This window comes from Pseudomonas sp. ICBG1301 (assembly GCF_016918385.1).
Taxonomy (GTDB): domain Bacteria; phylum Pseudomonadota; class Gammaproteobacteria; order Pseudomonadales; family Pseudomonadaceae; genus Aquipseudomonas; species Aquipseudomonas palleroniana.
The window spans coordinates 460,413-688,662 of sequence record NZ_JAEKGB010000002.1; the positions used below are offsets into that span (position 1 = coordinate 460,413).

214 protein-coding genes, 2 tRNA genes and 5 pseudogenes (2 of these 221 only partly in view) are annotated in these 228,250 nt (G+C 60.3%); 134 read left to right on the forward strand and 87 right to left on the reverse strand.

Annotation, left to right across the window (positions count from 1 at the left end):
* The 6 genes from JBE38_RS05880 to JBE38_RS05905 all read left to right on the forward strand — a co-directional run.
* Positions 1-499, forward strand: the 3' end of a protein-coding gene (locus tag JBE38_RS05880; protein ID WP_205343836.1) for an AMP-binding protein. The gene continues 1,061 nt to the left of window position 1, outside the view; the window shows 499 of its 1,560 coding nt (coding positions 1,062-1,560); its start codon lies beyond the left edge, outside the window; its stop codon occupies positions 497-499.
* 13 nt (positions 500-512) lie between these two features.
* The gene (locus JBE38_RS05885) at positions 513-1,751 is read left to right on the forward strand and encodes a thiolase family protein (protein WP_205343837.1); all 1,239 of its coding nucleotides are present in this window, start codon (positions 513-515) and stop codon (positions 1,749-1,751) included.
* 11 nt (positions 1,752-1,762) lie between these two features.
* Positions 1,763-3,130 carry an NAD(P)/FAD-dependent oxidoreductase gene (locus tag JBE38_RS05890; RefSeq protein WP_205343838.1) on the forward strand — a complete coding sequence of 456 codons (1,368 nt, stop codon included), beginning with the start codon at positions 1,763-1,765 and terminating at the stop codon, positions 3,128-3,130.
* Between the two features lie 209 nt (positions 3,131-3,339).
* Positions 3,340-4,812: a flavin monoamine oxidase family protein gene (locus JBE38_RS05895; protein WP_205343839.1), complete on the forward strand. Its 1,473-nt coding sequence runs from the start codon at positions 3,340-3,342 to the stop codon at positions 4,810-4,812.
* 9 nt (positions 4,813-4,821) lie between these two features.
* Positions 4,822-5,478, forward strand: coding sequence for a c-type cytochrome (locus JBE38_RS05900; RefSeq protein ID WP_205343840.1), 657 nt, complete (start codon positions 4,822-4,824; stop codon positions 5,476-5,478).
* A gap of 39 nt (positions 5,479-5,517) precedes the next feature.
* Positions 5,518-6,180, forward strand: coding sequence for a hypothetical protein (locus JBE38_RS05905; protein ID WP_205343841.1), 663 nt, complete (start codon positions 5,518-5,520; stop codon positions 6,178-6,180).
* 89 nt (positions 6,181-6,269) lie between these two features.
* On the opposite strand, the gene JBE38_RS05910 is transcribed toward JBE38_RS05905, so the two are convergent.
* From JBE38_RS05910 to JBE38_RS05930, 5 genes are all read right to left on the reverse strand, one after another.
* Positions 6,270-6,926 carry a c-type cytochrome gene (locus tag JBE38_RS05910; RefSeq protein WP_205344013.1) on the reverse strand — a complete coding sequence of 219 codons (657 nt, stop codon included), beginning with the start codon at positions 6,924-6,926 and terminating at the stop codon, positions 6,270-6,272.
* Positions 6,926-8,413 carry a flavin monoamine oxidase family protein gene (locus tag JBE38_RS05915; protein ID WP_205343843.1) on the reverse strand — a complete coding sequence of 496 codons (1,488 nt, stop codon included), beginning with the start codon at positions 8,411-8,413 and terminating at the stop codon, positions 6,926-6,928. Before JBE38_RS05915 ends, JBE38_RS05910 begins: the two co-directional genes overlap by 1 nt.
* Positions 8,414-8,598: 185 nt before the next feature.
* Complete coding sequence (locus JBE38_RS05920) at positions 8,599-9,261, reverse strand: TetR/AcrR family transcriptional regulator (RefSeq protein WP_205343844.1); 663 nt, start codon at positions 9,259-9,261, stop codon at positions 8,599-8,601.
* 90 nt (positions 9,262-9,351) lie between these two features.
* Positions 9,352-9,768, reverse strand: coding sequence for a RidA family protein (locus JBE38_RS05925; RefSeq protein ID WP_205343845.1), 417 nt, complete (start codon positions 9,766-9,768; stop codon positions 9,352-9,354).
* Positions 9,769-9,781: 13 nt separating this feature from the next.
* Positions 9,782-10,615 (reverse strand): phytanoyl-CoA dioxygenase family protein, encoded by an 834-nt coding sequence (locus tag JBE38_RS05930; protein ID WP_205343846.1) that lies wholly within the window; start codon positions 10,613-10,615, stop codon positions 9,782-9,784.
* A 342-nt stretch (positions 10,616-10,957) separates the two neighbouring features.
* Between JBE38_RS05930 and JBE38_RS05935 the strand changes: the two genes are divergently transcribed.
* The 3 genes from JBE38_RS05935 (at position 10,958) to JBE38_RS05945 (ending at position 12,144) form a co-directional block, all read left to right on the forward strand.
* Positions 10,958-11,245 (forward strand): antibiotic biosynthesis monooxygenase, encoded by a 288-nt coding sequence (locus tag JBE38_RS05935; RefSeq protein ID WP_205343847.1) that lies wholly within the window; start codon positions 10,958-10,960, stop codon positions 11,243-11,245.
* Entirely contained in the window at positions 11,235-11,525 is a 291-nt protein-coding gene (locus JBE38_RS05940) for a LysR family transcriptional regulator (RefSeq protein WP_161548070.1), read from the forward strand. Before JBE38_RS05935 ends, JBE38_RS05940 begins: the two co-directional genes overlap by 11 nt.
* Before the next feature lie 76 nt (positions 11,526-11,601).
* Complete coding sequence (locus tag JBE38_RS05945; RefSeq protein WP_205343848.1) at positions 11,602-12,144, forward strand: hypothetical protein; 543 nt, start codon at positions 11,602-11,604, stop codon at positions 12,142-12,144.
* Between the two features lie 20 nt (positions 12,145-12,164).
* On the opposite strand, the gene JBE38_RS05950 is transcribed toward JBE38_RS05945, so the two are convergent.
* The gene (locus tag JBE38_RS05950; protein WP_205343849.1) at positions 12,165-12,917 is read right to left on the reverse strand and encodes a hydroxypyruvate isomerase family protein; all 753 of its coding nucleotides are present in this window, start codon (positions 12,915-12,917) and stop codon (positions 12,165-12,167) included.
* Between the two features lie 177 nt (positions 12,918-13,094).
* Between JBE38_RS05950 and JBE38_RS05955 the strand changes: the two genes are divergently transcribed.
* Positions 13,095-13,985 carry a LysR family transcriptional regulator gene (locus tag JBE38_RS05955; RefSeq protein ID WP_205343850.1) on the forward strand — a complete coding sequence of 297 codons (891 nt, stop codon included), beginning with the start codon at positions 13,095-13,097 and terminating at the stop codon, positions 13,983-13,985.
* A gap of 663 nt (positions 13,986-14,648) precedes the next feature.
* Here JBE38_RS05955 and JBE38_RS05960 read toward each other — a convergent pair.
* Positions 14,649-15,626, reverse strand: coding sequence for an alpha/beta hydrolase (locus JBE38_RS05960; RefSeq protein ID WP_205343851.1), 978 nt, complete (start codon positions 15,624-15,626; stop codon positions 14,649-14,651).
* 82 nt (positions 15,627-15,708) lie between these two features.
* Between JBE38_RS05960 and JBE38_RS05965 the strand changes: the two genes are divergently transcribed.
* Positions 15,709-16,650: a LysR family transcriptional regulator gene (locus JBE38_RS05965; protein WP_205343852.1), complete on the forward strand. Its 942-nt coding sequence runs from the start codon at positions 15,709-15,711 to the stop codon at positions 16,648-16,650.
* 60 nt (positions 16,651-16,710) lie between these two features.
* Here JBE38_RS05965 and JBE38_RS05970 read toward each other — a convergent pair whose 3' ends face one another.
* Both JBE38_RS05970 and JBE38_RS05975 read right to left on the reverse strand, forming a co-directional pair.
* A complete protein-coding gene (locus JBE38_RS05970; protein WP_162843530.1) occupies positions 16,711-16,863 on the reverse strand; it encodes a hypothetical protein in 153 nt (50 codons plus the stop codon).
* Positions 16,864-16,900: 37 nt separating this feature from the next.
* On the reverse strand, positions 16,901-18,040 hold the full coding sequence (locus JBE38_RS05975) for a glutathione-independent formaldehyde dehydrogenase (RefSeq protein ID WP_205343853.1): 1,140 nt from the start codon (positions 18,038-18,040) through the stop codon (positions 16,901-16,903).
* Positions 18,041-18,262: 222 nt separating this feature from the next.
* Here JBE38_RS05975 and JBE38_RS05980 point away from each other — a divergent pair, with 222 nt between their 5' ends.
* On the forward strand, positions 18,263-18,544 hold the full coding sequence (locus JBE38_RS05980) for a hypothetical protein (RefSeq protein ID WP_205343854.1): 282 nt from the start codon (positions 18,263-18,265) through the stop codon (positions 18,542-18,544).
* 7 nt (positions 18,545-18,551) lie between these two features.
* Here JBE38_RS05980 and JBE38_RS05985 read toward each other — a convergent pair whose 3' ends face one another.
* On the reverse strand, positions 18,552-19,616 hold the full coding sequence (locus JBE38_RS05985; RefSeq protein WP_205343855.1) for a M28 family peptidase: 1,065 nt from the start codon (positions 19,614-19,616) through the stop codon (positions 18,552-18,554).
* Positions 19,617-19,805: 189 nt separating this feature from the next.
* On the opposite strand from JBE38_RS05985, the gene JBE38_RS05990 reads away from it, so the two are divergent.
* From JBE38_RS05990 to JBE38_RS06005, 4 genes are all read left to right on the forward strand, one after another.
* The gene (locus JBE38_RS05990) at positions 19,806-20,570 is read left to right on the forward strand and encodes an OBAP family protein (RefSeq protein WP_205343856.1); all 765 of its coding nucleotides are present in this window, start codon (positions 19,806-19,808) and stop codon (positions 20,568-20,570) included.
* A 104-nt stretch (positions 20,571-20,674) separates the two neighbouring features.
* Entirely contained in the window at positions 20,675-20,956 is a 282-nt protein-coding gene (locus JBE38_RS05995; RefSeq protein WP_161548052.1) for a hypothetical protein, read from the forward strand.
* A 100-nt stretch (positions 20,957-21,056) separates the two neighbouring features.
* Positions 21,057-21,305, forward strand: coding sequence for a DUF6555 family protein (locus JBE38_RS06000; RefSeq protein ID WP_060753038.1), 249 nt, complete (start codon positions 21,057-21,059; stop codon positions 21,303-21,305).
* A gap of 1 nt (position 21,306) precedes the next feature.
* Positions 21,307-21,549 (forward strand): hypothetical protein, encoded by a 243-nt coding sequence (locus JBE38_RS06005; protein ID WP_205343857.1) that lies wholly within the window; start codon positions 21,307-21,309, stop codon positions 21,547-21,549.
* 103 nt (positions 21,550-21,652) lie between these two features.
* Here the strand turns inward: JBE38_RS06005 and JBE38_RS06010 are convergent, their stop codons facing one another.
* The 3 genes from JBE38_RS06010 to JBE38_RS06020 all read right to left on the reverse strand — a co-directional run bounded on the left by JBE38_RS06010 (position 21,653) and on the right by JBE38_RS06020 (position 23,962).
* Positions 21,653-22,510: an SDR family oxidoreductase gene (locus JBE38_RS06010; protein WP_090371063.1), complete on the reverse strand. Its 858-nt coding sequence runs from the start codon at positions 22,508-22,510 to the stop codon at positions 21,653-21,655.
* A gap of 140 nt (positions 22,511-22,650) precedes the next feature.
* Positions 22,651-23,535 (reverse strand): manganese catalase family protein, encoded by an 885-nt coding sequence (locus tag JBE38_RS06015; RefSeq protein WP_060753035.1) that lies wholly within the window; start codon positions 23,533-23,535, stop codon positions 22,651-22,653.
* Between the two features lie 166 nt (positions 23,536-23,701).
* Positions 23,702-23,962: a hypothetical protein gene (locus JBE38_RS06020; RefSeq protein WP_205343858.1), complete on the reverse strand. Its 261-nt coding sequence runs from the start codon at positions 23,960-23,962 to the stop codon at positions 23,702-23,704.
* Between the two features lie 326 nt (positions 23,963-24,288).
* Between JBE38_RS06020 and JBE38_RS06025 the strand changes: the two genes are divergently transcribed.
* Complete coding sequence (locus tag JBE38_RS06025) at positions 24,289-24,471, forward strand: general stress protein (protein ID WP_060753033.1); 183 nt, start codon at positions 24,289-24,291, stop codon at positions 24,469-24,471.
* Between the two features lie 301 nt (positions 24,472-24,772).
* On the opposite strand, the gene JBE38_RS06030 is transcribed toward JBE38_RS06025, so the two are convergent.
* The 5 genes and pseudogenes from JBE38_RS06030 to JBE38_RS06050 all read right to left on the reverse strand — a co-directional run bounded on the left by JBE38_RS06030 (position 24,773) and on the right by JBE38_RS06050 (position 28,861).
* Positions 24,773-25,891, reverse strand: a complete 1,119-nt coding sequence (locus JBE38_RS06030) for a carboxylate-amine ligase (protein WP_205343859.1) — start codon at positions 25,889-25,891, stop codon at positions 24,773-24,775.
* Positions 25,892-25,897: 6 nt separating this feature from the next.
* A pseudogene (locus JBE38_RS06035) lies at positions 25,898-26,878 on the reverse strand (methyltransferase).
* Between the two features lie 19 nt (positions 26,879-26,897).
* Complete coding sequence (locus JBE38_RS06040) at positions 26,898-28,274, reverse strand: iron-containing redox enzyme family protein (RefSeq protein ID WP_205343860.1); 1,377 nt, start codon at positions 28,272-28,274, stop codon at positions 26,898-26,900.
* Between the two features lie 148 nt (positions 28,275-28,422).
* Positions 28,423-28,611 carry a hypothetical protein gene (locus JBE38_RS06045; protein ID WP_205343861.1) on the reverse strand — a complete coding sequence of 63 codons (189 nt, stop codon included), beginning with the start codon at positions 28,609-28,611 and terminating at the stop codon, positions 28,423-28,425.
* A gap of 28 nt (positions 28,612-28,639) precedes the next feature.
* On the reverse strand, positions 28,640-28,861 hold the full coding sequence (locus tag JBE38_RS06050; protein ID WP_205343862.1) for a PLD nuclease N-terminal domain-containing protein: 222 nt from the start codon (positions 28,859-28,861) through the stop codon (positions 28,640-28,642).
* A 303-nt stretch (positions 28,862-29,164) separates the two neighbouring features.
* On the opposite strand from JBE38_RS06050, the gene JBE38_RS06055 reads away from it, so the two are divergent.
* The 4 genes from JBE38_RS06055 (at position 29,165) to ligD (ending at position 33,644) form a co-directional block, all read left to right on the forward strand.
* Positions 29,165-29,341 (forward strand): general stress protein, encoded by a 177-nt coding sequence (locus tag JBE38_RS06055; RefSeq protein ID WP_060753028.1) that lies wholly within the window; start codon positions 29,165-29,167, stop codon positions 29,339-29,341.
* Positions 29,342-29,637: 296 nt separating this feature from the next.
* Positions 29,638-30,189: an ATP-dependent Clp protease proteolytic subunit gene (locus JBE38_RS06060; protein ID WP_090371055.1), complete on the forward strand. Its 552-nt coding sequence runs from the start codon at positions 29,638-29,640 to the stop codon at positions 30,187-30,189.
* 109 nt (positions 30,190-30,298) lie between these two features.
* Complete coding sequence (locus JBE38_RS06065) at positions 30,299-30,568, forward strand: DUF6555 family protein (protein WP_205343863.1); 270 nt, start codon at positions 30,299-30,301, stop codon at positions 30,566-30,568.
* 259 nt (positions 30,569-30,827) lie between these two features.
* Positions 30,828-33,644: a DNA ligase D gene (gene ligD, locus JBE38_RS06070; RefSeq protein WP_205343864.1), complete on the forward strand. Its 2,817-nt coding sequence runs from the start codon at positions 30,828-30,830 to the stop codon at positions 33,642-33,644.
* A gap of 40 nt (positions 33,645-33,684) precedes the next feature.
* Here ligD and JBE38_RS06075 read toward each other — a convergent pair whose 3' ends face one another.
* Entirely contained in the window at positions 33,685-34,698 is a 1,014-nt protein-coding gene (locus JBE38_RS06075; RefSeq protein WP_446731242.1) for a GlxA family transcriptional regulator, read from the reverse strand.
* A gap of 40 nt (positions 34,699-34,738) precedes the next feature.
* Between JBE38_RS06075 and JBE38_RS06080 the strand changes: the two genes are divergently transcribed.
* A complete protein-coding gene (locus JBE38_RS06080; RefSeq protein ID WP_205343865.1) occupies positions 34,739-35,212 on the forward strand; it encodes a tautomerase family protein in 474 nt (157 codons plus the stop codon).
* 57 nt (positions 35,213-35,269) lie between these two features.
* On the opposite strand, the gene JBE38_RS27945 is transcribed toward JBE38_RS06080, so the two are convergent.
* A complete protein-coding gene (locus JBE38_RS27945; protein WP_412046151.1) occupies positions 35,270-36,133 on the reverse strand; it encodes a methyl-accepting chemotaxis protein in 864 nt (287 codons plus the stop codon).
* A pseudogene (locus JBE38_RS27950) lies at positions 36,128-36,883 on the reverse strand (HAMP domain-containing protein); the annotation flags it as partial. The pseudogene JBE38_RS27950 and the gene JBE38_RS27945, both read right to left, overlap by 6 nt.
* Before the next feature lie 136 nt (positions 36,884-37,019).
* On the opposite strand from JBE38_RS27950, the gene JBE38_RS06090 reads away from it, so the two are divergent.
* Complete coding sequence (locus JBE38_RS06090) at positions 37,020-38,222, forward strand: multidrug effflux MFS transporter (protein ID WP_205343866.1); 1,203 nt, start codon at positions 37,020-37,022, stop codon at positions 38,220-38,222.
* Between the two features lie 110 nt (positions 38,223-38,332).
* Positions 38,333-38,596, forward strand: a complete 264-nt coding sequence (locus JBE38_RS06095; RefSeq protein WP_205343867.1) for a DUF2790 domain-containing protein — start codon at positions 38,333-38,335, stop codon at positions 38,594-38,596.
* A 24-nt stretch (positions 38,597-38,620) separates the two neighbouring features.
* Here the strand turns inward: JBE38_RS06095 and JBE38_RS06100 are convergent, their stop codons facing one another.
* Both JBE38_RS06100 and JBE38_RS06105 read right to left on the reverse strand, forming a co-directional pair.
* A complete protein-coding gene (locus JBE38_RS06100; RefSeq protein WP_060753021.1) occupies positions 38,621-39,535 on the reverse strand; it encodes a site-specific integrase in 915 nt (304 codons plus the stop codon).
* Positions 39,536-39,649: 114 nt separating this feature from the next.
* Positions 39,650-40,465 carry a M949_RS01915 family surface polysaccharide biosynthesis protein gene (locus tag JBE38_RS06105; protein WP_205343868.1) on the reverse strand — a complete coding sequence of 272 codons (816 nt, stop codon included), beginning with the start codon at positions 40,463-40,465 and terminating at the stop codon, positions 39,650-39,652.
* 440 nt (positions 40,466-40,905) lie between these two features.
* On the opposite strand from JBE38_RS06105, the gene arnC reads away from it, so the two are divergent.
* The 12 genes from arnC to JBE38_RS06165 all read left to right on the forward strand — a co-directional run bounded on the left by arnC (position 40,906) and on the right by JBE38_RS06165 (position 53,988).
* Positions 40,906-41,940 (forward strand): undecaprenyl-phosphate 4-deoxy-4-formamido-L-arabinose transferase, encoded by a 1,035-nt coding sequence (gene arnC / locus JBE38_RS06110; RefSeq protein ID WP_060753019.1) that lies wholly within the window; start codon positions 40,906-40,908, stop codon positions 41,938-41,940.
* A complete protein-coding gene (gene arnA, locus JBE38_RS06115; protein WP_090371041.1) occupies positions 41,937-43,928 on the forward strand; it encodes a bifunctional UDP-4-amino-4-deoxy-L-arabinose formyltransferase/UDP-glucuronic acid oxidase ArnA in 1,992 nt (663 codons plus the stop codon). The genes arnC and arnA overlap by 4 nt, the downstream gene beginning before the upstream one ends.
* Positions 43,928-44,812, forward strand: a complete 885-nt coding sequence (gene arnD, locus JBE38_RS06120; protein WP_090371039.1) for a 4-deoxy-4-formamido-L-arabinose-phosphoundecaprenol deformylase — start codon at positions 43,928-43,930, stop codon at positions 44,810-44,812. Before arnA ends, arnD begins: the two co-directional genes overlap by 1 nt.
* Entirely contained in the window at positions 44,809-46,464 is a 1,656-nt protein-coding gene (arnT, locus tag JBE38_RS06125; RefSeq protein ID WP_205343869.1) for a lipid IV(A) 4-amino-4-deoxy-L-arabinosyltransferase, read from the forward strand. Before arnD ends, arnT begins: the two co-directional genes overlap by 4 nt.
* Positions 46,461-46,808, forward strand: a complete 348-nt coding sequence (arnE, locus tag JBE38_RS06130) for a 4-amino-4-deoxy-L-arabinose-phosphoundecaprenol flippase subunit ArnE (protein ID WP_090371035.1) — start codon at positions 46,461-46,463, stop codon at positions 46,806-46,808. Before arnT ends, arnE begins: the two co-directional genes overlap by 4 nt.
* Positions 46,805-47,218, forward strand: coding sequence for a 4-amino-4-deoxy-L-arabinose-phosphoundecaprenol flippase subunit ArnF (gene arnF, locus JBE38_RS06135; RefSeq protein ID WP_060753014.1), 414 nt, complete (start codon positions 46,805-46,807; stop codon positions 47,216-47,218). The genes arnE and arnF overlap by 4 nt, the downstream gene beginning before the upstream one ends.
* Positions 47,215-48,594, forward strand: coding sequence for a UDP-glucose dehydrogenase family protein (locus JBE38_RS06140; RefSeq protein WP_205343870.1), 1,380 nt, complete (start codon positions 47,215-47,217; stop codon positions 48,592-48,594). The genes arnF and JBE38_RS06140 overlap by 4 nt, the downstream gene beginning before the upstream one ends.
* Positions 48,595-48,597: 3 nt before the next feature.
* Positions 48,598-50,220 (forward strand): ArnT family glycosyltransferase, encoded by a 1,623-nt coding sequence (locus tag JBE38_RS06145; protein ID WP_090371029.1) that lies wholly within the window; start codon positions 48,598-48,600, stop codon positions 50,218-50,220.
* Positions 50,221-50,498: 278 nt separating this feature from the next.
* Positions 50,499-50,723, forward strand: coding sequence for a type VI secretion system contractile sheath small subunit (locus JBE38_RS06150; protein WP_413037837.1), 225 nt, complete (start codon positions 50,499-50,501; stop codon positions 50,721-50,723).
* Between the two features lie 164 nt (positions 50,724-50,887).
* Entirely contained in the window at positions 50,888-51,598 is a 711-nt protein-coding gene (locus JBE38_RS06155) for an HPP family protein (RefSeq protein WP_205343871.1), read from the forward strand.
* Between the two features lie 131 nt (positions 51,599-51,729).
* Complete coding sequence (locus tag JBE38_RS06160; protein WP_205343872.1) at positions 51,730-52,833, forward strand: enoyl-CoA hydratase/isomerase family protein; 1,104 nt, start codon at positions 51,730-51,732, stop codon at positions 52,831-52,833.
* Between the two features lie 3 nt (positions 52,834-52,836).
* Entirely contained in the window at positions 52,837-53,988 is a 1,152-nt protein-coding gene (locus tag JBE38_RS06165) for an acyl-CoA dehydrogenase family protein (RefSeq protein ID WP_060753009.1), read from the forward strand.
* 115 nt (positions 53,989-54,103) lie between these two features.
* Here JBE38_RS06165 and JBE38_RS06170 read toward each other — a convergent pair whose 3' ends face one another.
* Genes JBE38_RS06170 through JBE38_RS06185 form a run of 4 tightly spaced genes read right to left on the reverse strand, consistent with a single transcriptional unit; the run spans position 54,104 to position 57,989 of the window.
* Positions 54,104-54,877 (reverse strand): enoyl-CoA hydratase, encoded by a 774-nt coding sequence (locus tag JBE38_RS06170; protein ID WP_205343873.1) that lies wholly within the window; start codon positions 54,875-54,877, stop codon positions 54,104-54,106.
* 11 nt (positions 54,878-54,888) lie between these two features.
* A complete protein-coding gene (locus tag JBE38_RS06175; protein WP_205343874.1) occupies positions 54,889-56,016 on the reverse strand; it encodes an acyl-CoA dehydrogenase in 1,128 nt (375 codons plus the stop codon).
* A 9-nt stretch (positions 56,017-56,025) separates the two neighbouring features.
* On the reverse strand, positions 56,026-57,210 hold the full coding sequence (locus JBE38_RS06180) for an acetyl-CoA C-acyltransferase (RefSeq protein ID WP_205343875.1): 1,185 nt from the start codon (positions 57,208-57,210) through the stop codon (positions 56,026-56,028).
* An 11-nt stretch (positions 57,211-57,221) separates the two neighbouring features.
* Complete coding sequence (locus JBE38_RS06185; RefSeq protein ID WP_090371019.1) at positions 57,222-57,989, reverse strand: SDR family NAD(P)-dependent oxidoreductase; 768 nt, start codon at positions 57,987-57,989, stop codon at positions 57,222-57,224.
* Positions 57,990-58,192: 203 nt separating this feature from the next.
* Between JBE38_RS06185 and JBE38_RS06190 the strand changes: the two genes are divergently transcribed.
* The 4 genes from JBE38_RS06190 to JBE38_RS06205 all read left to right on the forward strand — a co-directional run bounded on the left by JBE38_RS06190 (position 58,193) and on the right by JBE38_RS06205 (position 63,559).
* The gene (locus tag JBE38_RS06190) at positions 58,193-59,086 is read left to right on the forward strand and encodes a bestrophin family protein (protein WP_205343876.1); all 894 of its coding nucleotides are present in this window, start codon (positions 58,193-58,195) and stop codon (positions 59,084-59,086) included.
* Between the two features lie 68 nt (positions 59,087-59,154).
* Positions 59,155-60,213 (forward strand): tetratricopeptide repeat protein, encoded by a 1,059-nt coding sequence (locus JBE38_RS06195; protein WP_090371014.1) that lies wholly within the window; start codon positions 59,155-59,157, stop codon positions 60,211-60,213.
* Between the two features lie 143 nt (positions 60,214-60,356).
* On the forward strand, positions 60,357-61,859 hold the full coding sequence (locus JBE38_RS06200; protein ID WP_205343877.1) for an ATPase domain-containing protein: 1,503 nt from the start codon (positions 60,357-60,359) through the stop codon (positions 61,857-61,859).
* Positions 61,856-63,559: an ATP-binding protein gene (locus tag JBE38_RS06205; protein ID WP_205343878.1), complete on the forward strand. Its 1,704-nt coding sequence runs from the start codon at positions 61,856-61,858 to the stop codon at positions 63,557-63,559. The genes JBE38_RS06200 and JBE38_RS06205 overlap by 4 nt, the downstream gene beginning before the upstream one ends.
* Here the strand turns inward: JBE38_RS06205 and JBE38_RS06210 are convergent.
* The 6 genes from JBE38_RS06210 to JBE38_RS06235 form a co-directional block, all read right to left on the reverse strand.
* Positions 63,551-67,300, reverse strand: a complete 3,750-nt coding sequence (locus JBE38_RS06210; RefSeq protein WP_205343879.1) for a hypothetical protein — start codon at positions 67,298-67,300, stop codon at positions 63,551-63,553. The two genes, JBE38_RS06205 and JBE38_RS06210, sit on opposite strands and share 9 nt — an antisense overlap.
* Before the next feature lie 470 nt (positions 67,301-67,770).
* Entirely contained in the window at positions 67,771-68,148 is a 378-nt protein-coding gene (locus tag JBE38_RS06215; protein ID WP_060752999.1) for a response regulator, read from the reverse strand.
* A 78-nt stretch (positions 68,149-68,226) separates the two neighbouring features.
* The gene (locus JBE38_RS06220) at positions 68,227-69,420 is read right to left on the reverse strand and encodes a hybrid sensor histidine kinase/response regulator (RefSeq protein ID WP_205343880.1); all 1,194 of its coding nucleotides are present in this window, start codon (positions 69,418-69,420) and stop codon (positions 68,227-68,229) included.
* Entirely contained in the window at positions 69,414-70,013 is a 600-nt protein-coding gene (locus JBE38_RS06225) for a chemotaxis protein CheB (protein ID WP_205343881.1), read from the reverse strand. Before JBE38_RS06225 ends, JBE38_RS06220 begins: the two co-directional genes overlap by 7 nt.
* Positions 70,010-70,846, reverse strand: a complete 837-nt coding sequence (locus JBE38_RS06230) for a CheR family methyltransferase (protein ID WP_090371002.1) — start codon at positions 70,844-70,846, stop codon at positions 70,010-70,012. The genes JBE38_RS06225 and JBE38_RS06230 overlap by 4 nt, the downstream gene beginning before the upstream one ends.
* Positions 70,847-74,344: a response regulator gene (locus tag JBE38_RS06235; RefSeq protein ID WP_205343882.1), complete on the reverse strand. Its 3,498-nt coding sequence runs from the start codon at positions 74,342-74,344 to the stop codon at positions 70,847-70,849.
* 278 nt (positions 74,345-74,622) lie between these two features.
* Between JBE38_RS06235 and JBE38_RS06240 the strand changes: the two genes are divergently transcribed.
* From JBE38_RS06240 to JBE38_RS06250, 3 genes are all read left to right on the forward strand, one after another.
* Entirely contained in the window at positions 74,623-78,123 is a 3,501-nt protein-coding gene (locus JBE38_RS06240) for a hypothetical protein (RefSeq protein ID WP_205343883.1), read from the forward strand.
* Between the two features lie 144 nt (positions 78,124-78,267).
* The gene (locus tag JBE38_RS06245) at positions 78,268-78,630 is read left to right on the forward strand and encodes a response regulator (RefSeq protein WP_205343884.1); all 363 of its coding nucleotides are present in this window, start codon (positions 78,268-78,270) and stop codon (positions 78,628-78,630) included.
* Positions 78,631-78,828: 198 nt separating this feature from the next.
* Positions 78,829-80,229, forward strand: coding sequence for a DUF1254 domain-containing protein (locus JBE38_RS06250; protein ID WP_205343885.1), 1,401 nt, complete (start codon positions 78,829-78,831; stop codon positions 80,227-80,229).
* A gap of 47 nt (positions 80,230-80,276) precedes the next feature.
* Here JBE38_RS06250 and JBE38_RS06255 read toward each other — a convergent pair whose 3' ends face one another.
* On the reverse strand, positions 80,277-80,945 hold the full coding sequence (locus tag JBE38_RS06255) for a DUF3313 domain-containing protein (protein WP_090370996.1): 669 nt from the start codon (positions 80,943-80,945) through the stop codon (positions 80,277-80,279).
* Between the two features lie 219 nt (positions 80,946-81,164).
* Between JBE38_RS06255 and JBE38_RS06260 the strand changes: the two genes are divergently transcribed.
* Positions 81,165-81,857, forward strand: a complete 693-nt coding sequence (locus tag JBE38_RS06260) for an aspartate/glutamate racemase family protein (protein WP_060752990.1) — start codon at positions 81,165-81,167, stop codon at positions 81,855-81,857.
* 191 nt (positions 81,858-82,048) lie between these two features.
* Here the strand turns inward: JBE38_RS06260 and JBE38_RS06265 are convergent, their stop codons facing one another.
* The 4 genes from JBE38_RS06265 to JBE38_RS06280 form a co-directional block, all read right to left on the reverse strand.
* Positions 82,049-82,570 (reverse strand): GNAT family N-acetyltransferase, encoded by a 522-nt coding sequence (locus tag JBE38_RS06265; RefSeq protein WP_060752989.1) that lies wholly within the window; start codon positions 82,568-82,570, stop codon positions 82,049-82,051.
* Positions 82,571-82,631: 61 nt separating this feature from the next.
* Complete coding sequence (locus tag JBE38_RS06270; RefSeq protein WP_205343886.1) at positions 82,632-83,702, reverse strand: DUF1176 domain-containing protein; 1,071 nt, start codon at positions 83,700-83,702, stop codon at positions 82,632-82,634.
* Positions 83,703-83,755: 53 nt separating this feature from the next.
* Positions 83,756-84,895 (reverse strand): glycerate kinase, encoded by a 1,140-nt coding sequence (locus tag JBE38_RS06275; RefSeq protein ID WP_205343887.1) that lies wholly within the window; start codon positions 84,893-84,895, stop codon positions 83,756-83,758.
* 91 nt (positions 84,896-84,986) lie between these two features.
* On the reverse strand, positions 84,987-86,093 hold the full coding sequence (locus JBE38_RS06280; protein ID WP_205343888.1) for a sugar diacid recognition domain-containing protein: 1,107 nt from the start codon (positions 86,091-86,093) through the stop codon (positions 84,987-84,989).
* Between the two features lie 158 nt (positions 86,094-86,251).
* Here JBE38_RS06280 and JBE38_RS06285 point away from each other — a divergent pair, with 158 nt between their 5' ends.
* Positions 86,252-87,562: an MFS transporter gene (locus JBE38_RS06285; protein ID WP_205343889.1), complete on the forward strand. Its 1,311-nt coding sequence runs from the start codon at positions 86,252-86,254 to the stop codon at positions 87,560-87,562.
* A gap of 44 nt (positions 87,563-87,606) precedes the next feature.
* Here the strand turns inward: JBE38_RS06285 and JBE38_RS06290 are convergent, their stop codons facing one another.
* The gene (locus JBE38_RS06290; protein WP_158510680.1) at positions 87,607-87,780 is read right to left on the reverse strand and encodes a hypothetical protein; all 174 of its coding nucleotides are present in this window, start codon (positions 87,778-87,780) and stop codon (positions 87,607-87,609) included.
* 102 nt (positions 87,781-87,882) lie between these two features.
* Positions 87,883-88,587, reverse strand: a complete 705-nt coding sequence (locus JBE38_RS06295) for an SDR family oxidoreductase (RefSeq protein WP_126871017.1) — start codon at positions 88,585-88,587, stop codon at positions 87,883-87,885.
* A gap of 101 nt (positions 88,588-88,688) precedes the next feature.
* On the opposite strand from JBE38_RS06295, the gene JBE38_RS06300 reads away from it, so the two are divergent.
* From JBE38_RS06300 to rarD, 3 genes are all read left to right on the forward strand, one after another.
* A complete protein-coding gene (locus tag JBE38_RS06300; RefSeq protein WP_060752983.1) occupies positions 88,689-89,591 on the forward strand; it encodes a LysR family transcriptional regulator in 903 nt (300 codons plus the stop codon).
* An 81-nt stretch (positions 89,592-89,672) separates the two neighbouring features.
* Positions 89,673-90,683, forward strand: coding sequence for an aldo/keto reductase (locus tag JBE38_RS06305; protein ID WP_205343890.1), 1,011 nt, complete (start codon positions 89,673-89,675; stop codon positions 90,681-90,683).
* 162 nt (positions 90,684-90,845) lie between these two features.
* Positions 90,846-91,727 (forward strand): EamA family transporter RarD, encoded by an 882-nt coding sequence (rarD, locus tag JBE38_RS06310; protein ID WP_205343891.1) that lies wholly within the window; start codon positions 90,846-90,848, stop codon positions 91,725-91,727.
* A 29-nt stretch (positions 91,728-91,756) separates the two neighbouring features.
* Here the strand turns inward: rarD and JBE38_RS06315 are convergent, their stop codons facing one another.
* The 3 genes from JBE38_RS06315 to JBE38_RS06325 all read right to left on the reverse strand — a co-directional run bounded on the left by JBE38_RS06315 (position 91,757) and on the right by JBE38_RS06325 (position 95,382).
* A complete protein-coding gene (locus tag JBE38_RS06315; protein WP_240202428.1) occupies positions 91,757-92,956 on the reverse strand; it encodes a dermonecrotic toxin domain-containing protein in 1,200 nt (399 codons plus the stop codon).
* 197 nt (positions 92,957-93,153) lie between these two features.
* A complete protein-coding gene (gene hppD / locus JBE38_RS06320; RefSeq protein ID WP_205343892.1) occupies positions 93,154-94,230 on the reverse strand; it encodes a 4-hydroxyphenylpyruvate dioxygenase in 1,077 nt (358 codons plus the stop codon).
* A gap of 255 nt (positions 94,231-94,485) precedes the next feature.
* The gene (locus JBE38_RS06325; RefSeq protein ID WP_205343893.1) at positions 94,486-95,382 is read right to left on the reverse strand and encodes a DMT family transporter; all 897 of its coding nucleotides are present in this window, start codon (positions 95,380-95,382) and stop codon (positions 94,486-94,488) included.
* Between the two features lie 79 nt (positions 95,383-95,461).
* On the opposite strand from JBE38_RS06325, the gene JBE38_RS06330 reads away from it, so the two are divergent.
* The 3 genes from JBE38_RS06330 to JBE38_RS06340 all read left to right on the forward strand — a co-directional run bounded on the left by JBE38_RS06330 (position 95,462) and on the right by JBE38_RS06340 (position 98,526).
* Entirely contained in the window at positions 95,462-96,328 is an 867-nt protein-coding gene (locus tag JBE38_RS06330) for a LysR family transcriptional regulator (protein WP_205343894.1), read from the forward strand.
* Positions 96,329-96,424: 96 nt separating this feature from the next.
* Positions 96,425-97,966 (forward strand): EAL domain-containing protein, encoded by a 1,542-nt coding sequence (locus tag JBE38_RS06335; RefSeq protein ID WP_205343895.1) that lies wholly within the window; start codon positions 96,425-96,427, stop codon positions 97,964-97,966.
* Positions 97,967-98,160: 194 nt separating this feature from the next.
* A complete protein-coding gene (locus JBE38_RS06340; RefSeq protein WP_060752976.1) occupies positions 98,161-98,526 on the forward strand; it encodes a histone-like nucleoid-structuring protein, MvaT/MvaU family in 366 nt (121 codons plus the stop codon).
* A gap of 111 nt (positions 98,527-98,637) precedes the next feature.
* On the opposite strand, the gene JBE38_RS06345 is transcribed toward JBE38_RS06340, so the two are convergent.
* On the reverse strand, positions 98,638-99,174 hold the full coding sequence (locus JBE38_RS06345; RefSeq protein WP_060753306.1) for a DUF4946 domain-containing protein: 537 nt from the start codon (positions 99,172-99,174) through the stop codon (positions 98,638-98,640).
* Positions 99,175-99,383: 209 nt separating this feature from the next.
* On the opposite strand from JBE38_RS06345, the gene gloA reads away from it, so the two are divergent.
* Positions 99,384-99,905 carry a lactoylglutathione lyase gene (gloA, locus tag JBE38_RS06350; protein WP_060752975.1) on the forward strand — a complete coding sequence of 174 codons (522 nt, stop codon included), beginning with the start codon at positions 99,384-99,386 and terminating at the stop codon, positions 99,903-99,905.
* Positions 99,906-99,966: 61 nt separating this feature from the next.
* Here the strand turns inward: gloA and ahpF are convergent, their stop codons facing one another.
* The 3 genes from ahpF to JBE38_RS06365 all read right to left on the reverse strand — a co-directional run bounded on the left by ahpF (position 99,967) and on the right by JBE38_RS06365 (position 103,293).
* Positions 99,967-101,532: an alkyl hydroperoxide reductase subunit F gene (ahpF, locus tag JBE38_RS06355; protein WP_060752974.1), complete on the reverse strand. Its 1,566-nt coding sequence runs from the start codon at positions 101,530-101,532 to the stop codon at positions 99,967-99,969.
* Positions 101,533-101,663: 131 nt separating this feature from the next.
* On the reverse strand, positions 101,664-102,227 hold the full coding sequence (gene ahpC / locus JBE38_RS06360; protein ID WP_003191303.1) for an alkyl hydroperoxide reductase subunit C: 564 nt from the start codon (positions 102,225-102,227) through the stop codon (positions 101,664-101,666).
* Positions 102,228-102,360: 133 nt separating this feature from the next.
* Positions 102,361-103,293: a site-specific integrase gene (locus JBE38_RS06365; protein ID WP_090370972.1), complete on the reverse strand. Its 933-nt coding sequence runs from the start codon at positions 103,291-103,293 to the stop codon at positions 102,361-102,363.
* Between the two features lie 181 nt (positions 103,294-103,474).
* On the opposite strand from JBE38_RS06365, the gene JBE38_RS06370 reads away from it, so the two are divergent.
* Positions 103,475-104,482: a DNA-binding protein gene (locus JBE38_RS06370; protein WP_205343896.1), complete on the forward strand. Its 1,008-nt coding sequence runs from the start codon at positions 103,475-103,477 to the stop codon at positions 104,480-104,482.
* Here JBE38_RS06370 and gorA read toward each other — a convergent pair whose 3' ends face one another.
* Together gorA and galU are read right to left on the reverse strand one after the other, a co-directional pair.
* Positions 104,483-105,841: a glutathione-disulfide reductase gene (gene gorA, locus JBE38_RS06375; protein ID WP_205343897.1), complete on the reverse strand. Its 1,359-nt coding sequence runs from the start codon at positions 105,839-105,841 to the stop codon at positions 104,483-104,485.
* 105 nt (positions 105,842-105,946) lie between these two features.
* Positions 105,947-106,786 (reverse strand): UTP--glucose-1-phosphate uridylyltransferase GalU, encoded by an 840-nt coding sequence (galU, locus tag JBE38_RS06380; RefSeq protein ID WP_060752970.1) that lies wholly within the window; start codon positions 106,784-106,786, stop codon positions 105,947-105,949.
* Positions 106,787-107,092: 306 nt separating this feature from the next.
* On the opposite strand from galU, the gene JBE38_RS06385 reads away from it, so the two are divergent.
* Both JBE38_RS06385 and JBE38_RS06390 read left to right on the forward strand, forming a co-directional pair.
* Entirely contained in the window at positions 107,093-107,278 is a 186-nt protein-coding gene (locus JBE38_RS06385) for a hypothetical protein (protein WP_060752969.1), read from the forward strand.
* A 144-nt stretch (positions 107,279-107,422) separates the two neighbouring features.
* Positions 107,423-107,704, forward strand: a complete 282-nt coding sequence (locus JBE38_RS06390) for a hypothetical protein (RefSeq protein WP_060752968.1) — start codon at positions 107,423-107,425, stop codon at positions 107,702-107,704.
* Between the two features lie 9 nt (positions 107,705-107,713).
* Here JBE38_RS06390 and JBE38_RS06395 read toward each other — a convergent pair whose 3' ends face one another.
* The 4 genes from JBE38_RS06395 to JBE38_RS06410 all read right to left on the reverse strand — a co-directional run bounded on the left by JBE38_RS06395 (position 107,714) and on the right by JBE38_RS06410 (position 110,918).
* Positions 107,714-107,944, reverse strand: a complete 231-nt coding sequence (locus tag JBE38_RS06395; protein WP_060752967.1) for a hypothetical protein — start codon at positions 107,942-107,944, stop codon at positions 107,714-107,716.
* A gap of 140 nt (positions 107,945-108,084) precedes the next feature.
* Positions 108,085-109,491, reverse strand: a complete 1,407-nt coding sequence (locus tag JBE38_RS06400) for an alginate export family protein (RefSeq protein WP_205343898.1) — start codon at positions 109,489-109,491, stop codon at positions 108,085-108,087.
* Positions 109,492-109,494: 3 nt separating this feature from the next.
* A complete protein-coding gene (locus tag JBE38_RS06405; protein WP_205343899.1) occupies positions 109,495-110,385 on the reverse strand; it encodes a glyoxalase in 891 nt (296 codons plus the stop codon).
* Positions 110,386-110,567: 182 nt separating this feature from the next.
* Positions 110,568-110,918 (reverse strand): hypothetical protein, encoded by a 351-nt coding sequence (locus JBE38_RS06410; RefSeq protein WP_060752964.1) that lies wholly within the window; start codon positions 110,916-110,918, stop codon positions 110,568-110,570.
* 212 nt (positions 110,919-111,130) lie between these two features.
* Here JBE38_RS06410 and JBE38_RS06415 point away from each other — a divergent pair, with 212 nt between their 5' ends.
* The 11 genes from JBE38_RS06415 (at position 111,131) to JBE38_RS06465 (ending at position 120,885) form a co-directional block, all read left to right on the forward strand.
* Positions 111,131-111,433, forward strand: coding sequence for a DUF1883 domain-containing protein (locus tag JBE38_RS06415; protein WP_003191319.1), 303 nt, complete (start codon positions 111,131-111,133; stop codon positions 111,431-111,433).
* 25 nt (positions 111,434-111,458) lie between these two features.
* Positions 111,459-111,626, forward strand: a complete 168-nt coding sequence (locus JBE38_RS06420) for a hypothetical protein (RefSeq protein WP_090370960.1) — start codon at positions 111,459-111,461, stop codon at positions 111,624-111,626.
* 3 nt (positions 111,627-111,629) lie between these two features.
* Positions 111,630-112,286, forward strand: a complete 657-nt coding sequence (gene alkB, locus JBE38_RS06425; RefSeq protein ID WP_205343900.1) for a DNA oxidative demethylase AlkB — start codon at positions 111,630-111,632, stop codon at positions 112,284-112,286.
* A gap of 75 nt (positions 112,287-112,361) precedes the next feature.
* A complete protein-coding gene (gene ada / locus JBE38_RS06430; protein ID WP_205343901.1) occupies positions 112,362-113,444 on the forward strand; it encodes a bifunctional DNA-binding transcriptional regulator/O6-methylguanine-DNA methyltransferase Ada in 1,083 nt (360 codons plus the stop codon).
* A 71-nt stretch (positions 113,445-113,515) separates the two neighbouring features.
* Positions 113,516-114,580 carry an NAD(P)H-dependent flavin oxidoreductase gene (locus tag JBE38_RS06435; protein WP_205343902.1) on the forward strand — a complete coding sequence of 355 codons (1,065 nt, stop codon included), beginning with the start codon at positions 113,516-113,518 and terminating at the stop codon, positions 114,578-114,580.
* Between the two features lie 111 nt (positions 114,581-114,691).
* A complete protein-coding gene (modA, locus tag JBE38_RS06440; RefSeq protein ID WP_090370952.1) occupies positions 114,692-115,444 on the forward strand; it encodes a molybdate ABC transporter substrate-binding protein in 753 nt (250 codons plus the stop codon).
* Between the two features lie 4 nt (positions 115,445-115,448).
* Positions 115,449-116,129: a molybdate ABC transporter permease subunit gene (gene modB / locus JBE38_RS06445; protein WP_090370951.1), complete on the forward strand. Its 681-nt coding sequence runs from the start codon at positions 115,449-115,451 to the stop codon at positions 116,127-116,129.
* A 5-nt stretch (positions 116,130-116,134) separates the two neighbouring features.
* Positions 116,135-117,214: a molybdenum ABC transporter ATP-binding protein gene (gene modC / locus JBE38_RS06450; RefSeq protein WP_205343903.1), complete on the forward strand. Its 1,080-nt coding sequence runs from the start codon at positions 116,135-116,137 to the stop codon at positions 117,212-117,214.
* A gap of 89 nt (positions 117,215-117,303) precedes the next feature.
* A complete protein-coding gene (locus JBE38_RS06455) occupies positions 117,304-118,353 on the forward strand; it encodes a DNA topoisomerase IB (RefSeq protein WP_060752957.1) in 1,050 nt (349 codons plus the stop codon).
* 124 nt (positions 118,354-118,477) lie between these two features.
* Positions 118,478-120,112 carry an ABC-F family ATP-binding cassette domain-containing protein gene (locus tag JBE38_RS06460; protein WP_205343904.1) on the forward strand — a complete coding sequence of 545 codons (1,635 nt, stop codon included), beginning with the start codon at positions 118,478-118,480 and terminating at the stop codon, positions 120,110-120,112.
* 68 nt (positions 120,113-120,180) lie between these two features.
* A complete protein-coding gene (locus JBE38_RS06465; protein ID WP_205343905.1) occupies positions 120,181-120,885 on the forward strand; it encodes a YoaK family protein in 705 nt (234 codons plus the stop codon).
* A gap of 143 nt (positions 120,886-121,028) precedes the next feature.
* Here the strand turns inward: JBE38_RS06465 and JBE38_RS06470 are convergent, their stop codons facing one another.
* The 4 genes from JBE38_RS06470 to JBE38_RS06485 all read right to left on the reverse strand — a co-directional run bounded on the left by JBE38_RS06470 (position 121,029) and on the right by JBE38_RS06485 (position 122,845).
* Positions 121,029-121,382 carry a hypothetical protein gene (locus tag JBE38_RS06470; protein ID WP_060752954.1) on the reverse strand — a complete coding sequence of 118 codons (354 nt, stop codon included), beginning with the start codon at positions 121,380-121,382 and terminating at the stop codon, positions 121,029-121,031.
* A 172-nt stretch (positions 121,383-121,554) separates the two neighbouring features.
* Complete coding sequence (locus JBE38_RS06475; protein WP_060752953.1) at positions 121,555-121,866, reverse strand: AzlD domain-containing protein; 312 nt, start codon at positions 121,864-121,866, stop codon at positions 121,555-121,557.
* A complete protein-coding gene (locus JBE38_RS06480; RefSeq protein ID WP_060752952.1) occupies positions 121,863-122,558 on the reverse strand; it encodes an AzlC family ABC transporter permease in 696 nt (231 codons plus the stop codon). The genes JBE38_RS06475 and JBE38_RS06480 overlap by 4 nt, the downstream gene beginning before the upstream one ends.
* A gap of 71 nt (positions 122,559-122,629) precedes the next feature.
* Positions 122,630-122,845 (reverse strand): hypothetical protein, encoded by a 216-nt coding sequence (locus tag JBE38_RS06485; RefSeq protein ID WP_205343906.1) that lies wholly within the window; start codon positions 122,843-122,845, stop codon positions 122,630-122,632.
* A gap of 309 nt (positions 122,846-123,154) precedes the next feature.
* On the opposite strand from JBE38_RS06485, the gene JBE38_RS06490 reads away from it, so the two are divergent.
* The 7 genes from JBE38_RS06490 (at position 123,155) to JBE38_RS06515 (ending at position 130,792) form a co-directional block, all read left to right on the forward strand.
* A complete protein-coding gene (locus tag JBE38_RS06490; protein ID WP_205343907.1) occupies positions 123,155-124,438 on the forward strand; it encodes an arsenic transporter in 1,284 nt (427 codons plus the stop codon).
* Between the two features lie 62 nt (positions 124,439-124,500).
* The gene (locus tag JBE38_RS06495) at positions 124,501-125,292 is read left to right on the forward strand and encodes an AraC family transcriptional regulator (RefSeq protein WP_205343908.1); all 792 of its coding nucleotides are present in this window, start codon (positions 124,501-124,503) and stop codon (positions 125,290-125,292) included.
* Positions 125,293-125,365: 73 nt separating this feature from the next.
* Positions 125,366-125,977, forward strand: coding sequence for a LysE family transporter (locus JBE38_RS06500; protein ID WP_090370933.1), 612 nt, complete (start codon positions 125,366-125,368; stop codon positions 125,975-125,977).
* 319 nt (positions 125,978-126,296) lie between these two features.
* Complete coding sequence (locus tag JBE38_RS27635) at positions 126,297-126,590, forward strand: hypothetical protein (RefSeq protein WP_081086954.1); 294 nt, start codon at positions 126,297-126,299, stop codon at positions 126,588-126,590.
* 235 nt (positions 126,591-126,825) lie between these two features.
* On the forward strand, positions 126,826-129,540 hold the full coding sequence (gene mgtA / locus JBE38_RS06505; RefSeq protein ID WP_090370931.1) for a magnesium-translocating P-type ATPase: 2,715 nt from the start codon (positions 126,826-126,828) through the stop codon (positions 129,538-129,540).
* A 64-nt stretch (positions 129,541-129,604) separates the two neighbouring features.
* Positions 129,605-129,952, forward strand: a complete 348-nt coding sequence (locus JBE38_RS06510; RefSeq protein WP_090370928.1) for a DUF2493 domain-containing protein — start codon at positions 129,605-129,607, stop codon at positions 129,950-129,952.
* Between the two features lie 18 nt (positions 129,953-129,970).
* The gene (locus tag JBE38_RS06515) at positions 129,971-130,792 is read left to right on the forward strand and encodes a hypothetical protein (protein WP_205343909.1); all 822 of its coding nucleotides are present in this window, start codon (positions 129,971-129,973) and stop codon (positions 130,790-130,792) included.
* On the opposite strand, the gene JBE38_RS06520 is transcribed toward JBE38_RS06515, so the two are convergent.
* Positions 130,789-131,487 (reverse strand): tellurite resistance TerB family protein, encoded by a 699-nt coding sequence (locus JBE38_RS06520; protein ID WP_205343910.1) that lies wholly within the window; start codon positions 131,485-131,487, stop codon positions 130,789-130,791. The two genes, JBE38_RS06515 and JBE38_RS06520, sit on opposite strands and share 4 nt — an antisense overlap.
* Before the next feature lie 125 nt (positions 131,488-131,612).
* On the opposite strand from JBE38_RS06520, the gene JBE38_RS06525 reads away from it, so the two are divergent.
* On the forward strand, positions 131,613-132,140 hold the full coding sequence (locus tag JBE38_RS06525; protein WP_205343911.1) for a DinB family protein: 528 nt from the start codon (positions 131,613-131,615) through the stop codon (positions 132,138-132,140).
* Here JBE38_RS06525 and JBE38_RS06530 read toward each other — a convergent pair.
* Entirely contained in the window at positions 132,120-132,590 is a 471-nt protein-coding gene (locus JBE38_RS06530) for a GFA family protein (protein ID WP_090370920.1), read from the reverse strand. The two genes, JBE38_RS06525 and JBE38_RS06530, sit on opposite strands and share 21 nt — an antisense overlap.
* 129 nt (positions 132,591-132,719) lie before the next feature.
* The gene (locus JBE38_RS06535) at positions 132,720-133,292 is read right to left on the reverse strand and encodes a hypothetical protein (RefSeq protein WP_205343912.1); all 573 of its coding nucleotides are present in this window, start codon (positions 133,290-133,292) and stop codon (positions 132,720-132,722) included.
* Positions 133,293-133,503: 211 nt separating this feature from the next.
* Here JBE38_RS06535 and JBE38_RS06540 point away from each other — a divergent pair.
* Positions 133,504-133,590, forward strand: a tRNA-Leu gene (locus tag JBE38_RS06540).
* A gap of 64 nt (positions 133,591-133,654) precedes the next feature.
* Here JBE38_RS06540 and JBE38_RS06545 read toward each other — a convergent pair.
* Positions 133,655-135,250, reverse strand: coding sequence for a histidine kinase famiy protein (locus tag JBE38_RS06545; protein ID WP_205343913.1), 1,596 nt, complete (start codon positions 135,248-135,250; stop codon positions 133,655-133,657).
* 116 nt (positions 135,251-135,366) lie between these two features.
* Positions 135,367-137,085, reverse strand: a complete 1,719-nt coding sequence (locus JBE38_RS06550) for a hydrogenase maturation protein (protein ID WP_205343914.1) — start codon at positions 137,083-137,085, stop codon at positions 135,367-135,369.
* A 273-nt stretch (positions 137,086-137,358) separates the two neighbouring features.
* Here JBE38_RS06550 and JBE38_RS06555 point away from each other — a divergent pair, with 273 nt between their 5' ends.
* Positions 137,359-138,270 (forward strand): LysR family transcriptional regulator, encoded by a 912-nt coding sequence (locus JBE38_RS06555; RefSeq protein ID WP_205343915.1) that lies wholly within the window; start codon positions 137,359-137,361, stop codon positions 138,268-138,270.
* Between the two features lie 2 nt (positions 138,271-138,272).
* Here the strand turns inward: JBE38_RS06555 and JBE38_RS06560 are convergent, their stop codons facing one another.
* On the reverse strand, positions 138,273-138,824 hold the full coding sequence (locus tag JBE38_RS06560; protein WP_090370885.1) for a GNAT family N-acetyltransferase: 552 nt from the start codon (positions 138,822-138,824) through the stop codon (positions 138,273-138,275).
* A 167-nt stretch (positions 138,825-138,991) separates the two neighbouring features.
* On the opposite strand from JBE38_RS06560, the gene JBE38_RS06565 reads away from it, so the two are divergent.
* The 4 genes from JBE38_RS06565 (at position 138,992) to JBE38_RS06580 (ending at position 141,321) form a co-directional block, all read left to right on the forward strand.
* The gene (locus JBE38_RS06565) at positions 138,992-139,588 is read left to right on the forward strand and encodes a 2OG-Fe(II) oxygenase (protein WP_205343916.1); all 597 of its coding nucleotides are present in this window, start codon (positions 138,992-138,994) and stop codon (positions 139,586-139,588) included.
* Positions 139,581-139,853 carry an Ada metal-binding domain-containing protein gene (locus JBE38_RS06570; protein ID WP_205343917.1) on the forward strand — a complete coding sequence of 91 codons (273 nt, stop codon included), beginning with the start codon at positions 139,581-139,583 and terminating at the stop codon, positions 139,851-139,853. The genes JBE38_RS06565 and JBE38_RS06570 overlap by 8 nt, the downstream gene beginning before the upstream one ends.
* Positions 139,837-140,580, forward strand: a complete 744-nt coding sequence (locus tag JBE38_RS06575; protein WP_240202430.1) for a 2OG-Fe(II) oxygenase — start codon at positions 139,837-139,839, stop codon at positions 140,578-140,580. The genes JBE38_RS06570 and JBE38_RS06575 overlap by 17 nt, the downstream gene beginning before the upstream one ends.
* A gap of 126 nt (positions 140,581-140,706) precedes the next feature.
* A complete protein-coding gene (locus JBE38_RS06580) occupies positions 140,707-141,321 on the forward strand; it encodes a cysteine hydrolase (RefSeq protein WP_205343918.1) in 615 nt (204 codons plus the stop codon).
* On the opposite strand, the gene treS is transcribed toward JBE38_RS06580, so the two are convergent.
* Both treS and JBE38_RS06590 read right to left on the reverse strand, forming a co-directional pair.
* Positions 141,299-143,365 (reverse strand): maltose alpha-D-glucosyltransferase, encoded by a 2,067-nt coding sequence (treS, locus tag JBE38_RS06585; protein ID WP_205343919.1) that lies wholly within the window; start codon positions 143,363-143,365, stop codon positions 141,299-141,301. The two genes, JBE38_RS06580 and treS, sit on opposite strands and share 23 nt — an antisense overlap.
* Positions 143,366-143,449: 84 nt before the next feature.
* Positions 143,450-144,208 carry a helix-turn-helix transcriptional regulator gene (locus JBE38_RS06590; protein ID WP_161547912.1) on the reverse strand — a complete coding sequence of 253 codons (759 nt, stop codon included), beginning with the start codon at positions 144,206-144,208 and terminating at the stop codon, positions 143,450-143,452.
* A gap of 187 nt (positions 144,209-144,395) precedes the next feature.
* On the opposite strand from JBE38_RS06590, the gene JBE38_RS06595 reads away from it, so the two are divergent.
* The 5 genes from JBE38_RS06595 to JBE38_RS06615 are packed head-to-tail and all read left to right on the forward strand — an operon-like array spanning position 144,396 to position 150,834.
* On the forward strand, positions 144,396-146,021 hold the full coding sequence (locus tag JBE38_RS06595; protein ID WP_205343920.1) for an APC family permease: 1,626 nt from the start codon (positions 144,396-144,398) through the stop codon (positions 146,019-146,021).
* A gap of 11 nt (positions 146,022-146,032) precedes the next feature.
* On the forward strand, positions 146,033-146,959 hold the full coding sequence (locus JBE38_RS06600) for a 4-hydroxyproline epimerase (protein WP_205343921.1): 927 nt from the start codon (positions 146,033-146,035) through the stop codon (positions 146,957-146,959).
* A gap of 35 nt (positions 146,960-146,994) precedes the next feature.
* Positions 146,995-147,942, forward strand: a complete 948-nt coding sequence (locus JBE38_RS06605) for a dihydrodipicolinate synthase family protein (RefSeq protein ID WP_205343922.1) — start codon at positions 146,995-146,997, stop codon at positions 147,940-147,942.
* 58 nt (positions 147,943-148,000) lie between these two features.
* Entirely contained in the window at positions 148,001-149,572 is a 1,572-nt protein-coding gene (locus JBE38_RS06610; protein ID WP_205343923.1) for an aldehyde dehydrogenase (NADP(+)), read from the forward strand.
* 2 nt (positions 149,573-149,574) lie between these two features.
* Complete coding sequence (locus JBE38_RS06615) at positions 149,575-150,834, forward strand: NAD(P)/FAD-dependent oxidoreductase (protein ID WP_205343924.1); 1,260 nt, start codon at positions 149,575-149,577, stop codon at positions 150,832-150,834.
* Positions 150,835-150,956: 122 nt separating this feature from the next.
* Here the strand turns inward: JBE38_RS06615 and JBE38_RS06620 are convergent, their stop codons facing one another.
* The 3 genes from JBE38_RS06620 to JBE38_RS06630 all read right to left on the reverse strand — a co-directional run bounded on the left by JBE38_RS06620 (position 150,957) and on the right by JBE38_RS06630 (position 153,828).
* On the reverse strand, positions 150,957-151,940 hold the full coding sequence (locus JBE38_RS06620; protein ID WP_060752741.1) for a GlxA family transcriptional regulator: 984 nt from the start codon (positions 151,938-151,940) through the stop codon (positions 150,957-150,959).
* A gap of 395 nt (positions 151,941-152,335) precedes the next feature.
* Entirely contained in the window at positions 152,336-152,944 is a 609-nt protein-coding gene (locus JBE38_RS06625) for a LysE family translocator (RefSeq protein WP_060752740.1), read from the reverse strand.
* Positions 152,945-153,108: 164 nt separating this feature from the next.
* Positions 153,109-153,828, reverse strand: coding sequence for a CerR family C-terminal domain-containing protein (locus JBE38_RS06630; protein WP_060752739.1), 720 nt, complete (start codon positions 153,826-153,828; stop codon positions 153,109-153,111).
* A 99-nt stretch (positions 153,829-153,927) separates the two neighbouring features.
* Between JBE38_RS06630 and JBE38_RS06635 the strand changes: the two genes are divergently transcribed.
* The 4 genes from JBE38_RS06635 to JBE38_RS06650 all read left to right on the forward strand — a co-directional run bounded on the left by JBE38_RS06635 (position 153,928) and on the right by JBE38_RS06650 (position 159,528).
* On the forward strand, positions 153,928-155,037 hold the full coding sequence (locus JBE38_RS06635; RefSeq protein ID WP_205343925.1) for an HlyD family secretion protein: 1,110 nt from the start codon (positions 153,928-153,930) through the stop codon (positions 155,035-155,037).
* On the forward strand, positions 155,030-156,598 hold the full coding sequence (locus JBE38_RS06640; RefSeq protein ID WP_205343926.1) for a DHA2 family efflux MFS transporter permease subunit: 1,569 nt from the start codon (positions 155,030-155,032) through the stop codon (positions 156,596-156,598). The genes JBE38_RS06635 and JBE38_RS06640 overlap by 8 nt, the downstream gene beginning before the upstream one ends.
* The gene (locus tag JBE38_RS06645) at positions 156,595-158,016 is read left to right on the forward strand and encodes an efflux transporter outer membrane subunit (protein ID WP_205343927.1); all 1,422 of its coding nucleotides are present in this window, start codon (positions 156,595-156,597) and stop codon (positions 158,014-158,016) included. Before JBE38_RS06640 ends, JBE38_RS06645 begins: the two co-directional genes overlap by 4 nt.
* Positions 158,017-158,319: 303 nt before the next feature.
* Positions 158,320-159,528: a multidrug effflux MFS transporter gene (locus JBE38_RS06650; protein WP_205343928.1), complete on the forward strand. Its 1,209-nt coding sequence runs from the start codon at positions 158,320-158,322 to the stop codon at positions 159,526-159,528.
* An 84-nt stretch (positions 159,529-159,612) separates the two neighbouring features.
* Here the strand turns inward: JBE38_RS06650 and JBE38_RS06655 are convergent, their stop codons facing one another.
* Complete coding sequence (locus JBE38_RS06655; RefSeq protein WP_060752735.1) at positions 159,613-160,071, reverse strand: Hsp20 family protein; 459 nt, start codon at positions 160,069-160,071, stop codon at positions 159,613-159,615.
* A 409-nt stretch (positions 160,072-160,480) separates the two neighbouring features.
* Between JBE38_RS06655 and JBE38_RS06660 the strand changes: the two genes are divergently transcribed.
* A complete protein-coding gene (locus JBE38_RS06660; protein ID WP_205343929.1) occupies positions 160,481-161,500 on the forward strand; it encodes an acyltransferase family protein in 1,020 nt (339 codons plus the stop codon).
* Positions 161,501-161,633: 133 nt separating this feature from the next.
* Positions 161,634-161,975 carry a YceK/YidQ family lipoprotein gene (locus tag JBE38_RS06665; RefSeq protein ID WP_205343930.1) on the forward strand — a complete coding sequence of 114 codons (342 nt, stop codon included), beginning with the start codon at positions 161,634-161,636 and terminating at the stop codon, positions 161,973-161,975.
* A 105-nt stretch (positions 161,976-162,080) separates the two neighbouring features.
* Here JBE38_RS06665 and JBE38_RS06670 read toward each other — a convergent pair whose 3' ends face one another.
* The 3 genes from JBE38_RS06670 to pvdQ form a co-directional block, all read right to left on the reverse strand.
* Positions 162,081-162,242 (reverse strand): hypothetical protein, encoded by a 162-nt coding sequence (locus JBE38_RS06670; protein WP_205343931.1) that lies wholly within the window; start codon positions 162,240-162,242, stop codon positions 162,081-162,083.
* 233 nt (positions 162,243-162,475) lie between these two features.
* Positions 162,476-162,549 (reverse strand) — tRNA-Cys (locus JBE38_RS06675).
* Between the two features lie 212 nt (positions 162,550-162,761).
* Positions 162,762-165,041 carry a bifunctional acylase PvdQ gene (pvdQ, locus tag JBE38_RS06680; RefSeq protein WP_205343932.1) on the reverse strand — a complete coding sequence of 760 codons (2,280 nt, stop codon included), beginning with the start codon at positions 165,039-165,041 and terminating at the stop codon, positions 162,762-162,764.
* 234 nt (positions 165,042-165,275) lie between these two features.
* Between pvdQ and JBE38_RS06685 the strand changes: the two genes are divergently transcribed.
* On the forward strand, positions 165,276-165,656 hold the full coding sequence (locus JBE38_RS06685; RefSeq protein ID WP_205343933.1) for a fe2+ zn2+ uptake regulation protein: 381 nt from the start codon (positions 165,276-165,278) through the stop codon (positions 165,654-165,656).
* A 14-nt stretch (positions 165,657-165,670) separates the two neighbouring features.
* On the opposite strand, the gene JBE38_RS06690 is transcribed toward JBE38_RS06685, so the two are convergent.
* Complete coding sequence (locus tag JBE38_RS06690; RefSeq protein ID WP_161547902.1) at positions 165,671-165,865, reverse strand: hypothetical protein; 195 nt, start codon at positions 165,863-165,865, stop codon at positions 165,671-165,673.
* A gap of 261 nt (positions 165,866-166,126) precedes the next feature.
* Between JBE38_RS06690 and JBE38_RS06695 the strand changes: the two genes are divergently transcribed.
* Positions 166,127-169,282 (forward strand): membrane-targeted effector domain-containing toxin, encoded by a 3,156-nt coding sequence (locus JBE38_RS06695; protein WP_205343934.1) that lies wholly within the window; start codon positions 166,127-166,129, stop codon positions 169,280-169,282.
* Positions 169,283-169,428: 146 nt separating this feature from the next.
* Here the strand turns inward: JBE38_RS06695 and JBE38_RS06700 are convergent, their stop codons facing one another.
* The 5 genes from JBE38_RS06700 to JBE38_RS06720 are packed head-to-tail and all read right to left on the reverse strand — an operon-like array spanning position 169,429 to position 173,835.
* Positions 169,429-170,151 (reverse strand): ABC transporter permease, encoded by a 723-nt coding sequence (locus JBE38_RS06700; protein ID WP_205344017.1) that lies wholly within the window; start codon positions 170,149-170,151, stop codon positions 169,429-169,431.
* A gap of 35 nt (positions 170,152-170,186) precedes the next feature.
* A complete protein-coding gene (locus JBE38_RS06705; protein ID WP_205343935.1) occupies positions 170,187-171,386 on the reverse strand; it encodes an ABC transporter substrate-binding protein in 1,200 nt (399 codons plus the stop codon).
* Positions 171,373-172,176, reverse strand: a complete 804-nt coding sequence (locus tag JBE38_RS06710; protein WP_205343936.1) for an ATP-binding cassette domain-containing protein — start codon at positions 172,174-172,176, stop codon at positions 171,373-171,375. Before JBE38_RS06710 ends, JBE38_RS06705 begins: the two co-directional genes overlap by 14 nt.
* Complete coding sequence (locus JBE38_RS06715; protein ID WP_205343937.1) at positions 172,173-173,234, reverse strand: acyl-CoA dehydrogenase family protein; 1,062 nt, start codon at positions 173,232-173,234, stop codon at positions 172,173-172,175. Before JBE38_RS06715 ends, JBE38_RS06710 begins: the two co-directional genes overlap by 4 nt.
* A gap of 40 nt (positions 173,235-173,274) precedes the next feature.
* Positions 173,275-173,835, reverse strand: a complete 561-nt coding sequence (locus tag JBE38_RS06720; RefSeq protein WP_205343938.1) for a carboxymuconolactone decarboxylase family protein — start codon at positions 173,833-173,835, stop codon at positions 173,275-173,277.
* A gap of 102 nt (positions 173,836-173,937) precedes the next feature.
* Between JBE38_RS06720 and JBE38_RS06725 the strand changes: the two genes are divergently transcribed.
* Entirely contained in the window at positions 173,938-174,843 is a 906-nt protein-coding gene (locus JBE38_RS06725) for an AraC family transcriptional regulator (RefSeq protein WP_205343939.1), read from the forward strand.
* Here the strand turns inward: JBE38_RS06725 and JBE38_RS06730 are convergent.
* The gene (locus tag JBE38_RS06730; RefSeq protein ID WP_090370825.1) at positions 174,840-175,751 is read right to left on the reverse strand and encodes a LysR family transcriptional regulator; all 912 of its coding nucleotides are present in this window, start codon (positions 175,749-175,751) and stop codon (positions 174,840-174,842) included. The genes JBE38_RS06725 and JBE38_RS06730 overlap by 4 nt on opposite strands.
* A gap of 117 nt (positions 175,752-175,868) precedes the next feature.
* On the opposite strand from JBE38_RS06730, the gene JBE38_RS06735 reads away from it, so the two are divergent.
* The 21 genes and pseudogenes from JBE38_RS06735 to JBE38_RS06830 all read left to right on the forward strand — a co-directional run bounded on the left by JBE38_RS06735 (position 175,869) and on the right by JBE38_RS06830 (position 201,751).
* Entirely contained in the window at positions 175,869-176,864 is a 996-nt protein-coding gene (locus JBE38_RS06735; RefSeq protein WP_205343940.1) for an aldo/keto reductase, read from the forward strand.
* A 142-nt stretch (positions 176,865-177,006) separates the two neighbouring features.
* Positions 177,007-178,140, forward strand: a pseudogene (locus JBE38_RS27955) (cache domain-containing protein); the annotation flags it as partial.
* Between the two features lie 324 nt (positions 178,141-178,464).
* Positions 178,465-179,001, forward strand: a pseudogene (locus tag JBE38_RS27960) (methyl-accepting chemotaxis protein); the annotation flags it as partial.
* Between the two features lie 91 nt (positions 179,002-179,092).
* The gene (locus JBE38_RS06745) at positions 179,093-179,551 is read left to right on the forward strand and encodes an SRPBCC family protein (RefSeq protein ID WP_205343942.1); all 459 of its coding nucleotides are present in this window, start codon (positions 179,093-179,095) and stop codon (positions 179,549-179,551) included.
* A gap of 81 nt (positions 179,552-179,632) precedes the next feature.
* Positions 179,633-180,079, forward strand: coding sequence for a DUF411 domain-containing protein (locus JBE38_RS06750; protein ID WP_205343943.1), 447 nt, complete (start codon positions 179,633-179,635; stop codon positions 180,077-180,079).
* Positions 180,076-180,519, forward strand: a complete 444-nt coding sequence (locus tag JBE38_RS06755) for a YqaA family protein (RefSeq protein WP_205343944.1) — start codon at positions 180,076-180,078, stop codon at positions 180,517-180,519. Before JBE38_RS06750 ends, JBE38_RS06755 begins: the two co-directional genes overlap by 4 nt.
* A 44-nt stretch (positions 180,520-180,563) precedes the next feature.
* On the forward strand, positions 180,564-181,565 hold the full coding sequence (locus JBE38_RS06760; protein ID WP_205343945.1) for an alpha/beta fold hydrolase: 1,002 nt from the start codon (positions 180,564-180,566) through the stop codon (positions 181,563-181,565).
* Between the two features lie 25 nt (positions 181,566-181,590).
* Positions 181,591-182,544, forward strand: coding sequence for a D-2-hydroxyacid dehydrogenase family protein (locus tag JBE38_RS06765; protein ID WP_205343946.1), 954 nt, complete (start codon positions 181,591-181,593; stop codon positions 182,542-182,544).
* Between the two features lie 522 nt (positions 182,545-183,066).
* On the forward strand, positions 183,067-184,620 hold the full coding sequence (gene glgA, locus JBE38_RS06770) for a glycogen synthase GlgA (RefSeq protein ID WP_205343947.1): 1,554 nt from the start codon (positions 183,067-183,069) through the stop codon (positions 184,618-184,620).
* Positions 184,621-184,639: 19 nt separating this feature from the next.
* Positions 184,640-186,385 (forward strand): malto-oligosyltrehalose trehalohydrolase, encoded by a 1,746-nt coding sequence (gene treZ / locus JBE38_RS06775; protein ID WP_205343948.1) that lies wholly within the window; start codon positions 184,640-184,642, stop codon positions 186,383-186,385.
* On the forward strand, positions 186,382-188,466 hold the full coding sequence (malQ, locus tag JBE38_RS06780) for a 4-alpha-glucanotransferase (protein WP_205343949.1): 2,085 nt from the start codon (positions 186,382-186,384) through the stop codon (positions 188,464-188,466). Before treZ ends, malQ begins: the two co-directional genes overlap by 4 nt.
* Complete coding sequence (locus JBE38_RS06785; RefSeq protein WP_205343950.1) at positions 188,463-191,213, forward strand: malto-oligosyltrehalose synthase; 2,751 nt, start codon at positions 188,463-188,465, stop codon at positions 191,211-191,213. The genes malQ and JBE38_RS06785 overlap by 4 nt, the downstream gene beginning before the upstream one ends.
* A gap of 24 nt (positions 191,214-191,237) precedes the next feature.
* Positions 191,238-191,504: a DUF2934 domain-containing protein gene (locus JBE38_RS06790; protein WP_205343951.1), complete on the forward strand. Its 267-nt coding sequence runs from the start codon at positions 191,238-191,240 to the stop codon at positions 191,502-191,504.
* Between the two features lie 132 nt (positions 191,505-191,636).
* Positions 191,637-193,796: a glycogen debranching protein GlgX gene (gene glgX / locus JBE38_RS06795; RefSeq protein ID WP_205343952.1), complete on the forward strand. Its 2,160-nt coding sequence runs from the start codon at positions 191,637-191,639 to the stop codon at positions 193,794-193,796.
* Position 193,797: 1 nt separating this feature from the next.
* Positions 193,798-194,796 (forward strand): acyl-CoA dehydrogenase family protein, encoded by a 999-nt coding sequence (locus JBE38_RS06800; RefSeq protein ID WP_205343953.1) that lies wholly within the window; start codon positions 193,798-193,800, stop codon positions 194,794-194,796.
* A complete protein-coding gene (locus JBE38_RS06805; RefSeq protein WP_060752708.1) occupies positions 194,793-195,551 on the forward strand; it encodes a PIG-L deacetylase family protein in 759 nt (252 codons plus the stop codon). Before JBE38_RS06800 ends, JBE38_RS06805 begins: the two co-directional genes overlap by 4 nt.
* Entirely contained in the window at positions 195,548-196,147 is a 600-nt protein-coding gene (locus tag JBE38_RS06810; protein WP_205343954.1) for an SAM-dependent methyltransferase, read from the forward strand. Before JBE38_RS06805 ends, JBE38_RS06810 begins: the two co-directional genes overlap by 4 nt.
* Positions 196,144-196,803 (forward strand): glycosyltransferase, encoded by a 660-nt coding sequence (locus tag JBE38_RS06815; RefSeq protein ID WP_060752706.1) that lies wholly within the window; start codon positions 196,144-196,146, stop codon positions 196,801-196,803. The genes JBE38_RS06810 and JBE38_RS06815 overlap by 4 nt, the downstream gene beginning before the upstream one ends.
* Positions 196,804-196,985: 182 nt before the next feature.
* Positions 196,986-197,747: a PIG-L deacetylase family protein gene (locus JBE38_RS06820; protein ID WP_205343955.1), complete on the forward strand. Its 762-nt coding sequence runs from the start codon at positions 196,986-196,988 to the stop codon at positions 197,745-197,747.
* A gap of 248 nt (positions 197,748-197,995) precedes the next feature.
* Positions 197,996-200,596, forward strand: a complete 2,601-nt coding sequence (locus JBE38_RS06825; RefSeq protein WP_205343956.1) for an autotransporter family protein — start codon at positions 197,996-197,998, stop codon at positions 200,594-200,596.
* 135 nt (positions 200,597-200,731) lie between these two features.
* Positions 200,732-201,751 carry an alpha/beta fold hydrolase gene (locus tag JBE38_RS06830; RefSeq protein WP_205343957.1) on the forward strand — a complete coding sequence of 340 codons (1,020 nt, stop codon included), beginning with the start codon at positions 200,732-200,734 and terminating at the stop codon, positions 201,749-201,751.
* Between the two features lie 25 nt (positions 201,752-201,776).
* Here JBE38_RS06830 and JBE38_RS06835 read toward each other — a convergent pair whose 3' ends face one another.
* Positions 201,777-202,247 (reverse strand): GNAT family N-acetyltransferase, encoded by a 471-nt coding sequence (locus tag JBE38_RS06835; RefSeq protein ID WP_205343958.1) that lies wholly within the window; start codon positions 202,245-202,247, stop codon positions 201,777-201,779.
* A gap of 164 nt (positions 202,248-202,411) precedes the next feature.
* On the opposite strand from JBE38_RS06835, the gene JBE38_RS06840 reads away from it, so the two are divergent.
* Positions 202,412-203,035: a LysE family translocator gene (locus tag JBE38_RS06840; RefSeq protein ID WP_090370788.1), complete on the forward strand. Its 624-nt coding sequence runs from the start codon at positions 202,412-202,414 to the stop codon at positions 203,033-203,035.
* Between the two features lie 12 nt (positions 203,036-203,047).
* Here JBE38_RS06840 and JBE38_RS06845 read toward each other — a convergent pair whose 3' ends face one another.
* Positions 203,048-203,575, reverse strand: a complete 528-nt coding sequence (locus JBE38_RS06845; protein ID WP_126870675.1) for a GNAT family N-acetyltransferase — start codon at positions 203,573-203,575, stop codon at positions 203,048-203,050.
* Between the two features lie 182 nt (positions 203,576-203,757).
* Here JBE38_RS06845 and JBE38_RS06850 point away from each other — a divergent pair, with 182 nt between their 5' ends.
* Genes JBE38_RS06850 through JBE38_RS06870 form a run of 5 tightly spaced genes read left to right on the forward strand, consistent with a single transcriptional unit; the run spans position 203,758 to position 207,747 of the window.
* Positions 203,758-204,240: a GNAT family N-acetyltransferase gene (locus tag JBE38_RS06850; protein ID WP_090370784.1), complete on the forward strand. Its 483-nt coding sequence runs from the start codon at positions 203,758-203,760 to the stop codon at positions 204,238-204,240.
* A gap of 13 nt (positions 204,241-204,253) precedes the next feature.
* A complete protein-coding gene (locus tag JBE38_RS06855) occupies positions 204,254-204,640 on the forward strand; it encodes an ester cyclase (RefSeq protein ID WP_205343959.1) in 387 nt (128 codons plus the stop codon).
* A gap of 52 nt (positions 204,641-204,692) precedes the next feature.
* Positions 204,693-205,175 (forward strand): VOC family protein, encoded by a 483-nt coding sequence (locus JBE38_RS06860; protein WP_205343960.1) that lies wholly within the window; start codon positions 204,693-204,695, stop codon positions 205,173-205,175.
* 32 nt (positions 205,176-205,207) lie between these two features.
* The gene (locus tag JBE38_RS06865) at positions 205,208-206,584 is read left to right on the forward strand and encodes a pyridoxal-phosphate dependent enzyme (protein ID WP_205343961.1); all 1,377 of its coding nucleotides are present in this window, start codon (positions 205,208-205,210) and stop codon (positions 206,582-206,584) included.
* Positions 206,581-207,747, forward strand: coding sequence for a cystathionine gamma-synthase (locus JBE38_RS06870; RefSeq protein WP_161547871.1), 1,167 nt, complete (start codon positions 206,581-206,583; stop codon positions 207,745-207,747). Before JBE38_RS06865 ends, JBE38_RS06870 begins: the two co-directional genes overlap by 4 nt.
* Positions 207,748-208,006: 259 nt before the next feature.
* Here JBE38_RS06870 and JBE38_RS06875 read toward each other — a convergent pair whose 3' ends face one another.
* Together JBE38_RS06875 and JBE38_RS06880 are read right to left on the reverse strand one after the other, a co-directional pair.
* The gene (locus tag JBE38_RS06875; protein ID WP_205343962.1) at positions 208,007-210,205 is read right to left on the reverse strand and encodes an OsmC domain/YcaO domain-containing protein; all 2,199 of its coding nucleotides are present in this window, start codon (positions 210,203-210,205) and stop codon (positions 208,007-208,009) included.
* Between the two features lie 174 nt (positions 210,206-210,379).
* The gene (locus JBE38_RS06880; RefSeq protein WP_090370772.1) at positions 210,380-211,036 is read right to left on the reverse strand and encodes an O-methyltransferase; all 657 of its coding nucleotides are present in this window, start codon (positions 211,034-211,036) and stop codon (positions 210,380-210,382) included.
* A gap of 111 nt (positions 211,037-211,147) precedes the next feature.
* Between JBE38_RS06880 and JBE38_RS06885 the strand changes: the two genes are divergently transcribed.
* Positions 211,148-211,780, forward strand: a complete 633-nt coding sequence (locus tag JBE38_RS06885; protein ID WP_090370770.1) for a TetR family transcriptional regulator — start codon at positions 211,148-211,150, stop codon at positions 211,778-211,780.
* Here the strand turns inward: JBE38_RS06885 and JBE38_RS06890 are convergent.
* A complete protein-coding gene (locus tag JBE38_RS06890) occupies positions 211,767-212,279 on the reverse strand; it encodes a GNAT family N-acetyltransferase (protein WP_090370768.1) in 513 nt (170 codons plus the stop codon). The genes JBE38_RS06885 and JBE38_RS06890 overlap by 14 nt on opposite strands.
* A gap of 123 nt (positions 212,280-212,402) precedes the next feature.
* On the opposite strand from JBE38_RS06890, the gene JBE38_RS06895 reads away from it, so the two are divergent.
* The 6 genes and pseudogenes from JBE38_RS06895 to JBE38_RS06915 all read left to right on the forward strand — a co-directional run bounded on the left by JBE38_RS06895 (position 212,403) and on the right by JBE38_RS06915 (position 217,795).
* Complete coding sequence (locus JBE38_RS06895; protein ID WP_205343963.1) at positions 212,403-212,825, forward strand: isochorismatase family protein; 423 nt, start codon at positions 212,403-212,405, stop codon at positions 212,823-212,825.
* 298 nt (positions 212,826-213,123) lie between these two features.
* Positions 213,124-214,080 (forward strand): annotated as a pseudogene (locus JBE38_RS27965) (cache domain-containing protein); the annotation flags it as partial.
* 198 nt (positions 214,081-214,278) lie between these two features.
* The gene (locus tag JBE38_RS27970) at positions 214,279-214,983 is read left to right on the forward strand and encodes a methyl-accepting chemotaxis protein (RefSeq protein ID WP_446731244.1); all 705 of its coding nucleotides are present in this window, start codon (positions 214,279-214,281) and stop codon (positions 214,981-214,983) included.
* A 123-nt stretch (positions 214,984-215,106) separates the two neighbouring features.
* Positions 215,107-215,520, forward strand: a complete 414-nt coding sequence (locus JBE38_RS06905) for a DUF2231 domain-containing protein (RefSeq protein WP_205343964.1) — start codon at positions 215,107-215,109, stop codon at positions 215,518-215,520.
* Positions 215,517-216,809, forward strand: a complete 1,293-nt coding sequence (locus tag JBE38_RS06910; protein ID WP_205343965.1) for a PQQ-dependent sugar dehydrogenase — start codon at positions 215,517-215,519, stop codon at positions 216,807-216,809. The genes JBE38_RS06905 and JBE38_RS06910 overlap by 4 nt, the downstream gene beginning before the upstream one ends.
* Before the next feature lie 68 nt (positions 216,810-216,877).
* The gene (locus JBE38_RS06915) at positions 216,878-217,795 is read left to right on the forward strand and encodes a bifunctional helix-turn-helix transcriptional regulator/GNAT family N-acetyltransferase (RefSeq protein ID WP_205343966.1); all 918 of its coding nucleotides are present in this window, start codon (positions 216,878-216,880) and stop codon (positions 217,793-217,795) included.
* A 32-nt stretch (positions 217,796-217,827) separates the two neighbouring features.
* Here the strand turns inward: JBE38_RS06915 and JBE38_RS06920 are convergent, their stop codons facing one another.
* Positions 217,828-219,231 carry an MFS transporter gene (locus JBE38_RS06920; RefSeq protein WP_060752681.1) on the reverse strand — a complete coding sequence of 468 codons (1,404 nt, stop codon included), beginning with the start codon at positions 219,229-219,231 and terminating at the stop codon, positions 217,828-217,830.
* 323 nt (positions 219,232-219,554) lie between these two features.
* On the opposite strand from JBE38_RS06920, the gene proP reads away from it, so the two are divergent.
* On the forward strand, positions 219,555-221,057 hold the full coding sequence (proP, locus tag JBE38_RS06925; RefSeq protein WP_060752680.1) for a glycine betaine/L-proline transporter ProP: 1,503 nt from the start codon (positions 219,555-219,557) through the stop codon (positions 221,055-221,057).
* Between the two features lie 48 nt (positions 221,058-221,105).
* Positions 221,106-221,612, forward strand: a complete 507-nt coding sequence (locus JBE38_RS06930; RefSeq protein WP_060752679.1) for a GAF domain-containing protein — start codon at positions 221,106-221,108, stop codon at positions 221,610-221,612.
* Here the strand turns inward: JBE38_RS06930 and JBE38_RS06935 are convergent.
* Positions 221,587-222,510: an AraC family transcriptional regulator gene (locus tag JBE38_RS06935; RefSeq protein ID WP_205343967.1), complete on the reverse strand. Its 924-nt coding sequence runs from the start codon at positions 222,508-222,510 to the stop codon at positions 221,587-221,589. The genes JBE38_RS06930 and JBE38_RS06935 overlap by 26 nt on opposite strands.
* 166 nt (positions 222,511-222,676) lie before the next feature.
* On the opposite strand from JBE38_RS06935, the gene JBE38_RS06940 reads away from it, so the two are divergent.
* On the forward strand, positions 222,677-223,699 hold the full coding sequence (locus tag JBE38_RS06940; RefSeq protein ID WP_205343968.1) for an alpha/beta hydrolase: 1,023 nt from the start codon (positions 222,677-222,679) through the stop codon (positions 223,697-223,699).
* Between the two features lie 44 nt (positions 223,700-223,743).
* On the forward strand, positions 223,744-224,922 hold the full coding sequence (locus JBE38_RS06945) for an MFS transporter (protein WP_205344018.1): 1,179 nt from the start codon (positions 223,744-223,746) through the stop codon (positions 224,920-224,922).
* On the opposite strand, the gene JBE38_RS06950 is transcribed toward JBE38_RS06945, so the two are convergent.
* On the reverse strand, positions 224,879-225,700 hold the full coding sequence (locus tag JBE38_RS06950) for an AraC family transcriptional regulator (protein ID WP_205343969.1): 822 nt from the start codon (positions 225,698-225,700) through the stop codon (positions 224,879-224,881). The genes JBE38_RS06945 and JBE38_RS06950 overlap by 44 nt on opposite strands.
* Before the next feature lie 97 nt (positions 225,701-225,797).
* Between JBE38_RS06950 and JBE38_RS06955 the strand changes: the two genes are divergently transcribed.
* Positions 225,798-227,009, forward strand: a complete 1,212-nt coding sequence (locus tag JBE38_RS06955; protein WP_060752674.1) for an MFS transporter — start codon at positions 225,798-225,800, stop codon at positions 227,007-227,009.
* 110 nt (positions 227,010-227,119) lie between these two features.
* Positions 227,120-228,250 carry the 5' portion of a GGDEF domain-containing protein gene (locus tag JBE38_RS06960; protein WP_205343970.1) on the forward strand. Its footprint extends 42 nt past the window's final position, so only the first 1,131 of its 1,173 coding nucleotides appear in the window; its start codon is at positions 227,120-227,122; its stop codon lies off the right edge, out of view.

Genomic DNA, 228,250 nt, shown 5'->3' on the forward strand with positions numbered 1-228,250 from the left:
CATTCTCGCCCAAGGTGAAACGGGGGAGATCTGTGTACGTGGTGACCTGGTGATGAAGGGCTACTACCAGGACCCGCAGAAGACTGCAGAAACCATCATCGATGGCTGGCTGCACACCGGCGACATCGGTCACTTCGATGCGCACGGCTACCTGCACATTACCGACCGCAAGAAAGACATGATCATTTCCGGCGGATTCAACGTTTACCCCAGTGAAGTCGAACAAGTGCTCTGGAGCCATCCGGCCGTGCAGGACTGCGCCGTCATCGGTGTGCCGGATGAACAGTGGGGCGAGGGCGTGAAGGCCGTGGTCGAGTTGAGCGCTGGGCATAGCGTCACAGCCGAGGAGTTGATCGAGCTGTGCAAGACCCGGCTCGGCTCGGTCAAGGCGCCGAAAACCGTGGATTTCATTGACGCATTGCCACGCAGCCCGGTGGGCAAGGTTTTGAAAAAAGATCTGCGTGCCCATTACTGGCAAGACGTTGATCGGTGCATCTGAGGGGAATGATCTGATGGAACCTATCTATATCGCCGGCATTGCCATGACCGAGTTCGGTCGCCACCTGGAGCGCAGTCTTCAGGACTTGGCACTGGAAGCCTTGCAAGGCGCACTTGTGGATTGCGGTGCCTCGCGCGCCCATATCGGCGCGGTGTTCTACGCCGGCATCACCAACGGTCATCTTCAAGGGCAACTGTCGATTCCGGGGCAGGTGCTATGCAGCAAAATCGGCATCGAAGGTGTACCGGTCTACAACGTTGAAAACGCCTGCGCCTCGGGTAGTACGGCAGTTCATCTGGCGGTGCAGAGCTTGCGCTCAGGGGCGACCGACGTGGTATTGGCATTGGGCGCCGAGAAAATGAACGTGCCTGACAAGTTGCGGGCACTGGCCTTGTTCGAAACGGGCTGGGATGTTTCCACCGCCGAGGAAAACTACGCGACGCTGGTGAAAATGGGCGAGGGCATCGTTGTACCGCCTGGCTCGGAGTCTGATCGTCCGTACAGCAAGTTCATGGCTATCTATGCCGCCATGTGTCGCTGGCACATGAAGACCTATGGCACCACTCAGCGCCAGATTGCGGCGGTATGCGCCAAGAACCATCAACACTCGGTGCACAACCCGTATTCGCAATTTCGCAAGACCTACACCATCGAAGAAGTTCTGGCGGCGCCGCCGATCACTTATCCGATCACGTTGCCGATGTGCGCGCCGTTATCCGACGGCGCGGCTGCCGCGATTCTCTGTACCGAGGCGGGACTCAAACGCATGGGTGCCGATCCGAAACGTTGTGTGCGGATTGCCGCCAGCGTGATCCGCAGTTTCACTCTGCGGGGGCTGGACGAGCCGCACAAGCACGTCAGCCGGCTGGCGGCGCTTGAGGCCTACGAGATCGCCGGCCTCGGCCCGCAAGACATGCATGTGGCCGAAGTACACGACGCCTCGGCAATGGGGGAGATCATCCAGGCGGAAAACCTCGGGCTCGCACCACTGGGGGAGGGTGGGCTGTGTGCCGAACGCGGCGATTTCACCCTGGGTGGCCGCCTGCCAATCAATACCTCTGGGGGGCTGGAATCCAAAGGTCATCCGCTGGGGGCTACGGGGATCGGTCAGTTGTACGAGTTGACCGCGCAGTTGCGCGGGGAAGCCTGCGCACGCCAGGTCCCCGGTGCGCGGCACGCCATCCAGGAAAACGGCGGCGGTCTTCAAGGTGTCGAGGAAGCTGCCGTCGCTATTCACATCCTGAGTCGATAGGAGCGCATCACATGTCCATGACCTATCAAACGCAAGAGCTGGAAAGCCACTCTACCGGCGACCGTTTCCGTCGGCTGGGTGGTTGGGTCGAGAGTCCGGCTGACCTGCAACCCGAGCTTGAAGGCGATGTCAGCGCGGATGTCATTGTGATCGGTGCCGGGTTTGCCGGCCTGTCCACCGCATTGGAGCTTACGGCACTGGGGGCGAAAGTCATCGTCCTGGAGCAGTCCTTCGCCGGTTTCGGCGCCAGTGGTCGTAATGCCGGTTACCTGGGTGGGAGCATCGGCATTGAGTTCGAGTTGTTCTTGAAGCGTGTCGGTCATGAAAAAGCGAAAAACATCGTCAGGTTCTATGACGAAGCTGTCGGCTACGTCGAAGGCCGCTTGCGCGAGCTGGGTATCGACTGCGATTACAACGCCTCGGGCATCATCAGGGCTGGCATCCATCCGTCGCAGGAGAAAAAACTGCGCAAAAGCATGGCAGTGGGGCACGAGCTGGGCTCTCAAACCGAGTTTCTGGATCAGACGCAAATGCGTGCCCGGGGCATTCCACCGGCTTTTCTGTTTGGCTGCCTGCAACGTCACGGCGGTACGCTGGACCCCGGCAAATACGTGATGGGGCTGCGGCGGGCGGCACTCCAGGCGGGGGTGCGGTTGTATGAAAATACCCGGTTGGTGTCGTATTCCGACGGGCCGACGATCACCTTTCAAACACCACTCGGCCGAGCGACTGCGCCGATATTGGTGCTTGCCACCAATGCCTACACGCCGCAACTGGGGCTTCTGCGCGATAAGGTCGTTCCATTTCGGGTGTCGGCGATCGAAACCGAGCCGTTGTCCTCGCAGCAGTTGGCATCGTTGGGCTGGGCAGGGCGGGAAGGGTTGACCACGCCACATCTGGTGATGGAAAGCCATCGCCTGACGGCGCGCAATACGTTGCTGCTGACCACCAAACGGCTCGGTTATGCCTACGGATCGAAAACGCCGAACATTCCCGATGAGGTCACCTACCGAGCGTTGGAAAATACACTTGGAGTACGTTTTCCGACGTTACGCGGTATCGGTATTCAAGCGTGCTGGAGTGGCTATGTCAGCATGGCTTACGACGCGTTGCCGGTGGTGGGTGAAACCGGAACTCACCACAACATCCTTTACACCGCAGGTTGCTCCGGGCACGGCGTCGCGTCGCAGTCGCTTATCGGGCATCTGCTGGCGGAAAGAATCGGCGGTATCGAGCATCCGCTGCTCGCCGCTTTGCGTCACAACACCCCGAAAACATTGCCCGAACCGCTGCAGTGGTGCGCCGTGAATCTGGCGCTGGGGGGCGCACATATCCTGGACGAATACACCAATCGCAAAGTCGCGCACCCGCATCACTAGCGGTCGAGGGCGCATAGAACCAAGCGTACAGGACGACAGAACACGCTGATTTCAGCGGTGGCACTGGCCTTGAAGTCATTGGCCCGGCAGGCGTTCGCCTGCAGGAAGACAAAAGAGATATCTGCTTGTTTGCCAACGCTTTTTACTGCCGCACCGACGCTCTGCCAAGAGCGTTCAATCCAACAATAACGTTATGTGAGGCATCGAATATGAGTACTGACGCCCCTGCGGACTTAAAGCGAAGACAATTACTCAAACTGGCCGGTGCCACCGCAGCGGTGGGGACGATGGGTTTGAATATCGGCCTGGCCGGCGCGGACGATGCGCTGGTCAAAGGCAACACGGAGGATGTGGTCGACGTGGTGGTCATCGGTGCCGGCATCGCCGGTCTGACAGCCGCCCGCGATCTGCATCTGGCGGGTTGTGAGTCTCTGCTGGTGCTTGAAGCACGCGATCGTGTAGGTGGCCGCACTCTCAATCACGATCTGGGGTCGGGCCATATCTCTGAAGCCGGAGGGCAGTGGATCGGTCCGGGACAAACAGCCGTAGCGGATCTCGCCCGAGAGCTTGAGGTCAGTACCTTTCCCAGTTTCTATGACGGGGAAACCGTCATTCTCGGCGGTGACGGACGTGTTGCCGTTGATTTGAAAGGCACGTTCGGCACCGATGAAGGCGTGTCGGCAAAACTCAGTGAGCTTTCGCGGGACGTGCCATGTGGCGCGCCATGGAAATCCCCGAGGGTTGCCGAACTGGACAAACTCTCGGCAGGAGACTGGCTGGCTCGCCAAAACATCAAGCCTGAGGACCGGGCAGGGTGGAATGCCAGCTTTCTTCTGACCTGCGGTGTCACGCCGGCAAAGATGGGCTTTCTGCATTTTCTGTCGATGATCAACTCGGCCGGTTGCGAATACATGCGGCTTGACTCAATCAAGGACAGCGCGCAGGGCGCACGTATCGTCGGTGGCTCGCAGGTTCTCAGCAGCAAGATGGCGCAGTTGTTGGGAGACAAGGTTCGCTTGTCCTGTCCGGTGCGCAGAATTGATGACTGGAACCGCGACATCGTCAGGCTGCAAACGGATCAGGGCGAGATACGTGCCCGACGGGTGATCATGGCGATTCATCCCGCGTTGTGCCAACGCTTGCAGTTCGATCCACCCCTGCCCGAAGCCCGCGCCGCCCTGCAACGCGCCTGGCCGGCGCACTCGCCAGCACGCAAGACGGCGATGGTCTACCCGCGGCCTTTCTGGCGAGATAAAGGCTTGAATGGCCACATCATCCAGGTTGGCGGACCGGTCATCTGGGCTTACGACAACTCGCCGCCTGACGGTGAAATCGGAGTCATCAATGCATTCATCTTGAATGCAGCAGCACCCGCCGACCCCGAAGCAGCGAAGCGCGTGCAGACCGAAATCTATGCGCGAGCGCTGGGGGACGAAGCGCTTGAACCCGTCTCTTACCACGATCACGACTGGGCGCATTTCGACCCCTGGACGATCACTTGCGTGTCGCCGATTCCCCCGGGGTTCTGGTCGACACACGGCGAGGCACTGCGCCCACCCTGCGGCAATCTGTTCTGGTCGGGCACCGAAACGGCGGACATCTGGGCAGGCTACATGGACGGTGCCGTACGCGCCGGACACCACAGCGCTCTACAGGTGCTCAACGCGTTGCGTCGGGCATAGGAGGCGACAATGAAAAAAATCATAGCGCTTGGCGTTATCGCGGTCATTGCCGTACTGCTGGCGGTTTTCGGGCGTGACCTGCTCGATCTCTATCGTCTGCAGAGTTACATCACCACGTCCACCGAGGCCTACCAGGTCGAACGCGGGCATTGGCCGCATCTGACCGATGCCTGCACAGGTTGCCATGGCAGCCACGGTAACTCGCTGAACCCGACGTATCCGAGCCTGGCGGGTCAACCGGCCGCGTACCTGTCTGCGCAGTTGCGCAACTTTGCCAGTGGGCAACGGCTTGCCCCCAACATGGAGCCGTTGGCGATGACCCTCAGCCACGACGAAATTGATCTGCTGGCGAATTTCTACGCCCGGCAATCCGTCGATGCCAATGCGGCTTTCAGCCCTGACGAAGGCCTGAAGGAAAAGGGCAAACAACTGGTGCAAACCAGAGGCTGCACAGCCTGCCATGGCGCCCAACTGATGGGCCAGGCTGCGTTCCCGCGGCTGGCTGCGCAAGGCCACGATTACCTTTTGGCCCAGCTCAACGCTTTTGCCGCCGGCGAGCGCAACGAGCCCAGTGGCGCAATGAAAGCCATGACGGCGGCGCTGTCAGCGGATGAGCGCAAAGCGATAGCGGCTTACCTCGCTGCACTGGCTCCTCAAGCCCATTAACGCATCAAATTTCCTATCAGCTGTACCGAGGCTATCGTCATGGAACCGAGAACTATTGTGCTGTGCCTTGCTTGCTTCTTGTTGCTCGCAACCGGGTTGACCTTCGGCATCAAGTTTCTGAAAAAAAGAAACCTGCTGCTGGCTCTCGAGTGGTTTGTGGTTGCCTTTTCCGCTACAAACTTCCTGATCTTTTATCTGACGGGATCAGAGCATTCGTACCTCATTTCATACTTTTGCGACGCGTTCTCCAGAGCCTTCGGGATACCGATCATCACGGTTCTCGGGCTGATGGCGGTGACGCATGGCTACAAGCCCTCCGTGCGCAAGGAACTCATGATGTTTACCGCCGCTCTGGTGGGCACATTCGCTTTGATTTCCGCCAATGTTCTGGTCACGCTCCTGGCGTATTTCTACATACTGATGTGGCTCGGGTTTTCGGTCTACCTAGTGTATTTCGCGGTACGGCTGGTAACCGCTGGGGAATCGCTGCACGCGATCGGAGTGATGCTTGGCATGCTCGCCTCATTGACCATTGCGTGCATCTACGACTTCTACAAGATCCCCGGAGATGCCACCAATGTGCTGCTGAACTTTTATGTGCTTGCGCTGACGACCTGGGCTTATTTGCTGGTGCATTTGTATTACGCGTATTGCGCGCTGGAGCGCTCGAAGGAAACAACGGCGCTTTGGCAGGCTCGCTGAGAAGTCTTTTTTGAGGTACCTGAAGCCGCCGTTCTGGCGGCTTTTTGCATAATACAGGGCAGGGCGGGGGCATCCTTGCCCGAGCAGCATCAGGGGGCGACGTTGGCCAGATAATGCGCCACGGCCTTGATGTCCTCGTCGGACAAGGCGGCCGCCATGGCATTCATGGCTTGCGTCGGATCGGTACGATGGCCACGTTTGAACGCGCTCAGTTGATCGGTCAGATAAAGCTGCCCTTGCCCCGCGATACGCGGAGCCAGCGGGCCGCCGGACAGTCTTTCGCCATGACAGGCGGCACATCCATTGGCGACGACCACTCGCTGACCTTGCTGGTCAAGCGCATCATCCTTCCCCGAGCCTTCAGTTACGCCTGGTTTCTGTTCGGCGAAATAGCTGGCCAGTCGTTTGATCTGCTCGTCCGTCAGATTTGCCGCCAGCGGCTCCATCTGTGCACTGTGGCGGCGTCCCTCGGCGAACGCGTGTAACTGGTTTTCGATGTATGTCGCGGGCTGCCCCGCAAGCGCTGCATACTGGGCATCCCTGGGCTGGCCGTTAGCGCCATGGCACAGTGCGCAGGTGTCCTGTAACTGTGGCCAGGCACCGCCATTGGCCTGGTATTCAATGTCATGCTGGTCGACGGCATTCATGAAACGATAGCCTGCCCACAGTTCTGGTCCGTAGATCGCTATTGATGCTGCCAAGGCCGTGGTCACGACGATGGCGCCAATCGTTATTGTCCGCTTCATCATGCGTTCCTCCCTGGTTGCAGCAACGCCTGCAACGCTTCCATCGCTGCCCGATGTCCGGCGCGGATCGCGCCGTCCATTGCCCCGGCCCAGATTTCCGCGGTCTCGGTACCAGACCAGATCAGGCGGCCAACAGCGGGCGTCAGGTATTCGCCCCATTGAGTCCAGAAACCGGGGGGCATGGGGGAAATGCAACTCAAGGTCCAGGGATCGATCTTGCCCCAGTCCATATCATGGAACTGGATCGGATTCAGGGCTTGTTCTCCCATGGCTTTGGCGTAGATCGCCGACAAGATGTCCTGCGCCGCCCTGGGGTCATGGGGGAGTTGCCCGGTCCTGATGAAGCCGCTGAGCACACCCAGGCTGCCGTCCGCAGGGGAGTTATCAAAGGCCCAGATCAGGGGGCCTTCCACTTGCACAATCTGCCCGTTGAGGCCTTGGTCGCGCCAGAACGGTCGCTCATAGACGTGCACCGTCTTGCGCATTGGCGAGTGGGCCGGCCAATTGCGCTGCAGCGCGGCACGCCCGGAGGGTAGAGGGGGATCGAAGACGATCTGATTGCACAACGCCGGGCTCAAGGCGGCGATCACCTGTCGAGTAAGGATGACCCCCTGATCGGTATGCAATTCGACGACATCACGATCCCAACCGACAATCTTGCGCACCGGGCACGCTAGCCGGACTTTGTCTCCCAGAGCCTGAGCCATCTTCAAACTGAGGATTTGAGAGCCGCCCGCCAGGCGTGATTCCTGTGCGCCACCTTTGATACCTTCGAGCTTTTCGAGGCGGCAGTCCGAGGAGTTGATCATCGCCAGGTAATGCAGCAGGCCCATACCCGCCGGCGTGGTGCCGAAGGTCAGACTCACGGACATATTGAAGCCGATCTTGTCTATGTTGCTGATGCCTTGCCCGGCCAGCCATTGGCCAATCGAGAGTTTGTCGAGTGCCGCCGCGTCCTTGGCTTTCCAGGGCGCTTTGGCGGGGACGCCTTCAGCGAGTTTGTTGAGTTTTCCGACGATTTCAGTATTGGAGTTCGGACCATCGCTGACATCTTCCTGGACTTTTACGGTGTCCATCAGATAAACCGCCTTGCCCTTGTAATACGTGGGGAAGGTTGCGACATCGAGCTGTCTGGCCAGGTCCGCAATCGACGTCTGACCGGGGCCGATCCATTGGCCCCCAGCCTCCGAGATCACGCCATTGCCCAGATCATGGTTAAACGTGCGGCCACCGACACGATCACGGGCCTCAAGGACAACAAACGATTCGCAGCCGGCGGCCTGAAGATCCCTGGCGGATGTAAGCCCGGACAATCCCGCCCCAATGATCACAACATCCAGTATCGAGGATGAGGCCGCGGGTGCCGTTTGAGCCATCGTGCGCCCACTGGCGCCGAGGCCTGCGGTGAGTGCGGCACCTGCAATCGCTTGCAGCAACAATCGCCGCTGTCGTGATTGCCGCGACAGCTCATCGAGATCCGAATCCATCTTCACCTCCGTCTTTTATTTATAATCACAGATGTTATGTGAATATATGACGGAAGAGGAGTTCAGCAAAGTGAAATCGAAAAGGTGGCGATAAACAGTGGATTCAAGCGATGAAAGGCGCAGTTACGCAGCGTCCGCTCCACAAATGAAGCGAACCCTGTTGATGTTTGAAGACGGGTAGGAAGTTACCGAGCAGGGCTGATCAGTGTGATGACGGCATCCATCAACGCTTTGCTGCGGTTGGTTTCAAAACGTTCCGGTTCGATGGGTAGCATCATCATCCAGCCGTCACTCAGTGCGCTGAGCTGATCCGCGAGTAAATCGGCGGGAAGGTCCTTGCGGATGATGCCTTGGGTTTGCCCCTTGGCCAGAATGGTCGCGAGATTCTCTCGGAATCGCGAGTAACGTTTCTGGATAACGTCGGCAAATACCGGCTCATGCCGTGCGTGGGCGAGCATCTGAAACAAGGCAAGCCAGCGGGCTGAGTCGTTGGCTTGGGTCAGGTTCAACCATTGCTCGATCATTGCCCTGACATCGACTTTCTCCTGATCGGAATCGAGCAAATGGTCGAACTCGTCGAACAGACTCTGTGCAGCAGCCGTGATCATTTCTTCCTTATTGGCAAAGTAATAGGTCACGGCGCCAGTGGTACAGCCAGCATGGCTGGCGACTTTGCGCAAAGAAGTCCCGGCATAGCCCTCCTGGGCGATGACTTCGATGGCGGCGGTCAACAGTTCACCGCGTTTTTCCAGACGATTACCTACCGGGCGCCCCCGACGTGGAGCGTGCGTGGAATCACGTTCAGTGGAATGCTGACTATCCGTGGAGGGCGCTTGGGCATCATGCATGAGAAAAGAGAGTTCCGTTGATTGAAGGCGTTGAGCCGGCAGCGGCTGCGAACGCCATTTTGGCCTGGCACATCGAGCTCATGCAATCGTTCAGATTCGGCCGCTGCCAATCACCGCGACGGCTCGGACCTCCACTCGCAAGCCGGGAATTGTCAGCTGTGAAATGCCGACAGCGGTCCAGGCTGGATAACGCTCAGGGAAGTACTCGTCCTTTACCTGTCCAAAGGCATGCACTTCAGCCTGGAGATCCGTATGAAAAGTCATTAACTCGACCACATCGGCCAGGCTTGCGCCCGCAGCCTCGAGGATAGTCCTCAACGACTGAAACGCCAGATGGGATTGTGCCTGGATACCTTCGGCTGGAACCATGGCGGCGTCGATACCAACCTGGCCGGACACCCAGATCATGTTCCCCACACGTGTTGCCTGGGAAAAGTGGAAGTTGTCGTAGATCGCCTGGGTGTGACCAGGGTTGATGGATTGACGTTGCAGGTCTTGAGTGATCATTTCATTGCTCCTCTTATAGTAATTGGCGGAACGTGGGGTGGCGGAAAGCGTCGCCGGCTTTCAGAGTCGACAATTCCTCATGGAACAGCACGCCCTGCGGCGGATATCCGGAGACGCTGTGCTCTGGAAGTGGATGAAAACTGGCGTCGTCGCCAAAAAAACGGAAGACGAAGGTGTGACGATTCGGGAAGGCTTCATCCACCGGCGCGCCGCCATGGAGTGAACCAGGATGCAGCAGGACGATATCGCCAGGCTCGGTGGCCCACGAAATGATGTCGAATGCCTTGGGGTCGTTTTGGCGCAGAGCCTCAATGTCAGGTAGACGCGGTAATGCATCGCCACCGTGCAAAGGTTGAGTCGGATCATTTGGATCGCGAAACGTGGTGCCGTCGTAGCGTGGCCCTTTGTGTGAACCTCGAATGATCTCCAAAGCGTTTTTCTTAGGGACTGATTCAAAGCTGATCCAGGCATTCGCCCAGTGGTTTCCGGCCCAAGGCAGATACGACGTGTCCTGATGCCAAAGCGTGCGGGATCCGCGCCCACCTGCTTTGAGAAACACTTCTTCGGCGAAGTACCACACATTCTCCGAGTTCCAGAGCTGCGCAAACAGCTCGCCAAAGGGCAGGGTGGTCACCAGCTCTTCGAGGCGGGCCTTGGCGACAGGATTGGCATTGTCGACGTGTGACTGTTGCTCCGTTCCGTCGAACATTCGCGTCGCGTGAGGGCCATGATTCTCGACAGCCCAGTCATAAGCTGCCCGACATTCGGCCAACTGGTCCTTGTTGAGAAAACCTTTGATCAGGACGGCCCCGTCTTCCAGGAACGCCTTTCGCACAGAGGGTTGCATAAGAACTTTCTCCTCGGAAATGCCACTTGGCAATCAGGATCCTAGCAGTCGCACAGATTAAAGACAACGATCGTTATGTTAATTTTGAGCAGCACTGCATGGAGGCTGTGATAGGAGCGTACGTGAATCTTATGAGTCATTGTTGACTCATGAGAGCCTTTGTGGCTTCATGCGCTCATCGGCGACGGAGAGACGGTGTTCGGTAACTGAATGTCTGCGAGCAGAGCCGTAACCAGATTGCTTGGCTGGCCTGATGAAGGGAGGTTTTCGAAACACCTCATGCCTTCCTGCGCCAAACATTATGAGGGGAAACGTATGTCTTCGAGTAAGGCTGTAAGTACCGTGAAAATCTTGATGTCCTCTTCTTTAGATGATGCGAAAAAAAGAGAGCTGACCAGTCTAGTCGCTCGGCTTAGAGAGTTACCTGGATGTCTTTCCTTTGGTCTTCTTCAAAGTAAACGTAATGACGAGCCATGGGTGTTGAATAGTCATTGGGTCAATGACGATTTCATGAGGAGTTATTTTTTTGAAGATGATCTTTCCAGGCTGATTCAGATTTTCGCCGGGCGGTGTAGAGAAATGCGCTTCAATACTCATTTTTGTGACAAGGAGAGCACCAATGAGATTTGATGAGCAGATTCTGCGAAAGATCGACTTGAATTCGTTGCTGACTTTTATGATGGTGTATCAAGAGAAAAGTGTGTCACGTGCAGCCTGCCTGTTAGGTGTTACTCAACCGGCAGTCAGTAATGTACTCCGTGAGTTGCGCAACAGATTTGAGGATCAGCTGTTCGTTCAGCGTTGCCGGTATATGGAGCCGACGTTCTTGGCTGTGGAAATCGCTGCGCTCCTTGGGCCGGCAATGTATCTCATACAAACATCCTTAGAGCTAAGGCTTTCGAATGGTTAAATTGTTTTTATGGGGAGGAGTGTTTTTTTCTGCAGTTTTTTGGTACTGGTATTTAACAATAAATATAGGAGGTTAAATGTTGCCATCAGTGACTCCCGATTCGCGGCGACTGGCATTTGAGGCCCGCCGTCTGGCGATAGAAACGCTGGTCAAAATATATCTGGAACAAGTCGATGCGTCACGAAACCTGGTAACTATATACCTTCGCTTGATGTTCACTCTATCCTTGGGTGCACTCGCAGGCGCGGTGACCTTATATGCCGCCATGCTTCGCTTCAGCGCTGTCAGTAGTCTTGAAGCAATCACGCTGTTAGAGGCAATTTGTGCAGTGCTGACGTTGGGAGTGCTGGTTTCATCTGCGTTCCTGTCTGCGCGAGCCTTACAGCAAAGTGCAGTGGATGCTGCACCTTTTTTGCATAATCCATTCCCAAATGCTGGAACTGTAATTGATTCGATTTTTCAGTCAAATGATCTCGATGAACAACAGATTCTGAATAAGTTGTATTTTGCTATCAACCAGAGCATTGAACATCAGCCCGCTCTCAGGGTGAGTGCGCGCTTGACCACCGCATTATTGATCCTTGGCCTGTTTTTGGCGGGGATATCATTTCTGGTTTGATGGTTGGGTACTGCATCCGATTACATCGTATTTTGCGACTTGAGCCAGTCCAGGCTTGCAGCTGTAGTGCTGGAAGGACGGTATTCACATCCGATCCATCCGGTGTACCCACGCTGCTCCAGAGCCGCAAATAATTCAGTAAAATTCATCAGGCCTGTCCCCGGCTCGTGGCGGCCTGGGCAGTCTGCAATCTGCACGTGGACGGTACGCTCATAAAACAGATCCAGAATAGTTGCGGCGTCGCCGGTCAATAACTGTGCATGGTAAAGATCAAGGATCAGTCCAATACTCGGGAAGGTCTCCAGCACCCGTTGCGCCTGGGTGAAATCCGACAGGTAGTACCCCGGGATTTCTTTTGGGCTTATCACTTCAATCAGGGGCCGTATTCCCTGATCTTCAAAATACTTGACTGCATATTCCAGGTTGCTCATGAAGCTGGACGCAGCCGAGACTTGTGTCGTGATCCCAGACATGATGTGCACGTTTGAGCAACGCAACACCTTCGCATACCTGGCGGCCAGGGCTAAACCTGCACGAAACTCTTCTTCCTTGCCTTGCAGCGCCGCAATGCCCTTGGTAACGCCGGCCGGTGCGGCAAATTGGATGAGAGGCAGGGAGTATTGAGCCAGATGTGCGGCTAAGTGACTGGCTTCAAATTCATAAGGAGAAGGAAACTCCACCGCCTTGAATCCAGCAGCGGCAGCCGCTTCTATACGCTGGAGAAAAGGCAAATCGTTAAATTGAAAGCCGAGATGAGCATTGAACTTGAGCATCGGTAAAAATCCATTTTTGAAAGAGGCAGTCATCGACGTGGACGCTGACCTCAAGAAGGCGACAACGAAGTCATCGCAGGCATATTAACGAGACGCCTCCATCACGAAAAATACTATGTTGTGATTTGTATGATCACTAATTGTTATGCTTGGAGTTTCGAGCCGAGTATGACTGTCATGAACCTCAAAGCCTTGATGGGCTGCGTAGAAGTTGCGCGGCAAGGTAGCTTCACCAAAGCCGCCCAGAGCCTGCACATCGCCCAACCCGCGTTGAGCATGGCTATCACGCGCTTGGAGGAGGAGTTGGGCGTAACGCTTTTTAACCGTGCGGCACGACAAATAACCGTGACGGCTGAAGGAAAAAGCTTTCTTGCACATGTCGAAGTCGCTTTGCTCGAGTTAGACATGGCCCGCCAAGAGCTGCGGGATATGGCGCATTTACACAGTGGTGAGATTCGTCTCGGCGTGCCTCCAATGTTTGGAATCCACTACATTCCGCAAGTGCTGAACGCCTTTGGCACGCGCTATCCAGGCATCGTGATGACGGTGGTTGAAGGCAGTGCGGATGACATCAGCCAGCGCCTGGAAGACCGTGATATCGATGTGGCCCTATTGGAGTCTCGTCGAGTCAAGAGCGGATGGGACTCGGTTCTGCTAGGCACCGACGAGATGGTGTTGTGCATGAGCGATAGCCACCCACTTTCTGGCGAGGCGTTTATCGAGGCCTGGCGCCTGCAAGATGAGAAAATGGTGCTGTTTGACCAGACCTTCCTGCAACGCCACCTGTTCGACCGCTTCTGCGACGCTGCAGGAGTCGACTATCGAATAGCCTTGCAAAGCAATTTTGTATCACTGGTCATCAAGGCGACACTGGACGGCATCGGGGCCTCTACGCTGCTGCGCTCCATTCAACAGAGCGTACCCGGCATGGTGGGTATCCCATTCAAACCGGCACAGACCATGAGCTTCAGCCTATGTTGGCGAGCTAACGAATACTTGTCTGTCGCAAACAAGCGATTTATTGAGTTTGCTCAAACAAGGGTTTTTTTCAGCAAAGATCCTGACTAATAGTCGATGGAGGTGGCGTGCATCTGCCCCTATGTCCCCGCGCATCCGTATTGCCATCGGCCTGTGTCGAGCCGTTTGGCGCGAGCGCAGAGATGTATCTGTTTAAGCTCCAGGGGGAGGGGAGGAACATATCGTGCGATAAACGAATCGCAAACATCGCTTTTGGACGACGGAAGCCCGGCCATCTCATACCGTTTCAGAAAAAGGTGGTCTCGTACTGCAGAGCCGAAAAATTCGCGTGCTTGGATTAAAGGAACGGCGTCCTGACCACGCTCAGCTACGCCGAGCAACTGTTCAGCCTGCAACGGTCTGAGAATGGCTCGAATTTTTTTGCCACATTCATTAGGTGATGGGAATGTCGCTGCGCCAATCGGCGAGTAGTGAAAGAACATCGAGAGGCGAACGTGAGGCAGAAGATGAGGATGAGATTTCAAATTACTGGTTTCGGGATACGGGGTCTGTGCAAACGTGACCTAGGGTTAGTGGCATTGGATATCCAGATACATAATTTAACATAATATACATTATGCGAACCATCAGAACATCTCACCAGGGACTCTGCCCAATGCTTTTCATCCAATACTGCCACCCGCAAAACGGCATTCCGCCAACGCGCCGGATTCCCTTCCGGCACATTACGCTCGCTTCATACCATCCCAGGAATCAATGCGAGTACTCTTGAAACCAATCAACAACGTGACCCACCGTACGATCAACCACATCAGGCTGTTCGTAATATTGGAAATGATGAGTACCGTTCTCCCAGATCAGTTTTTTGTCTGCGGTGGGAATAGATTCAAAATGTCGACGTGCTGCCGCCGGGTTCATGCAGGTGTCCGAATGCACTACAAGTGCCGGCTTCTTGAGTTTGGCTACGCCTGGCACCGTGGTGTAATCGAAATGGTCCAGGTCACTCATGATTGCATAGCGGTTTTCCCAGCCTTTGAGCGTCCATGGGCCATACCAGCTCCACACTAATGGGCCTGGTAGACCTGCGTCGGAGCCGAGTACCGGATCGCCCAGTTCCGCACAGACCAGCGGCTGGTAGACGACTTCACCGGTGGTTTCGTAGCGCCGCTTGGCATCACGCGCACGCTCCAGTCGTGCGGCGAGCAATGCTTCCAATTGCTCGGTCGCGGGTGCAGTCTCCGGGTCAAACGGATTTTCGCTGACGCCGGCTGCGAGCATGAACAGGTCGGTTTCACGGTCGCGGTAATAACCCGTGATGGATGCAACGGCGCTTATCCGGTCGTCATAAGAGGCGATGTCCAGCATTTCGGGGCCGCCCTGGCAAATACCCAGCAGGAACACGCGTTTGCGGTCGATATCCAGGCGCGTGAGCAAGTGATCCAGCGCCGATACGACGTCTTCGTTTTTCATCTTCGGGTTTTCCAGGCGCCGCGGCATTCCTCCACTTTCACCGACGGTACGGGGGTCGAATGCGAGCGCCGCAAACCCTTCATCTGCAAGTCGAGTTGCGTATTGGGTCGGGGCCTGTTCTTTGGAAAACGAATAAGGCCCCAGGAGTACAACCACCGGATGAGGTCCCTTCCCTTTAGGCCGGTAAAGTACGCCGACGACGCTGTCGCCGTGGGAGTTGAAGGTTAGTTTTTCAGCTGTGTAATTGCCGTGCGTGGACATATTTACGCCTCCATAGTCGTGAGCAGGTTCAGCTTATGGGATACTCACTGGTGCGAATATGGCCACAATACTTGATAAATACATGAACAACGCTCATCAACTCAAAGGCGTGGATTTCTTCACGCTGACGGTATTTCTCGCAGCGGCAAAGCATCTCAACTTCCGTGCGGCGGCGTTGGAACTGGATATAACGCCGTCGGCGGTCAGCCATTCGATGAAGACGCTTGAACAGCGGCTGGGTGTGCGTCTGTTCAATCGAACCACACGCAGCGTGTCGTTTACCGAGGCTGGCGAGCGCCTGGCTAAAAAGCTCTCTCCGGCGATGTCTACAATCGCCGACGCCATGCAGGAGGCCGATGATAATCGTGGGGTTCCCAGTGGCACCATCAGGATCAATGCGAGTGAAGGCGCTATTCGCATGGTCTTTCGTCCGGTGCTTGCCCGCTTCCTGCGCGAGCATCCGTCGATTCACCTCGATGTGGTGACTGATGGCAAACTCAGCGATATCACCGCCGATGGCTTCGATGCGGGCATCCGGCTGGCTGAAGCCGTGCCGCAAGATATGATTGCCATTCGTTTGACTGAAGACATACGTTTCGCCGCAGTAGGATCACCGGGTTACTTTGCAGCACGTGGACGCCCGCAATCGCCGCAGGATCTTCATCAGCATGACTGCGTCCGGTTCCGATTCGACAGCGGCGCGATTTATCGCTGGGAATTTGAACGCCGAGGCTGCAAGGAAAGCATCAACGTCAACGGTCCGCTCACGTTGACCGACCAGCCTTTTATGGTCGAAGCGGCCATGGATGGCATAGGCATCGCGTTCGTGCCCGAGCATCTGGTACTGGACGCACTGGCCGATGGCCGGCTTGAGCGCGTGCTGGATGATTGGTGCCCTTCAATGCCGGGACTGTGCCTCTATTATTCCGGGCACCGTCATGTGTCAGTCGCCCTTCGTGCATTGATTAACGCTCTTCGCAGGGCGGAATCTAATCCTGTGCCCTCTCCCGTCAAGAACAGCTGATTCTATAACTCAACTAAATGACTATTTAGTTGAGTTATAGAATTGCCCGAAGCCTCCCAGCTATTGTTTGCTCTCGTCTGCCTTGCCCTCCTGCATCTGCACAGAAGACTTGGTTCCACTGGTGTTTTTCTTCGTCGCATTATCGGCATTGTCAAAGCACCCATGAAGCATAAATACGCTGCACAAGCCTAAACACAGATAGAGCTTTTTCATGATCGTTCTCCCGTAATCAGTGTGCCCTGCCCCCTGCTTAAGCTGCGGGTTTGAGCACAACTTTCGTCCAGCCATCGTCACGCGCGTCGAAATGCTGGTAGGCCTCTGGCCCTTCAGCGAGTGTGAGGCGATGAGAGATGACCTGCGACGGCTTTGCACGTCCGTGATGGATAAGCTCGGCCAAACGACGATTGTAGGCTTTGACGTTGGCCTGCCCGGTCCGGATCTGCTGGCCCTTGAACCAGAATGCACCGAAATCGAAGGCCATCTTGCCCTCCTTCGCCAGCTCATTTTTTGCCCCTGGGTCTTGCGGTACGAATACGCCGACGACGCCGATTCCGCCAGTCGCCTTGGTCGAGGCCACAAGATTATTCATGGTCAGGTGATTGGCTTCATGACCGTGGCGGTCGCAGCATTGATAACCGACGCACTCACAACCACGATCGGTACCTTTGCCCTGGGTCAGGTTCAATATCTGATCCACGGCTTCTTTTTCAAGCGCGTTGATCGGCGTTGCGCCCATCTGGGCCGCCAGCTTCAAGCGATCAGGATGATTGTCGACCACGAACACCTGGGATGCGCCCTTGATCATGGCTGAGTGCGCGGCCATCAAGCCCACCGGGCCGGCGCCGTAGATGGCAATGCTTTCGCCCGGCAACAGGCCGGCTAATTCAGTGGCGTGCCAGCCTGTCGGGAAGATATCGGAGAGCATGACGTAATCTTCTTCGCGCTCTTGCGCATCTTCGGGTAACACCAGGCAGTTGAAATCGCCATACGGCACCCGCAGCAATTCTGCCTGGCCGCCCTGATAAGGCCCCATGTCGGCGAACCCATAGGCAGCGCCCGCAGTGCCCGGATTAGCCGTCAGGCAGAACCCGGTCAGGCCTTTTTCACAGTTTTCACAGAACCCGCAGCCGATATTGAAAGGCAAGCACACCCGGTCACCGACCTTGACCCGATCTACACCGGAGCCAATTTCAATGACCTCCCCCAGGTTCTCGTGGCCAAACACCCTTCCCGTCTCAAAGGAAGTCCGGCCTTCATACATGTGAAGATCAGATCCGCAGATATTGGTGGTGGTGACTCGCACCAGAATATCGGTGGGTTTCTCGATTTTGGCATCCAGAACATTTTGCACGCTGACGTCACGAGGGCCGTTATAAACGATGGCTTTCATTGCGTTCTCCCAGAAGCAAGACGAAAAGAAGTTTTCGTCAGCACATGTTTAATCTGTCCGGGAGGGCAATTCGTATGTTCAAGAAAATCGCATCAAGTCTGACGAGCGGTGCTTTGGATGAACGCTCAAAAAATCTGAATTATTCCTCATCGAGTCTCTCTGTTCCTGTTTGGGCAGCCTTCCCTGCTTTCACCTTTGGAGCTGATAACACGAGGAACTCCTATGTCGAACGCTATGGACACGACGCAGCAGCCGATCACAATTGAATACCTGCTGGACACGCTGTTCGGGGTCAATACACTCACTACCGAGTGCCTGGCGCAGAAGATCGACAAGGCGCCCGGCTTCCAGCTACGGCTCGCCCCACCATGGCCGGCGCAACTGAAACACGCCCACAGCATTGCCTTTGAATGGCACGCCAGCGCCTGCCGCGGCTTGGTAAAGCACGCCGAGCCACTGCCCAGCGGCGATCTGCTATTGGATATCGAGCCGCAACCTCAGTAGCGCCTCTTCATGGAGTGGTCAGGAACTCCACCAAGGTCGCCGCGCAGGCTTCGATTGCCCCGTCCACGATCAATTCATAGCCGTGGGTATTCTCCGTGGGAATGGCCACACAGCCGGCCTTGGCAGACGTGCCGTTACTCATGACGGCACTGGCGTCCGAGGCAAAGTCCACCAGCAACGCATATTGCGGGCTGTAGCCGCAGCGTTCTGCAGCAGCAGCCAGGCCCGTGACCACGGCCCTGGTGTAATAGCCCTTCTGGTCCCCGGTGTTAATGATCGGATCAACCCCCAAGCGTGTGCCGTATTCCTGCATGACCGGCCCCACCTCCACCGCGAGAGTGGTATCGCCTGGCAGGGTCGCTGCGGCGTACATGGCTCCGGCATTGCATTCCTCTTCCAGCGTGGTGAAGACCAGGTAGATATCGTGGCTCACCGCTTGCCGGCGCGTTTGCAGGCGTTGGGCCGCGTGCAATACGGCGGCGATGGGCGCACGGTCATCCAGGAAGTGCGCGGCAATCGCATCTCCCACTCGGAAGGGCTCACGCCAATGACGGCTCAACACCACACGAGTACCCGGCCGAATCCCCTGCGCGCGCAAGGCCTCGGCCGAACATCGAGTGATCACATGGACATCGTTCCAGTGCACGTCGCCGGCTAACACATCAGCGCCTTGAGACGTATTGTTGGTGGCGTGCATCGAGCCGTAGGACAGCACGCCCGGCAAGCTATGCGTATCGCCCAGGATGTCCACCGGGCACACCCCGAAGTTGATCGGATTGGCCCCGCCGAGCGCCGTCACCCGCAGGGTGCCATCGGCTTCGACGCGCTTGACCACCATGGCGATCTCATCCATGTGTGCCATGACTTTGACTGCCCGGCCGCGCTCACCATCGCCCTGTGCGCCCTTGATCAACCCGACCACATTGCCCGCTGCATCAACCCAGGCCTCATCACACAGCGGCTGCAGGCTCTCCAGGCAAATGGCACGCACTTCGTCTTCCTGGCCACCCGGCCCGCGTGCACGCAATAACCGGGTGAGTAACGCCGAGGATGGGTTTTCGCTGTTTTGCATGGGATGGCTCCCTCCTTTGCGGATACGTGAGTGCGCCGTCAACGTCACGCTAAAAACGACCTTTCAAATCCCGCAGTGTTCAAGCGAAAGCGTTTTGAACGCACACGCCCACAGGTTTTCCAACGACCACAGCGTCAGATCTGGCTGCACTCCTGCAGCTTGAAATACGACAAGAGGATGGAACCTGCGATGACCCCTACCCAAGCAACCCGCATGGCCAAATCATTTTCCTGGGCCGCAACCTTCACCCTGCTCGGCGCCTGCGCGGGTAATGACTCGCCGTCGAATGTGGTGACACCTGGCAAACCGACAATGCCCTCTACCCGCACACTGGACACCGGCGCAGCCATGCTCCAGTCGCGGCCGCCCGTGGATGCGTTGAACGCCTACCTAGACGGCTTTCACTTCTACAACGGCCACCCCGACGTACAAATGGAAGCCCACCACTACTGCGCGATCCTCAACGAAGAAGTGATCCAGTGCGTGATCTACGACGGCAATCGCAAGGATGCAAAGTTGATGGGCGTGGAATACATCATCAGTGAGCCGCTGTTCAACACCCTGCCGGCCCCTGAAAAGGCGTTGTGGCACAGCCACGTGCATGAAGTGAAGTCAGGGCAACTGGTCGCGCCGGGGATCCCCGAAGTGGCCGAGCACGCCCTGATGGAAAAACTGGTGCACACCTACGGCAAGACTTGGCACACCTGGCATACCGATCTCGATAAACGCCTGCCACTGGGCGTGCCTCAGTTGATGATGGGGTTTACTGCCGAAGGCCAGGCCGACCCGCGCATGGTTGCCGAACGCGATCAGCGTATGCGTATCGACAGCGCCGAAAAGAAGCAGGCTCGCGCCGACATCATTGCGCCTCCCATTGCCCCCGGTGCGGACGCATGGCGTCAGGGCGATGTTATCCAGATCACCGACCCGACGTTGAAGGCCCATCAACACTGATAGCACCACTCGTGCATTTGGATGGAACGATCATCGCCGCTCTCTTCTCTACCGCAACACCCCAACTCGGGGGCAGCGGCCCCCCTTTTACGAGGTAACCCAGCATGTCTTACGACTTCCAAGGTACTGCCAGCGTGATAACTGCCTCGCGCCATCTGGGGACACCCTCGGATGAATGCCTGAATGAGTCGGTCGAGATCCAACTGACCAGCAGTGGCAAGCCGACCGTTGCGCGGTTGAACTTCGATAGTCCATTGGAGTGGCCGGGGCACCCCAACTTTGTCACCGTCAACCTGCCCGACGGCACCTCTGTCAGCGGCGTTATCGCCGAGATCGAGCGGCCCGCAGATGCAGGCGGTTGGGTAACTTTCACAGTGGATGATTGAGCATCGTGAGGTGATCGGGTCACCTATCGAATTGTTGGACAATTCTTTTGAATTTTTTTTGACGTCAAATCTCTGTACTTCATGAGCATAGGGAGGCCTCATGAAACACAACGATCTATTCACCATTGACTATCAGCTTCACGGCGAACCGAAGTCTTTCATCGTACGAGCGGCGCAAATGAACAATGCCGAGGCTTGGCATTGGGCCAGTTGCGATGCAGGGGTAGCTATCATCCCCAGATTTGGTCGGCAAGCCCTCAAGCGAGTCTCCAAACCCATGGCGGAGAAATACGGCATCAGCGACGTACGCTGGAGTACTGCGCAGCAGATTCAATGGGCGGAGGCTTGACATGATCAAAAGCCAGACACTGGGTTACACCAGCACACAAGAGCGTGAGGACGAGGTCGAGCGCAACAACCAGATGTTTTTCGAAGCCGATCGACTGGATGCGCAAGCCTACCAAATCATTGAGTCGTACAGCGGTGATGCACAGACATGGGCGCGCTTCACCGAAGCCAAGCGGCTCGCGGATGCGCAGCGAACTGCGGCCTATCGAGAATGGATGCGTATCCACCGCGCGCGGCGCAAATAACCGTCAGCCCTAGCCATTTCAGGGCCCCTGATTCGGTTTTTTAAAGGTCTGCCTGAGACAACACCGCCCTGGTCGAGCTCTGCCTCCCCAGGGCGGTGTTCATTCAGAGAATCGGTTTGCCACCTGTCACGCCGTAGCGCTCACCGGAGATATAACTGCCCTCGTCCGATGCCAGCAGTACGTAGATGGGCGCCACCTCGACCGGTTGACCGGGGCGTCCCAGCGGTGTGTTGCCGCCGAAGTTTTTCACCTGATCCTCGGTCATGGTCGACACGATCAACGGCGTCCAGATGGGGCCGGGAGCCACGCTGTTAACGCGGATACCGCGCTCGCCGAGCATTTGCGCCAGGCCTGCGGTGAAGTTGGCGATCGCGCCTTTGCTCGCGGCATACGGCAACAACGTGGGGTTGGGCATGTCGGAATTGACCGAGCTGGTGTTGATGATCGAGCTGCCTTCGGCCATGTGCGGCAGCGCGGCCTTGCATATGCGGAACATCGCGGTGACGTTGACGTTGAAGGTTTTCAGCCAGTCCTCGTCGGGAATGTCTTCCAGCGATTGGTAGGTCATCTGGAAGGCTGCATTGTTGACCAGCACATCGATACGCCCGAACTTCTCCACGGTATCGTTGACGATCGCCGTGCACTGCTGCGCGTTGCCCAAGTCGCCGGGCAACAGCAGGCATTGCCGCCCCGCCGCCTCGACCCAGCGTGCGGTCTCCTTGGCGTCTTCATGCTCGTCCAGGTAAGAAACCGCCACATCCGCGCCTTCACGGGCGAACGCGATGGCCACCGCACGGCCGATGCCGCTGTCGGCGCCCGTAACCAAGGCTATTTTGTTGGCGAGCCGGCCTGAGCCTTTGTAGGTCTGTTCACCACAATCGGGCATCGGGTCCATCTTGCGCTGTTCACCGGGTACCGGCTGCTGCTGGGTGTTGAACGGTGGTGTTGGATAGTGATTCATCGTGTTTTCTCCAGTCGTGATTAATGTTGCGAGGGTGCGTCGGGAGGGGAAGTTCAGATGGATGTGCGGTTAATCGGATAACCGTGCCGCACGACAGCAACCCGTGGCGAGGGGCTGGTTCCCTCGCCACAGGGCTTGGGTCAGAACTCGGGCTTGGGCTGCAACCCCATGCCCAGATCGGCGCCGGTGATCGGGTCGCTGAGGGGGTCTGACACCGTGCGGATTTTCATCGCAGCCAGCACGGCTTCGTCTGCCTCGTCCAGCTGCACACTGGCCGTTCCATCGCCACCGTCGACCGCCGGTTGAGGGGACTCGACGAATTCCCAATCGTCGCCCTGGTTCCATGGGCCGCGCACACTTTCCGCACCTTGCGACATGTTGTAATAGACCTGTGCGAACTCAGGCTTGCCGGGTAACTTGCCTTGGGGAAAGTTCGGCTGGATCGCATGCAAGGCCTTTTCAAAGGAAATCTGGTGGGCGATTTCGCGCGTCATCAAAAAGCCCAGCGCATCCTTGACGCCTGGGTCGTCGGTGACGTTCATCAATCGCTCGTAAACGATCTTGGCGCGGGCTTCCGCGGCGATATTGGAGCGCATGTCGGCAGTGGGCTCGCCGATGGTGTCAACGTAGGCGGCGCTCCATGGCACCCCGGCGCTGTTGATCAGCGGCGCACCGGCACCGTACAAGAGGCTGGTGATGTGGGAATCATTGCCGGCACCGTTCAGCGAGCGGTACAACTCACCCTCCTCCTCCACGCCTTCCGCCAGGCGGCCTTTGGCCCCCTTGTTGAGCATGACGATGATCGAGCCGACGATTTCCAGGTGGCTGAGTTCTTCAGTGGCGATGTCCATCAACAAGTCTTTACGCCCTGGGTCGTCTTCCGACAGGGCTTGGGTGAAATAGCGGGAGGCCGCTGCCAACTCGCCTTGGGCGCCACCAAACTGCTCGAGTAAAAGGTTCGCCAGGCCCGGGTTGGGCTCGGCGACGCGTACGGTGTATTGAAGTCGCTTGTTATGTAGAAACATGAACAAATCTCCTCAGCTCAGGAAGGGGGCGGCGCCCGTTGCGGACACTCGCCCTACCTTCATGTGAAGCAACCGCCGGTTGAATAATTTCAAAATAAACCCCGGTGCTGCGACCAGCGGTCAAGCGCCTAGCTTCAAGCGAAGCGGCGTTCTAGAGCGCTCGCGTTCAATCGGCGCGGTGCTTTTGCGGCGCAGGCACGGTGTCGATCCCAGGCGTGCCATTGGGCGGCAACGCGGCCTCGTGGGCCTTGTCGGAGCCGGGCGGCTGTTGGGATTTTTCAGCGGAGTTATCGGCGGGATGGTCCCAGTCAGTCGTGGCGTTGGGATCTTCGTTGCGCCCCGCCGTTCCCAGGACGCAACCGTCCTCATTCGGTGCAGGCGATTCTTCAAGTGGTTGGTCTTGGCCATTGGATGAGTCGTGGTTCATGGCAAGCGTCTCCTGTGTGCGCGTATGAACTCATTTGGAATCTTGCGAAAGTTTCAAGTGCCACGCGAAGGACGAACGGCCGTGGAGTTATCGATAGGTCGCAATGATTAAGTAGCCATTACCGGTAACGCCTCTGTTTCTTCCCTGCAAAACTTATACGAAGCGGCAAGCGAAGATCATTTTTGTATAAGTTTTCAGTATTAATCACCGTTCGTCGCCACATCCAGAAATTTGTAAAACGTTTTTCCATCGCCCGATATCGGAGTAAGTGTCCGTTGCGAAACGGGCAACTAACGAAGCGCCAACTTAGTGACTGGAGAATTATCATGACTACAGGTAATAAAAACTCGGGTAACTTTGCCAATGACCGCGAAAAGGCTTCCGAAGCCGGGAAAAAAGGCGGCCAATCGTCAGGTGGCAATTTTGCCAATGATCGCGAAAAAGCCTCTGAAGCCGGGCGCAAGGGCGGCCAACAGAGCCACGGCGGTGGCCGTAAATCGGGTTCTTGAGTGACCGTGCATGGGGGCGGCTTTGCCGCCCCTTCGGTTTCGGTCTGGCATAGTCTTCACCGAGGCGTCACGCTATATTGCGCAAGGCATAAGCGGCTTGGCCACCTTACTGCTAATTAAATTATCGACATGCTGATTTGTTTTTATAATTGGTTTTAGTGCATTCATTTAGTTCAGTGGACAGCACGCTTGGGTGACTGTGATCGCGCTTGTATTTCAACTTTAAATATCGCGACCCAAGACTGGTTATTGCATATTGCCGTGTGCTTTATGCCGACAAGTAATCTGATTAACTCTCGAATTATAAGCGCTGGCAACTTTCTTCCAACAACAGATCAACCACCGCTTGCCCGCGTTGCAAGGCAGACGCCCCCGGCGTATCGAAGGCACGTAGCTGACGCTCGGCACTGGTGCCGTCGCGCAGCATTTGCCGTATCTGCTCGAACACGCCCTCCTCGCCCACCGCACGAGCGGTATCGCCCCATTCCTGCTGCGCCAGTACCAGCCATTGTTCAAGCGATACGGGCTCTGTGTCCGGCGCCAGTACAAAGCGCGCATGGCGTCCCCAGCGTCGCGCTTGAATGCGGTTTTCCTTGAGCAACCAATGCTGCTCCAGGCTGTACTGGCTGCCGGGGGCCGGTAGCTGGCAGGCGTGTTTGATCATCACCCGGAACAGCCCAGCCAAGGCCAGCGCATCGCTCAAGCGCGGGCACGCATCGGTCATGCGCAACTCCAGCGTCGGGTAGCTCGACGAGGGTCGGCAACCCCACCACACATTCGCGTCATCGGCCAACGCCCCGCTACGCTTCAACATATTCAGGTAGCGCTCGAAGCTCGGCTCATCCGGCAGATATTCAGGGATGCCCATGCGTGGCCATTCATCGCAGACCACCTGCCGATAACTGCAATAGCCGTTGGGCTGGCCCTGCCACAACGGTGAGGAAACGCTGAGGGCCAACAACATCGGCAACCCAGGCAACACCTCGTTCAACACGGCGATGCGGTCCACTCCCACCGGGATCTCTGCGTGGACATGCAGCCCACTGAGCACGCTGCGCTGCGCGACGCTCTGGAACTCCTCGAACAAACGCTGGAAATGCGCCTGGGGCGTAGCGCGTTGCGCCTGCCAATCGGCCAATGGGTGTGCGCCGCTGCATATGAAGCCCAGCCCATGCTCGGCCAGGGCCAGGCTCAACTCGCGGCGCACCCGGCCAAGGTAAGCCGCAGCCTCTGCGGTGTCGGTAAACACCGGCGATGCGACCTCGACCTGGCCCTGGAACATCTCATAGGAAAAGCCCTCGCCAATCGCCTCGCGGCACACCGCGAGCACTTCGGCTGACGGTTCGGCGAGCATGCGCCGGCTGTGCAAATCGGTGAGGAAATATTCTTCTTCGATGCCGAAGCGCTGTGCGCGATCCATGGGCACTCAGCTCAGCCGAGTCACAGTGAGCGCCACCGCAGCGATGCGGTCGACGCGCTCATAGCCCGGCTGCTCCAGCTCTTCGCCGAACACATCGGGGTCAAGCTCCTCGTAGGTCCAGCCAAACTCATCGCCGGTCAGCATGGCGCGAGCGGCTTCAAGAAACACATCACGCCCCTCCACCATTGCCACGCCGGTGTAGAGCAGCAAGGTGCCGTCGCGCTCCAGGCGGGGCAAGGCTTCACGCAGGATGCGCAGCGACAGCGCTTCACCCAGCTCACCGCCGCCATGGCGATAGGCGCGCTGCTGGCTGTCCTTCATATAGGGTGGGTTGGCGAGGATCAGATCAAAGCGGCCGTCGACGCTGTCGAGTACATCACTGTGGTACACGCTGACGTTCGGCACCTCGGCCAATTCGGCGTTGACCGCACTCAGGCGCAGCGCCTTCGGGTTGATGTCCACCGCGAACACTTCCGCCTCAGGACGGGCACGCGCCACCATCAAGGCAGCGGCGCCTGAACCGCAGCCGATGTCCACGGCCCGGCGAATCGGCGCGAAGCGTTGGCGCAGGCAGGCGTCAATCACACGGGCAAAACGTTAAGTGTCGGGGCCGAAAAATACCGAATCGGCCTCCTCGGTCGGAAACGCCGAATGCGCCAGCAACAAAGGCCCCAGGCTCGACCAACGCACCGTACTGCGCCAACGGCCGTGCGCCTTGACGATAATCCCCGCCTGTTGCAGCTCCTGCAGCTCGGCTGCCTCGAACACCTGCATATCGAAGGGCCGCGACCAACCGAAAATCCCGCGCAGGTCGCTGGCCGGGGCATTGTCCCACCGGGCAATGACGCGCTGGTGGGTCAGAGGCGTGGGCGTGATGAAGCGATAGTCCTCGGCCTGCAAACGGCGGCCCAGGCGCAACAGCGCCCGGTCAGCCTGCGCTTGAGCCGATGACACAGGGGGTGTTGAACACAACAGCGAGTCGACCATGGTCAGGCTTCCTTGTCGATCAGCGCAGACCCGCGCGCAATTCAATAAAGCGCCGGGTCGCATACAAACCAGCGGGACGATGATGGCGGTGAGGCGCCAGCCACGGTAACAACAGGCCCAACTGCCGCTCGCCGTTGTGCCGGGCCAGGGCCTGGCGCAAGGCGCAGGTTTCAGGGTCATCCGGCGTAGGCTCGTGGGTGCCTGACGACACCGGCCGCACCGGGCGTGGGCGTGCAATCGCGCTGGCGTCGCGCCAATTTCCGGCGATCCAGTCGCGCAGCAGTTGTTTTTCATAGCCGCTGAAGACGCCGAACATCGCAGCGCCCGCGCCCTCGATCAACTGCCAGAAACGACTGTCTTCGGGCGCCTGGTTTCGCTTGATCCAACCCTTGTTCTCAAGGGCCTGCAAGAACCCGCGCACTTGGCCGGGCTGGGCTAGCCATTGGTTGACGGTCTTGCCTTCAAAGCGGCAGTAGTCCGAATGCATGTGCTGGGCAAACGGCCGCTTGCGTTCAAGCATGGTCACCAGCTCGTGTTCGAGGTCGAACGCCTGGATCACCGCGGTAGTGCCCAGCCCCAGATCGTTCAACTGATAACCACGGCGTACCCGCTGCCAATATTCGGTTGCATCCATGCCGTTCGGCATCAACCCCAGCACCGCCTGCACGGCGCGTCGGGCATGACCGCTGCTGGCGTTGTCGATGGTGACATGCAGGCTGAAATAATAGGGGTCGATGCCCAGTTCCTTGAGTTCATAGGCGCAGATCAACAGGTGCAACGGCAGCTGCTCGTAACCCAGGTTGTAGCCCAGGATCTCCGGCATGTGCGATGCGGCGCTCTGCCCCAGGGCCAACTGAATGGCGCCTTGGTGAAAGTGCTGATCCTGCCAGCCGAAATCGCCGTCACAGCCTTGCTCGGCCAGCAGGCGTTGGTAAATCGACACATGGTTTTGCGTCGGTTCCCCATCGCCGAGTTCTTCCAGGTAGGTGGTCACAAGCCCGTCATAGCGGTAATCCTGCCAATGGCTGAGTACCCCGTAGAGCCAGGCACCATCGACTTGCTTAGTCGGCGCCACACACTGCAGGAAGTACAGGGCATGGGCTTTGTTCTGGAAATAGCGGCGGCCGCCGCCTTGCTGCCGCTCTTGCAAATACTGCGCATATCGCTCGGCCACAGCGGTGCAATTGAGTTCGACCCAACTCATTAGTTGGTCGGGCGACGTGGGCAATGAAGTGTCTTCAGTGGTGCTGACCTGAGCCAGCTGCGCCTGCAGAAAATCTGCCGCCGATTGCGCGGCGCCCGTGTCCCAATCGGTGAGCAGGCGCTGGTATTCACTGCGCAACGGGCCTTCATGCTGCCACTGGGATGCACTTTGCAGGGTTTGAAAGACAGTCATAAGCGGTCCATCCACAATTTTTTATTCAGGTCTGGGCGGATGCCAATACCTGGTACGCGACGCCTTTTGGCGCTTCTATAAGGAGAGAGCCGCCCCCTGCTCAATAATTCCATCGGTGTGCGCCAAGGTCTGACCAAGGGCGCAGGGGTCAAGGCTTCAAGCGTTTTTCGTCTTCCGGGCCCGGTGTCACTCGTGCGCCGTCACCGTTTGAACCCGCGTTGCCCTCACCTTCCCGGGACACGCGTTCGTCATCGGTGAGCCCCTGGCCGATGTCTTTTTCCGGCAGCTGTTCAGGGGTGTCGGTTCCGGCTTGAGTGGGAGTAGATTGCGTCTGCATCGGCGTGGCCTCCTCGGCTGGCTGGTAATCAACCCTTGCTGTGTTCGGGCGAGGACGGTCCCTTGGTGACGCCACGCGGGCCGGCAACGGCCCATATTGCCGCGCCTAAAAACGGCAGCAGCACCACTATCGTGGTCCAGCCCGCCTTGCGCCCCGAGGGGTCGTCACTGCGCCAGACGCTGTTGATGATCCACAAATCGAGGAGTATGAGAACAACGGCCAAGCCTATCCAAAAGTAAGTGGTTTGCATGGGGACACCTCCGGGTTATGCAGCGTTAGGTCATGCATAAACTGGCAGGGTTCATTATTTTTAAACGCCGTCGTTCACACTAAGCGAAGCGGCAACAGGCTACTAGTTTAATATCGCGCGCTTGAAAAAGTTATACGAAGCGGTGTGAGTCAAATCGTTTTGTATAAGTTTTAAGCCGCTCTTTACCGTTTATCGGCATTTCCGGAAATTATCAAAACGATTGCCAGCGCAGGCTTATCCGAATAGATGTTCGCTGCATCAAGGTGCAACTAGCGAAACGACAACTCATTGTGGAGATCTATCATGACTACCAGCAATAAGAACCCTGGAAATTTCGCCAACGATCATGCAAAGGCTGCCGAAGCCGGCAAAAAAGGCGGCCAGGCCTCTGGCGGCAACTTTGCCAATGATCGTGAAAAAGCCTCTGAGGCTGGCCGTAAAGGTGGCCAGAACAGCCATGGCGGCGGGCGCAAGTCGTAAGTGATCCAAACGGGGGCAGCCTGGGCTGCCCCTTCATTTCAAGCTGGAGAACACACCATGCACGCGGCACCCGAACCTCAGCGACACGCCCCTCAACCGGCGACCGCCCGTGAAACGCGAGCGGTAGACGCCGCCAAGACATTGCCGAAACCCCCGAATTGTTATGAGCGGATGGAAACTGTCGAGCATGCGGAGGCCACTGTCCGGTCCTCACAGACACTTCCCATCTGTGAACGAACTCCGTAGCAGTGCTGGTTATTCATCAACGGTAGCCATCCCTGACTCAGAGGTGCCTTATGCCTTTGCATATCATCAACTTCACAGGCCCGGTCAACGCGTCGACCTGCAGCCAACTCATCGAAAAATCGTCATTGGCTGTCCAGCAGAACGCGACCGGCTTGATCGTGAACATCGCGACCATGGGCGGTGAGTGCAGTTATGGCTTCACGATGTACAACTTTTTACTGGCCCTGCCGATTCCGGTGCATACGCACAACCTGGGCACCGTGGAATCCATGGGCAATATCATTTTCCTGGCGGGCGAACGCAGAACGGCGTGCGAGCACAGCAAGTTCCTGTTCCATCCGTTTCACTGGCATGTACAGGGCGCCGTGGATCATTCGCGCATGTCGGAGTACGCCATGAGCCTGGATTACGACTTGCAGTTGTATGCGCGCATCGTTGCGCAGCGAACCGCGCAGGCCGTTGAAAAGCTGGACACCGAAAACTATTTGATCGCCGCCCCGCGCATTCTTGATCCACATCAGGCGCTGGCCAGCGGCCTCATCCATGCAATCGAATTGCCCGTCATCCCGGCGGAATGTGTATGCAGCTTCATTCATTCCTAGCCTGGCAACCCTAGCCAGGCAACGACGCCCCAATCAAGAAACGCGAAGGAAAGCCGCTTCGAACTCAGAACACTTTCTGACTTGATGACAACATTCAGAAGGAGCTCACATGAAAAACACGCTATATATTATCGAGTATGAACTTCATCACACCCCTAAATCTTTCATAATAAGAAGTGAAGCCATGACCAATGAAGAGGCGTGGCACTGGGCATGTTGCGATGCAGGGATAGGTATCATCCCCAAGTCGCGCAACGATAAGATCAAACGCATAAGCAAACCGCTCGCTGAACGTTATGGACTTGAAAATGTGAGATGGCGTCCCTCAGGGAATATTCCATTTGTCGCACAACCCTATACGCCGCCTCCGCCCGAATAAACTTGCCGTTCTAATACTGATATCAAGTCCATAAAAATAGCCCGCACTCAGTGCGGGCCAATCATGTGCGGAACGATCCGCGCCCTTCAATCTGCGAAAGCAGCGTGCCGGCCCCTCTGCATATGGACTGTGCCGTACATAAAAATGACTGGGCCGTTGGGGCAGTTGTTCCAAATTTCTCTGCGGGAGTGATTATGAACTCACGTCACTTCGCGGCACTCGGAATAAAAGCCATGTGAATAAAGGGAGGATGGACGCAATGCGCAACCTCAAGATCGCCACGTTCAACGTCAACGGCATAGGGACGCGACTGCCCAACCTCCTGCAGTGGCTTGAAAAAGAACGCCCCGACATCGTGTGCCTGCAGGAACTGAAGGCCCAGGACAAGGCTTTCCCGGCAAGCGATCTGGAGGCGGTGGGCTATGGCTCATTGCATCATGGTCAAGCTGCGTGGAACGGCGTGGCCATTCTGGCGCGCGACTCCGAGCCCCTGTTGATTCATAAAGGTTTGCCCGGCGCGCAGGACGACTCGCAGTCTCGCTATCTTGAAGCGGCTGTGCATGGGGTTGTCGTCGGGTGCCTGTACCTGCCCAACGGAAACCCGCAGCCAGGTCCCAAATTCGATTACAAGCTCAAGTGGTTCGAGCATCTGATTGCGCATGCCGAATCGCTGCAAGCCAGCGAACACCCGGTGGTGCTGGCGGGCGACTACAACGTCGTCCCCACCGACCTGGATATCTACAACCCCCGCTCCTGGCTCAAGGATGCGCTCCTTCAACCAGAAAGCCGCGAATGCTTTCAAAGGCTGCTGAGCCAGGGTTGGATCGACTCGCTGAGACACTTGTACCCGCAAGAGCGTGTGTACACGTTCTGGGATTATTTCCGCCAGCATTGGCAAAAGAACTCCGGTTTGCGCATTGACCACCTGCTGCTGAACCCGGTGCTCGCCCCTCACCTCAAGAACGCCGGCGTGGACGCATGGGTCCGAGGTGAAGAGCACCCCAGCGACCACGCGCCGACCTGGATCGAGATCTCAGCCGGCGTACAGAAGCGGCGCAACGTCGCGCAAAAGAAACGCGCAGCTAAACCGGCGGCAGCATCCAAACCCGCCGAGAAACCGGCCACATCACCGGCCAAACCGGGACAACCAAAGTTGGCCAATGCGCGGCCCAGCGCTCTCCCGGAAAGTCTGAAACCGGAACTGGCCACGCTGGTGGATTCAGCCCCTGAGGGGGATTGGCGCTATGAAGTCAAATTCGACGGTTACCGCATCATGGCGCGGGTGGACAAGGGCAAGGTGCGGTTGTTTACCCGCAACGGCCATGACTGGACGCACAAGCTGCCTCGCCAGGCCGAAGCCATTGCCGGCCTGGCCTTGAAGTCCGCGTGGCTGGATGGCGAAATCGTGGTTGCCAACGCGCAAGGCGTTCCCGATTTCCAGGCCCTGCAAAATGCCTTTGAACTGGGCCGCGACGGCAATATTGTCTACTACCTCTTCGACATGCCCTTTCTCGACGGCATGGACTTGCGCGAGGTGCCCGTCGAACAGCGCCGGGAGGCCTTGTCCGGGATACTGGCGCGCAATGAAGATGAGGCTCTCAGGTATTCGCAAGACTTCGCCGAAACACCGCAGGCCTTGCTGGACAGCGCATGCGAGATGCAAATGGAGGGTCTTATCGGCAAACGTGTTGGCAGTGCCTACGTATCACGCCGCAGCGGCGACTGGATCAAGCTCAAATGCAAACGTCGGCAGGAATTCGTGGTTGTCGGCTACACCGAGCCGAAAGGCTCGCGCAGTAAATTCGGGGCGCTGCTGCTGGGGCTGCACGACATCGATAGCGGTGAGCTCAAATACGCAGGAAAGGTTGGCACCGGCTTCAACCAGACCACACTGAATACGATCTACGCACAATTAACCCCCCTCGAAGTCAAGCAGCCGGCAGTCGTCAACCCTCCCAAGGGCTTTGAAGCCAAGGACGTGCGCTGGCTGAAGCCTGTGCTGCTGGCCGAGGTCACCTTTGCCGAGATCACACAGGAAGGTTCCGTACGCCAAGCCGTGTTCCAGGGCCTGCGCAACGATAAACCCGCGCAGTCGATCATCGAAGAGCGCCCGGCCCATGCCGCTGAAGTGGAGAAAAAGCCGACCCGAAAACAGGCAATCGCGGCGAAAGCCAAAGGTAAAGCCGGCGACGATGCATCAACCACCATTCGGCTCACCCATCCGCAACGAGTGATTGACCCCAGCAGCGGCGCAACCAAACGTGACCTGGCGGACTACTGCATCGCCGTCTCTGACTGGCTTCTACCGCAGTTACTCAATCGCCCCGTCGCGCTGGTGCGCGCGCCGGACGGCATCGGCGCAGAGCTGTTTTTCCAGAAAAACCCGCAGCGCCTGGCAATCCCCGGCATCGAAATCATCGGCAAGGCAGAGACCGGCCACCCTGTCATGTTGATCAACAACCTGGAAGCGCTGATCGGCGCGGTGCAGATGAGCACGATTGAACTGCATACCTGGAACGCCGTTTCCAAAGATCTGCATCGCCCCGACCGATTTATTCTCGACCTTGACCCCGACCCGGCCCTGCCATGGAAAAGCATGGTCGAGGCCACCCAGCTGACATTGACGGTACTGGACGAACTGGGGCTCAAATCGTTCCTGAAAACCAGCGGCGGCAAGGGTATCCACATTGTCGTGCCGTTAACGCCGAAAGCCGACTGGGACGCGGTCAAAAGCTTTAGCCATGCGATTGTCAAACATATCGCCAACCTGCTTCCCGATCGGTTCTCGGCAGTTTCCGGGCCGAAGAACCGGGTGGGACGGATTTTCATCGACTACCTGCGCAATGGCCTGGGTGCGACCACGATAAGCGCCTATTCACCGCGTAGCCGCGAGGGCTTGCCGGTGTCGGTGCCGATTTTCAGAGAGGAACTCAAAGGGATCAAAGGCGCCAACGCGTGGAACATCCACAACCTCCCTCAACGCCTGGAGACACTCAAGGTTGATCCGTGGGCGGATATGCCGGGAACCCGACAGACCATCACAGCGCAGATGCGTAAACGCATCGGGCTCAAGTAGCCCCTGCCTGATGACCTGGCTAGCCGTTGCCCAAAGCGGCCTACCTCAGTTGCCTCGGAGTGGCATTCAGGTATTTCTTCAAGAGGCGGCGCAAAGCGGTTGGGTCGCTGAACCCCACTTGCCCGGCCACAGACTCCACCGAACAGCGACTACTCTCCAGGAGCGCTCGCGCCCTATTCAACTGGACCGTTCGAATCAAGTGCAACGGCCCCCGTCCTGTCGCCTTGGATACTTGCCTGGAGAGCGTTCGTGTGCTCATTCGCATCGTTTGTGCCAGAGCATCCACACTCATCGGAGTTGGCAGCGACGCCTCGATATGAGCGATCAACTCAGCAACCAGTTCACCTTGGGCCATCAACGCCGGCACCATAAAGGGTGATTGCAGTTGGCGCTGATTTAAAAGAAAAGCCTTGGCCACCGCCGCGACCAGTTCCGGCCCGAAACGTTGGCCGATCAAGTGCATCAATAAATCGGTGTGCCCCAACGCGGCACCCGCAGTCACCAGCGGGGCGTCCTCAATCACCATCCGATCCGGGTCGACATTGCAGCGACCTGCAACCCGTTGGCGCAATGTGGCGGCCAGCCACCAGGTGGTCGTCAGCGTCTTGCCGTCTGTCAGCCCCGCTGCGTGCAAAAGAAATACGGCAGAACATGACGCTGCAACCGTCCCGCCAGCGGCCACATGCTGACTCAAGGCGGTCAGTATCGGCGCCATCTCGGGCTGCAATAAGCTCGACTTCAGCGCGACCGGATCATCAACATCCAATCCAGGCAGAATCCAACAGGCTCGCCCATCAGACGGGAGTACCAAACGCTGCGTGAGCAGGCTCAGACCTGCCCCTAATGAAACGCGCCCTCCTTCCGTCGAGCAGACCATCCAGCGTGGCGCCGGCAGACCCAACCGGGGTGCCAACTTTGCGGCAGTGGAAAGTATGTCCAGGGTCAAGGTGACACTGGAGGCAAACGCGCCAGGGGGGACAACAACAATAAAATCGTGCATTGGCCGATTCTGCACGAAAGATGTCTGATCGGCCAATTTCATCTCAAGGTGCATAACGTTTCAATGGCGTCCCTCTCATCCGGAACATCTCTGTATGCCAAATATCACGATTAAGTTGCCCGCCAATGTGTTGAGTGCAAACACCCTTCAACAGCTTCTGGCCGCTGTTGACTGCGCAGCGGTAGAAGCCACCGGGCTCGGCAGTGACCCTCGTCAGCGGCTGCTGTCCTGGGTCATGCTTGATGAGGTGCCTGCTGCACACTGGCTATGCGGCGGCCAGAGCAACTTTGACCAAGTTGTGCCCTGCCACATACAGGTACTGGCTCCTGCCGGAGAATTGGATGCGGGACGCCGGGCTCACTACGCCGCAGCCCTGCATAAGGCAATTGCCGGCTGCCTGGGCGCGCGCGATCCTGTGCTGATGACATCCATCGTGATAAGTGACGTGATGGATGGAACCTGGGCCGCTAACGGCGATATCTGGCATCTGGCGGATTTCATCAGGGCGGCCGGGTATGCACGCCAGGAGGTTGTGGCAGACGCCGCCGGCACGCTGTTACCCAGCTGAGCAGGCAAGAAAACGCCCGGCGATGCCGGGCGTTTTCCTTGAAGAACCGGGCCTGCCTTACAGCTGAAACCGGTCCACCGACTGCGACAGCTTACCCGCCAGGCTCGACAACTCGTCTGTCGTCGAGGCGGTTTCACCGATGACCCGGCTGTTGTTTTGCGACATGCCGGCGATCATCTCCACCTGATGAGCAATTTCATTGCTGGCCAGGCTCTGTTCACTGATGGTGCGGGAAATATCCGTCACCAATTCAGTGGTGTTCAGCGTCGCCTGGAGGATCTCTCGGATCGCCCGCTCCACATCGGCGGTCACGGCCATGCCTTTATCCACCTGGGCAACACCCTCCTCCATGCTCATCACCGCTTCGCGGGTGCTTTGCTGGATTCGCCCGACCATGCTGGCGATTTCCTGGGTGGACGCGCTGGTGCGCCCGGCGAGGCTGCGCACTTCATCGGCGACCACCGCAAAACCACGCCCTTGCTCTCCCGCACGGGCGGCTTCAATGGCGGCGTTCAGGGCCAGCAGGTTGGTCTGGTCGGCAATGCCCTTGATCACTTGGATGATGCTGTAGATCGCTTCGGACTCTTTATCCAGCGTACGGATCACTTGCGCCGACTGCTGCGCAGAGCGCGCAATACCGTCCATGTCAGTCACCACCTGGTGAATCACCTGCCCGCCGTCCTTGGCCAGGCTTTGCGCCTGATTGGCCATGCTCAAGGCACGCTCGGAGTGCCGGGTGATTTCCTCGATGCTGGCGGTCATTTCACTCGCAGCGGCTGCCATGGTGCTGGCCGCGGAGCTTTGTTGCTGGCTGCTGTCGGCCACTTCATGGCAACCCTGGCTCAGTTGCTCGCTCATGCCGTTGACGCCGTGGGCGTTGCTGCGCACCACTTCGATCATGCCGCGCAAGTCGCGCTGCATGATCGCCAGACTCCGGATCAATGAGCTGGCTTCGTCCTTGCGCTGGGGCTCGACGATCGGTTCGCTCAGGTTGCCTTGAGCAATGCTTGCGGCAATGCGGCTGGCAGCGCGCAAGGGCGCCATGATACTCAACGCGACCCAGCGGCCCTGGGCCAATAACAGCAACAGGCTGGCGATCAGCACGACCGCCAGGGTGAGGTTGGCGTTATGGATGGTCTGCTGCGTGCCGACGCTGGTTTGCTGGGTGTTGGTTTCGATCTGCTCGCTCAGCGTCGCCATCTGATCTTCCAGCTGGCTGAAGATGCTATTGAAGGTCGCCAGTTCCCCGCGTGCGGCCTCGGGGTTGTCCAAGGCCAGCGCCACTATGCGCTCTCCTGCGCTGATATAGGTGTCCAGGGTGGGTTTGATTTTTTCCAGATTAACCCTGAGCGCATCGTCCAACGGCAACTTGAGGTTGTCGCTCAACACTTGCCGAAAGTGTTCGGCATGCTCTTTGATCGATGCATTGACTTCGGCCGCGGTGCTGGTGCTTTTCCCCAGGCCCACCAGCATGGCCGACAACACGTCGGCGCGCAGGGCGTCGTGCATCATGTCGGCTTCCATGTGGTTACGCAGCACCGTCATGCTCATCTCGTTGTCCTGCACGGCCGCGGCCATCCGGGTATTCCCCAGGTAACTGGCCAGGCTCATGATCAACGCAGTGAGCAGTCCGGTCGCAATCAATAGCACCAAGCGCAATTTGATCGTCATGCAGATATCCCCATACCCAACGGCTTTAACATCGCTAACCACGTTATCGGCAGCCTTTGTCGTCAGTGAAGACCAAGTTTGCGGATCTGCACGAATCCCTTAAGCTGACCGGCCTTTGCTTCGCCTGGAATTGCACATGTCCCGTAGTATTGCCCGCCTCGCCGTGTTGCTGGGGTTGATCACGGCCATCGGCCCGTTCGCTATCGACAGCTACCTGCCGGCGCTGCCGACACTGGGTGCCAGCCTGCATGCCTCGCCGGCGGCGGTGCAGATGAGCCTGACCGTATTCTTCGTCATCATCGGCGTGTGCCAGTTGTTCTACGGGCCGATCAGCGATGTATTCGGGCGCAAGCCGCCGATTTATGCAGGGCTGGCGATTTTTGCCGTGGCCAGTGTCGGCTGTGCGCTGGCCCCCACTATCGAAGTGCTGATTGGCTTTCGTGCGCTGCAAGCCTTTGGTGCGTGTGCCGGGATGGTGATTCCCCGGGCGATTGTGCGTGACCTGTATACCGGCCATGAAGCCGCGCGCCTGATGGCGTTGTTGATGCTGGTCATGAGTGTTTCGCCGATCCTGGCGCCACTGGCCGGCAGCCTGGTGATCTCGATCTGGAGTTGGCGCGAGGTATTTGCCGTGCTGGCCGTCGTGTCGGTGTTGTGCCTGGTGATGACGCGGCTGCAACTGCCCGAAACCCATCCGGCCGAACGCCGCCTGGGCAAGACGCTGGGCAATGCCATCGGCAGCTACGGGGCGTTATTGCGCGATCCGGTGTTCATCGGGTTGTCGTTGGTCAGTGGCTTTGGTCTGGCCACCTTCTTCGTGTTCATCGGCAGTGCACCGTTCGTGTACATCGAGTATTTCGGCCTGACACCCACCCAATTCAGCCTGTGCTTTGCGCTGAATGCCGCGTCGTTCTTTACCATGAGCCAACTCACTGCGCGCCTGAGTGCGCGTTATGGGCTGGCGCGGCTGATTCGCGGGTCAGTGATCGCCGTCGCCAGTGTGTTGGGTTTGCTCGCGGTAACCACGGCATGGAGCAGTCATCTGGCCGTGATGATGAGCCTGCTGTTTATCGGCTTCGGTTTCCTCGGCCTGCTGTTGCCGGCGGCCGGCGTCCTGTCCCTTGAGGATCATGGCGCGGTAGCGGGCTCCGCGTCAGCCCTGCTGGGCGCCATCCAGATGATCACCGGGGCGGTGTGCATGGCCCTGGTCGGTGTGTTTGCCGATCACACGCCTGCGCCGATGTTGGTGGGCATCGCACTGTGCGCGCTGGCTGCGCTGCTCGTCACCCTGTGGACCTTGCGCCGTCTGCCGCCGCACCTGGTGACTGCGCGGTCCTGACATCGTTTTCACTGATAACCGCTATTGGCCGGAATCCGTTCAGCCCCTGCGGCCGGGCTTTATAGAATGGCAACCTCGTCAAACCACTCCCGCTGGGGTTGGAGGTCGCCATGCGTTACTTGCTGATTGCCGTGCTGAGCCTGTTCAGCACCCTCGCCGCCGCCCAGGGTGACCCCGGCCCGGGCGTCAATACGCCGGTCAACCAGGCCGACGATTACGCGCAAGACCTGGATATCGCCAAGGCCGTGCGCAGCACCCGCGCAGCGGCTACGCCCTGCGGGCCGGTCAAGGGGCATGTGATCTACGTCGATAGCCAGGGTGTGCGCCATGAACTGGACTACATCCGTGTCGGTGACGCCTGCCCCCATAGCTGAGCTCTTCTACAGATCTGAGCTCATCTACAGATCGAAACGATCCACCGCGCGCCGCCGCTCGTTGTCGTCGCGCACGTCATAACTGGCCGTGGTCTGGATATTGGTGTGGTGCGCCAGTTTCTGGGCGATCGACAGGTCATGTTCCTCAATCACACGGGTGATGAATGAACGCCTGAAATCATGGGGCATGATCTTCACGCCCACCTGCTCGCCGCGCTGACGGGCGATGTAATAGATCGCATGCTTGGTAATACGCTCCCGGGTGATATGGCTGCCCCGGCGGATGCGGTTGAATAAAAAGGTATCGTCCTCTTCCCCCTCTTTGAGTTGCTCGCGACGAAACGCCAGCCACGCCTGCAACTTGGCGAAGGCCCACTGTGGCGCGTACTTGAGGAGTTCTTTATGCCCCTTGCCGGTCACGCGCAAACTGCGTTCCTCGAAGTTGACCTGCGCCAGATCCAGGTTGACCGATTCCGACTTGCGCATGCCTGAGCCATACAGAATGCCGATGACGGCGGCGTCGCGCAGGCCCTGAGGGCGCGGGTCGGCGGCACAGACCTCCATGAGTTCGCGGATCAACGTGCGGCGCAGGTTGCGCCCCTGCCCCAGGCGCGTGCCGGAGGCGGCCTTGACCGAACGCATCTTGAGCAGATGGTCCTGGCTGATCAGGCTCATGCGCCAGGCTTCGTTCATCACGCCACGCACGGCGTTCACATACAGCGACGAGGTGTTCGGCGCATAGCCGTCCTCGCGCAAGGCTGCAATCAGGGCGATCACGTGTTCCGGTTGCAGCAGGTGCCAGTCGATCTCTTCGAGGTTGATGTCTTCGAAACCGAGGCGGTCGGCGGCATCCTGCAGCACGTAACGCATGGTCAATTGGCTGGAGGGCGCCAGGCGGGTGAGGTAGAGGGTCAGCGGGTTGCGGATAGTCTCAGTCAAAACAGTTTAGCCTTTGGATTAAATACACCTATCAACTCGTTGATTAATAGGTGTATTTAGTGAATTGGCGAAGGCCGAGTCTAACGCAGGACCGGCCCTGGCACAAAATCACGGCTATTGATCGTCCTCGACCGGGTCCGGGGACTGGGTCTGTGACTGGCTCCAATCCGCGTCCTGCGCCTGCATCAGGGCAAACCAATGCTGGCGCATGAACGCCAGGTAGCTGTCCGGTGCCTTGGCAAAGTCCTTCTCATCGCCATAACAGCCCGGCAGCGGCAGTTCGGTACCCTGCTCCTGGTACTGACTCACCAGCGCCTGTTGCGCAGCGACGCTGCAATCCTTGGGCAACGGCATGCCACGCAACGCACCGGCTTCCTCATCCCACCAGCTTGCGCCCACACGATCGACGCCGCGCAGGCGGTATTTCTGCGCTTTCCCCACATGCATGATCAGCTTGAATTCACGCGGGCTGACGTCGCTGGTGCAGGTGCGCGAGTAGCCGACCGTGGCCTGGGTGATGCCATCTCCCGCCAGGTCGGTGACTTTGGTGGCGGCCCGGTCAAAACGCAGCGCGGCATCGAACTCACAATGCTGTACATCGTCGTAGAGCATCCAGACGCGTTTGGGATGTTCGCCATCCAGCAAATACTGGGCGGCATAGACAAAAGCCGACTGGGTGCCATCGTCGTCCCGCTCGCTGACCTGCTCGGCGAGTACCAGCAGGTTCTTGCCCTGGCGGTCGGCCCAGGTGTAGGCCGCGACCTGCTTGCCGCGCACCTCGACGCCTTCCGGCACCTGGTCGATCGTGGTCAGCGTCACACCGTCGTCGGCATACACAGTTGTAGCACCGGCCACGCTGAGCAATAACCCCATCAACGACCCTATCAAGGCTGGCCGCAACTGGCCGCGAAAAAGCTGCACGCTGTTCATCCGAGTATCCAGGCAAGAGATGGCTTACTTTACCGGCACTTGAGCGCTAATGCAGAGAAGATTGTTGAATGTGGGGTTAAAATCGCCAGGTGACTGCGTAGGAAATCTATCCCTTGGCGCGTCAGCTACTTAGCTGAACCCTGGCTGTCTATTTGTGAAAAAAACGAGTTTTTCATATGCCTTTCATATTCGTTGCACATTTTTCCGCTTAACCTTGGGCGTATGACTTCAGAACGAACCGCGTTTTTCCCAACTAAGCTGTTGATCTTTCCTATATTTCGTCTTTACTCTGCTGGCCCATGGAAGAAACTCGCGACCGTCCCCAGGAATGTCAAATGAACGCCGCAACCCCACGCTACGTTTAATCTGCACGCTGTCCATCAGCCCGGATTACTGCTGTTTTCACGCTTCAATTGCTCTAGCCCCGAGGTCTTGAATCTTTGAAACCCTACCCTATTGATCTCGTGTCGATCGTTATCCCGGTCTACAACGAAGAAGACAGCCTGCCTGAATTGCTGCGTCGTACGACGGCAGCTTGCAAGCAACTGGCCTACAAATACGAAATCATCCTGGTGGATGACGGTAGCCGTGACAGTTCGGCCCAGTTGCTGGAAGACGCCGCCGCCGAAGACGGCAGCAACGTAGTGGCGGTGATCCTCAACCGCAACTACGGCCAGCATGCCGCGATCATGGCCGGTTTTGAGCAGTGCCGTGGCGACGTGGTGATTACCCTCGACGCCGACCTGCAGAACCCGCCGGAAGAAATCCCGCGCTTGGTGGAGCAGGCCGCCCTCGGCTACGACGTGGTTGCGACCGTGCGCAACAACCGCCAGGACTCGGCCTTCCGCCGCTGGCCTTCGCGCCTGATCAACCTGGCCGTGCAGCGCTCCACCGGCGTGGCCATGACCGACTACGGCTGCATGCTGCGCGCCTATCGCCGCACCATCGTCGACGCGATGCTGGCCTGCCGCGAACGCAGCACCTTCATCCCGATCCTGGCCAACGGCTTTGCCCGCCACACCACGGAAATCCTGGTGCACCACGCCGAGCGCGAGCACGGTGAGTCGAAATACAGCGCCATGCGCTTGATCAGCCTGATGTTCGACCTGCTGACCTGCATGACCACCACCCCGCTGCGCCTGCTGTCCATCGTCGGCTTCAGCCTGGCGGCACTGGGCATGCTGTTCGCCTTTGCATTGGTCTTCCTGCGCCTGGTCTTCGGCGCCGAATGGGCCGGCTCAGGCATGTTCGTGCTGTTTGCCGTGCTGTTCGTGTTCACCGGCGGTCAATTCATCGGCATGGGCCTCTTGGGTGAGTACCTGGGTCGCATGTACAGTGACGTGCGTGCCCGTCCACGCTTCTTTATCGAAAAGGTGTTGCGCAACCAGCCCGCAGCACCGGCTCCGGTCGTCGTGGTCGACGGCCTGGCAACTTCTCACACTTCCACTTCTCCTTCCGATCAGGTTTCGTCATGAATTCAAAAGCTGTTGTCTTTGCTTATCACGATATTGGCTGTGCAGGCATTGAAGCCCTGCTGGCCGCCGGCTACGACATTGCTGCCGTGTTCACCCATGCCGACGATCCCAAGGAAAACAACTTCTACGGTTCCGTCGCCCAGCTCTGCGCGCGCAATGGCATCCCGGTACATGCGCCGGAAGACGCCAACCACCCGCTGTGGATCGAGCGCATTGCCAAGCTGAACCCGGATTTCATCTTTTCCTTCTACTACCGCAACCTGCTGAGCGAAGCCCTGCTGGCCACCGCCAAAAAAGGTGCGTTCAACCTGCACGGCTCCCTGCTGCCTAAATATCGTGGCCGCGCTCCGGCGAACTGGGTGCTGGTAAACGGCGAAACCGAAACCGGCGTGACCCTGCACCGCATGGTCAAGCGCGCCGATGCCGGCGCGATCCTGGCCCAGCAGAAAGTCATCATCGACCGCACAGATACTGGCCTGACCCTGCACGCCAAGCTGCGTGACGCCGCTACCAACCTGCTGCGTGATGCGCTGCCGCAACTGGCTCAAGGCAAGCTGGCTGAAACCGCCCAGGACGAAAGCCAAGCCACCTACTTCGGCCGCCGTACCGCCGCCGATGGCAAGCTGGACTGGAAAAAACCGGCTGAAGAGCTGTTCAACCTGGTTCGCGCCGTCACTCAACCTTACCCGGGTGCTTTCTGCGCCGTGGGCGAGCACAAACTGATCGTTTGGCAGGCCGAAGTGCTCAAGGGCAACGAAGGCCTGGCGCCGGGCCGCGTGATCAGCGTCAACCCGCTGCGTATCGCCTGCGGTGAAGACTCCCTGGTGGTCAAGTTCGGTCAGCGTAACGCCGACGGCTTGTTCCTGGCCGGCCCGGCACTGGCGGATGCGCTGGGTCTGGTGGATGGTTCGGTACTGCGCGGCGCCGAGTCCGGCCGCAAGCCACGTCGTACCCGTGTCCTGATCCTGGGTGTGAACGGTTTCATCGGTAACCACCTGTCCGAGCGCCTGCTGCGTGACGACCGTTACGAAATCTACGGCCTGGACATCGGCTCCGACGCCATCGAGCGCCTGCGCAGCCACCCGAACTTCCACTACGTGGAAGGCGATATCAGCATCCACACCGAGTGGATCGAGTACCACATCAAGAAGTGCGACGTGGTCTTGCCGCTGGTGGCCATCGCCACGCCAATCGAATACACCCGCAACCCGCTGCGCGTATTCGAACTGGACTTCGAAGAGAACCTGAAACTGGTTCGCTACTGCGTCAAGTACAACAAGCGCGTGATCTTCCCGTCGACCTCCGAAGTCTATGGCATGTGCCAGGACCAGTACTTCGACGAAGACACCTCCAACCTGGTGGTGGGCCCTGTCAACAAGCAGCGCTGGATCTACTCGGTTTCCAAGCAACTGCTGGACCGCGTGATCTGGGCCTACGGCGACAAAGGCCTGAAATTCACCCTGTTCCGTCCGTTCAACTGGATGGGCCCGCGCCTGGACCGTCTGGATTCGGCCCGTATCGGCAGCTCCCGTGCCATCACCCAGCTGATCCTGAACCTGGTGGAAGGTACTCCAATCCGTCTGTTCGACGGTGGCGAGCAGAAGCGTTGCTTCACTGACATCGCCGACGGTATCGAAGCCTTGGCACGCATCATTGATAACGAAAACGGTGTGTGCGACGGCCAGATCGTCAACATCGGCAACCCGGAAAACGAAGCCAGCATCCGTCAGTTGGGCGAAGAGCTGCTGCGTCAGTTCGAAGCTCACCCGCTGCGCAGCAACTTCCCTCCGTTCGCCGGTTTCCGCGACGTAGAGAGCAAGGCGTTCTACGGCACTGGTTACCAGGACGTGGCACACCGCAAGCCAAGCATCGAAAACGCCAAGCGCCTGCTGAACTGGGAGCCGACCGTAGAGATGAGCGAAACCATCGGTAACACCCTGGACTTCTTCCTGAAAGAAGCCATGCTCGAAATCGCGGACAAGAAGTAATGCAGGCAGGTCTTCGCATCGACGTCGACACCTACCGTGGCACCCGTGAAGGTGTGCCGCGGCTGCTCGAGTCCCTGGATGAAGCCGGGATAAAAGCGACGTTCTTCTTCAGCGTTGGGCCGGACAACATGGGGCGCCACTTGTGGCGCCTCATCCGTCCGCAATTCCTGTGGAAGATGCTGCGTTCCAATGCGGCCGGGCTGTACGGCTGGGATATCTTGCTCGCCGGCACCGCCTGGCCGGGCAAGCCGATCGGGCGTGACCTGGGGCACTTGATGCGCCAGGCCAAGGCCGCCGGCCATGAAGTCGGCCTGCACGCGTGGGATCACCACGGCTGGCAGGCCAACACCGGGCGTTGGAGCGATGCACAGCTGGTCGAACAGATCCGCCGTGGCGTCGATACCCTGAGTGACATCCTGGGCGAGCGCGTCGATTGTTCAGCGGCCGCCGGCTGGCGTGCCGATGAACGCGTGGTGCAGGCCAAACAAGCTTTCAATTTCCGCTACAACAGTGATTGCCGGGGCACCAGCCTGTTTCGACCGACGTTGGCCGATGGCAGCGCGGGCACCCCACAAATTCCGGTAGACCTGCCGACCTTCGACGAAGTCGTCGGGCCGGTAGTGGCTGCCAAAGAGTTCAACAACTTCATTCTCGACAGGTTTTCCTCGTCGAAACTGAACGTCTACACGATCCACGCAGAAGTAGAAGGGATTCTGATGGCTGATGATTTCCGCCAGTTGCTCGCCCAAGCCGGGCAGCGCGGCATCGACTTCAAACCCCTGGGTGACCTGTTGCCCGCGGATGTGACCACCCTGCCCCAGCAACAACTGGTGCGTGGTGCGTTGAGCGGCCGAGAAGGCTGGCTCGGAGTGCAGCAGGCATGATCCGGCGCTGGGCATTGCCCCTGCTCCTGTTGGCGTTTGGCGTGTTTTACCTGTTACCGCTGGCCACTCACGGCCTGTGGATTCCCGATGAAACCCGCTATGCGCAGATCAGCCAGGAAATGTTGCTGACCGGCAAATGGGCCTCGCCGCATTTCATGGGCATTCGCTACTTCGAAAAACCCGCCGCCGGTTACTGGATGATCGCGCTGGGCCAGGCGATTTTCGGACAGAACCTGTTCGGCGTGCGCTTTGCCTCGGCCTTGAGCACCGGGCTGAGCATCATGCTGGTGTATCTGGTCTCTCGCCGGCTGTGGAACGACCCGCAAAAAAGCCTGATCAGCAGCGTGCTGTACATGAGCTTCGTCAGCGTGGCGCTGCTCGGCGGCTATGCCAACCTGGACCCGCAGTTCACCTTCTGGGTCAACCTGACAGGCGTTGCCCTCTGGTTCTGCTTCGACAGCACCACACGCCGTGGCCGTTTGTGGTCCTGGGCCCTGCTCGGTTTTGCCTGCGGCATGGGTTTCATGACCAAGGGTTTCCTGGCATGGCTGCTGCCGGTGCTGATCGCCCTGCCCTACGCCATCTGGCAAAAACGCCTGGGTGAACTGGTGGGTTACGGCATCGTCGCCGTGGTCGTGGCGATCGCCGTCAGCGTGCCGTGGGCCCTGGCCGTGCACCTGCAAGAGCCGGACTACTGGAACTTCTTTTTCTGGCACGAACACATCCAGCGGTTTGCCGGTGAAGATGCGCAGCATGCCGAACCCTTCTGGTACTACCTGCCGTTGATGGTGGCGTTCTCGCTGCCGTGGGTCGCCCTGCTGCCCTCTACCGTCAAACAGGCCTGGGTGGACAAGCGCCTGCCGAAAACCGCGTTCCTGTTGCTGTGGCTGCTGATGCCCCTGGCATTCTTCAGCCTGGCCAAGGGCAAGCTGCCGTCCTACATCATGCCGTGCCTGTTGCCGCTGGCCCTGCTGATGGGCTCGACCCTGAGCGACAAGCTCAGCCAGGGCAAGGCGCGTGCATTGCGCATCAATGGTGGGTTGAACCTGGTGATCGGCGTCCTCGCCTTGCTGGCGATCAGCTGGTTCCAGTTGAAGAAGCCGATCTACGAACCCGGGCAGGAAACCCTCAGCCTGGTGCTGGTGTTTACCTTCCTGTTCGGTTGGATCGTCGCCAACCTGCTGCAAGCTGCACGGCCGTTGACGCTGTGGGCGGCGCCCGTCGTCGGCAGTTGGCTGCTGGTGGCCCTGGTCCCGGCCGCGTTGCCGCATTCAGTGGTGTATAACAAGACGCCGGACCAGTTCATCATCGATCACTTGCAGGAACTGCAACCAACCACCGCGTTGCTGAGCAATGACCTGGGCGCCGCGTCGGCCTTGTCCTGGCGCGTGGCACGCCCGGAAATCACCCTTTACAACACCGTGGGTGAAGTGAAGTACGGCCTGGCCTACCCGGACACGGCCTACCGCAAGATCGACCCCACCCAAGTCCAGCAATGGATGAGCGATGCGCGCAAGCAAGGCGCCGTGGGTGTGGTGATGCGGGTCAAGGGTGAAGACGAAGTCGCTGAAGTCGAGCTGCTGCCCAAAGACGGCAAGCGCTACGAGCAAGGCAACATCGTGATCATGATCTTCCCTCAGGTCACGCAATGATCACGCTGCTGCTATTGCTGAGCGCCTGCCTGCTCACGTGCATGGGCCAGGTCTCGCAAAAGTTTGCCGTCGAAAGCTGGCGCGACCAGCCGCAGGGCTGGGCACCGAAACTGCGTTCAGCATGGTTGTGGTCGGCGCTGTTTTGCCTGGGCCTGGGGCTGCTGGTGTGGCTGCTGGTGCTGCAACGCCTGGAGGTGGGTATTGCTTACCCCATGCTCAGCCTGAACTTCGTACTGGTTACGCTGATGGCGCACTTTGTCTTTCACGAACATATCGATGGCCGTCACTGGCTGGGTGTCGCCTTGGTCATCGCCGGCGTGGTGTTGCTGGGGCGCCAGGTATGAGCCGGGCGCGCGGTTTTGCCCTGGCCCTGGGCAGTGTCGGCCTGGTCAGCGCCGCCCAGTTGGGCATGCGCTGGAGCATGACACGCCTGCCGCTGCCCGCCGAATGGCTGACGGCCTTCAACCAGAATGCTATCGATCTTGGCGCCTTGGGCGTGGTGATCCTGGCGATCATTGCCTATGCGCTGTCGATGCTCTGTTGGCTGGGGGCACTCAAAGACCTGCCCCTGGGCCGCGCCTATTCGTTGCTCAGCATCAGCTATGCGCTGGTGTACCTGTTGGCCGCCAGCCTGCCGGTGTTCAACGAACATTTTTCGCTTTCAAAAACCCTGGGGGTGGCGCTGGTCATCCTCGGTGTACTGGTTATTAACTCTCGTCGTGCTAGCAGTATTAGTCCCAGGAATGCCCCATGAAAATCAGTGTATTTGGTAGTGGTTACGTCGGTCTGGTGCAAGCCACCGTGTTGGCCGAAGTCGGTCACGATGTCATCTGCATGGACGTTGACAAGAGCAAGGTCGAATCACTCCAGAAAGGTCACGTGACGATCTTTGAACCGGGCCTGGCGGCCATGGTCAAGGAAAACCTGGAAAGCGGACGCCTGCACTTTACCTATGATGAAAAGCTCGCCGTTGAACACGGTGAAGTGCTGTTTATCGCGGTAGGCACGCCTTCGGACGAAGACGGCTCCGCCGACTTGAAATACGTACTGTCGGTCGGTGATGCGGTGTCCCGCCACCGGGTGGAACCGGTGATCCTGGTGGAAAAGTCCACCGTTCCCGTCGGCACCGGTGACACGCTGCGTGCCCATATCGAGAAAAACCTGCAGGCTGCCGGCCGCCACCTGGCGTTCGATATCGTCTCCAACCCGGAATTCCTCAAGGAAGGTACGGCCGTTGCCGACTGCCGCCGCCCGGACCGCATCATCATCGGCTGCGAGCGCGAAGAAGTGCGTGAAGTGATGCGCGACCTGTACGCGCCGTTCAACCGCAACCACGACCGCATCATCTTCATGGACCTGCGCAGCGCCGAACTGACCAAGTACGCCGCCAACTGCATGTTGGCCACCAAAATCAGCTTCATCAACCAGATCGCCGAACTGGCCGAACACCTGGGTGCCGACATCGAAGCGGTGCGCCTGGGCATTGGTGCCGACTCGCGCATTGGTTACCACTTCATCTACCCGGGCTGCGGCTACGGCGGCTCGTGCTTCCCCAAAGATATGCGCGCCCTGATCCACAGCGCCAAGGAAGCCAACTGCTCCAGCGACCTGCTCGAAGCCGTGGAAGCCATCAACCAGCGCCAGAAGAGCAAGCTGTTCGAACGCATCAACGCTTTCTTCAAGGGTGAGCTGAAAGGCAAGACCTTCGCGTTGTGGGGCCTGGCGTTCAAGCCCAACACCGACGACATGCGCGACGCGCCAAGCCGCGTACTGATGGAAGCACTGTGGGCCGCCGGCGCCAATGTGCGTGCGTTCGACCCGGAAGCCATGCAGGAAACCCAGCGTATTTATGGCGACGAGCCACGCCTGGCCCTGCTGGGCACTCCGGAATCGGCCTTGAGCGGCGCCGACGCGCTGATCATCTGCACCGAGTGGCAGCAATTCAAGGCGCCGGACTTCGAACTGATCCAGCAGCGCCTGAAAAACCCGGTGATTTTCGACGGTCGCAACCTGTACGACGGTGAGCGCCTGGCGCGCAAAGGCTTCAAATACTTCCCGATGGGCCGGGGTGACTCCTGCGAATTGCCGATCCCCCAGCAAAACTGGACGCCACAGGCCAAGGAAGGCTGATACGTGAACAAAGCTCAGCCGCCCCTGCAGAATGCAACGATCCGTTATCAGTCGCTGGGGCTTGGGCTCCTGGCCCTGGTGCTGTTCATCGTCGGCAATTGGCACCAGGCGATCATCGGGTTTGACTCGCGCTTTGTGCTGTTTGCCCAGGAGATGCTGCGCCACGGGCCGAGCTTTTTCCCCACGACGTACGGCCAGCCCTATGCCGACTACCTGGCGACCTCGACCCTGCTGACCTGGCTGTTGTCCGTGCCGCTGGGCCAGGTCAACAGCTTCACCGCGTGGTTGCCGACGGCGGTCGCCTCGGCCGTTATCGTCATCCTGGTGTTTCGCCTGACAGCGCCCTACTCCCCGCGCTGGGGGGTGCTGAGCATCGCGATGTTGCTGCTCAGCAGTACGTTTATCAGCGAAACCCGTGCGGTTTCCCTGGACCAGATGCTCGCCGCGGTCGCACTGGCGGTGTTCTACCTGGGCTATGCGCATGATCATTTCGGCGCGGCGAAACGCCTGCATTGGCTGTTTCTGCTGCTGATTCTCGGCTTTGCCATCCGCGGGCCGATCGGCCTGGTGATCCCGACCGGCGTGCTGTGCAGCTATTACCTGATCAACCGCCAATGGCGGCAACTGTTCAGCTTTGGCTTGTTGGCACTGGCGCTGCTGGGCGCCTGTGTGGGGCTGCTGTTGCTGCTGGCCAAGCTCAGTGGCGGCGAAGTGTTCATGCAAGATGTCATTCGCATGCAGTTCCTCGGCCGTATGGATGGCACCGAAGGCTCCAGCGGTGTGCTGTATTACTTCACCAGTTCCATGGGCAACTACGCCTTGGCCTACCCGGTGGCGCTCCTGGTGTTGGTGGCCATCGCGGCCGGTGGCCGTCGCGCTCCGGACCCGGCGCTGAAACTGGTGCTGTACTGCGCGGCGGCAGGTTTGCTGGTGATGGTGGGGCTGTCGGTGCCTCAAGCCAAAAAAGCACGCTACATCCTGCCGATGTTGCCGATGGCCGCCATTATCGCTGCATACCCGTTTCAAGTGACTCAAGGGCGACTTTTCGCCTGGTTACGCGGTTTGATGCTGGGCATCTGGACGCTGTTGCCGACACTGTTAATCATTGGCCTGGTGGCTGCGCGCAAGCGTTACCCGGCGGAGCTGGAGAGCCTGGGCGCGATGTTTGCGCTGCTGGGCGTGCTCCAGGTGTTGGCACTACTAGCGTTGGCCAAGGCTCGTCTGCGAGCGTTCGGCCCGGCGCTGGCGGCGGTGTTGGCTATTTGGGCGACCTACATTGTGGTGGTCGAACCCTTGGAACGCTCGCTGTACGACACGCGGACCTTCAGCGTGGCGGTCAAGACCCGGATCTTGCAGCAACCCGCCCCGGTGGTACTGCATGGTCTGGGCAAAGACGCCAAAGCCATCAAGTTCATGGTCAACTTCGATTGCGACAAGGTGCCGTTGTTTACCCAGTCGCCTGCCGAACTGAACCTGATCCAGGCCCCAGCCTGGCTGGTGATGAGCCAGGCAGACTTCGAAAGTTTGACGGAGCCGCGCCTGCGTTCGATCACGCCGACCCTCACCGGGTCGTTCGACAAGAACCCCTATGTGCTGCTGCACCTGGAGAAAACGTCGACGCCTTAATGACGTTTCCATAGGCCCCGTAAGAAACAACGCCCACTCCATAACGAGTGGGCGTTTTTCATCATGCCCACCAAGAAAACACCTACGGTGCTTTGCGTAACGGCTGCGGCACCGTCCCTTCCGGCGGCTGGATCCCCTATGTAGACTCGCTTGCCAAGTGCGTTAACTATCTACCACCCCCGTCGTTCAGGCATATGGGTTGGAGCACCCTGCATAACAACAAGGACGCTGTAGGCCACCCAACAGACGGTTGGCTACTTCATTGAGAGGACAATGCCGTGCGAGAGAATCTACTGCCTATACCGGTGCCGAGGCTGGACCGATTGATGGAGCTGCGCGACGCGTTGGTGGCGTTGAAAGGACCGCTGGCCAATGACCTGGCGCTACGGGAGGGTCTGCAAAAGCGCTTGTTCAACGAGGAGACCTACTGCCGCGTGCTGGGTGACGCGAGTACCTCAGCGGCGCACAAAGTGGGTTTGATTCGATACGACGAGGGACTTTAACTGCATTTTTTCTGCACTCAACCCTCATTAATATGCATTGGCATCATTGCATCAAGCTGGGCAGACTGCACAGGTTCCTCCCCCAGATGTTGGAACGTTACAAAGGCTTTTCCGGGAAACCCGGCAGGCCTTTTTTTTCGCCCGCTGTTTACGGACCTTTTTAAATGCTCGCTCGTTGGTTACCTGCTGCAATCAATACCCGTCCCGCTGAATGGAGCCGTGCCGCCATCGGCATGGCCTTGGGCACCATGCTCAGTGTCTGGGTGTGCGCCCAGGTCTTCGGCATGGAAGTCGCCCTGCATCTGCTAGGCCCGCTGGGGGCCTCCGCCGTGCTGTTGTTTGCGGTGTCTTCGGGTGCGCTGGCCCAGCCATGGTCAATTATCGGCAGTTACTTGTGCGCCGCAGTCGTTGCGCTGCTGGTGGCCCGCGTATTGGGGCGTACGTTGGGCAGCGCCTGCCTTGCCGCAGGCATGACCGTTATCCTGATCTGCTGGCTGCGCTGCCTGCACCCGCCCGCCGGTGGCCTGGCGATGACCCTGGTTCTGGCCGACCCGGCCTCCATCGCCCTGGGCTGGCAGGCGTTGGCGCCGGTCATGCTCGGCGCGGGCGCACTGTTGACTGCGGCATTGGTCTACAACAACGCCACCCGTACGCGTTATCCCAAGGGGCTGGTCGAGTCCCCCATGGCGCCGGTGAGCAGCCCTGCCCGCGTTGTCGATCCGATGATCACTGCGGCTGACTTGAAACTGGCCTTGGCCGAAATGGAGCAGTTTTACGATGTGGAACCGAGCGAGCTTGAACAACTGATCCACGCGGCGCAGAGCCATGCACGCCGGCGCAGTATCGGTGAAGTCCTCGCCCATCGCGCGGTGTGAACGCCCCTGCATAAATGCAAAAACGACCTGCACGATTCCGGGTTGTACTGGGCAAATTTGCACTGGTACGATCGCGAGACAGTTCGCCCGCGAATGTCGTGATAAAGAACAATAAAAGCAGGGAGTTAGAGATGACTGCTCAGGTTTCATCCCAAGCATGCAGCGCCGAGGTCCTCCAGGATGAGGTATTGGCCGAAGTTCGCAACCATATCGGTCACCTTACGCTCAATCGCCCCGCAGGCTTGAACGCGATTACCCTCAACATGGTGCGGCGCCTGACGGCGCAGTTGCAGGCCTGGGCCGATGACCCGCAGGTGTTTGCCGTCGTACTGCGTGGGGCCGGCGAGAAAGCCTTCTGCGCCGGGGGCGATATCCGCTCGCTGTATGACAGCTTCAAGAACGGCGACACCCTGCACCAAGACTTCTTCGTCGAGGAATACGCCCTCGACCTGGCTGTTCACCACTACCGCAAACCCGTACTCGCGTTGATGGATGGCTTTGTTCTGGGCGGCGGCATGGGGCTGGTGCAAGGCGCGGATCTGCGCGTGGTCACCGAGCGCAGCCGTCTGGCGATGCCCGAAGTGGCCATCGGTTACTTCCCGGACGTGGGCGGTAGCTATTTCCTGTCGCGTATCCCCGGTGAACTGGGGATTTACCTCGGCGTCACCGGGGTCCAGATTCGGGCGGCCGACGCCCTGTATTGTGGCTTGGCCGACTGGCACCTCGACAGCGCCCATCTGGCCGAACTCGACCATAAGCTCGATCACCTGCAATGGCATGACTCCCCGCTCAAAGACCTGCAAGGCGTACTCGCCAGGCTCGCAGTGCAACAATTGCCCGACCCGCCCTTGGCGGCCTTGCGCCCCGCCATTGACCATTTCTTCGCGTTGCCGGACGTGCCCAGCATGGTCGAGCAACTGCAGGCCGTGACCGTCGCCAATAGCCGCGAGTGGGCACTGACCACGGCCAACCTGATGCAAACCCGTTCGCCCCTGGCCATGGCCGTCACCCTGCAGATGCTGCGCCGTGGCCGTCACCTGCCGCTGGAACAGTGCTTTGCGCTTGAGCTGCACCTGGACCGGCAGTGGTTCGAGCGAGGTGACCTGATCGAGGGCGTGCGCGCCCTGATCATCGATAAAGACAAGACGCCTCGCTGGAACCCGCCAACGCTCGACGACCTGGACAGCCGCCATGTCGAGAGCTTCTTCCACCACTTTGCGCAGGTTGCGAAATAAGCCATGCAAGATCTTGAATACACTGAAGAACAAGTAATGATCCGAGACATGGCGCGTGACTTTGCCCGGGGCGAAATCGCCCCTCACGCCCAGGCATGGGAGAAAGCCGGCTGGATCGACGACGCGCTCGTGGCGAAAATGGGCGAACTGGGCCTGCTGGGCATGGTAGTCCCGGAAGAATGGGGCGGCACCTATGTGGACTACGTCGCCTACGCCTTGGCGGTGGAGGAAATCTCCGCCGGCGATGGCGCTACGGGTGCACTGATGAGCATCCATAATTCAGTGGGTTGCGGGCCAATCCTCAACTTCGGTACACCAGCGCAAAAAGAAACCTGGCTGCCGGCCCTGGCCAGCGGCCAGGCGATTGGCTGCTTCTGCCTGACCGAACCCCAGGCCGGTTCCGAAGCCCATAACCTGCGCACCCGTGCCGAACTGCGGGACGGCCAATGGGTGATCAGCGGCGCCAAGCAGTTCGTCAGCAACGGCAAGCGCGCCCAGTTGGCCATTGTGTTTGCCGTCACCGACCCGGAGCTGGGCAAGAAAGGTATTTCTGCGTTCCTGGTGCCCACCGACACCGCCGGCTTTGTAGTCGACCGCACCGAACACAAGATGGGCATTCGCGCCTCGGACACCTGCGCCGTGACGCTCAACCAGTGCAGCGTGCCCGAGGCCAACCTGCTGGGTGAGCGCGGCAAGGGCCTGGCCATTGCCCTGTCCAACCTCGAAGGCGGGCGCATCGGCATTGCCGCTCAAGCCCTGGGCATCGCCCGTGCCGCGTTTGAGGCGGCGCTGGCCTACGCCCGCGATCGGGTGCAATTCAACCAGGCGATCATCGAGCACCAGAGCGTGGCCAACCTGTTGGCGGACATGCAGACCCAACTCAATGCCGCGCGCTTGCTGATCCTGCACGCTGCGCGTCTGCGCAGTGCCGGCAAGCCGTGCCTGTCGGAAGCTTCACAAGCCAAACTGTTCGCCTCGGAAATGGCCGAAAAGGTCTGCTCCTCGGCCATGCAGATACATGGCGGGTATGGCTACCTGGAAGATTACCCGGTGGAACGGTACTACCGGGATGCGCGGATCACGCAGATTTATGAAGGCACCAGTGAAATTCAGCGCATGGTCATTGCGCGAGAACTCAAGCACTACCCGTTCTGAATGACCACCGGGTAACGAAATGTGGGAGGGGGCTTGCTCCCGATTGCAGTGCATCAGTCACAGATATTTCGACTGAGACACTGCAATCGGGAGCAAGCCCCCTCCCACACGTTAGTTACTGGTCTTTGAACTCTGGAGTGCGTTTGCCGACGAATGCGGCCATGCCTTCCTTCTGATCCTGCGTCGCGAACGCCGCATGGAACACCCGGCGCTCGAAGCGCACGCCTTCGGACAGGCTCACTTCAAACGCACGATTCACACTTTCCTTGACCATCATGCTGATCGGTACGGATTTGCCGGCAATCAGCGTGGCGACTTTCAGTGCTTCGTCCAGCAGTTCATCGGCCGGCACGATACGCGCCACGATCCCGCAACGCTCCGCTTCCACCGCATCGATAAAGCGCCCGGTCAGGCACATTTCCATGGCCTTGGCCTTACCCACGGCCCGCGTCAGGCGCTGGGTGCCGCCCATGCCGGGCAGTACGCCGAGGTTGATTTCCGGCTGGCCGAACTTGGCGCTGTCACCAGCCAGGATAAAGTCGCACATCAATGCCAGCTCACAGCCCCCGCCGAGGGCGAAGCCGTTGACCGCAGCGATGATCGGCTTACGGCGGTTGGCCACGCGGTCACTGTCGCTGAACAGATCGTCCAGGTAGATCTGCGGGTAGGTCAGTTCGGCCATTTCCTTGATGTCGGCGCCGGCGGCAAAGGCTTTTTTCGAGCCGGTCAACACGATGCAACCGATCTGCGGGTCGGCTTCCAGGCGGTCCAGCGCGTGGTTCAGTTCACTGACCAGTTGCGCATTCAAGGCATTCAGGGCTTGCGGGCGATTGAGGGTAATCAGCCCGACGCGGCCCTGGATTTCGAGCAAGACGGTTTCGTAAGTCATGTATCGGCTCCTTAAAGATTGCGTGAGATGACCATGCGTTGAATATCGCTGGTGCCTTCGTAAATCTGGCAGACCCGCACATCGCGGTAGATCCGCTCCAGGGGGAAGTCGTTCAGGTAACCGTAACCGCCCAAGGTTTGCAAGGCGGCCGAGCAGACTTTTTCGGCCATTTCCGAGGCGAACAGCTTGGCCATGGACGCTTCCACCAGCGCCGGCTTGCCGCTGTCGCGCAGGGCGGCGGCGTAATGCACCATCTGCCGGGCCACGGCGATTTGCGTGGCCATATCGGCCAGGCGGAACGCCACGGCCTGATGCTCGATCAGCGCTTTGCCAAAGCTTTCACGTTCACGCGCATAGTCGCGGGCCGCCTCAAACGCGGCGCGGGCCATGCCCACCGATTGCGAGGCGATACCCACGCGGCCACCTTCGAGGTTGGCCAGGGCGATCTTGTAGCCCTCGCCCTCCTCACCCAGGCGATTGCCCACCGGCACCTTCACGTCTTCGAACAGGATCTGGCAGGTGTCGGAGGCATGCTGGCCGAGTTTGTCTTCGACCCGCGTCACCGTGTAGCCCGGTGAGTCGGTCGGCACGATGAACGCGCTGATCCCGCGCTTGCCGGCGGCCGGGTCGGTGACCGCAAACACGATCACGATGCCGGCGTTCTGCCCGGAGGTGATGAACTGTTTGCAACCGTTCAGCACATAGTGATCGCCTTCAAGGCGGGCACGGGTTTTCAGGCTGCTGGCGTCGGAGCCGGCCTGGGGCTCGGTCAATGCGAAGGCACCCAGCATGGCACCGCTGGCCAGGGGCTTGAGGAACTGCTCTTTCTGCTGGTCATTGCCGAACTTGAGGATCGGCACGCAACCCACCGAGTTGTGCACGCTCATGATGGTCGAGCAGGCACCGTCACCGGCGGCGATTTCTTCCAGGGCCATGGCGTAGGCCAGGTAGCCGGTGTCGCAACCGCCCCACTGCTCCGGCACCAGCATGCCGAAAAAGCCCAGCTCGGCCATTTCGCCGATGGCTTCCTTGGGAAAGCGGTGCTCGCGGTCCCACTCGGCGGCAAACGGCTTCAAGCGTTCCTGGGCAAATTGCCGGGCCGCGTCACTGATTTGCACGTGTTCTTCATTGGGCAGCATATAGCGTCCTTAATCCAGGCATTCGACGGCCATGGCCGTGGCTTCGCCACCGCCGATGCAGATGGCGGCAACACCGCGCTTGAGCCCGTTCTGGCGCAAGGCCGAGAGCAGGGTCACCAGGATCCGCGCACCGGAGGCACCGATCGGATGGCCCAGGGCGCAGGCGCCGCCGTGGATGTTGACCTTGCTGTGGGGGATTTCCAGTTTGGCCATGGTGGCCAGGCTGACCACCGCAAAAGCTTCGTTGATCTCGAACAGGTCGACATCATTCAGGCTCCAACCGGTCTTGCTCATCAGCTTGCGGATTGCCCCCACCGGCGCGACCGGGAACAGACCCGGCTCATCGGCGAACGCAGCATGCCCGTGAATCACCGCCAGTGGCTTGAGACCACGCTTGCGCGCTTCGGATTGGCGCATCATCAGCAAGGCTGCCGCGCCGTCGGAAATCGAGCTGGAGTTGGCCGCCGTCACCGTGCCGCCTTCGCGGAATGCCGGTTTCAAGCTGGTGATCTTGTCCAGCTTGGCTTTGGGCGGTTGTTCATCGTGCAGGACAGTTTTCTGTTCTTTGCCCACGGTGACCTGCACCGGGACGATCTCGGCGCTGAAGCTGCCCCGGGTGATCGCTTCCTGGGCACGCGTCAGCGAGGCGATGGCGAAGGCGTCCTGGGCTTCTCGGGTAAAGCCGTTATGCTCGGCGCAATCCTCGGCGAAGGTGCCCATCAGGCGGCCTTTGTCATACGCGTCTTCGAGGCCGTCGAGGAACATGTGGTCGAGCACCTTGCCATGCCCCATGCGGTAGCCACTGCGTGCGCGGTCCAGCAGATACGGCGCGTTGGACATGCTTTCCATGCCGCCGGCGATCACCACATCGACGCTGCCGGCCACCAGCGCATCGTGGGCGAGAATGGCGGCCTCCATCCCCGAACCGCACATTTTGTTGAGGGTCGTGCAGCGGGTGGCCTTGTCCAACCCCGCGCCCAGCGCGGCCTGGCGTGCGGGGGCTTGGCCGAGGCCGGCCGGCAGCACGCAGCCGAATAGCACTTCATCCACTGCATCGCCGGCAATACCGGCACGTTCGACGGCGGCACGAATGGCGGCGCTGCCCAGTTGCGGCGCGGTCAGGCCCTTGAGGTCGCCCTGGAAGCCGCCCATGGGCGTGCGTACGGCGCTGACGATGACAATCGGATCAGTCATGGGAATACTCCTTACTTGGCCGCCATGCGCAAGGCGCCGTCGAGACGGATCACCTCGCCATTGAGCATGCTGTTTTCAATAATGTGACGTACCAGCGCCGCGTATTCGGCCGGTTTGCCCAGGCGCGGCGGGAATGGCACGCCGGCGGCCAGGGAGTCGCGAACTTCCGGGGTCATGCCGGCCATCATCGGGGTTTCGAAAATGCCCGGGGCAATGGTCATGACCCGAATGCCGAAGCGCGCCAACTCGCGGGCGGCGGGCAGGGTCAGGCTGGCGATGGCACCCTTGGAAGCGGAATACGCCGCCTGGCCGATCTGCCCGTCAAAGGCGGCCACCGAGGCCGTGTTGATGATCACGCCGCGCTCACCGTCGGCATTCGCCTCGGTTTCAGCAATGGCCGCAGCGGCCAGGCGCAACAGGTTGAAGCTGCCGATCAGGTTGACGTTGATCACCTGAGCGAAGCTGGCCAAACCGTGGGGGCCGTTCTTGCCGAGGATTTTCTCGCCACGCACTACACCGGCGCAGTTCACCAGCCCATGCAAGCCGCCAAACGCTGCGACCGTAGCTTCCACGGCGGCCTGGGCAGCGGCCTCCTGGCTGATGTCGGCCACCGCGCAACGCGCGTTATCACCCAATTGACCGGCCTTGGCCGCAACGGCCTCGGCGTTCAGGTCGACCAGCATCACCTTGGCTCCGGCCGCGACCAGCATGTCAGCGGTCGCCGCACCGAGCCCCGAAGCGCCGCCACTGACCAGGAATATCTTGTTTTCAATCTGCATTATTGTTTCCTTCAAAGTGGATCAAGCGACCCTGGAAATAGTCACTCCAGAGCCGCTCGGCAGCAATGGTCAAAGCCATCAACCTGGCTGACTGGTTTGGCCATGATTGATCGCGCTGATCGACCGGTCGGCCCAACTGATTGGACGTCGGCGCACGCGACTTCTACTCTGGGGGCCTGCGCCACCGAAGAAGTCTTGCCGCGATGATCGTGCGTTCCAAACCCAATCTGCTGGGCATCCTGTTTTCCCTCAAAGGCTCGATTGCCAAGCGCATTGCCTTGCGCAGCCTGTTGGTCACCCTGCTGGCTTCGGTGATCGTGCTGGTGGAAACCCTGCACCCCGCGTACTTCTCCAAAGTCAATGCGACGCCGTTCACGTTGCTCGGGCTATCGCTGTCGATCTTCATGAGTTTTCGCAACAACGCCTGCTATGACCGTTGGTGGGAAGGCCGCAAACAGCTGGGGCAGATGATCATTGAGGTGCGCTCGCTGATTCGTGAAACCCAGGTGCTGGGCGACTGCCGCGAGCGCAGCGACCTGTTGCGGGGTGTCTGTGGCTTTGCCCATGGACTGATTGCGCGTTTGCGCCATGAAGATGAAGCACAGGCGATAGCGCCGTGGATGGCCGTGGATGGCAACCACCCCAACCCGCCCGACAACCTGCTGCAAACCCTGGGTGCAGGCTTTTCCGAGTTGGCCCAGCGCGGTGTGATCAGCGACTGGCGCTACACCCAATTGGAAACCCGTCTGGTCGGCTTGAGCCAGGTCCAGGCGGCCTGCGAGCGGATCAAGCACACACCGCTGCCCTTCCCCTACACGTTGCTGTTGCACCGCACCATCTACCTGTTCTGCATTCTGCTGCCGTTCGCCATGGCCGAGCCGCTGGGATGGCTCACTCCCGTGTTCACGGCCATCGTCAGCTATACGTTCTTCGGCCTCGACGAAATCGGTGATGACCTCGAAGACCCCTTTGGCTTTGACGAAAACGACCTGCCGTGCAATGCGCTGCTGCGCACTCTGGAGCGTGAAGTCCTCGCCGCGCTGGGCGAAACCGATTTACCGCCAGCCCTGCAACCGATCGACTATGTGCTGAACTGATACGGGTTTGACACGTGCCGTGCTCTGGCCGAAGCTGATGGCTTTGCGATAGCTGCCCGGACGCCTGCATGTCAAAGTCACGCCGTTACTCCATCATCGGCCTGTGCGCCCTGTTGTTGATTGTGTCGATCACCTGGTATTTCTCCCGCACCGCTCAGGTCGCCGTGCCGCCGGCGATTGCCCATGGCTATGGCAAAGCGCTGAAGCAGGCGCACAACGGTGAGCCAGGCGCCGCACGCGTGTTGTATCAACAGCTGGGGCGGCCGGACCTCTCGCCGGAACGTCGTGCCGCCCTGCATGCGGAACTGCCCAACTACCCCAGCCCGCAAGCGCTGAAGCTCGCCGACAAGGACTTGGCCAATGAGTCGCCACTGGTACGCGAGGCGGCGATTCACAGCATCGTCGGCCTGGTGCCGACCGGCCAGCGCACTTTGCTGCTGGGCCCGGTACTTGAAGATCCCGAACAGAGTGTGCGCTTTGCCGCCGCGAACGCCTTGCTCGGCCTCTCGCCCGACACCCTGGGCCTTTATTTCGGCCCATTGCAGCAAGTGCTCGACGAATTTGTGAAATATCTCAAGGCCCAGCCCGAGACGGCCGAAGGCTGGATCCAGTTGGCGCGCCTGTACATTCACAGCGCCCTGCTGCCGGACGCGCAACATGCCCTGGAACAGGCGATGCGCCTGCAGCCGGATAACCTGCAAACCGTGGTGGCGCAAATCGAGCTGCTGGACAAGCAAGGCAAAACCGATGAGTCCCGCCAGTTGCTGGCGCGACAACTGGCCGAACACCCGGAGTCGGCCTACTTGCAACACGCCTTGGGCCTGTGGCTGTTGCACCACGGTGAACGCCAATATGCCTTGCTCGGCTTGTCCAAGGCGGTGGAGCTGGAGCCGGACAATCAGGATTACCGCTACGACCTGGCCACCACCCTGCACGCCCAGGAGGAATTGGAGGCGGCCCAGCGCCAGCTGGAGGAGATCATTCAACGCCACCCCGCCAACCGCAAGGCGCGGGTGTTGCTGGTCAACTACTGGAAGGAAAGTGGTCAATTGCAAAACGTCCAGGTGCTATTGGCCCAGCTTGAACAGCAAAACCCGGACGATCCTGCGCTACAGCAAGGTCTCTGACCTGACAATACGAAATTGTAAAAACAGCGACTGGCTGCACAAAAAACGCAAAACGTTGAACCGCCAAGGGGCCGCTACGGTCAAGTAAATATGGCGCGCTCAAAGCGGCGCGCACCTACTTGTACGTGACCTGAGGGCACTTCTTGTCTACATCCAATACGCAGTTCAGTGAAAAGGCGGCCACCGGCATCGAAGGTCTTGATGACATTCTTGTCGGCGGGCTCTCGCGTAGCCACCTGTTCCTGCTGGAAGGCGAACCCGGTACCGGAAAGACCACCGTTGCCCTGCAATTTCTGCAAGCCGGTGCGAAAAACGGCGAGCGTTCGCTGTACATCACCCTTTCCGAAACCGAGCGCGAGTTGCGCCAGGGCGCCGAATCCCATGGTTGGCAGTTGGATGACAACATCCATATTTTCGAGCTGACCCCACCCGAAAGCCTGCTCAATGCCGAGCACCAGCAGAGCCTGCTGTATTCCTCCGACCTGGAACTGGGTGAGGCCACCCGGCAGATCTTCGAGGTGGTCGAGCGTGTCAAACCGAGTCGTGTGGTGATCGACAGTCTGTCGGAGATCCGCCTGCTGGCGCAAAGCTCGCTGCGTTATCGCCGGCAGATCCTGGCGATCAAGCATTACTTCGTACGCTATGACACCACGGTCCTGCTGCTCGACGACCTGACCACCGAGGCGCTGGACAAGACCGTGCACAGCGTGGCCCACGGGGTGATCCGCCTGGAAGAGCTGACTCCCAGCTATGGTGCCGAACGTCGGCGCGTGCGCGTGATGAAGTACCGTGGCCAGAAGTACCGCGGTGGTTTTCATGATTTCACCATCCTGCAGGATGGGGTGCATGTATTCCCGCGCTTGGTCGCCGCCGAGCACCGCGCCGGTTATGTGCGCGAAACCTTGACCAGCGGCATCCAAGAGCTCGATGCGTTGCTCGGCGGCGGTATTGAAACCGGCTCCAGCAGCCTGATTCTCGGCCCTGCCGGTACCGGTAAATCGCTGATCGCATTTATCTTTGCCACGGCGGCGGTGGCCCGCGGCGAGAAAGCCGCGCTGTTTATTTTCGATGAGGAACTGGGGCTGCTGTTCGAGCGCATGCGCAAGCTGAACATTGATCTTGAAGCACTGCAAGTGACCGGCAACCTGCTGATCGAACAGGTGGACGCCGCTGAACTGGCACCCGGGGAGTTCTCTCATCGCGTACGGCGTTGCGTGGACGAGCATGGCATCAAGACGGTAGTGATCGACAGCCTGAACGGCTATCAGGCGGCGATGCCGGAAGAAAACGCGCTGATCCTGCACATGCATGAATTGTTGCTGTACCTCAATCGCCGTGGCGCGGCGACCTTCATGACTATCGCCCAACACGGCCTGGTCGGGGACATGCAGGCGCCCGTGGACATTACCTACCTGGCCGACACCGTCATTTTGTTGCGTTACTTCGAAGCGCTGGGTGAAGTTCGTCGGGCTATCTCGGTCATCAAGAAAAGGACGGGGACCCATGAGTCGACTATTCGTGAGTACCGCATCAGCAAACAGGGCATGACCATTGGTGCGCCGCTGAACAATTTCCAAGGCGTGCTGCGCGGTATTCCCACCTATGTGGGCAGCGCCGCTCCGCTGCTGGAGGATGAGGAGCAGTGACAGGCCTTTCACCGGTCTCCGAGCGCGCGATCATTCTGGCGCCGCTGGGCCGCGACAGTACATTGGCGTTGCAGATGCTCAACGAGGCGCACTACGACGGGATAGTTGCCCACAGTCTGGGCGCGCTGTGCGAGGCGCTGGAACAAGGCGCCGGGCTTTTGATTATCGCCGCCGAAGCGCTGCGCGGAGTCGAACTGGCGCCCTTGCTGGATTACCTCGCCCGGCAACCGGCGTGGTCTGATTTGCCGATTGTGCTGATGACCCACCATGGCGGTCATCAACGCAACGGCTCAGCGCACCTGGGTGGGTTGCTGGGCAACGTTACCTTCCTGGAGCGCCCCTTTCATCCGGTGACCTTGATCAGTCTGGTCAGCGCCGCCCTGCGCGGCCGGCGACGGCAATATGAGGCGCGTGACCGGCTGATCGAGCTGAGCACCAGCCAGCAGCGACTGCAAACGACGCTGGAGTCCCTCGAACAGCAGGTCGAAGAACGCACCGCGCAATTACGCCATAACGAAGATGCCTTGCGGCAATCGCAGAAAATGGAAGCGGTGGGCCAATTGACGGGCGGTATCGCCCATGACTTCAACAACATGCTCACCGGCATCATCGGCAGCCTGGAGATGCTGCGCAGGCGGGTTGCGCGCGGCAAGCTGGATGACCTCGACAGCCTGATCGACCTGGGCGTCACCTCGGCCAACCGCGCAGCCAGCCTTACTCACCGCTTGCTGGCGTTTTCCCGTCGCCAATCCCTGGACGCCAAACCGGTGCAAATCAACCAATTGGTGAGTTCCATGGGGGAGTTACTCAAGCGCAGCATCAACGAAAGCATCGTCCTGGATATGCGCCTGGCCGCCGGCTTATGGACTGCGGAAGCTGACCCCAACCAATTGGAAAGTGCCTTGCTCAACCTTGTGATCAATGCGCGGGATGCCATGCCGGGGGGCGGCAGGCTGGTGGTGGAAACCAGTAATCGGCATCTGGACAGCGTGTTTACCGCCGCCTATGGCACGTTGGAGCCAGGCGACTATGTGGAGTTGAGCGTCAGCGACACGGGGTGTGGTATCCCGGAAGGTCTGATGAGCCGAGTGTTTGATCCGTTTTTCACGACCAAGCCCATCGGCCAGGGTACCGGCCTTGGATTGTCGATGATTTACGGGTTTGCCCGTCAATCCCACGGCCATGTGACGATTCACAGTGAGGTCGATAAAGGCACGACCGTCAGCTTGTTCCTGCCACGCTTCCACGGCGAAATCACGCAGGCCGAGGCCACCGACCCCGCGCTGCTGCCGTTCGCCGGTGCCGAAGAGACCGTGTTGATTGTCGAAGATGACCCGGCGGTCCGCGTGTTGGTCAGTACGGTGCTCAAGGAACTGGGCTACGCCTATGTCGAAGCCGCGGACGCCCCTTCGGCGTTGCCGATCATTGAGTCGGAGCAACGCATCGACTTGATGATCAGCGATGTCGGCTTGCCAGGCATGAACGGCCGGCAGTTGGCCGAGATCGGGCGGCAGATAAGGCCCGAGCTCAAGGTACTGTTCATTACCGGGTATGCCGAGCATGCGGCGGTGCGCGGTGGGTTTCTCGACCCCGGGATGCAGTTGATCACCAAGCCGTTCACCTTCGATATGCTGACGGCGAAGGTCCGCGAGATGATCAACATACGTTCCCAGCAGCAGGCCGCGCCTGATCTAGAGTGAGGTCATAAACAGACTGGCTACGGTGTCGGAGTCAACCCCGACTTTGCTCAGCGCGTCGCTGCGGTATTCACTGACACCGAGGTGCAGCACTTTGGACGTGGGGTCGGTGTTGGCATAGGGTCGGGGAAATTTTTTGTTGGTGAATACGTCATTCATTGCTTTGCGCAAGCTGCCCAGCGTCGGAAACTCAGCCAAACCGTAATTGGGCTCAAAAAAGAAGTAAGTACGCTGCCCCCCTTCAACCTTGACCCCCACGACCATGGCGTGGCCTTTATCACTGACCAGGATGTATTTGGTCTGGGGAGCCGTGACCAGTTCATCAGCTATCACGTTGAAGGGTTTAGAGGGCACATTGGATATGCCATGGAATGCAGTCGGCTGGGCGAACCGGCTTTGCATGCCCGTGACCGTCTGGATAAAGCGCTTGGAAGCGGCGCTGTTCGGATTGGCCGCCGCTTTAAAGAGGTTGTCGATGAACTGCTGCCCCTTGCCCCGTTTTATCGCCTCGATCATCACATGGGACAGTGCTGCACACTGGCCTTGGGATAACGGCTGCACCTGGCTCAAATAAAACAATTGCGAGATCGGCGTGACCCTGCCACCCGCACTACGCACAGCATTGTTGAACACATCGACGCCCTTCAAACTAAACTGCACCGCTACCCGTTCCTGTTGCCGCGCCAATATGCCGAGATTTTTGGGCGTGTGTTTTTGGCTCACAGCCAGCTTCTTGATTTGGGCCGACTTCATGCCCGCTGAATAACCAGGCACATCGGCCGGGTTGCCATTCAAGTAGCCTTCGCGAAACGCGGCGGCATGGGCACCGTTTTCCGCCTTGCGGGTGACGTTTTGCCATTGGGTGTCCAGGTGAGTGGTTGTCGTGGGCTTGAAATCCGCCAAGGGCCTGCCAAAGGACTTGTTGGTGGCTGGGTTGTAGGCAAACCACCTGCCGGAGCCTGAATCGAACTTGGCAATGGTCGGGTAATACCCTCCAGCGCCGGTGGCTTTAGCCGTGCCCTCGAACAGATCGCTGCGCTGGGACACCACATTGGCCTGCTGCGGGGTCAGGCGTACGCCTGACTGCGTGGTTTTGCCGGAAAAACCTGTGCGTACGCGTCGAACGGCGTCAGTGAGCAATTTTGAGCCTGCCTTGGCGCCCGTTTTCGCACCATCGGCGAACCCCATCAGCAATGATTGCCCGAACATCTTGCGTATAGGCGTGATGGAGCTTTTGGCGGCTGCCTGGACTGTATCCTTGGCAACGCTTTTGAGGGCCCCACCTCCCGCGCGGCCAATGCCCGCAGTGGTGGCTGTCATCACGACATCGAATATGATATCCCCTGCCGCCGCGACGTAATCACCGTTCACCAAGTTCCTGATCATCGAAACGCCAGGAAAAAAACCGATGATGCGTTGGAAGTCGGCATGCGCCTGCGCCTTTTCTTCGTCGAAAGTCGTCACCGCCAGGTTGCTCTCCCGGACCTCATCAAGGTGATAGCCCTCAATGATCTCGTCCGCCAGCTTCTTGCCGAGGTACTGGCTGCGGCTGCTGGAAAAAGCGTTGGCAGACGTTTTGCCGTCAGGCCGGGCTTGCTGCTGACGGGCCTCTTCGTCCGACTCGGGCACCACCCGTGTGATTTCGCGCGCGTCCTCCGTCTTCTCGTCAAATGCCTCGCCAACCACTGTGTAGGGTTCTTGCAACCCTTCCTTGAAGGTCTCTTGCCAGTCGTCGTGGCGTTGCACCCGATTATGGCGCGGGTCGAACTCGTAATAAGTCGCTTTGCCCTCATGCTCGGTTTTTATAATCAGCTTACCCCGCTCTTCGAGTGGCTCGGGCGGGTAGTACTTCCATTCCTTTGTTCTCTCTCGCTCCACGACGCGCCTCGAGACACCGGGTCGATAAATCGTCAACGTCCCGCTTTCGATATTCTTCCGATCTTGCGGAGCGAGATTGGCAATCATCGTGCGGGTCACGGTACTCCAGGCTTTACTCAGCCTGGCCCGATATTCATCGAACGCGGCTTTGTGTTCCTGGCCCGGGTCGGGCAGCTCGCGCAGGCGCTTGAACACATCCGCGTCGATCCTCGGATTAGTCGAAACCCAGCCATAACTCCTGGTTTTTTTCGCCAGGTAGAAATCCAGCAGCGAGTAGCTCCCTTTGGGCTCCACGCTCAGTGCCGGCGACAGCGTATGCGCCCCCGAAGCCACACTGCTGCTACGGATAGTCTTCTCTTCGAAGTCGATGCCCTCGCCAAACTCTTGCTTGAGCCGGGCCAGTGCGACTGAACGCTGGGTCGGGGCCGGCGTGGCCAGGACCTCGATCGCCTCGACCAGCTCATTCTGCTGGTCGCTGATAGCCTGGCGGGTCGCGCTGATCTGCTGCTCGGTGTAGGGACCTTGGGGGCCGAGCAGGCCATGCCCCCTGCCCCACTGGATAATCGCAGGCAACTGGGTCTGGTCCTGAATCAATTGATCCTCTTCGCGAACCGGGTCGATCGCGTCAAACTCGACCACCTCGGTAAAGGTCATCTGCGCGCTGGCACCCGGGCTGGTGGCTTCAATACGCGCCACGGCAGACTTGAGGCTGAGCGAGGCGAACGAGTTGAAGGTCACCTCCGGTGGAACACCCTTGACCTGCAGTTCCGGGGCTTTGCGGCTGAGCAGTAGCATCGCGGCAATCGGTGCAGCCTCGGGCGTGGTTTTATTGGTATCCACCAGATGTTTGATCAGCTGTTGCTTGATCACTGAAACCGGCTGGCGGTAGAACTGCGGGGCCGCCAAGTCGAATCCCGCCACGTATTGCTCTGCGGGCTCCTTGGGGTCTGACAGGCTCGCGGCGTCGAGCGTTACGCCCAGGGCCGTCAGCAAGACTTCTTCGGGGCTCATGTGCGCGGCCACTTCGCCCAGGCGCGCTTTAAGCTGCGCGCCTAATTGCCTGCCGACACTCGAGTTCAGGATCCACTGCATCACGGCATGGGAGTCGCCGGTATTGAGCACACTGCGCGGCACGTTTTTCACCAGGGCGCCCAGCACATCGGTGGTGCCCAATGCCGAATCCGGGTCCAGCCCCGGCAACGGCGGCTTGTTCTCGGCAATGATCCGGAAGAGCTCAGCCTGGTCTTCAATGGACAGCGGCTGTGGCCATGCCAACGCCCCGCCGTAGTTACCGTAGGGGGGAGCGGGCAATGCCGGGGCGGCCAGGGCGGGGATCAGGTTGTACATCTGCTGCGGATTTTGCGGAACCTGCCAGCCGCCAGCAGCCAGCACGTCCGCCAGGGTCGCTTCCGGCTGGTCGGAAGACTGCCCATACGTTGAATCGGGATGAATCGGCATAAAGCCGCTCAACAGATAGTTGACGTTCTCGCCCCGGTAGCGCTGCAAGTGTTTGAGCAAATTGAACTGATTAATGCTGTCGCCCAGGTCGTTCTTCTGCTGTTGCAGCAACTGCGGGGATTGATATTCAAGCCTCACATATGTCTCGCCGGGCTTGAGGGTATCGAACGCCTGGTTGTGCTCGAGCTGCGTGGCCCGTTCGAGTGTCTGGACACTGTAGTGAGGCAGCAGCACTTCGCCATGAAAGCGCGCAACGATAATCAGCGGCGCCGATGTGGGGCTGGTCGGAAGATCCACGGCCGAGGGGTAGAAGGCTTTCATTGCCGCCATCACCGGCGCCAGCGCAGCCTGCCACTGCGGTGCCTGATCCTTGAGTTGAAGCCGTGTACTTTCGCCGTTGATGACCACGGTCAGGGTCTCGCCATCAACGGTGATCGGCTGAGTGGTATCAATGTTGAGCGCCTTGGCCCAGGCGAGGAACATCGGGCTGTGGGAGGCGTTGTACAACGCTTGCCACCACCCACCGAACGCCGTCTCCTGGGGAATATCGTGAAGCATTCCGGCGCTGGACTTTTTTTCAACGGCCTGCCGGATGCCGCTGATGTACAGCTGCAACAGACGCGGTTCGCCGGCCGCTTCGGGTGCCGGTTCAGGCAACGATGTCGGTTGGCCCGAGGCCGCTACGGAAGTCACAGGCGTCGGAATGGCAAAGCGCTGATTCGACGAAACGGAAGACGCAAACATGGGGAGCCCTCTGACAGAAAATAAGCATCGCCCGTGACGAAGGAACGCTCATCAAGGGCATCGCTTATTGGGCACTGGCTGTCAGACGGTTCCTGTTTGGGGATCAGAGGGATGTAACGGGACGTGCCCTTTTATCAGGCCAGCAAGTGCTGGATGTGCTCCTGCAGGGTATCGAGGTCAAACGGCTTGGCCAGGATCGGTGCATTCCGCGTGATCGGGCTGTTGCAGTCGAGGATTTCCTGCGGGTAACCACTGATGAAGATCACTTTCAGTTCAGGCCGCAGCTTGATGGCGGGCTCGGCGATCTGTACCCCGGAAATCCCGCCCGGCAGGCGGTAATCGGTCACCATCAGATCCAGGTGCGGCTTGGTCGCGAGGATCTCGAAAGCCTGCTCGCCATCGCTCGCCTTCAAGACCCGATAGCCCAGGCCCGCCAGGTATTCACCCAGCACGAACATAATGGATTCGTCGTCCTCGACGATCAGAACGACATCTTGCGCATCTTCACTCATGGGAAGCCTTTGTCCGGTCAATTGCTGCTGTTACGACCATGGGGTCACGCAGAGGTTGCGTCGAAGCGACGATTGATTTCATGCCGACACCGCCAGGGGCAGGCAGACGCGAAACAAGGCGCCCTCGCCTATCCGGCTTTCCACTTCGATAGTACCGCCGTGGGCCGTAACGATCTGCTCGGAAATAAACAGCCCCAGGCCAAGGCCGGCGGCTACCTGGCTGGCCGAGACGCGTTCGAACTGCTGGAAAATACGTTTCTGGTTTTCTTCGCTGATACCAATGCCATGGTCGCGTACCTCTACCCGCGCCTCGCCATGCTCGGTGTACACGCGCACCTCCACCGGGCTCTTGGCCCCATAGCGCAAGGCGTTGGTCAGTAGATTGGTGATCACCTGCTCGATGCGGAACTCATCCCAGTGGCCCTCGACAGGCCCTTCACTCGCCCATTGCAGCGTCGAACCGGCGGCCGCCACCTGCGGCGCGAAGTTTTCCACCAGGTTGCCGACCAGTCGGGCCAGGTCGAAACGCGCCGGGCGGATCGAGAGCTTGCCGGTGCGGATACGCGACACGTCGAGCATGTCTTCGATCAGGCGGATCAGGCTGCGGATCTGCCGCTCGTCGCGGTCGACCATGGCGTGCATCTTGTCCAGGGTGAACGCCTCGGCATTGTCGCGAGCCAGGTGCATCTTGCGCAGCTGGGTTTCCAGGATCAGCCCATTAAGGGGCGTACGGACTTCGTGAGCGACGATCGACATGAAGTCATCGCGCATGCGCACCGCCTGCTCCAACTCCGCCTGGGTCGCTTGCAGGCGTGCCAGCAGCAGCTCCTGTTCGCGTCGGCTGCGCTCCAGCTCTTCGACTTGCAGCTTCATCGCCTTGCTCTGGCGGTACAGGTCGACAAACACATTGACCTTGCTCTTCACCGCGTGGATATCCAGCGGCTTGTGCAGGAAGTCCACGGCGCCGCTTTCATAACCCGTGAAGGCGTAGTTGAGCTCACGGCCGGCGGCACTGACGAACACAATCGGGATGTTCTTGGTCTTTTCGGTGCCGCGCATCAACTCGGCCAGCTCGAAACCGTTCATACCGGGCATCTGTACGTCGAGAATCGCCATGGCGAACTCGTGCTCCAGCAACAGGGACAAGGCTTCGTCGGCGCTCAAGGCCTTGAAGACCTGACGGTCCTCGCGCTTGATCAATGCTTCAAGGGCCAGCAGGTTCTCCGGCAGATCGTCAACGATCAGCAGTTTGGCCTGGATAGTACTTAACATGAGGAATTTTCCAGGGTCGCCAGCAATGAGCTTATTTGGCTCAAGGTCAGAATATGGTCAGGTGTATGCAGTGCCAGGGCCGCCAGTGGCATCACGGCAATCCGTGCGTCCCTGGGGTCCTGGACCACGGTGATGCCGCCCGATTGCTTGACGTAGGCCAGCCCGCTTGCGCCGTCCTGGTTGGCGCCGGTCAACAAAATCGCCAGCAGCCCTTTGCCATAGGCATCGGCGGCCGAAGAAAACAGGAAATCGATCGAAGGTCGGGAGTAGAACACGCGGTCTTCCTGGCTCAGCGACAGGCTGCGGTCCTGCTCCACCGACAGGTGATAGCCGGGACCTGCAAAATACAAAGTGCCCGCCTGCAACGTTTCTTTGTCCATCCCCTCGCGCACCGGGATGCGCAGGCGCCGTGCGAACACTTCGGCCAACTGGCTGCGCCGCTCATCCGGCAGGTGCAATACCGCAATGATCGGCAGGCTGAAATCCTGGGGCAACGGCTCAAAAATATGCAGCAACGCCTCCACACCGCCGGCGGAGGCGCCGACGACGATGGCTTCAATCCCGTGAACCGGGTTGGTGACAGCGTCGTTCATGATTTTCGGTAGATCCGCTCTTGCTTGACCAACGGCTCGAATTGTTTGCTGTAGGCGGAAAAATCCAGGGTTTCCTTGCTGCCCAGCACCAGGAAGCCGCGATGACACAGCGACTCATGGAACAACCCAAACGCCCGATCCTGCAATTTTTTATTGAAATAAATCAGTACGTTGCGACATGAAATTAATTGTGTTTCTGAGAATACACTATCGGTCGCCAAACTGTGATCGGCAAAGGTCACATTCTCGCGCAGGGTTTTGTCGAAGATCGCGTAATCGTAGGCCGCGGTGTAGTAGTCGGCAAACGACCGCTGCCCACCGGCCTGCTGGTAGTTCGCCGTATAGGCGCGCACGTTCTCCAGGGAGAAAATGCCCTGTTTGGCTTTATCCAGCGAGGCGGGGTTGATATCGGTGGCATAAATGATCGTGCGCTCCAGCAGCCCCTCCTCACGCAGCAGGATCGCCATGGAGTACACCTCTTCGCCCGTGCTGCACCCAGCGATCCAGATCTTGATCGAGGGGTAGGTTTTGAGCAGCGGCACCACTTCCTGGCGGATGGCCAGGAAGTGCGACGGGTCGCGAAACATCTCGCTCACGGGAATCGTCAGGAACTGCAGCAACTGCATGAACGCCGCAGGGTCGTGCAGCACCCGCTCCTGCAATGCCGAAATGGTCGCGCAGTCGAGCTGGTGCAAAGCGTGGGCTACGCGCCGTTTGATCGATGCCCCCGAGTAATCGCGAAAGTCGTAGCTGTACTTGAGGTAAATCGCCTCGATCAGCAGGCGCAGCTCAATATCGCTATCGCTGCTTTTGTCCAAAAAACATTGCTCCACTTAAATGCGTTCCATCTTGGGTAGCCACACGCGAATCAAGGAAAACAGGCGATCCAGGTCAATCGGCTTGGCCAGGTAATCGTTGGAACCGGCTGCGAGGCAGCGTTCCTGGTCATCCTTCATCGCCTTGGCCGTGACGGCAATGATCGGCAGTTTCTTCCAGCGCGGGTCCTGGCGGATCAGGGCAGTGGCCTCATAGCCGTCCATTTCCGGCATCATCACGTCCATCAGCACCAGGTCGATATCCTCGACTTCATTGAGCTTGTCGATGGCTTCATGGCCGTTACGCCCGATCACCACCACCGCGCCCTTGTGTTCCAGGGCACTGGTCAGGGCGAAGATGTTGCGCACATCATCGTCCACCAGCAGGATTTTGCGCCCCTCGAACACCTTGTCGCGGCTGCGCGCCGTCTTGAGCATCTTCTGGCGGTCATGGGACAACTGCGATTCGACTTTGTGCAGAAAGAGTGTGACCTCATCCAGCAAACGTTCCGGCGAGCGTGCGCCCTTGATGATGATCGAGCGCGAGTATTTGCGCAGTTCAGCTTCTTCATCGCGGGTCAGGTTGCGCCCGGTGTAGACGATCACCGGCGGGAACGAGCAGATGTCCTCAGTGGCCATGCGCTTGAGCAACTCGTTGCCATGCATATCCGGCAGTTTCAGGTCGATGATCATGCAGTCGTAGATGTTGGTGCGCAGCAGGTCCAGTGCCGCCTGGGCGTAGGCGACGTCGGTGATCTCGATGTCATCGTCGCCGATCAGCCGGGCAATGCTGTCGCGCTGCAGATCGTCGTCCTCCACCAGCAACACACGCTTGACCTTCTGGGTCAGCTTGGCTTCCAGGCGCGCAAACACGTCCTTGAGCTCCTCGCGGGTCGTAGGCTTGACGGCATAACCGATGGCGCCCATATGCATGGCGGCCTCGACGCGGTCTTCCACGGAAATCACATGCACCGGGATGTGGCGGGTGTTGGCGTGTTCCTTGAGGCGCTGCAGTACCGTCAGCCCGGAATGGTCCGGCAGGCGCATGTCCAGCAGGATCGCATCCGGAATGTATTCCTCGGCCAGGCTGTAGCCTTCGTCCGCGCCGTGTGCCACCAGGCAGTGGTAGCCCAGCTCGTGGGCCAGGTCGAACAGGATGCGGGCGAAGTTCGGCTCATCTTCCACCACCAGAATACAACGCGTGGCAAAGGGGGCTTTGTCGCGGTCATCGGCGAAGCGCGGAATCTGCTCGGTGTCGGCCACCGGCAGCGGGGAAATCCTGACCGGGGCCGGCGCAGGTGCTGCCACGACCTGGCGCGGCGCCTCGATCGGCGGGCTGTCTTGCGTACGTTCCACGTACTGCTGCGGCAACACCAGGGTGAACACACTGCCCTTGCCGGGCTCACTGGTCACGGTGATATAGCCGCCCAGCAAGGTGGCCAGATCGCGGGAGATCGAAAGGCCCAGGCCCGTACCACCGTAACGACGGTTGGTGGTGCCGTCAGCCTGGCGGAAGGCTTCGAAGATGCTTTCCTGCTGGTCCGGGGCGATACCGATGCCGGAATCGCGCACGGTAAAGGCAATGCTCTCCCCCGGCGCCTGGGAAACCGACAGGCTCACCTCGCCCTGCTCGGTGAACTTGATCGCGTTGGACAGCAGGTTCTTGAGGATTTGCTCCAAACGCTGGCGGTCGGTGAACAGCAGCGCCGGCGCACCTTCGAGTATCTGCGCCTGAAAGCCCAGCTTTCGATCCGCCGCCAAGGGTTCGAACATGGCACGCAGGCCATCGACCAGGCGCGGGACGCTGGAACTCTCGGGACGCACTTCCAACTTGCCGGCTTCCACCTTGGAAATGTCCAGGATGTCGTTGATCAGGTTGAGCAGGTCATTGCCGGCCGAATAGATCGACTCGGCAAACTTGACCTGTTCGGCGCTGAGGTTTTCCTGGGGGTTCTCGGCCAGCAGCTTGGCCAGGATCAGCGAACTGTTCAGCGGAGTGCGCAGTTCGTGAGACATGTTGGCGAGGAATTCGGACTTGTATCGGCTGGAGCGCTGCAACTCGTCGGCGCGGTCCTCCAGTGCCGCCTGCGCCTGGTTGAGCTCGATGTTCTTGCGGTCCATGGCGTCGCGCTGGTCGGCCAGGGTCTGGGTCTGTGCGGCCAACTGCTCGTTGGTCTGCTCCAGCTCGGCCTGCTGGGTTTCCAGGTGGGCCTGGGATTCCTTGAGAATCCGCGACTGCTCTTCCAGCTCTTCGTTGGCGGTCTTGAGTTCTTCCTGTTGCACTTGCAGTTCTTCATTGAGCTGCTGGGTTTCGGCCAACACCTCCTGCAAGCGCTGGCGGTAGCGGGCAGCTTCGATGGAGGTGCCGATATTGTCGGCGATCAGCTCCAGCAACTCGATGTCGCGCTCTTGCAATGGGCGCAGGAAACCGAGCTCGATCACCCCGTTGACGCGTTCGTCATTGCTTGTCGGCGCTACCAGCACGCTTCGGGTGGGGCCATCGCCCAGACCCGAGCTGACCTTGAAGTAGTCCACCGGCACATCATCCAGGCGAATCAAGCGATCCTGCTGGGCCGCCTGCCCCACGATGCCTTCGTCGCTGTAGATCGATTGCTCCTGCTGTTCCTGTTCACGCGAAAAGCCATAGGTGGCCACACGTTTGAGGCCACCGTGTTCTTCGCGCACGTACAGCGCGGCGACCACTGAGCCCATGTATTGGGCAAAGAACTGCAGAATATTGCGCCCCAGCATATTCAGGGTCAGTTGACCGAGTACCTGTTCAGCGAGCTCGGTCTGGCCGGTGCGCAGCCAGGCTTGTTGCTCCAGGCGCCGCGCAATCTTCTGTTGCGACGCGAGGTTTGCGTTGTAACTGTTTGATAAAGCGACAAGATTTTTGCGACCGATATACGCCAGAAAACCGCTCAGGCCAAGTACGAAGATCAGGTACAGCGTGACACTGGTCACGGTCGTACGGGTGACCTCTTCATTGCGCGCGATACGGAACTGCTGCTCCATCGCCACCGCGTTGTCGTATTCCTGACGGATTTCATCGGTCAGGCGTTTACCCCGGCCCGCTTTCACTGCGCTTCGGTAATCACCGCTGGCGCGCTGCATTTCAATCATCGACTGGGCGTATTGGTTCCACTCAATCTGCAGGGCTTCCAGGCGCTTGAGGCGGTCCACCTGTTGCGGGTTGTCCGACACCAGTTCCTGGAGGTTGCGCAGGTCGGCAATGATCCGGGGCTTGGCCACCTCATAGGGGTCGAGGAAGTGCTCGTCGCCGGTGATCAGAAAGCCGCGCATGCCGGTTTCCAGGTCAACGGTCAGCTTGGACGTCTCGTTGAGGTTGTTGATGACCCGGTCGGTGTGCTCCACCCATTGAATGACGGACAACAAATAGGTGATCAGACACACGAAGAACACGGCGCTGAGCACGCCCACGCCCAAGGGCAGCGCGACGTTTCGGCTCAATAGATGACGAAAGCTCTTTTCATCGACGGACGATGCAGGAGTCATGGGCAGGCCTTTGCCAAATGCGGAAAAAAACGGAGTTTGCCCCAAAGTTGCCCGGGAACGCCATTTTTCTACCGCATAACGACGAAAAGGATGACAGAGCGGGTTAAAACGTCCGACCTGCCAACCAAGAGCGGGAGTCGATCGCCTTACTTCTTTTCACACTTCCCTGCGCCGTGCACGGGAACGTCGGTGCTCAGGCACTCCACCTAGAGATGCGCCTGTGAACAGGGAGGCTCCACCGCAAAGGCGCCACTTCATTCCCATAAAGGTGCTCCCAGATGACAAGCTCTGTTCACCACCTGCCACGCGCAATCCCGACGCTTCCCACACTAGTACCCGCCCCTACGCCTGCGCCTACACCCGGCAACGCGGTCGCCAACCCCAAGCCCAACCTTAAAACCGCCCTGGCCGATAAACGAAACCTCATCACCTTGGGCGAAGCGCTCAGTCAACTGGCCAGGCAACTGGGCGCGGACGCCACCGCACCGGTGATATTGGCAGCGCTGAAAAGCACATCGATGCTGCTTGATCCTGACTCATATCCTCCTCAGGATGCCGGCCGGCACGTCACCCTTGAGGCTTTCATCCACAGTCTCGGCTTGCCTTTACCTGACCGCCATTTCGCGCTCGACGGCCTCTCGGACGCCGTTATCGGCCGTGGCCAAGTGCATCCGTTGGGCAATCTGGGCGGCGCGCTGTCGTGGCCAGTGCCGCTGAGCACCGATCAACAGCAACGCGTCCGGCGCATCGCCATGAGCCATGTCGACCCCCATGGCCAACAACCGCAAGTGATGCAGACCCAGGGCCTGTTGTTGGAGTTCTTGCGACTTCGCACGCCGCTCCCCGCAGGGCTGCTGAATGATCCGGCCAAAGCGCTGGAGGCCTTGATCAGTTCACCCGAAGGGCAATTACTCGGCGAAACACTGCGCGAAACCCTGCAGGGCGTTGCCACCGACAGCAGCACGATGGACTACCTGCTCGCCGCCGTGATCTTGCAACTGGACCCGGAATCCATCACCACACCGCATCGCAACGTTGTCGCAGGCTTCGATCTGGCCCATGACAAGCACTGGGGCAAGCCGCTGTCCACGCTGGTCGATGGTCTTGAACAGCATCTGGTCACGCAGGCAAAGACCAGCGCGGCCATGGCCGGCGTCGCCGCGCATCTGTTGTTGGCCAATCGCGCACCGGCGTTGCTGATCAAGGACATTCCGGCCAGCGTCACCTATGGCAGCCTGGCCTGGGTCAACCTGTCGATAGCCGCCGCCACCATTGAAGCGCAAACGCCCGGCAAGGTCGCGAATATGACCTTTACCGAAGTCATGCTGGCGGCTCGCAGCGCCAGTGCAGCCGACCCGGCCGTGACCCTGCGCGTGCAACGGGAAGTCCTGGTGGATTGGGGCGTGGCCAACGGGGTGCTGGCCAGGAAAGATGATCAACGCTATAGCGCTGATGAGCTCACCGCCCTGCTCGGTGAATTCAATGCACGCAGAGCGCTGACCAGCGCCGCCACGCAAGCCTTGGATGCGCAGATTCCGTCGCGTCGAGAGATGGCGCTGGCCGAGCTGAAAAAACGCTTCCCCGAGCAACAGGCCCTGTTCGAGGAAAAACGGCTCCACATCAGCCGCCAGGAAACCACAGCCGATGGCGGCGTCGGCTATCGGACGATCGAGGTCGGGCCCCACTCGATGCTGGACATCGCCATGATGGACTTGCCGGACGCTGACTGCGTCTTCACCTCTGACGACACGCGCATGCCGCTGGCGGCCTTGAATGCCAACCCTCGGTTTGTCGTGGCCGACGCCTTCGAGGCGCAGTTCGCCGGCGCCGTCCAGCAAAAAAAGGCCGCCATCAATACTTACGTCAGGCACTTGATCAGCCAGGCGCCCCTGGCGATACGCGAAGATCTCGAATACGGCAAGATCAGCTTCTTCCAGGAGCATTCACACAGCTTGGGCACGGGGTTTACCGGGACCACGCCACACCCCAGAAATGAGGAACTGCTCGTCGAAGTCGAGCGCGACGGGGTGACCAGGGCCTACGCGATCAGCTTTAACAAAGGTGCGATTACACCGATCCGGCCGTCGCGGGCAAGCGCCCAGAGCCGTCGGGACGCCAGTGTCGTGCACGAAACACAAGCCTTTGTCCCCAAGGGTGACGACGCGGCCCGCCGTGAGGCGCAACAGCGCCCGAATCAGTCGCCACCCGACAGCTTCAATTCAGAGCGCACGGGCCTGATCGCTGACGCCTTCGTGCAGCATGTCGACCTGGATAACGAGGCGATCAAACAACAGGCCCGCGGCCTAACCACCGCCGATAACAACCGCAGGCGCGGCGAAGCGGTCAGCGAGGCCATACTGGACCTGATCCCCTTTCGCGCGGCGTTCAATCACTTTCGCAAAGGGCATATCGGCGAAGGGTTGTTAGACCTTGGCATGGACCTGTTCGGCGTCTTGACCGCCGGCGTGGGCACCGCCGGCAAGGTTATCAAGATCGCCGGCACTGCCGCCGCAACCGCCACCAAGGTGGCGCGTACGGTCAAGGTCATCGGGATGGCCACCTTCAGTTCACTCAACCCTTTGAGCGGCCTGGGCGATGCGGCGGTGGGTGCCACCCGCTTGATCGGCGGCGGGTTCTCCAAGAGCGTCGAATGGCTCAATCACCTGAGGGGCGCGAGCGGTGGCTATGACTTCTTGAAGGCTGCCAGCAAAGAGCATGGGCCAACCTTGATCGGCACATACAAGGTGGGTGGGATCGAGACCGAAGGCGTCGCCGTCCTGAAAAATGATCACTGGTACCCCTATGATCCCATCGCCAATAAACCCTATGGCCTACCCATCGACGGTTTTTCCCCACGCGGAGCACCTGAGCTGCATGCCTTGAATGGGGTGGCCAACGAACCTGCGTATTTAAGACTGCACAACAACATCCTTAACGCACGGACAGCGCAAAACAGACCGGCCTTCAATCAGGGTTATTTGACCGGACGCTTGCACGAACTGCCGGGTTATCGCGATGGAATGGGCAGTTCACAACTCAGGAAACTGGCTGAAGCGCAGGGGCGACTGCCACGTGAGATGGGCATCCTCAGCCGGGAGCTGAAACTTGCCTATATCCGGGACGGTGAGTACACCAGCGCGTTACTGCGCCATGATGCGACGGGGCCAGGGGTATCGGTGCTGCCCTTTTCACAGGCCCGTTACAACGCACACGTTGACTTGCCCTCCGTCGGCGAGTGCGCCGGCATATCCTATGCCATGGCGCTGGCGCTGCATCTGGGCAGCGAAGAACAGTTTGTGAAGAACCTGCTCAAGGTGAGCGACAACCCTTCAACGGCCGCCCACACACGATTCGCCACGCATTTGCGCGACCTGCAAGATGCGGTAAAAAAACCCAGTGCCTTCCATTTCGGCGGGCAGGTGGAAGTCGGGTACGACGAGATCATCGAGAAAATGCTCACGTCTGGAAAGTCGATGACTATCAGGATCGGTACTGTGGATCACGCGATGCTGGCTGGGGTGCGGATCAAAAACGGTAAGCCTGAGTGGTTCTTTTTCGACCCCAACGCCGGCCTGGTCAAATTCACAAACTTGCAGTCGATGGAAAAAGGCATGGAGGAATTGCTCAACAGCGGCCAATCCGCAGCATTACACAACACGCGTCGCACGCTGACGGGTAAACGCGCCTACAGCATTAGTACATTTGATCCCGGCCATGTGAATAATCGACCCGGCATCAACCCGGATGCGGTCAGAGAACTTTCCAGCGTTACGTTGTAAACCATCAAGCGCCGAGGCATCCTGCCTGCCTAAAGTCACAGTGCCATTAAGTTTTTCGGAACTTGCTGGCATTGTGACTACTCATTAGTTGAGTTGCCTCAGCCCTACCTGGCCTCTGCACCTTTACTTTCAGGAATGTTCACTATGCCGTCCCCTGCCTCCACCATCCTTGTAGTCGAAGACGACGCCATCGTGCGCATGTTGATTGTCGATGTGCTTGAAGAGTTGGAGTTCTGTGTACTGGAGGCCGCTGATGCCGGCGAAGCGCTGGCCGTGGTCAACACCGACAAAGTCATCCACCTGATGATGACCGATGTCGGCCTGCCCGACATGGACGGCAAGGAATTGGCGACCCAAGTGCGTCAACTCCGCCCCACCCTGCCAATTCTGTTTGCCAGTGGTTATGCCGAAAACATCGACGTTCCCGAAGGGATGCAAGTCATCGGTAAACCGTTCTCGATCGATCAACTGCGCGACAAAGTCAAATCGATGTTGCCCGCCGCGTAGCCCTCCTTCCCCAGGACAAACAGCACGGCCCCTCTGAACGTGGAGCCGTCTGCTAACCTGCACATCTGCGCCACGCCGTTATCGCACTGACAGTTCAACTTGTTTGCAGGGATTAACGTGACGTCCGGCGAATAAAACTGGAAACTCGGCGTTTTAATCCCACGCCCTTGAAAAAGCACTCAGGAAGGACGCAACTACATGATTGGAAAACCGACGCGCCTGCTGTTGGCGAGCCTCTCGATATTCATGAGCACCGGTGCCTGGGCCGACTTCACGGCGACCCCGACCGAAGCCCGGGCCATCGCCAAGGAGGCCTACTTGTACGGCTACCCGGTGGTGGAGATGTACAAGACGCTCTACACCCAGGCCGTTGATAAAGGCGGCACCAATTTCAAGGCCCCGTTCAACCACATCGGCAACAGCGCCCAGCTGTTCACGCCCAAGGACACTGCGTTCACGACCCCGAACTCGGACACACCCTACTCCTTCGTCTGGATGGACCTGCGCAAGGAACCCCTGGTGCTGACCCTGCCCAAGATCGAAGACAACCGCTACTACTCGGTACAGTTGATCGACCTCTACACGCAGAACATCGCCTACCTGGGCACCCGCAGCACCGGCAACAATGGCGGGCACTTCATGATCGCCGGGCCTGACTGGAAAGGTCAGCAACCGGTCGACATCGACCGCGTGATCTACAGCGAAAGCAACATCGCTTACGCCCTGTACCGCACGCAGTTGTTCGATGAAAAAGACCTGGCCAAGGTCAAGCAGATCCAGAACGGCTATAAAGTGCAGCCGCTGAGCAGCTACGTGAAGCAGCCCGCTCCGGCCAAAGTGACCAAGATCGAATGGCCCAAGCCGATGGCAACCATGACCGACAGCCCGCAGCTGTTCCGTTACCTGAACTTCATGCTCAGCTTCGCCGCGCCCCAGGACAGCGAAAAAGACCTGTTGGCGCGTTTTGCCAAGATCGGCATTGCGCCGGGCGCACCGTTCAAGGTCAACCAGCTCAGCGCTGAACAGCGCAAGGCCCTGGAAGAAGGGATCGCCGATGCCAAGGCAGAGTTCGCAGCGTTCAAGAAAGACAAGCTCGACACCCAGCAAGTCTCCAGCAGCGACCTGTTCGGCAGCCGTGATCGCCTGAAAAACAACTATCTGTACCGTTATGCCGGGGCCAACCTGGAGATTTTCGGTAACTCAAGCGACGAAGCCACTTACCTGACCTACTACGTCGACAGCGAAGGCAAACCCGCCAACGGCGCGCGCCACAGCTACACCGTGCATTTTGCCAAGGACCAACTGCCGCCGGCCGATGCGTTCTGGTCGCTGACCATGTATGACGCCAAAACCAAGTTGCTGGTGCCCAACCACAAGAAGCGTTACCTGATCAATTCGCAGATGTTGCCCAACCTCAAGCTCGACGCCGATGGCGGCCTGACCCTGGCGCTGCAACACCACGAGCCGCCGAAGGCCGAACAGAGCAATTGGCTGCCGGCGCCACCCGGTCCGTTTTATGCGGTGCTGCGCATTTACCTGCCCAAACCTGAGGTGGGTAACGGTCAATGGAAACTTCCCCCCTTGACGCCTCTCAAGTAACGGGTTGTACAGGAGCGAGCCTGCTCGCTCCTGCTTGCACGCAATAATCAGTGTTTGAACTTGGCATAGGATTGATGCAGATCCGAAGCCCAGGCATCGATCACACTTTTCACATCATCGGCCTTCATGACCTGGGAATCATTGGACAGGGGCTTGCCGGTGCCTTTGCGTACCACTTGGGCGAGCACTTTGCCATTGCCACCGTCGAGGAACTGCGCTTCGGTGCCCAGGGTGGTTTCCTGATCGCGGATGCCGGCGCCGGTACTCACGGCCGCCGCCACCAGGGCCACAGGGATGTACTCATAAGGCTTGAGGCTTTCGGTCTTGCTGCTTACGGCGGTGATGGCGGCACGCACCACAATCACCCCCGGCCCCGGCGCACTCGCCAGCGGCAACGACTTGACCAGCTCACGCTTGAGCGCCTGGTTGTAGTAGGCATTGATGCCGTCCAGGGTGCCTTGCGGGATTTTAGTGGTTGCCTGGGGCTTGGGATAAAACTGGGTCGGCTCGACAAATACCGCCGTGTAGTTGCGCAGGTTCAGATTGGGGTCGACCCAGCGCATCACTTCAGCGCCCGAAGGCGACTTGGCTTCCTTGAGCTGACTGTAGTCCGATAGAAACCCCGAGTACTCGTCGGGTTGGGTGACCTTGCTCGCGCAGCCTGCCATTGCGAGCGAGGCGATGCACAGCGTGCTGATCATTAGCCTTGATTTCATCACTGAACTCCCTGTCGGTCATCACCGGAATATTGAGCTGTAGGTATAGCCAACTTTGCGCAAACAAGGGTTTCTGCCGGCAAGTTTTGCCGCAGTGCTAGAGGCGCGCTCTGTTGCGCTGGAGCGGTGAACTGCACCGGTCATTTCGCAGGCAACTGCGTATGACTAATCCACGAGCGGTGGGTAAGGTAACGCGACATTCCTCTTCAGGAGCATCGCATGCGCACCATTGGCCTTATCGGCGGCATGAGCTGGGAATCCAGCGCCGAGTATTACCGCATCATCAACCAGAGCGTGCGCGACCAGCTCGGCCCACTGCGCTCGGCGCAGTTGTTGATGTACAGCGTGGACTTCGGCCCGGTGGAACAAGCCCAGCATGCCGGGCGTTGGGATGACACCGCAGTGATTCTGCAAGACGCGGCGCGCCGCCTGCAGGCCGGCGGCGCCGATTGCGTGGTGCTGTGTACCAATACCATGCATTTGGTGGCGCCGCGCATCGAGGCCGCGGTGTCGATTCCGTTCCTGCATATCGCCGATGCCACCGCGGCCGCAGCCCTTGCGGCGGGCACCCTGACCGTGGGCCTGCTGGGTACGGCGTTCACCATGGAGCAGGATTTTCTCAAATCACGCCTGGCCGCCCAGGGTTTGAGCGTGCTGGTGCCTGATGCAGACGAACGCCAGGCCGTGCACCGGATCATCTACGAAGAGTTGTGCGTGGGGGTGATCAGCGAAGCTTCCCGCCAGGTCTACCAACGGGTGATCGACAGCCTCGCCGCGCGAGGTGCCCAGGCCATCATCCTGGGGTGCACCGAGATCTGCCTGCTGATCCAGCCCGAACACAGCAACCTGCCGCTGCTGGACAGCACTGAGCTGCATGCGCGGGCGGCGGTGGCGTTTGCTTTACAGGACTAAGCCAAGGCCATCGACAGTAATCCAAGCCATCTGAAGTCAACTGCGGGAGGGGGCGAGCTCAATTAAGGATGAACATTGTCCCTGTGGCGAGGGAGCTTGCTCCCGCTGGGTCGCAAAGCGGCCCCAGCTTTTGGTTTGAAACGACTAGGCCTGCTACGCAGTCCAGCGGGAGCAAGCTCCCTCGCCACAGGTTACCCGTTGTCCGCTCCTTTGCGCAGGCGCGCCATGCTCAGCGCGTCGACAAACACCCCATCGCGCACACCGTAATCGCGCAGGCAGCCCTCGACCTCGAAGCCGAACTTGCGATAGAGCGCGTGAGCGGCTTCGTTGTCGGCATACACCGTCAATTCGACGCGGCGCAGGTTCATCCAGTTGTCAGCCACTTCCAACGCAGCGCTCAATAGCTTCGAACCCACACCTTTGCCCTGCCAGGCGGTAGCGACCCCCATGCCCAAGCCGGCAATGTGGCTTTGGCGAACGCGGGCGTTCTGCTCCATGCCGAGGTTGCCGATGACCTCACCGCCATGCACCGCCACCAGTTGCAGCCGCCGTTCGTTGTCCATCACCAGGCGCTTGCGCCAGGCCTCCACGGATTGGAAAGGCATTTGCAGCACCTGACGGCACACGGCCGGGTCGTTATACAGCGCAGTGACGCCTTCCAGATGGGCTTCGGTAAAGCGCTGGATCACGATGTGGGGTTCAGGTGCGTGCATTGTGTTTCATCCTTTGAAAGACACGTGGCCAGCCAGTGTAGAGGCCCAACCCGCCGGCTGGCTAGCGCGCTGGAGCGCTCGACCAGAGCGACGGCCAATCGCCATAACCCACGCCGGTACAGCGCGGCATCATCTTGAATTCGCTGAGCTGGAAGCCCTTGCCGTCATACACCCAGACGCCTCCAGCACCGCAATCCCCAATCCCACGCTGTTTATAGAAATAGCTCAACGTGCCAGTGGCTTCGTCATACCCGACCGAGCCTTGCAGCGCCGCGCCGTCCAACGGCAAGGGTTGCAGGGTCAGTGGGGTTTCGCCGTAAGGCGCCTGGCGCTGGCGGCTGGTGACATCGTACTCGCAGTTGTAGGCGGCGCAGTCATAGCGCACCACGCTCATGGCTTGAGCCGCACTCAGCGCGCCGACTTCAGCCTGAGGTGCCATCTCGGTATCGGTCTGCGTGATGGCTTTCACGGCGGCGGCTGCCAAACCGGTCTGTTCCTGTGCAGTCAGCGGTGGCGCAGCCGGGAACTTGCGCAATAGCGGTAGCGGCAAACGCGCCGGTACTTCACTCGCCGCCCCTTTGCCCGGCCGCGCCAGTGCGGTGACGGTATCCAGGCGACCTTGCACTGCATCCATCAACAGCAGCGAAGCGCTCAGCCCGCTGAGCGATACATGCGCGCTTTCATCTCCCGGCACCTGCAAACGCTGACCGTTGCGCAACCGCTGCAACCAGAGGCGAGCCGGCGCTTCATCGATCACGCCGTAGGACTGAACCTGGGGATCTTCGCCCTCATCGTCCAGCTCCACATGCAATGCCTGCGTCAACTCCTGGCCCAGAGGCTGACCATCCAACAGCAATGTAGAAAGGTCCACCGCCTCACCACGATGATCAAAACGCAAACGCGGATACCCCTGCGGGCCGGCCTGATGCCAGATGTGCAAGGTCAGGGAGCTATAGTCCTCTTCGTCGACGCCGCTGGGCGCACTGAGGGCATGGCAATTGCGCAGGTTGTCGCAGCCGGTCACCCATTGCTTGATTTCCCGCAGCAAGGGCACGGTTTCGGCGGGCGGTTGAGCGAAGGCTGGAAAGGTGGCGCCGGCCAGCGACAAGGCCAGTAATGCGGGGCGTAGCATGGGGACTCTCCGTGTCTGAAAGGCGCGGATTGTCCCATGTTCAGTGCATGGCGTCAGCGGCCGGAAGCGGTTCGCCACACCCGCGCAACATCCGCCGCTCGCTCGCGCAACAAACGCGGCGCCTCGGCGCAGGCCTGCTCCAGGCTCATCGGCCCGTTCGGCAAAGCGAACGCAGCCGCCACGCCATGGGCGTACATCTGTTCATAGCCATCGCCCAGGGTGCCGGCGATCACGATCACCGGCACCTGGTGCCGCTGGGCGATACGGGCCACGCCAAAGGGGGTTTTACCGCGCAGGGTCTGGGCGTCGAAGCGGCCTTCGCCGGTGATCACCAGGTCGGCGCCACGTACGGCAGCGTCCAGGCCCACCAGTTCGGCCACCACTTCAACGCCGGCCCGAAACTGTGCGCCGAGAAACGCCTTGGCAGCAAAGCCCAGGCCACCGGCGGCGCCGCTGCCGGGCTCGTCGCGCACATCCTTGGGCAGCACCCTGGCGCAGTGGTCGGCGAAGTGGCCGAGGGCTGCATCCAGCTGTTGGACCTGTGCGGGATTGGCGCCCTTTTGCGGGCCGAAAATAGCCGAGGCGCCCTGGGGGCCACACAGCGGGTTGTTCACATCCGCCGCGATTTCAAATTGCACCTGCGCCAGGCGCGGGTCCAACCGCTCCAGGTTGAGGTGCGCCAGGCGCGCCAACGCCAGGCCGCCGGCGGGCAGTGGTTGCTGTTGGTCATCGAGCAGTTGCACGCCAAGGGCCTGCATGGCGCCGGCGCCCGCGTCATTGGTGGCGCTACCGCCAATCGCCAGGATGATACGCCGGGCCCCCAGGTCCAAGGCGGCACGGATCAGCTCGCCGGTGCCGTAGGTGGTGCTGGAGCACGCGTCACGCTGCCCTGGCGGTACCCGTTGCAGGCCGCTCGCCTCAGCCATTTCGATCATCGCAGTGTGGCTGGCTGCCAACCAGCCCCAGCGTGCCTCGACCGTGCCGCCCAGCGGGCCACGCACCCATTGGCGGCGCAGTTCGCCGTTGCAGGCGGCGAGTACCGCATCCACCGTCCCTTCACCGCCATCCGCCATCGGGCACTGGATGCATTGCGCATCCGGCCAGGCCTCGGCCAGCCCTTCGGCAATGGCCTGGGCAACGCCTTCAGCACTCAGGCTGTCCTTGAACGAGTCGGGGGCGATGATGATTTTCATGGGCTTTCTCCGGTTTTTATAACGCCCATGCTGCCAGTTGTCTGCGGCGATGACGCCGGTCCGATGCACAAGTGTGGATGAGCTTTGTTGTTCATTCCGACAAAGCCTGGGGTAACAGCTGTACGCCCAGGTAGAGGGCGAGCATGCCGTCCAGTGTCAGGGGGTCGACCCCGCTGAGTTCGGCGATACGCTCCATGCGATAACGCAAACTGTTGCGATGGATGCCCAGGGCGTCGGCGCACGCCTGGCTTTGGCCATCGTGTTCGCACCAACTGCGCAAGGTGGCGAGCAGTTGGCCGTTGCCGTCCTTGGCCAGGACTTTGCGCAGCGGGTTGAGCAATTCGTCCAGGGCATCATCGTTGCGATGACGCCAGAGCATCACCGGCAGGCGGTAACGGTTGAGGGTCAGCAGGCGTGACTGAGGCAGTACATCGCGCCCGTAGGCCAGCAGATCGCTGACACGTCGGTAGCAACGACGCAACCCGGCCAAGCCATCGGCCTGCCCGCCCACGGCTACACGCAGGATGTTCCAGCCCTGGCCATCGAGTTTTTCCAGCAGGCGCGGGTTGTCTACCGACACGGTTGCCGGCCGACACCACAACAGCGAGAACTGCGCCGAGCTGACACACCAACTGTCCGGGTAGCGACTGCCCAGCCAGGCACTCAAAGCTTCGGCCGATTGCCCCGGCCCCAGCTCGAACAGGTACGGCGTACGGGGCATCTGCGGCTTGAGCCCCAACTGTTGGGCTTCGTCCACCAGCCGTGGTGAGTCGCCACTGTCGGCCAGCAGCAAGGCGAGCAGATCATCACAGCGCTGCCGGCGCCATTGCTGTTCGGCTTGCTGGTGACGGTGGCTCACCAGCATTTCAGCGGTCATGCGCACCAGCTCGGCGTAGGTGCGCAGCCCTTCGGGTTCGCCGGTAATCCCCAGCACACCGATCAGGCGCTGGTCATGCAGCAATGGCAGGTTGATGCCCGGCTGCACCCCCTTGAGGTGCTTGGCGGTCTGGCCGTCGATTTCCACCACGCGACCATTGGCCAGCACCAGCTGCGCCCCTTCGTGGCGGGTATTGATGCGCTCCGGCTCGCCACTGCCCAGGATCAGGCCCTGGCTGTCCATGACGTTGACGTTGTAAGGCAGGATTGCCATGGTGCGATCGACAATATCCTGCGCCAGGTCATGATCCAACTCGAACATGGGGCTATTTTCCTGGAAAGCGGTTGTTCAGCGGCACAGCGCAAAGGGCGCTCGACTGTGCGCGAGCACAAAGACAGTACCCCATCACGTCACCGAGACTGTTTGGGCGATCAACGTTACCCTCGCATCGCGAAAAATCATAATAAAGAGAGAACCCCATGTCACAGAGCGCCGCTGCCACACTGGCCACCGATGACGATAAAAACGCCATCTATCAGCGCATTACCCTGCGCCTGATCCCCTTCATCTTTATCTGCTATCTGTTCAATTACCTCGACCGGGTAAACGTTGGCTTTGCCAAACTGCAGATGCTCGATGCGTTGAAATTCAGCGAAACCGTGTACGGCCTCGGTGCCGGTATCTTCTTTATCGGCTACGTGCTGTGCGGCGTACCGAGCAACCTGGCGCTGACCCGGTTCGGCCCACGGCGCTGGATTGCGCTGATGATGATCGTGTGGGGCACGCTGTCTACCTGCCTGCTGTTCGTCACCACACCGACGCACTTCTACACCCTGCGCCTGTTGACCGGGGCCGCCGAGGCCGGTTTCTTCCCGGGTGTGGTGCTGTACCTTTCGCAGTGGTTCCCGACCTTTCGCCGGGGGCGCATCATGGCGTTGTTCATGTCGGCGATCCCGGTTTCCGGCCTGCTCGGCAGCCCGTTCTCCGGCTGGATCCTCAACCACTTCGCCGCCGGTCAAGGTGGCCTGGCGGGCTGGCAATGGATGTTCCTGTTGCAGGGCATCCCCACCGTGATTCTCGGCGCCCTCGCCTACTTCCTGCTCAGCGATAACTTCGCCAACGCCAAGTGGCTCAAACCCCACGAACGTGCGGTACTGGAAGCCGACCAGGCGACCGACTTGGCGAACAAACCGAAAACCACCAGCGACTCATTGGCCGAAGTATTCAGGAACCCGGCGATCTGGGCGTTCGGCCTGATCTACTTCTGCATCCAGAGTGGCGTCTACGCGATCAACTTCTGGCTGCCGTCGATCATCAAGAACCTGGGTTTCAGCGACAACCTGGTGATCGGCTGGCTCAGTGCCATCCCGTATTTGCTGGCGGCGGTGTTCATGCTGCTGGTGGGGCGCTCGGCCGATTTGCGTAAAGAGCGGCGCTGGCATTTGGTCGTACCGATGTTGATGGGCGCAATCGGCCTGGTGATTGCTGTGAATTTCGCCACCACGCCGGCCCTGGCGATTCTGGGCCTGACGATCGCCACCATGGGCGCCCTGACCGGCCTGCCGATGTTCTGGCCGGTGCCCACGGCAATGCTCAGCGCCGGTGCGGCGGCAGGCGGCTTGGCGCTGATCAACTCCATGGGCCAGATGGCGGGCTTTCTGAGCCCGTATATCGTCGGCTTTGTGAAAGATGCCACCGGCTCCACCGACATGGCGCTGTACCTGCTGGCGGCCGTGATTGTCGCCGGTAGCCTGTTGGCGCTGCGCATGACGCGTAGCCTCAGGACCTGAGCCGTTCATGGCTCCCACGCCTATGGATGCGTGGGAGCCACTGATCAGTAGGTCACTTGAGCGGGTTGCGGCTGAACCGGCAGCCCGTTCAAGACTCGCTGCTGATCCTCGCTGAGCGGACGGTTTTCAACCGGCGGCTTGTTTTGCAGCGTGGCGATAATCGACTCGATCAGATGGTTGGCGCCTGGGAACGCCGTCGGCTGGTTTACTGAGGACATGGAGTTTCTCCTTGGGATCATTGGATGAACACTGCCAGGCATCGGCAGTTACAGCCTGTGTGGTCTCACCGACGATTGCGTTCCCATCGGCCTAGCCCGTGCCTACAACAGGCCGCCACCGTCAATGTCGATCACGGCGCCGGTCATAAAGCCATTTTCCATGGCCAGCACATACCCCGCCGCCACTTCTTCAGCCTGCCCCACACGACCCACTGGTAGGCCTTCGCCGGCCTTGGCGAACATCGCCACACGCTGTTCCTCGGCCAACCCGGCATACGCCGGTGTGTCAATCACCCCCGGGCTGACTACATTGACCCGACGCGGCGCCAACTCTTTGGCCAGTTGCTTGCCCAGCGCCTCGGTCGCCGCATTGATGCCGGTCTTGATGAACTGGCCGGGTGCCAACTTGCGCCCCAGTTGTCCCGAGGTCAGGCTGATGCTGCCGTGCTCATGCAAATACGGCAGCGCCTGCTGGATGGCGCGCAACGCGCCCCAGAGTTTCACGTTGAAATTGTCCTGGGCCTCGAGCAAATCGGTCTCGACCAGCGTCTTGGCGCGTACCGACGGGCCGGACGTATACACCAAGTGATCAAAGCGCCCCACCGTCGCGAACAGACGCTGCAAGGACGCGGCGTCGGTGACGTCGACCGGTTCGCTGCGCAGACCGTTGTCTACGCCGGATGCCAGCCGACGCCCGGCCAATACCACCTGTGCGCCACGCGCAGCGGCGGCCTTGGCGACTGCCGCGCCGATCCCGCTGCTGCCACCGATCACGATGACGGTTTTACCGTTGAGGGAAGCGTTCATAGAGAAACATCCAAGGTCAGAAAGTGAGCGTTCATCTTCCTCGCTTGGCAATCCGCGAAAAATCCCGGTAAAACGACAAGATCTTTAAAGGAATTTTACAGATGAGCTCGACCCTGGACCTTGAAGTCTTTGTGCGCACCGCCGATAGCGGCAGTTTGTCGGCCGCAGCACGTGGGCTGGGCCTGACACCGGCCGCCGCGAGCATCTCCCTTAAACGCCTGGAAACCCGGCTCGGCGTGCGCCTGCTCGCGCGTTCCACCCGCAGCATGCGCTTGACCGAGGAAGGCCGGCGCTATCTGGACAGCGTACGGGTGGCACTGGAAGCCCTGGCGGAAGGCGAACAGGCCATCAAGCAACAGGGCCAGAGCCTGAACGGTTTGTTGCAACTGGCGGCACCTTCGGATTTTGGGCGCAACGTGCTGCTGGGCTGGCTGGATGAGTTCAAGGTCGAACACCCGAACATCCGCTTGCAACTGCTGCTCAATGACAGCAACGCCGACCTGTTCCGCGACACCGTCGACATTGCCCTGCGCTTTGGCGTCCCCCGAGACTCAAGCCTGGTGGCGCTGCCGGTGGTACCGGGCCATCGGCGCATTGCCTGCGCCAGCCCCGACTACCTCGCGCGTCATGGCACACCGAGCCAGCCGGCGGATTTGGCGCAACACAGTGCATTGCGTTATATGCGCCGTGGGCAGGCCAATAACACCTGGTATTTTCGCCAGGGCACGCACCTGCAGGAAGTCGAGGTCACGGGCGACTATCTGAGTGACGATGGTGAAATCGTTCGGCGCTGGGCCCTGGCCGGCCATGGCATCGCCTATAAAGCCGCCCTGGACATCGCCCGCGATATCCAAGCCGGGCGGCTGGTGCCGCTGCTGACCGATTGGCAAGGCGAGCCGACGCCGTTCAACCTGATGTGCCCCCATCGCCTGCAAGTGTCGGAACGCGTGAAAGTACTGCATCGTTTTCTTCAGCTACGCTGCCAGGCGTTGCTGAGTGCATGAAGAAACCTGGGCAGGGCTTGTTCCAGAGCGGTCCGGTCTGGTATTGCAGGAGTTACGTTTCAACGCCACGAGGAGCTTTCCATGATTTACCGCACACTGGGCCAGTCCGGCTTGAAGGTCAGCGCACTGACACTCGGCACCATGATGTTTGGTGAACAGACCAGCACTGAAGACTCGCTGCGCATCATCGACAAAGCCTGGGACCAAGGCATCAACTTTATCGACACGGCTGACGTGTATACCGGCGGGCGCTCCGAAGAGATCGTGGGTGAGGCCATTGCGCGTAACCGCCAGGATTGGGTGGTGGCGTCGAAAGTCGGCATCGGCCCGGCAGAAGGTTTGCCCAACCGCAGCGGGTTGAGCCGCAAGCGTATTTTCAATGCGCTGGAGGCCAGCCTGGCACGCCTGGACACCGATTACCTGGATATCTATTACCTGCACCGTGAAGACCACGACACCCCCTTGGAGGCTACGGTGTCAGCCATCGGCGATCTGATCCGCCAGGGCAAGATCCGCTACTGGGGCCTGTCCAATTATCGTGGCTGGCGCATTGCCGAGGTGATCCGGGTCGCCGAGCATCTGGGCGTGGACAAGCCGATCATCAGCCAGCCGCTGTATAACATCGTCAACCGTCAGGCCGAGGTCGAGCAACTCACGGCGGCCGCCGCCTATGGCTTGGGCGTGGTGCCTTACAGCCCGCTGGCCCGCGGCGTGCTCAGCGGCAAGTACGCCCCTGATGCAACCCCCGAAGCCGGCAGCCGCGCGGCACGCCAGGACAAGCGCATTCTGGAAACCGAATGGCGCGTCGAGTCGCTGCGCATTGCCCAGCAGATTCAGCAGTACACCCAAGGCCGTGGCGTGGGGATAGTCGAGTTTGCGATTGCCTGGGTGCTGAACCATTCGGCGGTGAGTTCGGCCATTGTCGGACCGCGTACCGAGGCGCAGTGGGATGCCTACACGGGAGCGCTGGACGTGAAGATCACGGCGCAGGATGAGGCGTTTATCGACGCGCTGGTGACGCCTGGGCATTCGTCCACACCGGGCTTCAATGATGTGGGCCATTTCGTCTCAGGGCGCATCGCCCGCTCCTGATGATCAACCCCTGTCGGCGCGCGCGGGTTTGCCGCCACCCGCCCGTGCCGCAGGCAGTGCGCAAAAAAAAATCCATCAAACGCTCCAAAACAGCGCACAGCCTGCCGCCAAAAGCACCATAATCGCCTGCTCTTTGTATCTATCAGTTTTCGCGAGGACGGCGTGTCTAAAGGTGTTGCGTTATCGGTCTTGGCCTCGGTGCTGTTTGCCGTGATGTATTACTTCACATCCCTGCTGACGCCCTTGAGTGGCCTGGAGATTTTCGGCTGGCGCATGTTGCTGACCGCGCCCTGCATGACGGTGTTCATGATCGTCAGCGGCGAATGGCGCCGCGTGTGGGACGTGCTGCGGATGTTGGCGGCCAAACCACGCTTGATCGTCGGTGTACTGCTGTCGTCGGCGCTGCTGGGCGCGCAGTTGTGGTTGTTCATGTGGGCGCCGCTGAATGGGCGCAGCCTGGACGTGTCGGTGGGGTATTTCCTGCTGCCGCTGAGCATGGTGCTGACCGGGCGCCTGGTGTATGGCGAACATCTGTCGCGCCTGCAACAGATTGCCGTGGTGTTCGCCGCCATCGGCGTGCTGAACGAGTTGTATCGGGCTGGCGGGTTTTCCTGGGCGACGCTGGTGGTGGTCATCGGCTACCCGGTGTATTTCGTGGTGCGCAAGTACCTGACCACCGACCACCTGGGCGGCCTGTGGCTGGATATGGCGCTGATGCTGCCGGTGGCCTGGTGGTTCGTGCAAAGTGGCGACCAGGGTTTCGCGGTGCTCGACGCCCAGCCGAGACTGTATGCGTTGATTCCCATCCTGGGCTTGATCAGTGCCTCGGCACTGGTGAGCTACATCATCGCCAGCCGTTTGTTGGCATTCAGCCTGTTCGGGCTGCTCAGTTACGTGGAACCGGTATTGCTGCTGGGTGTAGCGTTACTGCTGGGCGAAGGGATCAAGGACGGGCAATGGTTGACCTATATTCCGATCTGGTTGGCAGTGATGGTCCTGGTGTACGAAGGGTTCAAGCACCTGGTGCGTCAGCGTAGAGCCTGATAGCGGGCGCTGGCGGTCTGGCTGCCGGCTCAGCCGGTTCTCACCGTGGTGCTTGCAGGGCGCACCGGCGCTATCTGCTCAAGACCATCAGCCAACCCTGTCAGTACTGCTCGGGTAGTACCGTAATACGGGATCTCGCCTTGGGCTTGCTCACCGAGGTTTTCCAGTTGCGCGTCCATCGTTTTCTGGTCCACGCCGAACAACTTGCCGATCCGGTTATCCCTGTTCAACTCAACCAATGTGTCGCTCCCGGGATTGGTCAATCGGGTCTCAAGGGAATGTGCCACATCCTCGGGAACCCCCAATGCTGTCAGCGCCTTGCCAAGGCCATGGCCTGGGTTTCTGAGTTGCTTGAGGAGTTCTTCGTAGAGTCCGTTCAAGTCGTTGGCGCCAACGTTGTCGAGCGCAACGCTCGTCACCGTCTGGCGGTATTGATCGAATGAAAGCAGTTGCAGCGGCTGATCATCGTTCAAAGCGTTTTTCACGAAGTAGAAACCGTCACGGGCTGCGCCATGCAGGTTTCCATAGGCGTCGTACTTATAGATAACCTCCTTGCCGTCGGTGCGCTTCCCTATGTAAGTCGCGCTGCCATCGGGCGCAAGCTTGTAAAGCCGAGTACCGGTCAAACCCTTGACGGGAGCCGGTGGCAAGCCGCCTGTTCCGCTCAGATACGTGAAGACATCGCCTTTGACCCGAGCGAAACTGCCCACCACTGCATTGATATCGTTATCGGCAAAGTCAACCAGCCTCTGCCTGACCCGTTCGACCTGCTGGGGCGCCCTATCGTTGGAAAAGTGCCGCGCAAAACTATCCAGCTCCTTTGGGTCGAGGGCCATCGTTTTAACCCAGTCGGTCAGTTCCTCGCGGTCTTTGAACTCATAGAATGCATACTGGCCCTCCTCCGGTACATACAGCAGGAAATTCGGCCCCTCAGCCGTGGCAGGCACGCGCTTGATCATCAGAATGTCATTGGCTTGAACCCCATCGACCGCGAACGTAGACACCTGCACCCCGGGTGCCCCACGCGTGCCTGGATACACGACCGCATCCACCAGCTTCTTGCCTTCGACACTCAGGACATCATCGCGAAATGCCTCATCGGCTTCATCAATGAACCGACGGCGGGCCTGGTCATTGCGCTGCAACGTCTGCGCTGCGGGAGCTGGATCAGGCGGTTTGGAAGTGACGGTGGGCGCCGGTGGGTGCCCAGGCAAAGATGCAATATTCATCAGAAAACCTCTTTAATCAGATGAAGATTTCCCTACATCGGACGCGACCGGCTACCTGCGTCACTGTCCTCTTTGTGGAGGGTCTTGCCCAACCGGTTCCGTTGTCCTGCCGGCCATGGTCAACCTATACAGCGCATACAAAAAAGCCCGGCAGGGAAGACTCCCGGCCGGGCTTTCAAGTATTGCGAACGAGTCGATCAGTCCGCCGTCAACACGCCCCGGCGCACCTGGTCACGCTCGATCGATTCGAACAGCGCCTTGAAGTTGCCCTCACCAAAGCCGTCATCGCCTTTGCGCTGAATGAATTCGAAGAACACCGGGCCCATCAGAGTTTCCGAGAAAATCTGCAGCAGCAGGCGTTTGTCGCCCTCGATCGACGAACCATCGAGCAGGATGCCGCGTGCCTGCAACTGATCCACCGGCTCGCCGTGGTTCGGCAGGCGGCCTTCGAGCATTTCGTAGTAGGTGTCCGGTGGCGCGGTCATGAAGCGCATGCCGATCTTCTTCAATGCGTCCCAGGTCTTGACCAGGTCGTCGGTCAGGAACGCTACGTGCTGGATGCCTTCGCCGTTGAACTGCATCAGGAACTCTTCGATCTGGCCCGCGCCCTTGGATGACTCCTCGTTCAGCGGGATGCGGATCTTGCCGTCCGGAGCGCTCATGGCCTTGGACGTCAGGCCGGTGTATTCGCCCTTGATATCGAAATAGCGCGCTTCACGGAAATTGAACAGTTTCTCGTAGAAGTTGGCCCAGTAAACCATGCGCCCGCGATAGACGTTGTGGGTCAGGTGGTCGATGACTTTCAAGCCCGCGCCCTGGGGGTTGCGGTCCACGCCTTCGAGGTACACGAAGTCGATGTCATAGATCGAGCTGCCTTCGCCGAAACGGTCGATCAGGTACAGCGGTGCACCGCCGATGCCCTTGATGGCAGGCAGGTTCAGCTCCATCGGGCCGGTTTCGATGTGGATCGGCTGGGCGCCCAGCTCCAGTGCGCGGTTGTAGGCTTTTTGCGAGTCCTTGACACGAAACGCCATGCCGCAGACCGACGGGCCGTGTTCGGCCGCGAAATACGATGCAAGGCTTTCAGGTTCGTTGTTGAGGATCAGGTTGATTTCGCCCTGACGGTACAGATGGACGTTCTTGGAACGGTGTGTCGCGACTTTGCTGAAGCCCATGATCTCGAAGATCGGCTCCAGGGTGCCAGGGGTCGGCGACGCGAATTCGATAAATTCAAAGCCCATCAGGCCCATCGGGTTTTCGTATAGATCTGCCATGATTTGGCGCCTCATCATTCTTGTGGTTAAGCGGATTTCAATTGCCGGCAAGGATGAGGTGCAACGGTGGCGCGCAGGAGAGTCCTCGCACGCTGCGGGCGAGGAAGTCACCGAAAATGAGGGGGGAGCCGAGTAGCTTCATGGTTACATCAGTCTCTGACAGCCGAGGCCTGCGTGAGCGCAAGTCCATATTCTTGTATGCGTAAATCGATTCTACACAGCGTAACCTGATTTGTCCTATTCCTTATCAAATCCCTATGCCTTGGCGGTTGCAAGGGGTTTATTGCACCGGTAGATGCCCAGCAGAATCAACACGGCGCCGACATACATCACAGGCGTCAGTCGCTCGTCGAGCAGCAGCGCACTGCTGATCACGGCGGTCAGCGGGTTAAGCGCGATAAAGGCGCCGGACCGCGTCGCGCCAATCCGACGAATGCCGTCGTAATAGCCGATGTAGGCCAAGGCCGAGCCCAACACACCGAGGTAAACCAGGCTGAACCATTGAACAGGCTGGATCGCAGCCAGCCGCTGCAGCGTGAAAGCGCCCATCAGCGCACTCGTCACCGTCAGCATCAAGGTGCCCAGCAGGATTGACCAAGTGACGGTCTGCAAGGGGCCCAGGCTCTGGTTGAGGCTGCGCGAGAACAACGAATAGACGCCCCACCCCACCACGCAGCCAAAGATCAACCCATCCCCCAGCCAGGCATGGGCCGCGCCCTGCAGCAAGTTCGGGTTGCGACTGACGATCACCAGCCCCGCACCGCCCAGGCACAGCAGAATGCCCGCAGCGCTCGCGCGTTCCTTGAACAACAGCCAGGCCGCCAGGCCAATCACGGCCGGATTCAAGGCGACGATCAATGAGGCCCGCGAAGCATTGGTGTAATGCAAGCCATAGAAAAAGCAGAGGTTATAGAAATAAATGCCGAAAAAGCCCAATACCGCCAGCTGTAGCAATTGCCTGCGGCTGGGGCGTGCCAGGGGAACCCGCGCCACGGCCAAAAACGTCAGCAACGCCAGGCTCGCCAGCATAAAGCGCACACTTGCGGCCAGCAAAGGGTCGACGTCAGGCGCCAGGTACCGTCCTGCGACAAAAGTGCCGCCCCAAATGACAGTCACTGCGACCAGTTTCAGGTAGGTCAGATGATCATTCATACGCGTTCAAGCTCCTCAAGGGCTGGGATGCGCGTATTCTTCGGCTAATGATCTGTCATCGTAAAATGAGTAAACGTTCATGACCCTTACCCAGCTTGAGATATTCTCTCTGGTCGCCGAGCTCCAGGGCTTCACCAGCGCAGCCCATCGTCTCGGGATCAGCCAGTCGGCCGTGTCCCATGCGATTCGGTCCCTGGAGCAGGAGCTGGGCGTCGAGCTGTTGCATCGTCATCAGGCCCAAGTGGCGCTCAGCGACATCGGCCGGCAACTGCTGGGGCGGGCACGGGCGATGCTGGGGCTGGCCAACACCCTGCGCCAGGAGGCCGCCGACGCCCGGGGCATGCGCACCGGCACCCTGCGGATCGGCTCATTCGGGCCTACCTCATCGATGCAATTGCTGCCCAAGATCCTGCAGGGTTATCGCGCCGCTCATCCGGGGATCGAGGTGCATATCCACGAAGGCCCGGATCGACAAGTGATCCAGTGGCTGGACGAACGGCGTATCGATGTCGGGTTCGTGGTGCTGCCCCTGGAGCGCTTTGATACCGTCCCACTGATGCAGGATCAGATGGTGGCATTGCTGCCTGCCGGACATCCCCTGGCCCAGGCCCAGGCCGTCAGCCTGGAACAACTGTGCAACGAGCCCTTTATCCTCACCGAAGCCGGCTCGTCCGAACTGGTTTCACACCTGTTCAGCAGCGCAAGGCTGAGCCCGAATGTGCGCTTTCACTGCTCGCAGTTGATCAGCACGCTGGATACCGTGGCTCGTGGAGACGGCGTGACCGTCGTCGCCGAGGCGTCTTTGCCCCCGGTATCCGACAGCCGCTACGTGACGCGCCCTCTCCTACCCCGCGTCCCGCGCGAAATCGGCCTGGCCGTGCTGGACCGGCGCGAGTCATCCCCGGCGACGCTGGCGTTTATCGAATGGGCGCGCAAGGCGTTATAGCGCTGCAGATTTTATTCAGGCCCTGCAAGCATCCCTCTGAGTTGCCATCTATCCTCGGCAATGCATGCCTTTTCACTCTGTTACCGGCCATCCTCTATGCCCCTGACCGCCAAAGGTCCACGAAGCCCAACCACTCGCTACCTGATCAGCGGCCTCAGCGCATTGCTCCCCATTTTGCTGGGGGTGCCGATTCTGCATTGGCAGGCCGAACGCACCCTGCAGAAAAGCACCGAACAGACCGCCCAGGAGGCCGTGCGCCAATTCGACCTGATGCTCGATAACACCGACCTGGCCGCGCAGGCCTTGCTGCCCTTGGCCGGCCAACCCTGTGATAACGCGGTGCAATTGGCACTGCGTGAACAAGTCACCCGTCGGCCGTTTGTACGGGCGACCACCTTGTCTTTCCAGCGCAATATTTATTGCAGCTCGTTGTTTGGGAGCCATTACGAGTCACCGGTCAACCCCGAGGATTACGTTGCAGGACGGCTTTGGTTGATGAATGGCAACCCGGTCACACCCAACACCGCCCTGCTGGTGTACCGCCTTACAGACGGCGACAAAGGTGCCTTTGCCTCCATTGACGGCTATCACCTGACCAATGCCTTGCGCCTGATCAGTCGTTACGCGGGGCTGATTCTGCAGGTCGGCCCCCACTGGCTGGCAGCCGATGGCAGCGTTCACACCACGCCACCTCCGACCTTTGCCGTGGCCCATCAACATCTTGTTTCCCAGCGTTATCTCTACAGCGTGGACGCTGGCATGCCTGACGGCGAAATCCTGCGCTACATGCAGGAACGTTACCCGGCGGTGTTCAGCCTGGTGGTGTTTTTCGGTGTGCTGGCCGGCGTCCTTGCGCACTGGTTGCAAAAGCGCTCATCGGCTCCCACCCAAGAGCTGCAACGCGCGCTGGGCGCCCATGAGTTCATTGCCTATTACCAGCCCGTCGTGCGCGGCGATACCCGGGAGTGGGCCGGCTGCGAAGTGCTGATGCGTTGGCAGCATCCCAAAGAGGGGCTGGTGCGGCCCGACTTGTTTATTCCGTTGGCCGAGCATTCCGGCCTGATTGTGCCGATGACCCGTGCGCTGATGCGCCAGGTCGCTGCGCAACTGGCGCCGCATGCCGCTCGCTTCGCGCCAGGCTTTCATATTGGGGTGAATATCACGGCCCGTCATTGTGAGGACCTGGCATTGGTGGAGGACTGCCGCACGTTCCTCGCCGCGTTCCCACCAGGCCAGGTCATACTCGTGCTGGAATTGACCGAGCGTGAGTTGATCCAGCCCACCGATATCACGCGCCGCTTGTTCGAGGCGTTGCATGAACTGGGGGTGATGATTGCCATTGATGACTTCGGCACTGGCCATTCCAGCCTGGGTTATTTGCGCAACTTCAATGTCGACTACTTGAAGATAGATCAGAGCTTCGTCGCGATGATTGGCCAGGATGCACTTTCACGGCACATTCTGGACAGCATCATCGAACTGTCCGGCAAGCTCGACCTGGGCATTGTGGCCGAAGGGGTGGAGACGACCGAGCAATGTGAGTACCTGGCGGCACAAGGTGTGGATTTTCTGCAAGGCTATCTGTTCGGCAGACCACTACCGGGTGAAGAGTTCATTAAATCGATGCGCAGCCATTGATTAGCCATCTAGTCCAGAATGAAAGAATGTTATTTAGGCAAAAGACATGATTTACTCGTGATGCATTAACTACTACAATTTTTCCTGCCTGTGTTGAACTCGCAGGAAGGCTTGTTTCTTGAGTCGCCAACACTCTTGGCTTATAGCGTTATCTTCAGTCGATATCAGCCAAATACACTATTGGAGTACAGATTTTGTCCAGACTCGCCGAATTTCGCGCAGCAGAAAAAGCCCTTCAAGAGCAGCTCGCCCAGCTGGAATCCCTGAAGAACGATGCTGGCCTGAAGAAAGAAATCGAATTCGAAGAAAAGCTCCAGGGGCTGATGAAGACTTACGGCAAAGGCCTGCGCGATATCATTGCCATCCTTGATCCGAACTTTCACAAAGGCACTGCAACTACTGCTGCCGCACCAAAACAGCGCCGCGCACGCGTGGTCAAGGTCTACCACAACCCGCACACCGGCGAGCTGATCGAAACCAAAGGCGGCAACCACCGCGGCCTTAAAGCCTGGAAAGAACAGTACGGCGCCGCCACTGTAGATTCCTGGCTGCGCGGCTGATCAAAGCGCACTAACAAAGAGCCCCGCTTATGCGGGGCTTTTTTTGCTTAACCGTTCGAAAGCGAACTTAACAACGATTTCATTGTGTTCAAAGTCGCGCGTGCAGCGCGCTTAAAGTTTCAGGCTACCGCGTACCGAATTGACCTCATCCTTGCTTGCCTCGTACACCTGAGCCTGGCCGGCAAATGAAAAAACATACGCCTTGTCGGTATCAACAGCGCCGACTAAAGTTTGCGACAGTACGTGCCGTCCATTCTCGGTAATCACGCAAGTAGTCTCCAGTGCGTCCAGGCGACTCAGTGTTGTAGGGTGCATTTTGCTGCACACGCTTTGATAGCCGCCCTGGGCAAAATCTTTCTGGATGGATTTACGCATCTCCAGCAGCACGCCTTGAAGATTAACTTTATGGCCCGCCTCTATCGGCGTAGCGGTCAGTTCCATCACCATCAAGGTCGAGCCATTTTCATCATTCTTGATCGCCCGCTGCCGGGTCACGGCCTGGGGAGTGGCGGGCGCGTCGCTATCGGGTGCGACCTCCTCGATCTGCCAGCCGCTGGGCCAATGAACCTGTGGATCAGCCGCCAGCACCCACGGGCTGCCCAACAGAAAACCCACAGCACCTAACAGCGGTTTACGAAATGCGATCATTGCAAGAAACATCCAGAATTCAAGCGTTGAAGTTTGAGCCTGAGGCCCGCAGGTCGCAAGGCCCGCGCGGGCTTTTTCATTTGGCGCACCGGGCATGGCTTGCGTATCATGACGCAGCTGCAGGGATGCTTGCCGCAAGCCAAGGAACCGCTCGGCCCCGCTGACCTCAAACGGGAGTCGAGTTTGCCCCATTTTTTTCTGGAGGGCCCATGAGCCTGCACGATCTGAACACTTTCCCAGGCGTCACCGCCCAACCTGACACCGCCACGTCCAACTTCGTGTTCAACCACACGATGCTGCGGGTCAAAGACATTACCAAGTCGCTGGATTTCTACACCCGAGTCCTGGGCTTCTCCCTGGTTGAAAAACGCGACTTCCCGGAAGCCGAATTCAGCCTGTACTTCCTGGCCCTGGTGGACAAGGCCCAGATCCCGACAGACGCCGCTGAGCGCACGCAGTGGATGAAGTCGATTCCCGGCATCCTGGAACTGACCCATAACCATGGCACCGAAAACGACGCCGACTTTGCGTACCACAACGGCAACACCGACCCACGTGGCTTTGGCCATATCTGCATCTCGGTGCCGGATATCGTCGCCGCCTGCGAACGCTTCGAAGCCTTGGGCTGTGATTTCCAGAAGCGCCTGAGCGACGGCCGCATGAAGAGCCTGGCCTTCATCAAGGACCCGGATGCCTACTGGGTCGAGATCATCCAACCCGCGCCGCTGTAAAGCTTTCACGCATAAAAAACCCCATGAGCAATCATGGGGTTTTTCGTTAATGCGCCAGGGTTCAGGCCGGAGCGGAGGTACGGATCAGGTGATCGAACGCGCTCAGTGAAGCCTTGGCGCCCTCGCCGACCGCAATCACGATCTGCTTGTACGGCACAGTGGTCACGTCGCCGGCGGCGAACACGCCCGGCAGTGAGGTTTCGCCACGAGCATCGACGATGATCTCGCCACGCGGTGTCAGTTCCACGGTGCCTTTGAGCCAGTCGGTGTTCGGCAGCAAGCCGATCTGCACAAAGATACCTTCCAGGTCGATGGTCTTGAACTCACCGCTGTCGCGATCCTTGTACGCAAGGCCGGTCACTTTCTGGCCATCACCTTTGACTTCGCTGGTCAGCGCGCTGGTGATCACGTCAACGTTCGGCAGGCTGTAAAGCTTGCGTTGCAACACGGCGTCGGCGCGCAGCTTGCTGTCGAACTCAAGCAAGGTGACATGGCTGACGATGCCGGCCAGGTCGATGGCCGCTTCAACGCCGGAGTTACCGCCGCCGATCACCGCCACGCGCTTGCCTTTGAACAACGGGCCATCGCAGTGTGGGCAGAAGCACACGCCTTTGGCCTTGTATTCCTGCTCGCCTGGTACGCCCATTTCACGCCAGCGGGCACCGGTGGCCAGAATCACGGTCTTGGACTTGAGGACCGCACCGCTTTCAAAACGGATTTCGTGCAAGTCACCGGCAGTTTTCGCCGGGATCAAGCTGCTGGCGCGCTGCAGGTTCATGATGTCCACGTCGTACTGACGCACGTGGGCTTCCAGCGCGCTTGCCAGTTTCGGCCCTTCGGTTTCCTGCACCGAGATGAAGTTCTCGATGGACATGGTATCCAGTACCTGCCCGCCGAAACGTTCAGCGGCCACACCCGTACGGATGCCTTTACGGGCCGCGTAGATGGCGGCGGACGAACCGGCTGGGCCGCCGCCGACGACCAGCACATCAAACGCGTCTTTGGCGCTGATTTTCTCGGCAGCTTTTTCGGCGCCGCTGGTGTCGAGCTTGGCCAGGATCTCTTCCAGGCCCATGCGCCCTTGGCCAAAATTCACCCCATTGAGGTAGACACTGGGCACCGCCATGATCTGGCGTTCATCGACCTCAGCCTGGAACAGCGCACCGTCAATAGCGACGTGACGGATGTTCGGGTTGAGCACGGCCATCAGGTTCAGCGCCTGGACCACGTCCGGGCAGTTCTGGCAGGACAGCGAGAAGTAAGTCTCGAAGCTGAACTCGCCTTTGAGGGCGCGGATCTGTTCAATCACTTCGACACTGGCCTTCGACGGGTGGCCACCGACTTGCAGCAGGGCCAGCACCAACGAAGTGAATTCATGGCCCATCGGAATACCGGCGAAACGCAGGCTGATGTCGGCACCCGGGCGGTTGATGGAGAACGACGGCTTGCGCGCATCATTGCCATCGGTTTTCAGGGTAATCAGCGTAGTGAGGCTGGTTACATCCTGCAAAAGAGCAAGCATTTCCTGGGATTTCGCGCCGTCGTCGAGGGAGGCGACGATCTCGATCGGCTGGGTGACCCGTTCCAGGTATGACTTCAACTGAGCTTTAAGATTGGCGTCCAACATACGGGCGATTTCCTATTAATTCGATTTATTGCAGACAAAAAAACGCCCGAGCGAATCTCGCCCGGGCGTTTTGAGGGGCGGTTGCAGCTTACTGAGTCGGTGCGGAAACCCGCCCTTGATACTTCACAGACTTAGATCTTGCCGACCAGGTCCAGGGACGGAGCCAGGGTGGCCTCGCCTTCTTTCCACTTGGCTGGGCACACTTCGCCTGGGTGGGCAGCAACGTACTGGGCCGCCTTGATTTTGCGCAGCAGCTCGGAAGCGTCACGGCCAACACCGCCGTCGTTCAGTTCAACGATCTTGATCTGACCTTCCGGGTTGATCACGAAAGTACCGCGGTCCGCCAGGCCGGCTTCTTCGATCAGTACGTCGAAGTTGCGCGAGATGGTCAGGGTTGGGTCGCCGATCATGGTGTACTGGATTTTGCCGATGGCTGGCGAAGTGTTGTGCCAGGCAGCGTGGGCAAAGTGGGTGTCGGTGGAGACGCTGTAGATCTCAACGCCCAGCTTCTGGAATTCGGCGTAGTTGTCGGCCAGGTCTTCCAGTTCGGTTGGGCAAACGAAGGTGAAGTCGGCTGGGTAGAAGAACACTACCGACCATTTGCCTTTCAGGTCAGCGTCGGTCACATCTACGAAGCTGCCGTTTTTGAATGCGGTGGCTTTGAACGGTTTTACTTGGCTGTTGATGATAGGCATCGTTGACTCTCCGTCAGGGGTTAAGAAGTTGATGAAGTGAATCCTACCCACTCTCTCGTTCGATGGCTCATTGGCAAACCTCATGCTGACGATTGCTTTTGCCTATCAGGCGGCCATATCAATAGAAGAAATCTCAAAGCAACGCTGACGTCGCCAAGGTCATGCCGAGAAAGGGCGTCGACTCAACATAGCGCATGGCCGATTTCATGTCGCTCCAGCCGACGTAACTCATCAATGACTTCAAGTCCCAACCGCTGCGATGCGCCCAGGTCGCGAAACCCCGGCGCAAGGAGTGGCTGGTATAGGCGTCGGCGGCAATGCCCGCACGTTCCAGGGCCTGGCGCAGTAGCGGGATCACACTGTTAGGGTGCAGCCCCTCCTCGCCCAGGTTGCCCCAGCGGTCTATGCCCCGAAACACCGGGCCGGCCACCAAGACCGAGGCGCTCAGCCATTCACTGTAGGCCTGCACCGGGCACAGGCGTAGCAACGCCGGCGTCTGGTAGGTCTTGCCAAGGTTTTCCCGGTCGCTCTTGCTGCGCGGCAGATACAGGCTGATGCCCGCTCCCGGCACCGCGTGCACGTGCTGGATTTGCAGGCGACACAATTCATCGCTGCGAAACCCGCGCCAGAACCCGAGCAGGATCAGCGCCGTGTCGCGCTTGGCGCGCAGTAAACGTGGCAGGTCCTGAGCCTCGCTCGCCCGCTTCGCCTCGGCCTCAAGGGCGGCAATCACCTGCTCAAGCTGCTTGAGTTGCAACGGTTCGGCCTGTTTTTCCCGCGCGGGATGCACGGCGCGAATACCTTTGAGCACCTTGCGCACCACCGGCGCCTTGGTGGGGTCGGCAAAACCCTGGCTGGTATGCCACTGCGCCAGCGCCGAGAGGCGCAGCTTCAAGGTGTTCACCGCCAGCACTCCGGCATGGGCCACCAGGTACCGGGCGACGCTGTCGCTGGTGGCCGGCAGGAACCCACCCCAGCTGACTTCGAAGTGTTCGATGGCGGCACGATAACTGCGCCGCGTGTTATCGCGGGTTGCGGCGTTGAGGTAACGGTCCAGATCGCTCATGAGGTGCCTATTTGACGACTGCTTGTACTGCTGCGGCGCGTTTCAGGGATCAAAACGGTATTCACACGGGATAATACGCCAATATCCCATCTGTTGAATCGTGAATTTAAACAACGTTTTGTTCGTGATATAGTACGTAAATACATACCATGTACCACATTATCAAATCGACGGAGACCCTATGGCTCGCGGCGGCATAAACAAAGCAGTTGTGCAGACGGCACGCCTGGCCATCCTGGCCCGCGGCGAAAACCCCAGCATTGATGCGGTACGTATCGAGATGGGCAATACCGGCTCGAAAACCACGATTCATCGCTATCTGAAAGAGCTGGATGAAAGCGAAAACCGCCTGACCATTACCCAAGCCCCTCTGGATGATGAACTGAGCGAACTGGTCGCACGCCTGGCGCAACGCCTTAAAGAGAAAGCCCAGGAGCCCATCGACCTGGCCCAGGCGCAATTCGAACAGCACAAAGCCGCCCTGCTCACCCAACTGGAAACCCTTGAGCAAGCGCACAGCCAGCTTCAACAACAATTCGATATCCAGGGTGCCGCCCTGGCCGAAGAAAGCGCCGCCCTGCAAACCGCCAGCACCAGCCTGCAGACCGAACAAACCCGCAATGCGGGCCTCAGCCAGGCGTGCAGCGACTACGAGTTGAGGCTCAACGACAAGGACGAGCAGATTCGCTCATTGGAAGATAAGCACCTGCATGCCCGGGATGCCCTTGAGCACTACCGCAACGCGGTCAAGGAACAGCGTGAGCAGGAACAGCGGCGCCATGAAGGCCAACTGCAACAACTCCAGGCAGAACTGCGTCAGGCCCAGCAAAGCGCCCTGGTGCGCCAGGATGAAATCACTCAACTGCATCGCGACAATGAACGGCTACTGATCGAGCACAGGGTCACGATGAAGGAGCTGGCCGCCCAGCAGGAGCAAAACCGCCAGGAGCAGGCCCAGCAACTCAAGCTGAGCGAACAGCTCAGCCTGATCGAAAGCGAACGCACCCTGCTGCAAGAACGCTTGCGGGTTGCGTTGCTGGAAAGCCAGTCACGCCAGCAGGCACTCAGTGAATGTCAGCACGCGCAAAAAAACCTGGAACTGGACCTGCTCAAGGCCCAGGCCAGCATTGAGGCGTTGCAGTTGGCGGCCACCCTTGCGGCGGCAACCGAAGCAACGCCCGACGCCTGATCAATCCGCCACAGGCGTGCGCATGGTGACGAATTCTTCCGCCGCCGTGGGGTGCACGCCGATGGTCTCGTCGAAATGCCGTTTGGTCGCGCCCGCCTTGAGCGCAATCGCCAGGCCCTGGACGATCTCGCCGGCGTCCGGCCCCACCATGTGACAGCCCAGGACTTTGTCGGTGTCGGCGTCGACGACCAGCTTCATCAGGGTTTTCTCCTGGCAATCGGTCAGCGTCAATTTCATTGGCCGGAAGCGGCTTTCGAAGATCTGCACCCTGTGGCCGTTCTTCTTCGCCTCTTCTTCGGTCAGGCCGACGGTACCGATATTCGGCAGGCTGAACACCGCGGTCGGGATCATCGCGTAATCCACCGCACGGTACTGCTCCGGCTTGAACAGTCGACGTGCCACTGCCATGCCTTCGGCCAAGGCAACCGGAGTCAATTGCACGCGACCAATCACATCGCCGATTGCCAGGATCGAAGGCTCGGCGGTCTGGTACAGCTCGTCCACCTCGACGAAACCCCGCTCATCCAAGCGGACGCCGGTATTTTCCAACCCCAGGTTGTCCAGCATCGGCCGGCGGCCGGTGGCGTAGAACACGCAATCGGCTTCCAACACGCGACCATCTTTCAGCGTGGCCTTGAGGCTGCCATCGGCTTGCTTGTCGATGCGCTCGATGTCGGCATTGAATTGCAGGTCCAGGCCGCGCTTGGTCAGTTCTTCCTGCAGGTGCTTGCGCACCGCGCCATCAAACCCACGCAAGAACAGGTCGCCGCGATAAAGCAGCGTGGTCTGCGCGCCCAGGCCATGGAAAATGCCCGCGAATTCAACGGCGATATAGCCCCCGCCTACCACCAGCACGCGCTTGGGCAGCTCCTTGAGGAAAAAGGCTTCATTGGAGCCGATGGCGTGCTCGCGTCCGGGAATATCCGGAATCTGCGGCCAGCCGCCCGTGGCGATCAGAATATGTTTGGCGGTGAAACGCTCACCATTGATCTCTACCTGATGCGGGTCCACCAGGCGCGCATGCCCTTCATGCAAGGTCACGCCGCTGTTGACCAGCAGGTTGCGATAGATGCCATTGAGGCGGTTGATCTCACGATCCTTGTTGGCGATCAAGGTCGCCCAGTCAAAATTCGCTTCACCCAGCGACCAGCCGAAACCACTGGCCTGCTCAAAGTCTTCGGCGAAATGCGCGCCGTATACCAGCAGCTTTTTCGGCACACAGCCGACATTCACGCAGGTACCGCCCAGGTAGCGACTTTCCGCGACGGCCACCTTGGCGTCAAAACCCGCAGCAAAACGTGCTGCGCGGACGCCACCGGAACCGGCGCCAATTACATACAGGTCAAAATCGTAGGCCATTTCACTCTCCTCGGCAGGACATCAGCATACCGACTTACATGGGGCTGAAAAACGAAAAAGCCACCCGAAGGTGGCTTTCTCTTTAAACGGGCGGGCTTGCGTGAATCAGTAAGCCTTGCCGGTTTTGTAGAAGTGCTCGTAGCAGAAGTTGGTTGCTTCGATATAACCCTCGGCACCACCGCAGTCAAAACGCTGGCCTTTGAATTTGTAGGCAATGACGCAACCGTCTTTGGCTTGCTTCAACAGGGCGTCGGTGATCTGGATCTCACCACCCTTGCCCGGCTCGGTTTCTTCGATCAGCTTGAAGATATCCGGAGTCAGGATATAACGACCAATAATCGCCAGGTTCGACGGAGCATCTTCCGGTGCTGGTTTTTCAACCATGTCACGTACGCGGATCAGGCCATCACCGATGTCGTCGCCGGCGATGACGCCGTACTTGTTGGTTTGATCCGGATCCACTTCCATGACCGCAACGATGGTGCAACGGTACTTCTGGTACAGCTTGACCATCTGGGTCAGTACGCCGTCGCCTTCCAGGTTCACACACAGGTCATCCGCCAGTACCACGGCGAAAGGTTCGTCACCAATCAGCGGGCGACCGGTCAGGATGGCGTGACCCAAGCCTTTCATCTGGGTCTGACGGGTGTAGGAGAACGAGCACTCGTCGAGCAGTTTACGGATACCAACCAGGTATTTTTCCTTGTCGGTGCCCTTGATCTGGTTTTCCAGCTCGTAGCTGATGTCGAAGTGGTCTTCCAGCGCGCGCTTGCCACGGCCGGTCACGATGGAGATTTCGTTCAGGCCGGCATCCAGTGCTTCTTCCACGCCGTACTGAATCAGTGGCTTGTTCACCACCGGCAGCATCTCTTTGGGCATGGCTTTGGTCGCTGGCAGGAAGCGAGTGCCGTAACCGGCTGCTGGGAACAAGCATTTCTTGATCATATGAGTCCTTACAAAGGGCTATGCGTACGGAATTCGGCGCAGTCTAATCAGGCCGCAGCCACCTTACAATGGGTCCTGCTGGCGTTGCGATGTCATCTAAGAGAAAAAATGTCGACGTAAGTTCCGCTAATCCTACGAAGAGCTTCACCAACAGCACACTAAAACAGCCAACGCGCCCACTTTTCGAGGCGCTGCAACCTTTTTAGCACGCTTTTCGACACTGGGCACTGACCTGCAACAACTTGCGCTGGACGGCAGCATTTGGCGCTATGATGGCGCCCTTGAACCCGAATACGAGAGACATAGATGTCAGAACCAAAAGGCGTTAACGGCTATCTGATCACCCAGCGAGCAGACGGCTGGCACCTGATCAACTTCCATGGCGACAGCGTCGCCGGTACATTTGCGACCGAGCGCGAAGCGATCCAGGTTGCCGAAGTGTTTGTGGATGAGGCCGGTCACGCGTCGAGCAAAAAGCCGAAGGGCAAGTAAGCCTCGCCTACTTGCACACAAAGCCCCGTTGAACGGGGCTTTTTTTGTGTTTGTCTGTACCTAGGTGGCAGTTAGCTATAATCTGCTGCCAACGCCCCACGACAGTGTCAGCGCTCCTCCAACACCCTCGACGACGACCCCACTATGAACAAATTCCTGGCACTGATTGCGGTACTGGCGCTGGCCGGCTGTACGACCACCTCCGATACCTACCTGAAAAACGGCGAACAAGGCTTGACCATCGATTGTTCGGGCGAGGCCAACTCCTGGGCCAGTTGTTACGAGAAAGCGGACGCCTCCTGCGCAGGCACCGGTTACCGCATCGTCGGCACCGAAGGCACGCCTTCCTTGAACGAAAGCGACAAGACCCTGGGCAAAGACGTGGGCAACTTCAAAAGCCGCAGCGTCGTGGTCGTGTGCAAATAAGCGGCGCGACTACAGGTGAACTTCGGCGAACTTGATGCCCAAACCGCGCAATATCTCGATCAGGTCATCCAGTCGCGGGAATGACTCGACTTCATCCTGTTCATCGACCAGGAAGTAACTGCGCCCCCCGCTTTTCTTGAAGAACACAATCCACTCACCCAGGTCGGCAGGGTTCTGGATAACGTGGGTAGCCGAAATCTGGCCCTCGGCGTAGCGGGCCTTGACGTGTTCACGCTTCATGACAGGCTTTCCAAAAAAGACAAATGCCGCGCAGGCCCAAGGGCTTGAGCGGCATTCTTGCGTTGATTGCCCGCCAGTTTAACGGATGCCCTGCCCGATCAGCACGCCTGCCGCGTTCGACACTGCCGGAAAGTGTGTGGCTACCACATGAATTTGAGCTCCACGCCCAAGTAGTTGCTGTCGTCACCTCCCGCATTGCGCAACGTATCGCCCACTGCATAATGAACCGCTTCAACTGCACCCGACAGGTTGCGATTGAATGCATAGTCCATACGCACTTGGTCGTAGTAACCCGTCCAGCGCCCACCGCGCCCCGCCGTTCCGGCTACCGGCAGATTCGGTTGGGTGTACACCGCATCCTCAGTCGTTTGGCGCCAGAGCATGCCCACAGCGGTCTGGATAGACAGGTCGGAAATCGGCCGTATCGTTACAGACGGCTTGACGTGGATAAGGTTGCTATAGCCGGTGTAACCGGCCAGCGAGAAGTAGTAGCCATTCGGGAATAGAGGGTTGAACGTGCCGAGGGTGCCATCGCCGGCGTGACGGTCACCGGAAGCGGCATCGAACTGCAGCCCGAGCCGTGGCGCCCAGGGCACAGACTGCAAGGTGTAGCCGAAACGGCTACCGCCGCCCCAGGCGCGGATGTCCTTGGAACCGACCGTACCGGTTTGAACCATCGCTTCCACGTCCCAGTCGTACGCCCCTTCGGTACCGGCGGTGCGGGCATCGAACAGGTGCCGGGTCTCGTCACCTTGCGCGTCGAGATAACTTGCCTGGCGTTGTTCGTACAACCCGTAGTAGGCCGAAAGCTCATTCTTGTTGTCGAGCTGGCGCTCAACCCGGAGCATATGAAACGCCACATCGGCGTTGGACTTGTCATCGAAGTGGCGGCCATCCAGGTACTGGACGGGGTGGCTGGCCAGGCCAATGAAGCGCCAGTCGCTTGTCTCCCAGTCGGCCCATACGGCATCAAACGACTGCCGAACGTTCGGACCGTCACGCGAAGAAATAAAGCGCTGCAAGTCAAAGGCAAAATCCTGCCGCCCCACCCGCGCCTTGAAGGTGTGATCAGGCGTCTTGTCAACGTACTCGACAAAGGCCAAGCGCATATCCAGACGGTTCTGGTCTGCCCCGCCGATGGTTGTCTTATCGAAGGCGCGGGCATCTTCCAACTCGGTAAACACACGCCAATGTTCGTTCAAATGCAAATCGGCATGCACCTGCAGTCGCTGAATCAACCACGAGTCACGCTTGCGGTTACCGATACCAAAGCCATTGGCGTCATTGAGTTCAAACCGCTCCCGCAGCGTCAAGCCGAACGATAGATAACGCTGCAGGTCCGTATCCGACAGCGACAGGTATTTGAGACCGTCTAACGGCTCGGTTCTCAACGCAGGGTTTTGAAGGACCGACCAGTCCTCCTGCCAACGGTTGGTTTTAAGCACAGGACGTTCAGGCGGCTCGGCGCCGTAGCCGCTGGAAACCCCCAGCGGCCACAGCACGGCCAGAACCCAGGCATACACGCTATGCGAAGGACGGCTGTTCATACGTTACTTCTTCGCGAGCGACTGGTGTATTTCAGCAACGTAACCACCGGGGAACTCCACCACGGCGGATTGGCGATCAGGCTCCGCCTTGGGTTCTATCAACAGTTGGGCACCGGAGTCCTTGGCCTTCGCGAGCGTGGCCGCCAGATCCTTCACCTCATAACCGGTCGTTTCACGGCCGTACGGGTAAGGCAGGTGCCCGTCGGTGACGAACATCACCATCTTGCCGAAATCGGATTCAAGCTTTACGCGGCGGATCGTCTTGCCGGGCTCCCCGACCACCGCACCGTCGAGATGTTTTTCATCCGCCACGACTTTGCCATGAGAGAAACCCGTGAAACTTTTGATAAAGGCATCGGCGCGTTGCTCGGAGAGATATACCCGGTTTTCAGGAATGCTCTGAAACGCAGCGTAATTGGGTGCCTTGCTATGCCAGTAAAGCTGCATCGTCACGCCACCGGGCCATTGCACCACGGCGTCGCGACCGATCGGATCGGGAAAGTCGTGCACGATCACGTCCGCGCCGTGTTTCTTTGCTTCGGCGAGAGCGACATCCATATCCTTGACGAGATAGCCGTTACGCTCGGCGCCAAAGGGGTAAGGAACCGGCGTGGTGAAACCAAACAGCGACACGGTGCCGACGGGTGTCTGCACCAGTTGTGAAGTCGTACTGCTGGGGACGGGCAGCACGTTTACCACGACCTGCGGGGTGCTTTGGCCGCCGAAGGTGGCCACAAAGCTTTTCACAAAACGATCCACATCGCCCGGCGTTACATAGACATGGCTGGTGTCGTACTGGGCTCCGACCGCAGGGCCGGTGGAAGCCTGAGCGGAAAGGGATACCGCCATCCCGAGGACGACCGGCAGAAGAAGTTGCTTGAATGAAAAAGTCATAAAGATGCCCTTGACGATTTAGGAGGTTCAGCGCCAGCAAGCGTAAGAAGCGACCGCAATCGTCGATAGGACGTATGTGCGCAGTAGTATGAAAATTTATTCATCTGCAAAAAAAAGCCTGGTGCAGCAACAGCAGCACCAGGCTTTTCTTATCGGGTTCAAGTGTTTGAGCAAGCGGCGGCTCAGCCGGAAATGCAATCCTCCCCGGCTTTCTTGATATCGCCTGGGCGGATCGGCACATTGGACATGCTTTCATAAAGCTTGATGCTGCTGCCGCTGGAACGCTCTTCAATCTCGAAGATCGCCGAAGGATCCGAGGAGAATTTCTGCGGCACAATGACCTGCACGCCATCCTTGTGCGGTTCAATCTGCGGCGGCCGGCGAGTGGCTGCGAGTTTACGCACGACACAGGCAGCATATTCCGGTGGTTTTTTCCCTGAAATGACGACCAAGGTGGGCGGGGTCTGCTTGATATCCGCAACCGAAGCACACCCACCCAGCGCCAGGGCCAAAACCAACACACTCCATTTCATACTTAAACCTCCGATAAAGACCCTACTGACAGCGGATATAGGAATTTTCTCCCACCAAAGTAGGATTTACCCCTAAAAACTCGGTAAATAACTGTTTTAAATTGTCGAAGTCGTCGACGACGGCCCGATAATAAACGCGCTGGGGCTGATAAACTCTATCTTAACCTACGTATCATTCTGATTTTTCAGAAAAAGCCCTTCTGGAGACCCCCATGAAATTCATTCATCAGCGCGAGCACCTCAACGAGGGAGACATTGTCGTCATCGAATGCTCGCAGACTTGCAATATCCGCCTGATGAGCGACGCCAATTTTCGCAGCTTCAAGAATGGCGGCCGCCACACCTACCACGGCGGTGCGTTTGACAAATTCCCGGCGAAAATCACCGCGCCCAGCACCGGCTTCTGGAACATCACCCTGGATGTAGTCACGCGCCGCGCCATCAGCGTGACCCGTAAACCCGCGCTGTCCCACAAGATTCGCATCGTTCGTCGTACCAGCTCCAAACTGAGCTGATCCGGATAACCGACAGGAAAAAGCTGTGACCACCACGACCAAATACGTCATCAAGTACAAGCTCAACGGCGAACGTCGCTTCGAGTTCGCGCAACTGCACAGCAACAGCGTGGAAGAAGCCAAGCAAGCCCTGGCGAAAATCCATGATGCCGGCGATGTCATCACCGACATCACGGTGAGCAAGGCGCTGTAAGCCATGACTGCCGACTTGTTCGCCGATGACGCCCTGCAACAACCCAGGGGACGCGAACAAATTGGCGCAGAATCCTATGTGCTCAGGGGCTACGCCCTACCCTGGGTTGAGCGTCTGCTGCCTGAGCTGCGTCGGATATTGGCGCAGTCGCCGTTTCGTAAAATGGTAACGCCCGGCGGCTTTACCATGTCGGCGGCCTTGAGCAGTTGTGGTGAGCTGGGCTGGACCACCGACAGCAGCGGCTACCGCTACAGCCCCGTCGACCCGCGCAGCCAAACCCCGTGGCCGGCGATGCCGGATGCCTTGCACGAACTGGCCACCCTGGCAGCAACGGAGGCCGGCTTCCCCGACTTCGCACCCGACGCGTGCCTGATCAACCGATATGTGCCCGGAGCCAAGATGTCCTTGCACCAGGACAAGAACGAGCGTCGTTACAACGCCCCCGTCGTTTCAGTGTCCCTGGGGCTGCCGGCGATTTTTCTGTTCGGCGGCCATGAACGCGGCGACAAGCCCCAAAAAGTCTCGCTGTTCCACGGTGATGTGGTGGTCTGGGGCGGCGTCGATCGCTTGCGCTTTCATGGGGTGATGCCGATCAAAGAGGGCGTGCACTCGGTGATGGGCCCGCAGCGGATCAACCTGACCTTTCGCACCGCCGGCTGATTTGACCGCAAGTTTGAGAGTGTCGAGCTCGATCTACGCCGCTAAGCTGCCCGTGAATCATCAAGAGTGCAGGTCATGAACAACGAACAAGACCCCCGCTGGGCGGCCATTGTTGCCCGCGACGCCAAGGCCGACACGCTGTTTGTCTACGGCGTGAAAACCACCGGGGTGTACTGCCGCCCCAGCAGTGCTTCGCGCCTGCCGCGCCCGGAAAATATCGAATTCTTCGACAGCCCTGCCCTCGCCGAAGCCGCCGGCTACCGCCCCAGCAAACGCGCCTGCGCTGACCAGACCCAATTGGCCGCCCACCATGGGCAACTCGTCGCCGCCGCATGCCGGCAAATCGAACAGGCCGAAACACCTCCCAGCCTGGAAGCGCTCGCCAGCCAGGCCGGGTTGAGTTCATTCCATTTTCATCGCGTGTTCAAGGCGGCCACCGGCCTGACGCCCAAGGGCTACGCCAGCGCGTTGCGCTCGCGCAAGGTTCGCGACGGTTTGAAAGGCCAGCACTCGGTGACCGATGCCTTGTACGACGCCGGCTTCAACTCCAGCAGCCGCTTCTATGAGGCGGCCGACCAACTGCTTGGCATGACCCCGCGCGACTTCAAAGCCGGAGGCACCAACAGCACCATCCATTTTGCCGTTGGCCAATGTGCACTCGGAGCCGTGCTGGTAGCGCAGAGCCAGCGAGGGGTGTGCGCCATTTTATTGGGTGACGATCCGGACAAGCTGGTGCGTGATCTGCAGGACCAGTTCCCCAAGGCCGAACTCGTCGGCGCGGATCGTGAGTTCGAACAATTGATCGCCCAAGTCGTGGGCTTCATCGAAGCGCCGGCCGTAGGCCTGGATCTGCCGCTGGACCTGCGCGGCACTGCGTTCCAGGAGCGGGTATGGCAAGCGCTGCGCGAAATTCCGGTGGGCGCCACCGCCAGCTACGCGCAGATTGCCGAACGCATCGGCGCGCCCAAGTCTTTTCGTGCGGTGGCCCAGGCCTGCGGCGCCAACAGCCTCGCGGTGGCAATCCCTTGCCATCGCGTGGTCCGCAGCAACGGCGAGCTGTCGGGCTACCGTTGGGGCGTGGAGCGCAAGCGGCAGTTGCTGGAGCGGGAAACCGCTGCGTGTCCCCTTCATGAAATACCCCTGACGTCCAGTGAATAAAACAGACTGGCCGAGTGCCAAGGGCCCTGCTAAAACAGCGCAACGTCTTACTCACGCTGGAGACACGTCCCATGAGCACCTGGCCAGACACGCGCATTCTCGACCTGCTGGGCATCGACGTGCCCATCATTCAAGCCCCGATGGCCGTGGGTACCACCACCGCAATGGTGATCGCCGCCAGCCAGGCCGGCGCGCTGGGCTCGATGCCTGCTGCAGCGCTGAGCCTGGAACAATTGCGCGAAGCCTTGACCACGCTTCGTCAAGCCGACGTACGGCCCATCAATGTCAATTTCTTCTGCCATCAACCACCCGCGGCCGATGAGGCGCGTGACCGCCGCTGGAAGGCGCTGCTGGAGCCTTATTACCGTGAGCTGGGCGCCGACTTCGATGCCCCCACCCCGGAGTCCAATCGCTCCCCTTTTAATGAGGCTGCCTGCGAAGTGGTCGAAGAGTTCCGCCCGGAAGTGGTCAGCTTCCACTTCGGCCTGCCGGAAAAGCGCTTGCTTGACCGCGTAAAAGCTACCGGTGCCAAGGTGCTTTCTTCGGCCACCACGGTAGAGGAAGCCATATGGCTGGAACAACATGGTTGCGATGCGATCATTGCCATGGGTGTGGAAGCCGGTGGGCACCGTGGTTTGTTTCTCAGTGACGACCTCAATACCCAGATCGGCCTGATGGCCCTGGTCCCGCAGATCGTCGACGCCGTGAAGGTGCCCGTGATTGCCGCCGGTGGCATTGGTGATGCGCGCGGTATCGTGGCAGCGTTCGCGCTGGGCGCTGCGGCGGTGCAGATTGGCACCGCGTACCTGTTCACCCCCGAAGCCAACGTCAGCGCGTCCCATCACCATGCACTGCGCATTGCCCAAGCCAGTGAAACGGCGCTGACCAACCTGTTCACCGGCCGCCCGGCGCGCGGCATCGTCAACCGGGTGATGCGCGAGCTGGGGGCGATCAACCCGGCGGCTCCGGCATTCCCCAGGGCCGGCGGCGCCTTGATGCCGCTCAAGGCCAAGGATGAAGCGGGTTTCAGCAACCTGTGGTCCGGCCAGGCATTGCGCCTGGGCAAAGAGATGTCCAGTTATGCGCTGACGCGCGAATTGGCCGAGCAGGCGCTGGCCAGACTCCAGAGGAACTGACCCCCGAGGCGACTTTGCACTGTACCGGCGATGGCTAACCGCTATATATTCCCCTACATAGCGGTAACGCCTTCTATCTGAGACTCGCCGTACTACCCAAGGAGCTGCTTCATGATGATCCGCGCCTCTCGCCTGGCCCCCCTTGTCGCCGCCATGGCGTTCAGCACCGCTCACGCTGACGAAGTGCAAGTGGCGGTGGCCGCCAACTTCACTGCACCGATCCAGGCGATCGCCGCCGACTTCGAGAAAGACACCGGCCACAAACTGGTCGCCGCCTATGGCGCCACCGGCCAGTTCTACACGCAGATCAAGAACGGCGCGCCGTTCGAGGTGTTCCTGAGCGCCGACGATACCACCCCGCAAAAACTCGAAACCGAAGGCGACACCGTCAAGGGTTCACGCTTCACCTACGCCGTCGGCACCCTGGCCCTGTGGTCGGCCAAAGCTGGCTACGTGGACGCCAACGGCGATGTGCTGAAGCAGAACGCGTTCAAGCACCTGTCCATGGCCAACCCGAAAACCGCTCCCTACGGCCTGGCCGCCACCCAAGTGCTGGCCAAGGAAGGCTTGACCGACAAGGTCAAGGACAAACTCGTCGAAGGCCAGAACATCACCCAGGCCTACCAGTTCGTGTCGACCGGCAATGCCGAACTGGGTTTTGTCGCGCTGTCGCAGATCTACAAAGACGGCAAAGTCACCAGCGGTTCGGCGTGGATCGTTCCGGCCTCCCTGCATGACCCGATCAAACAAGATGCGGTGATTCTCAACAAAGGCAAGGACAGCGCCGCTGCCAAAGCCCTCGTCGAATACCTCAAAGGCGCGAAAGCGGCTGCGGTGATCAAGTCCTACGGTTACGAGCTCTAACTGCATGCCTCTGTCGAGTGCCGATTTTTCCGCTATCGGGTTGACCCTAAAGCTGGCGTCGCTGACCACGGTGATCCTGCTGATTATCGGCACTCCGATCGCTCTATGGCTGTCGCGCACCCAATCCTGGTGGCGCGGCCCCATTGGTGCGGTTGTGGCGCTGCCGTTGGTGCTGCCGCCGACGGTGATCGGTTTTTACCTGCTGCTGGCCCTGGGCCCGAACGGCTATGTGGGCCAGTTCACCGAATGGCTGGGCCTGGGCACCCTGACCTTCAGCTTCGCCGGGCTGGTGCTCGGCTCAGTGATCTACTCCATGCCATTCGTGGTGCAGCCGTTGCAAAACGCGTTCTCCGCCATTGGCACTCGCCCACTCGAGGTCGCCGCGACCTTGCGGGCCAACCCCTGGGACACCTTCTTCACGGTGATCCTGCCGCTGGCGCGCCCAGGGTTTATCACCGCCTCGATTCTCGGTTTTGCCCACACCGTCGGTGAATTTGGCGTGGTGTTGATGATCGGCGGCAATATCCCCGATAAAACCCGCGTGGTTTCGGTCCAGATCTACGACCACGTCGAAGCGATGGAATACGCCCAGGCCCATTGGCTGGCCGGCGCCATGGTGGTCTTCGCATTCCTGGTATTGCTGGCGCTCTACTCCAGCCGTAAAACCAAGATGGGCTGGAGCTGATCGCGATGATGGAGGTACGCCTGCAACTGGCTTATTCGGCTTTTGCCCTGGATGTGGACCTGCATCTGCCTGGCCGTGGCGTCACGGCGTTATACGGGCACTCCGGTTCCGGCAAGACCACCTGTTTGCGCTGCATCGCCGGGCTGGAACGGGCCGCAGACGGGTTTATCCGGATCAACGATGAGGTCTGGCAGGACAGCCGCAAGGGCGTGTTTGTGCCACCGCATAAACGCGCCATCGGCTATGTGTTCCAGGAGGCCAGCCTGTTCCCGCATTTGTCGGTGCGCGCCAACCTGGAGTTCGGCCTCAAGCGCATCCCACGTGCGCTGCGCCGGGTGGATATGGCCCACGCCACCGAACTGCTGGGTATCGGCCATCTGCTCGACCGCCACCCGCAGCACTTGTCCGGCGGCGAGCGCCAGCGCATCGGCATCGCCCGTGCGTTGCTGACCAGCCCGCAATTGTTATTGATGGATGAGCCGCTGGCAGCCCTGGACAGCCAGCGCAAAAATGAAATCCTGCCGTACCTCGAACGCCTGCACGATGAGTTGGAGATTCCGCTGCTCTATGTCAGCCACGCCCAGGATGAAGTCGCGCGGTTGGCTGACCACCTCGTGCTGCTCAGCGACGGCAAGGCGCTGGCCAGCGGCCCTATCGGTGAAACCCTGGCACGACTCGATTTGCCCATGGCCCTGGGCGATGACGCCGGTGTGGTCATCAATGGCGCCGTCAGCGCGTATGACGCGCACTACCAGTTGCTCACGCTGCAACTTCCCGACAGCGCGCTGTCGATGCGCGTCGCCCATGCACCGCTGGCACCGGGCAAACAGCTGCGTATCAAGGTGCAGGCGCGGGACGTGAGCCTCAGCCTGCAAGCCGAAGAACACAGCAGTATCCTCAACCGCTTGCCCGTGACGGTCACCCAGACGATTGGAGCGGATAACAGCGCCCATGTGCTGGTGCGCCTGGACGCCGGGGGTACGCCCTTGCTGGCGCGCATCACGCGATTCTCCCGCGACCAGCTGCAACTGCGCCCTGGCCAGACACTGTGGGCACAGATCAAGGCGGTGGCGGTATTGGCCTGAGCGGCCTCCGCACAAGTTTTTGGCACCACCGCACAGGGCCGCGGTCAATCAGACATACCGGCCTGATCCGTTGCCAAGGAACCTGCACCATGCCCGACTCTGCGCTGCCCGCCGATCTACCCCGCGACCTGCATTACGTTGACGACAGCCAGCCCGGCATCCGCCGTAAAACGCTGCGGGGCAAGTTCCAGTATTTCGATGTGCAGGGCAAGCGCATCACCGATGCCGATGAAATCAAGCGCCTGAATGCCCTCGCCGTACCGCCCGCCTATACCGATGTGTGGATCTGCGCCGATCCGCGTGGTCACTTGCAGGCAACCGGACGGGATGCCCGTGGCCGCAAGCAATACCGGTATCACCCCCGCTGGCGCGAAGTGCGCGACAGTGACAAATACGCTCGGCTGCAAGAGTTCGGCAAGGCCCTGCCCAAGCTGCGCAAACAGTTGGAGGCACAGATCGCCGAACCCGGTTTCACCCGCGAAAAAGTCCTGGCCACCGTGGTCATGCTGCTGGACGCCACGCTGATCCGCGTGGGCAATACGCAGTATGCGCGGGACAACAAGTCCTACGGGCTGACTACCCTGCGTAATCGTCATGTGGACATCAAGGGCAGCGAAATCCAGTTCCAGTTCCGGGGCAAAAGCGGTGTCGAGCATCAAGTCAGTGTCAGGGACAAGCGCCTGGCCACAGTGGTCAAGCGTTGCATGGAGCTGCCGGGGCAAAACCTGTTTCAGTATCTGGATGCAGACGGTGAGCGCCATACCGTCAGTTCCCACGACGTCAACGCCTACCTGCACAGCCTCACCGGCGCCGACTTTACCGCCAAGGACTATCGCACCTGGGCCGGCACCGCCCTTGCGTTGGCGGTGCTGCGTGATCTGGAATGGCAGCCGGAATCCGACGCCAAGCGGCATGTGGTGGCCATGGTCAAGAGTGTGGCCAAGCAGTTGGGCAACACGCCGGCGGTGTGCCGCAAGTGCTACATCCACCCGGCGGTACTGGAGCATTTCAGCCTGGGCGAACTGTCCAAACTGCCCAAGCCTCGGGTGCGCCAGGGCCTGAAAGCGGAAGAGGTCGCCCTGGCGATGTTTCTAGAGCAATTGGCCGCCGACTTGCCTAAGAACGCCAAGGCAGGTTAGCCTTTGCCCCCCTTCTGATTTACGGGATGACCGCCGACGTGAACCACTAAGCCTTCCAAAATGTATCTGCAACGAGCCGCCTGGCGCGCTTGTTGGCCTGTTCGACATTTTTTTGGAGGTGCTGATGACTGACGTCAACCGGCTGCCCGTACTCGTTTCCCTGCAACACGTGTCTTTCCAGTTCGCCAATGGCGATACCTTGCTGGAAGCTATCAACCTGTCCATCGATCACACGCCGACCGGGATTGTCGGGCGTAATGGCCGTGGCAAAAGTGTCCTCGCCAAGCTGATCGCCGGTGTGCTCCAGCCCTCCTCCGGCACACTCGACGGCAATGCCCGTGTGGCCTATGTCGCGCAGAGCCTGAGCGTCCAACCCGGTGAAAACATTGCCCAGGTCACCCGCACCGCCGAAGGCTTGGCCGCGCTTGAGCGTATGGCATCGGGTGAGGCCCGCGCCGATGACTTCGAGCGGATTGATGAACGCTGGGACCTGGCCGAACGCCTGCGTGCGGCGCTGGATGGGGCGGGCTTGCAAGCGCTGGGCTTCGATACGCCGGCCGCTCAACTGAGTGGCGGCCAACTGGCCCGCGTCGCAGTGATCGGCGCGCTGTTGGCCGCTCCGGATTTGCTGGTATTGGATGAGCCCACCAACCACCTCGACAGCCTGGGCCGCGACTGGCTGCTGCGCATCCTGGGCCAGTGGCGTGGTGGCCTGGTCGTCGTCAGCCATGATCGACAGTTGCTCAACACCTTGGGGCGCATCGTCGAGCTTTCCCCGCTGGGCATGCGCGTCTATGGCGGCAACTACGATGCTTACCGCCAGCAACGCGACACTGAACAACACGCAGCGGTTGCAGCCCTGGAGCACGCCAGGCTTGAACGTAGCCGCGAACGCAAGCGCCTGCAAAAGGATCACGACAGCCTGCAACGCAATGCCGCCCGCGCGCGCAAACACGCAGAAACCGCCAACGTTGACCGGTTCACCAAGGCCCGCTGGAAAGGCGCCGCCACGGAAATCGTCAGTACCGTACGCAGCGCCCACCACGCGCATAAACACCAACTCGACCAGCAGGTGCGCCAAGCCTACGAACGCGTCGTGGACGAGACGCCCACTCTGCTCGCCCTGCCCGGTTCAAGGCTGCCCAATGGTCGACATGTGGTGACGCTCGAACAGGCCCAATTGCCGTGGCTCGATGCGCAGCAGTCTTCTACCTACGTCACGTTGAACCTGATGGGGCCTGTGCGCGTGGCGGTACGCGGGCCGAACGGTTGCGGCAAATCCACCCTGCTCAAACTGCTTGCGGGGCACTGGCGGGCGGTCGGCGGCGAATGTGCCGTGCACGTCACCCACGCGTATATCGACCAGCATCTGGCGCTACTGGACGACCGACGCTCCATCGTCGAACAGCTGAACCTGCTCGACACGCCGCTGGCCGAAGCCGAACTGCGCACACGCCTGGCCTTGCTGCAACTGGATGCGCAGCGCGTCACCCAGCCTACCGGCCAGTTAAGTGGCGGCGAGCGGTTGAAAGCTGCAATGGCGATTGCCTTGTGGCGCGAAATCCCGGCGCAACTGTTGTTGCTGGACGAGCCCACCAACCATCTGGACCTGGAATCGGTGCTCGCTTTTGAGCAGGCGCTGCGCGGCTTTACCGGGGCCATGTTGGTGGTGTCGCATGACGAGGCGTTTGTACAGGCGCTCAGGCCGACCCATCGGTTGGACTGGCATCCGGCGGGCTGGCGACTGGAATCTGTCTGAGGTCATTGCGCCAACCCGCAAAGCCTCTTACGGTAGTGGCCGAATAATCTCATCGAGGAGCCCGCTCCATGCTGCCTTCGTCCCGCACGTCCTACGCCAATGCCGCGCTGGCCCACCGCCAACGCTGGCGTGGCCGGGTCGGCTTGTTGCTGGTGGCCAGCCTTTCGGTGCTGGCCGGTATGACCGATGCCATCGGCTTCATGGCCAGCGGGGACTTCGTGTCATTCATGAGCGGCAACACCACCCGCCTGGCCGTGGCGATGGGCGCCGGTGATCTGGGCCTGATCGGGCGCCTGCTGTTGTTGATCGCCACGTTCGTCATCGGCAACGCCTTGGGTGTCGTGGTCAGCCGCCTGGGCCGTCGGCATGCCCTGCCCTTGCTGTTGTGTATCGCCGTGCTGTTGAGCGGCGCCGGCTTATGGCCTTTCGCCGATACCTTGCCTGCCTTGCTGGCAGCGATCACCGCCATGGGCATGCTCAATGCAGCCGTGGAAGAGGTCAATGGCCTGCCCGTGGGGCTGACCTATGTGACGGGGGCACTGTCACGCTTTGGTCGTGGGCTGGGCCGCTGGATGCTGGGCGAACGACGCAACGGGTGGCGGGTACAGTTGATCCCGTGGGCCGGGATGTTTGTGGGGGCGGTGATCGGCGCGGTGCTGGAGCACCAATGGGGGCTGAAGGCGCTGCTGGTCAGCGGTGCATTGGCCATATTACTGGGCCTGGTATCGCTGAGGATTCCCCGGCGCTGGCACTTGGGCTACATGCCGCGATAACGAGCAAAGAGGCCCGCCCGACGTTTAGGCCTCGACATCCGTGTACCGGTAAAGAGCCATCACGTCGAGCGAGCGGATGAATAATAAGCCAATGCTCGGCGCCTGTCGCGCCAGGCATTTCTGAATAATTCTAAAGCAACGGACTACAGGCAGGTCGCGAGGGCGGCCTGGCGACGCTTGGCAGGCATCGTGTCTTCGGCTGCGTAATACTTGACGGTAGAGCCGGCACCCGCGGCGCGCACGTCTACAAAGTAGGCACCGTCAGTGGTGTACACCGTGAAACCATCTGACTCCAACGGTTCCTTGAAGCCTCCGGCGTCCACGCCGAACACCGCCTCGTCCTGCCAGCCGAACTGCACGCATTGGGCAACTACCAACGGGGCCTTGTCCGAAGCCAGGGTTTTATAGGGCTGGCCTGCACGCGCCTCTTTCATCTTCGTGCCGGCGCAACCGGACAGCGCCGCCGCCATCATGACGCCCATTACTACCTTACGCATGCCATCGCCTCCATGGAAAAACCGCGACTGTACCACCGCCGCAGGCTTAACTGACGCGCACATGAACTTTGTTTCACGGTAAAAGCACAATGCGCCATCTATAGTTGCCTGGCTCATTTTTAAGAAGTCTTCCTTCTGCCCGCCCTCCCGCGGGCATTTTTTCGCCTGCGCTTCAGAAGTACCAACGAAACAGATAGAACAGCGCCATGCTCAGCAACACCGTGATCAGCACGCTGCGCGTCCAGAACATCAGCGCCACCGCGCAGATACCCGCGAGCAGATAAGGGTTGGTCGGGCTCAGGTTGAGCCGGTGATCGGCGAGAAAAATGATCGGCCCGCAAATCGCCGTGAGCATGCCCGGCACCGCAAACCCGAGGAACTCTCGGGCGCCGCGATTAAGGCGCACCGGCAGACGCGGCTCGATAAACAGGTAACGGTTGAAAAATACCACCAGGCCCATGGCGACTATCATCAAGTAGATCATGCCTGCCCTACCCCCAGCCGCTTGCACGCATAGCCTGCACTCATGCCCAGCAAGCCCGAGACCACCACCGCCGACTCCCAGCGCAAAAAGCTCAACCCTACCGAGCACAACAGCGAGATCGCCACGCAGACCACCGTCGGTACGTCGCGCACCACTGGGGTGATCAAGGCAATGAAGGTGGCCGCGATGGAAAACTCCAACCCCAGTTGATCAAGCCCGGGGATGCTTTTGCCGAGCACGATGCCGGCCAGGGTAAACAGGTTCCAGGCAATGTAAAACGTCAGGCCGACGCCCAGGGCATACCAGCGGTTGAACGTTTCACGGTCATAGTGGTTGACCAAGGCGAAGAACTCGTCGGTCAACAGAAACCCCAGGCTGATGCGCCAGCGTGTATTGAGCGCCGAGAGTGTCGGGCGCATGTGCATGCCATACAGCAAATGCTGGGACGTCAGCAGCAGCGTGGTCAGGACAATGGATATCAGGCTCGCGCCACTCTTGACCATGCCGATCGCCACCAGTTGCGCGGCACCGGCAAAGACAATGGCGGACAAACCCTGGGCTTGCAGCGGCGTGAACTGCGCGTCGATTGCCATGGAGCCGGCGAGCAGCCCCCAGGGCGCACAGGCCAGGGATAACGGAATAACCGCGATTGCACCGCGAGCGAAGGCGTAATGAGGTAAGGCGGCAGGCATGGAAACGGCTCATCGACAGAGGGTCGACAAGCATGCCAGTGTCATACAGGGGCTGTCTTGAACGATCTTGCTCAGGCGAGTTTTACCGATACCCCTTCGACCGAGTCTCGCGCTTCGCGCAGCTCGTAGGCGTCCTGGTTGAGCCGGTGAATGGTATTGAGCAGGCGTTGGCGCAGCACTTCATCGCCGACTTTTTCGACGGCACGCATCAAGTCAAACGCCGCGGTTTCGTTATTGTCCGCGACGGAATCGAGGGTCTTGCGCAGGTTGCGAGTGGCACGGGTCACGCGGGATCTTCCTTCATGAGCAATGGGCAGGCACTTTAGGACATTCATGTTTCATTTTAATTTCAATCACTTGTGTGTCGATTGCGGTAGATTTGATCCACGTCAATGGTTTCAGGGTTTGACCTCGCAACGCGCCTACCCGTCGGCGTAATTGTTCCCACACAAAGACGAACTTTGCTCACGCGAACTGATCCATGCCTTGGATGACAAAGTGCCATGGTTGGCGCAGCGACGCGTAGCGTCTGGATACAATAGGCCCAACACCATAACCGGCCGGCACCTGTTGCCGAGCCATCGGAGCGTTCATTCATGCTTGTCGCCGTTGCGATTTTTCTCTTCACCATCATCCTGGTCATCTGGCAGCCCAAAGGGCTGGGCGTCGGCTGGAGCGCCACCGTGGGGGCAATCCTGGCCCTGGCCTGCGGAGTCATCAGCCTGTCGGACATCCCGGCGGTGTGGCACATCATCTGGAACGCCACCGGTACGTTTGTGGCGCTGATCATCATCAGCCTGTTGCTCGACGAGGCCGGGTTCTTTGCCTGGACCGCGCTGCACGTGGCGCGCTGGGGCCAAGGGCGTGGGCGAAGGTTGTTTGCCTATATGGTATTGCTCGGCGCGCTGGTGTCGGCACTGTTCGCCAATGACGGCGCGGCACTGATCCTCACGCCCATTGTGATGTCGATGCTGCTGGCGTTGCGTTTCTCTCCGGCAGCGACCCTCGCCTTCGTCATGGGCGCCGGGTTTATCGCGGACACGGCCAGCCTGCCGCTGGTGGTGTCGAACCTGGTGAACATCGTCTCGGCGGATTACTTCAAGATCGGTTTCAACCAATACGCCGCCGTCATGGTGCCGGTGAACCTGGTCAGCGTCGCGGCCACCCTGGCGGTGCTGCTGTGGTTCTTCCGCCGCGACATTCCACAGGCCTACAACCCAGACGACCTGGAAGACCCGGCCAGGGCCGTTCACGACCGTGCGACCTTTCGCGCCGGTTGGTGGGTACTCGGTATTTTGCTGATCGGTTGCTTTGCCCTGGAGCCGCTGGGTATTCCAATCAGTGCGATTTCTGCGGTGTGCGCGGTGCTGCTGTTGGTCATCGCGGCCAAAGGCCACAAGATCTCCACGCGCAAGGTGCTCAAGGAAGCCCCCTGGCAGATCGTGATCTTTTCCCTGGGCATGTACCTGGTGGTCTACGGGCTGCGCAACGCCGGCCTGACGACCTACCTGGCCACCTGGCTGGACACCTTCGCCACCTACGGGGTGTGGGGCGCGGCGATGGGCACCGGCGTGCTCACCGCGTTGCTGTCATCGGTCATGAACAACCTGCCGACGGTGCTGATCGGTGCCCTGTCCATCGAGTCCAGCCATGCGGTGGGCGTGATCAAGGACGCGATGATCTACGCCAACGTGATCGGCAGCGACCTGGGCCCGAAAATCACGCCTATCGGTAGCCTGGCCACCTTGTTATGGCTGCATATCCTGGCGCGCAAAGGCATCACCATTACCTGGGGCTACTACTTCAGGGTCGGGATCGTACTGACCCTGCCGGTGCTGTTGATCACCCTGGCCGCGCTCGCGCTGCGCCTGAGTGTCTGAACACTTTCGCAGCCTGGGTCAGCTACGTATGCTAAGGCGCAACCCACTGCCGAGCTGACCCGATGAACGCGATGCAACACGCCTGGCTGGGCCACTATGAACTCACCAGCACCCGCTGCACCGGCCTGTCCTTTGCCCGTCACAGTCACGATGAATGTGTGATCGGCGTGAACCTGGTCGGCGAAGAGAAAGTCTGGCTCGACCGTCGCGAATTCCAGGCGGGCCCGGGCAGCATCACCCTGTACAACCCGGGCCAGATTCAGGGCGGTGGCGCTGCCGAGGGCGCTCCCTGGCAGTTTGTCAGCGTGTACGCCATGGCAGATCAACTGGCCACCGACCTGGGCCTGGCACAGTTGGAGTTTGATCGTGCGCTGTGTTTTCAACCGGAGCTGGCGCAACGCCTCGCGACGGCGGTGAAAGGCGCATTGAGCGGCGATGCCTTGGTCCGCGAACTGAATGAAGAAGCGCTGGTACTGCTGCTCGGCGAGGTGGTCGGTTGCAGTGGTGTGCGCCTGCAAGGGAGTGCACCGGCGGGAAAACCCTTGATCAGCCGCGCCCAGGAGTTGCTCGCTGCGCAACTTCATCAGACGCTGCCTCTGGAACACCTTGGCGATGAGTTGGGGCTGTCCAAATTTCATCTGTTGCGGGCCTTCCAGAAAGAGACCGGCTTGAGCCCGCGGCAATGGGCCATGCAACTTCGCACCCGGCGCGCCAAAGGTCTGCTGCGCAGGGGGCTGCAACCCTGCGAAGTGGCCCAGGACCTGGGTTTTGCCGACCAGAGCCACCTCAATCGGCATTTCCGCGCCGCCTACGGCATCACTCCCGGCCGTTATCAAAACCTGTTGCAGCGCTGAAATCGCAATCTGGTCCAAGACGATAGCGCCATCCGCTCGCACACTGCCTGCCATCACTTCTGGGAATTCAGGCATGTTGACGATCTTTTTTTACGCACTGGTATTCGGTTTTGTTTTTTGCCTCTCACCCGGTGCGGTGCTGGCGGAGACGTTGCGCCGGGGTTTGCTTCAGGGGTTCACCCCGGCCTTGCTCGTGCAGGTCGGCTCTCTGGTGGGCGATGCCGTGTGGGCGGTTATCGGCCTGACCGGTATCGCCCTGCTGATCCAGCATGACGCCGTGCGCATACCGCTGACGGTGGTCTGCGCGCTGTACCTGGCCTGGCTGGGCGTGCGCGGCTTGATCGACGCCTGGCACTTGCCGCAAGCGCAAACCGGGCCTGCACGTTCAGGGCAGAATGCGCTGGCGGTAGGCGCAGCCATCTCCCTGGCCAACCCGAAGAACATTGTGTATTGGGGCGCCCTCGGCAGTGCATTGTCGGGCATCGTCGGCACTACGCCCAGTCATTCGCAGACCCTGATGTTTTTTGCCGGTTTCATGCTGGCGTCGGTATTGTCGTGCTTCGTGGTGGCTACGCTGGTCAACCTGTTGCGCAAGAACGCATCGGCGCGCTGGCAGCGGGTCAGTTATGGCACCTGCGGATTGGTACTGTTGTATCTCGCCTATCTCGCGGCATTGGGCGTATGAAGTTATATATATCGCAACTTTCCCGTGCCTCTTGTCTGAATGAACTCTGAACGCCGGATCATTTAATTAATCATGCGTTGACATTTTGTAACTGGCTGAGTAGATTGCCCCTGCCCGCAATTGGGGGCCTTTTTTAAACCTCACAAAAGAAGCCAATGGACACAGTATCTAGTCGCTGTCCGAGCACCGCCTCTGCGGGCATCGGGCGCCAAACCCAGAATATGACAGGACTCGCCTCCCCGGTCCGGTAAGCTGCGCTAGAGCTTGATGCTCCACCGTAACTGCCTCGCCGGTCGCTTGTCCGGTCCCGAGGTGTGTTATGACCCTTCAACCCTTTGTTTTGCCTGATATCCGCTCGCTGGCCTCGGCCCTGCGAGCCAAGCTATGCCGCATGCCCGTGGGCTTTTCGCCTACCCGCTCGCCCTTTGCCGCAACCTCTCCCCAAGTACGCCCGGCGCCAATGCTGGCGCACTGGCGTGTCTGCCCCACCACTGGCCAACTGGTTCAGCACTGGGATCACGCCGACCCTCAAGACCCGCAGAGACGGAACGTTTCCAGCCTCGTTCAAGCGAGCCTGATGCTTAGCCTCTATGTGAGCGCTCGCACAGCCTGAGCCTGCTGGAAACCACAACTTTTCCGATTAACCTTCTGGAGTTCTTTATGAACAAGTCCAGTAGTAGCCCGCTGCGCGCTAATTAATTAACGCGCACTAAGCGGGCCTTGTAGAAGTTATTAAGCACTTTATTTAAACCGATCGCGAAGTCCGCGGCTCGGCATGCTTTCGCTCGCCTGCAATCAGGTAAGTACCGGGTATGTTTTGTCGAGAATTGGCGACAGGAGTACAGACAATGAGCGCCGTAAAAAACACGCCTCTGCACAAGAAAAATGGCACTGCGACCGACACCAAACTGTCGATGCGTGCCGCCCGCGAAGCCCAGAACGGCCTGTCGGCCACCCTCGCCAATGTACGGGCGACCCAGGACGGCCTGACCGAACTGGATGCCTCGGCACGCCTCCAGCGCGAAGGCTATAACGAGGTGGCCCATGACAAGCCGCCTCACGCCATCGTCCAGTTCCTGCAGGCACTGAACAACCCTTTTATCTATGTCCTGCTGACCCTGGGCGGCATCAGCTTTGTCACCGACTGCTGGCTGCCGATGCGGGACGGCGAAGAGGCCGACCCGACCAAGGTCATCATCATCATGACCATGGTGTTGCTCAGCAGCCTGCTGCGCTTCTGGCAGGAACACCGCTCGGCCAAGTCCGCCGAAGCGCTCAAGGCAATGGTCCGCACCACCGCCACCGTGCTGCGCCGCGAGCAAGTGGGCGCCCAGCCCAGCCTGCGCGAAGTGCCGATGCGTGAACTGGTGGCCGGCGATATCGTGCAGTTGTCGGCCGGCGATATGATCCCGGCGGATATCCGCCTGATCGAATCCCGTGACCTGTTTATCAGCCAGGCGGTGCTGACCGGCGAAGCCTTGCCGGTCGAGAAGTACGACACCCTGGGTGATGTGACGCAGAAGTCGGCGTCCTCGTTGGCGGCCGACCAGGGCAACCTGCTGGACCTGCCGAACATCTGCTTCATGGGCACCAACGTAGTCAGCGGCCGGGCCAAAGCCGTGGTGGTCGCCACCGGGCCGCGCACCTACTTCGGTTCCCTGGCCAAAGCGATCGTCGGCTCCCGTGTGCAAACCGCCTTCGACCGTGGGGTGAACAGCGTCAGCTGGCTGCTGATCCGCTTCATGCTGGTGATGGTGCCGATCGTGTTCCTGCTCAACGGTTTCTCCAAAGGTGATTGGGGCGATGCGTTCCTGTTCGCCCTGGCGGTTGCTGTGGGCCTCACCCCGGAAATGCTGCCGATGATCGTCAGCGCCAACCTGGCCAAGGGCGCCACCGCCATGGCCAAGCGCAAAGTGGTGGTCAAGCGTCTGAATGCGATCCAGAACTTCGGTTCGATGGACGTGCTGTGCACCGACAAGACCGGCACCCTGACCCAGGACAAAATCATCCTCGAACACCACGTCAACGCCTTTGGCCAACGTGACGATGCGGTGCTGTCGCTGGCCTGGCTCAACAGTTTCCACCAGAGCGGCATGAAGAACCTGATGGACCAGGCCGTGGTGCAGTTCTCGGAGCAGAACCCCAAGTTCCAGGTGCCATTTGCCTACAGCAAAGTGGATGAATTGCCGTTCGACTTTGTACGCCGCCGCCTGTCGATCGTCGTCAAGGATGCTGCCGGCGATCAGTTGCTGGTGTGCAAGGGCGCCGTGGAAGAGATGCTGAGCATTTCCACCCACGTGAAGGAAGGCAGCGATGCCGTGCCGCTGGATGAGCGCCGTCGTGAAGAGTTGCTGGCGCTGGCCAACGACTACAACGAGGATGGTTTCCGCGTACTGGTGGTCGCAACGCGCAACATTCCCAAATCCCTGGCGCGCCAACAGTACACCCCTGCCGATGAGCGCAACCTGGTGATCCAGGGCTTCCTGACCTTCCTCGATCCGCCAAAGGAAACCGCGGGCCCGGCCATTGCCGCACTGCAGGAAATTGGTGTTGCCGTCAAAGTGCTCACCGGCGACAACGCGGTAGTCACCGCCAAGATCTGCCGCCAGGTTGGCCTCGAACCCGGCCAGCCGCTGCTGGGCGTGGATATCGAAGCCATGGACGACGCCACCCTGCTGCGCCGCGTGGAAGAACGCACGGTGTTTGCCAAGCTGACACCGCTGCAGAAATCCCGGGTGCTCAAGGCCCTGCAAGCCAACGGCCATACCGTGGGTTTCCTGGGCGACGGTATCAACGATGCGCCGGCGCTGCGCGATGCCGACGTGGGTATTTCGGTCGACACCGCCACGGATATCGCCAAGGAATCGGCGGACATCATCCTGCTGGAAAAGAGCCTGATGGTGCTGGAAGAAGGTGTGCTCAAGGGCCGCGAAACCTTCGGCAATATCATGAAGTACCTGAACATGACCGCCAGCTCCAACTTCGGCAACGTGTTCTCGGTACTGGTAGCCAGTGCGTTCATTCCGTTCATGCCGATGCTGGCGATCCACCTGCTGCTGCAAAACCTGATGTACGACATCTCCCAGCTGGCCTTGCCGTGGGACAAGATGGACAAGGAATACCTGGCCAAACCACGTAAGTGGGATGCGCAAAACATCGGCCGCTTCATGATCTGGATCGGGCCGACCTCGTCGATCTTCGACATCACCACCTTTGCCTTGATGTGGTACGTGTTCAGCGCTAACAGTGTGGAAATGCAGACCCTGTTCCAGTCCGGCTGGTTCATCGAAGGGCTGCTCTCGCAAACCCTGGTGGTGCATATGCTGCGCACCCGCAAGATCCCGTTCTTCCAGAGCACGGCGGCCTGGCCGGTGCTGATGATGACCTGCCTGGTGATCGCTCTGGGGATCTACGTGCCGTTCTCGCCGCTGGGCACCCTGGTGGGCCTGCAACCGCTGCCGCTGGCGTACTTCCCATGGCTGGTCGGCACCCTGCTCGCCTACTGCTGCGTGGCCCAACTGATGAAAACGATCTACATCCGCCGCTTCAAGCAGTGGTACTGATCGCTCCCGCCGTTTAAACGGTGGCGGCCGCAGGGTCGCCACCGCGCATCACAAGGATTCGAACATGCGCGTCTTGATCTGTGCAGGTCGTCATTACGCCGACACCAAGAAGTCCCGCCAAGTGCTGGACGCTTACCACCGCCTGCGCCCGATGCAGGTATTGATTCACGGCGGCAACCAATTCCTCGGCAGCAACATCGAGGAGTGGGCGCGGGAAATGGGCATCGATGTGGTGCGTTACCCGTGCAATTGGCAACGCCATGGCAAACAGGCGGAACGCCAACGCAATCATTTCATGCTGACCGACAGCCGACCCGACGTGATTATCGCCCTGCCAGGCGGTGACGACACCTCGGAGCTGGTCAGCCAGGCCAAAGCCAGCGGCATTTCGGTGCTGACCGTAGAAAGCTGAATTCAAGCGAGGTGCATCATGCACAAAAAACACACCCCTCATCGCCCGGATGGGTTTGCCAAATATCGCGCACGTCACTATCGGGGGGCTCGCCATACGCTGTTGCTGTTACCGCCGGCCAAGCGCCGCGCGCTGCAACGCAACCTGATCTTCATTGGCGCGAGCCTGGGCCTTGTTCTGCTCATCGCGATGTGTTCCAAGGCCCAGGCAGCCGGTGGCGCCTACGTGGTCGACGACGGCGCGGTCAACGATCCGGGCACCTGCAACGTCGACGCCTGGTACAGCGTCAACCGGCACCAAGGCAACGTCCATAACGAAACGCTGAACCCGGCCTGCACATTCAGCGCGCTGCCGGCGGTGCAATGGAGTGCGGCGCTGTCGCGTGCCAGCAATGCGGGGGATGCCGAGACGCAGGTGAGCCCGCAAGTCAAAGCCCAGGTATGGTCACGGCAAGATCTGGGATTGCAGTTGGCGGTGTCCGCCACCAGCCACTTCGCCTTGGACCGCGCGCATGCCTTTGACGGCGCCGACTTCAACGTGCCTCTGACCTGGCAACCCGTTGAAGCACTGCGCTTGAACTTCAATGGCGGTTGGACCCACGCCTATAACGGTGGTGAACAGCAGCACCGGCTGACGTGGGGCACAGGTTTCGAGTACCAGCTAGCCGATGCACTCACGCTGATCGGTGAGCGCTATGGCCAGGAAGGCGGCGACCAGGCCTGGCAGGCCGGGCCGCGCTTTCACGTGGGTCAGCTGATCGACATCGACCTGCTGGTTGGGCAAAGCCTCAACGAGGATCACAACCAGTGGTTGACCACCGGTGCCACCCTGCGTTTTTAAGCTTTCGCCTGCTGCTCCAGGTGCAGTTGCAACTGCGGGTCGATTTGCAACTGCCCGGCCAGCTCATCCAGGTAAGCGCGCTCAGCCTCCTGTTGATCGTTGACCAGCATCACGCTGGCCAGGTAGATCTCCGACGCCACTGCCGGGTCACCGGCATACTCGGCAAAATCCCCGGCATTCAGTGGTTTGGCGACTTCGGCGTCGAGCCATTGTTGCAACTGGGGGTCATCGGTATGCCGGCCTATCTCGGCTGAGATCATCTGCCGCTCTTGCTCATCGATCTTGCCATCGGCCTTGGCTGCCGCGATCAATGCGCGCAGCACGGCATGGCTATGGGCTTCGGCATCCGCCCCGTCGAGTTGGTCGACCGTCTGGATCGCCTGCTGCGGCGCACTGGCCTGCTGGCGCTGCCACGCCTGGTACGCCTGGAAAGCCGCCATCCCCAACGACGCCAGCGCCGCGTAATTCATCCCACCGGAGCGCTGCTGCGTAGCACCGCCCGCAGGCGCACCGCCCAATAAACCGCCGAGACCACCCAGCAATCCGCCCAACCCGCCCCCGGCCGAAGCACTATTGCCCGTACTGTTGAGTAACCCGCCGAGCAGGCCGCCCAAGCCGCCCAGGCCACCGCCTGAAGCACCGCCGTTTTGCTGGCCCGCGCGCAGCAGTTGTTCCAATAGATCGCTGGTGTTCATGGTGTCGCCCTCCCAGGGCGCAATATGGGCGTTCAACAACCATAGCCTGCCCCTGTCGGAATACCAAGACCGCCGAGCAGGCACGCCTTATGATGGCGCCATTACACTGTTGAAGGAGCACACAGGTGAACCGTATCGAGCACGTTGCATTGATGGCGAGCTACAACCAGTGGATGAACCAGAAGGTCTATGCTGCTGCCGGCCAATTGCCGGACGCCGCGTTGAGCGCAGACCGGCACGCGTTCTTCGGCTCGATCCTCGGCACCCTGAACCACCTTGCACTGGGCGATACGGTCTGGCTCAAACGCTTCGCCCAACACCCGGCAGGCTTTGCGGCGCTGGCACCCTTGAGTTCGATCGCAACACCCACCGACCTCAAGCAACTGGCGTTCGCCGATATTCGTGAGCTTTCTGCCCGACGCGCCTGGCTGGATCAGTTGATACTCGATTGGGTCAACACCTTGCGCGAGCCTGACCTGGATCATCGCCTGCAGTACTCCAACATGCGCGGCGTGGGGGCCAGCAAGCCGTTCTTTGGCTTGCTCGTGCACTTTTTCAATCACCAGACCCATCACCGGGGCCAGGCCACCACGCTGCTGAGCCAGGCAGGCGTGGACGTGGGTGTTACGGATCTATTGGCGTTGATTGACTGAGACGAACTCGGCGTAAGCCTGCAACAGGCGCGGGAAGTCCTCGGGTTCAGGCAATTGTGCAAAGCTTTCGACGGCGGGGGTGGAGGCCCAGGGCAGTTTTTCGCGGGTCCAGGTTTCCATGAAAGGTACATAGTCGCGGGCGTTATCGAGCAAGGTGGCGCGCACATTGACGAACTCGTCGATGCCGTGGGGCCGGGTAAACAGCCAACTCATGCAATGCGGGCAGCAATAGTGGCGGTCCACACCCTGCAGCCCGCCGATGACCGGGCAGCCTTGGGTGATGGTAAACCCAGCGGCGGGAATCAAGGCGCTGAGGGAAAACGCGCTGGAGGTCATTTTCTGGCAACCACGGCAATGGCAGGCCATGGTGATCACCTCGGGCAAACTGACACTGAAGCGCACCCGGTTACAGCGGCAACTGCCCTCCAGCGGCTGGTGTACGACGCTCATCATTCATTCCTTTTCATGATTGTGGACGCCACAGGGTAGCGTGAACCGAACGCTGAGAACACCGCACGCCATGTCGCCAGCAATGCCGATACGCACATTGCCAGCGACTGAAGCAAGCGCCGGCAGGCGTCACTTCACCTTGCTGGCCAGGTTGTCGACCGTGTGTTTCAGATCATCAAGGCTGCGCTTCTGGTCTTCAAGGCTACGTTTCTGATCCTGGGCATCGTCCTTGAGTCGCGACAGCTCACTGGAGCTGGAACTCGAACTGGAGCTGGAATTGCGCTTCAGGTCCTCCACTTCGCTTTTGAGCTTGTCGATGGTGTTCTTCTGATCCGCGACCGTGTGCTTCAAATCAGCCAACTGGCTGTCACTGGCGCTGGAGCTTGAGCCATCCTTACGCTTGAACTCCTCGAAATAGTGCGCCTGTTCGTCCAGTTTGCTTTTCAAACGCTGAAGCTCTTCCTCGTGGCTTTTCTGATTACTCTGCAAGCGCTCAATATCGTTCACCGTAAAATTGCTCGCCGCCAATACTTGCTGCTGACCGGCCCCTGCGGAACTGGTCGCAAGCCTGTCACCCGGCGAGGAACTGAATCCGCTCCACTCAAACTCATCCCCCGCCTGCGCTGTGCCTACGCTACCCACCGCCAACAACCCGATTACACTGACCGCAATCATCCAAGAAGGCTTACGCGCACTGAACATCAACTGATTCCTTTCCAGAATGCCGGGATGGCATATCGCTATGACTGCACTTTCAGAATCTTGTTCCCACCCCGGGAAAAACTCGAAAAGGGTCTGGTCGGGCGTTGTAGACTACTGATCTCACAAGCTTTTTTAACCCGGCTTTTAGGCAAGAACCTTGCACCAACGAGCCAGGCTCTATATATTCCCAACCCTGTTACACCGCGCTACCGCCCGAATGGCGAAACTGGTAGACGCATGGGACTTAAAATCCCCCGCTCGTAAGGGCGTCCCGGTTCGATTCCGGGTTCGGGCACCATAGATATCAAGGGCTTGCATGATGAACTTCATGCAGGCCCTTATCTTTTTCTGCTTCTGAAAAACTAAAGCCCCCCCGGAGAATCAAGGATCTGCCTGACCTTACGCGCAAGGTCATGTGGCAGATACGGCTTGGAGATCACCTCGAACTCTGATCCGCCAACGTCCGTACGCTCGATGGAGTTCTCTGCATAGCCGGTGGTCAGTAGCACCTTGGTGCTTGGGATGCGTCTTCTGACCTCTCTCGCCAACATGACCCCATTCATGCTTCCGGGCATGATCAGATCGGTGAAGAGCAGGTCATACTGTTCACCCGCTTCGTATCGTTTCAGCGCTTCGCGCGCATTGAGCGATATTTCAGTGATGTAGCCGTAGTCCTCGAGCACCATCTTGGCGAGCTCCGCAACGTCCGGGCGGTCCTCGACAATCAGGACCCTTTCGGTGCCATCCTGGTTATCGGATTTAAGCCTGAGCTCATCGGGAGATACCGACGCACTGTCCACTGGAAAGTACAGACGCAGCGTCGTACCAATGCCCTCCTCCGAGTAGATCCGGGCGGCCCCGCCGGACTGTTTGGCAAATCCATATACCATCGACAAGCCCAGGCCCGAGCCCTTGCCCTCATCCTTGGTGGTAAAGAAAGGGTCCATCACGCGATCACGGATATCCGCGGACATGCCTACGCCGTTGTCGGTAACGGAGATGCTCACGTAGGCGCCCGGCAGCAAGCCGTCATAGGACGTCGCCAAGTCCTTGATCAGGACATTGCGCGTCTCAATGAACACTTTCGGTTCATGTCGCCCGATCAACGCATCCCGGGCATTGATGAAAATGTTGAGCAGTGCCATCTCGGCCTGAGTAGGATCAATCCGGCAGTTTTTCAACGAGCCATCAAGGTCAGATTCCACTTTCACTGCGTTGCCGAATGTCCGCTCTATTAAAGGCTCAACCAAGTGAACGAGCGTATTTAAGTTCAGGACGCGGCCCTGTAGTTTCTGCTTTCGGGAAAACGCCAACAGTTGCTTTGTCAGCGTGCTGGCTTTTTCCACCGCGGACTTGGCATGGAAGGCGCTTCTCTTGATTCTTTCCAGGCTCGGCTCAGGTTTGTCGACGGCGCTGCCGATCAAGTCGACGTAGCCACCGATCACCTGCAGCAAATTGTTGAAGTCATGCGCAATGCCGCCCGTCAACTGACCCAGCGCTTCCATCTTCTGAGCCTGCCTCAAACCTTCCTCAGCGTCACGGCGACGGCTTACATCTAACTGCGATGCAAAAAAATAAATCACATCGCCTTTTTCATTTTGAATAGGCGAGATGAAAAGCGCATTCCAGAAACTGCTTCCATCTTTCTTATAATTAAGAACTTCGGTCGAAAACTCCTGCTTGTTTGTTACCGCGTCCCTGATGGAATTCACCACTTCTCTATCGGTCTCGACGCCTTGGAGAAAGCGGCAATTTTTCCCGACAATCTCATCATGCTCGTAACCGGTCATTTCCAGAAACGCCTGGTTGGCGAAGATGATCGGGTTGTCCGACGCATTGGGGTCGGTGACGATCATCGGCATACGAGTCGTTTCGACTGCAGCAAAAAAGATGTCTTTTGGATGATCAGAAATATCTGCAGAAACGTTATCGTCTACCCGAAGGTTCTTGTGTGGCATCGCGCGCCTCCAAGCAACATTTGAAATCGTAGGACCGTCCCGTCCCGCCCAAATTCCCTTTTTCAGAGTGCTTGAGCCTACGACCTCGCGACACGATGCCGAGCACAACGGCGCCGTCAGGCGACCAACACGCTCTCACGCGACACCGCCCATGCTGCAATCAAACGCTGCGGTGTCTGGCAGCTCTTGCGCTTGAACACAAAGTTGCGGCACTTCTCGGCAAACTGCTGGCGGTTGTGCACCATGTCCAACTGCATCTGGGCCAGTTCGTGGTCACGGCAGAGCTCAATCTGTGCGAGATCCATACTGGCTTTGCGTGCGCGATGGGCTGCGTATTTTCCATCAGTCAACGTACGCTGGGCTTCTTGCGCCAACCAGCGGCCGAACTCCTGCGGGCAACGTGGGCCGATGTCCTGGACCATCCCCCACTGCCGTGCCTGCACGGCGCTGATCGGCAGGCACTCTTCGGTAAGTTTGTAGGCAAGCTCACTGCCGACGGCGCGAGGCAGGCTGTAGGTCCAGTACTCGGAGCCGTAGAGGCCCATGGTTTTGTAATGCGGATTCAACACGACACCTGCACGGGCGAACACGATGTCGGCCGCCAGCGCCAGCATCACGCCGCCCGCCCCTGCGCTGCCGGTCAGGCCACTGACCACCAATTGGCGGGCCGTCAGCAACTCCTGGCACACATCGTCAATCGACTGGATATTGGCCCAGGCCTCCAGCCCCGGTACGGGCGCAGCCTGGATGACGTTGAGATGCACACCGTTGGAAAAGCTCCCGCGCCCGCCCTTGATCAGCAGCACCTGGGTGTCCCGCGCCTTGGCCCAACGCAGCGCAGCCACCAGCCGCACGCATTGTTCGGTGCTCATGGCGCCGTTGTAGAACTCGAAGGTCAGTTCGCCAACGTGGCCGAACTCGCGATAACGAATCGGTTGATAGGCCGACTCATCAGCCCCTTGGTTGGCGATTGAACTGTCCAGCACCGGAACATCCCTCAACAGGCCGGCCAGCACCTGGCGTGCCGGCAGCTTGAAGGTTTCCTCCCCTGGCTGGGCCTTGCGTTTGAGCGAACCGATCCACACGCTCCGATCACCGGCGGCCACCAGCACCGCGTCGTCCTGAACCGCCAGGATCTCTCCCGGCAGGCCGCAACGCGCATCCAGGTGTGCGTCGTACAGGTAATACTGCCCACCCGCGAGACTCGCCAACACACCCGGCTGCCCGTCGGCGGCGTCGATGCTGCGCTTGATGAACCGTGCGCAGTCATGCCAGCTGAAGGCACGGTCGATCTGCTTCATATTCGGCTGCAAACGCCCGACGACGCTGGGTTGCGTGTAATCGAGCGGCGTGGGGACGAAACCGCCGGCGAATTTTTCCACCACGTCGCGAATGCAATAGATTGCCGCGTCACTCACCGCACCGTTGTACAACTCGGATTTGCGCACATCGGCGGGCATGTCGAATTCAAACGTCGACCAGACCGGCCCCGCATCCATTTCTTCGACCGCCTGCAGCGCCGTGACGCCCCAACGGCCGAGCTGCTGGGTGATGGCCCAGTCCAGCGCGCTGGCGCCACGGTCACCGACGATACCCGGATGAATAATCACAATTGGGCGATCCGGATTGCTCCACAGTTGCTCCGGTACGCGGTCCTTGAGAAAGGGACAGATCACCAGATCGGCCGCCGATGCCTCGATTTGCCGGCACACCGTGGCCTCATCCGTAAACAACACCACGCTGGGGTCGTAACCTGATTGGCGCAGGTCCAACCAGGCGCGCTGGGTCAAACCGTTGAACGCCGATGACAACAAGATGATCTTCATTGATCGCATGACGGACTCTTCCTTGAGAATGCGCGGCCAGTGGCATTCATTCAGCCTTCCCTGGCCTTTGATGGAGACGCCAGGGTAGAGGGAGAACCGGGGCGGTCACGTGATCGAGATCAAGCTTGAGCCGGTTGAGAGAAGATAGAGATGCACGAAAGGTCTCAAGTCTGTCGAATTATGACCTGGACGGTCTTGAGAACAGCAGCATACGATGGCTGCTATCGAGGTTCATAAACGCAACACCTCGATAAAAAGGTAAGGCAATTACCAGGAGCTACCATGCAAGATCTACGTCAGCTGCGCTACTTCGTCGCCGTCGCGGAATGCGAAAACGTCGGCCGCGCAGCGGAACAGCTGCACATTTCCCAATCGCCCCTGAGCCGGCAGATCGCCCAGCTTGAAGATCACCTGGGCCTGGCCTTGTTCGAACGGCGTAACCAGCGGCTGTTTCTCACCGCTGACGGGCGCACCTTCCTGTCCGAGGCGCGCGGCCTGCTCAAGCACGCCGAGCGCCTGGAGTCCCTGGGCAAGCGCCTGGGGCGTGGCGAGGAAGGCGGCCTGTGCATCGGCTACGTCAACCACGCTATCCATGCCGGCGTGTTGCCAGGCGCGGTGCGGGCGATCCGCGCCGAGCGCCCACAGATCCATATTGCCCTCTACAACATGACACCACGCGAGCAATTTGAAGGTCTGCGCCAACGCAGCCTGGACATCGCGCTGGTCTGCGAGCCCCCGCCGGACAACGACCCCGACCTGCTAGCCCGCCCTGTGCTGAACGACCCCATGCTGCTGGCGATCCCGACCGAACACCCGCTGGCGGCCAAGCTCGAACTCACCCCCGCCGACCTGCATGAACAGGAATGGATCATCACCGGCAGCCAACCCGACTCGATCAATAAACGCGACGACTTCATCGCCCGGTGCGCCGATGCCGGCTTCGTCCCACGGCTGTCGCTGGAGGCGACCGACCCCTTGAGCGTGCTCGGGCTGGTGTCCGCCGGACTTGGCCTGGCCATGGTGCAAAGCAGCCTGGCCACCAGCGCAGGCCCGACGGTGGTGCTGCGCGAGCTGGATTGGTTCAGGCCCTGCGTCAGGCTCTGGGCCGCCTGGCACAAGGTGGACCTGCGCCCGATCGTCAGCGTTTTCCGCGGCCAGGTACTGGCGCTGGCTGAGCAGAAAAACCCGGCCTGAGTTCAGGTATCGCTCACCGAGTGCCGACGCGCGAACGTGGCGCGTTCGACCTTGTAAAAGAAGTTTTCCTGCGTGCCGACGGCCAGCTGTTTGATCGACGAGTGGGAGAACTTCCCGCCGATTTTCTCCATGGCCCGTTGCGAACGGATATTTTGCGCCGCGATGTGAAACCAGACCGTGTCGACCCACTGGAAGGCATGCTCGAGCATCAGGCGCTTGAGTTCTGCGTTCGCCCCGCCGCCCCACTTTTCTCGGGCCAGAAAGGTGTAGCCGATAGCAACCTCACGAGTCTTCTCGCTGAATTCGTAATAGCGCGAACTGCCGACGACCTTGCCGCTTGAACGGTCGATCACCACCAACACGCTGTTCGACGTCAGGGCTTCCTTGAACCATTCGCGAAAGACCGTTTCCTGATAACGCGTAGGGCTGGGGTGCTGCGCCCAGATCAAAGGGTCGGATGCGACGTTATACAGCGCGTCAAAATCCCCGGGTTCCAGTGGACGCAGCTCCAGTGAATCCCCAACGATTGACGCAGCGACAGGCAGCGATTGCATCCATGCTCTCCCGGAATCTGAACGTACCCACGTGGGGCACAGGTGCGGTTGATTAAACAGCGCTTGAACTTCCACCGCAAGAACCGGAGTTTCAGCCATTCAACGGACCCCTACTGTGTGTTTACGGCCGCGACACCGGTAATGGCCGTCGAACGCAGGAAGCCCGCATGAACCGAATCGACACCCTGGATTGGCAAAGTATCCGCGTGGAGCTCGACCAGCAAGGCTTCGCCGTGCTGCCGGGTTTCCTGGGCCCACCCAACAGGGCGCGGGAACAGCTCCCGGCACTGCTGAACAGCCTCAGGCAGGAGTTTTATGCGCCGCTGGCACAGATCGCAAACCAATGGAACCTGATCGCCGGAAGGCTCTACGGCTTCCCGCTCCAACGTTCAACCGATCAGCGGCAACCCTCCTCGCCGCTGATGTGCTTGCGTGAAGGCGAGTCTCTGGCGCTTGGGCAGGCCATCGATGACGAAAGGGGGTTTGCGTTTCAGTTGACCGCCCTGCTGTCCTCTCCAGGCCAGGACTTCACCGGCGGTGAGTTGGTGCTGATCGAGCAGCGGCCGAGGATGCAGTCACGCCCGATGGTGGTGCCCCTGCGGCTGGGTGATCTCGCAATCATCACCACGGCGCACCGGCCCTTCAAAGGCCGCAAGGGCTACTACCGCGTCACGATGAAACGCGCTATCAGCCGGGTTCGAAGCGGCGAACGGGTTGGGTTTTTCCTGAACTTTCACGGCACATCGGAGCGAGTCCATGGATAACGAGCGTGTCTGGATGCTATTGGGCCGAGCAGGCCAAGCCTGCCCCAGCACTCGACCGGGCACGCTGGGCGGCCACCGAACGGGCAAACGTTACGGCACGCTCGATTGCCGAGCGGCGCTGCAAGCGATCGCGCGCGGGGGCTATGTGAAAAACCGCGTATTTTTCCTCGATGAGTCCGGCGCAATCGCCGCCGGCTATCGTCCTTGCGCCATCTGCATGCCTGCCGAATATCAGCGATGGAAACACAATGAATCGTCAAAATGAGCTGATGCTCGATGGCCCGGGTGCCCCTGGGGCCAGCCTGGAAGAGCTGGATTGGCAGATAATCGAAGCCGCACTGATGACCCACGGGTTTGCGCGACTGCCACCCTTGCTCACTCGCCAGACCTGTCTGGAGCTGGCGGCGCTCTACTCGAACAGCGAGCACTTTCGCAGCCGCGTCGTCATGGAGCGTCATGCCTTCGGGCGAGGTGAATACCAGTACTTTCGTTATCCCCTGCCCCCCATCGTCGAAGACCTGCGAACTCGGCTGTACAGCCACCTGGCGCCCATCGCCAACCGCTGGCACTCGGCATTGAACGTCCGCCAACGGTTTCCCGAAACCCACAGCGCCTTCAAAGCCGCTTGTCATCAGGCGGGCCAATGCAGGCCCACGCCGCTGATGCTGCGTTATCGGGCAAATGACTACACCTGCCTGCACCAGGACCTGTATGGCGAGCAGGTGTTTCCTTTTCAGGTCGTGTTTCTGCTGGATCAACCGGGGCTGGATTTCGACGGGGGCGAGTTCGTCCTCACCCAGACCCGCGCCAACCAGCCCGGCCAGGCCGAGGTTATCGCGCTTGAACAGGGCCAGGCGTTGATTTTCGCAGTGAACAGCCGACCGGCGCGCTCATCCCGAGGGTTTTGCCGCGTGAATGTCCGCCACGGGGTCAGCCGCCTGCATTACGGAGAACGCAGAACCCTCGGCATTATTTTCCACGATGCCAAATGAATGGGCGCCATGCGGGCCGCTGGGTCATGAGCGACTGCCTGCCAAGCGTGTCACGAGAAACAGCGGCGACGACACGTATCGCCTACGATTAAGCGGACCCCATTACCCCGCATCAGGAGAAACACCATGCAGGCCCACAAAACAGCAATCGTCTTGATCGAATACCAGAACGACTTCACCACGCCCGGTGGCGTGTTCCACGATGCCGTGAAAGACGTGATGCAAACCTCCAACATGCTGGCCAACACCGCCACCACCATTGAGCAGGCGCGCAAGCTCGGCGTGACCATCATCCATATGCCGATCCAGTTTGCCGTCGGCTACCCTGAGCTGACCCTGCGCGCCTACGGGATTCTCAAAGGTGTCGTCGATGCCGGCGCCTTTCGCGCCGGGAGTTGGGGCGCCGAGATCAGCGACGCCCTGAGCCGCGATCCTGCCGACATCCTGGTCGAGGGCAAGCGTGGGCTGGACGCGTTCGCCAGCACCGGCCTGGACCTGGTGCTGCGTAATAACGGCATCCAGAACCTGGTGGTCGCGGGGTTCCTGACCAATTGCTGCGTCGAAGGCACGGTTCGATCAGGTTACGAAAAAGGCTACGACGTGATCACCCTGACCGACTGCACCGCCACATTCAGCGATGAACAACAGCGTGCGGCGGAAAACTTCACGCTGCCGATGTTCTCCCAAGCCCTCAAACACACCGCGTTTCTGACGGCACTCAAAGCATCGGAGAATGGCTGACCACCCGCAGCGCCAGGCCTTCGTAGGCATCCAGCGTAAGAGTGAATTCCCCCTCGGCGGTCAGGTCGCCCTCGACCCGTTCGTTGATAATGTCGACCACCGGCCCCGGCGCGATATCCGGCAGGTGCAGGGTTTCGGTAATCGGCGTGGCGCCGAAGTTGAGCGCTGTGATTTGGGTGCCCTTGCCCGCCGGCAATTCGTGAACCATGACCAGCAAGCCCGGATGCTCGACGTCCGGCACCAGGATCTGGCGGCTGGCCGCAATGTCATAGGCGCGGCGCACCGCGAGGATCTTTTGCAGTTGCGAGGCAAACGATTCGGGGTCCTGCAACTGTTCATTGAGATTGCCGTACAAGGTTCGCGCGCGCGGCATTTGCCCCGCCGACAGCTCGGCCTGCGGGTTCAGGTCCACCAGGTCGTAGGCACCGCGATGGATCCAGCGTGTGTCGCCATCGGCCATCAGGTGCGCCACCTCCTGCCCCGCCAACGGCAGCGCGCCCACCAGGTCCCAACCGGACAAAGCGAACACCCCAGGTTGCATCGCGTTGTACATCGCCAGCAGCAGATGTATCTGGCGGATCTGCCGGATATCGGCAGCGGTGATCGCCTCCAGATCACGAATACCCAGGGCGGCCGTGATGATGCTTGCCGTGGTGCAGGACACCCCGTTGGTCACGAACTTGAGGTTATACGGCGCCTGTTCGCCGGCCAGGCGTTCGTACAGCTGCTCGCGGATGTGTTCGCGCAGGATATTGCCGGGGAAGGTCTGGCCTTGATAGAGATAAGTGTCATGGGCGTGCAGGGTCCAGAAATGCACCAGCTCCAGGGTCAGCTCATCGTGGTTCTGTAGCGCGTGGATCAACGAACCGGGGTCGATGCCCTGGCTGTGCATCTCGCGCAGCATCAAGCGCAAAAACTCCGTGTCGCCCACCAGCAAGGCATGCTGGTAGGCCGGCCGGGTGATGAAGTCATAGGAAAGGTCCGCGCCGCCGTGGGACATGGCGGCGATATCGTCCACGGTCAGGTTCAGCTCCTGGAAGCTGAAGCCGCCCGCCTTGCGAATCGCCCCGCCCAGCAACTGGTTGCCGGTGACGGCCAGCGGGTGGCTTTCCGACCAGGCCGTGCCATCAAGCTTGCGCTCCACACCCAGGAAGCCATTGGCGTCCAGGCGCAGGATCTTGGAGCCCATCACATCGATGGCATGCAAGGCGTCACCGATGATCATTTGTTGCGCGGCGAACGAAGGGTCGAGCCAGTTGAGCGAAGGCTGCCCCTCCTTGAAGTAATGCAAGTACACCCAGCGCCGCGGCTTGCCGTCCACGCCTTGCACCACGGGCGTTGCGCTCCAGTCGGTTTCCTTGACTCCCGGCTCGAAGAAGATCACCCGTTGCAGCTGGCCGACGATGTAATGCTTGTCGCGCAAGGCGTCGACCTGGGTCGGGCTGAGGTTCTGCGCATCGCGGCCTGGGGCGACGTCCGGCAGCAACGGCCAGTCTTCCTCGCGGATTTCCACCATGTGGTAAAGGCCGGGATAGTCTTCGTAGGCCATCTCGGCCAGGCGAAAATCCGCGCCTTTGCCGGTGTGCGAGGGGATGACGTCATCGATGACCACCGCGTTGTGCGCTGCGGCCATGCGCGTCAACGCTTGCAACTGCGCGTCGGTGCCCAGCTCCGGGTCGATTTCAAAGCTGATGCGGTCGAAATTGCCGTCGATGGTCGGCGTATGCCGGGTACCGGAAAGCCCGCCGGATTTTTTCAGCGGGCCGTTGTGAATCCCCTGAATACCGATCTTGGACAGCGCGTGCCACAGGCTTTCATCCCCCAACGCCTCCAGCACCGTGCCGCCTTCACGGGTCACGATAGACGCCGGGTACGCGGTAAACCACACAGACGACAACGCTGACGCATCACGGGGCCGGGTCTGCGCGTAGGGCTGCTGCCACAAGCGCCCCTGCCCGGAATACAGCTTGGCCCGCTGGCGTGCCGCGTGCAGCATCGATTGCTCAACCAGCCAGTTCACATGATCGTTGTCTACCGCCGTCATAAGCCTGATACCTGTGTGGTGAAAGGGTATTGGTAAGCATAGGAGGGTCAACGGCGGTCATTCGTTGCATTGCGTTGGCGCTAACTATTCCAACTGCCGATATTGGCGCGGGGTGAACCCGGTCGACGCCTTGAACTGCCGGGTAAACGCACTGTGGTCGGTATAGCCGCACTGCAATGCCACATCGGTGATCGGCAGTTCGGTATGCAGCAGCCGATGGGCGTTCTCCAAGCGCACCTTCTGGATCATCTGGCGCGGCGTGAGGTGGAAGACACGCTTGCAATAACGCTCCAGCTGCGCCACGGAAATGCCGGCAATGCGCGTCAACTCACCGAGGGTGACACGTCGATTGAAGTTGTGCCGGATATACTCGTCCACAGCGGCCAGCCGCTGATAGGCCGGATGTTTTTCGCTGGCCGACTGCAGGTCTACCGAAATGCCCGCCAAGCCGATGATCTGGTTTTCGTGGTTATACAAGGGCCATTTATGGGTCAGGCACCAGCCCGGCTCGCGAGTGCCATACAGGTGCAGTTCAAGCTGATCCTCCAGCACATACCCTTGCTCCAGCACACGCCGATCCTGCTCGGTGTAACCCGGCCCCAACTGCGCCGGAAACACTTCGGCGCTGGTCTTGCCCAACAGCGGCTGCAGCTGTTTGAGGCCGCAACGTTGCACCAGCGTGTGGTTGGCGAGTAGGTAACGGGCGTCGACATCCTTGATGAAAATCGCGGCATTGGGGATCACGTCCAGCATCGGCAACAGCTGCGCCATACCCGCCAGTAGCTGCTCGATGCTGTGTGGGCGTGCCCCCTGGAGAAGGGCCGTAAACGCGCTCTGCATCATGATTTCAACCGCTCGTTTGGGCTTTGACGCCGAGCAGATTGCGCCATGTTCGCACGCCTGTCGAGCGCGGAAAATTGTGCCGAATTCGTCATTCACATCCGCGTAAAACATCAATCGCCGCCCCCCTTGATGCGTTCAGGATAGCGCCACTGCATGCCTATCCAATAACTCACAAGAAGGCGCCGCCATGTCTGCTCAAGGCAAGTTCAAGAAACAACTTTCACTGATGGACCTCACCTTTATCGGGCTGGGCGCCATCTTCGGTTCGGGCTGGTTGTTTGCGGCCAGCCACGTGTCTGCAATCGCCGGCCCCGCAGGGATTTTCTCCTGGTTGCTGGGTGGCTTCGCGGTGCTGCTGTTGGGCATTGTGTACTGCGAACTCGGCGCTGCTTTGCCCCGAGCCGGGGGTGTGGTGCGCTACCCGGTGTATTCCCACGGCCCACTGCTCGGCTACTTGATGGGTTTTATCACGCTGATCGCGTTTTCCAGCCTGGTGGCGATTGAAGTGGTTGCCTCGCGCCAATATGCGGCGGCCTGGTTTCCCGAGCTGACCCAAGCCGGCTCCAGCGACCCGACCACCCTCGGTTGGCTGGTGCAGTTTGCCCTGCTGTGCCTGTTTTTCATCCTCAACTACCGCAGCGTGAAAACCTTCGCCATCGCCAATAACCTGGTGAGCGTGTTCAAGTTCATCGTGCCGCTGCTGGTGATCGGCGTGCTGTTCACCTTTTTCAAGCCGGAGAATTTCCAGGTGCATGGCTTCGCGCCCTTTGGTCTTTCGGGAATTGAAATGGCCGTGTCGGCCGGTGGTGTGATTTTCGCGTACCTGGGCCTGACACCGATCATCTCGGTGGCCAGTGAAGTGAAGAACCCGCAACGCACGATTCCGATTGCACTGATCCTTTCGGTGTTGCTGTCCACCGCGATCTACGTGTTGCTGCAAACCGCCTTCCTCGGGGGTGTGCCGACGCAAATGCTCGCCGACGGCTGGGCGGGAATCAGCAAGGAACTCGCCCTGCCGTATCGCGACATCGCCCTGGCGCTGGGTGTGGGTTGGCTCGCGTACCTGGTGGTGGCCGACGCGGTGATCTCCCCCAGCGGCTGCGGCAATATCTACATGAATGCCACGCCGCGTGTGGTGTACGGCTGGGCGCAGACCGGCACCTTCTTCAAGGTCTTCACCCGCATCGATGAAAAGTCCGGCATCCCGCGCCCGGCGCTGTGGCTGACCTTTGGCTTGTCGGTGTTCTGGACCCTGCCGTTCCCCTCCTGGGAAGCGCTGATCAATGTGGTCTCCGCCGCCCTGATCCTCAGTTACGCGGTAGCCCCGGTGACCGTCGCCGCGCTGCGCCGCAATGCGCCGCACATGCTGCGCCCGTTCCGCGTCAAGGGCATGGCGGTGCTCGGCCCGCTGTCGTTCATCATTGCCGCACTGATCGTGTACTGGTCCGGCTGGAGCACCGTGTCCTGGCTGCTCGGCCTGCAAATCCTGATGTTTGCGGTGTACCTGCTGTGTGTCCGGTGGGTGCCGACTGCGCACCTGAACCTGCAGCAGCAAGTGCGCTCGTCGGCCTGGCTGATCGGTTTCTACGCGGTGACCATCCTGCTCTCCAAGCTCGGTAGTTTCGGTGGCATCGGCGTGCTCAGTCATCCATTCGACACGCTGGTCGTCGCGGCCTGCGCCCTGGGGATTTATTACTGGGGCGCCGCCACCGGCGTGCCTGCGCACCTCGTGCGCCTGGAAAACGAAGACGACGAAAGCGAAGCCGTCAGCGCCCCGCACTACAGCGCCCCCCTGTCCCCGGCTACCCCATGATGGAGCGTTTTATGAAACGGTTGCACGTTATCGACTCCCACACCGGCGGCGAACCCACACGCCTGGTCATGGACGGCTTTCCTGAACTGGTCGGCGATACCCTCGCCGAAAAACTCGACTATCTGCGCACCCATCACGACCAATGGCGCCGCGCCTGCCTGCTCGAACCGCGTGGCAATGATGTGCTGGTCGGCGCGCTGTACTGCGCGCCGATCACACCCGGCGCGACCTGCGGGGTGATCTTCTTCAATAACGCCGGCTACCTCGGCATGTGCGGCCACGGCACCATCGGCCTGGTGGCCTCGCTGTACCACCTGGGCGATATCGCACCCGGCGTCCACCACATCGACACGCCAGTCGGCCCGGTCGCTGCCACGCTGCACGCCGACGGTGCCGTGACCCTGCGCAACGTGCCGGCCTATCGTTATCGCCAAGCCGTGTCGGTGCAGGTGCCTGGGCATGGCGTGGTGCAGGGCGATATCGCCTGGGGCGGCAACTGGTTTTTCCTGGTGTCGGACCACGGCCAGACGTTGCAGATGGATAACGTCGACGCCCTGAGTGACTACACCCGGACGCTGCTCAAGGCGCTGCGCACCCAGGGCATTTCTGGCGCAGACGGTGCCGTGATCGACCATATCGAGCTGTTCGCCGATGACGCCCAGGCCGACAGCCGCAACTTCGTCATGTGCCCCGGCGGCGCTTACGACCGCTCGCCTTGCGGCACCGGCACCAGCGCCAAACTCGCGTGCCTGGCCGCAGATGGAAAACTCGCCGAGGGTGAAACCTGGGTGCAAGCCAGCATCACCGGCAGCCAATTCGAAGGCCGTTATGAACGGGACGGCGAACACGTGCGCCCCTTCATTACCGGCCGCGCCTATATGACCGCCGACAGCACCTTGCTGATCGACGCGCAGGACCCTTTTGCCTGGGGCATCTGAGCCCCCCGCCTCTTCAACTGAACGGAGCTAAAACAATGAGCGACAACATCTTCACTGGTTGCATCCCCGCCCTGATGACCCCGTGCACTCCAGAACGCAAACCGGACTTCGATGCGCTGGTTGCCAAAGGCCGCGAACTGGTCGATATCGGCATGAGCGCCGTGGTGTATTGCGGCTCGATGGGCGACTGGCCATTGCTCACCGAAGCCGAACGCCAGGAAGGTGTGGCACGCCTGGTAGCGGCCGGGGTACCGACGATTGTCGGCACCGGCGCAGTGAACAGCCGTGAAGCGGTGGCCCACGCAGCCCATGCGGCCAAGGTCGGCGCCCACGGTTTGATGGTGATTCCCCGGGTGCTGTCGCGTGGTGCCAGTGCCACTGCGCAAAAGGCTCACTTTGCGGCGATCCTCAAGGCGGCGCCGAACCTGCCGGCGGTGATCTACAACAGCCCTTACTACGGTTTCGCCACCCGCGCCGACCTGTTCTTCGAACTGCGCCGCGAACACCCGAACCTGATCGGCTTCAAGGAATTCGGCGGTGGCGCGGACCTGCGTTATGCGGCGGAAAACATCACCTCCAAAGACGATGACGTGACCCTGATGGTGGGTGTCGACACCCAAGTGGTCCACGGTTTCGTCAACTGCAATGCCACCGGCGCCATCACCGGCATCGGCAACGCGCTGCCTCGGGAAGTGCTGCAACTGGTCGCGCTGAGCAAACAAGCCGCCAAGGGCGACGCCAAGGCTCGACGCCTGGCCCGTGAGCTGGAAGCGGCGCTGGGCGTGTTGTCGTCGTTCGATGAAGGCTGCGACCTGGTGCTGTATTACAAGCACCTGATGGTCCTCAACGGCGAGCGGCAATACGCCCTGCACTTCAATGAAACCGACGTACTCAGTGACGCTCAACGCCGTTATGCCGAAAACCAGTACACCCTGTTCCGCCAGTGGTACGCCAACTGGTCGGCTGAACAGAACGTCGCCTGAGCCTTTCGCGCCGCCGTGACGGTCACGGCGGCCCCTTCCTTTTTTGCAGGACGACTCCATGACTCTGACGGGCAGTATGCTGATCGGACAGCACGCCGTTTACGGCAATCGCGAAGCGATCCGGGCCATCAACCCCGCCACCGACAGGCCGCTGGAGCCAGCCTATCACGGCGGCAGTGGCGAGCACGTCGAACGCGCCTGTGCCCTGGCCTGGGCGGCGTTCGACACCTTTCGTGAAACCTCGCTGGAGGTTCGTGCGAGCTTTCTCGAAAGCATTGCCGAGCACATCGAGGCGCTCGGCGACGAACTGATCGAACGCGCCGTGGCCGAAACCGGCCTGCCGCCCCAGCGCATCCAGGGTGAGCGCGGCCGTACCTGCGGGCAATTGCGCACCTTCGCACGCACCGTGCGTGCGGGTGAATGGCTGGACGTACGCGTGGATACCGCTGAGCCTGCGCGACAACCGCTGCCGCGTGCGGACCTGCGTCAACGCCAGGTGCCGCTCGGACCGGTGGCGGTCTTCGGTGCGAGTAATTTCCCGCTGGCCTTTTCCGTGGCCGGCGGTGACACCGCGTCGGCCCTGGCGGCGGGATGCCCGGTGATCGTCAAGGCCCACGGCGCACACCCGGGCACCAGCGAGTTGGTCGGGCGCGCAGTGGCCCAGGCGGTGAGCGCCTGCGGTCTGCCGCCAGGCGTGTTCTCCCTGCTGTACGGTTCGGGCCGTGAAGTGGGAATCGCGCTGGTGACCGACGCACGGATCAAGGCCGTCGGCTTTACCGGCTCGCGCAGCGGCGGTCTGGCCTTGACCCAGGCTGCGCAGGCGCGGCCCGAACCCATCCCGGTGTACGCCGAGATGAGCTCGATCAACCCGGTGCTGCTGTTCCCCGCAGCGCTGCAAGCCCGCGCATCCGCGTTGGCTGAGGGCTTTGTGGCGTCGTTGACCCAAGGGGCCGGACAGTTTTGTACCAACCCCGGTCTGTTGATTGCCCGCGCAGGCGAGGCGCTGGATCGCTTCATCGGTGCCGCGAGCGAGCGACTGCAAGGCTGCACGGCGCAGACCATGCTCACACCCGGCATTTTCAATGCCTATGCCACCGGTGTGAGTGCACTGGCGGAACATGCACAGGTCGTCGCACAGGGGTTGCCGGCCACCGGTCCGAACCAGGGCCAGGCGCATCTGTTCATCACCCAGGCCGACGCGTTTCTCGCCAACCAGCACCTGCAAGCGGAGATCTTCGGGGCCAGCGCCCTGCTGGTGGTGTGTGCCGACGATGTGCAAGTGCGCCAGGTGTGCGAGCATCTGGAAGGCCAGCTCACCGCCACCCTGCATCTGGAGGCAGCCGACCTGGCCAGCGCCAGCGCCTTGCTGCCGGTGCTTGAACGCAAAGCCGGGCGCCTGCTGGTCAACGGCTGGCCGACCGGCGTGGAAGTCTGCGACGCCATGGTCCACGGTGGCCCGTTCCCGGCGACCTCCGACGCCCGCAGTACCTCGGTGGGGACGGCGGCGATCCTGCGTTTCCTGCGCCCGGTGTGTTATCAGGACTTCCCGGACAGCCTGCTGCCCTACGCACTTGAGCAGGCCAATCCGCTGCAGCTGCGGCGCTTGCTCAACGGCCGGAGAGAGGTGTAGCCATGGGCGCTTCCAACACGGCCGATATCGCGGTCGTCGGCGCCGGCATTATCGGCGTCGCCTGTGCCCTGCAATTGGCGCGTCAGGGCCACCGCGTGGTGGTGGTCGACCCGCAGGACCCGGGCATGGGCGCCTCTTATGGCAATGCCGGGCACCTGGCGACCGAACAGGTGTTCCCGATTGCCGATAGTTCTATCCTCAAACGCCTGCCGGCCATGCTGATGGACCCCATGGGCCCCTTGCGCCTGGACTGGAAATACCTGCCGCGCGCCCTGCCCTGGTTTGCGCGCCTGCTGCTGAACCTGCGCCCGGCCCGCTACCGGCAAACGGTGGCGGGCATCCGTGCGCTCAATGAGGCCAGCCTCGGGGCCTGGCAGCGCTTGCTGCAGTCGATTGAACAAGCGCAACTGCTGCGTGCAGACGGCTCGTTGCTGGTGTATGAACGCGCCGAGTCGCAGGCGGCCATTGAGGCGTTGCGCGAGCGCATGCAGCAGCAAAACGTGGCGGTGGCGGTCTGGTCAGGCGATGCGGTGCGCCAGGCGGCGCCGCAATTGAGCGATAGCATCCAGGGTGCGCTGTTTTTTCCAGGCACCGGCCACTTTCTCGACCCTTTTCACGTGGTCGGCGAGCTGGTCAAGGCCGCCAAGGCCCAGGGTGTGCAATTTCTCAAGCAGCGCGTCGTGGATGGGCGTGTCGAGGCCGATGGCGTCTCGTTGATGACGGACCAGGGCGTGCTGACGGCGCGCCAGGTACTGATTGCCTGCGGTGCGCATTCGGCCCGGCTCACCACTGCGCTGACCGGTAAAAAAGTCCCGCTGGACACCGAGCGCGGCTATCACCTGATGCTGCCTCATGAACAAGACCGCCTGCCGTTCGCCGTCACCTCCTTTGAGCGCAAGTTCATCATGACGCCCATGCTCGGCGGCTTGCGCCTGGCGGGCACGGTGGAATTCGCCGGGCTGCTGCGTCCGCCGAATATGCAGCGCGCCTGGCAATTGCATCGCTTGAGCCAGGGCTTGTTTCGCCAGGACCTGAGTACGCAAGGCGCCACGCCCTGGATGGGCTTTCGGCCGTCTTTGCCCGACTCTTTGCCGATTATTGATCGCGTCGCTGATGGCAAGGTGCTGCTTGCGTTCGGCCATCAGCATCTGGGGCTTACGCAGGCGGCCGTTACGGCGGAAATGGTCGTGCAACTGCTCAAACCTGAACCACTGAACCCTGGGTTACCGGCTCAGGGAGCCTATCGGTTGGAGCGTTTCTAAAAGTCGAGCTTGAGCGAGGCTGCGAAGGCGGTGTGTCAGGTGACGTCTCTATCGATTGTGCCGCCCCTATCGAAGCCTCGCTAAAGCTCGACATCTCCCACACTGGGCGGCGTTGGCGCGGGCTACTTGACCAGTCGCTTCTCTTTCGACGGCCGATAGCCGAAGTAGGCGCTGTAGCACTTGCTGAAATGGCTCGGCGACACAAACCCGCACGCAACCAGCACATCGACTTGGGACAACTCGGTGTGCTGCAGCAACCGCCGCGCCTCGGTCACGCGCAATTCCATGTAATAGCGTTGCGGCGTGGTGCCCAACTGCTCCTTGAACAAACGCTCCAGCTGACGCCGCGAACGGCCGGCGTACACGGCCAGTTGGTCGAGTTCGAGGGGTTCTTCCAGGTTGGCGTCCATCAGTTTCACCACCTCGCGCAACGGCGCGCTGACGCAGACGTTCTCGGTGGGTTTGATCCGGCGATAACGCGACTCTTCAAAGGCCAGGATGTCTTCGATCCCTTCGACCAGCGCCTTGCCATGCAGCTCCTTGATCCAGTCGAGCGCCATATGGAAGGCTCCCGATGGGCTGGAAGCCGTCAGGCGGTCGCGGTCGATCACGTAGGGCTCGCTGGTGACCTGGGCGGCCTTGGACACCTCCGCCAGTGCCGGGCGATGTTCCGGGTGAATGGCGCAGCGGTACCCGTCCAGCAGGCCGGCCCGCCCGAGGAACCAGGCGCCATTCCACAGGCCGGCGAGGCCGATACCGAGTTCGTCGGCGGTACGCAGCAGTTGTATCAACTCATCGCCCGCCTTGAGTTCGGTGCGAAAACCACCACACACCACCAATAAATCCAACTCCTGCAATACCGCCGCGTGCAGGGGCGCATCGGGGCGGATCACCAGGCCCAGGTCGCTGATGACCTCGGCATCGCTGAAGCCGAAAGTACGCGTCGTAAACAGCTCGGGCCGCAACAGGTTGGCGGTGATCAGCGTATCGAGGGCCTGGGTGAATGCGGGCAGGGAGAAATGTTCAAGCAACAAAAAGCCGACGCGCTTGAGCGACGACGGCTGTTGGGGAGAGTCATTGAGGTAGCGCAGGTTCTTGCCTTTCATACCACCGCTGAACTGGCGTCTTTCCATCGAGGGTCGGCCCACTGTTATTGTTGAGTGCTGTGGGCGACATCTTAGAGGATTGGTGCGTCAAAGCGGCGAAAACGTGGAATGCAGGGCTGATCTTTATAAACACGGCCCCTTTGCAAGCCCGCGCCGCTGCACACCCAGAGTGATCTGATACGGTTTTTTCTTTCGCATCTGCCGCTGTATCGAAATCGGCCCCGAGCGGACAATAGCCTCACTCCCGACACCCTTGTCGAGCATGGCAGGCAGGTTCCTGCCATCCCCTTCCCTTCGGAGGCGTTATGACCAAGATGGCACTTTTCCTGTTCGGCTTTCTGGTGCTGACCATCGGCATCGGCATGCTGGCGACCATATCCCCGGTTTAAAGCCGATCAACTGCCCGCGAGCATCGGATACAACGACACCACCAGCAGCGCAGCCATCAACCCGTTGAACAACCGCAACCAGCGCGGCTCGCGCAACACATTGCGCAAGCCGCTGCCACAGCCCACCCAGACACACACGCTGGGCAAGTTGACCACGGCAAACACCAGGGCGATCACCAGCACGTTGGTGATATAACCCTCGGCCGGCGTATAGGTGGTGATCGCGCCCAACGCCATGATCCATGCCTTGGGGTTGACCCATTGAAACGCCGCTGCCGCCAGGAACGTCATGGGCTTGCCCTGCTCATCACTGCTGTCGGACATCCCTGCGGAAGTCGCAATCTTCCACGCCAGATACAGCAAGTAGGTCGCGCCCATATAGCGCAACACCGTGTAGGCCCACGGAAACAGCTTGAACACCTCGCCCAGGCCCAGCCCCACCGAAATCACCAGCACCATGAAGCCGATGCTGATCCCCAAGGCATGGGGCATCGACCGACGAAACCCGAAGTTCACCCCCGACGCCAGCAACATGGTGTTGTTGGGGCCCGGGGTGATCGAGGACACGAAAGCGAACAGCACGAAGGCAGACAGCAGGCTGGTAGACATGAACATGGCGCGGCATCCTGGCGGTTGTTATGTCTGCGACAGTAAAGGGTTCTCGAACGGAACGCCCCGTACAGCTAAGAACGGAGCGAGGAATACACTTAGGTGCTCTCGAGAGAATCAGGTTTTTCGGTACCGTACGGCCACACCGCAAAAGATCACCGGCCTCAACGCTATGGAACGGAACTGGATGAGAAATCACGCTGCCTGACCAACCCCTCCAACGTAAACCGCGCCTGCATCAACACCACATCCCGCACCAGTTCCATCTCCTTCTGATTCACTTGCGTCCACTTCAGCGCCTCGAGCAGCTTGGGTTTCTGTACCCGAAATGCCAGCCCTTGGGTGAACAGCGCCATGGAGTGAATCACCGTGCGTTCATCTTCCACGGGAAAACCGGCCAGGCGCGCGATCAGTTGGCGGATGACCCGGCCAATACGCGCCTTGAAGCGATCTTCAAACGCCATGGTCGCGCTTTCAGGGCATAGACCCGCCTGATGCCGATCGAGAAAGGCGCGCCAGGCCGTGGCCTGGGGGCTGTCCTGGATCGTCGAGACCACGGTCGCCAGGATGCCCAGCGACACTTCGATCAGGGTGCTGTCTTGAGCCTTCGCATCGCCCAGCGCGCATTCAGCGGCGTCCACGCAGGGGCCCATTTTGCCCCAGAGCAACGTAATCAAATGCTCGACGCACTCCAGGTACACCCCCTCCTTGCCATCGAAATAGTACTGGATCGCCGGGGCGTTGACGCCGGCTGCCGTGGCGATGTCGCGGGTGGAGGCGCGGTCGTAGCCACGCTCGCCAAACACCACGATCGCCGCCTCGATGATACGTGCGCGAGTTTCTTCACCACGCTGATAGCCACCCTCAGCGGCGGGTTTATGTCGTGCCATGTGCCGCTCCTTTTCTCTACCGGAGCAAAATATACCAGTTGACAAAAATTCGCGAAGAATAGAATTTATTCCAGCTGATATAAATCTGGAGTGACCTCAATGTCTGCCGCACCTCCCTCTCCTCAGGTCATTCCTGATGACACCGTCAATGGCCAGCGTGGCAAGGCCCGACGCATCCTCCTGAGCATCGCGACCCTCGCGTTGTTGATCGGCCTGGGCTGGGCCGCGTGGTGGTGGCTTTCCGGGCGCTTTATCGAGACCACCGACGATGCTTATTTGCAGGCCGACAGTATCAGCGTGGCCCCCAAGATCAGCGGCTATGTCGCGCAAGTCCTGGTGAGCGACAACCAGAACATCAAGCGCGGCGACGTGCTGGTCCGCCTGGACGCGCGCAAGTATCAGGCGGTCAGCGACGAAGCCACGGCCACCATTGCCGCGCGTCAGGCCGACTTCGCCAAGGCCCAGGCCGACCTGGTGCAGCAGGACTCGACCATCGCCGAAGCCCGCGCCCAGTTGCAAGGTGCCCAGGCCGACGCCCGCCACGCGCAGGCTGAAGTCGCCCGCTACGCCCCGTTGGCCCGCTCCGGCGCCGAGCCGCAGGAGCGTCTGGCCCAACTCAATAACCAACTGGCACAGGCGCGCAGCACCGTGGCCGCCAAACAGGCCGCATTGCGCTCCAGCGAAACGCGTTACGGCACCCTGCAAGCCCAACTCAAACAGGCCCAGGCACAACTTGGCGTGGCCAAAGCCAGCGAGGCGCAGAGCCAGTTGGATGTGGATGACGCGGTGATCCGCAGTCCGCTGGATGGCCGGGTGGCCGATCGTGGCGTGCGCGTCGGCCAGTACGTACAACCCGGCACCCGTTTGCTGACAGTGGTGCCCATCAGTGCGATCTACCTCACCGCCAACTACAAGGAAACCCAAATCGGCGACATGCGCCCAGGCCAAAGCGTCAGCGTGCACGTGGATGCACTGCCGGGCCGTAAGCTGGAGGGGCATATCGACAGTCTCTCGCCTGGTACCGGCGCACAATTTGCGTTGTTACCGCCGTCGAATGCCACCGGCAACTTCACCAAAATCGTGCAGCGTGTGCCGGTGCGTATCGCCCTGGATATACCGGAAGAGGTGCGCATCGCGCTGATGCCCGGCCTGTCGGCAACTGTGGAAGTAGACACCCGCACCCACGGCGCGGACGCCAATCATGGCTGAAGCCCTGATCGCCGAGGTAGCCGCCGAGAAACCGCGCAACGCCTCGCTGACCGACTGGATCGCCGTCGCCGCTGGCGCGTTGGGCGCCTTGCTGGCGACGCTGGACATATCGATCACCAACTCGGCATTACCGCAGATTCAGGGACAGATCGGGGCCACCGGCACCGAAGGTACCTGGATCGCTACCGGTTACCTGATGTCGGAAATAGTCATGATCCCCCTTGCCGCCTGGCTGACACGAGTATTCGGCCTGCGCCGGTTCCTGATCGGCACCGCTCTGATGTTCACCGCGTTTTCAATGTTCTGCGGCCTGTCGGCGAGCCTCGGCGCGATGATCGCCGGGCGCATCGGCCAGGGCTTCGCCGGTGGTGCGATGATTCCCACCGCACAGACCATCGTGCGCACGCGGCTGCCGCCGCACCAATTGGCGATCGGCACCACGATGTTCGGCATGACCGTGATCCTCGGCCCCTTGCTCGGCCCGGTGATCGGCGGCTGGCTCACGGAAAACATCAACTGGCGCTGGTGCTTCTTTCTCAACCTGCCCATCAGCATCGCGTTGATCACACTGCTGATCACCGGCCTGCCGAGCGAGCGCATGAACCTGCAACACTTCATCAGCGCCGACTGGCTGGGCATCCTGGGCCTGGCCATGGGCCTCAGTTCACTCACCGTGGTGCTTGAGGAGGGCCAGCGCGAGCATTGGTTCGACTCGTTGTTGATCACCTGGCTGAGCATCGCTACGGCGGTGGGTTTCTTCCTGATTGCCATCGGGCAGTTCAGGTCGCGTAAACCGATCCTGCGCCTGCAACTAGTGCTTAACAAAAGTTTCGGCAGCGTGCTGTTGATCGCCACCGCCGTGGGGGCCGGGCTCTATGGCACGGCGTATCTGGTGCCGCAGTTCCTTGGCGTTCTGTCCGGCTACAACGCCCAGCAGTCGGGCGCAATCATGCTGCTGTCAGGGATTCCGGCATTTATGCTGATGCCGATCTTGCCGCGCATGCTCGGTCGCTACGACTTGCGCTGGATGGTCGGCGCCGGTCTGTTGCTGTATTGGGCCAGTTGTTTTGTGGACACCACGCTCACCGCTGACAGCGTCGGCCACGATTTCGTGTGGTCACAGCTGTTACGCGGCTTTGGGCAGATTCTAGTGATGATGCCCCTCAGCCAACTGTCGATGCGCTCGGTCGACACACGCGACGCCGGCGATGCCGCCGGGCTCTACAACATGTCGCGCAACTTGGGCGGCACCCTCGGGTTGGCCTTGCTCGGCGTGCTGATGGACCGACGCAGTCACTTTCATGACGACATGCTGCGTGAGGGCATCCAAGCCAACAGTCAATTGGCCCAGGCCGACATGGCAAGTCATACCGCCAGCTACCTGGCGCAAACCGGCGATCCATCCAGCGCACCGCTGCAGGCACTGGCCCAGTTGGCCAATGATATTGCCCGGCAGGCTTCGGTGATGGCCTACAACGATTCATTCTATGTACTGGGACTCGCGATGCTGGCGTGCCTGCCCCTGATATTCATCCTGAAAAAGCGCACGGTACCCCGATGATTGCTCGCTGCTTTCCCCTGCTTCTCACCGTCGGCCTGCTGTCTGCCTGCACCGTCGGCCCGGACTATCCAGGTGCCCCCACCGTTGCGCCAAAAACCCTGGCGGCCGGGCGTCTGCCCCATGCCGGCAACCATGCGTCAAACGCACCTGCCGTCGCCCAATGGTGGCGGACACTGGGCGATTCGCAACTCAACGGGTTGATCGAACAAGCCCTGCAAAACAGCCCCGACATCGCCACCGCCCAAGCCCGCGTGAAACAGGCCCGCGCCAGCCTCAGCAGCGCCCGCGCCGACGCAATGCCCAAGGTCACCGGCGACGCGGCAATGCTCAGGTTGCGCTCTCCCGACACCTCGGCGCTCGGCGGCACTGGTGGCGGCGGTCGCGGCCCATTGAGCCTGTACCTTGCAGGCTTCGATGCCAGTTGGGAGGCCGACCTGTTCGGTGGCACTCGTCGCGCCGTCGAAGCCGCACAGGCAGAGGCTGACTCGGCGCAGGCGCAGTTGGCCGATGCCCAGGTACAACTCGCGGCCGAGATCGTCCAGGCCTATACCGACCTGCGCGACCAGCAGGCACGCCTGGCGCTGGTAGACGCGAGTGTCGAGATCGAAAACCAGGCCTTGAACCTCACTCAGCAACGCCGCGACCGCGGCGTGGCCTCTCAATTGCAGCTTGAGCAAGTATTGACCCAAGCCGAAAACACTCAAGCTCAGCGCCTGCCACTGCAAGCGTCCATCGCCGAATCCCTCGACCAACTCGACCTGCTCTGCGGCCTGGAGCCTGGCGAACTCGACAGCCAACTCAGCACCACCCGCGCCCTGCCCGCCCTCCCTGCCGCCGTCCCCATCGCCGACCCGGCCACCCTGTTGAAGGCCCGCCCCGACATTCGCAGGGCCGAACGCAAACTGGCGTCGAGCTACGCCCAAATCGGCGAGAAAACCGCAGACTGGTTCCCCAAACTGAGCCTGATGGGCGACTTGTCTTTCTCCGCCGGTGATCCGGGGCACTTGGTGCGCAAAGACAACGGGAGTTGGCTGATACTGCCGCGCATCACCTGGAACGCTCTGGATTTCGGCCGCGTCAGCGCCAGCGTCAAAGGTGCCGAGGCCGGACGTGACGAAGCGCTCGCGCAGTACAAGAGCGTGGTATTGAGCGCGCTGCGCGATGCGGATGTGGCTTTGGCGCGGTATGGGCATCAGCGCCAGAACGTGCTGCTGTTGCGCAATGTGGAGTCTTCGGCAGTGCGTGCGGCCGATCTGACTCGTCAGCGTTATCGGGCGGGCACTGCGAGCACGCTGGACTGGCTGGATGCAGAGCGCACGCGGTATCAGGCCCAGGAGAGCCGGATCTCGGGGGATGCGCAGTTGTTGAAGGACTTTGCTTCATTGCACAAGGCGTTGGGGCTGGGGTGGACGCTTTGATCAAGTGCTCCGGATGGGCTACAACAACAGCTGAGCCCGCGCACGTTTCGCTGATCAGCAAGCTATTTCATTGCGCCAGAAAACCGGGATACGCGAAGAATAAAACCCACCCACTCGATTGATAACGCAGTACCTCTGACTAGGCTGCGATTGTCGCATTGACCCGACACTCAACTGACTATCAGGAGTAACACTCATGAAAGCAACTAGCCTCGAATCGAAAAAAATTGCCAAGCTGCACTGCCTTATCACGGCTAAAGCCCGTTAAACGAAGTGAATGATGAAGCTGGGCGGGACTGATTGATGCCTGAGACAACGGATCGTTCGAACCGGACCAGCAAAGTCGCCGCCGTCGTGCTCCTCATGACCATGGTCATGCTGGGCGTATTTCCGATCGACGTGCTCCTGCCTTCGTTCCCGGCGCTGTCAACGCACTTCAACACCACGCCCTCAGACATTGCATTGTCTGTCAGCGTATTTGCGATCGGCATCTCCCTCTCGCAATTGCTGATCGGCCCGCTGTCTGACGCACTCGGTCGCAAGAATTTGCTGCTGGGCGGTATGGCCGTTTCGGTTGTGGGCGCCTTGGGCTGCGTCTGGGCGACGGACTATGCAGCCTTCCTGATATTTCGTGTGGTTCAGGCGGTAGGTTGCGGCTGTTTTGTGTTGTCCCAGGCCTTGGTACAAGACCTGTTTGTGGGTAAGGAGCGCGACCGCTTGCGCATCCTGATGGTGACGGCCAGCGGGATTTTCATTTCGATCTCGCCGCTGGTGGGTAGCGTGCTGCAACAGTGGCTGGACTGGCAGGGCAGCTTCTACGTGTTCGCCGCCATTGCCATCGTGGTGTTTGTGAAAGCCAGTCTGTCACTGCGTAACCCGCCCATCGTGAATGCGGGGGCGAATCTCAATATCTTCAAAACTTACCGGCAGCTGTGCCGTCACTTCAATTTCATTGCGTACTGGTTGATCTGCGCCATCGTATTTGCCTGCCACTTCTCGTTCATCGTGGTCTCGCCCCTGGTGTTCCTTGAACAGTTGCACATGAGCAACTACGAATTCTCGCTGATGCTGCTGCTCTACGGCGCGGCCTACGTCATGGGCGGCACGCTCGCCGGCGTACTGAGCAAGCGCATGGAATCAGCCACGCAAATCAGCACGGGCTTGTGCCTGATATTCCTTGCGGGGCTGACGATGCTGCTGTTGGCCAATCTCTATGGCCTGACGCCCCTGACCGTACTGGTGCCCATGATGATCTGCACCGCAGGCACGACCATCACCCGCCCCGCCGCCACCTCCAGAGCGATGGAGCTGTTCCCGGACAACGCCGGGGCCTCGGCGTCGGCGGGTAATACGATTATTTTCATCGGCGGCGGCTTGATCAGCGCCCTGGTCAACCTCAGCCCGTTTGACCTGCAGATGACGTTGGCGATCAGCTTCATTGTGCTGAGTGGTGTTGCGCTGCTTGTCAATGAACGCATCAATCGGGCGGCCAGCGTACAAAGCCTGGCGTGATACGCGGTCGACGTGGTCAGCGCATCGTCGTTACGCCGGAGCAAAAAAAGGCGCTCCTGAGAGCGCCTTTTTATTACCACTGACTTACTGCAAGCTTACCTGACGTAGTTCGGGTTCTTTCCCGCCACCGATCGTGATGCGTTTAGGCTTGGCCTCTTCAGGCACCACACGCAGCAAGTCGATGCTTAACAGTCCGTTGTTCATCGAAGCGCCACGCACCTCAATGTGATCTGCCAGGCGGAACGACAACCGGAATGCCCGTTGCGCGATGCCCTGGTGCAGATAGGTGACTTCTTTGTCGGTTTCACGCTTGTCACCCACGACTGTCAAGACGCCCTTCTCGACCTGGATATCCAGATCCGCTTCAGTGAGTCCGGCTACGGCAATGACAATGCGATATTCGTCGTCACCGTGCTTTTCCACGTTGTGAGGCGGATAGGTGTTTGGAGCCTCGCTGCGCAGCGCCGACTCAAACAGGTCATTGAAGCGATCGAAGCCCACGGATTGACGGAACAAAGGGGCCAGCGAAAGGGTAGTAGCCATCTCGAAATCTCCTGACTAAATCCAAGTGATTAAGTGCGCGACCCGCATTCGGCGTCGCGTGCTGAAAATTTATGTGCGCCGAAAAAAATTTCAAGAGGGGTGAAAAAAATTTTTACATTCGCGTAATCGGGTTGCTTTGGGCGATTGATGCCTATCGACGTCGGTTGCTGAGGGCTGAAGACGGCTCAGGCGGTATAGCGGTTTTATGATGATCACTGCGGACAACGAGGAAAGCGTCACAGGCATACGAGCGCGCTCATCAACCGGTCTGTCGAGCATTAATGATAGAGAGCCAGCATTAGTGCGCGGTGACCTCACATAAAACAGGTCAATACGGTGTATCCAGCGCGGCGGGCCTTGAAAGATTTTTCGGGTATACTGCGTTCTTTTTGCGCAGATGATCCAACGGATGCTCAATTCAATACAGACACTCAGAGCTTTGGCTGCATGGCTTGTTGTCCTTCATCACTACATGCAAATCGCGCACAACTTCAAACTTACCGATACTGTTTCAATTGCGTTATTCAAGTACGGCGCTATCGGCGTTGATTTATTTTTCGTGATTAGCGGCTTTGTCATTTATCTATCCGCTTCAGGAAAAAATCAGACACCCATGGTGTTTGCCCTTCACAGAATCGTAAGGATCGCACCCGCCTATTGGCTATTCACGCTTATCACGGCTGCCTTGCTGATTTTTGCACCAGGCATTGTGCCCCTGACCTTGTACGACCCTATATTCTTGATTAAAAGCTTGTTCTTTATTCCAGCGCAGAATCCGTCCGGGATTGGGCTATTCCCAATCATTACGGTCGGCTGGACTTTAAATTACGAAATGGCATTTTATGCAATCTTCTTTTTTACTCTCTTCGCTCCTGCTAAGTTCAGAATACCCGCCATCGTCCTTGGCGTATTTCTGCTTGGAAAAGCCATACCCGAACTGGGTGGCGACTTTGTTTTTTTTACGAACAAAATCGTCTATGAGTTCTTATTCGGCATCTTCATCGCCTACGCCTATCAGAAAGGAATTATTCAGAAGATACCGACAACACTTGCAGCGCTAATGACAGCTATCGCTCTATGGAAAATAACCGACTACGGGCCAGTCAACCATGACCCATTCCGATCTGGCCTGCCCTGCGCCGTCATTTTAATCGCTGCCGTATCTCAAGAGCGACACTTCTCGCGCATTGGTTTCCTTCGGCAGCTAGGCGACTGGTCCTATTCCACCTATCTGTGCCATGTGCTTGTAATGTGCCTGCTGATTCAAGTTCAGTTAGCCTTTAACCTGAGTGACTGGATGACGTTTGCATTGATTGTATTGGGGATCGGTGCGGTTTCTTACGCAAGTTTCACTTTCATTGAACGTCCTCTTTCAAGGCTCACTAAGCAGAAAATGAAAGGCGCACTTCCTGCTTCCACCTCTGCGTGAAGCAGGAACAGACACGCCTGCCACATAAAACCCCAGGCGCTCAAGGCCGTAACCAGCTGCCAACAGGGTCTGTACATTCAGCTACAGACATCGCGACTTCGGTTAACCTGAAAATTTCTGGCAGGAAGCCAATATGGTGCAGCTCAAAAACGCGCTAATGCTTATAGCAGCGCTATCCGCTACAGGCTGTGGAACCATCAACACCACTTTCCGAGACGACATGGTCGCGAGCAATAAACTTGCTCGTTGGAAATCTCACTGCGATTCGGTACCGAGAATTTATAGCGGTGCCGTTTTTGATTACTGCACACTCGATGCAGCACCACGCCGGAGCACCGGCTTTGACGGATACCCATCTGCGTCATTAATTGCGCTGGATATGGGGCTGTCTGGAATTGCCGACACCCTCCTCTTGCCCTATACGATTTACCTGCAAAGCAAGCACGGAGATATAGAAAAGGCGAGATTCGAATAGTCGCATGCAAGCGTCCCAGTCCTGCCTGGGGCTGTCCTGACTACAGGTAAATTCGAGGCAATTAAAAACCCGGCGCGGTGGCCGGGCTCGACGCATTACACATTTTCAGTTGTCGGGATGCTCGCTCGCCACTGAATCAGCAGCGTCTACATCCGACATGTCCTCTTCAAGAGGCGCGTCATCGTCTGGAGGCAATGGAATACCATCCTCATCGCGCTTCGAATCGTGCCCTGCCTGATTGTCCGGGGCGTTCTCGTTGATTTCCATGCTGGCTCTCCGTTCTAACGCACAGGATATCCGCGCTTAAAGATGGGAGTCTGATGAGTTGTAGCGAGTGCCGGGCACTGGACGAACGGCGCAAAGCAAAAGGCCTCGCACAATGGCGAGGCCCGGATTAAGTGTACGGCCAAAACCGCAGATAACTATCCCAATGTCTGGCCGAGCAAATCCACAGGCACAAAAAAAGCCCCGCAACCTAATGGCTGCGGGGCTTTCGAGAGTGGAGGCCGAGGTCGGAATCGAACCGGCGTAGGCGGATTTGCAATCCGCTGCATAACCATTTTGCTACTCGGCCTCAAACGATCAATGCCCTTACCACTGGCACTCACCGCATATAAACTTGAGTGGGCTATAGAACCCTGCCTCTACTCTAACTCATTGAATACATTGAGGTTTTTAATGCCTCGTTGCGTTCGATGGGCGCCATTATGTACTCATTTGCTTTTGCCTGCAACCCCTTGATTTCAAAAATATTTCGTATTGGCATCAAGGGGTTGCGGGGCTGTCTTACTCCTGGATGCGTTGCTCCTGGTACTGCGGGTCGGCCTTGATCTGGGCGTCGGTGAATGGCAGTGGGCGCAGTTTTTTATCGGAGAAGGCTTGGGTCTGGTCCTTGGCATGTGGCGAGGTGGGGTTGCTGGATTCGGAGAACGCCAACAGCCCGAGGGCTTGGGGGCCTTTGTCGTCGAAGGTGACGATTTGCAGGTAGCTGGTGCCGCTGATGACTTCGCGTTTGCCGTCGGCGCGGGGCACGGTTTGCATGGCGTTGTAGATGCCCAGGTGTTGCGGGCCGCCGTGCATCGGGATTTGGCCGCTGACTTGGATGTCGCCCCAGCGGCTCAGGCCAAGTTTGCTCACGGCTGCCGTCGACGCGAGCATGGCTTCGCGCAAGACCTTGGCCACGGGGGCACGGTCGATGGCAAGGCCACGCGGCGTGGTCAGCGGTTGGGCTGGGTCGAAGGCGACGCGCCAGGCATCGGGGATTTGCTGTAGGTGATCCACCAGATTGATGAAGTGCACCAGGCCCAGGCCGCTGTCGAGGTTGGCGTGCTGGTCCCAGTTTTTCAGGCTGGCGCACAGTGGCTGCAAGGCCGTGGCGTCGGCACCGAGATGTTTGGCGCAGAATTCGAGCAGGTCGGGCATCACTTGGCCGGCGAGGTACACCTCGTTGTCCATGACCATATTTTGCAGGTCATTCACGCTGATCGGCTGTTTTTCCAGGGATTGCAGGCGCTGCACAGCGAAACGCGCGCGTGGGCCGAGGCCGATGTTGTCCTGGCTGATCACTGGTGAGAACCCGGTCAACGGCGCCTTGGGATTGACCAGCCATGCCGAGTCGTTGGCATGCTGCACGTAGTCGCTGCGTTGCAGTTGCGGCAATTGGTCGGCGGGGAAGATGCCGGGCTGGGCCGCGCGCGGGTCGATGTCCCAGGCGCAGGCGCTGTGGGCGCCATCGAGCAGGATCATTTGCAGGCCGGCCCGTGGGTCGCTGCACTGTTTGAGTTTGGCGGCGCTGACGTTGGGCACCACCGACAGGTTCATGTACAGGCTCTGGCCCTGGTCGTCGGCGGCCAGCGTGTTGACCCACGGAATACCTTGCAGGCTATGCACCGAGGTCTGCAGTTCCTGGAGGCTGGCGGCGCGGTTCATCGCGTACCACTGCTGCAACACGCGGTCATTGCCCAGGTTGGCGTCGCGCAGGCTGAACGCGTAGCGGCTGTCCCAGTCCAGTTTGCCGGGCCATTGCACCACGGGGCCGAACTGCGAGCTATAGACCGTATGCGTCTGCGCCTTGAGGTCACCGCCGGGTTGTTTGACTTGCACCGTCAGCGTGGTTTTATCCAAGGGGATGGATTTGCCGTCGAGCAGGTAACGCGTGGAGTCCTTGGGGTCGAGCGTCAGGCGATACAGGGTGAAATGCTTGGAGGTGTCGACCGTATGCGTCCACGCCACATGCTGGTTGAAGCCGATATTGATCACCGGCAAGCCTGGCAGCGCCGCCCCCATCACATCCAGTTGGCCTGGAATGGTCAGGTGCATCTCATAAAAGCGCATGCCGCCCACCCAAGGGAAATGCGGGTTGGCCAATAGCATCCCACGGCCATTGAACGAACGGTCACGGCCAACCGCCACCGCATTGCTGCCCCGTTCAAGGTTGAAGCGCTGTTGATGGGCTGCGGCCAGCTCAAAGGCTTTTGTGCCAGGTTGCACACGCGCCGTGGCTTGAGGTGGCGCGGCGCCGACCAGGGCTTCGGCGAATTGGCCGACGCCGCCTTCCACCAGCAGTCGGCGTGTCAGCTTGACCAGATCCTCCACCACCAGCGGTCGAACCCAGTCAGCCTGGCACTGAGCGGGTGCGCCCTGCTCTTTCAGATAGCGGTTGTAACCCGCGACATAACCTTCCATGCGCTGGCGCATCTGCGGGCTCTGCGCCTTCCAGAACGCGCCAACGGCCTCAGGGGTGTTGAGCCAGGTGAAAAAGATATCGCTGGCAAGGTTGTTACGCTCCTCCAGCGTCGCCTGCTCCGGGCCAAAGAACCTGGCGCGCTCGCCGTTCACGGTGACCACTTCGTTGGCCAACAGACACAGGTTGTCTTGGGCATAGGCATAGCCGATGCCGTAGCCCAGGCCGCGCTCGTCTTGGGCGCGGATGTGCGGCACGCCGTAGGTGGTGCGGCGGATTTCTGCGGATGCCTGCGCCAGCGGCTCGCGTGCCGATGCAGCAAGACTCGACCCCAGCAATGCCCCTGCCAGGCACACCCTCACCCACCCGTTGAAAATAATCACGCAAGCTCCACAGTCAAATTGAACAACACGCGGGAAACCTCCCCACCCTAAGGACGCATCCCGCCGGGAACAATTTAGCCACGGCATGGGTGATTTGCAGCGTTTGACCTGTGACAAACGTGATACCGACAAATTTTCTACATCTGCCGCTTCATGATTTACGTCGCTCGTTCGTCTTATTGGCTAAGAGCGCCATCATTTTTCCTGATCAGGCTCTGATAAGGAGTTTTTTGCATGTACAACTCGCAACTGCCCACGGACGGACACTCACCGGCTGCCGATGCCCATTTCAGCGCCGGCCCCCAAGCGCTTGGCAAAGCCACTGAACAGCAAGGCAACCAGCGCATTCGCCATTTGCTCAAATACTTCGGGCTGCGCACCAGCCTGATCCGGCTGAAAGTCATCGACGCCCTGCTCACTGCCGCAGACAACCAGCGCACCCTCGGGGTACGTGGCGTGCACAGCCATTTGCTCGAGCTGGGCATTCCGCTGTCGTTTCTCAGCGTGCGCGAGGTGCTCAAGCGCCTGTGCAGCGAGGGCGTGCTCACCCTCAATGCCGACAAAAGCTACAGCCTGCATGAAGAGGCTGCCAAAGTGCTCGACGGCCGCGCTTGAATCTCGCCGCGAGATCAGAAGCCAGGCTTGACCTTGCGCCGCATGATGCCGTTGATGACCACCACGATCACTGCCACGGCAATGGCGATGTACTGGAAGGTTTTCTCGCTGATAACCCCAGTGTTCTGCAGGTGAGACAGGCCAAGCATGGTCGCCAGTACGATCAGGGAAATCAGAATGGAATATTTCAAACGTTGCTTTTGGGTCATGACGGGTTCCTGAACCTAGAGAGTATGTCCACTTTGTAACGCCGCGATCTATCCGTTAACGGGGACGGATCGGTGAGTCGGCCAGCGCCTATGTTACAGGCGATGTAAACGTTTGGCTCCGTGAGATCGGCTCTTACACTCTCAACCGCCTGGCGCTGGAACCCAAACACCTGTTTTCAACACCTCAGAAGAGTAGCCTGACACTAGGGATCGACCTAGGGAAGGTGCATCTTTCCGGTACGAACACAGGTGTTAACGCCAATGCTCATAAGCCCTTCGCCGCTCTCCCCACCTGCATTGCCGCAATCCATTACAGGCCAGACGTCTTTTCCAACGGAGCGTCTTCCGATCGATAGCCGCCCGACCTTGCCGTCCTTGGGCAATCTCGGCGGTGCCTTGTCCTGGGCCGTTCCACCGAGTATCGAACAGCAACGCGCCATTGAAACCCTGGTCACCGACAATACGCCCAACCTGCCCGGCTTCACTCGGCTGGGGCGTGCCGGAGCGCTGGACTACCTGATGAACCTACAGCCGTTGTCCACTGAGGCACTAACCAACCTGGACAAGGCTGTGGAAACCCTGCTCAAGACGCCCCAGGCGCGGGTATTGGGCAACGCCATACGGACCCGACTTGACGGCATCGAGACCGATACCAGTGTGGCGGACTATGTGCTGGCGGCGATCCATATTGGTCTTGACCCCGAATCGATCAACACGCCCCATCGCAACAGAGTGGCCAATTTCGACCTTGCAAGCGAGCGCCATTGGGGCAAATCCGCCGCAGAAGTGATCAATGAACTGGCCCACCATCTGGAACAGCAAGCCAGGACCGCAAAAGGTAGGGGCCAGTTGGCGGCCCGCCTGCTGTTGGCAACCCGGGCGCCCGAATTTCTGGTCAAGGACATTCCCCCTCAGGTGGTCTGTGGCAGCCAGGCATGGGCCAACTTCTGCATCAATGTGGCTACACAGGAAGCCCAAGCTCCCGGTTCGGTCCGCCACAAAACCTATGCCCAGGTCATGATCGATGCAGACGCCTCGCAGATTCCACCCGCCGACACGACCCTGCTTAACGCGCTGATCGATTGGGCGGTGTGCAACGGTCACCTTCCCAAGCGCTATGACGATCACTACGACAGCGAAGAAATAGCCGGTGCGCAAACTGCCTTCAACGCTCAACAGGACGCCCTGCATATTGCCTCCAGCCGACTGGGTGACGCACTGCCCAGTCGCAAGGCCATGGCCCTGGCCGCGCTAAAGGCGCATTTCCCGGATGTGGCGGATGACGTCTTCGAGAAACGAGTACTGTCGATCAAGCACCGCGAGTTCAACCCGGGTGCACGCTCAATGCTCGACATCATCATGGAGGGACACACACTGCCCCTTGGCGAAGAATGGCAAACCTTTGATAAAGCCGTGCCGCTCAAGCGCTTCAATACGTTCAGCCGGAGCGCAGACGCAAACATCCTGCAGGCATTCAACTCCGTGCTGGACGCGCAAAAGCAACTCCACCAGACACTCGTCACATACCTGATCGCCAACCTGCCGCTGGAGGATCGGGAAAATCTTGAACAAGGAAAGCTCGAGTTTTACAAGGAAGGGACTTACAAAATCGGCACGGGCTTTCTCGATGCCCCTGAACTGACCGAGCAAAAAAACCGCCTGCTGCTGAAAGTCACGCGCAATAAAGAAACCCATCTTTATGCGCTGGACCCGGAAAAGGGCTTGCTGACAAAGCGGCCCAACCTCAACGAGCTCAAAAGTAGCCGAAACGGCAGCACCCTGTTCCAGGCCGAACGGGTGCAGCCGCAAGGCAAAAATGCGCAAACGCTACAGGACGTCAGGATTAGCCCCGGTGTCCCCAAAAGCTTCTCCAGCGAACGCAGCCAGCACATCGCCGAGGTTTACGTCGCGGCCCTCGGCCTCGAGCAACAGGCGCGGGGGCTTACCTCCTATGACGTAGAGCGAGGGCAGCAAGCAGCCGTCGCCGATTTTCTGCTGGACCTTGTGCCGCTCAGGTCAGCCATCGTCAACTTCCGCGCCGGTCACTACGGTGCAGGCGCCTTCGACTTGACGCTGGATATTTTTGCGCTTGTCACGGCCGGCCTCGGGGCTGGCGGCAAGGTACTCAAAGCTTTGAAAAGTAGCGGCTCCGCCGTCAGCAAAGTGCTCAAGGTCGGAAAAATCTTCGGCACCGCCACCCTGGGTGAACTCAACCCTCTGAGCGGCACCGGCGATCTCTGGGTGGGGGCTGGAAAACTACTGACTTGCGGGCTGAGCACTGCCGCGCAGGGCATTAAAAAACTGCGCGGCACCGCCACCCGCGTGGATTTGCTCGAAGCCGGCAAACACTTTGAGTCAGCCGCCAACGGGACCTTTAAATTGGGCGAGCACACCGTCGAAGGCAGTGCCGTGTTGCTCAACGGTAAATGGTATGCCTTCGATGCAGACAAGATGCAGCCCTACGGCTCCCCCCTTGAGGACTTCTCGGCCCTGCAGACATTGGCGCCCAGCCCCAACACCCACACCCCGGGCACACACCGCGTTCATCCCTATCACCAGAGTGGCCTGCGTCAACGGCCCAAAATTACCCGCAAGGAATTGCCCGAAGGCAGCTACTCGGAAGCCACGAAAGGCAAACTGGAAGCCGGCCATTTCATTCGAGGTGATGGAAAAGATGAAACCTTCAAAAAATTCGTGGATGACATGTTCGAATTTTATGACGAGATAGCCCTCAACCCAGTGCCGCGCCCGACGCTGCCGTCCCTGGCGGGAGAGGTCGAAATACCCGAGCTGATTACCCGTTCCTTGCAAGCTGCGGATGGGATCGTGTTTGGGGAGAAGCATGATCAGATGGCCAGTTTCAAATTGCTGGCACAGCAAATTGATACGCTTGTCAGCCAAAACGTAAAAAAGGTGTATTTCGAAGGCCTGATCGATTTGCCTCCCTACGGCCTGGTGGACGACGGCATCGGCATGCTCGGCAAACAGATGCCGCGCACCAGCCCGACATTCGAGGAGCTTAAAAAACTATTTGAAAGCAAGGGCATCGAGGTCTTGCCTCTGGACCACTATTATTTGACGCGGCACAAGGACGTAAAGGCGCTCTATGGCGCCACAACCGCGGGTTCCGGCTCTGTACAACGGCTTCAGGAGTTCAACTACCACGCCTCGGAGGTCATTCAGGCCAACTCGGGCACCGAAAAATGGATTGCCCTGGTGGGCGCCTCTCACATGAACACCGCCGAGGGCGTTCCGGGCCTGGCCGAGCTGACAGGCGCCATCGGTATCGGCGTATTCGACAACCCGGGCATCACGAAGTCCATCGGCCTCAAAGACACCCGTCAGCTGCCCGACCCCATGAAGCCCTTGAAACCAGGAGATGTGCCGGGCGACTTCCAGATCTACATGAAACCCTAAACCCAGCCAACACCTCGTGGCGAGGGAGCTTGCTCCCGTTGGACTGCGTAGCAGGCCCAGTCTTTTCAAACCAAGAGCTGGGGCCGCTTCGCAGCCCAGCGGGAGCAAGCTCCCTCGCCACGGGTCAAGATACCCAATGAACCTTATCAACGCGCATGCACCCACCGCTGATGCAGCCAGCGCGCCAACGCATCCAGCGCAAAGCCCAGCAGCCCGATCAGTACCACCATGGCCATCAACTCCGAATACGCCAACCGATCGCGGGTGTCGAGAATGTAGTAGCCCAACCCGGCACTGACTCCGAGCATTTCGCACGGCACCAGCACGATCCACAAGATCCCGATGGCCAGGCGCACGCCCGTCAGCACATGCCCTACCACACCGGGAATGATCACCCGGCGCAACGTCTCCCAGCGCGTGGCGCTCAAGCTCTTGCTCAACTGTAGCCAGCGCGGGTCCAACTGGCGCACGCCGGCAGCGGTATTGAGCATGATCGGCCACACGGCGGCAAAGGCCAGCAAGAAGTAGATCGGCTGGTCGCCGACGCCCATCAGCATCACCACGATAGGCATCCAGGACAGCGGTGAAATCATCCGCAGAAACTGAAACGCAGGCGTCGTCGCGGCCTCCAGATTATGCGAACTGCCCACCAGCAGCCCCAGCGGCACCCCTGCCAACAACGCCAGGAACAAGCCGACGAAGATGCGTTTGAGGCTCACCGCAACGTGCAGGTACAACTCACCACGCCCCAGCAGCTCCCACAAGCTGCCGGCGGTGGCCGCCAGCGAGAAGCGCGCCGACAAACCGTCCGCCTCGCCAAACACCTTGACCCCCAGCCACCACAGCCCCAGCAAGCCTGCCAAGCCCATCAACCCGAGCAGCCAGCCCGGGATTACGCGGTTGTTCAAACGCCGATCTCCTCGTGCCGTTCAAACCCGTCCGGCAAACCGAACGTCTGCATGCCGCCGACCGCCTCGATGGCTTTACGCACGAAGCGGTCATCCACCAGGTCCTTGGCGACAACCGCCGGGTCGAGGTCGGCGAGGAATTTCTTGTCGCCCTCGATCAGTGTGGCCTTCAGGCGGCGCACCAGTTCTTCGGTGTAGCTGGGAAATGGGTAAGGTTGAAAGTCGATACGGTGTTCGTCCCAGTCGGCATGCCGGATCGCACCGTCGGCCAGGTAGGCGGCGCGGTCGCCGGCCAGCGGTGCCAGGACTTTACTCAACACCGGCTCGGCATGGGGCGTGTAGCGGTTCGGGCCGTCCTTGGAGAGCAATTTCACCGCCGCTTCGCGATTGTCACGGGTCCACACCTGGGCCTTGACGATAGCGTTCACCACCTTCTGCGACCACTCGGGACGGTTGGCCAGGTCATGCTCGTGCATGAACACTACGCAGCACGCGTGGTTGCGCCACACATCGCCGGTAAAACGCTGCACGCGGCCCACCTTGAGGTTTTCGGCCAGGGCATTGAACGGTTCGGCAACGATGTAGCCGTCGATGCGCTTGCTGGCCAGGGCCGGCGGCATGTCTGAAGGGGGCAGCACGATCAGGTTGACCTCGTTGGCCGCGATGGCAGTGCCCGCGGCGCGAGCCACAGGGGTCAGGCCGTTGTCGCGGAACAACTGCTGCACCACCACGTTGTGGATCGAATACCAGAAGGGAATCGCCACCGACTTGCCGCCCAATTGCTTCACATCGGTAATCCCGGGGGCCACGGTCAACCCGGAGCCGCCGACGTGGTTCCACGCCACCACCTTGGCCGGCACTTGGCTGCCGTAACGCGCCCAGACGGTCATCGGCGACAACAGATGAATCACGTTGACCTGCCCGGAAATGAACGCCTCGATCACCTGGGCCCAACTGCGCAACAGCACCGGGCGCTCGGCCTTGATGCCTTCGGCTTCGAACAGGCCGTTGTTATGCGCGACCAACAGCGGCGTCGCATCGGTGATCGGCAGGTAGCCGATGCGTACCGGCGCGTCCGGCTCGCTGGCGGCGCGCGCTTGCAGGCTGCTCAGCAGGGGCAAGGCACCGGCGGCGCTGAGCACCGCCGAGAGTTTGAGAAAGTCACGGCGCGAGTGGGTCAGGTCATCCAGACACATGGTTAAGCTCCTGTTGATCAAGGGGGTTGGGTTGAGGGCGGCTCGCCTGCCGTAAGGTTTTCAGAATGTCGATACGCAGCGCACCGATGGCCTCCACCTGCTCTTCCCGAGGTTGCGGCAGGTCGATGTGCCATTCGCCCAACGTGCGCGCCGGGCGGTTGCCCAGTAGCAGGATGCGGTCGGACAACAGCAGCGCTTCGTCAATATCGTGGGTGATCAATACCGCCGCCGAGCCTTGCTCGCGGTTGACCTTGAGCAACAGGTGCTGCATATCGGCGCGGGTCACTTCGTCCAGGGCACCGAATGGCTCATCCAGCAGTAGCACCTGCGGTTGCCGCGCCAGGCAGCGGGCCAGCGCCGTACGTTGGGCCATACCGCCGGACAGCTGTGCCGGAAACTGCTGGCGCGCGTGTTGCAGGCCGACGGCGGCGATCGCATGGTCGACCCGCTGACGGCGCTGTTCGTGGCTCAAGCGCGGTTGGCGGTCGAAATCCAGGCCAAAGGCGACATTCTTTTCCAGGTTCAGCCAAGGCAACAAGCTGGGGTCTTGAAAGGCGACCGCCACGCGCGGGTGCGGGCCGCTCAACGGTTCACCCAGCACGGTGACAGTACCGCCCTGGGGCGCCTGCAAACCGGCGAGCACCCGCAGCAGGCTCGACTTGCCGACGCCGCTGGGGCCCAGGATCGACACCACTTCACCGGCTTGCAAATGCAAGTCAAAGCCTTGCAGCACCGGGCCGGCGGTGTACCCCAGGCAAATGCCCTGGGCGCTCAGAACCGCCTGGCTCACAGGCTGGCCTGGCGCTGAAGCTCGGTGCGCAGTTGCACCAGGCTTGGGGTCACGATCGGCACAAAGGCCGACTCTCGCCAGCGCCGGGCGAAACCGCTGCCGTGGGCGGTGAGGTAAGCCTTGCCGCCGCTCGCCTGCAACTCAAGTTGCACGGCACTGCCGGCGGTTTCGGCGAGGGCGATGCGCAGCTTGAACAGCGGCACCGGCTCTGCGGCGAAACGTCCGGCGAGCAAGCTATTCTTGAGCTCGGTGACCAGATGATCCAGGGTTACGCGCAGCGCTTCCAACTCATCGCGCAACACGGTGCGGCTGGCACCCAAATGGTTGGCCACCTCTGCCAGGGAACGACGCGCCAGGCCGATCGACATGCCACATTGCAGTCCCAGGAACGCCGGGCGTACTGCCGGCAGAAACTTGCGCGCATCCTCATGCAACAACCAGTCACGACTCAGCGCGACGCCTTCCAGGCCCAGGGCGGCCGTACTGCTCGATTGCAGGCCCAGCAGGTCCAGGTCGCGGGAGCGCTGCAAACCCGCCACGGAATCCGGGATCGCCAGGATAAACGGCGCTCCACCCTGAGCGTCCTCGATCGCCGCCGCCGCGACAAAACCGTTCTTGCGCAGGTTGGTCACCCAATGCAGGCGACCGTTGAGGGTCCAGCCGTCGGCGGTCGGTTCGGCGCTGATCTGCAACGCCTCTATCCCGGACAAAAACTTCATCGCATTCGACAGCCCCGTGGCCCCGGCCAGCTTGCCGCTGAGCAAGTCCGGCATCAGTTGGTCACGCAGCCGTTCATTCGGGCTTTGCAGCAAATATTCGATAAAGGAGCGCTGGCCCCAGCAGACAAACGCCGCCGCCAGGGAGTGGCTGGCGACATTGGCGATCGCTTCCACCGCACCGGCCACATCACCGCCCAGGCCACCGAGGTGCTTCGGCACGCCAATACGTAACACGTCGGCTTGCGCCAGGCGTGGCAACACTTCCTGCGGATCGCAACTGCCCACGTCCAGGGCCTGCGCTTGAACATCGAGCCAACGGCTCAAGATTGGGTCAAGCATTTATGTATCTCCTTTTTACAGCAGGTGGACCATCGCCGATTCAGCTGGCCGGTTGTTCCCAACGGTATTGCACCAACTCAGGGTTCAGCGGGGTACGCGCAAACACGTTAGCGAAGTTGCACAGGGTTGCCAGGCTGACGCCCAAAATAACCTCCAGCGCCTGACCTTGCGTATAACCGGCGGCGAGAAATGCCTCAAAACCGGCGTCGCTGACATCGCCACGGGTGGCGATCACTTCACGGGTAAACGCGGCGAGTGTCTCATAGCGGGCGTTGGGCAGCTCACCGCGCTGGCGCAGCGCGTCGATCACTTCTTCAGGCAACTTGGCTTTGTTGCGCGCCACGGCGGTATGGCCGGCGACGCAAAAATCGCAACCGTGGGTGGTGGCCGCAATCAATTGCACCACTTCCCGGTCGGCCAGGCTCAGTTCCGCCTTGGCGTTGAGGCCGGACACCGTGACGTAGGTTTCCAGGGCCGCTGGTGCGTTAGCCAATACGGCAAGCAGATTAGGGATGAACCCCGAGGCTTTCTGTGCATTTTCAAGGAAAGGCTTGGCGGCTTCCGGCGCGGTTGCCGGGGTCAACAAGGGTACACGGGACATGGAGTGGTCTCCTGATGGGTTCGTGTAACCAGTCTGTTGGTTATAAAAAATCGACTCAATAGGCTAAAGTAGCGATTACTTGCTCTTGAGTCTTTCCTTTAGATGAATTCGTCCAGTGCCCTTGTCGATTGGTTATTAGACAGCCTCGAACTCGATACCAGCCTGTTCCATGTCGGCCGCTATTGCGGCGACTGGCATGCCAGTACGCATGGCCTGGCCAACGCCAGTTTCCATCTGATTGTGCAGGGTGAATGCTGGCTGCATATCGAAGACGATCCCGTGCCCCAGCGCTTGAATAATGGCGACGCCGTGTTTCTCTTGCGTGACCTGGCCTATCGGCTCTCGGGTGAAGCCACGGCCGCCGGCGCCCGGGAATGTCCACGGCGCCCGATGCTGCCCCTGGACAGCACGGCCAATGACGGCGTGGGGCTGGTCTGCGGTTTCTTTCATTTCCAGTCCGGCTTGTCGGCCATGATTGTCGATACCCTGCCCGCCTGGATCATTCTGCGCGCCGGTGACCCGTCACTGACCGCCGCACGCAATCTGTTCGAACTGATCCTGCAAGAGTGCCAGCGTACCCCCGCGCCCTCTCCCACCTTGCTTGAGCGTCTTTGCCACTTGTTGTTCCTGTATGTGCTGCGCCAGCAAGTCATCGACAACACCGATCTCGGCGGCCTGGCCGCGCTGGGTCGGCAACCGGCGTTTGCACAGTTGCTGGAACAATTGATCGCCCGCCCGGCCGATCCCTGGACCCTGGAAAGCATGGCGGCCTGCACCGGGTTGTCGCGCTCGGCGTTCTTCAAGCGTTTCAACGAATTGTGCGGGCAGTCGCCGGGGCAAGTGCTGCTGATGATGCGCATGCGCCATGCCTGCCAGTTGTTCAAGCAGGACCAGACCGTGGCCGACGTGTCGCTGGCGGTGGGTTACCAGTCGGTCGCCGCCTTTACCCGGGCTTTCCATAAAGTCACCGGGCAGCAACCGGGCGCCTATCGCCGGGCACAAGCCTAGCGCCGCAAGCCATTGCCCGGTCGAGCGCACAGTTCCACCAGCCAATCGACAAACACCCGCACCCGCAGCGACAACTGGCGGTGCGGTGGGTACAGCGCCGTCAAGGCCATCGGCGGCACCGCCAACTGGGGCAACACTTCCACCAATGTGCCCTGCGCCAGGCGCGCCATTGCATGATAGTGCGGCGCCTGGATCAAGCCGTAACCCGCCTCGCAGGCGGCGAAATAACCGTCAGCGCTGTTGACCGCAACGGTCTTGGCCAGGTTGATCGGGCGCAGCGCATCGCCGATCTGGAATTCCAGGCCAAACCGTTTGCCGCTGGCGCTGGAGATATACTCGACCATCCGATGCCCGGCCAGGTCGTCGATGCACTGCGGGACACCCATGCGCGCCAGGTAATCCGGGCTGGCCAAGGTCATTTGATCGAGCATCACCAAAGGCCGCGCCACCAGCGATTCATCCAGGGCCGGGCCACCGCGCAGCACGCAATCCACGCCTTCGCGGATCAGGTCCACCGGGCGGTCGTTGAGGCCGATCTCCAGGTCGATCTGCGGGTAACGGGCGGTGAAGCTCGGCAACGCCGGGATCACGATAAAACGCCCGATACCTGACGGCATATCGATGCTCAAGGTTCCGCGCGGGTTCTGGCGGCGCGTGGAAAACACCGCCTCGGTTTCCTCCAGGTCCGCCAGCAACTGCACACAGCGTTGGTAATACGCGGCGCCGTCCAACGTCGGGCTGACCTGGCGCGTGGTGCGCTGCAACAGTTGCACCCCCAGGTGGGCTTCCAATTGCTTGATCAGGATGGTCACCGATGCCCGTGGCAGTTGCAGGCTGTCAGCCGCCTTGGCAAACCCGCCCAGTTCGACAATCCGGGTAAACACGCGCATTGCATTAAAACGGTCCAAGGGACGGTTGCTCCTGGATTATTTAGATTTTACGAATACTGATAGTGCTTTTAGCCGGTTTATCTGAGTTTTGTCGAGGATAACAATGGCGACCTTCCCCATACAGGAGCTTGACCCATGCACACTCGTCAACTCGGCAAAAACGGTCCCACAGTCAGCGCCATCGGCCTCGGCTGCATGGGCATGACCGATTTCTACACGACCGGCACTGACACCCGGGAGGCCATCGCCACCCTGCACCGCGCCCTGGAACTGGGGGTCAACTTCCTTGATACCGCCGACATGTACGGCCCGCATACCAATGAACAACTGATCGGCAACGCCATCGCCGGCAAGCGCGACCAGGTATTCCTGGCCAGCAAGTTCGGCATCGTGCGCGACCCGGCCAACCCGGCACTGCGCGGCGTGAATGGCCGCCCCGACTACATCCGCAACGCCATCGACGGCACGCTGAAGCGGCTGGGCATTGAAACCCTGGACCTGTACTACCAGCACCGAATCGACCCGGACGTGGCCATCGAAGAAACCGTCGGCGCCATGGCCGAGTTGGTCAAACAGGGCAAAGTCCGTTACCTGGGCCTGAGCGAAGCCAGCGCCGCCACCCTGGAGCGCGCCCATAAGGTGCACCCCATCACGGCCCTGCAAAGCGAATATTCGCTGTGGAGCCGAGACCAGGAAGACAACGGCTGCCTCGCCGCCTGCCAGCGGCTGGGCATCGCCTTTGTACCGTACAGCCCGCTCGGGCGCGGTTTCCTCACCGGCGCACTGAAAAGCCCGGACGACTTCGCCGCCGATGACTACCGTCGCTTCAACCCACGTTTCCAAGGCGAGAACTTTGCGAAAAACCTGCGGCTGGTCAAACAGGTGCAAACCCTGGCGGCGGACAAAGGTGTGACCGCCGGGCAACTGGCATTGGCGTGGGTGCTGGCGCAGGGTGATTTCATCGTGCCGATTCCGGGCACCAAGCAACGCAAGTACCTGGAGGAGAACGTCGCGGCGGTTTCGATCGTACTGAGCGAGGCTGAGCGCGCCGCGTTGAATGCGATTTTCCCGGCCGATGCAACCGCAGGTTTGCGCTACCCGGAAGAAGTCATGGCCATGCTGGATATCTGATCCGCAGCACTCGGCAGCGCCGCCGGCCGGCGCTGCCACTTTCTTGCACGATAGTACCTAAAGCTCCGTCATCCCAAGCCGATAGCTCTACGAAGCTCCAACAAAGCCGCGTCGACAATAAACGCTTCGTAAGGACGGTCCCATGCCTGCACTGCGCTCCATCCAAGCCCGCTATACCCTGTTTCTGGTGCTGTTCGTCCTGGTGTTATTTGTATTGACCGTCGTGGGTATCGGCCAGTTGGTCGCGCCCAAGCTGCGCCATACCGAAGAACAGGTCGTACTCAACCGCATCAGTGAAGTCGCCGAACAGATCCAGGGCGAGCTGAACAAGGTTCAGGCCCAGCAACGCACCATCACCCAAACCATTCCCCTGCTCGACAGTGACGCCATTGATAAGGTACTGCCTGGCCTGGTGGACCAATATGGTGAGCTGAAAGTGTTTGGTGGCGGGATCTGGCCGTTGCCCAACCAGCGTACTCCGGGGCGCAATAAACACAGCACGTTCTGGCACCGCGACGCCTCTGGCAAGTTGGCGGTCAACACCTTCTGGAACAGTGACGCCGCGCCCAACTATTACGACCAGAGCTGGTACAAGGGCGGCCTCGCCTCCCCCCGTGGCCAGTGTGCCTGGGCCGCCGCCTACAAGGACGACGCCAGCCAGGAGCCGCGCACCAACTGCGCCATGGCGATCCAGCGTGACGGTGCCGCCTATGGCGTGGCCACCATCGACGTGACGCTGGGTTTCTTCAATGAGCTGGTGGCCAACAAGGAAAAAGACATCGGCGGGCAGATGCTGATCGTCGAGGGCGACGGCAAGATCATCAGCAACAGCTCGCGCATCAGCGGCCCGGTGGTCTTGAAAAACATCAGCGAACTGGCCGGCACCTCGGCATTCGCCGCCCAGGTCAGCCAGGCCCTCGCCCACCGCGACCAGGCGCTGCAACGCAGCGAGTTCGACAACCAGGGCGTGGCCAGTACCTTCTACTTTCGCGCCATCGAGGGCACGCCCTGGTTCCTCGCCACCGCCCTGCCGACTTCGCTGATTACGGCGCAACGCGATGACGTGCTCAGCAGCTTGGCCCTGCTGCAAATTCCGATGGTGTTGCTGCTGGTGATACTGGCCGTCTATGCCATTCGCAAGCTGGTACAGCGCATGAAGACGCTGAAAACCAACATCGACGCGCTGTCCACCGGGGATGCTGACCTGACGCGGCGGATCACTATCCGCGCCGAAGACGAACTGGGCGCCATCGGTCATTCGGTGAACCGCTTTATTGTCTACCTGCAGAACATGATCGGCGAAGTGACCCAGGCCACCGGCGCGATGTCGTCGAGCCTTGAGCAGTTGCAGCAAACCTCGGCGCACACCAACCAGATCCTGATGCGGCATGCCAGCGAGACCGACCAGACCGTCACGGCGATCACCGAAATGAGCTCCACCGCCGACACCGTCGCGCAAAGCGCCGCTGAAACCGCCTCGTTCACCCAGCGTGCCAACGAGCACGCCGATCACTCCCGTGTGGTCGTGGGCGAAGCGTCCAGTAGCGTCAGCGCCCTGATCGACGAAGTCGCCAGCGCGACCCATACCGTGGAGAACATGCGCCAGGACGCCGCGCGCATCACCGAGACCCTGGGGGTGATCGGCGCGATTGCCGGCCAGACCAACCTGCTGGCTCTCAACGCGGCCATCGAAGCGGCCCGCGCGGGTGAGCAAGGCCGTGGGTTTGCGGTCGTCGCCGATGAGGTACGTGCGCTGGCGGCGCGCACCCAGGCCAGCACGTCGCAGATCAACGAGATGCTGGCACGCTTGACCAGCGGCGTGAGTTCGTCGGTGGCCGCCATGGAAAACACCCAGGCCAGTTGCCAGTCGGCAGCGGACGCCACAGCGCGCGTCAACACCGGCCTGGATGAGATGGCCGGCTCGGTCAGCCATATCAATAACCTCAGCACCCAGATCGCCACGGCCGCCGAGCAGCAAAGCGCAGTGACCGAGGAGATCAACCGCAGCATGGTGCAGATCCGACAGATGGTCGAAGAGCTGGTGCATAGCGGGCATGCCACGCAAAGCAATACCCAGAGCCTGCTGGACGCTAATGGCCGAGTGATTGCGTTGATGAGTCGCTTCAAGGTGCGCTGAAAAAAACACCGGAACACTCCCGTGCAATGCTCGGGAGTGGGACTATTCTGACAGTTCCTAGTGCAAATTCCCGCCACACAGGAGGTGTGTGATGCACGTTGTTGAGCATTCGATCCGCTTGGAGCAGGTCAGTCAGGAACGTTTTATTCAGGCCCCCATCGACCTTGTCTACGATTACGTGACCCAGCCGGATCGCTGGCACGAATGGCACCCGACCTCACTCAGCGCCGAGACCGGCACCAGCGGTTCACTGCCGGCCGGCACTCGCTTCACGGAAATTATCGATCTCATGGGCGTACGGGTGCCCATGAGTTATCGCGTGCAGATCGCCCGGCCGCCCAGCGAATTCAAGACCGTGTTCACGTCTCTGGCCGTTGACGGCTCCATTCACTATTTTCTGGTGCCCCATCAAGGCGGCACGTTGTTCAAGCGCGTGCTGATCTATGAAACCGAGTTGCAGTTGACCAGCTTGCGTGAGCGTATGGTCCAGCTTTCGGCTACGGCCCTCGACCGGCTTAAATGCAGGTTGGAAAACCCGCCCTTCGTATAATTTAGAAACATTACAACAGTGTCCCAACCAAAAAAGCAGGGAGAATGCTCGGCTTACTGCCCGGTATTGGACGACACCTGAATGAAAAACCCATTGCGCTTGGTCCTGCTTTCAGCCCTGTTCACCAGCACCCTGGCCCAGGCGGCCGACCTGATCCCGATCGATGTGCACCGCGACGCAAATTGCGGTTGCTGCAAAAAGTGGATCAGCCATCTGCAAAGCAACGGTTTCAAGGTCAACGACCACGTCGAGGCGGATATGAGCGCCGTCAAACAGCGCCTGGGCGTGGCACCGCGCCTGGGCTCATGCCATACCGCCGTGATCGACGGCAAGTTCGTCGAAGGCCACGTGCCGGCCGAACAGGTGCTGGCCTTGCGCAAACGCGACGATCTGCTCGGCATTGCCGCGCCGGGCATGCCGCTGGGCTCACCCGGCATGGAAGTCGACGGTCACAGCGAGGCCTATCAAGTGATCGGCCTGACCCGGGACGGCCGCGATGTGGTGGTGGCTGAATACCCGGCACGATGATCACAGGTTACCTGGGCTTATTCGTGGCGGCCTTCGGTGCCGCCACCCTGCTGCCGTTGCAGTCCGAAGCGGTGTTGGTCGGGCTGCTGCTCAGCGGGCACTACAGCCTCTGGCTGCTGCTGGGCATTGCCACCTTGGGCAACGTACTGGGCTCGCTGGTGAACTGGTGGCTGGGGCGCTGGGTTGAACACTTCAAGGCCCGGCGCTGGTTTCCCGTCAGCACAAAACAGCTGGATACGGCACGGCGCCACTATGAGCGCTGGGGGCACTGGACGCTGCTGCTCAGTTGGGTGCCGATTATCGGTGACCCGCTGACCCTGGTCGCAGGCGTCATGCGCGAGCCGCTGTGGCGCTTCCTGCTCCTGGTGACACTGGCCAAAGGTTTGCGCTACGGCGTGCTCGCGGCGCTGACGTTGCACTGGGTGTTAATCCCCACTTAATCCCCTCCAAACAGCATCCGGGCATCCTATTCGGAGCACGTCCCATGTCTTTCGTCCGCGCTGCCTGCCTGTCCGGCCTGTTCGCCCTGGGTACGACCCCGGCGTTTGCCGCTACCTACGGGCCTGAATTGCAAGGCTTTGAATACCCGTATCCGGTACAACACTTTGACTTCCAGTCCCAAGGCAAACACCTGCAAATGGGCTATATGGACGTACCCGCCAAAGGCCACGCCAACGGCCGCAGCGTGGTGCTGATGCATGGCAAGAACTTCTGCGGCGCCACCTGGGAAGGTTCGATCAAAGCCCTGAGCGACGCCGGCTACCGGGTGATTGCGCCGGACCAGATCGGTTTCTGTACCTCCAGCAAGCCCGATCACTACCAGTACAGCTTCCAGCAATTGGCAATCAACACCCATCAGTTGCTGGAAAAGCTCGGCATACAAAAGGCCACGATTCTCGGCCACTCCACCGGCGGCATGCTGGCAACCCGTTACGCACTGCTCTACCCGGCACAAACCGAACAGCTGGCCTTGGTCAATCCCATTGGCCTGGAAGATTGGAAAGCGCTGGGCGTGCCTTATCGCAGCGTGGACCAATGGTACGAGCGAGAGTTGAAACTCAGCGCCGAGGGTATCCGCAAGTATGAACAGGAGACCTACTACGTCGGCCGCTGGAAGCCCGAATACGAACGCTGGGTAGATATGCTCGCCGGCCTCAACCAGGGCCCGGGGCATACCCAGATCGCATGGAACTCGGCGTTGATTTACGACATGATCTTCACCCAGCCGGTGTACTACGAGTTCAAGGACTTGCAGATGCCGACCCTGCTGCTGATCGGCACCGCCGATACCACGGCAATCGGCAAGGACCTTGCGCCACCTGAGGTCAAGGCGAAGATCGGCAACTACGCCGTGTTGGGCAAGCAGGTGGCCCGGTTGATCCCCCATGCGACCCTGGTGGAGTTCCCCGGGCTGGGGCACGCACCGCAAATGGAGGAGCCGGCCCAGTTTCACGCGGCACTGTTGCAGGGTTTGAACGCCCTTTAATCCCATTTGATCGAGGCACGGGTGAATGTCATTACAGATAGCAGTCATTGATGATTGGCAGCAGGTGGCCAGTGGCGTGGTGGATTGGTCAGGGCTGGCGCCAGTTGGCCAGGTGCACTTCCTGCACGACTACCCGGCAGACACCGCGACGATGATCGAACGCTTGAAGGGCTTCGAGGTGATCTGCGTGATGCGTGAGCGCTCCACCTTCGATAAGGCGCTGCTGCAGGGCCTGCCTGATCTCAAGCTGCTGGTGACCGGCGGCATGCGCAATGCCGCTATCGACATTGCCGCCGCCCAGGCCCTGGGCATTCAGGTGTGCGGCACCGACAGCTATAAACAGGCAGCGCCGGAATTGACCTGGGCCTTGATCATGGCCGCCACCCGCAACCTGCTGGCCGAAGCCAACTCGTTGCGTGCCGGCGGCTGGCAAGTCGGCCTGGGCGGCGACTTGTATGGCAAGACCCTGGGCATTCTCGGCCTGGGCAGCATTGGCCAGAAAGTCGCGCAGTTTGCCCAGGTGTTCGGTATGCGCGTCATCGCCTGGAGTGAAAACCTGACCCCGGAACGGGCCGCGCAATGCGGTGTAACCTGGGTCAGCAAACAGGCGCTGTTTGAACAAGCCGACATCCTCAGCGTGCACTTGGTACTCAGCGAGCGCAGCCGCGGGCTGGTCGACGCCCAGGCGCTGGGCTGGATGAAACCGACGGCACGCTTGGTGAACACCGCACGCGGGCCGATTGTGGATGAACAGGCGCTAGTGGCCGCGCTGGAAAGTGGTCGCTTGGCCGGGGCCGCCCTGGACGTATACGGCGAAGAGCCACTACCGGCGGACCACCCCTTCCGCCGCCTGCCCAACGTATTGGCCACGCCCCATATCGGCTATGTGAGCGAGCAGAATTACCGGCAGTTCTATCAGCAGATGATCGAGGATGTTCAAGCTTGGGCGGCCGGTACGCCCATTCGCGTACTGGGCTGACGCACCCTGCACCAATGCTGGGAGCGGGTTTGCACTGAGGTGGGGCGTTTTCCGTCATCTGTAGTGAGCGGGCTTGCCCCGCGCTGGGTGGCGCAGCCGCCCCCTCGGTCGTTCTGAAATACCGTGGCGTCTTTGTTGGGGCGGCTTCGCCACCCAGCGCGGGGCAAGCCCGCTCACTACAACCTGCGGTTTTGGGGTTAGAAGTTTTTTGTCCTACAAAATTTCCTTAGAAAGCCTACAGGCTCTGGGATCTGTCCTAGACTCATGACCGATGGGTCCGTTCCAAAACAAAAACCCCGCAAAAAATCTAAACTTTCCAACTCGGCCACTGGTCAAGTTTTAAGGTAGGGCGAGCACACTGGATTAACCCCCCAATGCCCGCCCATCCAATCTATTTCTGCCAACCGTGCAACTGGCATAAGCCTTGCCAGAATTGTATTGCACTTGTGCGCGTGGCCGCAGGATGCGGTCATCGAGCTAGTGGCAGCGGGCCACTAACCGACCCTACACGTGGAGAGAACTATGATCAGTGCCGTTTCAAGTATTCAGGGAGAACGTGTTAGTCAGCCAGTTGGCGGGGCGAGCTCTTTAGTTGACATCAACACGGTGCGGCCGGTCGTGAGTCACAACCCCAATCGTAAAAAAGTCCTCTTCGTCACCTCCGAATTCGCCGACCTGGTGAAGACAGGTGGCCTGGGCGATGTGTCTGCCGCCCTGCCCCGCGCCATGGCGCATCTGCACGATGTGCGAGTGTTGATCCCGGGTTATCCGCAAGTGATGGAGAGCGACAACCCGATTCATATCATTGGCGAGCTGGGCGGTCACGCCGCGCTCCCGCCGTGCAAGATCGGACGCATGGACCTCAAGGATGGGCTGGTCATCTACGTGCTGATCTGCCCTGAACTCTACGAGCGTGAAGGCACGCCCTACGGCGCCAACAACGGCCGCGACTGGCCGGACAACCATATCCGCTTCGCCCGCCTGGGCCTGGCCGCCGCCGACATCGCCGCCAACCTCGCGCAGATCCACTGGTGCCCGGACCTGGTGCACGCCCACGACTGGCCGGCGGGCCTGGCCCCGGCCTACATGCACTGGCGCGGGTCACGCACGCCGACCCTGTTCACCATTCACAACCTGGCGTATCAGGGCGTCGTCAGCCTGGCGTCCACCCCGGAGCTGGGGATTCCGCCGCATGCCCTGCAACAGGAAGGCATGGAGTTCTACGGCAAGATGTCGTTCCTCAAGGCGGGCATGGCCTATTCCAGCCATATCACCACGGTGAGTGCCACCTACGCCCAGGAAATCACCACCCCCGAATTCGGCTGCGGCCTGGATGGCTTTTTGGCCAGCAAGACCCAACAGGGTCTGCTCAGCGGTATTCCCAACGGCATTGATGAAAGCTGGGAAACATCTACCGACACCCACCTGACCCACAATTTCAACATCGGCGACTGGGAAGGCAAGGCCATCAACGCCGCCCATGTGCGCGAACTGTTCGGCCTGCACGACTCCACCGGCCCGTTGTTCGCCGTGGTCTCGCGCCTGGTCTATCAGAAAGGCCTGGACCTCACCGAGGCGGTGGCCAGCTTTATCGTCGAAAACGGCGGCCAGATCGCCATTATCGGGCGTGGCGAGCCGGAAGAAGAACAGGCCATGCGCGAGCTGGCCCTGCGCTTTCCCGGTCAAGTGGGTGTGCGGATCGGCTTCAACGAAACCGATGCCCGCCGCATGTTCGCCGGCAGCGATTTCCTGTTGATGCCATCGCGCTACGAACCCTGCGGCTTGAGCCAGATGTACGCGCAGCGCTTCGGCTCGCTGCCGGTGGCGCGCAATACCGGCGGCCTGGCCGACACTATCGAAGATGGCGTGACCGGCTTCCTGTTCAATGAATCCACGGTGGACAGCTATAAAGCCGCTCTCACCCGCGCCTTCAAGGTATTTGCCTTCCCCGGTTTGCTCAATGCGATGCGCAGCCGCGCGATGACTCAACCGTTCAACTGGTGCCAGGCCGTGGAACCCTATGCCGAACTCTACGAACAACTGGTGGCCAAGGCTTTAGGGAAATCGGCCAAGTAATCAAGGGAGGTCTTCACAGATGCCGTCATGGACTCTGGAAACCTGGCCCCACGGTGCAATCATGCTGGACGCGCAACACACGCGTTTTGCCTTGTGGGCGCCAGACGCGTTTTATGTCAGCGTTGAATTCAAAGACGGAAAATCCATTGCCATGCTGCCCCAGGCAGATGGCTGGTTCGAAGTAGAGGTCAAGTGCCCGGCGGGCACTTGCTACCGCTACAACATCGACGGTGAAACCGATGTCCCCGACCCGGCGTCCAGGGCCCAGGCCTCGGATGTTCACGGTTGGAGCCGGGTCGTCGACCCGCTCGCTTACCCCTGGCAGAACAGCCACTGGCAAGGCCGGCCCTGGCATGAAGCGGTGATCTACGAGCTGCATGTCGGCGCACTAGGTGGCTACGCCGCCGTTGAAAAACACCTGCCACGCCTGGCTGAACTGGGCTTCACCGCTATCGAGCTGATGCCCTTGGCGCAGTTTCCCGGCGAGCGCAATTGGGGCTACGACGGGGTGCTGCCCTACGCACCGCAGGCCTCCTACGGCACGCCCGAACAACTCAAGCACCTGATCGACAGCGCCCATGGACACGGCCTGGCGGTGATTCTCGATGTGGTCTACAACCACTTCGGGCCCGACGGTAACTACCTGGGCCAATACGCCAAGGCATTCTTTCAAGAGGACGTGCACACGCCCTGGGGCGCCGGGATCGATTTCGATCGCCGGGAAGTACGCGACTTCTTCCTCGACAACGCGCTGATGTGGCTGCTGGAATATCGCTTCGACGGCTTGCGCCTGGACGCCGTGCACGCCATCGACAACCCCGGGTTCCTGCACGCGTTGGCGCAGCGTGTGCGCGAACAGGTCGACCTGGGCCGCCAGGTGTGGCTGGTGCTGGAAAACGAGCACAACCAGGCCAACCTGCTGGAACAGGATTTCGATGCGCAATGGAACGACGACGGCCACAATGCCCTGCATGTGCTGCTGACCGGCGAGACCGATGCCTATTACCGCGACTTTGCCGCAGACACCACGGCCCAGTTGGCTCGCTGCCTGAGCGAAGGCTTTATCTACCAGGGGCAGGCCAACCGCCACGGCGTCCCTCGCGGTGAGCCCAGCGGGCACCTGCCGCCGAGTGCCTTCGTACTGTTCTTGCAGAACCATGACCAGATCGGCAATCGCGCCTTGGGTGAACGCCTGCATCAGTTGTGTTCACCCCAGGCCCTGAAAGCCGCCACTACGTTATTGCTGCTGTCGCCGATGATTCCTTTGGTGTTCATGGGCGATGAGGTGGCGGCCGAACAACCCTTCCTGTTTTTCACCGATCATCACGGCGAACTGGCTGAGGCGGTACGCGAAGGCCGACGCAATGAGTTTGCCGACTTCGCCGCCTTCAATGACCCTGAACAGCGTGAGCGGATTCCCGATCCCAATGCCCTGACAACCTTCCAGCGTTCGATCCCTTCGTTTAGCGAGAACGAACACACCCAGCTCTACCGGCAACTGCTGAGCCTGCGTCACCAACATATCGTGCCCCACTTGCCCGGCTGCGTGGCTCTCGGGGCGCGGGTGCTGGCCGACGGCGCCGTCAGCGCCCGCTGGCGGCTGGGCAACGGCAGCCTGTTGCAGATCGACCTCAACCTGAGCGCCGAGGCCCTCGAACACGCAGCGCCGCACGCCTGTCTTTTCCAGACGCCGGCCAATCAGGGCGCGCTGCTGGCGCCCTTCAGCGCACGCGTCTTCCTAACCCCTGTTGGAGATCACCCTTGAGCGAAGCGAACCTGGAAATCCTCGCCAGCCGCGCGGGCCTGGCCGTCGATTGGATCGACGCCAACGGCCGCCCGCAACATGTGAAACCCGACGCCCTGCGCGCGGTGCTCAAAGGCCTGGGCCACCCGGCCGACACCGACGCCGAGATCGACGCCAGCCTGCTGGAACTTGAGCAGGTGCAACAAGACAAGCACCTGCCGCCCCTCATGACCATCGACTCCGGTGAGCCCTTGGACCTGGCGCGCTACTTCGCGCCGGACACGCCCTGCCGCGTCAGCCTGGAACAGGGTGAAACCCTGGAGTTGCGCCTCGACGGTGATGCCGTGCTGCCTGGCATCATTGCCCTGGGCTACCACTGTGTGCATATCGCCGACCAGACTTTCACCCTGGCCGTGGCTCCCGACCACTGCTACAGCGTGGCCGAGGCGGTCGACAGCCGTCCCGCCCGCGCCTGGGGCCTGAGCGCCCAACTGTATGGCCTGCGGCGTCTCGGTGACGGCGGTTTTGGCGACACCCTGGCCCTGGAGCACCTGGTCCGTTCCGCCGCCGAACGCGGTGCCGACGCCCTGGCGATCAGCCCGATGCACGCCATGTTCAGCGCCGACACCGAGCGCTACAGCCCTTATTCACCGTCCAGCCGCCTGTTTCTCAACAGCCTGTATGCCTCCCCGGCGTGCATCCTGGGCGAGCGTGAAGTACGCAACGCGATTGCCGCCGCCGGGTTGGAAGAGGAACTGCATGCCCTTGAGCAACTGCCGCTGATCGACTGGCCCGCCGCCGCCAAGGCCAAGCAACGCTTGCTGCGCACGCTGTATGAAGATTTCCGCCAGGGCGAGCACCCGCAACACGCCGACTTCCTCAGTTTCCGCCAGACCGGCGGTGAAGCCCTGGAAAACCACTGCCGCTTCGAAGCCGTGCAAGCCCAGCGCGCCGCTGCCGGCGAAGACCTCGACTGGCGCCACTGGCCACAAGACTGGCGTACCCCGCAGAGCCCGGCCCTGGCCCAGTTCGCCGAGGAACACCGCGACGAGATTGGCTACTTCGCCTTCTGCCAATGGCTGATCGCCCGCAGCCTGCAACGGGCACAGCAAGCCGCCCGGGGCAGCGGCATGGGCGTTGGCCTGATCGCTGACCTGGCCGTCGGCGCCGACGGCGGCGGCAGCCAGGCGTGGAGCCGCCAGGATGAACTGCTGGCCGACCTCACCGTGGGAGCACCACCGGACATCCTTAACCGCGCAGGCCAAGGCTGGGGCATCTCCGCATTCTCCCCGGAGGGCCTCAAGCGCAACGGTTTTCGGGCCTTTATCGAGATGCTGCGGGCCAACTTCGCACATGCTGGCGGCCTGCGTATCGACCATGTGATGGGCCTGCAACGCCTGTGGGTGATCCCCAACGGCGCATCGCCACGTGACGGGGCGTACCTGTATTACCCGGTGGATGACATGCTGCGCCTGTTGGCCCTGGAGTCCCATCGCCACCAGGCCATTGTGCTGGGTGAAGACCTGGGCACGGTGCCCGACGGCCTGCGGGAAAAACTCAGCGGCCGCTCGATCCTTGGCATGCGCGTGCTGTTGTTCGAGCAAAATCACGATGGCCAATTCAAACCGATTCTCGACTGGCCGGATAACGCCCTGGCCACCACCAGCACCCATGATTTGCCGACCCTCAACGGCTGGTGGCACAGCCGCGATATCGAATGGAATATCCAACTGGGCCTGATCGATGCCCCCACTGTGGAGCAATGGAGCGAACACCGCCTGCGTGAACGCCAGGCGTTGCGTCAGGCGTTGAGCCAGGACCCGCAGAATTTCGTCGATGAGATCCGCAATGAGACCGACCATATGATCGACGCCAGCGTGCGCTACCTGGGCCACACCCGTGCACCGTTGGTGCTGCTGCCACTGGAGGACGCGCTGGGCCTGGAAGAGCAGGCCAACCTGCCCGGTACCACCGACACCCACCCCAATTGGCGCCGCCGCCTGCCCGGCGAGGCGTCCAGCCTACTCGACAATGCCGGTGCCGCCCGCCGCCTCGAACTGCTGGCCGTAGCCCGTAACCAGGCCCACGAGCGTGACCGATGAAAGCATTCCCTTTACGCGCCACCCAACGCCTGCAATTTCATAAAGGTTTCACCCTCGATGATGCGGTGCCGCTGGTGCCGTATTTCGCCCGGCTGGGCATCAGCCATCTATACGCCTCACCACTGCTCTGCGCCCGGGCCGGCTCCATGCACGGGTACGATGTCGTCGACCCCACCCGCATCAACCCGGAGCTGGGCGGCGAGCCTGCCCTGCACCGCCTCGTGGCCACCTTGCGTGAGCACGGGATGGGGTTGATCCTGGATATCGTCTCCAACCACATGGCCGTCGGCGGTGCCGACAACCCCTGGTGGCTGGACCTGCTGGAGTGGGGCCGCCTGAGCCCCTACAGCGAATTCTTCGATATCCAGTGGCACTCCCCCGACCCGCTGCTCAAGGGCCAACTGTTGATGCCGTTTCTTGGCAGCGACTACGGCGAAGCCTTGCAAAGCGGCACGCTGACCCTGCATTTCGATACTGAACACGGCGCTTTCTACGTCGAGCATTACGAACATCGCTTTCCGATCTGCCCGAGAGACTATGGCGTGATTCTCGGCCACGATGAATCGCTCAAGCCACTGGCCGACCGTTTCAGCGCCCTCGCCTATCAGGACGATGCCTACCGCGAAGCGGCCGCGCTCAAGCAGGCGCTTGCCGAGCGCGCGAGCGCAGTGTCGCCGGCCATCGAACAGCAGCTCAAGGCGTTCGACAGCCGTACGCCTGAGGGCTTCGAGCAACTGCACCAGTTACTGGAACAACAGACTTACCGCCTGGCCAGCTGGCGTACCGCCGCCGACGACATCAACTGGCGACGCTTCTTCGACGTGAACGAACTGGGTGGCCTGCGCGTCGAGCGCAGCGCCGTGTTCGAGGCCACCCACGCCAAGATCTTCGAACTGATCAGCCAGGGCCTGGTGGACGGTTTGCGCATTGACCATGTCGACGGCCTGGCCGACCCACGGGGCTACTGCCGCAAGTTGCGTCGTCGAGTGGATGCGCTGGCGCCCGGGCGGCACGTGCCGATCTTCGTGGAAAAGATTCTGGGCGAAGGCGAAACCCTGCGCGAGGACTGGCAGGTGGACGGAACCACCGGCTACGAATTCATGAACCAACTGTCACTGCTGCAACACGATCCGCAGGGGTTTGAGCCGCTGGCGCAATTATGGACGCACCATAGCGAACGCCCCTCGGCATTCATCGAAGAGGCGTGGCTGGCGCGCCAGCAAATCCTCAACGGCTCCTTGGCCGGCGACTTTGAGAGCGTTGCCCAGGCACTGTTGCAGGTGGCCCGCGACGATGTGATGACGCGTGACCTGACACTGGGCGCGATCCGCCGTGCGTTGCAGGCGCTGATCGTGCACTTCCCGGTGTATCGCACTTATATCAGCGCCCAAGGCCGCAGCGCCGAAGATGAGCGTGTCTTCCAGCACGCCATGAGCGGCGCCCGCGAGATCCTGAGTGAAGGTGACTGGCCGGTGCTCGACCACCTGGAAACCTGGTTGGGCGGCCAGCCCTGGCGCAATCGCCCGCGCGGCCGCGAGCGCAAGATACTCAAGCATGCCTGCGTGCGCTTCCAGCAGCTGACCTCGCCGGCAGCGGCCAAGGCGGTGGAGGACACTGCGTTTTATCGTTCGGCTGTATTGCTGTCGCGTAATGATGTGGGCTTCAGCACGGAGCAGTTCAGCGCCTCCCTGGCCGACTTTCATGCCGCCAACCAACAACGCTTGCAGAGCTTTCCCGATAACCTGCTGGCCACCGCCACGCATGACCATAAACGAGGTGAAGACAGCCGTGCGCGCCTGGCGGTGATCAGCGAGTGCGCACCGTGGTACGCCGAACAAGTGCAGCACTGGCGCCACCTGGCGACGCCATTACGCGAGGATGGCAATGGCCCCTCGGCCGGCGATGAACTGATCCTTTATCAAGTACTGCTCGGCAGTTGGCCGCTGGACGCCAACCCTGACCTTGAGGGCTACCAGCAACGACTCTGGCAATGGCAACAGAAGGCCCTGCGCGAGGCCAAGTTGCAGAGCAGTTGGAGCGCACCGAACGAAGCCTATGAGAAAGGGGTTGAAACGTTCCTGTCGCGCCTGTTGCTCAGCCCTGAAGGCCAGCCATTACGCACTGCGCTGGCGCAAGCCGCCGAGGCCATCGCACCGGCCGGTGCCTTGAATGGTCTGGCGCAAACCTTGCTTCGCCTTACCGTGCCGGGGGTGCCGGACCTGTACCAGGGCGATGAGTTCTGGGACTTCAGCCTGGTGGACCCGGACAACCGCCGTCCGGTGGATTTCAGCGCACGGCAACGCGCGTTGCAGGCACCACCGGGCATCGAAGAAGGCTTGTCCAACTGGCGCGATGGGCGTATCAAACAAGCGGTGATCGCCCAGGCACTGGCCTTGCGCAAGGCCCACCCCGAAGTGTTCAGCCGGGGCAGCTACACGCCCTTGGAGGTCGAGGGCACCCATGCCGAACACGTGGTCGCGTTCTACCGCGAACAGCAGGGCAAACGCGTACTGGTGGTGGTGCCACGCTGGCCCCATCGCCTGCTTGAAAACAGTGAACGGCCGCATATTCCTGCGCGGGTTTGGGGCGATACGCGGGTGAAATTACCGTTTACCGGCATAACGCAAAACTGGAAGGGACTTTTTCAAACGGGCGCAGTCACACCCAACAAGGAGCTGTTGATCAGCACTGCCCTGGGGGAATGCCCAGTCAATGTCTTTATCAATCCTGATGATCAAGAAAGCTGAAAATTTTCTGCGAGGAGCATTGTGATGAGTACTGACGACAAACGAATACGCGAACTGGCGCATCAGATCTGGGAGTCTGAAGGCAAGCCTCACGGCGAAGATGCGCGCCACTGGGAGATGGCACGCAAGTTGGCGGAAGCCGAAGCACTGACGCCAAGCAAACCTAAGCCCGCCGCCAAACCGAAGGCCGCTGCCAAGCCGCCTGCGGCAAAAGCCAAGCCGGCAGCGGTAAGCAAACCGGCACCGCCGCCGGCCAAGAAACCGGCGGCGCCGAAAAAGCCCAAGCCGTAACCCCGTGACGCCATAAGCCTTCTGCCGGTCTCGCCGGCAGGAGGTGAACTCACTTTTCAAACTTCTCAGCTGAACCCTCGTCAGCGCGGTTTCGTTCGGCCCGGAAAAAGACCCTTGCAGGAGCAACATCGAATGAGCAAACCCCAAAAGACCCCATCGACGCCGGGCAATGAGCCGTCGCGAATCCGTGAAGGCTTGCCCTTCCCTCTGGGCGCCACCTGGGACGGTCTGGGCGTCAACTTCGCGCTGTTCTCGGCCAACGCCACCAAGGTGGAGTTATGCCTGTTCGACGACACAGGCGAGGTCGAGCTGGAGCGTATCGAACTGCCCGAATACACCGACGAGATCTTCCACGGCTACCTGCCCGACGCCCACCCCGGGTTGATCTATGGTTACCGGGTGTACGGCCTCTATGACCCGGCCAACGGCCATCGCTTCAACCACAACAAATTGCTGATCGACCCCTACGCCAAACAGCTGGTGGGCGAACTCAAATGGTCCGAGGCGCTGTTCGGCTACACCATCGGCCATCCGGACGACGACCTCAGTTTCGACGAACGCGACAGCGCGCCCTTCGTGCCCAAGTGCAAAGTGATTGACCCGGCACACACCTGGGGCAACGACCAACCGGTGCGAGTGCCATGGGACCGTACGATCATCTACGAGACCCACCTGCGCGGCATCAGCATGCGTCACCCTTCGGTGGGCGACTCGGTACGCGGCACCTGCGCCGGGTTGATGAACGACGATGTGCTCAAGCACATCCGCCAATTGGGCGTATCGTCGGTCGAGTTGCTGCCTGTGCATGCGTTCGTCAACGACCAACACCTGCTGCAAAAAGGCATGACCAACTATTGGGGCTACAACAGCATCGCGTTCTTTGCCCCCGACCCGCGTTACCTGGCCAGCGGCAAGATCGCAGAATTCAAGGAGATGGTCGCGCACCTGCACGAGCAGAAGCTGGAAGTAATCCTCGACGTGGTCTACAACCACACCGCCGAAGGCAACGAACGCGGCCCGACCCTGTCCATGCGCGGTATCGACAACGCCTCCTACTACCGGCTGATGCCCGACGACAAGCGCTTCTACATCAACGACTCCGGTACCGGCAACACCCTGGATCTGAGCCATCCGTGCGTCCTGCAAATGGTCACCGACTCCTTGCGTTACTGGGCCAACGAGATGCACGTCGACGGTTTCCGCTTCGATCTGGCGACGATCCTCGGGCGCTACCGTGACGGCTTCGACGAGCGCCACAGCTTCCTGGTCGCCTGCCGCCAGGATCCGGTGTTGCGCCAGTTGAAACTGATTGCCGAGCCATGGGACTGCGGCCCTGGCGGTTATCAAGTCGGCAACTTCCCACCGGGCTGGGTGGAATGGAACGACCGCTTCCGCGATACCGTGCGCGCCTTCTGGAAAGGCGACGATGGCCAACTGGCGGATTTCGCCGGGCGCATGACCGCCTCCGGTGAGATGTTCAACCATCGGGGCCGCCGGCCGTACAGCTCGGTGAACTTCATCACCGCCCACGACGGTTTCACCCTGCACGATCTGGTCTCCTATAACGACAAGCACAACGAAGCCAACGACGAAAACAACCAGGACGGTAGCAACAACAACCTGTCATGGAACCATGGCGTCGAAGGTCCCACCGATGATCCGGAAATCAACGCGCTGCGCCTGCGCCAGATGCGTAACTTCTTCGCCACCCTGCTGCTGGCCCAGGGCACGCCCATGATTGTGGCCGGCGACGAGTTTGCGCGCACCCAACACGGCAACAACAACGCGTATTGCCAGGACAGCGAGATCGGCTGGGTCAACTGGGACCTGGACGAGGACGGCAAGGCACTGCTCAAGTTCGTCAAACGCCTGATCAAGTTGCGTCTGGCCTACCCTATCCTGCGTCGGGGCCGCTTCCTGGTGGGCGACTACAACGAAGATATCGGTGTGAAAGACGTCACATGGCTGGCGCCGGACGGCAATGAGATGAGCACCGAACAATGGCAGGAAAGCCACGGCCGTTGCCTGGGTATGCTGATGGATGGCCGCGCCCAGGAAACCGGGATTCGCCGCGCCGGGGCCGACGCCACCTTGCTGCTGGTGGTCAACGCGCACCACGACATGGTCAATTTCCGTCTGCCGCCGGTGCCTGAAGGTGAATGCTGGACCTGCCTGCTCGACACCAATCAACCCGCGGTACGTGGCCAGGAGCGCTTTGATTTCGACCACGAGTACGCGGTGACGGGGCGTTCACTGCTGCTGTTCGAACTGCAGCGCGACGACGAGGTGTGACATGGCGTTGCATCATTTCCTTCAAGGCTATCAGGGCTATGCGGATACGCAGGCCCTCGGCCAGGCGCTGAGGGCGCTGCAGGAGGAAGGCCTGGACCAGCTGCCGTTGCCCGGCGGCGGCGCGACATTGGCGCGCTTCAGCCGCCTGGCTCAAGTGGCTGGGCATGATTTGCGCCTGTGCAAGTTGTTTGAAGGGCATACCGATGCCTTGGCGATCATCGCCGAGCTGCACAGCCCCGCGCCGCCCTTGGGCAGCACCTGGGGCATGTGGGCCGCCGAGCCGCCCACCGCGAAGGTGCGGGTGCGGCGTGACGGGCACCGGTTGCTGATCAACGGGCACAAGGCTTGGTGCTCCGGGGCGGCGGTGGTCAGCCACGGGTTGCTGACGGCCTGGGATGAGCAAGATCGCCAGCAATTGGTCGCGGTGGCCATGGATCAACCCGGCATCACCGTGACCGACGAAGGCTGGGATGCCGTCGGCATGGCGGCTACCGGCAGTGTCGAAATCGTCTTCAACGAGGCCCGCGGCCTCGCGGTCGGTGGCCCGGGCGATTACCTGTCACGCCCGGGTTTCTGGCAAGGCGGGATCGGGATCGCCGCCTGTTGGTATGGCGCCGCCCAACGCCTGGCTGAGGTACTGCGTGAGCAGTGTGCAAAACGCCCCGAACCTCACGCCCTCGCCCATCTCGGCGCGGTCGACAGTGCCTTGAACAGCGCCGCGTGTGTACTGCGCGCCAGTGCCGAACAGATCGACCAGCAGCCGAGCGCCGATGCGCGGCTGTTGGCTCAACAGACACGCGCCTGCATTGAGGACACCGTTGAACAGGTGATCCGCCACGTCGGCCGGGCCGTGGGCGCGGGGCCTTATTGCAAGGACCCGCACTTCGCCCAGTTGATCGCGGATCTGCCGGTGTATGTGCGTCAAAGTCACGCCGAACGCGACCTGGCCGCCCTGGGTGAACAGGTCGCAGGCGAACCCACAGGAAGGTGGCAGTTATGAGACCCAATCCGATCGTCGGCCAAGGCACGCCGTTGCATCAATGGCAGGCATCGACGCGCCTGGCCGAGTTGCCGGTGGTCAGCGTCGAGCAGTTGGTGCCCGAAGGCCATCGCGCCGTGATCATCGCACCTCACCCGGACGATGAAGTGCTCGGGTGTGGCGGCCTGATGCAGGTCCTCGCGACGTTGGAGCGGCCCATTCAGTTGATTTCCGTCACCGACGGCAGCGCCAGTCATCCGGGCTCGCGCCGCTGGCCGGTGGAACGCCTGAGCGTGGTGCGCCCACAGGAGTCGGCCCAGGCCCTGCACCGCCTTGGCCTGCCGTTACACAGTTTGAAATGGCTGCGGGCAGGTTTTGCCGACAGCCAGGTCGCGGCGCGGGAAGCGCAGTTGGCCGCGTTCATCCAGCGCTACCTCAAGGCCACCGACGTGGTGTTTACCACCTGGCGTGAGGACGGTCATTGCGATCATGAAGCGGTCGGCCGTGCCAGCGCCCAAGCGGCGCAGGCGGTCGGTGCAACTTTGTACGAATTGCCGGTGTGGACCTGGCACTGGGCCACCCCCGAAGACAGTCAGGTGCCCTGGCACCGCGCCCGCAAGATCCCGATGACGCCCCAGGCGGTCGCCCGCAAGCGTCACGCCATCCACGCCTTTGCCAGCCAGTTGGAGGGCGACCCGCAGGCGGGCTTGGCCCCGGTGCTGGCGCCCTATGTGGTGGAGCGCTTGCTGCAACCTTTTGAAGTGGTGTTTGTATGAGCGTGGCCACCCCGTATTTCGACCAACTGTTTGCCGGCAACGACGACCCCTGGGCCTTTCGTCAACGCTGGTATGAACAGCGCAAGCGTGCCCTGACCCTGGCCGTGCTCACACGGGCGCACTACACATCGATCTTCGAACCCGGCTGTGCCAACGGCGAACTGAGCGCCGAGCTGGCCACGCGCTGCGATCAACTGGTGTGTTGCGACACCGCGGCGACGGCTGTGGGCCTGGCCAAGACGCGTCTGTCGGCTTTTCCCCACGCCCAGGTGCAGCAACGCCGCCTGCCCGAACAATGGCCGACCGGCCAGTTCGAGTTGATCGTACTCAGCGAGTTGGGCTACTACCTGGACGCCGCTGATCTGCGCCGCCTGATTGACTGCGCCCTCGCCTCACTGGCCCCCAACGGCCAACTGCTGGCCTGCCACTGGCGGCCGCTTATCGAGGGTTGCCCGCAGACCGCCGAACAGGTGCACGCCCTGCTCCAGCAGCGACTGGGCATGCACCCGGTGGTGCAGCATCACGAAGAGGATTTTCTACTCGACCTGTGGAGCCGCGATGGCACCTCGGTCGCAAGCCATGAGGGCCTGCGATGATCGGCATTTTGATCCCGGTCCATAACGAAGAAAAGTTGTTGGGCGAGTGCTTGAAGGCAGCGATGATCGCGGCCAGTCACCCAGGCTTGCTCGGCGAGGCGGTACACATCCTCGTGGTGCTCGACAGTTGCAGCGACGCCAGCGCGTCGATTGCCCAGGCGTACGAGGTACACAGCCTTCAGGTGCAGGCGCGCAATGTGGGCCAGGCGCGCGGTGTGGGCGCGCGACACTTGCTCAACCAGGGCGCGCGATGGATCGCCTGCACCGACGCCGACAGCCGCGTCGCCCCCGATTGGTTGGTAGCGCAACTGGCGCTGGGCGTGGATGCGGTGTGCGGCACGGTCACCGTGGATGCCTGGAGCGAAGGTTTCGATCCGGCGGCGCAGATTCGCTATCACCAGGCGTATGAGGCCCGTGACGGCCATCGGCATATCCACGGCGCCAACCTGGGCGTGAGTGCCGGTGCCTACGTACAGGCCGGTGGTTTCGAGCCGCTGGCGTGCCATGAGGATGTGCAGTTGGTGCGCAACCTGGAACGCTGCGGCGCCTCCATCGCCTGGAGCCATTCGCCGCAGGTGATCACCAGCGCACGCCTGGATTGTCGCGCCCAAGGCGGGTTCGGTGACTACCTGAAAAGCCTGGTGCAGCTTGCGTAAAAAAACGCCTGGCCGACATGTAAAAGCGCTAGATCCTTGTCTATGCTCATAACGCCTTGCACAGCGTTCCAGGGTTGGAACGCCGCGCACTCACTACAGGCAGGAGCCTGAGGTGAATAAAAAGGAGTCGTCCCGTCAACCGGGCACGACCCCGCATCAACCGACAAGGATGTGACACCCCCATGAAGCCTGCCTCGTTAAGCGAAGGCCGTCGCGGCCCCGCGCAAATCTGGAACAGCGCGCCGCAACTGGCGCAAATACCCATCATTTCTTTGACCTCACTGGCGCCGCCCGGCGCCCGCGTGGTGGTGATCGCGCCCCACCCTGGCGATGAAGTCCTGGCCTGTGGCGGTTTGCTGCAACTGCTCAGCACCCGCGAGCATCCGCTGAAGTTGATCTCCATCACCGATGGCAGTGCCAGCCATCCTGGCTCGAACGTATGGCCGGCCAGGCGCCTGAGCGTGGTACGACCACAGGAAAGCGTCGAAGCCCTGCGCCGCCTGGGCATGCCGTTGCACAGCCTGAAATGGATTCGCGGTGGGTTCCTCGACAATGCGCTGCCTGCACGCGAGCAGCCGATGAGCCAATTCATCGCCCGCTACCTGCAACCCGGCGACGTGGTCTTCACCACCTGGCGCCGCGACGGCAATGCAGACCACGATGCCGTCGGCCGGGCCAGCGCCAAGGCGTGCAGCCTAGTAGGCGCGCAGCTGTATGAGCTACCCATCTGGGCCTGGCATTGGCCGGCGCGGGAAGGCGTGGTGATTCCCTGGCAGCGCGCACGCAAGGTGCGCCTGGACAGCTGGAGCGTGGCGCGCAAGCTGCACGCCGCGCACGCCTACGCCAGCCAGTTGGCCGGCGACCCGCAAATTGGTCTTGCCCCGATGATGGCCCAGGTGCTGCTCGAGCGGATGCGCGAGCCTTATGAGATCGTGTTTGTCTAGCCGGGCACTCGTCTGTACCTGTTATTTCTGACAGTGGTGACCCTGGCGAACTGCGACTAAGGTGCGCAAAGTGCTGCACAAGTTGAGGTGCAGTCGAGAAAGCCATGCCAACCCTTTGCATTGGCCGGTGTTTTCGAACAGGTAACCCGTATTCCCTGATCCGTATCGCGCTTCACGTTGTCATGGCCTGAACCCTACCTGGATTGCTCAGGTACCAGGACAACGAGCCTCTTGAGCGAGGGCGGATCATGCGCACACCAACTTCACCCAGGCTTTACCTGGGCATTGCTGCATCAGCGATGCTCGCCACCTGGCCGCTTCTTTCCCAAGGGGCCTGTACCACGAGCCCCGGGCCTTCAGGCCAGATTTTCACCTGCACCAGCGGCACCACCCCTGGCATCACCGCCTTGACGGGCGATAACCAGGTGCTGTTCCCCAGTGGTAATGCGGTGATCAGCGGCAATATCCGCTTGGGGCCAGGCGGCGACCTGGTGCAACTGGATGCACCCGACACACAGGTCAATGGCTCGGTGGATATGGGCGATGGCGCCAATATCTTCCGGCTGAACAAGGGCACCATCACCGGCTCAGTCACCCAAGGTGCAGGCCAGGATGTGATGCAGATCAGTGGTGGGCAGGCTGGAGCCATTTTACAAGGCTCGGGCGCCGACAGTTTTGCAATGAGTGCAGGTAAGGTTCTTTCGGTGGACCAGGGAGATGGCACCGACCAGTTCTTTATGAGCGGCGGTGAGATCACGGGGGCTTTCGTAAGCGGCGACAAGGCACTGATGACCGGCGGGACCATCGGCCGAGTGGATATGCGGTTGGAGAAAAATGAATTTGATATGCGCGGCGGCACAATTATCGCCAACCTGGTCACCGGATTTGACGACGACACCATCCTGATTTCAGGCACCGCACGTATCGGCGGCAATATCAGCACCAGCGGTGGCGATGACTTCATCCAGGTCACCGGTGGAGAGATCATGGGCCAGATTCTCGCCGGCACGGGTGACGACACCTTCATCTGGCGCGACGCCGGGCTCATTCATGGCGCGATCCTGTTGGGGGCCGATAACGATACCGCGCTGCTCCAGAACCTGAGCGAGAGTACGGTGTTGTCCACGTCGCAACTCGATGGTGGCCCCGGCAACGACACGCTGACCCTGGATAACACCCTGGCTGGCCAGCCGCAACGCTTTAGCAACTGGGAGACGGTGCGTCTGGACAACAACTCCAGCCTGAAACTGGGCGGTACATTCGTGCTGGGAGACAGCGGCACCGGAACTGGCACGATGATAGTCGACGGCTCAAGCACGCTGTTGGTGGACACGGGTGTCATCAGCCCCTTCACCAGCGGTCAACTGGCCACACTGAACAACGGCGGGCTGATCGACATGACCGGTAACCCCACGGCCACCCACAGTCTGACCGTCAATGGTAACTACGACGGCACCGGTGGCCGGCTCGCACTCAATAGCGTTTTGGACGGCGACGGTTCGCCCAGTGACAAGCTGGTGGTGAGCCAGGGCACCCTCAGCGGCACCACCCACCTCAGCGTCACCAATCTAGGCGGCAAAGGCGCTGCGACATTGCAAGACGGTATTCTGGTGGTGCAAGCGATCAACGGCGCGACCGGTGCAGGCACCGCCTTTACTTCCTCCGGGGTGTCCGCGGGCGCCTTCGATTACTACCTGTTCAAGGGTGGCGTCACCCCAGGGACGGAGCAGAACTATTACCTGCGCAACACCGTCCCTGTCACGCCACCGCCTGACCCGGTCATCGTCACCCCGCTACCGGAGCCGGTACCGGGCACCCCGCCGCTGCCGCCGAACCCTGTGGTCACGCCCGTAGACCCAGCAGCCCCGATCAATCCCATCGTCAAGCCGATCCCGCTCTACCGCAAGGAAGTGCCCATCTATTCCGTGTTGTATCCCGCAGTGCGACAAATGGTGCAAGGCATGCTCGCCACCTATCACGAGCGCCAGGATGACCAGGCCCAACCGCGACAGACCGGCGTATTCCCCAGCGGCTGGGCCCGGGTGTACGGCAGCAATGGTCGCCAGGGTTTTACCGGGACGGTGACCCCCACACTGGACAGCTCACAGAGTGGCTACCAGGCGGGCATCGATTTCTATTCCCGCACTCACGACGCCGGCCAGACCCAACGTGCCGGCCTGTTCGTTGGGCAGGGCCGTTTGCAAGGCAGTATCAAAGGCTTTAATGGCGGCTTCGAGGACAACAATGCCGGCGACGTCACCTTGCGCAGCAAGAGCCTGGGCGTCTATTGGACGTTGATCGGGGCCAACCGTGCCTATCTGGACCTGGTGCTGATGAAGTCCTGGGTCGACGGGCATAGCGAGTCCGACCGGGGTATCAAGATGAAGGTCAAAGGGCGCGACGTAACGGCCTCAGCCGAAATGGGCTGGCCGTTTTCCATCAGCCGACACTGGGAATTTGAGCCCCAGGGCCAGTTCATCGTGGGGCACAGCTCACTGGACAGTCAAAATGACGGCCCCTCCGCAATCACGTTCCACAGCGACACCAACGTCACCACCCGCCTCGGCGCGCGGCTGCGAGGTGACTACCAGGTGCGTGGCATGCCGCTGCAACCCTATGTGCGGGCCAACGTGTGGCACACCGGCGATGGCAAAAGTACCGTGAGGTATAACGGCGTGACCGATATCAACATCCAACAAAAATCCACCACGATGGAGCTGAAAGTCGGCGCAACGCTGAAAGTCGCCCAGGACGTCAGCGTTTACGGCGAGTTGGGGTACACCAGTAATCTCGACGGCGATGCTGTCAAAGGGCGATCAGGCACCTTGGGTATGCGCTTCGATTTCTGAGCCTTTGTATCGCAGTGTGTATGGCGACCACTGCGATACATAACCCCTGAACCGGGGCGCATCGCTGACACACGCCAGATACCACCCGGCGTTCAACTGAGAGCCAGGCACACATCAAGCCGTAGGAGGCTCGCCATGCACACTCAGTTGAACCGCCGCTCTCTGTTCCTGGCCCTGGCCCTGTCGCCACTCGGCGCCGTGGGCGTGGCCAATGCCGAAATGCCTGAGACCAATATCCCACACGCCGTCAGCCAAACCAGCTTCGGTGCTCTCAAGCACATCAAGGCAGGCCTGCTGGAGGTGGCCTACGCCGAAGTCGGCCCGGCCAACGGCCAGGCGGTGATCCTGCTGCACGGCTGGCCCTACGATATCGACAGCTACGCCAACGTCGCTCCACTGCTCGCAGCCAAGGGTTATCGCGTACTGATCCCCTACGCCCGGGGTTATGGCGACACGCGTTTTCTGTCGGATAAAACCCTGCGCAATGGCGAACCCGCCGCGTTGGCCCAGGATGTGATCGACTTCATGGATGCCCTGAAGATCCAGAAAGCGGTGCTGGGGGGTTATGACTGGGGCGCACGCTCGGCGGATATCGTCTCGGCGCTGTGGCCGGAGCGGGTCAAGGCGCTGGTGTCAGTCAGCGGTTACCTGATCGGCAACCAGGCCGCCGGCAAGAACCCGCTGCCACCCAAGGCCGAGTTGCAATGGTGGTACCAGTTCTACTTCGCCACCGAGCGCGGCGCGGCGGGCTATCAGAAAAACACCCACGACTTCGCCAAGCTGATCTGGCAAACCGCCTCTCCGCAATGGCAGTTCGACGACGCCACCTTCAACCGCAGCGCCAAGGGCCTGGACAACCCCGACCACGTCGCCATCACCGTCTTCAATTACCGCTGGCGCCTGGGGCTGGTGCAGGGAGAGGCGCAGTACGCGGCACTGGAGCAGCAACTCGCCACCTCGCCGTCGATTGGCGTGCCGACCATCACCCTGGAAGGCGACGCCAACGGCGCACCGCACCCGCAACCGGAGGACTACGCCAAGCGTTTCACCGGCAAGTACCAGTTCCGTCAGGTCAATGGCGGCATCGGCCACAACTTGCCCCAGGAAGCGCCCGAGGCGTTCGCCAAGGCCGTGGTGGATGCGGATCATCTGTAAAGTTCGATAGCCGGAAAACATCCGGCTATTTCAAGCCACCCTCGGCAATCGCGAACTCGAGAATGTGATCACCCTCCTCATCGCACTCTCCTGTCCACGTCCAGCCCAAGTGCCGATAGAAACCATACGAGCGTACATTCGGGTCGCTGGCACACGCCAGAAACAAACGTTCAAAGCCTGCGTGATGGAGTTCAGCGGTCACTTGTCCCAGCAAGGACTTGCCGATCCCTTGCCCTTCGTATTCCCCAAGGAGGGCGAGCACCGTGACTTCGCCGGTGCCCCGCTCACCAAAGCAATACCCGACTATCCTGCCGTTCACACAGGCGACAACGCCGATAGAACTGCCGGCAACGATGTCTGCACTCCAGGACTCGACCGTGATGCCCAGTGCACGCAGCGCTTCTTCTGAAAATGCATTTTCTCTCGTCAGCCCGCGGATTTGGATGCACAACGAAACGTCATCAGGCGTGGCCGTACGATAGGTAATATGATCCATGAGTCGATTTTCCCTTTTACAGCGCAGACAACTCGCGCCCTGAACGGCGAACTCTATCTGTTTATCAAGCCAAGCCCTGCGCAATTGTGTTGTTCAGTTGTTACGGCCCCCGTCCCTCTCGTACCCTAGTGACCACCTCTGCCCGAGTCGACACTGGAGTGCACATGGACCTCACCACCCTCACCCTCTTCCTCCCCGCCTGCTTCGCCCTGAACATGGCCCCAGGCCCCAACAACCTGCTGTCCGTGAGCAACGCCACACGCTACGGCTACCGCATATCCTGCCTTGCCGGCATCGGCCGCCTGCTGGCCTTCGCCGGCATGATCGCCCTCGCCTCTGCGGGCCTGGCGGTAGTGCTGCAAACTTCGGAGTTGTTGTTCTACGGGATCAAGATTCTGGGAGCGGCGTACCTGTTTTATCTGGCGTTTCAGTTGTGGCGTGCCAATCCCCAGGCAGAGGCGCAGGCGAGCACGGCCAAGGTGGGTTTGTGGGGGTTGGCACGCCAGGAGTTTCTGGTGGCGGCAGGCAACCCGAAAGCCATCCTGATCTTCACCGCCTTTCTTCCGCAGTTTGTAGTACCCGGCCAACCGATCACACCACAGTTCGCGCTACTGGGTGCATTGTTCCTGGCGCTGGAGTGGATCGCCATCAGCGCTTATGCCTACATGGGCCTGCACATGCGCCGCTGGTTTGCCGAGCCACGGGGCAAGCGCCTATTCAATCGTTGCTGCGCAGGGTTGTTGTCGGCTGCGGCGACGGTGCTGTTGACCGCACGCCGGGCAGGATGATGTCGTCGGGGCTCACAACCGGGGTGGGGTCAAGGACAACCCGTATCTCACCTCGACCAGTGCTGTCCCGCCCCTCTGCAGATCGCGCTCGCTCCCGGTTTCCTCAACGCACCCGGCCCGGCGATAAAACCGGATAGCTCTTTGATTACCGACCAGGACCCAAAGCGTCAAACGCTCAAAGCCCTGCTCCCTCAAGGACTGCTCGCCGGCTTTCCACAAAGCGAGCCCGATACCGGTGTGCCAGCACCCGGCTAACAGGTAGATCGCCATGACCTCACCCACCTGCCCCTGGGCGGCATCTTCATCACGGCTGGCGCCGACCGAGATCCAGCCAACGACCTGCTTGCCCAGCTCAGCCACCCATACGTTGGATTCGCCCGCTTCAATCGAGCGAGCCCAAAACACCTCACGCTGAGCCAGAGTGGCTTGCAACGAGATCAGGTATTCGGCAGGCATCAAGTCCCGATAGGCCTGTTGCCAACTGCTGATATGAACCTGGGCAATCGCCCTTGCGTCGGTAGGTAATGCCTTGCGAATCATTGATGAATGCCTTGTTTGGACATTGAGAACTTGAGGTAGTCTGACGTCTCAATATGTCCCCTGACGACGAAACACTGATGACAGTCATGGTCCGAAGTGCTCAACAATAGACGACCTATCGGTAGGCGCTTAGGATTTGTCGTTTGAAATGACACGCAGGCTTGAAGGATAGAAACCCCACAATGGATAGCCCCATCACCTACCGCACCGCCACCGAAGACGACCTGCTGACCATCTGCGAATTGGGCCAATTACTCAATGCCGTTCACCACGCCGCACGTCCCGATATCTACGCCAGCGCCACGCTCGACGTCTCCCGTGACCGTCCGCACTGGCTGGGCTTTTTTGAGCGGCCAGGCCAGGTGGTGTTCCTCGCGCAGGTGGGTGGCCAGGCGGCAGGTTTTATCACGGCCAGCCTGTCGTCTGCGACGGGGCCATTGATGCAGCCGCTGGATTTCGTACGTGTCGGGTCGGTATGCGTTGCCGAAACGTTCTGGGGCAAAGGCATCGGACGGGGGCTTATGCAGCAGGTAAAAGCCTGGGCGGCTGATCGTGGGGCTAAAGATATCCGGCTGATGGTGTGGGGGTTCAATACACATGCCCAGCGTCTATATACAGAGTTGGGCTTTGAGCCCCGTGCAATTGAGATGGGCCTGGACCTTTGAGAGGAAACATTCGATGACCAAAACCGAACTCACCGATCTCTACAACGGCTACATCGACTGCCTCAACCGCCAGGATTGGGCGCACCTGGGTGATTTCGTTGCGCCTGACGTCACCTACAACGCCACCGTCGTGGGGCTAGCGGGTTATCGCGCCATGCTGGAGCGCGACTTTCGCGAAATTCCCGACCTGGTGTTTCGCATCCAACTGCTGGTGGTCGACCCGCCCAGGGTTGCCAGCCGGCTTAACTTCAACGTCCACCCTCGTGGGGAGTTTTTCGGATTGCCGATCAACGGCAAACAGGTGGTCTTTGATGAGAACGTATTTTACGAAGTCGACAACGGCAGATTTGCGCACGTCTGGTCAGTGATCGACAAGGCGGCGGTCGAACGGCAGCTATGATGGCTGGCGTCGTCTAAACTCCACGCACCCATCAACCCAGTGGAGCGTTGAGATGAAGCATAAAAACACCCTATGCCTCTGGTACAACGGCACCGCCCAGGAGGCGGCGACCTTCTATGCCGCGACCTTTCCCGAGAGCCGCGTCGACGCCGTGCACCTTGCGCCGGGCGACTACCCTTCGGGCAAGCGAGGCGACGTGTTGACCGTCGAATTCACGGTGATGGGCGTTGCCTGCCTGGGCCTCAATGGCGGCCCGGTGTTCCCGCAGACTGAAGCGTTTTCGTTCCAGGTGGCGACGGACGACCAGGCTGAAACCGACCGTTATTGGCACGCCATTATCGATAACGGTGGCCAGGCCAGCGCCTGTGGCTGGTGCAAGGACAAGTGGGGCGTGTCGTGGCAGATCACCCCGCGAGTGTTGAGCGCAGCGATCAGCCATCCCGACCCGGCCATCGCCAAGCGCGCCTTTGACGCCATGATGAGCATGACCAAGATCGACGTCGCCGCCATCGAGGCTGCCGTAGCCGGACGTTGACCCCTAGGCCCCTTCAGCCCCCAGGTGACCCCATGCCCGTACAACCCCGCCCCGCCGTACTCGAACTGATCGGCAACACACCGTTGGTCCGGGTCAGCCGCTTTGACACTGGCCTCTGCACGCTATTTCTCAAACTGGAATCGCAGAACCCCGGCGGCTCGATCAAGGACCGCATCGGCCTGGCCATGATCGACGCCGCCGAGCGTGACGGCCGCCTGCGCCCCGGAGGCACCATCGTCGAAGCCACCGCCGGCAACACCGGCCTGGGCCTGGCGCTGGTGGGCCGGGCCAAGGGCTACCGCGTGGTGCTGGTGGTGCCCGACAAGATGTCCACCGAAAAGGTGCTGCACCTCAAGGCCATGGGAGCCGAAGTACATATCACCCGCTCCGACGTCGGCAAGGGCCACCCCGAGTACTACCAGGACGTGGCCGCACGCCTGGCCAAGGACATTCCCGGCTCGTTTTTCGCCGACCAGTTCAACAACCCCGCCAACCCCATGGCCCACGAAACCAGCACCGCGCCGGAGATCTGGGCACAGACCCAGCACGACGTCGACGCGATCGTAGTGGGCGTCGGCTCGGCCGGTACCCTCACCGGCCTGACCCGTTTCTTCCAACGCGTGCAGCCGGAGCTGGAAATAGTGCTGGCCGACCCGGTGGGCTCGGTGATGGCCGAATACAGCCGCAGCGGCCAGTTGGAAACCCCTGGTTCCTGGGCCGTGGAAGGCATCGGCGAAGACTTTGTGCCGTCGATTGCCGACCTTTCCAGCGTGCGTCATGCCTATTCCATCAGTGATGAAGAGAGCTTCGACCACGCCCGTCAATTGCTCAAGGCCGAAGGGATTCTCGGCGGGTCCTCGACCGGCACCCTGCTCGCCGCCGCCCTGCGCTATTGCCGCGAGCAGACTGTGCCCAAGCGCGTGGTCACGTTCGTATGCGACACCGGCACGCGCTATCTGTCGAAAGTCTATAACGACCAATGGATGCAGGACGCCGGTCTGTTGCAATACAAGCATTACGGCGACCTGCGCGACCTGATCGCCCGGCGCTTCGAAGACGGCCGGGTGATCAGCGTCAGCCCCGATGACACCTTGCTCACCGCCTTCCAGCGCATGCGCCTGGCCGATGTCTCGCAACTGCCGGTGCTGGTGGATGGCCAGCAACTGGTCGGGGTGATCGATGAGTCCGATATTTTACTGGGGCTACATCATGACGCTGCGGAGTTCACCATGATCGTTGCCAGCGCCATGACCAACACCCTGCACACCTTGTCGCCGAGTGCCAGCCTGGTTGAGTTGCAGGCCGAACTCGATCGCGGCCTGGTCGCCATCATCGCCGACGCCTCAGGCTTCCACGGCTTGATTACCCGCGTCGACCTGCTCAATCACCTACGGAGATCCCTTGCATGAGTCAGTCCGATAAAAGCGCTTTCGCTACCCGCGTGATTCATGCCGGGCAATCCCCAGACCCGACCACGGGCGCGTTGATGCCGCCGATCTACGCCAACTCCACGTACCGGCAGAGCAGCCCCGGCGTGCACCAGGGGTTCGATTACGGACGCTCGCATAACCCCACGCGTTTTGCCCTGGAACGCTGCGTCGCCGACCTCGAAGGCGGCAGCCAGGCGTTTGCCTTCGCCTCGGGGTTGGCGGCGATCTCCACCGTGCTGGAACTGCTCGATGCCGGCGCGCATATCGTCTCCGGCAACGATTTATACGGTGGTACCTTTCGCCTGTTCGACAAAGTGCGCCAGCGCAGTGCCGGGCACACCTTCAGCTACGTTGACTTGAGCAATGTCGCGGCGTTTGAGGCGGCGTTGCAGGCGAACACGCGCATGGTCTGGGTCGAAACGCCGAGCAACCCGCTGCTGAGCCTCACCGACCTCAGTGCAATCGCGCGTATCTGCCGGGATCGCGGGATTATCTGCGTCGCCGATAACACCTTCGCCAGCCCATGGATTCAGCGCCCGCTGGAGCTGGGGTTCGACATCGTGGTGCACTCCACCACCAAGTACCTCAACGGCCATTCCGACGTGATCGGTGGCATCGCCGTTGTGGGTCACAACCCGGAATTGGCGCAGCGCCTGGGCTTCCTGCAGAACTCGGTCGGCGCCATCGCCGGCCCGTTCGATGCTTTCCTGACCCTGCGCGGCGTAAAAACCCTGGCGCTGCGCATGGAACGCCATTGCAGCAACGCCCTGGAACTGGCCACCTGGCTGGAACAACAGCCGCAAGTGTCACGGGTGTATTACCCAGGGCTGGCGTCTCATCCACAGCACGAGCTGGCCCGCCGGCAGATGCACGGGTTTGGCGGGATGATTTCAGTCGACTTGAACAGCAACCTGGCCGGCGCCACACGCTTTCTGGAAAACGTCAGGATCTTCGCCCTGGCGGAAAGCCTGGGCGGCGTGGAAAGCCTGATCGAACACCCGGCAATCATGACTCACGCGAGCATCCCGGCCGCTACGCGGGCGCAGCTGGGGATTGGCGATGGGTTGGTAAGGTTGTCGGTGGGGGTCGAAGAGGTGGAAGATCTACGCGCAGACCTGGCCCGTGCCCTGTCATACATCTAAACACCCCGAATGGCTGTAGTGAGCGGGCTTACCCCGCGCTGGGGGGCGAAGCCCTAATGACTGTCAGTTAAGCGATAGAGCAGACGATGGATAACCTGTGGGAGGGGGCTTGCTCCCGATGGACTGCGTAGCAGGCCCATTATTGAGGCCGCTGCGCGGCCTATCGGGAGCAAGTCGAATCGTCGCACCGCCCCTCCCACAATGACCGCGTTAAGCCTTAACTGACTGGCATTAGGACAAGCCCGCTCACTACAAGGCGTCAGGCTGAGGTGATGTTGGCCCGCGCCGCGTGCAGTTTCTTGTAGCTGTCGATCAAGCGCAGATGCCGGTCCAACCCTTCCAGCTTCATGCTGGTCGGCGTCAAGCCGTAGAACCGCAACGTGCCGTTGACCGAGCCAATCACTGCGTCCATACGCTCATTGCCGAACATCCGGCGGAAGTTGGCCTCGTAGTCCTCCAGCTCCAGGTCTTCATCCAGATGCATCTCCAGCACCGCATTCACCCCCTGGTAAAACAGCCCGCGGTCGACGGTGTTGTCGTTGTACTGCAAGAACATCTCCACGCACTCTTTCGCCTCTTCATATTGCTGCAAGGCGAGATAAATCAGCAGTTTCAACTCCAGGATGGTCAGTTGCCCCCACGCGGTGTTGTCGTCGAACTCGATGCCGATCAAGGTGGTGATGTCGGTGTAGTCATCCAGTTCGCTTTCCACCAGGCGCTCGGCCAGGGCCTTCAGCTCGTCATCGCTGAGACGGTGCAGGTTGAGGATGTCCTCGCGGAAAAATAGCGCCTTGTTGGTGTTGTCCCAGATCAGGTCGTCCACCGGGTAGATTTCCGAGTAGTCCGGCACCAGGATGCGGCACGCGGTGGCACCGAGGTGTTCGTACACCGCCATATAGGACTCTTTGCCCATGCCTTCGAGAATCCCGAACAGGGTCGCGGCTTCCTGGGCGTTGGAGTCTTCGCCATGGCCCGAGAAGTCCCACTCGACGAATTCATAATCCGACTTAGCACTGAAGAAGCGCCACGAAACCACGCCACTGGAATCGATGAAGTGCTCGACGAAGTTGTTCGGCTCGGTCACTGCGTGGCCTTCGAACGTTGGCTGCGGCAGGTCGTTCAAGCCCTCGAAGCTACGGCCCTGCAGCAGTTCGGTCAGGCTGCGTTCCAGCGCCACTTCCAGGCTGGGGTGCGCGCCGAACGAGGCGAATACGCCACCGGTGCGGGGGTTCATCAAGGTCACACACATCACTGGGAATTCACCGCCCAAGGACGCGTCCTTGACCAATACCGGGAAGCCTTGGGCTTCCAGGCCTTGAATACCCGCCAGAATGCTCGGGTATTTGGCCAGTACCTCGACAGGCACGTCTGGCAACGCAAATTCGCCTTCAATGATTTCGCGCTTCACCGCCCGCTCGAAGATTTCCGACAGGCACTGAACCTGCGCTTCAGCCAAGGTGTTGCCCGCGCTCATGCCGTTGCTGAGGTAGAGGTTTTCGATCAAGTTGGACGGAAAGTACACCACTTCACCGTCGGACTGGCGTACGAAAGGCAGCGAAACAATGCCGCGTTCTTCATTCCCCGAGTTGGTGTCGAACAGATGCGAACCGCGCAGCTCGCCATCGCGGTTGTAGATCTTCAGGCAGTAGGCGTCGAGGATTTCCGGCGGCAGCTCATCCTTGGGGCCCGGCTGGAACCAGCGCTCATCCGGGTAATGCACGAAGGGCGCGTTGGCCAGTTCCTCACCCCAGAACTGATCGTTGTAGAAGAAGTTGCAGTTGAGCCGCTCGATGAACTCGCCCAACGCCGATGCCAAGGCGCCCTCTTTGGTCGCACCCTTGCCGTTGGTGAAGCACATCGGCGAATGCGCGTCGCGGATATGCAACGACCACACGTTAGGCACGATATTGCGCCACGAGGCGATTTCAATCTTCATGCCCAGGCCGGCCAGAATGCCGGACATGTTGGCAATGGTCTGTTCCAGCGGCAGGTCCTTGCCCGCAATGTAGGTGCCGGTCGAGGAAGTGGAGCTGGGCATCAGCAACGCCTGGGCATCGGCATCGAGGTTGTCCACTTCTTCGATGACGAATTCAGGGCCGGCCTGTACGACTTTTTTCACGGTGCAACGGTCGATGGAACGCAGGATGCCCTGGCGGTCCTTGTCGGAAATATCCGCCGGCAACTCGACCTGGATCTTGAAGATCTGGTTGTAGCGGTTTTCCGGGTCGACAATATTGTTCTGCGACAGGCGAATATTCTCAGTCGGAATATTGCGCGTCTGGCAATAAAGCTTGACGAAGTACGCCGCGCACAACGCTGACGAAGCCAGGAAGTAATCGAATGGCCCCGGTGCCGAACCGTCGCCTTTGTAGCGGATCGGCTGATCGGCAATCACCGTGAAGTCATCGAACTTGGCTTCAAGCCGAAGGTTGTCGAGAAAGTTGACCTTAATTTCCATGCGGGCACACCAGAATAACGAGCTAAACAAAATGGCCGCTATTATGAGGATTTTCGCCGGGAAGTTTTAGGGTTTTGCCAATCAACTGCTGATCGGTGGGCCAAGCCGGTGGATGGACCCCACCACCGGGATGATCTTCGGGCCGTGCGGCTGGCGTTCAGCCAGCGCGGAGTATCAGCGCAGGCGGATCGAGAGCTCAATGTCATCGGCAAAGGGCACGGACAGGTACCCGTTATCCGCCGAACGCACATGCGCCAGGTACTCCGGGCAATAGTCAGTATTGTCGGCCACCACCAGGGCACCGGGCCGCAGGTGTTTTTCCACCAGGCCCAGCACATCGCCATACAACGACTTGGCGCCATCGAGCAGCAACAGGTCGACGGTTTCCGGCAGCCCGGTGGCCAGGGTGACCAGCGCATCGCCTTCACGGATTTCGATCAGGTCGCTCACCCCGCCTTCGATGAAATGCTCGCGTGCCAGGGCGATCTTCGACGCTTCGAATTCGCTGCCGACCAGCACTCCGCCGCCGTTGTCGCGCAAGGCGGCAGCCAGGAACAGCGTGGACAGGCCGAACGAGGTGCCGAACTCGACGATGGCCCGTGCCCGGCTGCTGCGGGCGAGCATGTAAAGCAGGTTGCCGGTGTCGCGGGAGACCGGCAGCCACAGGTCCTTGAGCATTGTGTAGAGCGCCAGGTATTCGGTTTTACTGTGCATCAGGCGGTCGCGCTCTTCGCGGGAGACGCTGTCGATGATCGGGCTGGTGGCCGCACTGGCTTGGGTGTAGAGGCGTTCGATCAGCGGCGCCAATGGCGCGGTGGTCAGGGTCGTCATGGTTGCTTTCCGTCAGGTTGGGGCTAGGATGCGACTAATTCGTCGCATTAAAAGTATGCGAGTGATTCATCGTCTTCGCTATTCGCATTGGCCCAGCAGCCGGAGCTCTCCATGACCACCCGCCAGACCCCGCGTATTTCCTCGCGCAAGCAACCGCAACAGGCCCGTTCCACCGAACTGGTGGCGGCCATCCTGCAGGCCGCTACTCAGGTTTTGGCCAAAGAAGGTGCCACCCGTTTCACCACCGCGCGGGTGGCGGAAAAAGCCGGTGTGAGTGTGGGCTCGGTGTATCAGTACTTTCCCAACAAGGCGTCGATTCTGTTTCGACTGCAAAGTGATGAGTGGCAACAGACCACGCAAATGCTGTGTGACATCCTCGACGCTGCCGACGAGCCACCACTGACGCGTCTACGGACCCTGGTGCATGCCTTCATCCACTCCGAGTGCGAGGAAGCGCAGATGCGCGGGGCTCTGCACGACGCAGCGCCACTGTATCGGGATGCGCCTGAAGCCGTGCAAGTGCGCGCGGCAGGTCGCCAGGCGTTCCAGCGTTTCATGCTGGAACTGCTGCCCGAGGTACGCGACGAATCCCGCGCCCTGGCGTGCGACCTGATCCTCACGACCCTCAGTTCGGTGGGCAAGGACTTTTCAGGCAGCCCGCGTACGCCGGCAGCGATTGCGGTTTACGCGGACGGCATGGCGGACATGTTTCATGCTTATGTGAATACGCTCAACCAAGGCTGATGCTCCACGACATCGCGCAGCGGCTGCCAGGCTCAAACCCGTGGGCATATTCATCCGCCAGGATTTGCGCCAGACGCGGGTCCGTTTCGGGTTTGAACCCCAGTCGTGTGTAGAACGGAGCGTTCCACGGCACGTGCTTGAACGTGGTCAGCGTCACCGCACGCAATGCATTTGATTGGGCATAGTCCTTGGCGGTCTCCAGCAGCTTGCGCCCCCAGCCCTGGCCCTGGACGGCTTGCGCAACTGACATCTCATGGATATGTAAAACGCCATCCTGGGGTTCTGCGCTGAGGAAGCCTTGAAGCTGATCGTTGGCGTCGACCACCACCCAACAGGTCGATAAAGCGATCAGTTGCTGATGACGCTCGACCGTCAGGGTGGCGCTGTCCGCCAACCCGCCCAACCCGTCGATCTCACGGAACACCTGGGCAGCAGACCGCTCAATGGCGGGTAACAAAGGCGCGTCCTCTCGATGCGCGAAGCGGATGTGGGCAGGCATAGGATCTCAACTCGGGATGGCGATCGCAGTGTAAAGACAATGCCGGGTGCTTTCGAACAAATCCCTGTCTGGATTTGCGCAATCGCTGATATGTTTCGCTCCACTCCATTGAAGGGATATGCCATGGAACCGTTAGCGACAAACGCGGCATTGATGATCATCGACATGCAACAGGGCATGAATGACGCCAAGCTTGGGCGACGCAATAACCCGCACGCCGAATTGCACATACAGCACCTGCTCAGCGCGTGGCGGCAGTCCCGGCGCCCCGTCGTGCATGTCCGGCATATTTCCCGCAGCCCTGGCTCGGTGTTCTGGCCCGGCCAGTCGGGCTGCGAATTCCAGGCCGCGCTGGCACCGCTCCAACATGAGCATGTCGTGGAAAAAAACGTTCCCGATGCCTTCACTGCAACCGGCCTGGAGCGTTGGCTGCACTTGCGCGGCCACCTCTGGCCGGCCGAGGACGTGCATGCTCTGTCGCTGAGTAACCTGGCGATGGATTACGCCAGGATCGCCGAGACGACTCAGTTATTGGCTCGCTGCTGACAAGGTCGGTCGGAGTCGGACGCAAGTGCATCGGTGCATCGCTGCTTTGCACAGCGCTTATCGAAGCGATTTTTCAGAACAAAATTATTCCTTGTTGTACACAAAATACCGCTAAAGCTTTATCCACATCGAGCCGAAACAGACAGTGATATCAAATCGCCTACCCACAGTTTGGGGAAGGGTGATTTGGCCGCCCTCCCCGCTGATGGTCGTCCCGATGAAAATAAAAAATAAGCTGGTGCTTGCTTTCGTATCCGTCGCTTTTATCCCGGTAAGCCTGGTTGCGGTGATCTCCGTGATGAATACGCGCACTCAGGCGGTCGAGCAGTTCATTGATGGCAGCACCCGTGAGATCCGCCAGATCGACGGCAACATTCGGCAGTTCTTCGATGGCACGGTGCAGAACGTCGATCAAATGGCTGCCGATCCTGTATACACTTCCGTGAACACTCTGAAAGACTACCAGTCCGCCAATGCCCCCAGCCAGCCGATGCCGGCGCAGGCCCAGCAGGTGATTGAGCAGTTTGCGCGTTTCGGTTCGACGCATCCGTCGGCGGCGATCCTGTCCATCGGCCTGGAAGACGGCACCTACGCCAAATGGCCGGATGACCCGCAACTGGCCAAATACGATCCGCGCGCTCGCCCCTGGTACAAGGCGGCGATGGCCAGCCCCGGCAAGACCGTGCGCACCCCGGCTTACTATTACGACAAAGATGACGTCGCCCTGGTGGGCACCGCACGGGCGTTGCTGGATAACACCGGCAAGCCCAAGGGAGTGTTCGTGGTCAGTGTGTCGCTGAAGAACCTCACCGAATTGCTCAAGAGCATCAAGCTGGGTGAAAGCGGCTATGTGATGCTGATCGAGGACGGCGTGGTGCTGGTCGACCCACGCAATGCGGCGCACAACTTCAAGCCGCTCAAGGACCTCGGTGCCCCTTATGCGCAGCTGGCCGATACGCCCCAGGGCTCCACCGAGGTGGTGATCGACGGTGTGCGTTACATGGCCAACGTCTGGACCTCCCCGGGCCTCGGCTGGCGTTATGTGGGGTTGATCGAATACAACGAAGTGATGGCAGCCGCCACGCGCATGACCTACCTGACCGCCGTGATCGTGGCGGTGCTGGTGCTGATCTTCGGGCTGATTGCCGCGGCGTTTTCCAAGGTGATCGTCAAGCCCATTGGCCAGGTCAGCACCGGCTTGCAGTCGATCGCCCAGGGCGAAGGTGACCTGCGCCATGAGTTGCTTGTGCAGGGCAAGGATGAAACCGCCGAGCTGGCCGGCTGGTTCAACAAGTTTCTCGCCGCGATCCGGCAACTGATCCAGCATATCGGTGCGGCCTCGACCAACTTGCACGACGCGTCCAAGGTCAACAGCGAAGTGGCGCACAACATGAACGAAGCGGCCGGGCGCCAGCGTGAAGCCGTGGAGTTGGTGTCCACGGCGTTCAACGAAATGGTTGCCACGGCCAACGAAGTCGCACGTTCATGCAGTGGCGCGGCGGAATCCGCCGAGAACGGCCATCGCCGGGTGGCCGAAGGCAAGCAGCAGATCGAGGTGACCACCGATAACGTCAACCGTCTGGGTCGCCGCTTGACCGAGTCGTCCCAGGCGATGGTCGAACTCGAAGCCGGCAGCCGCAGCATCAACCAGATCCTCGGCACCATCCGCGCCATTGCCGAACAGACCAACCTGCTGGCCCTCAACGCCGCCATCGAAGCCGCCCGGGCCGGTGATCAAGGCCGGGGGTTTGCGGTGGTGGCGGATGAAGTACGCGCGCTGGCCAAGCGCACGTCCGACTCCACCGGCGAGATAGAAAGCCTGCTCGGCACCCTTGGCAGCAAGACCGAGGAAGTCACGCAAAAGATGAGCAGTTGCCTGGACCTGTCCCGGGCCAGTGTGTCGTCCATCGAGAGCGCGCGCGACAGCTTTGAAGGCATTCAATTGTCGGTCAATGAGATCCGCGACCAGAACCTGCAGATTTCCGCCGCCGCCGAAGAGCAACACAGCGTGGCGGAGGAGATCAACCGGCATATCCAGCAGATCTATGACGAGGCACGTTTAGTCGAGACCCTGGCCCACTCGGCGCAGGATGATTCGGGGCGGTTGTCGAACCTGTCGGCAGAACTGAACGGGCTGGTCGGGCGCTTCAAGTCCTAGCGCGGGCACTGTGCCGTCATTCTTTCGATACGAAATACACTGAACTATCTGACAAACGCAGGGCTCCTTTCCTATGCGCTGCCCCGATTCCAGGGGCGTTGTATAACAAGGAGCCGCCATCCCATGACCACCCTACCCGCCTATCGCTACGCCCCCGGGCCGCTGCACACGACGCTGCTCGCCGGTACCGTGCCGTTGTTTCTGGGTGCCCTGCTCAGTGATATCGCCTACACCCAGACCTACCAGATTCAATGGGCCAACTTCGCCTCATGGCTGATCGCCGGCGCGCTGGTGTTTTGTGGTCTTGCGCTGTTGTGCGCACTGATCAACCTGCTGCGTGCCGAACACAAAGCCGGGCAACCGACCGTCTACGTGCTATTGCTCGTGGCAACCTGGGTGCTGGGCCTGATCAACGCGTTCCAGCACGCCAAAGACGCCTACGCCGCCATGCCTGCCGGGCTGGTCCTGTCGGTGATCGTGACGCTGCTGACGCTGGTCGCCACCTGGACCGGCCTGCGCTCGGGAGGTGCCCAATGAAGACTGCCCACACCCTGACCCTGTTAAGCGCAGCGCTGTTGCTCAGTGCTTGTGGCGGCGAAGCCGACAGCCCGCAATCTCGCGGCCCTGACCCCAAGCTGCCGGAGCAGCAAAGCAGCCTGTTGCCGAGCATGAAAATTGCCGAACCCACGCCCTGGGGTTCGCAAAAACCCAAAGTGCCCGAAGGCTACAGTGTCACCGCCATCGCCACCGGCCTGGCCATCCCGCGTCAAACCCTGGTACTGCCCAACGGCGACATTCTGGTCGCCGAAGGCCGTGGCGGCAGCGCGGCCAAGCTCAAGCCCAAAGACGTGATTGCCAGTGTGATCAAGGCCCAGGGCAATACTCAGGTCAAAGGCGGCAACCGCCTAACCCTGTTGCGCGATACCGACGGTGACGGCACTTATGAGCTGAAAACCGTGTTTGCCGACAATCTCAACGCCCCCTATGGCCTGGCCTTCGCCGACGGCAAACTCTACGTGGCCAACCAGGACGCGCTGGTGCGCTTTGACTACACCGATGGCCAGACCAAAGCCAGCGCGCCACCCGTCAAAGTCACTGACCTGCCGGCGCAGATCAACCACCACTGGACTAAGTCCCTGGCCGTGAGCGCCGACGGGCGCCAGCTCTACGTGGGCATCGGCTCCAACAGCAACATTACCGAGCGTGGCATGGAAGTGGAGATCGACCGGGCGATGGTCTGGCAGATCGATGCCGCCACCGGCGCGCACAAACCCTATGCCACCGGCCTGCGCAACCCGACGGCGCTGAAGGTGCAGCCGGGCACCGGCCAACTGTGGACGGTGGTCAACGAGCGCGATGAACTCGGCCCCGACCTGGTGCCGGATTACCTGACTTCGGTGCGCGAGGGTGCCTTCTACGGGTGGCCCTACAGCTACTGGGGCCAGAACGTCGACAGCCGCGCACAGCCGCAGAACCCGGCGAAAGTGGCAGCGGCGATCAAACCCGATTACAGCCTGGGCTCCCACGTTGCGGCGTTGGGTGTGGATTTCTCCATCCCCGCAATGGGTGAGAAGTTCGCCGACGGCGTGTTCGTCGGCGAACACGGTAGTTGGAACCGCGACAACCCGGTGGGCTACAAGGTGATCTTCGTGCCGTTCATCAACGGCAAGCCAGCCGGCGAACCTGTCGACTTCGCCACCGGCTTTCGCGGCGACGACGGCAAGACCCGGGGGCGCCCGGTGGGCGTGACGGTGGACCCGAAAGGTGCGCTGATCATCGCCGATGACTTGGCCAACACCGTTTGGCGGGTGACGCGCAACCCGTAGGCAAAGGGTTTGACATACTTGCCTGAGGCAACCATATTGTTGCCTCAGGCAACTATTTGAGCACCATCATGTCCACCACCCTTTCCGAACGCGCCGGCATCATCCGTGGTTTCAATCGTTTCTATACACACCAGATCGGTGTGCTGCAGGAACACCTGCTGCAAAGCGACTTCTCCCTGACCGAAATCCGTGTGATGTACGAGCTGTCGTCGCGTGGCGATCTGACCAGCGCCGACCTGTGCCAGATGCTGGGCCTGGATGCCGGTTACCTGAGCCGGCTGATCAAAGGATTCGAGAAGAAGGGCCTGGTCGAGAAAGTGCGCTCGGTTACTGATGCGCGTGCGGTGCAACTGCATCTCAGCGACCTTGGCCGCTCCGTGCTCGCGCCCTTGGAACAGAAAACCCAGCTGGAAGTCATCGCCTTGCTGCAAGGCCTGCCCGAACTGCAACAACAGCAACTGACCGCAGCCATGCAGCGCATCCAGACGCTGCTGCAAGGTCGCGCACCGAGCTACCTGCTGCGCGACCCGCAACCCGGCGACATGGGCTTGGTAGTGCAACAACAAGCGGCGTTGTATGCCCGTGAGTACCACTGGAACTGGGAATTCGAAGCCTTGGTGGCGGAAATTGTCGCCAAGTACCTGCGCGAATTTGACCCCAGTTGCGAGCGCTGCTGGATCGCGGAAAAGGATGGCGAGGTGGTGGGCTCGGTATTCGTGATACGTCATGACGAGACCACGGCCAAACTGCGCATGCTCTACGTGGACGCCAGTGCGCGGGGCATGGGCATCGGCCAGCGCCTGGCGGACGAATGCCTGCGCTTTGCCCGGCATGCCGGCTACCAACGCATGGTGCTCTGGACCATGAGTGCGCTGACCGACGCCTGCAAGCTCTACCAGAAAGCCGGTTTCGAGTTGATCGAAGAAGAACCCACCCAAAGCTTCGGAAAGCCCCTGGTCAGCCAGACCTGGGCGCGTGATCTGTAGATCGGGGCCTGGTCACCCAAGCCCCGCACCGCTTATAGATCGGTGATTTCCTTGTGGCGTGGCACCAGCGCTTTCATCACGCTCCACGCCACCAGGTACGCCAGCGCACAGATCGCAAACATGATCATGTAGCCGGTGTGAATATCATTGACGGACTTGTAGTAGTCGAACACCCAGCCGCCGATCTTGGTCATGACCACGCCGCCCAGACCGCCGGCCATGCCGCCGATCCCCACCACGGACGCCACGGTTTTCTGCGGGAACATGTCGGACACGGTGGTGAAGATATTGCACGACCACGCCTGGTGCGCCGAGGCGCCGATACCGATCAGCAGCACCGGCACCCAGAAGCTCAGGTAACCCAAAGGCTGCGCCAGCAACACCACCAGCGGGAACAGTGCGATCACCAGCATGGCTTTCATCCGGCCGTCGTAAGGTGCATCGCCCCGCGCCATGAAGTAACTGGGGAACCAGCCGCCGCCGATACTGCCGACCATGGTCATGCTGTACAGCACCGCCAGCGGCATCACGATATCCGCGCCTTTCATGCCGTACTGCGCCGACAGGTAAGTCGGCAGCCAGAACAGAAAGAACCACCACACTCCGTCGGTCATGAACTTGCCAAAAGCGAATGCCCAGGTCTGGCGATAGGTCAGCAACTTGAACCAGGAGACTTTTTTCTGCGGCGCGCCGGCAGGTGCAGGGGTAAAGGGTTGTAGGGTCTGGTCACTGCGGATGTAGGCCAGTTCTTCGGCCGAAAGGCGCTTCTGCTCCTCCGGTTTCTGGTAAAGCACGCCCCACACAGCCACCCACACAAACCCCAGCATGCCGATGACGATGAACGCCGCTTCCCACCCCCACAGCCCGGCAATCAACGGCACGCAGATCGGCGCCAGGATCGCCCCCACGTTGGCCCCCGAGTTGAAGATGCCGGTGGCCAGGGAGCGTTCTTTCTTCGGGAAGTACTCGGCGGTGGCCTTGATCGCGATGGGGAAGTTACCTGCTTCGCCAATGGCCAGGACGGCGCGGGACAGCATGAAGCCGGCAATCGACACCGGGATCACCGCAAGACCAATGGCTCCGCTGACCGCCGCAATCCCCTCGCCCATCGGCACCGCGAACGCATGCATGATTGCGCCGGTGGACCAGATGCCGATCGCCACGACATACGCCGCCTTGGTGCCGATCCTGTCGACGAACCGCCCGGCAAACAACATGGAAATCGCATAGACGAACTGGAACACCGCAGCAATGTTGGCGTAGTCGGTATTGCTCCAGCCAAATTGCGTCGACAGTTGTGGCGCCAGCAGGCTGAGCACCTGGCGGTCGAGGTAGTTGACGGTAGTCGCGAAGAACAGCATCGCGCAGATGGTCCAGCGATAGTTGCCTACCGCCTGGCCCACGCGCTGGGCGTTGAGGGGCTCGTTCAAGTTCATGGCATCACTTTTTATTGTTTTTAGTAAGACACACGTAACGTCATATGTCGTCGTACAACATATGACTTTTATATCGAGCAGCCCGAGCGCTGTCAATCTGAAAGATTCAGCTTTGTTGAGGCCCTCGCAGGGATAGGAAGAATCGGGCAGGCACGGTTGTAGGATGACGCTGCTGATTACTCCGCGAAGAGCACGCCTGGCCATCCCCACTGCAAAAAAAAACAATCAGTGGTGAATTATTTCGTATGCGCTTGTATCTGAACTGACAGAGCGGTGCCATCGCAACGATGGCACCTCCCCTGTTCAGATTTAGAGTGGCCCGCATGAAATTACGCAAGAAAAGCGTCAAACCCATCGGATTGAAAGACATCACCATCGTCGACGATACCAAGGTGCGCAAGGCAATCACCGCCGCGGCCCTGGGTAACGCCATGGAGTGGTTCGACTTCGGCGTCTACGGTTTCGTCGCCTATGTACTGGGCAAAGTGTTCTTCCCCGACGCCTCGCCCAGCGTACAAATGATCGCCGCACTGGCTACCTTCTCCGTCCCCTTCCTGATCCGCCCCCTGGGCGGCCTGTTCTTCGGCGCATTGGGCGACAAATACGGGCGGCAGAAAGTCCTCGCCGCCACCATCGTGATCATGTCCCTGAGTACCTTTGCCATCGGCTTGATCCCAGGTTACGCCTCCATTGGCATCTGGGCACCGATCCTGTTGCTGCTCTGCAAGATGGCCCAGGGGTTTTCGGTGGGCGGCGAATACACCGGCGCCTCGATCTTCGTCGCCGAATATGCCCCGGACCGCAAGCGCGGGTTCCTCGGCAGTTGGCTGGACTTCGGCTCCATCGCCGGCTTCGTGCTCGGCGCGGGCGTGGTGGTGTTGATTTCCAGCGTGCTGGGCGAGGAACAGTTCGAAGCCTGGGGCTGGCGCCTGCCGTTCTTCCTCGCCCTGCCCCTGGGCATCATCGGCCTGTACCTGCGCCATGCGCTGGAAGAAACCCCGGCCTTCCAGCAGCACATGGACAAACTCGAGCAAGGTGATCGCCAGGGCCTGACCCACGGCCCCAAAGTGTCGTTCAAGGAGGTCGCCACCAAGCACTGGCGCAGCCTGCTGACCTGCATCGGTATCGTCGCGGCCACCAACGTGACCTACTACATGCTGCTCACCTACATGCCCAGCTACCTGTCGCACAACCTGCACTACAAAGAAAACAGCGGCGTGCTGATCATCATCGCGATCATGGTCGGCATGCTGTTCGTACAGCCATTCATTGGCTTTATCAGCGACAAGATTGGCCGCAAGCCTTTCATCATCGCCGGTAGCATCGGCCTGCTGTTGTTGGCCATTCCAGCGTTCATGCTGATCACCAGCGGCAAGATCGGCCTGATCTTCGGCGGCCTGTTGATCCTGGCCGTCGTGCTGAACTTCTACATCGGCGTGATGGCCTCGACCCTGCCGGCCATGTTCCCCACCCATATTCGCTACAGCGCGCTGGCGAGTGCCTTCAACGTCTCGGTACTGATCGCCGGTCTCACCCCTACCGCCACGGCCTGGCTGGTGGAAAGCACCGACGACCTGTACATGCCGGCCTACTACCTGATGGCGTTTGCCGTGATCGGCCTGATCACCGGCCTGACCATGAAGGAAACCGCCAACCGCCCCCTGCGCGGCGCCGCACCGGCCGCCTCTGATATAGAAGAGGCCAAGGAGTTGCTGCAGGAGCACCACGACAGTATCGAACAGAAGATCGAAGCGATTGACGCCGAGATTGCCGAGCTGGAAGCCAAGCGCAAGAGCCTGGTCGAGCAGCACCCACGTATCAACTAAGCGGCTGGCGTGGCGGCGTCTGCCGTCACGCCATCGGAGTGTTCAGCCATGATCCCCAGCGTCAACCCGACCCATTCGTTTCTCAGCCCGGAGGAGCGTGCCGCCATCGCGGAAATCGAGGCCACCACCAGCATCCTGCAATTGGTGACTCGCTTGACCAACATGCGCTTCGCCGGCATTGCCAAATTCACCGACGTGGAGTGGATAGTCTGCTCCGTGTACGACACCGCCAACATGGGCATCCATGTGGATGACGTGCTCGATCTGGAAACCACCCTGTGCAGTGAGTTCTGCATCAACCCCCACGCACTGTTCATCCCGCAAGTCAGCCAGGATGGCCGTTTTTCAACCCGCCCGGTGGTCAAGCAGTACGCCATTGAAAGCTACGCCGGCGCACCTATCTTCCTGCCGGACGGCCGCCTGTTCGGCGCGCTGTGCGCACTGGATTCACGGGCGATGCTGTTTGACGACCCCAACCTGTCGGAAACCCTGAGCCTGTTTGCGCGGCTGATCGGCTGTATCTTCTTCGCTAACTTAACGGCGGCCGAACAGTAACAACACGCTTGCCTCGCAACACGGCCACATCGCGCTTGGGCGGCACGCCGAACAGCCGGCTGTACTCTCGACTGAATTGTGACGGGCTTTCATACCCCACTTTGAAGGCGGCGCTGGACACGTCCTGATGTTCGTTCAACATCAAGCGCCGCGCCTCGTTCAAACGCAGCCATTTTTGATACTGCAACGGGCTCATTGCGGTGAGTTGGCGAAAGTGATGATGAAAAGTGGCCGGGCTCATTTGCACGCGGGCGGCCAACTCATCCACCCGTAGCGGTTCGTCGTAATTAAGCTTCAGCCAGTCAATCGCCTTGGCGATCCGATAGCCCTGACCGTCCACCGCACAGATCTTGCGCAGGCGCCCGGCCTGATCACTCTTGAGCAGGCGGTAGTGGATTTCGCGCTGAATCAACGGGGCAAGCACCGGGATCGCCTCGGGCTCATCCAGCAGAGCCACCAGCCGCGCGAACGCCTGGAGCATACCCTCGGTAACAGTGCCGATACCCACGCCCTTCAGCGCTGCCCGTTCGCGGGTTGGCGGCAACTCGCCCAGGGCGATCAGTTCAGCCAGGATCCGCAGGTCCAACTTGAAGGTCAGGCCCAGGCAAGGCTGAGCCGGGCTGGCGGCCAGCACCTCGGAGTTGGCCGGAATGTCCAGCGAGGTCACCAGAAATCGCGAGGTGTCGTAGGCGTAACCCAGCCCGCCCACCCACAACTGCTTCGCACCTTGGGCGACCAACACAATGCTGGGCTCGACCATGCAGACCACTGGCGGCGCCGGCTGCTCCCGCCGATAAAAGCCCAGGCCCGGGATCGCCATGGAGCGGTCACCCGGCGTGCAAACCTGCGAACCGATGGCTTGGATCAAGCTATCCAGAGGCGTTGGGTTGTTCTTCATAAAAGGCTCTTTTCTCTCTTCATCGAACTTTACCCCGGACGCCCCATGAACGTCCCCAGCAAACGCCAAGACTCAGAGGATCAGGCAAGTAATCCAGTGGAACGGACTACAGAACCACAGGCCACATCAGGAAAATGCACGGACCAACCTTCTCACGGATCACGCCATGAAAAGCCTTTTGCTCGCCCTGAGCGTGCTGCTGACGTCTTTTTCTTCACTGGGAGCCGATATGATCAACGGTGCTGACAACTTCTACAAAAGCGACAAGGTGACCGTCGAAAAAGTCACCTTCAACAACCAATATGGCATGCCGGTCGTGGCTAATCTATTCGTGCCAAAAAACCTTGCGCCAGCCTCCAAGAACGCAGCCATCGTCGTCGGCCACCCCATGGGCGCCGTCAAAGAACAGAGCGCGAATCTCTACGCGACCAAAATGGCCGAACAAGGCTTCGTCACCCTGTCTCTGGACCTGTCGTTCTGGGGCGAAAGCGCAGGCTCGCCGCGTAACGCGGTGCTGCCTGACCTCTACGTTGAAGACTTCAGCGCCGCGGTGGATTTCCTTGGCACACGCCCGCTGGTTGATCGCGAACGCATCGGTGTGATCGGCATCTGCGGCAGTGGCAGCTTCGCCATTGCCGCGGCGAAAATCGACCCACGCTTCAAGGCCATCGCCACCGTGAGCATGTACGACATGGGGGCGGCCAACCGCAATGGACTCAAACACGGCGTAACGCTGGAGCAACGTCGACAACTGCTGCGTCAGGCTGCCAACCAGCGCTACGTGGAATTTCAAGGTGGCGACAGCGTCTACACCGGCGGCACTCCGCACGCCCTCAGCGGCGATGCGGTAGGCGATGAGTTCTATGATTTCTACCGCACCCCGCGCGGCGAATTCACCCCGGCCGGCGCGTCGGCGCAAACCACCACGCAGCCGACACTGACCAGCAACGTGAAGTTCATGAACTTCTATCCGTTCAACGACATCGAGACGATCTCCCCACGCCCACTGTTATTGATCGCCGGCGCTGATGCCCACTCTCGCGAATTCAGCGAGGACGCCTATCAGCGTGCCGCCGAGCCCAAGGAATTGGTGATCATCCCGGGGGCCGGCCATGTGGATCTGTACGACCGAGTCAATCTGATCCCGTTCGTCAAGCTCACCGCCTTCTTCAAAGGCAACTTGAAGTGACCTCCCCTAACACTCATACGCACGGTTGGGCTGCGGTGTTCGCGATGTCTCTGGCGGCGTTCGCGTTGGTCGCCTCTGAATTCATGCCCGTGAGCTTGCTGACGCCGTTGGCGGCCGACCTGCAGATCTCCGAGGGTCAGGCCGGCCAGGGCATTTCGGTATCCGGACTGTTCGCCTTGCTCACCAGTCTGGTCATTGCGGCTGTCGCGGCACGGGTTGATCGCAAACGCCTGTTGCTGGGGTTGACCTTACTGATGATCCTGTCGGGAACCGTGGTGGCACTGGCGCCGGACTATCGGGTGTTCATGCTCGGCCGCGTGCTGATCGGCGTGGCCATAGGCGGCTTCTGGTCACTGTCGGCCGCCACTGCCATGCGCCTGGTGCCATCGGTCCAGGTGCCGCGCGCCTTGGCTATCGTCAATGGCGGCAACGCATTGGCAACCGTCATTGCAGCACCGCTGGGTAGCTTTCTCGGCGGATTGATCGGATGGCGCGGCGCATTCTTTTGCGTCGTACCGGTCGCCATGTTGGCGGGCGTATGGCTGCTGGTGAGCCTGCCATCGATAAAGATGCAGACCGCACCCCATTCCGGCAACGTGCTGCGCTTACTCAGAAAGGCTTCGGTGGCTCTGGGCATGCTCGCAGTCAGTGTATTTTTCATGGGCCAGTTCATGCTGTTCACTTACCTGCGCCCGTTCCTGGAAAACGTGACTCAAGTGAGTGTGTCCACACTGTCATTGATGCTGCTGGTGCTCGGCCTCACCGGCCTTGTGGGGACGTTCCTGATAGAACGGTTCCTGAAAAACGCTCTTTACCCGGCGCTTATCACCATCCCGCTGTTGATGGCCGTGATCGCCGTGGCGTTGTTGGTAATGGGCAGTTCGCCAGTCGCCACCACGGCATTGCTGGGTTTCTGGGGCCTGGTGGCCACTGCTGCGCCGGTGGGTTGGTGGACCTGGCTGTCGCGCGAGCTGCCCGATGACGCGGAGGCTGGCGGCGGCTTGATGGTCGCAATCATTCAATTGGCGATTACTGCCGGTGCCACGGTCGGCGGCCTGGCGTTCGATCACTGGGGCTATCAAGCGACCTTTGAGCTGAGCGCGGCATCGTTGGGTATCGCCGCGCTGTTGGCTTGCCTGGCCGCACGGCGCGCCTCGTTGACAACCGTGGGCGGTCGCCCTAACGGAAAAACTGACTCGGCGTCTTGCCGAACTGTTTCTTGAACATATTGGTAAAGGCGCTCGGGCTGTCGTAGCCCAGCTCGATCGCCACATCGATGATCTTCTCCCCCACTGCAATGCGCTCCAGCGCCAGCAGCAACCGCGCCTGCTGGCGCCACTGGCCGAACGTCAGGCCGGTTTCCTTGCGGAACAGGCGCTGGATGGTCTTCTGGTCCAGGCCCAGTCGGTCGCTCCAGTCCGCTACCGTCGAGGCATCACCGGCATCCTGTTGCAACGCCTGGCAGATAAGGTTGATGCGTGAGTCGGCGGGCTGGGGCAACGACAGCGGCAACGCCGGCAGAATCGCCAGCTCGTCGAGGATCAGGTGCATGATCCGCGCATCGCGCGAGTCTTCGGCATAAGGCGGCTTCAAACTCACCGATGCCTTGATCAGCTCACTGAGCAGCGGTGAAATGCTCACCGCCTTGGTCTCGGTGGGCAAATTCGGGAAGGCATCCGGGCGCACGAACACGCTGCGCATCTTCAGCGTGCCCACGCAGCGCAGCGAATGCACTTGCCCGCTGGGCATCCAGAAGCCGCGATTGGACGGTACCGTCCACTGGTTCTGCGCCGAGTGCACCACCATCACGCCTTCGATGGCGTAGAGTAGTTGGTGCTTTTCGTGGCTGTGATCCGGGATCACCCAGTTTTCAGGATAATCGGTGGCGGAACTGATCACCGCCCAGTCGCCCTCATCGATCTCCTGCAAAAATTCATCCAATGGTTTGATCATTTCGCCCTTTTTGCGATAGTTGCCTCCCGATTTTCGCGAGACAGGCATTTACGCCGAATCTAGCATGAACGCCGAAACAATTTGAAATGGGCAGCCAGCTCAAGTACTGGCAGCCCTGGAACGCTGCCTTGTATGGAATGCCTGCATGTCGACACTGACCGCGTCACCCGCCGCTGCAACCCCTGCGCCCCAGATAAGCCCTCTGGTCATGCGCGTCCTCGGTGCCTGCGCCCTGGCGCACCTGATCAATGACTTGATCCAGGCCGTGCTGCCTTCGATCTACCCGATGCTCAAAGCCAACTATGGGCTGAGCTTCACCCAGGTGGGCCTGATCACCCTGACCTTTCAACTGACCGCGTCCTTGCTGCAACCCTGGATCGGTTACCACACCGACCGCCATCCCAAGCCTTGGCTGTTGCCGGCGGGTATGGTCTGCACCTTGATCGGCATTCTGATGCTGGCGTTCGTCGGTTCCTTCCCGGCAATCCTGCTGGCAGCGGGGTTGGTCGGCGTCGGCTCGTCGACCTTCCACCCGGAAACCTCGCGGGTGGCACGCCTGGCCTCGGGCGGCCGCTATGGCCTGGCGCAATCGACCTTCCAGGTCGGCGGCAACACCGGCAGCGCCTTCGGCCCGTTGCTCGCGGCGGCCATCATCATTCCCTACGGCCAGACGCACATCGCCTGGTTCGGCCTGTTCGCGGTCTTCGCGATCCTGGTGCTGTATGGCTTGAGCCGCTGGTACCGCAACCACCTCAACCTGTTCAAGCTCAAGCAAGGCACCCAGGCGACCCACGGTTTGTCCAAAGGCCGCGTGACTTTCGCCCTGGTGGTACTGGCCCTGCTGGTGTTCTCCAAATACTGGTACATGACCAGCCTGACCAGCTACTTCACGTTCTACCTGATCGAAAAATTCCAGCTGTCGGTCGCCAGTTCTCAGATGTACCTGTTCCTGTTCCTCGGCGCCGTGGCCGTCGGCACCTTCGCGGGCGGCCCGATCGGCGACAAGATCGGGCGCAAGAAAGTCATCTGGTTCTCCATCCTCGGCGCGGCCCCCTTCACCCTGGCCCTGCCCTATGTCGACCTGTTCTGGACGGCGGTCTTGAGCGTGGTGATCGGGTTTATCATCGCCTCGGCCTTTTCGGCCATCGTGGTCTATGCCCAGGAACTTGTGCCGGGCAATGTGGGCATGATCGCCGGGATCTTCTTCGGCCTGATGTTCGGTTTCAGCGGCATCGGCGCGGCCCTGCTCGGCTTGCTCGCCGACAGCCACGGCATCGAGTACGTCTACAAACTGTGCTCGTTCCTGCCGCTGGTGGGCATCCTGACGATATTGCTGCCATCGACCAAAGGCGCCTGACCCGCCGATCATCGGCTGGCCGTACGCCAGCACGATGAATGCTCTGAGAAACCTGCGTGTGCGCTTACAATCCTGGCTTTTAGCGCACACCCAGGCAGACCCGGCACCCAATGACGCTCGATCCCCCGACCATTCTGGCACTCACCGTTGCCCTGGCAGCCGCTGCCGCCCTGTACCTGGCCGTTGAATGGCGCAGCGTGCGTGAACCCTCGCTGCTGTTCTGGAGCGCCGGCTTCGCCATCATCAGCTTCGGCTCCATCCTCGCCCTGCTGCGCAGCAGCGGCTTCTGGATGATCGGCATCTGGTTCGCCAACGGTTTGCTGGTCAGCGCACACTTTTTATTCCTGTTGGGCGTGGCACGCTTCACCCAGCGGCGGCTGTCGGCGTTTTGGCTACTGATGCCGGCCATATGGTTCGGGCTGCTGATGCTCCCGGCCGACCTGCTATGGTCCAAAATCATGCTGGCGGTGCAGTCATTGCTGGTGGCGCTGCCCACCTTGTGCGCCAGTTTCCTGCTGCGGCCCCATGGCAAATCCCTCAGCATCGGCGCGGTGCAACTGCGTTACGTGCTGCTGATCCATGGCGCGTTCTATGTGGCCAAGGCCCTGTCGGTGCTGATCCCCGGCACCTTGATCGACCTGACGGCGTTCAAGGGCGAGATCATCCAGGTGTCCCTGGTGGAGGGCGCCATGGCGATCATGCTGATTGCCTTGTCGATGACCGGTTCCGAACGCTACCGCCGCGAACAACAGATTGCCCACCTGGCCGCCCGCGACCCGTTGACCGCCCTCTACAACCGCCGCGCCCTCGACCTGCACGCACCGCCCCTGCTCACCCAGGTTTCAGCGGCACAACCGGGCGCGCTGCTGCTGATCGACATCGATAACTTCAAACTGGTCAATGACCTCTACGGCCATACCGCCGGCGACCGCTTGCTGATCACCTTGAGCGAGATGATTCGCACCGTGGCCCCCGACGGCTCGCTGGCCGCCCGCCTGGGCGGCGATGAGTTCGTGATCCTGCTCAACGACACCTCGACCGAGCAGATCGTGGAACTGGGCAGCCGCCTGCGCGCCCAGTTCCACCAATTCGCCTCGCAGTCCTTCATCACGCCCGCGCCGATCACGTTGAGTATCGGCGCCAACCTGTTCGACCAACCGCCGCACAGCCTCGCGGTGTTGATTGAACTGGGGGACAGCGCACTCTATGAAACCAAGCGGGGTGGGCGCGACAGCATTCGC

Bases quoted from the DNA above. Each gene is read 5' to 3' on its own strand.
- JBE38_RS06650 (WP_205343928.1), top strand. From the start codon at position 158,320: ATGCCTGAGACAACGGATCGTTCGAACCGGACCAGCAAAGTCGCCGCC.
- JBE38_RS06910 (WP_205343965.1), top strand. From the start codon at position 215,517: ATGAAGACTGCCCACACCCTGACCCTGTTAAGCGCAGCGCTGTTGCTC.
- JBE38_RS06460 (WP_205343904.1), top strand. From the start codon at position 118,478: ATGACTGACGTCAACCGGCTGCCCGTACTCGTTTCCCTGCAACACGTG.
- JBE38_RS06640 (WP_205343926.1), top strand. From the start codon at position 155,030: ATGGCTGAAGCCCTGATCGCCGAGGTAGCCGCCGAGAAACCGCGCAAC.
- JBE38_RS06915 (WP_205343966.1), top strand. From the start codon at position 216,878: ATGTCCACCACCCTTTCCGAACGCGCCGGCATCATCCGTGGTTTCAAT.
- JBE38_RS05975 (WP_205343853.1), bottom strand. From the start codon at position 18,040: ATGAAAGCCATCGTTTATAACGGCCCTCGTGACGTCAGCGTGCAAAAT.
- JBE38_RS06010 (WP_090371063.1), bottom strand. From the start codon at position 22,510: ATGAATCACTATCCAACACCACCGTTCAACACCCAGCAGCAGCCGGTA.
- JBE38_RS05895 (WP_205343839.1), top strand. From the start codon at position 3,340: ATGAGTACTGACGCCCCTGCGGACTTAAAGCGAAGACAATTACTCAAA.
- JBE38_RS06435 (WP_205343902.1), top strand. From the start codon at position 113,516: ATGAGCACCTGGCCAGACACGCGCATTCTCGACCTGCTGGGCATCGAC.
- JBE38_RS06610 (WP_205343923.1), top strand. From the start codon at position 148,001: ATGACTCTGACGGGCAGTATGCTGATCGGACAGCACGCCGTTTACGGC.
- JBE38_RS06030 (WP_205343859.1), bottom strand. From the start codon at position 25,891: ATGGATCGCGCACAGCGCTTCGGCATCGAAGAAGAATATTTCCTCACC.
- JBE38_RS05990 (WP_205343856.1), top strand. From the start codon at position 19,806: ATGACCCCTACCCAAGCAACCCGCATGGCCAAATCATTTTCCTGGGCC.
- JBE38_RS05945 (WP_205343848.1), top strand. From the start codon at position 11,602: ATGTTGCCATCAGTGACTCCCGATTCGCGGCGACTGGCATTTGAGGCC.
- JBE38_RS06415 (WP_003191319.1), top strand. From the start codon at position 111,131: ATGAAATTCATTCATCAGCGCGAGCACCTCAACGAGGGAGACATTGTC.
- JBE38_RS06895 (WP_205343963.1), top strand. From the start codon at position 212,403: ATGGAACCGTTAGCGACAAACGCGGCATTGATGATCATCGACATGCAA.
- JBE38_RS06660 (WP_205343929.1), top strand. From the start codon at position 160,481: ATGCTCAATTCAATACAGACACTCAGAGCTTTGGCTGCATGGCTTGTT.
- JBE38_RS06635 (WP_205343925.1), top strand. From the start codon at position 153,928: ATGTCTGCCGCACCTCCCTCTCCTCAGGTCATTCCTGATGACACCGTC.
- JBE38_RS06865 (WP_205343961.1), top strand. From the start codon at position 205,208: ATGCCCGTACAACCCCGCCCCGCCGTACTCGAACTGATCGGCAACACA.
- JBE38_RS06290 (WP_158510680.1), bottom strand. From the start codon at position 87,780: ATGTCCTCAGTAAACCAGCCGACGGCGTTCCCAGGCGCCAACCATCTG.
- JBE38_RS06605 (WP_205343922.1), top strand. From the start codon at position 146,995: ATGAGCGACAACATCTTCACTGGTTGCATCCCCGCCCTGATGACCCCG.
- JBE38_RS06945 (WP_205344018.1), top strand. From the start codon at position 223,744: ATGTCTCTGGCGGCGTTCGCGTTGGTCGCCTCTGAATTCATGCCCGTG.
- JBE38_RS06695 (WP_205343934.1), top strand. From the start codon at position 166,127: ATGCTCATAAGCCCTTCGCCGCTCTCCCCACCTGCATTGCCGCAATCC.
- JBE38_RS05925 (WP_205343845.1), bottom strand. From the start codon at position 9,768: ATGATCACTCAAGACCTGCAACGTCAATCCATCAACCCTGGTCACACC.
- JBE38_RS06315 (WP_240202428.1), bottom strand. From the start codon at position 92,956: ATGAATATTGCATCTTTGCCTGGGCACCCACCGGCGCCCACCGTCACT.
- JBE38_RS06570 (WP_205343917.1), top strand. From the start codon at position 139,581: ATGGATAACGAGCGTGTCTGGATGCTATTGGGCCGAGCAGGCCAAGCC.
- JBE38_RS06090 (WP_205343866.1), top strand. From the start codon at position 37,020: ATGTCCCGTAGTATTGCCCGCCTCGCCGTGTTGCTGGGGTTGATCACG.
- JBE38_RS06455 (WP_060752957.1), top strand. From the start codon at position 117,304: ATGCCCGACTCTGCGCTGCCCGCCGATCTACCCCGCGACCTGCATTAC.
- JBE38_RS06005 (WP_205343857.1), top strand. From the start codon at position 21,307: ATGATCAAAAGCCAGACACTGGGTTACACCAGCACACAAGAGCGTGAG.
- JBE38_RS06280 (WP_205343888.1), bottom strand. From the start codon at position 86,093: ATGTTCGAGTTGGATCATGACCTGGCGCAGGATATTGTCGATCGCACC.
- JBE38_RS05995 (WP_161548052.1), top strand. From the start codon at position 20,675: ATGTCTTACGACTTCCAAGGTACTGCCAGCGTGATAACTGCCTCGCGC.
- arnF (WP_060753014.1), top strand. From the start codon at position 46,805: ATGAGCCGGGCGCGCGGTTTTGCCCTGGCCCTGGGCAGTGTCGGCCTG.
- JBE38_RS06595 (WP_205343920.1), top strand. From the start codon at position 144,396: ATGTCTGCTCAAGGCAAGTTCAAGAAACAACTTTCACTGATGGACCTC.
- JBE38_RS06580 (WP_205343918.1), top strand. From the start codon at position 140,707: ATGCAGGCCCACAAAACAGCAATCGTCTTGATCGAATACCAGAACGAC.
- ahpF (WP_060752974.1), bottom strand. From the start codon at position 101,532: ATGTTGGACGCCAATCTTAAAGCTCAGTTGAAGTCATACCTGGAACGG.
- JBE38_RS06080 (WP_205343865.1), top strand. From the start codon at position 34,739: ATGCCAAATATCACGATTAAGTTGCCCGCCAATGTGTTGAGTGCAAAC.
- JBE38_RS05890 (WP_205343838.1), top strand. From the start codon at position 1,763: ATGTCCATGACCTATCAAACGCAAGAGCTGGAAAGCCACTCTACCGGC.
- proP (WP_060752680.1), top strand. From the start codon at position 219,555: ATGAAATTACGCAAGAAAAGCGTCAAACCCATCGGATTGAAAGACATC.
- JBE38_RS06480 (WP_060752952.1), bottom strand. From the start codon at position 122,558: ATGCCTGCCGCCTTACCTCATTACGCCTTCGCTCGCGGTGCAATCGCG.
- JBE38_RS06655 (WP_060752735.1), bottom strand. From the start codon at position 160,071: ATGGCTACTACCCTTTCGCTGGCCCCTTTGTTCCGTCAATCCGTGGGC.
- JBE38_RS06495 (WP_205343908.1), top strand. From the start codon at position 124,501: ATGAACGCGATGCAACACGCCTGGCTGGGCCACTATGAACTCACCAGC.
- JBE38_RS06810 (WP_205343954.1), top strand. From the start codon at position 195,548: ATGAGCGTGGCCACCCCGTATTTCGACCAACTGTTTGCCGGCAACGAC.
- JBE38_RS06405 (WP_205343899.1), bottom strand. From the start codon at position 110,385: ATGACTTTTTCATTCAAGCAACTTCTTCTGCCGGTCGTCCTCGGGATG.
- gloA (WP_060752975.1), top strand. From the start codon at position 99,384: ATGAGCCTGCACGATCTGAACACTTTCCCAGGCGTCACCGCCCAACCT.
- JBE38_RS06490 (WP_205343907.1), top strand. From the start codon at position 123,155: ATGCTTGTCGCCGTTGCGATTTTTCTCTTCACCATCATCCTGGTCATC.
- mgtA (WP_090370931.1), top strand. From the start codon at position 126,826: ATGAGCGCCGTAAAAAACACGCCTCTGCACAAGAAAAATGGCACTGCG.
- JBE38_RS06245 (WP_205343884.1), top strand. From the start codon at position 78,268: ATGCCGTCCCCTGCCTCCACCATCCTTGTAGTCGAAGACGACGCCATC.
- JBE38_RS05980 (WP_205343854.1), top strand. From the start codon at position 18,263: ATGTCGAACGCTATGGACACGACGCAGCAGCCGATCACAATTGAATAC.
- JBE38_RS06630 (WP_060752739.1), bottom strand. From the start codon at position 153,828: ATGGCACGACATAAACCCGCCGCTGAGGGTGGCTATCAGCGTGGTGAA.
- JBE38_RS06095 (WP_205343867.1), top strand. From the start codon at position 38,333: ATGCGTTACTTGCTGATTGCCGTGCTGAGCCTGTTCAGCACCCTCGCC.
- treZ (WP_205343948.1), top strand. From the start codon at position 184,640: ATGCCGTCATGGACTCTGGAAACCTGGCCCCACGGTGCAATCATGCTG.
- JBE38_RS05940 (WP_161548070.1), top strand. From the start codon at position 11,235: ATGAGATTTGATGAGCAGATTCTGCGAAAGATCGACTTGAATTCGTTG.
- JBE38_RS06160 (WP_205343872.1), top strand. From the start codon at position 51,730: ATGACTGCTCAGGTTTCATCCCAAGCATGCAGCGCCGAGGTCCTCCAG.
- JBE38_RS06855 (WP_205343959.1), top strand. From the start codon at position 204,254: ATGACCAAAACCGAACTCACCGATCTCTACAACGGCTACATCGACTGC.
- JBE38_RS27635 (WP_081086954.1), top strand. From the start codon at position 126,297: ATGACCCTTCAACCCTTTGTTTTGCCTGATATCCGCTCGCTGGCCTCG.
- JBE38_RS06300 (WP_060752983.1), top strand. From the start codon at position 88,689: ATGAGCTCGACCCTGGACCTTGAAGTCTTTGTGCGCACCGCCGATAGC.
- JBE38_RS06545 (WP_205343913.1), bottom strand. From the start codon at position 135,250: ATGCCACACAAGAACCTTCGGGTAGACGATAACGTTTCTGCAGATATT.
- JBE38_RS06390 (WP_060752968.1), top strand. From the start codon at position 107,423: ATGAACAAATTCCTGGCACTGATTGCGGTACTGGCGCTGGCCGGCTGT.
- JBE38_RS06105 (WP_205343868.1), bottom strand. From the start codon at position 40,465: ATGAACAGCGTGCAGCTTTTTCGCGGCCAGTTGCGGCCAGCCTTGATA.
- JBE38_RS06510 (WP_090370928.1), top strand. From the start codon at position 129,605: ATGCGCGTCTTGATCTGTGCAGGTCGTCATTACGCCGACACCAAGAAG.
- JBE38_RS06285 (WP_205343889.1), top strand. From the start codon at position 86,252: ATGTCACAGAGCGCCGCTGCCACACTGGCCACCGATGACGATAAAAAC.
- JBE38_RS06195 (WP_090371014.1), top strand. From the start codon at position 59,155: ATGTCAAAGTCACGCCGTTACTCCATCATCGGCCTGTGCGCCCTGTTG.
- JBE38_RS06175 (WP_205343874.1), bottom strand. From the start codon at position 56,016: ATGCTGCCCAATGAAGAACACGTGCAAATCAGTGACGCGGCCCGGCAA.
- modB (WP_090370951.1), top strand. From the start codon at position 115,449: ATGCCTCTGTCGAGTGCCGATTTTTCCGCTATCGGGTTGACCCTAAAG.
- glgA (WP_205343947.1), top strand. From the start codon at position 183,067: ATGATCAGTGCCGTTTCAAGTATTCAGGGAGAACGTGTTAGTCAGCCA.
- JBE38_RS06370 (WP_205343896.1), top strand. From the start codon at position 103,475: ATGGCTCGCGGCGGCATAAACAAAGCAGTTGTGCAGACGGCACGCCTG.
- glgX (WP_205343952.1), top strand. From the start codon at position 191,637: ATGAGCAAACCCCAAAAGACCCCATCGACGCCGGGCAATGAGCCGTCG.
- JBE38_RS06075 (WP_446731242.1), bottom strand. From the start codon at position 34,698: ATGCACCTTGAGATGAAATTGGCCGATCAGACATCTTTCGTGCAGAAT.
- JBE38_RS06060 (WP_090371055.1), top strand. From the start codon at position 29,638: ATGCCTTTGCATATCATCAACTTCACAGGCCCGGTCAACGCGTCGACC.
- JBE38_RS06020 (WP_205343858.1), bottom strand. From the start codon at position 23,962: ATGAACCACGACTCATCCAATGGCCAAGACCAACCACTTGAAGAATCG.
- JBE38_RS05985 (WP_205343855.1), bottom strand. From the start codon at position 19,616: ATGCAAAACAGCGAAAACCCATCCTCGGCGTTACTCACCCGGTTATTG.
- JBE38_RS06665 (WP_205343930.1), top strand. From the start codon at position 161,634: ATGGTGCAGCTCAAAAACGCGCTAATGCTTATAGCAGCGCTATCCGCT.
- JBE38_RS06025 (WP_060753033.1), top strand. From the start codon at position 24,289: ATGACTACAGGTAATAAAAACTCGGGTAACTTTGCCAATGACCGCGAA.
- JBE38_RS06745 (WP_205343942.1), top strand. From the start codon at position 179,093: ATGCACGTTGTTGAGCATTCGATCCGCTTGGAGCAGGTCAGTCAGGAA.
- JBE38_RS05900 (WP_205343840.1), top strand. From the start codon at position 4,822: ATGAAAAAAATCATAGCGCTTGGCGTTATCGCGGTCATTGCCGTACTG.
- JBE38_RS06565 (WP_205343916.1), top strand. From the start codon at position 138,992: ATGAACCGAATCGACACCCTGGATTGGCAAAGTATCCGCGTGGAGCTC.
- JBE38_RS06015 (WP_060753035.1), bottom strand. From the start codon at position 23,535: ATGTTTCTACATAACAAGCGACTTCAATACACCGTACGCGTCGCCGAG.
- JBE38_RS06670 (WP_205343931.1), bottom strand. From the start codon at position 162,242: ATGGAAATCAACGAGAACGCCCCGGACAATCAGGCAGGGCACGATTCG.
- JBE38_RS06645 (WP_205343927.1), top strand. From the start codon at position 156,595: ATGATTGCTCGCTGCTTTCCCCTGCTTCTCACCGTCGGCCTGCTGTCT.
- JBE38_RS06550 (WP_205343914.1), bottom strand. From the start codon at position 137,085: ATGCGATCAATGAAGATCATCTTGTTGTCATCGGCGTTCAACGGTTTG.
- JBE38_RS06800 (WP_205343953.1), top strand. From the start codon at position 193,798: ATGGCGTTGCATCATTTCCTTCAAGGCTATCAGGGCTATGCGGATACG.
- JBE38_RS06845 (WP_126870675.1), bottom strand. From the start codon at position 203,575: ATGATTCGCAAGGCATTACCTACCGACGCAAGGGCGATTGCCCAGGTT.
- JBE38_RS06330 (WP_205343894.1), top strand. From the start codon at position 95,462: ATGACCCTTACCCAGCTTGAGATATTCTCTCTGGTCGCCGAGCTCCAG.
- JBE38_RS06590 (WP_161547912.1), bottom strand. From the start codon at position 144,208: ATGATGCAGAGCGCGTTTACGGCCCTTCTCCAGGGGGCACGCCCACAC.
- JBE38_RS06820 (WP_205343955.1), top strand. From the start codon at position 196,986: ATGAAGCCTGCCTCGTTAAGCGAAGGCCGTCGCGGCCCCGCGCAAATC.
- JBE38_RS05910 (WP_205344013.1), bottom strand. From the start codon at position 6,926: ATGAAGCGGACAATAACGATTGGCGCCATCGTCGTGACCACGGCCTTG.
- JBE38_RS06470 (WP_060752954.1), bottom strand. From the start codon at position 121,382: ATGCGTAAGGTAGTAATGGGCGTCATGATGGCGGCGGCGCTGTCCGGT.
- arnD (WP_090371039.1), top strand. From the start codon at position 43,928: ATGCAGGCAGGTCTTCGCATCGACGTCGACACCTACCGTGGCACCCGT.
- JBE38_RS06055 (WP_060753028.1), top strand. From the start codon at position 29,165: ATGACTACCAGCAATAAGAACCCTGGAAATTTCGCCAACGATCATGCA.
- ada (WP_205343901.1), top strand. From the start codon at position 112,362: ATGAACAACGAACAAGACCCCCGCTGGGCGGCCATTGTTGCCCGCGAC.
- arnT (WP_205343869.1), top strand. From the start codon at position 44,809: ATGATCCGGCGCTGGGCATTGCCCCTGCTCCTGTTGGCGTTTGGCGTG.
- JBE38_RS06410 (WP_060752964.1), bottom strand. From the start codon at position 110,918: ATGAAATGGAGTGTGTTGGTTTTGGCCCTGGCGCTGGGTGGGTGTGCT.
- JBE38_RS06305 (WP_205343890.1), top strand. From the start codon at position 89,673: ATGATTTACCGCACACTGGGCCAGTCCGGCTTGAAGGTCAGCGCACTG.
- JBE38_RS06325 (WP_205343893.1), bottom strand. From the start codon at position 95,382: ATGAATGATCATCTGACCTACCTGAAACTGGTCGCAGTGACTGTCATT.
- JBE38_RS06620 (WP_060752741.1), bottom strand. From the start codon at position 151,940: ATGAAAGGCAAGAACCTGCGCTACCTCAATGACTCTCCCCAACAGCCG.
- JBE38_RS06870 (WP_161547871.1), top strand. From the start codon at position 206,581: ATGAGTCAGTCCGATAAAAGCGCTTTCGCTACCCGCGTGATTCATGCC.
- JBE38_RS05955 (WP_205343850.1), top strand. From the start codon at position 13,095: ATGAACCTCAAAGCCTTGATGGGCTGCGTAGAAGTTGCGCGGCAAGGT.
- JBE38_RS05930 (WP_205343846.1), bottom strand. From the start codon at position 10,615: ATGCAACCCTCTGTGCGAAAGGCGTTCCTGGAAGACGGGGCCGTCCTG.
- JBE38_RS05920 (WP_205343844.1), bottom strand. From the start codon at position 9,261: ATGCATGATGCCCAAGCGCCCTCCACGGATAGTCAGCATTCCACTGAA.
- JBE38_RS06735 (WP_205343940.1), top strand. From the start codon at position 175,869: ATGCACACTCGTCAACTCGGCAAAAACGGTCCCACAGTCAGCGCCATC.
- JBE38_RS06165 (WP_060753009.1), top strand. From the start codon at position 52,837: ATGCAAGATCTTGAATACACTGAAGAACAAGTAATGATCCGAGACATG.
- JBE38_RS06700 (WP_205344017.1), bottom strand. From the start codon at position 170,151: ATGGGCTTGGCAGGCTTGCTGGGGCTGTGGTGGCTGGGGGTCAAGGTG.
- JBE38_RS06275 (WP_205343887.1), bottom strand. From the start codon at position 84,895: ATGAAAATCATCATCGCCCCCGACTCGTTCAAGGACAGCCTGAGTGCT.
- galU (WP_060752970.1), bottom strand. From the start codon at position 106,786: ATGATCAAGAAATGCTTGTTCCCAGCAGCCGGTTACGGCACTCGCTTC.
- JBE38_RS06725 (WP_205343939.1), top strand. From the start codon at position 173,938: ATGAATTCGTCCAGTGCCCTTGTCGATTGGTTATTAGACAGCCTCGAA.
- JBE38_RS06685 (WP_205343933.1), top strand. From the start codon at position 165,276: ATGTACAACTCGCAACTGCCCACGGACGGACACTCACCGGCTGCCGAT.
- JBE38_RS06825 (WP_205343956.1), top strand. From the start codon at position 197,996: ATGCGCACACCAACTTCACCCAGGCTTTACCTGGGCATTGCTGCATCA.
- ligD (WP_205343864.1), top strand. From the start codon at position 30,828: ATGCGCAACCTCAAGATCGCCACGTTCAACGTCAACGGCATAGGGACG.
- JBE38_RS06225 (WP_205343881.1), bottom strand. From the start codon at position 70,013: ATGAACGACGCTGTCACCAACCCGGTTCACGGGATTGAAGCCATCGTC.
- JBE38_RS06815 (WP_060752706.1), top strand. From the start codon at position 196,144: ATGATCGGCATTTTGATCCCGGTCCATAACGAAGAAAAGTTGTTGGGC.
- JBE38_RS06705 (WP_205343935.1), bottom strand. From the start codon at position 171,386: ATGTGTCTGGATGACCTGACCCACTCGCGCCGTGACTTTCTCAAACTC.
- JBE38_RS06520 (WP_205343910.1), bottom strand. From the start codon at position 131,487: ATGAACACCAGCGATCTATTGGAACAACTGCTGCGCGCGGGCCAGCAA.
- JBE38_RS06600 (WP_205343921.1), top strand. From the start codon at position 146,033: ATGAAACGGTTGCACGTTATCGACTCCCACACCGGCGGCGAACCCACA.
- JBE38_RS06065 (WP_205343863.1), top strand. From the start codon at position 30,299: ATGAAAAACACGCTATATATTATCGAGTATGAACTTCATCACACCCCT.
- JBE38_RS06465 (WP_205343905.1), top strand. From the start codon at position 120,181: ATGCTGCCTTCGTCCCGCACGTCCTACGCCAATGCCGCGCTGGCCCAC.
- treS (WP_205343919.1), bottom strand. From the start codon at position 143,365: ATGACGGCGGTAGACAACGATCATGTGAACTGGCTGGTTGAGCAATCG.
- JBE38_RS06835 (WP_205343958.1), bottom strand. From the start codon at position 202,247: ATGGATCATATTACCTATCGTACGGCCACGCCTGATGACGTTTCGTTG.
- JBE38_RS06260 (WP_060752990.1), top strand. From the start codon at position 81,165: ATGCGCACCATTGGCCTTATCGGCGGCATGAGCTGGGAATCCAGCGCC.
- JBE38_RS05960 (WP_205343851.1), bottom strand. From the start codon at position 15,626: ATGTCCACGCACGGCAATTACACAGCTGAAAAACTAACCTTCAACTCC.
- JBE38_RS06625 (WP_060752740.1), bottom strand. From the start codon at position 152,944: ATGTTCATGTCTACCAGCCTGCTGTCTGCCTTCGTGCTGTTCGCTTTC.
- JBE38_RS06930 (WP_060752679.1), top strand. From the start codon at position 221,106: ATGATCCCCAGCGTCAACCCGACCCATTCGTTTCTCAGCCCGGAGGAG.
- JBE38_RS06170 (WP_205343873.1), bottom strand. From the start codon at position 54,877: ATGACTTACGAAACCGTCTTGCTCGAAATCCAGGGCCGCGTCGGGCTG.
- JBE38_RS06875 (WP_205343962.1), bottom strand. From the start codon at position 210,205: ATGGAAATTAAGGTCAACTTTCTCGACAACCTTCGGCTTGAAGCCAAG.
- JBE38_RS06890 (WP_090370768.1), bottom strand. From the start codon at position 212,279: ATGCCTGCCCACATCCGCTTCGCGCATCGAGAGGACGCGCCTTTGTTA.
- JBE38_RS06840 (WP_090370788.1), top strand. From the start codon at position 202,412: ATGGACCTCACCACCCTCACCCTCTTCCTCCCCGCCTGCTTCGCCCTG.
- JBE38_RS06000 (WP_060753038.1), top strand. From the start codon at position 21,057: ATGAAACACAACGATCTATTCACCATTGACTATCAGCTTCACGGCGAA.
- JBE38_RS06265 (WP_060752989.1), bottom strand. From the start codon at position 82,570: ATGCACGCACCTGAACCCCACATCGTGATCCAGCGCTTTACCGAAGCC.
- JBE38_RS06950 (WP_205343969.1), bottom strand. From the start codon at position 225,700: ATGCCTGTCTCGCGAAAATCGGGAGGCAACTATCGCAAAAAGGGCGAA.
- JBE38_RS06920 (WP_060752681.1), bottom strand. From the start codon at position 219,231: ATGAACTTGAACGAGCCCCTCAACGCCCAGCGCGTGGGCCAGGCGGTA.
- JBE38_RS06295 (WP_126871017.1), bottom strand. From the start codon at position 88,587: ATGAACGCTTCCCTCAACGGTAAAACCGTCATCGTGATCGGTGGCAGC.
- JBE38_RS06790 (WP_205343951.1), top strand. From the start codon at position 191,238: ATGAGTACTGACGACAAACGAATACGCGAACTGGCGCATCAGATCTGG.
- JBE38_RS27945 (WP_412046151.1), bottom strand. From the start codon at position 36,133: ATGCAGCGCGACTTGCGCGGCATGATCGAAGTGGTGCGCAGCAACGCC.
- hppD (WP_205343892.1), bottom strand. From the start codon at position 94,230: ATGGCAGATCTATACGAAAACCCGATGGGCCTGATGGGCTTTGAATTT.
- JBE38_RS06345 (WP_060753306.1), bottom strand. From the start codon at position 99,174: ATGATCGCATTTCGTAAACCGCTGTTAGGTGCTGTGGGTTTTCTGTTG.
- modC (WP_205343903.1), top strand. From the start codon at position 116,135: ATGATGGAGGTACGCCTGCAACTGGCTTATTCGGCTTTTGCCCTGGAT.
- JBE38_RS06935 (WP_205343967.1), bottom strand. From the start codon at position 222,510: ATGAAGAACAACCCAACGCCTCTGGATAGCTTGATCCAAGCCATCGGT.
- JBE38_RS05915 (WP_205343843.1), bottom strand. From the start codon at position 8,413: ATGGATTCGGATCTCGATGAGCTGTCGCGGCAATCACGACAGCGGCGA.
- JBE38_RS06500 (WP_090370933.1), top strand. From the start codon at position 125,366: ATGTTGACGATCTTTTTTTACGCACTGGTATTCGGTTTTGTTTTTTGC.
- JBE38_RS06690 (WP_161547902.1), bottom strand. From the start codon at position 165,865: ATGACCCAAAAGCAACGTTTGAAATATTCCATTCTGATTTCCCTGATC.
- JBE38_RS06255 (WP_090370996.1), bottom strand. From the start codon at position 80,945: ATGAAATCAAGGCTAATGATCAGCACGCTGTGCATCGCCTCGCTCGCA.
- JBE38_RS06180 (WP_205343875.1), bottom strand. From the start codon at position 57,210: ATGACTGATCCGATTGTCATCGTCAGCGCCGTACGCACGCCCATGGGC.
- JBE38_RS06615 (WP_205343924.1), top strand. From the start codon at position 149,575: ATGGGCGCTTCCAACACGGCCGATATCGCGGTCGTCGGCGCCGGCATT.
- JBE38_RS06785 (WP_205343950.1), top strand. From the start codon at position 188,463: ATGAAAGCATTCCCTTTACGCGCCACCCAACGCCTGCAATTTCATAAA.
- JBE38_RS06850 (WP_090370784.1), top strand. From the start codon at position 203,758: ATGGATAGCCCCATCACCTACCGCACCGCCACCGAAGACGACCTGCTG.
- JBE38_RS06365 (WP_090370972.1), bottom strand. From the start codon at position 103,293: ATGAGCGATCTGGACCGTTACCTCAACGCCGCAACCCGCGATAACACG.
- arnE (WP_090371035.1), top strand. From the start codon at position 46,461: ATGATCACGCTGCTGCTATTGCTGAGCGCCTGCCTGCTCACGTGCATG.
- JBE38_RS06880 (WP_090370772.1), bottom strand. From the start codon at position 211,036: ATGACGACCCTGACCACCGCGCCATTGGCGCCGCTGATCGAACGCCTC.
- JBE38_RS06955 (WP_060752674.1), top strand. From the start codon at position 225,798: ATGTCGACACTGACCGCGTCACCCGCCGCTGCAACCCCTGCGCCCCAG.
- JBE38_RS06720 (WP_205343938.1), bottom strand. From the start codon at position 173,835: ATGTCCCGTGTACCCTTGTTGACCCCGGCAACCGCGCCGGAAGCCGCC.
- JBE38_RS06755 (WP_205343944.1), top strand. From the start codon at position 180,076: ATGATCACAGGTTACCTGGGCTTATTCGTGGCGGCCTTCGGTGCCGCC.
- JBE38_RS06475 (WP_060752953.1), bottom strand. From the start codon at position 121,866: ATGATCTACTTGATGATAGTCGCCATGGGCCTGGTGGTATTTTTCAAC.
- JBE38_RS06905 (WP_205343964.1), top strand. From the start codon at position 215,107: ATGACCACCCTACCCGCCTATCGCTACGCCCCCGGGCCGCTGCACACG.
- JBE38_RS06235 (WP_205343882.1), bottom strand. From the start codon at position 74,344: ATGACTCCTGCATCGTCCGTCGATGAAAAGAGCTTTCGTCATCTATTG.
- gorA (WP_205343897.1), bottom strand. From the start codon at position 105,841: ATGGCCTACGATTTTGACCTGTATGTAATTGGCGCCGGTTCCGGTGGC.
- JBE38_RS06530 (WP_090370920.1), bottom strand. From the start codon at position 132,590: ATGAGCGTCGTACACCAGCCGCTGGAGGGCAGTTGCCGCTGTAACCGG.
- JBE38_RS06250 (WP_205343885.1), top strand. From the start codon at position 78,829: ATGATTGGAAAACCGACGCGCCTGCTGTTGGCGAGCCTCTCGATATTC.
- JBE38_RS06335 (WP_205343895.1), top strand. From the start codon at position 96,425: ATGCCCCTGACCGCCAAAGGTCCACGAAGCCCAACCACTCGCTACCTG.
- modA (WP_090370952.1), top strand. From the start codon at position 114,692: ATGATGATCCGCGCCTCTCGCCTGGCCCCCCTTGTCGCCGCCATGGCG.
- JBE38_RS06885 (WP_090370770.1), top strand. From the start codon at position 211,148: ATGACCACCCGCCAGACCCCGCGTATTTCCTCGCGCAAGCAACCGCAA.
- JBE38_RS06215 (WP_060752999.1), bottom strand. From the start codon at position 68,148: ATGAGTGAAGATGCGCAAGATGTCGTTCTGATCGTCGAGGACGACGAA.
- JBE38_RS06220 (WP_205343880.1), bottom strand. From the start codon at position 69,420: ATGTTAAGTACTATCCAGGCCAAACTGCTGATCGTTGACGATCTGCCG.
- JBE38_RS06860 (WP_205343960.1), top strand. From the start codon at position 204,693: ATGAAGCATAAAAACACCCTATGCCTCTGGTACAACGGCACCGCCCAG.
- JBE38_RS06040 (WP_205343860.1), bottom strand. From the start codon at position 28,274: ATGACTGTCTTTCAAACCCTGCAAAGTGCATCCCAGTGGCAGCATGAA.
- JBE38_RS06240 (WP_205343883.1), top strand. From the start codon at position 74,623: ATGACAAGCTCTGTTCACCACCTGCCACGCGCAATCCCGACGCTTCCC.
- JBE38_RS06805 (WP_060752708.1), top strand. From the start codon at position 194,793: ATGAGACCCAATCCGATCGTCGGCCAAGGCACGCCGTTGCATCAATGG.
- JBE38_RS06830 (WP_205343957.1), top strand. From the start codon at position 200,732: ATGCACACTCAGTTGAACCGCCGCTCTCTGTTCCTGGCCCTGGCCCTG.
- ahpC (WP_003191303.1), bottom strand. From the start codon at position 102,227: ATGCCTATCATCAACAGCCAAGTAAAACCGTTCAAAGCCACCGCATTC.
- JBE38_RS06395 (WP_060752967.1), bottom strand. From the start codon at position 107,944: ATGAAGCGTGAACACGTCAAGGCCCGCTACGCCGAGGGCCAGATTTCG.
- JBE38_RS05885 (WP_205343837.1), top strand. From the start codon at position 513: ATGGAACCTATCTATATCGCCGGCATTGCCATGACCGAGTTCGGTCGC.
- JBE38_RS06400 (WP_205343898.1), bottom strand. From the start codon at position 109,491: ATGAACAGCCGTCCTTCGCATAGCGTGTATGCCTGGGTTCTGGCCGTG.
- JBE38_RS06050 (WP_205343862.1), bottom strand. From the start codon at position 28,861: ATGCAAACCACTTACTTTTGGATAGGCTTGGCCGTTGTTCTCATACTC.
- JBE38_RS06575 (WP_240202430.1), top strand. From the start codon at position 139,837: ATGAATCGTCAAAATGAGCTGATGCTCGATGGCCCGGGTGCCCCTGGG.
- arnA (WP_090371041.1), top strand. From the start codon at position 41,937: ATGAATTCAAAAGCTGTTGTCTTTGCTTATCACGATATTGGCTGTGCA.
- JBE38_RS05970 (WP_162843530.1), bottom strand. From the start codon at position 16,863: ATGAAAAAGCTCTATCTGTGTTTAGGCTTGTGCAGCGTATTTATGCTT.
- JBE38_RS06760 (WP_205343945.1), top strand. From the start codon at position 180,564: ATGTCTTTCGTCCGCGCTGCCTGCCTGTCCGGCCTGTTCGCCCTGGGT.
- JBE38_RS06535 (WP_205343912.1), bottom strand. From the start codon at position 133,292: ATGTTCAGTGCGCGTAAGCCTTCTTGGATGATTGCGGTCAGTGTAATC.
- JBE38_RS06045 (WP_205343861.1), bottom strand. From the start codon at position 28,611: ATGCAGACGCAATCTACTCCCACTCAAGCCGGAACCGACACCCCTGAA.
- JBE38_RS06385 (WP_060752969.1), top strand. From the start codon at position 107,093: ATGTCAGAACCAAAAGGCGTTAACGGCTATCTGATCACCCAGCGAGCA.
- JBE38_RS05965 (WP_205343852.1), top strand. From the start codon at position 15,709: ATGAACAACGCTCATCAACTCAAAGGCGTGGATTTCTTCACGCTGACG.
- JBE38_RS06155 (WP_205343871.1), top strand. From the start codon at position 50,888: ATGCTCGCTCGTTGGTTACCTGCTGCAATCAATACCCGTCCCGCTGAA.
- JBE38_RS05905 (WP_205343841.1), top strand. From the start codon at position 5,518: ATGGAACCGAGAACTATTGTGCTGTGCCTTGCTTGCTTCTTGTTGCTC.
- JBE38_RS06555 (WP_205343915.1), top strand. From the start codon at position 137,359: ATGCAAGATCTACGTCAGCTGCGCTACTTCGTCGCCGTCGCGGAATGC.
- JBE38_RS06750 (WP_205343943.1), top strand. From the start codon at position 179,633: ATGAAAAACCCATTGCGCTTGGTCCTGCTTTCAGCCCTGTTCACCAGC.
- JBE38_RS06515 (WP_205343909.1), top strand. From the start codon at position 129,971: ATGCACAAAAAACACACCCCTCATCGCCCGGATGGGTTTGCCAAATAT.
- JBE38_RS27970 (WP_446731244.1), top strand. From the start codon at position 214,279: ATGGTTGCCACGGCCAACGAAGTCGCACGTTCATGCAGTGGCGCGGCG.
- JBE38_RS06560 (WP_090370885.1), bottom strand. From the start codon at position 138,824: ATGCAATCGCTGCCTGTCGCTGCGTCAATCGTTGGGGATTCACTGGAG.
- JBE38_RS06765 (WP_205343946.1), top strand. From the start codon at position 181,591: ATGTCATTACAGATAGCAGTCATTGATGATTGGCAGCAGGTGGCCAGT.
- JBE38_RS06715 (WP_205343937.1), bottom strand. From the start codon at position 173,234: ATGCTTGACCCAATCTTGAGCCGTTGGCTCGATGTTCAAGCGCAGGCC.
- JBE38_RS06270 (WP_205343886.1), bottom strand. From the start codon at position 83,702: ATGCTACGCCCCGCATTACTGGCCTTGTCGCTGGCCGGCGCCACCTTT.
- JBE38_RS06190 (WP_205343876.1), top strand. From the start codon at position 58,193: ATGATCGTGCGTTCCAAACCCAATCTGCTGGGCATCCTGTTTTCCCTC.
- JBE38_RS05950 (WP_205343849.1), bottom strand. From the start codon at position 12,917: ATGCTCAAGTTCAATGCTCATCTCGGCTTTCAATTTAACGATTTGCCT.
- JBE38_RS06940 (WP_205343968.1), top strand. From the start codon at position 222,677: ATGAAAAGCCTTTTGCTCGCCCTGAGCGTGCTGCTGACGTCTTTTTCT.
- JBE38_RS06140 (WP_205343870.1), top strand. From the start codon at position 47,215: ATGAAAATCAGTGTATTTGGTAGTGGTTACGTCGGTCTGGTGCAAGCC.
- JBE38_RS06185 (WP_090371019.1), bottom strand. From the start codon at position 57,989: ATGCAGATTGAAAACAAGATATTCCTGGTCAGTGGCGGCGCTTCGGGG.
- alkB (WP_205343900.1), top strand. From the start codon at position 111,630: ATGACTGCCGACTTGTTCGCCGATGACGCCCTGCAACAACCCAGGGGA.